At 51.7% G+C, this 230,686-nt stretch carries 214 protein-coding genes, 2 tRNA genes, 1 other RNA gene, 5 pseudogenes and 1 riboswitch (2 of these 223 running past the window's edge); of the genes and pseudogenes, 113 read left to right on the top strand and 109 right to left on the bottom strand.

All coding sequences use genetic code 11. The features are described 5' to 3' along the window. A protein-coding gene (locus tag SK34_RS11200) for a winged helix-turn-helix domain-containing protein (protein WP_016151203.1) crosses the window boundary here: on the bottom strand, positions 1-294 show its 5' end (the start). The gene continues 477 nt to the left of window position 1, outside the view; 294 of the gene's 771 nt are visible here — the first part of the coding sequence; the start codon lies at positions 292-294; its stop codon lies beyond the left edge, outside the window. 576 nt (positions 295-870) lie between these two features. Here SK34_RS11200 and SK34_RS11195 point away from each other — a divergent pair. Continuing rightward, the gene (locus SK34_RS11195; RefSeq protein WP_003023988.1) at positions 871-1,488 is read left to right on the top strand and encodes a helix-turn-helix transcriptional regulator; all 618 of its coding nucleotides are present in this window, start codon (positions 871-873) and stop codon (positions 1,486-1,488) included. 74 nt (positions 1,489-1,562) lie between these two features. Beyond that, positions 1,563-4,373, top strand: coding sequence for an intestinal colonization autotransporter adhesin MisL (gene misL / locus SK34_RS11190; protein ID WP_048233060.1), 2,811 nt, complete (start codon positions 1,563-1,565; stop codon positions 4,371-4,373). A 115-nt stretch (positions 4,374-4,488) separates the two neighbouring features. Here misL and SK34_RS11185 read toward each other — a convergent pair whose 3' ends face one another. The 3 genes from SK34_RS11185 to SK34_RS11175 all read right to left on the bottom strand — a co-directional run bounded on the left by SK34_RS11185 (position 4,489) and on the right by SK34_RS11175 (position 5,853). Beyond that, complete coding sequence (locus SK34_RS11185; protein ID WP_048233059.1) at positions 4,489-4,863, bottom strand: Rap1a/Tai family immunity protein; 375 nt, start codon at positions 4,861-4,863, stop codon at positions 4,489-4,491. Positions 4,864-5,268: 405 nt separating this feature from the next. After that, the gene (locus SK34_RS11180) at positions 5,269-5,445 is read right to left on the bottom strand and encodes a hypothetical protein (protein WP_003844487.1); all 177 of its coding nucleotides are present in this window, start codon (positions 5,443-5,445) and stop codon (positions 5,269-5,271) included. A gap of 117 nt (positions 5,446-5,562) precedes the next feature. Continuing rightward, positions 5,563-5,853, bottom strand: coding sequence for a SymE family type I addiction module toxin (locus SK34_RS11175; protein ID WP_044700468.1), 291 nt, complete (start codon positions 5,851-5,853; stop codon positions 5,563-5,565). A gap of 136 nt (positions 5,854-5,989) precedes the next feature. Between SK34_RS11175 and SK34_RS11170 the strand changes: the two genes are divergently transcribed. Continuing rightward, positions 5,990-6,175 (top strand): toxin-antitoxin system HicB family antitoxin, encoded by a 186-nt coding sequence (locus SK34_RS11170; RefSeq protein WP_048233058.1) that lies wholly within the window; start codon positions 5,990-5,992, stop codon positions 6,173-6,175. Positions 6,176-6,183: 8 nt separating this feature from the next. Here SK34_RS11170 and SK34_RS11165 read toward each other — a convergent pair whose 3' ends face one another. The 3 genes from SK34_RS11165 to SK34_RS11155 form a co-directional block, all read right to left on the bottom strand. Next, complete coding sequence (locus SK34_RS11165) at positions 6,184-7,527, bottom strand: hypothetical protein (protein WP_048233056.1); 1,344 nt, start codon at positions 7,525-7,527, stop codon at positions 6,184-6,186. A 34-nt stretch (positions 7,528-7,561) separates the two neighbouring features. Continuing rightward, on the bottom strand, positions 7,562-7,942 hold the full coding sequence (locus SK34_RS11160) for a hypothetical protein (RefSeq protein WP_048233055.1): 381 nt from the start codon (positions 7,940-7,942) through the stop codon (positions 7,562-7,564). Positions 7,943-8,022: 80 nt separating this feature from the next. Beyond that, positions 8,023-8,117 (bottom strand) — tRNA-Sec (locus SK34_RS11155). Positions 8,118-8,408: 291 nt separating this feature from the next. Here SK34_RS11155 and SK34_RS11150 point away from each other — a divergent pair. The 9 genes from SK34_RS11150 to SK34_RS11110 all read left to right on the top strand — a co-directional run bounded on the left by SK34_RS11150 (position 8,409) and on the right by SK34_RS11110 (position 18,482). Beyond that, positions 8,409-9,791 (top strand): glycoside-pentoside-hexuronide family transporter, encoded by a 1,383-nt coding sequence (locus tag SK34_RS11150; RefSeq protein ID WP_048233053.1) that lies wholly within the window; start codon positions 8,409-8,411, stop codon positions 9,789-9,791. Positions 9,792-9,801: 10 nt separating this feature from the next. Then, a complete protein-coding gene (gene yicI / locus SK34_RS11145; protein WP_048233052.1) occupies positions 9,802-12,120 on the top strand; it encodes an alpha-xylosidase in 2,319 nt (772 codons plus the stop codon). A gap of 322 nt (positions 12,121-12,442) precedes the next feature. Then, complete coding sequence (locus SK34_RS11140) at positions 12,443-13,996, top strand: BglG family transcription antiterminator (RefSeq protein WP_003844519.1); 1,554 nt, start codon at positions 12,443-12,445, stop codon at positions 13,994-13,996. Between the two features lie 26 nt (positions 13,997-14,022). Then, positions 14,023-14,493 (top strand): PTS sugar transporter subunit IIA, encoded by a 471-nt coding sequence (locus SK34_RS11135; protein WP_003842172.1) that lies wholly within the window; start codon positions 14,023-14,025, stop codon positions 14,491-14,493. Positions 14,494-14,512: 19 nt separating this feature from the next. Further along, a complete protein-coding gene (locus tag SK34_RS11130) occupies positions 14,513-14,833 on the top strand; it encodes a PTS fructose transporter subunit IIB (RefSeq protein WP_003844521.1) in 321 nt (106 codons plus the stop codon). Between the two features lie 26 nt (positions 14,834-14,859). Then, positions 14,860-15,951 carry a PTS fructose transporter subunit IIC gene (locus SK34_RS11125; RefSeq protein WP_003837581.1) on the top strand — a complete coding sequence of 364 codons (1,092 nt, stop codon included), beginning with the start codon at positions 14,860-14,862 and terminating at the stop codon, positions 15,949-15,951. Positions 15,952-15,962: 11 nt separating this feature from the next. Further along, positions 15,963-16,814 (top strand): class II fructose-bisphosphate aldolase, encoded by an 852-nt coding sequence (locus SK34_RS11120; protein WP_048233046.1) that lies wholly within the window; start codon positions 15,963-15,965, stop codon positions 16,812-16,814. Between the two features lie 80 nt (positions 16,815-16,894). Continuing rightward, positions 16,895-17,755: a ketose-bisphosphate aldolase gene (locus SK34_RS11115; RefSeq protein WP_003024018.1), complete on the top strand. Its 861-nt coding sequence runs from the start codon at positions 16,895-16,897 to the stop codon at positions 17,753-17,755. Between the two features lie 49 nt (positions 17,756-17,804). Next, complete coding sequence (locus SK34_RS11110; protein ID WP_003837587.1) at positions 17,805-18,482, top strand: D-lyxose/D-mannose family sugar isomerase; 678 nt, start codon at positions 17,805-17,807, stop codon at positions 18,480-18,482. Positions 18,483-18,524: 42 nt separating this feature from the next. Here SK34_RS11110 and SK34_RS11105 read toward each other — a convergent pair whose 3' ends face one another. Together SK34_RS11105 and xanP are read right to left on the bottom strand one after the other, a co-directional pair. Continuing rightward, the gene (locus tag SK34_RS11105; RefSeq protein ID WP_048233044.1) at positions 18,525-20,234 is read right to left on the bottom strand and encodes an AsmA family protein; all 1,710 of its coding nucleotides are present in this window, start codon (positions 20,232-20,234) and stop codon (positions 18,525-18,527) included. Between the two features lie 121 nt (positions 20,235-20,355). Then, entirely contained in the window at positions 20,356-21,747 is a 1,392-nt protein-coding gene (gene xanP, locus SK34_RS11100; RefSeq protein ID WP_003024026.1) for a xanthine/proton symporter XanP, read from the bottom strand. 225 nt (positions 21,748-21,972) lie between these two features. Between xanP and gltS the strand changes: the two genes are divergently transcribed. Beyond that, positions 21,973-23,178 carry a sodium/glutamate symporter gene (gene gltS, locus SK34_RS11095; protein WP_048233043.1) on the top strand — a complete coding sequence of 402 codons (1,206 nt, stop codon included), beginning with the start codon at positions 21,973-21,975 and terminating at the stop codon, positions 23,176-23,178. Between the two features lie 42 nt (positions 23,179-23,220). Here gltS and recG read toward each other — a convergent pair whose 3' ends face one another. Genes recG through gmk form a run of 5 tightly spaced genes read right to left on the bottom strand, consistent with a single transcriptional unit; the run spans position 23,221 to position 29,088 of the window. Further along, positions 23,221-25,302: an ATP-dependent DNA helicase RecG gene (gene recG, locus SK34_RS11090; protein WP_048233041.1), complete on the bottom strand. Its 2,082-nt coding sequence runs from the start codon at positions 25,300-25,302 to the stop codon at positions 23,221-23,223. Between the two features lie 5 nt (positions 25,303-25,307). Further along, positions 25,308-25,997 carry a tRNA (guanosine(18)-2'-O)-methyltransferase TrmH gene (gene trmH / locus SK34_RS11085; protein WP_016151178.1) on the bottom strand — a complete coding sequence of 230 codons (690 nt, stop codon included), beginning with the start codon at positions 25,995-25,997 and terminating at the stop codon, positions 25,308-25,310. Between the two features lie 4 nt (positions 25,998-26,001). Beyond that, positions 26,002-28,116 carry a bifunctional GTP diphosphokinase/guanosine-3',5'-bis pyrophosphate 3'-pyrophosphohydrolase gene (gene spoT / locus SK34_RS11080; RefSeq protein ID WP_003024038.1) on the bottom strand — a complete coding sequence of 705 codons (2,115 nt, stop codon included), beginning with the start codon at positions 28,114-28,116 and terminating at the stop codon, positions 26,002-26,004. 18 nt (positions 28,117-28,134) lie between these two features. Next, complete coding sequence (gene rpoZ, locus SK34_RS11075) at positions 28,135-28,410, bottom strand: DNA-directed RNA polymerase subunit omega (RefSeq protein ID WP_000135058.1); 276 nt, start codon at positions 28,408-28,410, stop codon at positions 28,135-28,137. A 54-nt stretch (positions 28,411-28,464) separates the two neighbouring features. Then, entirely contained in the window at positions 28,465-29,088 is a 624-nt protein-coding gene (gmk, locus tag SK34_RS11070; protein ID WP_003024042.1) for a guanylate kinase, read from the bottom strand. 261 nt (positions 29,089-29,349) lie between these two features. Between gmk and ligB the strand changes: the two genes are divergently transcribed. Further along, positions 29,350-31,029 (top strand): NAD-dependent DNA ligase LigB, encoded by a 1,680-nt coding sequence (gene ligB, locus SK34_RS11065; protein WP_048233805.1) that lies wholly within the window; start codon positions 29,350-29,352, stop codon positions 31,027-31,029. Here ligB and SK34_RS11060 read toward each other — a convergent pair. Next, complete coding sequence (locus tag SK34_RS11060) at positions 31,026-31,643, bottom strand: trimeric intracellular cation channel family protein (RefSeq protein WP_003024049.1); 618 nt, start codon at positions 31,641-31,643, stop codon at positions 31,026-31,028. The genes ligB and SK34_RS11060 overlap by 4 nt on opposite strands. Positions 31,644-31,902: 259 nt before the next feature. Continuing rightward, positions 31,903-32,766 (bottom strand): YicC/YloC family endoribonuclease, encoded by an 864-nt coding sequence (locus SK34_RS11055; protein ID WP_003024052.1) that lies wholly within the window; start codon positions 32,764-32,766, stop codon positions 31,903-31,905. Positions 32,767-32,891: 125 nt separating this feature from the next. Between SK34_RS11055 and rph the strand changes: the two genes are divergently transcribed. After that, positions 32,892-33,608 (top strand): ribonuclease PH, encoded by a 717-nt coding sequence (gene rph, locus SK34_RS11050; protein WP_003024054.1) that lies wholly within the window; start codon positions 32,892-32,894, stop codon positions 33,606-33,608. Positions 33,609-33,673: 65 nt separating this feature from the next. Next, the gene (gene pyrE / locus SK34_RS11045; protein ID WP_003844527.1) at positions 33,674-34,315 is read left to right on the top strand and encodes an orotate phosphoribosyltransferase; all 642 of its coding nucleotides are present in this window, start codon (positions 33,674-33,676) and stop codon (positions 34,313-34,315) included. A gap of 82 nt (positions 34,316-34,397) precedes the next feature. Here pyrE and slmA read toward each other — a convergent pair whose 3' ends face one another. From slmA to coaBC, 3 genes are all read right to left on the bottom strand, one after another. Then, positions 34,398-34,994, bottom strand: coding sequence for a nucleoid occlusion factor SlmA (slmA, locus tag SK34_RS11040; RefSeq protein ID WP_003024060.1), 597 nt, complete (start codon positions 34,992-34,994; stop codon positions 34,398-34,400). A 116-nt stretch (positions 34,995-35,110) separates the two neighbouring features. Then, positions 35,111-35,569 (bottom strand): dUTP diphosphatase, encoded by a 459-nt coding sequence (dut, locus tag SK34_RS11035; RefSeq protein ID WP_006687626.1) that lies wholly within the window; start codon positions 35,567-35,569, stop codon positions 35,111-35,113. Next, positions 35,547-36,767, bottom strand: coding sequence for a bifunctional phosphopantothenoylcysteine decarboxylase/phosphopantothenate--cysteine ligase CoaBC (gene coaBC, locus SK34_RS11030; RefSeq protein ID WP_086538736.1), 1,221 nt, complete (start codon positions 36,765-36,767; stop codon positions 35,547-35,549). Before coaBC ends, dut begins: the two co-directional genes overlap by 23 nt. Before the next feature lie 171 nt (positions 36,768-36,938). Between coaBC and radC the strand changes: the two genes are divergently transcribed. The 4 genes from radC to mutM all read left to right on the top strand — a co-directional run bounded on the left by radC (position 36,939) and on the right by mutM (position 39,155). Then, entirely contained in the window at positions 36,939-37,604 is a 666-nt protein-coding gene (gene radC / locus SK34_RS11025) for a RadC family protein (protein ID WP_003837605.1), read from the top strand. Between the two features lie 218 nt (positions 37,605-37,822). Next, the gene (gene rpmB, locus SK34_RS11020) at positions 37,823-38,059 is read left to right on the top strand and encodes a 50S ribosomal protein L28 (RefSeq protein WP_003024071.1); all 237 of its coding nucleotides are present in this window, start codon (positions 37,823-37,825) and stop codon (positions 38,057-38,059) included. Positions 38,060-38,079: 20 nt separating this feature from the next. Next, positions 38,080-38,247: a 50S ribosomal protein L33 gene (gene rpmG / locus SK34_RS11015; protein ID WP_003024094.1), complete on the top strand. Its 168-nt coding sequence runs from the start codon at positions 38,080-38,082 to the stop codon at positions 38,245-38,247. Positions 38,248-38,345: 98 nt separating this feature from the next. Then, positions 38,346-39,155 (top strand): bifunctional DNA-formamidopyrimidine glycosylase/DNA-(apurinic or apyrimidinic site) lyase, encoded by an 810-nt coding sequence (mutM, locus tag SK34_RS11010; RefSeq protein ID WP_003844529.1) that lies wholly within the window; start codon positions 38,346-38,348, stop codon positions 39,153-39,155. A 38-nt stretch (positions 39,156-39,193) separates the two neighbouring features. Here the strand turns inward: mutM and coaD are convergent, their stop codons facing one another. Together coaD and waaA are read right to left on the bottom strand one after the other, a co-directional pair. Next, positions 39,194-39,673 carry a pantetheine-phosphate adenylyltransferase gene (coaD, locus tag SK34_RS11005; RefSeq protein WP_003024099.1) on the bottom strand — a complete coding sequence of 160 codons (480 nt, stop codon included), beginning with the start codon at positions 39,671-39,673 and terminating at the stop codon, positions 39,194-39,196. An 8-nt stretch (positions 39,674-39,681) separates the two neighbouring features. Further along, the gene (gene waaA, locus SK34_RS11000; RefSeq protein WP_048233040.1) at positions 39,682-40,959 is read right to left on the bottom strand and encodes a lipid IV(A) 3-deoxy-D-manno-octulosonic acid transferase; all 1,278 of its coding nucleotides are present in this window, start codon (positions 40,957-40,959) and stop codon (positions 39,682-39,684) included. 424 nt (positions 40,960-41,383) lie between these two features. On the opposite strand from waaA, the gene SK34_RS10990 reads away from it, so the two are divergent. The 4 genes from SK34_RS10990 to SK34_RS10975 are packed head-to-tail and all read left to right on the top strand — an operon-like array spanning position 41,384 to position 45,409. Beyond that, positions 41,384-42,508, top strand: a complete 1,125-nt coding sequence (locus SK34_RS10990) for a glycosyltransferase family 4 protein (protein ID WP_048233036.1) — start codon at positions 41,384-41,386, stop codon at positions 42,506-42,508. Continuing rightward, a complete protein-coding gene (rfaP, locus tag SK34_RS10985) occupies positions 42,501-43,298 on the top strand; it encodes a lipopolysaccharide core heptose(I) kinase RfaP (RefSeq protein ID WP_032937168.1) in 798 nt (265 codons plus the stop codon). Before SK34_RS10990 ends, rfaP begins: the two co-directional genes overlap by 8 nt. 30 nt (positions 43,299-43,328) lie before the next feature. Continuing rightward, positions 43,329-44,348 (top strand): glycosyltransferase family 8 protein, encoded by a 1,020-nt coding sequence (locus SK34_RS10980; protein ID WP_044714178.1) that lies wholly within the window; start codon positions 43,329-43,331, stop codon positions 44,346-44,348. Positions 44,349-44,398: 50 nt separating this feature from the next. Further along, positions 44,399-45,409: a glycosyltransferase family 8 protein gene (locus SK34_RS10975; protein ID WP_044714175.1), complete on the top strand. Its 1,011-nt coding sequence runs from the start codon at positions 44,399-44,401 to the stop codon at positions 45,407-45,409. A 26-nt stretch (positions 45,410-45,435) separates the two neighbouring features. Here SK34_RS10975 and SK34_RS10970 read toward each other — a convergent pair whose 3' ends face one another. From SK34_RS10970 to rfaD, 7 genes are read right to left on the bottom strand one after another with little or no spacing between them, the layout of a single operon-like run. Further along, entirely contained in the window at positions 45,436-46,380 is a 945-nt protein-coding gene (locus SK34_RS10970; protein WP_032937171.1) for a glycosyltransferase family 8 protein, read from the bottom strand. Then, on the bottom strand, positions 46,381-47,436 hold the full coding sequence (gene rfaQ, locus SK34_RS10965) for a lipopolysaccharide core heptosyltransferase RfaQ (RefSeq protein WP_048233032.1): 1,056 nt from the start codon (positions 47,434-47,436) through the stop codon (positions 46,381-46,383). A gap of 1 nt (position 47,437) precedes the next feature. Beyond that, entirely contained in the window at positions 47,438-48,451 is a 1,014-nt protein-coding gene (locus SK34_RS10960; protein ID WP_048233031.1) for a glycosyltransferase family 2 protein, read from the bottom strand. Further along, positions 48,444-49,727: an O-antigen ligase family protein gene (locus tag SK34_RS10955; RefSeq protein WP_231588748.1), complete on the bottom strand. Its 1,284-nt coding sequence runs from the start codon at positions 49,725-49,727 to the stop codon at positions 48,444-48,446. Before SK34_RS10955 ends, SK34_RS10960 begins: the two co-directional genes overlap by 8 nt. A gap of 16 nt (positions 49,728-49,743) precedes the next feature. Then, positions 49,744-50,712 (bottom strand): lipopolysaccharide heptosyltransferase RfaC, encoded by a 969-nt coding sequence (gene rfaC, locus SK34_RS10950; protein WP_003837629.1) that lies wholly within the window; start codon positions 50,710-50,712, stop codon positions 49,744-49,746. A gap of 3 nt (positions 50,713-50,715) precedes the next feature. Beyond that, entirely contained in the window at positions 50,716-51,762 is a 1,047-nt protein-coding gene (gene rfaF / locus SK34_RS10945) for an ADP-heptose--LPS heptosyltransferase RfaF (RefSeq protein ID WP_048233028.1), read from the bottom strand. Between the two features lie 12 nt (positions 51,763-51,774). Then, positions 51,775-52,707 (bottom strand): ADP-glyceromanno-heptose 6-epimerase, encoded by a 933-nt coding sequence (gene rfaD / locus SK34_RS10940; protein ID WP_003827312.1) that lies wholly within the window; start codon positions 52,705-52,707, stop codon positions 51,775-51,777. Between the two features lie 215 nt (positions 52,708-52,922). Here rfaD and kbl point away from each other — a divergent pair, with 215 nt between their 5' ends. The 3 genes from kbl (at position 52,923) to SK34_RS10925 (ending at position 56,384) form a co-directional block, all read left to right on the top strand. After that, complete coding sequence (gene kbl, locus SK34_RS10935; RefSeq protein ID WP_003837635.1) at positions 52,923-54,119, top strand: glycine C-acetyltransferase; 1,197 nt, start codon at positions 52,923-52,925, stop codon at positions 54,117-54,119. 9 nt (positions 54,120-54,128) lie between these two features. Beyond that, a complete protein-coding gene (tdh, locus tag SK34_RS10930) occupies positions 54,129-55,154 on the top strand; it encodes an L-threonine 3-dehydrogenase (RefSeq protein WP_003024132.1) in 1,026 nt (341 codons plus the stop codon). A 192-nt stretch (positions 55,155-55,346) separates the two neighbouring features. Then, complete coding sequence (locus tag SK34_RS10925) at positions 55,347-56,384, top strand: glycosyltransferase (RefSeq protein ID WP_003844540.1); 1,038 nt, start codon at positions 55,347-55,349, stop codon at positions 56,382-56,384. Here the strand turns inward: SK34_RS10925 and SK34_RS10920 are convergent, their stop codons facing one another. From SK34_RS10920 to gpmM, 3 genes are read right to left on the bottom strand one after another with little or no spacing between them, the layout of a single operon-like run. Then, positions 56,385-57,320 carry a divergent polysaccharide deacetylase family protein gene (locus tag SK34_RS10920; protein ID WP_003024138.1) on the bottom strand — a complete coding sequence of 312 codons (936 nt, stop codon included), beginning with the start codon at positions 57,318-57,320 and terminating at the stop codon, positions 56,385-56,387. Between the two features lie 3 nt (positions 57,321-57,323). Next, positions 57,324-58,583, bottom strand: coding sequence for a murein hydrolase activator EnvC (gene envC, locus SK34_RS10915; RefSeq protein ID WP_231588753.1), 1,260 nt, complete (start codon positions 58,581-58,583; stop codon positions 57,324-57,326). A 33-nt stretch (positions 58,584-58,616) separates the two neighbouring features. Continuing rightward, positions 58,617-60,161, bottom strand: a complete 1,545-nt coding sequence (gpmM, locus tag SK34_RS10910; RefSeq protein WP_032937186.1) for a 2,3-bisphosphoglycerate-independent phosphoglycerate mutase — start codon at positions 60,159-60,161, stop codon at positions 58,617-58,619. Positions 60,162-60,410: 249 nt separating this feature from the next. Between gpmM and SK34_RS10905 the strand changes: the two genes are divergently transcribed. The 5 genes from SK34_RS10905 (at position 60,411) to cysE (ending at position 63,579) form a co-directional block, all read left to right on the top strand. Further along, positions 60,411-60,842: a rhodanese-like domain-containing protein gene (locus tag SK34_RS10905; protein ID WP_003024148.1), complete on the top strand. Its 432-nt coding sequence runs from the start codon at positions 60,411-60,413 to the stop codon at positions 60,840-60,842. Positions 60,843-60,894: 52 nt separating this feature from the next. Further along, the gene (gene grxC / locus SK34_RS10900; RefSeq protein WP_003844542.1) at positions 60,895-61,146 is read left to right on the top strand and encodes a glutaredoxin 3; all 252 of its coding nucleotides are present in this window, start codon (positions 60,895-60,897) and stop codon (positions 61,144-61,146) included. Between the two features lie 46 nt (positions 61,147-61,192). Next, positions 61,193-61,660: a protein-export chaperone SecB gene (secB, locus tag SK34_RS10895; protein ID WP_003024155.1), complete on the top strand. Its 468-nt coding sequence runs from the start codon at positions 61,193-61,195 to the stop codon at positions 61,658-61,660. Next, a complete protein-coding gene (gene gpsA / locus SK34_RS10890; protein ID WP_003844543.1) occupies positions 61,660-62,679 on the top strand; it encodes an NAD(P)H-dependent glycerol-3-phosphate dehydrogenase in 1,020 nt (339 codons plus the stop codon). Before secB ends, gpsA begins: the two co-directional genes overlap by 1 nt. A 78-nt stretch (positions 62,680-62,757) precedes the next feature. Next, entirely contained in the window at positions 62,758-63,579 is an 822-nt protein-coding gene (gene cysE / locus SK34_RS10885; RefSeq protein WP_003024160.1) for a serine O-acetyltransferase, read from the top strand. 86 nt (positions 63,580-63,665) lie between these two features. Here the strand turns inward: cysE and trmL are convergent, their stop codons facing one another. The 6 genes from trmL to SK34_RS10855 form a co-directional block, all read right to left on the bottom strand. Beyond that, on the bottom strand, positions 63,666-64,139 hold the full coding sequence (gene trmL / locus SK34_RS10880; protein ID WP_016151165.1) for a tRNA (uridine(34)/cytosine(34)/5-carboxymethylaminomethyluridine(34)-2'-O)-methyltransferase TrmL: 474 nt from the start codon (positions 64,137-64,139) through the stop codon (positions 63,666-63,668). 45 nt (positions 64,140-64,184) lie between these two features. Further along, entirely contained in the window at positions 64,185-65,525 is a 1,341-nt protein-coding gene (locus SK34_RS10875; RefSeq protein ID WP_046671017.1) for an MFS transporter, read from the bottom strand. A 195-nt stretch (positions 65,526-65,720) separates the two neighbouring features. Then, positions 65,721-66,911, bottom strand: coding sequence for an FMN-dependent L-lactate dehydrogenase LldD (lldD, locus tag SK34_RS10870; RefSeq protein WP_048233023.1), 1,191 nt, complete (start codon positions 66,909-66,911; stop codon positions 65,721-65,723). Continuing rightward, positions 66,908-67,684, bottom strand: coding sequence for a transcriptional regulator LldR (gene lldR / locus SK34_RS10865; RefSeq protein ID WP_003024170.1), 777 nt, complete (start codon positions 67,682-67,684; stop codon positions 66,908-66,910). The genes lldD and lldR overlap by 4 nt, the downstream gene beginning before the upstream one ends. Then, positions 67,681-69,336, bottom strand: a complete 1,656-nt coding sequence (lldP, locus tag SK34_RS10860) for an L-lactate permease (protein WP_003837651.1) — start codon at positions 69,334-69,336, stop codon at positions 67,681-67,683. Before lldP ends, lldR begins: the two co-directional genes overlap by 4 nt. A 263-nt stretch (positions 69,337-69,599) precedes the next feature. After that, the gene (locus tag SK34_RS10855) at positions 69,600-69,962 is read right to left on the bottom strand and encodes a YibL family ribosome-associated protein (protein ID WP_003024174.1); all 363 of its coding nucleotides are present in this window, start codon (positions 69,960-69,962) and stop codon (positions 69,600-69,602) included. A gap of 292 nt (positions 69,963-70,254) precedes the next feature. Here SK34_RS10855 and SK34_RS10850 point away from each other — a divergent pair, with 292 nt between their 5' ends. Continuing rightward, complete coding sequence (locus tag SK34_RS10850; RefSeq protein ID WP_003024176.1) at positions 70,255-70,461, top strand: hypothetical protein; 207 nt, start codon at positions 70,255-70,257, stop codon at positions 70,459-70,461. Between the two features lie 12 nt (positions 70,462-70,473). Here SK34_RS10850 and mtlR read toward each other — a convergent pair whose 3' ends face one another. The 3 genes from mtlR to mtlA form a co-directional block, all read right to left on the bottom strand. Beyond that, positions 70,474-71,061: a mannitol operon repressor MtlR gene (gene mtlR, locus SK34_RS10845; RefSeq protein ID WP_003024179.1), complete on the bottom strand. Its 588-nt coding sequence runs from the start codon at positions 71,059-71,061 to the stop codon at positions 70,474-70,476. Beyond that, a complete protein-coding gene (gene mtlD / locus SK34_RS10840) occupies positions 71,061-72,209 on the bottom strand; it encodes a mannitol-1-phosphate 5-dehydrogenase (protein ID WP_003024180.1) in 1,149 nt (382 codons plus the stop codon). The genes mtlR and mtlD overlap by 1 nt, the downstream gene beginning before the upstream one ends. A gap of 220 nt (positions 72,210-72,429) precedes the next feature. After that, a complete protein-coding gene (mtlA, locus tag SK34_RS10835) occupies positions 72,430-74,346 on the bottom strand; it encodes a PTS mannitol transporter subunit IICBA (protein WP_003024181.1) in 1,917 nt (638 codons plus the stop codon). Between the two features lie 531 nt (positions 74,347-74,877). On the opposite strand from mtlA, the gene SK34_RS10830 reads away from it, so the two are divergent. Next, positions 74,878-75,240 carry a DUF3302 domain-containing protein gene (locus SK34_RS10830; protein ID WP_003844553.1) on the top strand — a complete coding sequence of 121 codons (363 nt, stop codon included), beginning with the start codon at positions 74,878-74,880 and terminating at the stop codon, positions 75,238-75,240. Between the two features lie 2 nt (positions 75,241-75,242). Beyond that, the gene (locus SK34_RS10825; RefSeq protein ID WP_003024188.1) at positions 75,243-76,379 is read left to right on the top strand and encodes an HlyD family secretion protein; all 1,137 of its coding nucleotides are present in this window, start codon (positions 75,243-75,245) and stop codon (positions 76,377-76,379) included. A gap of 887 nt (positions 76,380-77,266) precedes the next feature. On the opposite strand, the pseudogene SK34_RS24950 reads toward SK34_RS10825, so the two are convergent. The 10 genes and pseudogenes from SK34_RS24950 to SK34_RS10775 form a co-directional block, all read right to left on the bottom strand. After that, positions 77,267-77,560: pseudogene (locus tag SK34_RS24950) on the bottom strand (RHS repeat protein); the annotation flags it as partial. An 86-nt stretch (positions 77,561-77,646) separates the two neighbouring features. After that, positions 77,647-78,261, bottom strand: a complete 615-nt coding sequence (locus tag SK34_RS10815; RefSeq protein ID WP_057103042.1) for a hypothetical protein — start codon at positions 78,259-78,261, stop codon at positions 77,647-77,649. Further along, positions 78,258-78,908, bottom strand: coding sequence for a T6SS effector amidase Tae4 family protein (locus tag SK34_RS10810; RefSeq protein ID WP_053064281.1), 651 nt, complete (start codon positions 78,906-78,908; stop codon positions 78,258-78,260). Before SK34_RS10810 ends, SK34_RS10815 begins: the two co-directional genes overlap by 4 nt. Continuing rightward, positions 78,909-80,189, bottom strand: a pseudogene (locus SK34_RS10805) (type VI secretion system Vgr family protein); the annotation flags it as partial. Between the two features lie 4 nt (positions 80,190-80,193). After that, positions 80,194-80,742 (bottom strand): hypothetical protein, encoded by a 549-nt coding sequence (locus SK34_RS10800; protein WP_053064280.1) that lies wholly within the window; start codon positions 80,740-80,742, stop codon positions 80,194-80,196. A gap of 42 nt (positions 80,743-80,784) precedes the next feature. Further along, positions 80,785-81,288, bottom strand: a complete 504-nt coding sequence (locus tag SK34_RS10795) for a hypothetical protein (protein WP_048233017.1) — start codon at positions 81,286-81,288, stop codon at positions 80,785-80,787. Continuing rightward, positions 81,288-81,884 carry a hypothetical protein gene (locus SK34_RS10790; RefSeq protein ID WP_053064279.1) on the bottom strand — a complete coding sequence of 199 codons (597 nt, stop codon included), beginning with the start codon at positions 81,882-81,884 and terminating at the stop codon, positions 81,288-81,290. Before SK34_RS10790 ends, SK34_RS10795 begins: the two co-directional genes overlap by 1 nt. An 85-nt stretch (positions 81,885-81,969) precedes the next feature. Further along, entirely contained in the window at positions 81,970-82,557 is a 588-nt protein-coding gene (locus tag SK34_RS10785; protein ID WP_048233015.1) for a hypothetical protein, read from the bottom strand. Further along, the gene (locus SK34_RS10780) at positions 82,544-83,536 is read right to left on the bottom strand and encodes a CHAP domain-containing protein (RefSeq protein ID WP_048233013.1); all 993 of its coding nucleotides are present in this window, start codon (positions 83,534-83,536) and stop codon (positions 82,544-82,546) included. Before SK34_RS10780 ends, SK34_RS10785 begins: the two co-directional genes overlap by 14 nt. 9 nt (positions 83,537-83,545) lie before the next feature. Then, positions 83,546-86,002 carry a type VI secretion system Vgr family protein gene (locus tag SK34_RS10775; protein WP_082139601.1) on the bottom strand — a complete coding sequence of 819 codons (2,457 nt, stop codon included), beginning with the start codon at positions 86,000-86,002 and terminating at the stop codon, positions 83,546-83,548. Between the two features lie 200 nt (positions 86,003-86,202). Here SK34_RS10775 and SK34_RS10770 point away from each other — a divergent pair, with 200 nt between their 5' ends. The 7 genes from SK34_RS10770 to SK34_RS10740 all read left to right on the top strand — a co-directional run bounded on the left by SK34_RS10770 (position 86,203) and on the right by SK34_RS10740 (position 94,765). Continuing rightward, positions 86,203-86,811 carry a glutathione S-transferase gene (locus SK34_RS10770; protein ID WP_003024191.1) on the top strand — a complete coding sequence of 203 codons (609 nt, stop codon included), beginning with the start codon at positions 86,203-86,205 and terminating at the stop codon, positions 86,809-86,811. 98 nt (positions 86,812-86,909) lie between these two features. Next, on the top strand, positions 86,910-88,301 hold the full coding sequence (selA, locus tag SK34_RS10765; protein WP_003837664.1) for an L-seryl-tRNA(Sec) selenium transferase: 1,392 nt from the start codon (positions 86,910-86,912) through the stop codon (positions 88,299-88,301). Then, the gene (selB, locus tag SK34_RS10760; protein ID WP_048233011.1) at positions 88,298-90,142 is read left to right on the top strand and encodes a selenocysteine-specific translation elongation factor; all 1,845 of its coding nucleotides are present in this window, start codon (positions 88,298-88,300) and stop codon (positions 90,140-90,142) included. Before selA ends, selB begins: the two co-directional genes overlap by 4 nt. Before the next feature lie 189 nt (positions 90,143-90,331). Continuing rightward, on the top strand, positions 90,332-91,483 hold the full coding sequence (gene yiaY, locus SK34_RS10755; protein ID WP_016151158.1) for an L-threonine dehydrogenase: 1,152 nt from the start codon (positions 90,332-90,334) through the stop codon (positions 91,481-91,483). A gap of 92 nt (positions 91,484-91,575) precedes the next feature. Next, positions 91,576-93,114, top strand: coding sequence for an aldehyde dehydrogenase AldB (gene aldB, locus SK34_RS10750; RefSeq protein WP_003837670.1), 1,539 nt, complete (start codon positions 91,576-91,578; stop codon positions 93,112-93,114). Between the two features lie 185 nt (positions 93,115-93,299). Further along, entirely contained in the window at positions 93,300-93,623 is a 324-nt protein-coding gene (locus SK34_RS10745; protein ID WP_003024200.1) for a DUF3302 domain-containing protein, read from the top strand. A 5-nt stretch (positions 93,624-93,628) separates the two neighbouring features. Continuing rightward, positions 93,629-94,765: an HlyD family secretion protein gene (locus tag SK34_RS10740; RefSeq protein WP_003024202.1), complete on the top strand. Its 1,137-nt coding sequence runs from the start codon at positions 93,629-93,631 to the stop codon at positions 94,763-94,765. 7 nt (positions 94,766-94,772) lie between these two features. On the opposite strand, the gene SK34_RS10735 is transcribed toward SK34_RS10740, so the two are convergent. Further along, on the bottom strand, positions 94,773-95,735 hold the full coding sequence (locus SK34_RS10735; protein WP_003024204.1) for a LysR family transcriptional regulator: 963 nt from the start codon (positions 95,733-95,735) through the stop codon (positions 94,773-94,775). 121 nt (positions 95,736-95,856) lie between these two features. On the opposite strand from SK34_RS10735, the gene SK34_RS10730 reads away from it, so the two are divergent. After that, positions 95,857-96,597, top strand: a complete 741-nt coding sequence (locus tag SK34_RS10730) for a MipA/OmpV family protein (protein WP_003024206.1) — start codon at positions 95,857-95,859, stop codon at positions 96,595-96,597. A 98-nt stretch (positions 96,598-96,695) separates the two neighbouring features. Here SK34_RS10730 and SK34_RS10725 read toward each other — a convergent pair whose 3' ends face one another. Next, entirely contained in the window at positions 96,696-98,651 is a 1,956-nt protein-coding gene (locus SK34_RS10725) for a glycoside hydrolase family 127 protein (RefSeq protein WP_048233009.1), read from the bottom strand. 10 nt (positions 98,652-98,661) lie between these two features. Further along, a complete protein-coding gene (locus SK34_RS10720; RefSeq protein ID WP_003837680.1) occupies positions 98,662-100,062 on the bottom strand; it encodes an MFS transporter in 1,401 nt (466 codons plus the stop codon). A gap of 252 nt (positions 100,063-100,314) precedes the next feature. On the opposite strand from SK34_RS10720, the gene SK34_RS10715 reads away from it, so the two are divergent. Continuing rightward, positions 100,315-101,130, top strand: coding sequence for a helix-turn-helix domain-containing protein (locus SK34_RS10715; protein ID WP_048233007.1), 816 nt, complete (start codon positions 100,315-100,317; stop codon positions 101,128-101,130). 4 nt (positions 101,131-101,134) lie between these two features. Here the strand turns inward: SK34_RS10715 and araD are convergent, their stop codons facing one another. The 8 genes from araD to yiaK form a co-directional block, all read right to left on the bottom strand. Continuing rightward, positions 101,135-101,830: an L-ribulose-5-phosphate 4-epimerase gene (gene araD, locus SK34_RS10710; protein ID WP_003024215.1), complete on the bottom strand. Its 696-nt coding sequence runs from the start codon at positions 101,828-101,830 to the stop codon at positions 101,135-101,137. Then, complete coding sequence (locus SK34_RS10705; RefSeq protein ID WP_048233006.1) at positions 101,824-102,684, bottom strand: L-ribulose-5-phosphate 3-epimerase; 861 nt, start codon at positions 102,682-102,684, stop codon at positions 101,824-101,826. Before SK34_RS10705 ends, araD begins: the two co-directional genes overlap by 7 nt. After that, positions 102,677-103,339 (bottom strand): 3-keto-L-gulonate-6-phosphate decarboxylase UlaD, encoded by a 663-nt coding sequence (gene ulaD / locus SK34_RS10700; protein WP_003837682.1) that lies wholly within the window; start codon positions 103,337-103,339, stop codon positions 102,677-102,679. Before ulaD ends, SK34_RS10705 begins: the two co-directional genes overlap by 8 nt. Continuing rightward, on the bottom strand, positions 103,339-104,841 hold the full coding sequence (locus SK34_RS10695; protein ID WP_048233004.1) for an FGGY-family carbohydrate kinase: 1,503 nt from the start codon (positions 104,839-104,841) through the stop codon (positions 103,339-103,341). Before SK34_RS10695 ends, ulaD begins: the two co-directional genes overlap by 1 nt. Positions 104,842-104,938: 97 nt before the next feature. Beyond that, on the bottom strand, positions 104,939-106,258 hold the full coding sequence (locus SK34_RS10690) for an MFS transporter (RefSeq protein ID WP_003837687.1): 1,320 nt from the start codon (positions 106,256-106,258) through the stop codon (positions 104,939-104,941). A 31-nt stretch (positions 106,259-106,289) separates the two neighbouring features. Next, positions 106,290-107,222 carry a DUF4862 family protein gene (locus tag SK34_RS10685; RefSeq protein WP_048233002.1) on the bottom strand — a complete coding sequence of 311 codons (933 nt, stop codon included), beginning with the start codon at positions 107,220-107,222 and terminating at the stop codon, positions 106,290-106,292. Between the two features lie 12 nt (positions 107,223-107,234). Beyond that, the gene (locus SK34_RS10680; protein WP_003024232.1) at positions 107,235-107,699 is read right to left on the bottom strand and encodes a YhcH/YjgK/YiaL family protein; all 465 of its coding nucleotides are present in this window, start codon (positions 107,697-107,699) and stop codon (positions 107,235-107,237) included. 11 nt (positions 107,700-107,710) lie between these two features. After that, on the bottom strand, positions 107,711-108,709 hold the full coding sequence (gene yiaK, locus SK34_RS10675; RefSeq protein ID WP_003024235.1) for a 3-dehydro-L-gulonate 2-dehydrogenase: 999 nt from the start codon (positions 108,707-108,709) through the stop codon (positions 107,711-107,713). Between the two features lie 217 nt (positions 108,710-108,926). Between yiaK and yiaJ the strand changes: the two genes are divergently transcribed. Further along, positions 108,927-109,742, top strand: coding sequence for an IclR family transcriptional regulator YiaJ (yiaJ, locus tag SK34_RS10670; protein ID WP_003024237.1), 816 nt, complete (start codon positions 108,927-108,929; stop codon positions 109,740-109,742). 117 nt (positions 109,743-109,859) lie between these two features. Then, on the top strand, positions 109,860-110,333 hold the full coding sequence (locus SK34_RS10665; RefSeq protein ID WP_003837696.1) for a 4Fe-4S dicluster domain-containing protein: 474 nt from the start codon (positions 109,860-109,862) through the stop codon (positions 110,331-110,333). A 34-nt stretch (positions 110,334-110,367) separates the two neighbouring features. On the opposite strand, the gene avtA is transcribed toward SK34_RS10665, so the two are convergent. Both avtA and malS read right to left on the bottom strand, forming a co-directional pair. After that, positions 110,368-111,618 (bottom strand): valine--pyruvate transaminase, encoded by a 1,251-nt coding sequence (gene avtA / locus SK34_RS10660; protein ID WP_003844572.1) that lies wholly within the window; start codon positions 111,616-111,618, stop codon positions 110,368-110,370. Positions 111,619-111,794: 176 nt separating this feature from the next. Further along, complete coding sequence (gene malS, locus SK34_RS10655; RefSeq protein WP_048233000.1) at positions 111,795-113,825, bottom strand: alpha-amylase; 2,031 nt, start codon at positions 113,823-113,825, stop codon at positions 111,795-111,797. A 316-nt stretch (positions 113,826-114,141) separates the two neighbouring features. Here malS and SK34_RS10650 point away from each other — a divergent pair, with 316 nt between their 5' ends. Next, positions 114,142-114,966 (top strand): protein bax, encoded by an 825-nt coding sequence (locus SK34_RS10650; RefSeq protein WP_048232998.1) that lies wholly within the window; start codon positions 114,142-114,144, stop codon positions 114,964-114,966. Positions 114,967-115,010: 44 nt separating this feature from the next. Here the strand turns inward: SK34_RS10650 and xylR are convergent, their stop codons facing one another. After that, positions 115,011-116,189 carry a D-xylose utilization transcriptional activator XylR gene (gene xylR, locus SK34_RS10645; protein ID WP_003024250.1) on the bottom strand — a complete coding sequence of 393 codons (1,179 nt, stop codon included), beginning with the start codon at positions 116,187-116,189 and terminating at the stop codon, positions 115,011-115,013. Between the two features lie 361 nt (positions 116,190-116,550). On the opposite strand from xylR, the gene xylA reads away from it, so the two are divergent. The 3 genes from xylA to yiaB all read left to right on the top strand — a co-directional run bounded on the left by xylA (position 116,551) and on the right by yiaB (position 119,920). Further along, positions 116,551-117,873 (top strand): xylose isomerase, encoded by a 1,323-nt coding sequence (gene xylA, locus SK34_RS10640; protein ID WP_003024252.1) that lies wholly within the window; start codon positions 116,551-116,553, stop codon positions 117,871-117,873. 71 nt (positions 117,874-117,944) lie between these two features. Continuing rightward, positions 117,945-119,399: a xylulokinase gene (gene xylB, locus SK34_RS10635; RefSeq protein ID WP_048232995.1), complete on the top strand. Its 1,455-nt coding sequence runs from the start codon at positions 117,945-117,947 to the stop codon at positions 119,397-119,399. 167 nt (positions 119,400-119,566) lie between these two features. Then, a complete protein-coding gene (gene yiaB, locus SK34_RS10630) occupies positions 119,567-119,920 on the top strand; it encodes an inner membrane protein YiaB (protein ID WP_003844581.1) in 354 nt (117 codons plus the stop codon). Here the strand turns inward: yiaB and SK34_RS10625 are convergent. Next, entirely contained in the window at positions 119,917-120,912 is a 996-nt protein-coding gene (locus SK34_RS10625) for an acyltransferase (protein WP_048233797.1), read from the bottom strand. The genes yiaB and SK34_RS10625 overlap by 4 nt on opposite strands. Before the next feature lie 172 nt (positions 120,913-121,084). On the opposite strand from SK34_RS10625, the gene SK34_RS10620 reads away from it, so the two are divergent. From SK34_RS10620 to glyS, 3 genes are all read left to right on the top strand, one after another. Next, positions 121,085-121,393 (top strand): YsaB family lipoprotein, encoded by a 309-nt coding sequence (locus SK34_RS10620; protein WP_048232989.1) that lies wholly within the window; start codon positions 121,085-121,087, stop codon positions 121,391-121,393. 95 nt (positions 121,394-121,488) lie between these two features. Further along, positions 121,489-122,400, top strand: a complete 912-nt coding sequence (gene glyQ / locus SK34_RS10615) for a glycine--tRNA ligase subunit alpha (protein ID WP_001168551.1) — start codon at positions 121,489-121,491, stop codon at positions 122,398-122,400. A 9-nt stretch (positions 122,401-122,409) separates the two neighbouring features. Continuing rightward, positions 122,410-124,479, top strand: coding sequence for a glycine--tRNA ligase subunit beta (gene glyS / locus SK34_RS10610; RefSeq protein ID WP_003837705.1), 2,070 nt, complete (start codon positions 122,410-122,412; stop codon positions 124,477-124,479). A 64-nt stretch (positions 124,480-124,543) separates the two neighbouring features. On the opposite strand, the gene cueP is transcribed toward glyS, so the two are convergent. From cueP to SK34_RS10595, 3 genes are all read right to left on the bottom strand, one after another. Then, on the bottom strand, positions 124,544-125,083 hold the full coding sequence (gene cueP, locus SK34_RS10605; protein WP_003024269.1) for a copper-binding periplasmic metallochaperone CueP: 540 nt from the start codon (positions 125,081-125,083) through the stop codon (positions 124,544-124,546). 187 nt (positions 125,084-125,270) lie between these two features. Then, the gene (cspE, locus tag SK34_RS10600) at positions 125,271-125,483 is read right to left on the bottom strand and encodes a transcription antiterminator/RNA stability regulator CspE (RefSeq protein WP_000014594.1); all 213 of its coding nucleotides are present in this window, start codon (positions 125,481-125,483) and stop codon (positions 125,271-125,273) included. Between the two features lie 279 nt (positions 125,484-125,762). Further along, entirely contained in the window at positions 125,763-126,053 is a 291-nt protein-coding gene (locus tag SK34_RS10595) for an HTH-type transcriptional regulator (protein WP_003024273.1), read from the bottom strand. 380 nt (positions 126,054-126,433) lie between these two features. Between SK34_RS10595 and SK34_RS10590 the strand changes: the two genes are divergently transcribed. Beyond that, a complete protein-coding gene (locus SK34_RS10590) occupies positions 126,434-127,144 on the top strand; it encodes a DUF3053 domain-containing protein (RefSeq protein ID WP_003837709.1) in 711 nt (236 codons plus the stop codon). A gap of 58 nt (positions 127,145-127,202) precedes the next feature. Here the strand turns inward: SK34_RS10590 and ghrB are convergent, their stop codons facing one another. The 6 genes from ghrB to SK34_RS10560 form a co-directional block, all read right to left on the bottom strand. Beyond that, on the bottom strand, positions 127,203-128,177 hold the full coding sequence (gene ghrB / locus SK34_RS10585; RefSeq protein WP_003837711.1) for a glyoxylate/hydroxypyruvate reductase GhrB: 975 nt from the start codon (positions 128,175-128,177) through the stop codon (positions 127,203-127,205). A 258-nt stretch (positions 128,178-128,435) separates the two neighbouring features. Further along, positions 128,436-129,746: an MFS transporter gene (locus SK34_RS10580; protein WP_044700397.1), complete on the bottom strand. Its 1,311-nt coding sequence runs from the start codon at positions 129,744-129,746 to the stop codon at positions 128,436-128,438. 70 nt (positions 129,747-129,816) lie between these two features. Next, positions 129,817-130,755 (bottom strand): sugar kinase, encoded by a 939-nt coding sequence (locus SK34_RS10575; RefSeq protein WP_003837715.1) that lies wholly within the window; start codon positions 130,753-130,755, stop codon positions 129,817-129,819. 3 nt (positions 130,756-130,758) lie between these two features. Continuing rightward, the gene (locus tag SK34_RS10570; protein WP_003024284.1) at positions 130,759-131,508 is read right to left on the bottom strand and encodes a sugar phosphate isomerase/epimerase family protein; all 750 of its coding nucleotides are present in this window, start codon (positions 131,506-131,508) and stop codon (positions 130,759-130,761) included. A 99-nt stretch (positions 131,509-131,607) separates the two neighbouring features. Then, on the bottom strand, positions 131,608-132,624 hold the full coding sequence (locus SK34_RS10565; protein WP_003837718.1) for a LacI family DNA-binding transcriptional regulator: 1,017 nt from the start codon (positions 132,622-132,624) through the stop codon (positions 131,608-131,610). A 141-nt stretch (positions 132,625-132,765) separates the two neighbouring features. Further along, positions 132,766-133,428, bottom strand: a complete 663-nt coding sequence (locus tag SK34_RS10560; protein WP_003837719.1) for an OmpA family lipoprotein — start codon at positions 133,426-133,428, stop codon at positions 132,766-132,768. A 159-nt stretch (positions 133,429-133,587) separates the two neighbouring features. Between SK34_RS10560 and SK34_RS10555 the strand changes: the two genes are divergently transcribed. Further along, positions 133,588-135,921 (top strand): molybdopterin guanine dinucleotide-containing S/N-oxide reductase, encoded by a 2,334-nt coding sequence (locus SK34_RS10555; RefSeq protein WP_048232986.1) that lies wholly within the window; start codon positions 133,588-133,590, stop codon positions 135,919-135,921. On the opposite strand, the gene SK34_RS10550 is transcribed toward SK34_RS10555, so the two are convergent. Both SK34_RS10550 and tag read right to left on the bottom strand, forming a co-directional pair. Then, positions 135,890-136,330, bottom strand: a complete 441-nt coding sequence (locus tag SK34_RS10550; protein ID WP_003846105.1) for an N-acetyltransferase — start codon at positions 136,328-136,330, stop codon at positions 135,890-135,892. The genes SK34_RS10555 and SK34_RS10550 overlap by 32 nt on opposite strands. Next, the gene (gene tag, locus SK34_RS10545) at positions 136,320-136,889 is read right to left on the bottom strand and encodes a DNA-3-methyladenine glycosylase I (protein WP_048232985.1); all 570 of its coding nucleotides are present in this window, start codon (positions 136,887-136,889) and stop codon (positions 136,320-136,322) included. The genes SK34_RS10550 and tag overlap by 11 nt, the downstream gene beginning before the upstream one ends. Before the next feature lie 157 nt (positions 136,890-137,046). Here tag and SK34_RS10540 point away from each other — a divergent pair, with 157 nt between their 5' ends. From SK34_RS10540 to SK34_RS10490, 13 genes are all read left to right on the top strand, one after another. Beyond that, complete coding sequence (locus SK34_RS10540) at positions 137,047-137,748, top strand: autotransporter outer membrane beta-barrel domain-containing protein (RefSeq protein WP_003846109.1); 702 nt, start codon at positions 137,047-137,049, stop codon at positions 137,746-137,748. A 251-nt stretch (positions 137,749-137,999) separates the two neighbouring features. Continuing rightward, complete coding sequence (locus SK34_RS10535) at positions 138,000-139,202, top strand: L-lactate MFS transporter (protein WP_003024301.1); 1,203 nt, start codon at positions 138,000-138,002, stop codon at positions 139,200-139,202. 213 nt (positions 139,203-139,415) lie between these two features. Further along, positions 139,416-141,110, top strand: coding sequence for a kdo(2)-lipid A phosphoethanolamine 7''-transferase (eptB, locus tag SK34_RS10530; protein ID WP_048232981.1), 1,695 nt, complete (start codon positions 139,416-139,418; stop codon positions 141,108-141,110). A gap of 91 nt (positions 141,111-141,201) precedes the next feature. Beyond that, positions 141,202-141,278 (top strand) — tRNA-Pro (locus SK34_RS10525). Positions 141,279-141,309: 31 nt separating this feature from the next. Then, a non-coding RNA gene (locus SK34_RS23755) (RtT sRNA) lies at positions 141,310-141,443 on the top strand. A 73-nt stretch (positions 141,444-141,516) separates the two neighbouring features. Continuing rightward, positions 141,517-141,816 carry a hypothetical protein gene (locus SK34_RS10520; protein WP_141110492.1) on the top strand — a complete coding sequence of 100 codons (300 nt, stop codon included), beginning with the start codon at positions 141,517-141,519 and terminating at the stop codon, positions 141,814-141,816. A 209-nt stretch (positions 141,817-142,025) separates the two neighbouring features. Beyond that, positions 142,026-142,262, top strand: a complete 237-nt coding sequence (locus tag SK34_RS24830) for a hypothetical protein (RefSeq protein WP_127674029.1) — start codon at positions 142,026-142,028, stop codon at positions 142,260-142,262. After that, a complete protein-coding gene (gene dppA / locus SK34_RS10515) occupies positions 142,177-143,784 on the top strand; it encodes a dipeptide ABC transporter periplasmic-binding protein DppA (protein ID WP_032937213.1) in 1,608 nt (535 codons plus the stop codon). Before SK34_RS24830 ends, dppA begins: the two co-directional genes overlap by 86 nt. 166 nt (positions 143,785-143,950) lie before the next feature. Continuing rightward, positions 143,951-144,970 carry a dipeptide ABC transporter permease DppB gene (dppB, locus tag SK34_RS10510; RefSeq protein ID WP_003837733.1) on the top strand — a complete coding sequence of 340 codons (1,020 nt, stop codon included), beginning with the start codon at positions 143,951-143,953 and terminating at the stop codon, positions 144,968-144,970. Positions 144,971-144,979: 9 nt separating this feature from the next. Beyond that, positions 144,980-145,882, top strand: a complete 903-nt coding sequence (dppC, locus tag SK34_RS10505; protein ID WP_003837734.1) for a dipeptide ABC transporter permease DppC — start codon at positions 144,980-144,982, stop codon at positions 145,880-145,882. 10 nt (positions 145,883-145,892) lie between these two features. Beyond that, entirely contained in the window at positions 145,893-146,876 is a 984-nt protein-coding gene (gene dppD, locus SK34_RS10500) for a dipeptide ABC transporter ATP-binding protein (protein ID WP_003024317.1), read from the top strand. Further along, the gene (dppF, locus tag SK34_RS10495; RefSeq protein ID WP_003024319.1) at positions 146,873-147,877 is read left to right on the top strand and encodes a dipeptide ABC transporter ATP-binding subunit DppF; all 1,005 of its coding nucleotides are present in this window, start codon (positions 146,873-146,875) and stop codon (positions 147,875-147,877) included. Before dppD ends, dppF begins: the two co-directional genes overlap by 4 nt. A gap of 176 nt (positions 147,878-148,053) precedes the next feature. Beyond that, positions 148,054-149,256 (top strand): sigma-54 interaction domain-containing protein, encoded by a 1,203-nt coding sequence (locus SK34_RS10490; protein ID WP_003024321.1) that lies wholly within the window; start codon positions 148,054-148,056, stop codon positions 149,254-149,256. Positions 149,257-149,291: 35 nt separating this feature from the next. On the opposite strand, the gene SK34_RS10485 is transcribed toward SK34_RS10490, so the two are convergent. Together SK34_RS10485 and megL are read right to left on the bottom strand one after the other, a co-directional pair. Continuing rightward, positions 149,292-150,590: an aromatic amino acid transport family protein gene (locus tag SK34_RS10485; protein WP_003837738.1), complete on the bottom strand. Its 1,299-nt coding sequence runs from the start codon at positions 150,588-150,590 to the stop codon at positions 149,292-149,294. A gap of 117 nt (positions 150,591-150,707) precedes the next feature. Continuing rightward, complete coding sequence (gene megL / locus SK34_RS10480; protein WP_003023295.1) at positions 150,708-151,904, bottom strand: methionine gamma-lyase; 1,197 nt, start codon at positions 151,902-151,904, stop codon at positions 150,708-150,710. A 428-nt stretch (positions 151,905-152,332) separates the two neighbouring features. Between megL and SK34_RS24655 the strand changes: the two genes are divergently transcribed. The 4 genes from SK34_RS24655 to SK34_RS10460 all read left to right on the top strand — a co-directional run bounded on the left by SK34_RS24655 (position 152,333) and on the right by SK34_RS10460 (position 157,832). Continuing rightward, complete coding sequence (locus tag SK34_RS24655) at positions 152,333-152,440, top strand: type I toxin-antitoxin system toxin Ldr family protein (RefSeq protein WP_003023297.1); 108 nt, start codon at positions 152,333-152,335, stop codon at positions 152,438-152,440. 226 nt (positions 152,441-152,666) lie between these two features. Beyond that, the gene (gene hmsP, locus SK34_RS10470) at positions 152,667-154,673 is read left to right on the top strand and encodes a biofilm formation regulator HmsP (RefSeq protein ID WP_071681698.1); all 2,007 of its coding nucleotides are present in this window, start codon (positions 152,667-152,669) and stop codon (positions 154,671-154,673) included. 157 nt (positions 154,674-154,830) lie between these two features. After that, positions 154,831-156,117: a C4-dicarboxylate transporter DctC gene (dctA, locus tag SK34_RS10465; protein WP_003837746.1), complete on the top strand. Its 1,287-nt coding sequence runs from the start codon at positions 154,831-154,833 to the stop codon at positions 156,115-156,117. A gap of 221 nt (positions 156,118-156,338) precedes the next feature. Continuing rightward, the gene (locus SK34_RS10460) at positions 156,339-157,832 is read left to right on the top strand and encodes a M16 family metallopeptidase (protein ID WP_016151139.1); all 1,494 of its coding nucleotides are present in this window, start codon (positions 156,339-156,341) and stop codon (positions 157,830-157,832) included. 99 nt (positions 157,833-157,931) lie between these two features. Here SK34_RS10460 and SK34_RS10455 read toward each other — a convergent pair whose 3' ends face one another. Further along, positions 157,932-158,861 carry a 2-dehydro-3-deoxygluconokinase gene (locus SK34_RS10455; RefSeq protein ID WP_032950474.1) on the bottom strand — a complete coding sequence of 310 codons (930 nt, stop codon included), beginning with the start codon at positions 158,859-158,861 and terminating at the stop codon, positions 157,932-157,934. A gap of 230 nt (positions 158,862-159,091) precedes the next feature. Between SK34_RS10455 and pdeH the strand changes: the two genes are divergently transcribed. Both pdeH and SK34_RS10445 read left to right on the top strand, forming a co-directional pair. Continuing rightward, positions 159,092-159,859: a cyclic-guanylate-specific phosphodiesterase gene (gene pdeH, locus SK34_RS10450; protein ID WP_003023308.1), complete on the top strand. Its 768-nt coding sequence runs from the start codon at positions 159,092-159,094 to the stop codon at positions 159,857-159,859. A 78-nt stretch (positions 159,860-159,937) separates the two neighbouring features. Beyond that, positions 159,938-161,998 carry an AsmA family protein gene (locus tag SK34_RS10445; RefSeq protein ID WP_048232978.1) on the top strand — a complete coding sequence of 687 codons (2,061 nt, stop codon included), beginning with the start codon at positions 159,938-159,940 and terminating at the stop codon, positions 161,996-161,998. 93 nt (positions 161,999-162,091) lie between these two features. Here SK34_RS10445 and SK34_RS10440 read toward each other — a convergent pair whose 3' ends face one another. From SK34_RS10440 to SK34_RS10430, 3 genes are all read right to left on the bottom strand, one after another. Next, entirely contained in the window at positions 162,092-163,414 is a 1,323-nt protein-coding gene (locus tag SK34_RS10440; RefSeq protein WP_003023312.1) for an MFS transporter, read from the bottom strand. A gap of 350 nt (positions 163,415-163,764) precedes the next feature. Next, positions 163,765-164,790, bottom strand: coding sequence for an inner membrane protein YhjD (yhjD, locus tag SK34_RS10435; protein WP_048232977.1), 1,026 nt, complete (start codon positions 164,788-164,790; stop codon positions 163,765-163,767). Between the two features lie 47 nt (positions 164,791-164,837). After that, the gene (locus tag SK34_RS10430) at positions 164,838-165,737 is read right to left on the bottom strand and encodes a LysR family transcriptional regulator (protein WP_048232975.1); all 900 of its coding nucleotides are present in this window, start codon (positions 165,735-165,737) and stop codon (positions 164,838-164,840) included. 119 nt (positions 165,738-165,856) lie between these two features. Here SK34_RS10430 and SK34_RS10425 point away from each other — a divergent pair, with 119 nt between their 5' ends. The 4 genes from SK34_RS10425 to SK34_RS10410 all read left to right on the top strand — a co-directional run bounded on the left by SK34_RS10425 (position 165,857) and on the right by SK34_RS10410 (position 169,589). Then, complete coding sequence (locus SK34_RS10425; RefSeq protein ID WP_003023319.1) at positions 165,857-166,615, top strand: SDR family NAD(P)-dependent oxidoreductase; 759 nt, start codon at positions 165,857-165,859, stop codon at positions 166,613-166,615. A gap of 521 nt (positions 166,616-167,136) precedes the next feature. Then, entirely contained in the window at positions 167,137-167,577 is a 441-nt protein-coding gene (locus SK34_RS10420) for a winged helix-turn-helix domain-containing protein (protein ID WP_032937221.1), read from the top strand. A 199-nt stretch (positions 167,578-167,776) separates the two neighbouring features. After that, complete coding sequence (locus SK34_RS10415; RefSeq protein WP_003846143.1) at positions 167,777-168,625, top strand: EAL domain-containing protein; 849 nt, start codon at positions 167,777-167,779, stop codon at positions 168,623-168,625. Positions 168,626-168,986: 361 nt separating this feature from the next. Beyond that, on the top strand, positions 168,987-169,589 hold the full coding sequence (locus SK34_RS10410) for a response regulator transcription factor (protein ID WP_003837766.1): 603 nt from the start codon (positions 168,987-168,989) through the stop codon (positions 169,587-169,589). A gap of 18 nt (positions 169,590-169,607) precedes the next feature. Here the strand turns inward: SK34_RS10410 and SK34_RS10405 are convergent, their stop codons facing one another. Beyond that, positions 169,608-169,958, bottom strand: coding sequence for a glycoside hydrolase family protein (locus SK34_RS10405; RefSeq protein WP_003837768.1), 351 nt, complete (start codon positions 169,956-169,958; stop codon positions 169,608-169,610). Between the two features lie 86 nt (positions 169,959-170,044). Continuing rightward, positions 170,045-170,584 carry a GNAT family N-acetyltransferase gene (locus tag SK34_RS10400; protein WP_048232973.1) on the bottom strand — a complete coding sequence of 180 codons (540 nt, stop codon included), beginning with the start codon at positions 170,582-170,584 and terminating at the stop codon, positions 170,045-170,047. A gap of 167 nt (positions 170,585-170,751) precedes the next feature. On the opposite strand from SK34_RS10400, the gene SK34_RS10395 reads away from it, so the two are divergent. Further along, positions 170,752-172,341, top strand: coding sequence for an STY4199 family HEPN domain-containing protein (locus tag SK34_RS10395; RefSeq protein ID WP_048232972.1), 1,590 nt, complete (start codon positions 170,752-170,754; stop codon positions 172,339-172,341). 27 nt (positions 172,342-172,368) lie between these two features. Here SK34_RS10395 and SK34_RS10390 read toward each other — a convergent pair whose 3' ends face one another. Further along, complete coding sequence (locus tag SK34_RS10390) at positions 172,369-174,018, bottom strand: alpha,alpha-trehalase (RefSeq protein WP_003846147.1); 1,650 nt, start codon at positions 174,016-174,018, stop codon at positions 172,369-172,371. Positions 174,019-174,445: 427 nt separating this feature from the next. Here SK34_RS10390 and SK34_RS10385 point away from each other — a divergent pair, with 427 nt between their 5' ends. Further along, complete coding sequence (locus SK34_RS10385; RefSeq protein WP_003837773.1) at positions 174,446-175,840, top strand: cytochrome-c peroxidase; 1,395 nt, start codon at positions 174,446-174,448, stop codon at positions 175,838-175,840. A 41-nt stretch (positions 175,841-175,881) separates the two neighbouring features. Here SK34_RS10385 and gorA read toward each other — a convergent pair whose 3' ends face one another. Then, positions 175,882-177,234 (bottom strand): glutathione-disulfide reductase, encoded by a 1,353-nt coding sequence (gorA, locus tag SK34_RS10380; protein ID WP_003837777.1) that lies wholly within the window; start codon positions 177,232-177,234, stop codon positions 175,882-175,884. A 104-nt stretch (positions 177,235-177,338) separates the two neighbouring features. Next, complete coding sequence (locus SK34_RS10375) at positions 177,339-178,181, bottom strand: 23S rRNA (adenine(2030)-N(6))-methyltransferase RlmJ (protein ID WP_003023347.1); 843 nt, start codon at positions 178,179-178,181, stop codon at positions 177,339-177,341. Positions 178,182-178,389: 208 nt separating this feature from the next. Between SK34_RS10375 and prlC the strand changes: the two genes are divergently transcribed. Both prlC and rsmJ read left to right on the top strand, forming a co-directional pair. Further along, positions 178,390-180,432 (top strand): oligopeptidase A, encoded by a 2,043-nt coding sequence (gene prlC, locus SK34_RS10370; protein WP_046670978.1) that lies wholly within the window; start codon positions 178,390-178,392, stop codon positions 180,430-180,432. Between the two features lie 134 nt (positions 180,433-180,566). Then, positions 180,567-181,316, top strand: coding sequence for a 16S rRNA (guanine(1516)-N(2))-methyltransferase RsmJ (gene rsmJ / locus SK34_RS10365; RefSeq protein WP_003837787.1), 750 nt, complete (start codon positions 180,567-180,569; stop codon positions 181,314-181,316). A gap of 105 nt (positions 181,317-181,421) precedes the next feature. On the opposite strand, the gene SK34_RS10360 is transcribed toward rsmJ, so the two are convergent. Next, the gene (locus SK34_RS10360; RefSeq protein ID WP_048232968.1) at positions 181,422-182,621 is read right to left on the bottom strand and encodes an NAD(P)/FAD-dependent oxidoreductase; all 1,200 of its coding nucleotides are present in this window, start codon (positions 182,619-182,621) and stop codon (positions 181,422-181,424) included. A 232-nt stretch (positions 182,622-182,853) separates the two neighbouring features. On the opposite strand from SK34_RS10360, the gene SK34_RS10355 reads away from it, so the two are divergent. Then, the gene (locus SK34_RS10355) at positions 182,854-183,357 is read left to right on the top strand and encodes an RrF2 family transcriptional regulator (protein ID WP_003023361.1); all 504 of its coding nucleotides are present in this window, start codon (positions 182,854-182,856) and stop codon (positions 183,355-183,357) included. A 48-nt stretch (positions 183,358-183,405) separates the two neighbouring features. Here the strand turns inward: SK34_RS10355 and dtpB are convergent, their stop codons facing one another. Both dtpB and uspA read right to left on the bottom strand, forming a co-directional pair. After that, positions 183,406-184,878 carry a dipeptide/tripeptide permease DtpB gene (gene dtpB / locus SK34_RS10350; protein WP_003023364.1) on the bottom strand — a complete coding sequence of 491 codons (1,473 nt, stop codon included), beginning with the start codon at positions 184,876-184,878 and terminating at the stop codon, positions 183,406-183,408. 281 nt (positions 184,879-185,159) lie between these two features. Continuing rightward, positions 185,160-185,597, bottom strand: coding sequence for a universal stress protein UspA (gene uspA, locus SK34_RS10345; protein WP_003023368.1), 438 nt, complete (start codon positions 185,595-185,597; stop codon positions 185,160-185,162). Positions 185,598-185,989: 392 nt separating this feature from the next. Between uspA and uspB the strand changes: the two genes are divergently transcribed. Further along, on the top strand, positions 185,990-186,325 hold the full coding sequence (gene uspB / locus SK34_RS10340; RefSeq protein WP_003023371.1) for a universal stress protein UspB: 336 nt from the start codon (positions 185,990-185,992) through the stop codon (positions 186,323-186,325). Between the two features lie 64 nt (positions 186,326-186,389). On the opposite strand, the gene pitA is transcribed toward uspB, so the two are convergent. Beyond that, positions 186,390-187,889: an inorganic phosphate transporter PitA gene (pitA, locus tag SK34_RS10335; RefSeq protein ID WP_003023373.1), complete on the bottom strand. Its 1,500-nt coding sequence runs from the start codon at positions 187,887-187,889 to the stop codon at positions 186,390-186,392. A gap of 229 nt (positions 187,890-188,118) precedes the next feature. Between pitA and SK34_RS10330 the strand changes: the two genes are divergently transcribed. Then, entirely contained in the window at positions 188,119-189,312 is a 1,194-nt protein-coding gene (locus tag SK34_RS10330; protein WP_003837793.1) for a BaiN/RdsA family NAD(P)/FAD-dependent oxidoreductase, read from the top strand. A gap of 38 nt (positions 189,313-189,350) precedes the next feature. On the opposite strand, the gene SK34_RS10325 is transcribed toward SK34_RS10330, so the two are convergent. Continuing rightward, entirely contained in the window at positions 189,351-190,364 is a 1,014-nt protein-coding gene (locus SK34_RS10325; protein WP_003837796.1) for a magnesium transporter, read from the bottom strand. Between the two features lie 55 nt (positions 190,365-190,419). Next, positions 190,420-190,603, bottom strand: a riboswitch (M-box (ykoK) riboswitch). A gap of 401 nt (positions 190,604-191,004) precedes the next feature. Here SK34_RS10325 and SK34_RS10320 point away from each other — a divergent pair. The 5 genes from SK34_RS10320 (at position 191,005) to SK34_RS10300 (ending at position 196,649) form a co-directional block, all read left to right on the top strand. Then, positions 191,005-192,072 (top strand): HlyD family secretion protein, encoded by a 1,068-nt coding sequence (locus tag SK34_RS10320; RefSeq protein WP_048218801.1) that lies wholly within the window; start codon positions 191,005-191,007, stop codon positions 192,070-192,072. Then, entirely contained in the window at positions 192,069-194,816 is a 2,748-nt protein-coding gene (gene rbbA / locus SK34_RS10315) for a ribosome-associated ATPase/putative transporter RbbA (protein ID WP_048232966.1), read from the top strand. The genes SK34_RS10320 and rbbA overlap by 4 nt, the downstream gene beginning before the upstream one ends. Continuing rightward, on the top strand, positions 194,816-195,940 hold the full coding sequence (locus SK34_RS10310; RefSeq protein ID WP_048232965.1) for an ABC transporter permease: 1,125 nt from the start codon (positions 194,816-194,818) through the stop codon (positions 195,938-195,940). Before rbbA ends, SK34_RS10310 begins: the two co-directional genes overlap by 1 nt. Positions 195,941-196,017: 77 nt before the next feature. Beyond that, entirely contained in the window at positions 196,018-196,293 is a 276-nt protein-coding gene (locus SK34_RS10305) for a type II toxin-antitoxin system HicA family toxin (RefSeq protein ID WP_003837806.1), read from the top strand. Continuing rightward, entirely contained in the window at positions 196,290-196,649 is a 360-nt protein-coding gene (locus SK34_RS10300; RefSeq protein WP_003837808.1) for a type II toxin-antitoxin system HicB family antitoxin, read from the top strand. The genes SK34_RS10305 and SK34_RS10300 overlap by 4 nt, the downstream gene beginning before the upstream one ends. A 112-nt stretch (positions 196,650-196,761) precedes the next feature. Here the strand turns inward: SK34_RS10300 and nikR are convergent, their stop codons facing one another. The 3 genes from nikR to SK34_RS10285 form a co-directional block, all read right to left on the bottom strand. Continuing rightward, a complete protein-coding gene (gene nikR, locus SK34_RS10295) occupies positions 196,762-197,163 on the bottom strand; it encodes a nickel-responsive transcriptional regulator NikR (protein ID WP_003023387.1) in 402 nt (133 codons plus the stop codon). Between the two features lie 49 nt (positions 197,164-197,212). Then, the gene (gene acpT / locus SK34_RS10290; protein ID WP_003023390.1) at positions 197,213-197,791 is read right to left on the bottom strand and encodes a 4'-phosphopantetheinyl transferase AcpT; all 579 of its coding nucleotides are present in this window, start codon (positions 197,789-197,791) and stop codon (positions 197,213-197,215) included. 62 nt (positions 197,792-197,853) lie between these two features. Continuing rightward, positions 197,854-198,903 (bottom strand): AI-2E family transporter, encoded by a 1,050-nt coding sequence (locus SK34_RS10285; protein WP_003023393.1) that lies wholly within the window; start codon positions 198,901-198,903, stop codon positions 197,854-197,856. A 133-nt stretch (positions 198,904-199,036) separates the two neighbouring features. On the opposite strand from SK34_RS10285, the gene SK34_RS10280 reads away from it, so the two are divergent. Continuing rightward, entirely contained in the window at positions 199,037-200,254 is a 1,218-nt protein-coding gene (locus SK34_RS10280; RefSeq protein ID WP_016151126.1) for an MFS transporter, read from the top strand. 3 nt (positions 200,255-200,257) lie between these two features. Here SK34_RS10280 and SK34_RS10275 read toward each other — a convergent pair whose 3' ends face one another. Both SK34_RS10275 and SK34_RS10270 read right to left on the bottom strand, forming a co-directional pair. Beyond that, positions 200,258-200,815, bottom strand: coding sequence for a DcrB family lipoprotein (locus tag SK34_RS10275; RefSeq protein ID WP_003837816.1), 558 nt, complete (start codon positions 200,813-200,815; stop codon positions 200,258-200,260). Positions 200,816-200,887: 72 nt separating this feature from the next. Continuing rightward, positions 200,888-201,553: a 7-cyano-7-deazaguanine/7-aminomethyl-7-deazaguanine transporter gene (locus SK34_RS10270; protein WP_003023401.1), complete on the bottom strand. Its 666-nt coding sequence runs from the start codon at positions 201,551-201,553 to the stop codon at positions 200,888-200,890. 168 nt (positions 201,554-201,721) lie between these two features. On the opposite strand from SK34_RS10270, the gene tusA reads away from it, so the two are divergent. Then, positions 201,722-201,967: a sulfurtransferase TusA gene (gene tusA, locus SK34_RS10265; protein ID WP_003023404.1), complete on the top strand. Its 246-nt coding sequence runs from the start codon at positions 201,722-201,724 to the stop codon at positions 201,965-201,967. Positions 201,968-202,060: 93 nt separating this feature from the next. Here tusA and zntA read toward each other — a convergent pair whose 3' ends face one another. Together zntA and SK34_RS10255 are read right to left on the bottom strand one after the other, a co-directional pair. Next, the gene (gene zntA / locus SK34_RS10260) at positions 202,061-204,259 is read right to left on the bottom strand and encodes a Zn(II)/Cd(II)/Pb(II) translocating P-type ATPase ZntA (RefSeq protein ID WP_048232962.1); all 2,199 of its coding nucleotides are present in this window, start codon (positions 204,257-204,259) and stop codon (positions 202,061-202,063) included. 74 nt (positions 204,260-204,333) lie between these two features. After that, on the bottom strand, positions 204,334-204,960 hold the full coding sequence (locus SK34_RS10255; protein WP_003846172.1) for a lysoplasmalogenase: 627 nt from the start codon (positions 204,958-204,960) through the stop codon (positions 204,334-204,336). Positions 204,961-205,101: 141 nt separating this feature from the next. Here SK34_RS10255 and SK34_RS10250 point away from each other — a divergent pair, with 141 nt between their 5' ends. Next, positions 205,102-205,461: a DUF2500 domain-containing protein gene (locus tag SK34_RS10250; protein ID WP_003023413.1), complete on the top strand. Its 360-nt coding sequence runs from the start codon at positions 205,102-205,104 to the stop codon at positions 205,459-205,461. 100 nt (positions 205,462-205,561) lie between these two features. Here SK34_RS10250 and SK34_RS10245 read toward each other — a convergent pair whose 3' ends face one another. After that, a complete protein-coding gene (locus SK34_RS10245; RefSeq protein ID WP_003023415.1) occupies positions 205,562-205,837 on the bottom strand; it encodes a DUF1145 family protein in 276 nt (91 codons plus the stop codon). Continuing rightward, complete coding sequence (gene rsmD / locus SK34_RS10240) at positions 205,827-206,423, bottom strand: 16S rRNA (guanine(966)-N(2))-methyltransferase (RefSeq protein WP_016151121.1); 597 nt, start codon at positions 206,421-206,423, stop codon at positions 205,827-205,829. Before rsmD ends, SK34_RS10245 begins: the two co-directional genes overlap by 11 nt. Positions 206,424-206,699: 276 nt before the next feature. Between rsmD and ftsY the strand changes: the two genes are divergently transcribed. The 5 genes from ftsY (at position 206,700) to livJ (ending at position 212,432) form a co-directional block, all read left to right on the top strand. Further along, on the top strand, positions 206,700-208,226 hold the full coding sequence (gene ftsY / locus SK34_RS10235; RefSeq protein ID WP_048232959.1) for a signal recognition particle-docking protein FtsY: 1,527 nt from the start codon (positions 206,700-206,702) through the stop codon (positions 208,224-208,226). Positions 208,227-208,228: 2 nt separating this feature from the next. After that, positions 208,229-208,897, top strand: a complete 669-nt coding sequence (ftsE, locus tag SK34_RS10230; protein WP_003023420.1) for a cell division ATP-binding protein FtsE — start codon at positions 208,229-208,231, stop codon at positions 208,895-208,897. After that, positions 208,890-209,948, top strand: a complete 1,059-nt coding sequence (ftsX, locus tag SK34_RS10225) for a permease-like cell division protein FtsX (protein ID WP_003837835.1) — start codon at positions 208,890-208,892, stop codon at positions 209,946-209,948. The genes ftsE and ftsX overlap by 8 nt, the downstream gene beginning before the upstream one ends. A gap of 255 nt (positions 209,949-210,203) precedes the next feature. Further along, the gene (rpoH, locus tag SK34_RS10220) at positions 210,204-211,058 is read left to right on the top strand and encodes an RNA polymerase sigma factor RpoH (RefSeq protein ID WP_003023425.1); all 855 of its coding nucleotides are present in this window, start codon (positions 210,204-210,206) and stop codon (positions 211,056-211,058) included. A 270-nt stretch (positions 211,059-211,328) separates the two neighbouring features. Next, on the top strand, positions 211,329-212,432 hold the full coding sequence (gene livJ, locus SK34_RS10215; protein WP_003023428.1) for a branched chain amino acid ABC transporter substrate-binding protein LivJ: 1,104 nt from the start codon (positions 211,329-211,331) through the stop codon (positions 212,430-212,432). Between the two features lie 83 nt (positions 212,433-212,515). On the opposite strand, the pseudogene SK34_RS25185 reads toward livJ, so the two are convergent. Both SK34_RS25185 and panM read right to left on the bottom strand, forming a co-directional pair. Beyond that, positions 212,516-212,643 (bottom strand): annotated as a pseudogene (locus SK34_RS25185) (hypothetical protein). After that, a complete protein-coding gene (panM, locus tag SK34_RS10210; protein WP_003846184.1) occupies positions 212,628-213,011 on the bottom strand; it encodes an aspartate 1-decarboxylase autocleavage activator PanM in 384 nt (127 codons plus the stop codon). The pseudogene SK34_RS25185 and the gene panM overlap by 16 nt, the downstream one beginning before the upstream one ends. Before the next feature lie 423 nt (positions 213,012-213,434). On the opposite strand from panM, the gene livK reads away from it, so the two are divergent. The 14 genes and pseudogenes from livK to ugpQ all read left to right on the top strand — a co-directional run bounded on the left by livK (position 213,435) and on the right by ugpQ (position 225,251). Continuing rightward, positions 213,435-214,544 carry a high-affinity branched-chain amino acid ABC transporter substrate-binding protein LivK gene (livK, locus tag SK34_RS10205; protein ID WP_003023433.1) on the top strand — a complete coding sequence of 370 codons (1,110 nt, stop codon included), beginning with the start codon at positions 213,435-213,437 and terminating at the stop codon, positions 214,542-214,544. A gap of 61 nt (positions 214,545-214,605) precedes the next feature. Beyond that, on the top strand, positions 214,606-215,532 hold the full coding sequence (gene livH, locus SK34_RS10200; protein WP_003023435.1) for a high-affinity branched-chain amino acid ABC transporter permease LivH: 927 nt from the start codon (positions 214,606-214,608) through the stop codon (positions 215,530-215,532). Beyond that, positions 215,529-216,806 carry a branched chain amino acid ABC transporter permease LivM gene (livM, locus tag SK34_RS10195; RefSeq protein ID WP_003023436.1) on the top strand — a complete coding sequence of 426 codons (1,278 nt, stop codon included), beginning with the start codon at positions 215,529-215,531 and terminating at the stop codon, positions 216,804-216,806. Before livH ends, livM begins: the two co-directional genes overlap by 4 nt. Further along, positions 216,803-217,570 carry a high-affinity branched-chain amino acid ABC transporter ATP-binding protein LivG gene (livG, locus tag SK34_RS10190; RefSeq protein ID WP_003023438.1) on the top strand — a complete coding sequence of 256 codons (768 nt, stop codon included), beginning with the start codon at positions 216,803-216,805 and terminating at the stop codon, positions 217,568-217,570. The genes livM and livG overlap by 4 nt, the downstream gene beginning before the upstream one ends. A 17-nt stretch (positions 217,571-217,587) precedes the next feature. Then, on the top strand, positions 217,588-218,301 hold the full coding sequence (livF, locus tag SK34_RS10185; RefSeq protein WP_003827581.1) for a high-affinity branched-chain amino acid ABC transporter ATP-binding protein LivF: 714 nt from the start codon (positions 217,588-217,590) through the stop codon (positions 218,299-218,301). Between the two features lie 130 nt (positions 218,302-218,431). Continuing rightward, entirely contained in the window at positions 218,432-219,178 is a 747-nt protein-coding gene (locus tag SK34_RS10180) for a membrane protein (protein ID WP_048232957.1), read from the top strand. A gap of 103 nt (positions 219,179-219,281) precedes the next feature. Then, positions 219,282-219,563 carry a hypothetical protein gene (locus SK34_RS10175; protein ID WP_048232952.1) on the top strand — a complete coding sequence of 94 codons (282 nt, stop codon included), beginning with the start codon at positions 219,282-219,284 and terminating at the stop codon, positions 219,561-219,563. Between the two features lie 121 nt (positions 219,564-219,684). Then, positions 219,685-219,795, top strand: a pseudogene (locus SK34_RS10170) (type II toxin-antitoxin system Phd/YefM family antitoxin); the annotation flags it as partial. Beyond that, positions 219,788-220,048, top strand: a pseudogene (locus tag SK34_RS10165) (type II toxin-antitoxin system death-on-curing family toxin); the annotation flags it as partial. The pseudogenes SK34_RS10170 and SK34_RS10165, both read left to right, overlap by 8 nt. A 243-nt stretch (positions 220,049-220,291) precedes the next feature. After that, a complete protein-coding gene (gene ugpB / locus SK34_RS10160; protein ID WP_003837839.1) occupies positions 220,292-221,608 on the top strand; it encodes a sn-glycerol-3-phosphate ABC transporter substrate-binding protein UgpB in 1,317 nt (438 codons plus the stop codon). 100 nt (positions 221,609-221,708) lie between these two features. Beyond that, the gene (gene ugpA / locus SK34_RS10155; RefSeq protein WP_048232950.1) at positions 221,709-222,596 is read left to right on the top strand and encodes a sn-glycerol-3-phosphate ABC transporter permease UgpA; all 888 of its coding nucleotides are present in this window, start codon (positions 221,709-221,711) and stop codon (positions 222,594-222,596) included. Beyond that, the gene (ugpE, locus tag SK34_RS10150; protein WP_003837843.1) at positions 222,593-223,438 is read left to right on the top strand and encodes a sn-glycerol-3-phosphate ABC transporter permease UgpE; all 846 of its coding nucleotides are present in this window, start codon (positions 222,593-222,595) and stop codon (positions 223,436-223,438) included. Before ugpA ends, ugpE begins: the two co-directional genes overlap by 4 nt. Before the next feature lie 2 nt (positions 223,439-223,440). After that, positions 223,441-224,511, top strand: a complete 1,071-nt coding sequence (locus SK34_RS10145) for a sn-glycerol-3-phosphate import ATP-binding protein UgpC (protein WP_048232948.1) — start codon at positions 223,441-223,443, stop codon at positions 224,509-224,511. Continuing rightward, on the top strand, positions 224,508-225,251 hold the full coding sequence (gene ugpQ, locus SK34_RS10140; RefSeq protein WP_048232946.1) for a glycerophosphodiester phosphodiesterase: 744 nt from the start codon (positions 224,508-224,510) through the stop codon (positions 225,249-225,251). Before SK34_RS10145 ends, ugpQ begins: the two co-directional genes overlap by 4 nt. Here the strand turns inward: ugpQ and SK34_RS10135 are convergent. After that, entirely contained in the window at positions 225,248-225,688 is a 441-nt protein-coding gene (locus SK34_RS10135; RefSeq protein ID WP_032937241.1) for a DUF2756 family protein, read from the bottom strand. The genes ugpQ and SK34_RS10135 overlap by 4 nt on opposite strands. A gap of 118 nt (positions 225,689-225,806) precedes the next feature. Between SK34_RS10135 and ggt the strand changes: the two genes are divergently transcribed. Next, positions 225,807-227,552, top strand: coding sequence for a gamma-glutamyltransferase (gene ggt, locus SK34_RS10130; protein WP_044713907.1), 1,746 nt, complete (start codon positions 225,807-225,809; stop codon positions 227,550-227,552). 61 nt (positions 227,553-227,613) lie between these two features. Here ggt and SK34_RS10125 read toward each other — a convergent pair whose 3' ends face one another. The 5 genes from SK34_RS10125 to SK34_RS10105 all read right to left on the bottom strand — a co-directional run. Further along, the gene (locus tag SK34_RS10125) at positions 227,614-227,850 is read right to left on the bottom strand and encodes a hypothetical protein (RefSeq protein ID WP_048232944.1); all 237 of its coding nucleotides are present in this window, start codon (positions 227,848-227,850) and stop codon (positions 227,614-227,616) included. Between the two features lie 22 nt (positions 227,851-227,872). Further along, positions 227,873-228,151, bottom strand: a complete 279-nt coding sequence (locus SK34_RS10120) for a YrhB domain-containing protein (protein WP_048232943.1) — start codon at positions 228,149-228,151, stop codon at positions 227,873-227,875. Between the two features lie 40 nt (positions 228,152-228,191). Continuing rightward, complete coding sequence (locus SK34_RS10115) at positions 228,192-228,449, bottom strand: hypothetical protein (protein ID WP_048232941.1); 258 nt, start codon at positions 228,447-228,449, stop codon at positions 228,192-228,194. Position 228,450: 1 nt separating this feature from the next. Beyond that, positions 228,451-229,704, bottom strand: coding sequence for a type VI secretion system tube protein TssD (tssD, locus tag SK34_RS10110; RefSeq protein WP_048232939.1), 1,254 nt, complete (start codon positions 229,702-229,704; stop codon positions 228,451-228,453). A 271-nt stretch (positions 229,705-229,975) separates the two neighbouring features. Then, positions 229,976-230,686, bottom strand: the 3' portion of a protein-coding gene (locus tag SK34_RS10105) for a hypothetical protein (protein ID WP_032937247.1). The gene runs 174 nt beyond the window's last position; only the last 711 of its 885 coding nucleotides appear in the window; its start codon lies off the right edge, out of view; the stop codon is at positions 229,976-229,978.

The following is a 230,686-nucleotide window of genomic DNA, read 5'->3' as shown; positions in this document are numbered from 1 at the left end:
AAGCCCGCGCCGGGAAATTGTTTTTACCGTATCTCTCGGCAGACCCACATCCGCCAGAGCATTACGTAGAGTCAGAATAGCCTGGTAAAATGTGTTGGTGGTGGTCACATTATTTCTCTCACCCCAGCCCACTTTAATCAACGTGTTCTGAGAAACAATGTCACTTGCGTGAGTAATTAAATAGAGAAAACAGAGCGAGGCTGGTATCTGTAGTTGAATTGCTCGCCCTGTCTGTCGATTGACCAGGCTTTTGTTATCAGGATTAAATTCGACCAACTGATTGATAAGGTACAATTGCCCAGCCCTCAGTAACCTAAACGTATCACCGCATGTGCCAACACTTACCTTAAATTTTACATCCAAATTGATAATATGCCTCACTCTTTGTACGTGATCGCAGATAAGAATTTCACTTAAGATTTAAATGTTCTTTACATACAACGTGTTAGCTGATCAAGTTCTTAGGTAAAATTAACTAATGTTAAATAATGAGAATTCATTACAGGTTTATCTGAATTATCATTATATTTATCCACAGCACTTCAAGGGTGATTGAGTTATCAGTATTGTGTAATTAATGAGCATTGTTTACATCGGTTGTTTTTTAGCAAATAGTGCTTTTTTAAGATTTATCCTAGGATTTTAATTTATGCATAAAATTCCTAATGCCCAGACTGTTATTCTGAGATAAGGCACAAAAAAGCTTAGCGCAATCGTATTAATCACAGTCCATGCTTATTAGCACATCAGGAGTTTATTACATTTTATTAGCGCCACTGTTATTAGCTGACAAGGAATGTCGTACGTGTCGGATTGACACATTTATTTACCAATGAAATATTTATGGAAAAATAACAGGAGTCATTTTTGATGAAGAGATCACCATCACAGAGTGTTCGTTGCATAAGCTGTGAATTATCCTGTCAATTATTTCCGGATGCTGCGGTTCGCGCCAGTTACTGTCACCGTGCCGCTTTTGCTATCTGGCCTGAGGGAAATGGCTTTCTGCAAAAAGGAATTATTGAAAAACTTCTGCTTAATAATCAAAACCATTTGTCGCGCGGGTTTATTTTTGTGGACTTCTCTTTCCCGAACCTGCGCCTGTTTGCCGACCCGCAATGGGTTGATCGTCTGGCTTATAGCGGCATGCATATTGTTTTGATAGCGGACCGGAACCTGGCGCCGTTAGCCAACTACTGGCTGTCGAAAAGCAATAAAATACAAGGGATTATATATTCTGATGATGATGATGACGTACAGCATCAGAAAATGAGACGATTATTTACCGGTCATCTCGCTAACAGTAAACGTGGGCGCACACTCAACTATACAGAAATGATATTACTGAAGCGATTTGTCTCAGGAAAAAGTATTCAACAAATTACCCAAATAGATAATATTGATATTAAGAAAATATATGTCTATAAGCTCCGGCTTGAAGATAAGTTGGGCCATAGTATTCATAAAATACTATCGAATATTTTATAACGCATTTCTGATTTTTAATATTTCACATCCTTGCGATGTGGTGGACGCTCTACGCCTAATAGCAGGAGGCTAATATGCCAAATCCCAAATCTTACTCTCGTATTGCCATCGCGGTTTCAGCCGCATTAACTTCTATGGTATTTTCGGCCCATGCAGCCTGGATTGATGTTGATAGTCTTCCTTCCAGCGGTCTGGTTAGCAGTCTGTCCCCGGAGTTGCAGGCTTTATTTCCTGCACAGGCGAATGCAAGTATCGCTAAAACCAGCGCTACGCCGAATTATGTTTATCAATGGAGTGCTGGCACCATTCCTGTTTTTGGCAATGGGTTAACGCTCAATGGGCCAGGAGCAGAAGCCTTCGAGCACTCCATTACCGTTATTCAGAATAGCGCGACGGGTAGCCCAGGCGTTATTTTCGGTGATGACCTGACGATCCGCACACAGTCGAAGAATGCTGCCAACAATGGTAAAGATGTTGACGGTATTCGCACGCACGGGGCTAATACGCCGGATAACCCGGTCTTTATCATCACCGGAGATCGCACCAGCATTTATGTGGACGGTCAGGATGGTGACGGTATTAACGCCGGTTACAACTCCTATAGCCAGGGTTGGAAAGGTTCAGCCAACATATACGTCGGCGACGATCTGTATATTCAAACCACCGGTTATCAGGGGCGTGGTATCACTGCAAACGCAATGAAAGACGCTACGCAGGCCAAAAATACGATTGTCGTCGGCGATCGGGCACACATTGTGACGATCGGTGACAGTTCAGAAGGTCTTCGCACCGGGCAGAGCGGCTCCTCGATCCGCCTTGGTGATGACGCCACTATCGAGACGTCGGGCGCGTCCTCGACAGGGATCTATGCCGCCTCATCTTCCAAAACGGAACTGGGCAACAATGCCACGATTACGGTCAACGGCGTCAGCGCCCATGCGGTTTATTCCACCAATGCAACCGTGAATCTCGGCGAAAACGCGACGATCAACGTAAACAATTCGGCGAAAGCGGCGTCTTACAGCAAAGCGCCACGCGGTCTGTATGCGACTTCACGCGGGGCAATAAACCTGGCTGGCGGCGCCGCCATTACTATGGCGGGCAATCACAGCAATGAAAGTTATGCCATCGGCACCGAAACGGGCGGCTCCGTAGACGGCTCCGCTGGCGGGCGCTTCCTTATCGACGGTGATCTTCACGCCGCTGGCGCGACTGCCGCGACCAGCAGCCTGCCGCAGCAAAACAGTACCATTACGCTCAACATGACCGACAACTCGTTGTGGAGTGGGGCGTCATACATCACCAGCGTCACGGCCGGAACGGGGGTTATCTCGCTGCAAATGAGCGATGCGACCTGGAACATGACCAACAGCTCAACGCTCACCGACCTGACGCTGAACGGCGGGTCAGTGGTGAACTTTGGGCATACTGACGGCGAACCGTGGCAGACGCTTACCATTAATGAAGATTTCACCGGCAACGGCGGCAAACTGGTTTTCAATACCGTCCTGAATGACGACACCTCCGAAACCGACAAGCTGAAAGTGCTCGGCAACACCGCGGGTAATGCGTTTGTGGCGGTGAACAACATTGGCGGAACCGGGGCGCAGACCGTTGAAGGTATTGAGATCATCGAAGTAGCCGGTAATTCTGACGGTACTTTTGAGAAAGCAGGCCGTATTGTTGCTGGTGCGTACGACTATAACGTGGTGCAAAAGGGCAGCAACTGGTATCTAACCAGCTTTATTCCTGCTCCGCCGGACCCGGTCGATCCGGACCCGGTAGATCCCATCGACCCAGACCCCGTTGACCCGGATCCGGTTGACCCTATTGACCCAGGTCCTGTCGATCCAGACCCGGTCGATCCGATAATCCCTGAGCCGGAAATACCTGTCGCACCTCCGGTCACCGAGCAGCAATACCGCCCGGAAGCAGGCAGTTATCTGGCGAACAACTACGCCGCTAACACGCTGTTTATGACCCGACTGCACGATCGTCTGGGCGAAACGCAGTACATCGACATGCTGACGGGCGAGAAAAAAGTCACCAGTATGTGGATGCGTAACGTCGGGGCGCATACCCGCTTTAAAGACGGTAGCGGGCAGTTGAAAACCCAAAGCAACAGCTATGTGTTGCAGCTGGGCGGTGATCTGGCGCAGTGGAGTAGCGACGGTCTCGACCGTTGGCACATCGGCGCAATGGCAGGTTACGCCAACAGCCAGAACCGCACGCAGTCCAGCCTGACCGGCTACCATTCACGTGGTCAGGTTACCGGTTACAGCGTAGGGCTGTACGGCACATGGTATGCCAATGACGCAGACAAAACCGGCACTTACGTAGACACCTGGATGCTGTACAACTGGTTTGATAACAAGGTGATGGGCCAGGAGCAGGCGACAGAGAAATACAAATCCAGCGGGATAACCGCTTCGGTAGAAGCCGGTTATAGCTTCAAACTGGGTGAAAACGAGCGCAACAGCTACTGGCTGCAACCGAAAGCGCAGGTGGTGTGGATGGACGTGCAGGCCGACAGCCACCGCGAAGCGAACGGTACCCGCGTGAAAGACAACACCGATGGCAACCTGATGACCCGTCTGGGTGTGAAAGCCTTTATCAACGGTCACAACGCCATCGACGACGGTAAATCACGCGAGTTCCAGCCGTTTGTCGAAGCCAACTGGATCCACAACACGCAGACGACCAGCGTGAAGATGGATGATGTGAGCAACGACATGCGCGGCACCAAAAACATCGGCGAACTGAAAGTCGGCGTAGAAGGGCAAATCACTCCGCGCCTCAATGTGTGGAGCAACGTGGCCCAACAGGTCGGCGACAAAGGCTACAGCGATACCCGCGGTATGCTGGGCGTGAAATATAATTTCTGACGGGATTGTAAGTAACAGAAAAGCCGCTGATTAATAGGTCAGCGGCTTTATTTTTTGGGGAGGCGGTAGGTCGGATAAGCGTTAGCGCCATCCGGTAAATAAGCTGCGTACAGCGCTAGCTATTACTATTTTTGTTACAAGCAAGTTCTTTGCCCAAAGCAATCATGGCCAATTCAGAAGGACTGTATTTTGTCCGTTCTTTAGGATGGGTCTGGAGGTAATTACCAACAATATCAGCTTCCTGTCCAATGGTTATGCTTTCATTACAGATGATATTTTCTTTTGATAGTGTCCCCGCTACACCGGCAACAAAAGACATATACATCACTGCTGTCTGTTCATCCCGAACATTCAAATAATCAAAACCTTTCTCATACAACTGATAGCCGTGATAAAGCGAGTTGCCGTCGATATTCAATGTCGATTTTGCCAGTACAGGCGTTGACAAAAAGAGCAATAACAAGACAGGAATGGCAATTTTACTGATCATACGAGCACCAGCCGCCCTTATGGTGTGAGCCAGTACCGCCGTGCGGGTGTTCTCCTTTCGGGCATGCGAAAACAGTAGATGATGCGGTGATAGTGACGAGAGCGATAACCATTGCCATGAATACGTTTTTCATATGTAACCCAATAATCTAATTTATTAGAAACGAGGCTGTCCCTTCCTGATTAAAGAAAAAGGATGCCTGTGTATTTTTAGCGGGATTATAATATGGTGTTTATTGTGCTGTCATGTTTATCGTTTGGCATAGGCCATCAGGATAGTATTTTTATTATGATTTTTAGTGTAGTGGTTGAATGATTTCTAATGCGTTTCTGATTCATGGATAATGAGTTGCTGCTTCAAATATCATAATTATTGATTATTGCCCGTAAGTTTATAATGCTTTTTTCATTTATTAGGCTCCATTAATTCATCAAAGAAATTATCGCCGTTAACAATATTATCAGAATGAATATCACATTGTGCACATTGAATCTTGGCTTTCAGTAACTGAATTTTTATTTCTTCGACTTTTTCATCGTCGTCAATCGAAAAGATGGTGTCTGGTTTTTCGTGGTGATTCATTTGTTTGGGTTCCCGTTACACTTTGGCTTCATTTTCCAGGAGAGTAGGCCGGATAAGCACAAGCGCCATCCGGCACCAAGTGAACCTGTAAGTACTGCTTGCAGGTTCAGCTGTACTTCACTGGAGAGTCGCCAACGTGCTCTCAATTCTTTTTAACTTCTGATTTGCTTCTTGCAGCTCATCCTGCAACCGTTGTTCCTGCTCGCCGTAGACCATCAGGACGATACAGCCGTTCATCACTTTTACGCTAATCTGTTGCCCGGTATCAAACCCCGCTTCGCGTAGCCACTTGCCGGAAAGAATAATTTTGGGTGTGGATTTGTCGAAAACATTCGGGCGATATCCCACAATTACCGAACGCTCGGTTCCAGATTGGTCGGTGTCTGGGGTAGAATGCGAATCAGCCATAATCAACTCCTTGATAGTTGGTGAGGTTAGCTCTCGTCGGGTACTGCGAATACCGGGCGAGGGCGTTTATAAATCAGGTCGTTAGGTGTAAAGGTACGTACCTGATTGGTGATATCTTGCGCTTGTAGGTACGTACATGTCAACGGCTAAACGCGACCCAAATCAGTCCAAATCCGGAAAGGCTCCAACTTTTCAGATTCGTATCACACCTGAGTTAAAGGCGCAGTTCGAGGCTGCTGCAAAGGCAGAGGGAATGAGTTTGGGGAATTGGCTCAAAACCTTGGGGAGAAGAGAACTAGAGAGACTAGGTTTTGAGCCATGAAGATAAAGTTAGGAGAAAATCAGGTCAATATTATTGTTGTTAAAGATTAGGTTTTTATCCTCAATTTTTCTCAAGAATGAACCATATTTGAGTTCCATCACTTTAAAGCCTTGTGAAATACTAATTATTTTCTTGTCAGATATATTTAATTCAATTAATGTTCCAATGATTACATCAAGATAGTCATGAAGATTTTCTATTAATGTACTTGTATAACTTGGAAGATTTCCAGTGTGAACAATTAAATTTCTAGCTCGATATATCCGTCGTATTTGTTGTGCTAGTCTATCTGTATGAGTATTAAGTCCAGATATTATATTCTTAGGGGATTTAAATAAGTTTTCAAAAAAAATTATTCTATCTTTCAATAAATGAAAATCTCTTGTATTTTCTTTTAGCCGATTAAGTGCCTCTCTATTTTCTTCTAACGATAATAGCTTTATAAATTTAATATGTAAGCTATTGCCATTAATGTTATTTAGAGCTACGCTTCCTTCCTTTCGGCACCAATAAAATATATCAGCAATAAGTTTGTTTATAAGTCTCTTATAATAAATCATATTTAAAAATGGAATTGTTGAAGATACAACATTTTCAATGTTACTTACGCTGCCATTAGTGGGGATTATTGATTCTAACGCAATCCAGAGGTTAATCAATTGGTTTTGTTCTGAACCGCTGTTTAAGGCTAGAGAGTGAAGTTGTGCAGCATTTGTGAATTTTTCAAATGAATCTTTTTCAAGGCTAAACTTAGATATAAACTCATTCAATATTCTTGCGGATTTTTGGGTCTTCATGTCAACACATTTATGCATTGTATTGATCGTCTTACCTCTTTTTTTTAGCTCGTTTTTATTTTTGTTTATTATAATACACTCATCTTTGAAGCTTAAGACTTCTTTATGGTGAAATATTGAAAAAAGAGTTCCGAAGATATTTAATAAATTATCTGAATACACCTTGGCTGAATAAGCATCTCTCGCTTTAATATCGTCCAGCATTAAGTATATTCCATCGTGCCTAGATAGAATGTTTTTCGTATTGTTATCGGAAAATGGACCATCTTCAATAGGGAAATTGCGACTGATTTTTATTTGGAAATTAGTGCACGCATCTTTTAATTTTTCAAATAGATTCGATGCTTTATATATTATAGAGAATTCATGAGATTCTGAAGGGAAGAGTGATATAAATTCAATTATATTGGAGTTGGATGATATTCTTCCTTCATCATGATAAAAATAATTTAAAGTTTTCTCGTATATATAGCTATCACTGTAGCCATAGTTTATAAGTATTGTTGCATAGTTTCTTGCTATCTTTCTAATTTTACCGAAATCAGTGCCATTCATTATCACATCTGAAAGCAAAGCCTCTGCTTTTTCTTTATATTTTTTTTTGGTTTAAATATCTTGAGAGTACTTCTATTGTTGTTTTTTTTGAAGATAAAGATTCTTTATCATTCTTCAATATCGAGTATATTTCTTTTAGCTCGATATCGAGAAGGTCTTTGGCTACATCATCACTTTCTAAATTACTACAGAGTTCCAGAAGTACATGTTTTATATTTGGCTCTTTGATGTCTCCAGATTCTACTGCAGAAATTACAACTAATGCCTCATCACAAAGAAGACTAGTATTCATTGCTGATGGTTTATAGGTATCTAGACTAAAAGGGAAAAAACACTCTTCAAATATTTGGGCAAAATAGAGTAAGTTTTCTGTTTGTCGCGGGTTATCCCATTTTCGGATATTTCGATAACGCATAGTAATAGCCTTTTATCAATGAGTTATTAATTTATTATCTTTGCTTAACGCTATAATCATGAGACCGAGAGTAAAAGAATTGGCGGAAGATCACAGGAGTCGAACCTGCCCGGGAACGCTGGCGTCCCCAACTGGATTTGAAGTCCAGCCACCTCACCGGAGATGACGATCTTCCGCGCCTCGATTGCTACATGGAGGCGGGGCGCATTATAGCTACTTCCAAACGTTTCCACACCCCCTCACTCACTTTTTTAACTTCCGTTTATCTATACCATGACCAGTTTCATATAAATCCTCAATAAATCCGTTAGTTACATTTCATCACATTTTTTCGACGCTACCCCGATCACAGAAAACAAGAATCGTAATTTGATAACGAGATATCGGAATACCCGCGCTCACAGGGATGGTTTACAAGAACTGTAACCGGTATCAGTGCGTGTGAAAGTGCTAACAAGGATGCGTAATGAAAAGTGAGATTCTGTCTGTTAAAGAGAAGATTGGCTACGGTATGGGCGATGCCGCCAGCCACATCATCTTCGATAACGTTATGTTATATATGATGTTCTTCTATACCGATATTTTTGGTATACCTGCCGGATTTGTCGGCACCATGTTCTTACTGGCGCGTGCGCTGGATGCCATCTCAGACCCTTGCATGGGGCTGCTGGCCGACCGTACCCGCTCACGCTGGGGGAAATTTCGTCCGTGGGTGCTGTTTGGCGCGCTGCCGTTTGGTCTGGTGTGTGTGCTCGCCTACAGCACGCCGGATCTCAGCCTGCATGGCAAAATGATTTATGCCGCAATCACCTACACGCTGCTGACCCTGCTTTATACCGTGGTGAATATTCCCTACTGTGCGCTGGGCGGCGTGATCACCAATGACCCCACGCAGCGTATCTCCCTGCAATCATGGCGCTTTGTGCTGGCGACGGCGGGCGGCATGCTCTCCACCGTGCTGATGATGCCGCTGGTGGATCTGATTGGCGGCGAGGATAAAGCGTTCGGCTTTCAGGGCGGGATTGCCGTGCTCTCGGTTGTGGCCTTCCTGATGCTGGCGTTTTGCTTTTTCACCACCAAAGAACGCGTGGAAGCGCCGCCGAGTACCACCTCGATGCGTGAAGACCTGCGCGACATCTGGCAGAACGATCAATGGCGCATCGTCGGCATGCTGACCATCCTCAACATCCTGGCCGTCTGCGTTCGCGGCGGGGCGATGATGTATTACGTCACCTGGATTTTGGGTACCCCGGAAGTGTTTGTCGCCTTCCTCACCACCTATTGCGTCGGCAATCTGATCGGCTCTGCGCTGGCGAAGCCGCTGACCGACTGGAAATGCAAAGTCAGCGTCTTCTGCTGGACCAACGCCGCGCTGGCGGTCGTCAGTCTGGCGATGTTCTTCGTACCGATGCACGCCAACATCACTATGTTCGTCTTCATCTTCGTGATTGGCGTACTGCATCAGCTCGTGACGCCAATTCAGTGGGTAATGATGTCCGACACCGTGGATTACGGCGAGTGGTGCAACGGAAAACGTCTGACGGGGATCAGCTTTGCCGGCACGTTGTTCGTGCTCAAGCTGGGCCTGGCGCTCGGCGGGGCGCTGATCGGCTGGATGCTGGCAGGTGGGGGCTACGACGCTGCAGCGAAAACCCAGAACGGCGCCACCATTAGCATCATCATCGCGCTGTTCACCATAGTCCCGGCTATTTGCTACCTGCTGAGTGCCGTGATCGCCAAACGCTTCTACACCCTAAAAACCCCGTATCTGACTGAAATCATGAGCCAACTGGCGCAGGGCGCGCGCCGCAATCAGCAAGATTTCACGACGAAAGAATTACAGAACTAAGGAACCGATGATGAAAATTAGCGATGGAAACTGGCTGATTCAGCCCGGTCTGAACGTGATTAACCCGATTCAGGTGTTCGAGGTTGAACAGCAGGGCAATGAGATGATTGTCTACGTTGCGCCGCGCGATGTGCGTGAACGTACCTGGCAACTGGATACCCCATTGTTTACCCTGCGCTTCTTCTCGCCGCAGGAAGGCGTGGTCGGTGTGCGTATGGAGCACTTCCAGGGGGCGCTGGATACCGGTCCGCATTACCCGCTCAATGTGCTGCAGGAAGTGAAGGTCGAGATGCGCAACACCGCTGAGATTGCCGAACTGAAGAGCGGTAACCTGAGCGTGCGCGTAACCAAAGGGGAATTCTGGTCGCTGGATTTCCTGCGTAACGGCGAACGTATTACCGGCAGCCAGCTGAAAAACAACGGCTACGTGCAGGATACCAACAGCGGGAAAAACTTTATGTTTGAGCGCCTGGATCTCGGCGTCGGGGAAACGGTATACGGCCTGGGCGAGCGCTTTACCGCGCTGGTGCGTAACGGGCAAACGGTAGAAACCTGGAACCGTGACGGCGGCACCAGCACCGAGCAATCTTACAAGAACATCCCATTCTATATCACCAACCGTGGCTACGGTGTGCTGGTGAATCATCCGCAGTGCGTGTCGTTTGAAATCGGCTCTGAGAAAGTGTCGAAAGTGCAGTTCAGCGTGGAAAGCGAGTATCTGGAATATTTCGTCATCGACGGCCCAACGCCGAAGGACGTGTTGAACCGTTATACCCAGTTCACTGGCCGTCCCGCGCTGCCGCCCGCCTGGTCGTTCGGCCTGTGGCTGACCACGTCGTTCACCACCAATTATGACGAAGCGACGGTCAACAGCTTTATCGACGGCATGGCCGAGCGCAATCTGCCGCTACACGTTTTTCACTTTGACTGCTTCTGGATGAAAGCCTTCCAGTGGTGCGACTTTGAGTGGGATCCGATGACCTTCCCGGATCCGGAAGGCATGATCCGCCGCCTGAAAGAAAAAGGGCTGAAGGTCTGCGTGTGGATTAACCCGTATATTGGCCAGAAATCGCCAATATTCAAAGAGCTGAAAGAGAAAGGCTATCTGCTCAAGCGGCCGGACGGTTCCCTGTGGCAATGGGATAAATGGCAGCCGGGCCTGGCGATTTACGACTTCACTAATCCGCAAGCCTGTGAGTGGTATGCCAATAAGCTGAAAGGTCTGGTGGATATCGGCGTTGACTGCTTCAAAACTGACTTTGGTGAACGCATTCCTACTGACGTTCAGTGGTTTGACGGTGCCGATCCGCAGAAAATGCACAACCATTATGCGTACATCTACAACGAACTGGTATGGAACGTGCTGAAAAAGACTGTCGGTGAAGAAGAGGCGGTCCTGTTTGCGCGTTCAGCCTCGGTCGGCGCGCAGCAGTTTCCGGTGCATTGGGGCGGCGATTGCTATGCCAACTATGAATCGATGGCCGAAAGCCTGCGCGGCGGGTTGTCCATTGGTCTGTCCGGCTTTGGCTTCTGGAGTCACGATATTGGCGGCTTTGAGAATACCGCCCCGGCGCACGTCTACAAGCGCTGGTGTGCGTTCGGGCTGCTCTCCAGCCACAGCCGTCTGCACGGTAGCAAATCCTACCGTGTACCGTGGGCGTACGATGACGAATCCTGCGATGTGGTGCGCTACTTCACCGAGCAGAAATGCCGCATGATGCCGTATCTGTATCGCGAAGCGGCGCGCGCCAATGAGCTAGGAACGCCGATGATGCGCGCAATGATGCTGGAGTTCCCGGACGATCCGGCATGTGATTATCTCGACCGCCAGTACATGTTGGGCGATAGCGTGATGGTTGCGCCGGTGTTTAGCGAGGCGGGCGATGTGCAGTTTTACCTGCCGGAAGGACGCTGGACGCATCTGTGGCGTAACGACGAGGTGTCTGGCAGTCGCTGGCATAAACAGCAGCATGGCTTCCTGAGTCTGCCAGTCTACGTGCGCGAGAACACTCTGCTGGCGCTGGGCAGCAATAACCAGAAGCCGGACTACGCCTGGCATGAAGGAACCGCGTTCCAGCTGTTCCATCTGCAGGAGGGCCGGGAAGCGGTGTGTGAAGTGCCTGCGATGGACGGCTCGGTTATCTTCACGCTGAAGGCGACGCGTGTAGGTAATACCATCACTGTGAAAGGGAACGGTGAGGCACGTAACTGGACGCTGTGCCTGCGAAATATTCAGGAAATTGGCGGCATTAAATGCGGGTCGCATATGGGCAGCGAGCTGGGTGTAGTTATTACTCCACAGGGCAGTGAGCTGACGATTACCTTGTAAGTATGTGTCGACGTGGTGCCGGATGCGTTTTATCCGGCCCACGCTGCGAGCAGCATTCCAGATCTGAAAATCCAAAACATCCTGAATTAAATTTTTATCTCTGCATATTTGCGAGCGGTATCACTCTGATTCCCGCGAAAAATGTGATCTGCGCCGTAAATATCTCACTATTTCCTCTTTTTGTCTTATTTCTGTCCGGATTACTGGACACGATTTAGTATTGTTGACGCATCGTAGTCCTCTTATATTTATCATCACGGATTACACGTGGAGCATAAGCGCTTCTTTAGCTATTTAATCTGGTGTGTGATAAGGGTAAATAATGCAAATGATTACCTCGCGACAAAACAGATTATTAAAGTTTCTTCTGTCTAAGAAGGAATATGTCACGCTGCTGAAAATTGCCGAGTATTTATCTGTTTCAGAAAAAACTGTGCAGCGCGATCTGCGTTTACTGGAACCATGGTTATCAGAATGGAAAATAACCATCGATAAACGTGCTGGTGCTGGGGTGATATTAAGTTCCGATAATATTACCGACCTTTTATATATGGATCAGTTATTAGGATCGGAAGGTGATGATACTGACGGCATGATGAATAATTCACGGCGAGTCAAGATAGCCTCACAGTTATTAAGCGAAACGCCGCATGAAACGTCGATCAGTAAATTATCCGAACGTTATTTTATTAGTAGCGCATCGATTGTTAACGATCTGAAAGTAATTGAATCCTGGATTACCCCACTGGGCCTGTCGTTGATTCGCAGTCAGAGCGGCACGCATATCGAAGGCAGCGAGAGCGGTGTACGCCAGGCGATGGCGTCGCTGATTAACGGCGTGATTAACCATAATGAACCTGGTAACGTGGTTTATTCACGCCTTGACCCGGGCAGTTATAAAGCCTTAGTGCATTACTTTGGCGAAGAAGATGTTTTATTTGTCCAGACGTTATTGCAGGAAATGGAGAACGACCTGTGCTGGTCTCTGGGCGAGCCTTATTACGTCAATATCTTTACCCATATTTTGATCATGATGTACCGCATCACGCGGGGCAATGCGCTGCCGAGAAAAGATGAAAATATCACCTCATGTGACGAGAATATTTTTTCCATTGCCAGCCGGATGATTCAGCATATTGAAAAACGCATTGCCCACCCGCTGCCGGAAGACGAAGTCTGGTTTATTTATCAATACATTATCTCTTCCGGCGTGGTAATTGAAGAGCATAACGACGTGAGCGTGATTGGCCATATGCACTCCAGCGACGAAGCGCGTTTGATTACCCATCGGTTGATTGCCTCCTTTGCCGAGATGGTCGACAGCGATCTGAGCCAGGACACGGCGCTTTATGACGGATTGCTGATCCACATTAAGCCGCTGATTAACCGCCTGAACTACCAGATCCGCATTCGCAATCCATTGCTGGAGGATATTAAAGGCGAGTTGCAGGACGTGTGGCGTCTGACCCAGTGCGCGGTGAATCGGGTGTTTAGCAGCTGGGGCGAGCGGGCCGTGTCGGAAGATGAGGTGGGATATTTAACCGTGCATTTTCAAGCCGCAATGGAGCGGCAGATAGCGCGTAAGCGCGTGCTGCTGGTCTGCTCAACCGGTATTGGTACCTCTCACTTACTCAAAAGCCGTATCCTGCGCGCCTTTCCGGACTGGACTATCGTCGGTGTGGTATCGGCAGGCAGCCTGCCCTCCGTACTGACGGACGATATTGAACTGGTGGTATCGACGATAAATTTACCTGCCGTTGCTATGCCGGTCGTGTATGTCACCGCCTTTTTCAATGATGCAGATATTAAGCGGGTAACAGAAACGGTTATTACGGAAAAATTACATCGGGCGACGTCGCTGGTCGTCGAAAATTAATGTCTGAACTCCATGAGGTATGATTGATGGACATCACGAAAATACTCAATACAAATCGCGTTATTTTGGATATGAAGGCCACAAACAAAACGGAGGTTATTGAGGAACTGACGGATATTCTGCAAAAAGATGGGGCAATTAGCTGTCGGGAAACGTTTATTCAGGATGTCTGGCAGCGTGAATCAGAAGGCTCGACCGGCTTCGAAAATCATATTGCGATCCCGCACGGGAAATCCTCGGCGGTGGTCAATACCACGCTGGCAATTGGGCGTACCCGCCAGGATATTCCCTGGGAAACCCTGGATGGCAGCAACGTGCGCTGCATCATTCTGTTTGCCGTACGCCTTGAAGATCAAAACACTACACATATTCGTCTGCTTTCGCAGGTTGCCGGCGCGTTGGCGGATGACGACATTATTGAACAACTGTTAGTCGAAAGCAGTCCACAGAAAATTATTGAGCTTTTTAGCCAATATGCTGAATCCAATGTCTGCTAAATAAAAAGTGGAGCATGTTATGAATATTGTTTGTGTTGCCGCCTGTACGGCGGGTATTGCGCACACCTATATTGCCCGTGAGAAGCTAATTAAAGGTGCTAAAGCGCTTGGTCATAATATAAGAGTTGAAACCCAGGGAACTATCGGCACGGAGAACGAACTGCTGACAGAGGATATTTCTGCAGCTGATGTCGTAATTCTTGCTGTCGATGTCAAAATAAAAGGGGAGGAACGATTTTCAAATAAACGCATCGTGCGAGTGAAAACCGAAATCGTCATAAAATCGCCCATTCAGTTTCTTGAAAAGGTCGAAAAATCATTAGTTAATAATAACCAGTAGCGATCCTCATTCTGGAGGGATTTCACATGAGTGAAAATAAAATTCCGCTATCTCAGGAAATAAAAAGACATTTATTAACGGGGATTTCGTGGATGATCCCGTTAATTGTCGCCGCCGGGATCTGTATTGCTCTCGGGCAAATACTTGGCGGCACTAACGTAGGTGAAAAAACAGGAACCATACCCTGGATGCTCAACCAGATTGGCGGCTGGGGGATGGGGCTAATCGTACCGCTGATCAGTGCGGCGATTGCGTACTCCATTGCCGATCGTCCCGGATTTGCGCCGGGCCTGATTGTCGGCTTTGTTTGCGGCGAAATTCATACCGGTTTTATCGGCGGGATGCTGGGCGGGTTCCTGGTCGGTTATACCGTACTGCTACTTAAGCGCTATATCCGTTTGCCACAGTCGATGCAGGGGCTGATGCCCATCATGGTGTTGCCGGTACTGAGTACCGTCATTGGCGGCCTGTTGATGATGACGCTGATTGGCAAGCCGATAGCCTGGCTGCAGGACGCGTTGATTCATCTGCTGGAGTCCATGCAGGGCGGATCCCGCTTTCTGATGGGCGCTATCCTCGGTGCGATGGCGACATTCGACTTCGGCGGACCGGTGAATAAAACCATGTCGCTGTTTGCTGACGGCATGCTGGTCAGCGGTGTGTACGGTCCGGAAGCGGTGAAGTTTGTTGGTTCGATGATCCCTCCGTTCGGCATTACGCTCTCTTTCCTGCTGACGCGTCACAAGTACACCCGTGCGGAACGTGAGGCGCTGAAGGCCGCATTCCCGATGGGGATCTGCATGATTACCGAAGGGGTCATTCCGATTGCGGCGCGCGATCTGTTGCGTGTGGTGGGCTCCTGCGTGGTGGCCTCGGCGATTGCGGGCGGCCTGATTATGGTGTGGGGTGTCGAAAGCCCGGTACCGCACGGCGGCATGTTTGTGGTCCCGCTCTTTACGCATCCGCTGCTGTTTTGCCTGGCGCTGGGGATCGGCACAGTGATTTGCGGTGTCATGTTGTCGCTGTGGAAGAAACCGGTGACCGAGCGTGACGAAGAGTTTGATGAACTCAGCGATCAAAAACTGAAAGACGAAGAGATCACCTTCACCCTGGAATAACCGGAGGCCGTATGTTTGCCGATATGAAAAGCATGGTGACGAAAGCCTGGCGCGAGCAGTACGCGCTGCTGGCCATCAACTGTATGAACCTGGAAAGCGCCCGCGCGGCGGTTCGGGTGGCAGAGAAACACCGTGCGCCCATCATTCTGAATCTGTATCAGGGACATCTGGAGCATTTTCCGGCCCCGATAGCCGCTGCGGTCGTCAAAACGCTGGCAGAGGAAGCCTCGGTACCGGTCGCGCTGGCGCTGGATCATGGAAAGGATCCTGTACGCATTCGTCAGGCTTTTCGCGCCGGATTCAGCGGGTTAATGATCGATGCCTCCGCCTTTGCGCTGGAGGAGAACATTCGCCAGACCCGGGCAGTGGTCGAGCTCGCAGCCAGCGTTTCCCTGTGCGTGGAAGGTGAGCTGGGCCATCTGGCCGATGCTCCGCGCTATGACCATGCCGCTAACGCTGATTTGATGACTCAGGCCGCCGACGTGGAACCCTTTATCCAACAGACCGGGATCGATTTGCTGGCGGTGTCGGTGGGTACGGCACACGGCATGTACACGCCGGGTATCACACCTGCTATTGATTTCCTGCGGCTGGAGGAAATAGCCCGTTTATCAACGGTACCTCTGGCGCTGCATGGCGGCAGCGGGACGCCGTTTGATCAGCTACAGCGTTGCCCGACGTTTGGCGTCGCCAAGATAAACGTTGGTGCGGCGGTTTTCGAAGCCGGAAAGGCTGCGCTACTGCATACCCTGTGTCGTGACACATCCGGTGAGCTCATTGATGCCCTGGCCCTGATGGAGCAGGCCTGCGAGGAAGCCATTATTCCGTACCTGCAGGCCAGCGGCGCTATCGGCAAAGCCTGATTCATTTTCTGTAACGCCTTCTATGCCTCTGCGATGACGCACTGGCAGGGCTTTCTACACCCTGAAACTGGAGAATTAACATGTTAGTTTCGATGAAAGAATTACTGCAACCTACTCGTCAGCACGGTTTTGCTATCGGCGCATTCAACGTGGCGGACAGCTGCTTTGTACGTGCAGTAGTGGAGGAAGCGGAAGCGACCAATACCCCGGCGATTATCTCTATTCACCCCAGTGAACATGATTTTGTCGGCGATGCGTTTTTTAGCTATGTCCGCGATATCACTCTGCGCAGCCCGGTTCCCTTTACTCTGCATCTGGACCACGGCGCTTCGGTTGAGCATGTACTGCGAGCGATTCAGTGTGGGTTTACCTCGGTGATGATTGATGGCTCGCTGCTGCCGTATGAAGAAAACGTGGCGCTGACCCGCGAAGTGGTCAAGCTGGCGCATGCGGTAGGTGTTTCTGTGGAAGGGGAGTTGGGTACGATTGGTCAGACCGGGACGTCAGTGGAAGGCGGCGTGTCGAAGGTTACTTATACCGATCCTGCTCAGGCAGAGGATTTTATCGCCCGAACCGGTGCAGACACGCTGGCGGTGGCGATTGGAACCGCGCACGGGATCTACCCGAAAGGGATGCAGCCAGAGCTGCAAATGAACATCCTGCGCGACATCGCCGGGCGTGTGGATATTCCGCTGGTGCTGCACGGTGGTTCCGCGAACCCGGATGCGGAAATTGCCGAATCCGTCACGCTGGGTGTTGGCAAAATCAACATTTCCAGCGATATGAAATATGCCTATTTCCAGAAAGTCCGCGAAATCCTGGCAAAAGAAACCTGGTGGGACCCGAACGTAATCTACCCAGAAGCCATTAGCGCCGCGCGGGACGTGATCCGCCACAAAATGAAATTGTTCGGTTCAACCGGCAAAGCATCACTTTACTAACGGCATGCAGGCGGGGCGACCCGCCTCTTTCGCAACAAGGAAAAGTGGAATGAAGCGTTCACATATTAATTATGCCGTCGATAAAGCGCATGCCATCGCCGAGACTTTTCGGGTCTGTCTGCCTGATTTTGCGTATTTTACGATCGATGCCTGGCGGCAACAGGATCAATCTCTGTGGCGTGAAGTGCGCGATCTCCAGCTGGGCTGGGATATTACCGACTTTGGGCGTGGAGATTTTGCGCAAACGGGACTGACGTTACTGACGTTGCGCAATGGTCAGCCAGGGTCAGCTAATTACCCCAAACCGTATGCTGAAAAGATGCTGCAAATTCAGCAGGATCAGCAAACGCCATGGCATTTTCATCGCCATAAAATGGAAGATATCGTGAATCGCGGCGGCGGTGACTTATGTATGCAGCTGGCATGGGCCACGCCTGATGATGGGTATGACGCACGGCGTATTGTTGAAGTTAGCGTCGATGGTCAGCGGCGTACCGTTGACGCTGGCGAGACGCTGGTATTGAAACCGGGACAGGGGGTGTGCCTGCCGCCGCGCTTGTATCATCGCTTTTGGGCGGAGAAGGCGTTCGTGCTGGGCTGGGAAATCTCGATGGTCAATGACGACCAGCATGACAACCACTTTCTGGAACCTGGCGGTCGCTTCCCGGCGATTGAAGAGGATGAGCCGGTGAAGTGGCTGTTGTGCAGTGAATATATTCGTTTATGAGCGTGAGTAGGCCCGGTAAGCGAAGCGCCACCGGGCAATAAATTATTGCGCAGGTGGTGGTGCTGTGACTTCACTCCCTGAAACCACACCCGCCTGCATGGTCTGCGTGACCTGCTGTTTCTCCACGTTCACCGCATGCAGTTGGCCGCTGACCGTTGGCTTGAGCGGCGCATCGGCCTGAATATTGCCGCTGGCGGTAAGCTGAATATTACCATCGCTGGAAAGCGGCAGTGCGGGCCAGCCCCACTGCTGCAGGATCGTCATTGGCACGCCGCGTCCGTTCAGGCTGATCTGAGCCTGGCGCTGAGGCAACTGAGAAATGCTGGCGGTGGCCTCCAGCAGCCCTTTTTCCGTATAGGCGCTCAGTTCGCTGATATTGATGGTGCTGTTGTTCGCCGTCAGCGCCAGCGAAGGACGACGTACATCCGTGCGGTTAAAGGTAGCAGCAGCGGCGTTGAGGGTGGCGCTCCCGCTCCAGATCCCCCACTGATTGTTCTGTACCAGCCCGAGGTTAGCGCCGTAACCGTCAAGCGCGGTGAGCTGCCACGGGAAACTCGGGTCGATATCAATTACCAGATTGCGGCTGGCGCTGAATTTCTTCAGCGTCAGGCTGTTTAGCCATGTTGGCAGAGGTTTCATCCACTGCTGCTTCCAGTTTTCTGGCAGAGTGTATTCCAGACCGGCAATCGCGGCATCATCGAGGACCAGCGCTTTGTTGCTGCGTAGCCAGTTTCCGGATGTTCTGACCATACCGCCTTCCCAGCGGGTGGTGAACTGGCGCAGCGCAATGCCCTGTGGTGAGAACTCGGCGTTCAGAATCGGATCGAAGAAGTGCAGAGAGCCGTAGATAAACTCGCTGGCGTTCATCGACAATTTTCCTTCCTGAGTTTGCCAGTCGTCCTTGCTGAAGGTCATGTTGCGCAAGCTCAGATCGAGATCCGTCACCGCCCAGTCAGGGCCTTGCAGACGGGCATCCGTTATTTCCAGACGACCAATTTGCAGGGAAGGAATGGTGCTTAACGGGGCAAAAAAGTCGGCCAGCGATTTGTCGCTTTGTAGCCGGATATCATTCAGGCGCAGATTCTCCACTACCCAGCTCCCGTCGGCATTGCGTTGCGCTACGCCGGTTAATGCTCCACGTGCCACGTCTGCGCCAATATTGCTAAGTGTCACCCTGTCATGGTCAATGCTGCCTTCAATCAAGACGTTGGTGGTCGGGACATCGTTGAGCGTCAACGAACTGGCGCTGAGCTGAATTTGCGCTTTGCTGCCGAGAATTTTACCTGCCTCAGGGCTCCAGGGAATGACGCCGCCGTTAACGCGCTGGGCGCTGAGATTCCACTCGCTACCGGGGCTGTTAAGCGCCATATCCTGCAATTGCAGACGATCGGCCTGAAACGGTAACGGCGCGGTTTGCTGGGAAAGATTCAACGTACCGTTTTGCAACAAAATGGTGTCTACATGCAGCGGGTCGGTGATTTGGCGGCTACTGAGTCCAATATCGACCGTTTTGGCGACCAGCGTGGCGGGCTGACCATCCCGGCCAAAGGTGACGTTTTCCAGCAGAATATGGGAAGGGGAAGAAAACCGGTGATCGATGGCATCAAAGGACAGATGGTAGCTGCTGTTCTGTGAAACCCAGGCACTGACGTGCTCTGCGCCCCAGCGGGTTTGCAGTAGAAAATAAAGGCCGAGGATCGCCACTGCAAGGGCGATCAGCACGTAAAGAAGCAGCTTTCCAATAAATTTCATGGTCTTCCATCCCGCGAAGTGCACATAGTCAAGTTATGCACGATTTAGACGCAATGCTCAAGGCGGGAATGGTGAAAGAGCGTTACAGCGGCGTTGATTCAGAATCAACGCCGCAGTTTGCTTATTGCTTTTCTGGTGGGAACACCAGGTTCAGAACGATAGCGGTAATACCGCCTGCGGCAATGCCGGAAGAGAGCAGGTTTTTCACCCAGTCCGGGGCGAACTGCAGGATCAACGGCTGCTGGGAGACGCCCAGGCCGACGGCCAGCGACAACGCGATAATCAGAATCGCGCGGCGGTTCAGTGGCTCGCGGGACACAATACGCACGCCGGATGCGGCGATAGTACCGAACATTACCAGCGTTGCCCCGCCCAGTACTGGCTCAGGAATATGCTGTACAAAACCGCTGACCGCCGGGAACAGGCCCAGCGCGATCAACATCAACGCCACCACAAAACCGACGTAGCGGCTGGCAACGCCAGTTAACTGAATAACCCCGTTGTTCTGTCCAAAACAGGAGTTCGGGAAGGTGTTGAACACAGCGGAAACAAACGAGTTCAGACCGTTCGCCAGCACGCCGCCTTTCAGGCGTTTCATATACAGCGGACCAGAAACCGGTTGCTCGGAGACATCAGAGGTGGCCGTAATATCGCCGATGGTTTCCAGCGAGGTGATCATAAAGACCAGCATCAGCGGCAGCAGTAAACTCCAGTCGATACCCAGGCCATAATACAGCGGCGTTGGCACCATTAGCAGGTCCTGACTTACCGGTGCGGTATTTTGCGGCAGCATGTCCATAAACCAGGCCAGCAGATAGCCTGCCGCCATCGCAATCACCAATGACGCAACACGCAGGTAAGGGTTGCGTTGACGGTTAAGCAGGATGATTAGTGCCAGTACCACGCCTGCCAACAGTAAATTCTTCGGTGCACCAAAGGTGTTGTCGCTCATTGCGGCATAGCCACCACCAATTGATGTCAGACCCACCTGAATCAGCGACAGGCCGATAATCATCACCACCACGCCTGAGACCAATGGGGTAATGATCCGCCGCGCCAAATGCAGTACGCGTGAGATAACCATCTCGGTGCAGCTTGCCAGCATCAACGTACCGAACAGCGCCGCCATCATGGTTGGGACATCTGCGCCACCGGTTTTTAGCGCCGTACCGCCCATAATCAGTGGCGCAACAAAGTTAAAGCTGGTGCCCTGAATGGATAGCAGCCCTGAGCCTACCGGCCCCCAGGCTTTGATCTGAATGATAGAAGCTACGCCGGAGGCGAACAGCGACATACTGATAATGTGTTGAGTATCCTGAGCCGGTAAACCAAGCGCCTGGCAAATTAACAGAGCGGGAGTAATTACCGCGACGAACATGGCCAGCAGATGCTGACAGGCGGCAAACAAGGTCTGGGCTAACGGGGGGCGATCTTCAAGACGGTAAATCAGTTCACTGTTGTGAGTCTGCGCAACCGGTTGCGCATTTGTTGACTCTACGGCGTTAACGGACATCAGAGGCAATCCCATGGTGGAAAAGCGGTGATTTTATCTGACCAGGGCAGAAAAGCAAACGTTTGCTAGCTGGTATTCTTAATATTTAAAACGGATAAACAAACATTTTTATATAACTTTTCATCATTTTCTGCTTAAAATCCACCCCGAAAACTCAATAAGAGCTAAAAATCGGTCTGGAATGCATCGTGCGTGATTGTGCTAAACGCACTAATGGAGCTGTAAATGTTTTATCTCGATACGTTATCAACGCTGGTTGCGGCAACCCTTGTGTTGCTGCTGGGACGTAAGCTCGTCCAGTCTGTTTCCTTCCTGAAAAAATACACCATTCCCGAACCCGTAGCGGGCGGCCTGCTGGTGGCGATTGCGCTGCTGGTGCTGAAAAAAAGCATGGGTTGGGAAGTTAACTTCGATATGACCCTGCGCGATCCGTTGATGCTGGCCTTCTTCGCCACTATCGGTCTGAACGCCAATATCGCAAGTTTGCGTGCTGGCGGCCGCGTGGTGGGTATTTTTCTGATTGTGGTTGTTGGCCTGTTGCTGATGCAAAACGCCATCGGTATTGGTATGGCGACCCTGCTGGGTCTGGACCCGCTGATGGGCCTGATTGCTGGCTCGATCACCCTCTCTGGTGGACACGGAACCGGGGCCGCATGGAGCAAGCTGTTTATTGAACGTTACGGCTTCACCAATGCGACTGAAGTGGCGATGGCTTGCGCAACGTTTGGTCTGGTATTGGGTGGGCTGATTGGCGGCCCGGTGGCACGCTATCTGGTCAAACACTCCACCACGCCAGACGGTATGCCGGACGATCAGGCTGTGCCGACCGCATTTGAAAAGCCGGACGTCGGACGCATGATCACCTCACTGGTGCTGATTGAAACCATCGCGCTGATCGCTATCTGTCTGACGGTGGGGAAAATCGTTGCGCAAATGCTGGTTGGAACGGTACTGGAACTGCCGACCTTCGTTTGCGTGCTGTTTGTTGGGGTGATCCTCAGCAATGGTCTGGCGCTACTGGGCTTCTACCGGGTGTTCGAACGTGCGGTTTCTGTGCTGGGTAACGTTAGTCTGTCACTGTTCCTGGCGATGGCGCTGATGAGCCTGAAGCTATGGGAACTGGCTTCTCTGGCCTTGCCGATGCTGGCAATCCTGGTTGTGCAGACCATTTTCATGGCGCTGTATGCGATATTCGTTACCTGGCGCATGATGGGTAAGAACTACGATGCCGCTGTGCTGGCTGCTGGACACTGCGGTTTTGGCCTCGGCGCGACGCCGACGGCGATTGCCAACATGCAGGCGATTACCGAACGCTTTGGGCCATCCCATATGGCGTTTCTGGTGGTGCCGATGGTGGGGGCATTCTTTATCGATATCGTCAACGCGCTGGTGATTAAGCTGTATCTGCTGTTACCGATTTTTGCGCCATAACGGCTGTGCGGCGGGGTAACATCCGCCGCCGCTATGAATCGACTATGCGTTGGAGTAGCGTTCGGTTTCCGGCATCCAGCGCTCTATTAGCGCCACGGCCTGTTGCGGATAGCGTTCGTGAATATGGCGAGCAATGCGCTGAACTTCCGGGATAATCGCCTGATCACGCAGTAAATCTGCGACCTTGAATTCTGCCGTTCCGGTCTGGCGAGTACCTAACAGCTCGCCGGGGCCGCGAATCTCTAAATCTTTTTGCGCAATCACGAACCCGTCGTTACTGTCTCGCAGAACCTGCAAGCGTTTCTGCGCGGTTTTAGACAGCGGTGATTTGTACAGCAGGACGCAGTGGGAGGCCACCGCACCACGACCTACGCGGCCACGTAGCTGATGCAGCTGGGCCAGGCCCAGGCGCTCCGGGTTTTCAATAATCATCAGGCTGGCGTTTGGCACGTCCACGCCCACTTCAATCACCGTGGTGGCAACCAACAGATGCAGTTCACCCTGCTTAAAGGCCGCCATTACTGACTGCTTCTCGGCGGGCTTCATACGGCCGTGTACCAGGCCAATATTGAGTTCTGGCAGCGCAATCTTAAGCTCTTCCCACGTTGCTTCTGCTGCCTGAGCTTCTAACAGATCAGACTCTTCAATCAGCGTACAGACCCAGTATGCCTGGCGCGCTTCGTGGGTACAGGCGTTGCGCACGCGATCAATAATATCGCTGCGGCGGGTATCCGGAATCGCCACCGTGGTGACCGGCGTACGTCCCGGTGGGAGTTCATCAATTACTGAGGTGTCGAGATCGGCATAGGCGGTCATCGCCAGCGTGCGCGGGATTGGCGTGGCAGTCATGATGAGCTGGTGCGGGTGGAAACCCTGCTGCTGACCTTTTTCCCACAGCGCCAGACGCTGATGCACCCCGAAGCGGTGCTGTTCGTCGATGATAACCAGTGCCAGACCGTTGAACTGAACCTGTTCCTGGAAAATTGCATGAGTACCGACAATCATCTGCACCTGACCGCTGGCGATGGCTTCCTGTTGCGCCAGACGCGCTTTGCCTTTCTGCTTGCCCGCCAGCCAGCCCACTTCAACGCCCAGCGGCGCGAACCAGCTGCGGAAGTTATTCGCATGTTGTTCAGCCAATAATTCGGTGGGGGCCATCAGCGCAACCTGCTTACCATGTGCGATAGCGCGCAGGGCGGCTAACGCCGCAACCAGCGTTTTACCTGAGCCGACATCACCCTGTACCAGGCGCATCATTGGGACATCCAGTGCCATATCACGTTCGATCTCCGCGGTAACGCGAGCCTGTGCGCCAGTCGGTTTAAATGGTAGCGCCGCCAACAGCTTATCTTTCAGCGCATCGTTTGCGCTCAGCGGCTGGGCATGAAAACGCTGCGCCCCGGCGCGTAATGCCAGCATGCTGAGATTATGCGCCAGCAGTTCTTCGAGAATCAGACGTCGCTGCGCCGGATGTTGTCCTGTTTCCAGATCGCTGAGTTGCAGCGACGGTGGGGGGCGGTGCAACGTGCGCAGTGCTTCGGGCAGGCTCATCATGCCCTGTAACAGCTCTGGCGGTAGCAGTTCGGCAATGGCGCAAGTATCGAGCAGATCCAGTGCCTGATCGGTCAGCTTGCGCAGCGTGGCCTGCTTCACGCCTTCGGTAGTCGGATAAACAGGGGTCAGCGTTTCCTGTAATTCCGGCGTGCTGAGATCGCCCTGCACACGGTATTCCGGGTGGATCATCTCTGCGCCGTATTTCCCGCGTTTGGCTTCACCGTAGGCCAGCACCCGGCGACCGGTGGCTAGGCTGTTTTTCATTGCTGCGCTGAAGTTGAAAAAGCGCATGGTGAGAATGCCGGAGCCATCGCTGATCTGACAGGTCATCATCCGGCGACCGCCGAAGGTGATATTGCAGTTCAGCACTTCGCCTTCAACGGTGGCATAGACGCCCGGCAGCAGTTCGCCAATTGGGTACAGATGGGTACGGTCTTCGTAACGCAGGGGGAGGTGTAGCAGGAGGTCCTGTACGGTGTGCAGGCCAATTTTCGCCAGTTTACTGCTTTGCGCTGCGCCAACGCCGGTCAGAGAGTTGAGTGGGATGGCATCCAGTAAACGGCCTTTCATCGCGTTTATCTCGCAGATTGCATAGTGGCCCACCACGTTGCATCGGCTTCAATTTCGCCCTGCGTGTTTACGTGAGGGTAGGGAAGACCTTTGCGCTTAGCGACATTCGCCAGCACCGGATAACCGCCTTCAAACAGTAAGCGCTGCTGCTCGTCTTGTGGCAGCATGCTGTTTTCTCGTCGGTACATCCCAGCGTTTTGCCGCTGGCGTTGTGCTTCGTACAGAATCAGCGCGGAGGCGACCGAAACGTTCAGCGACTGCACCATGCCAGTCATGGGAATGATGATGTCCTGATCTGCCAGATCCAACGCTTCCTGAGTGATGCCGGTTTTCTCCTGGCCCATCAGGATGCAGGTGGGGCGCGTGTAATCAATCTCGCGAAAATCCACGGCTTTATCTGACAGATGAGTTGCCAGAACCTGCATGCCGCGGTTTTTTAAATGTGTGACCGCATCGCCAATAGTTAGGTGAGTTTTCACCTGCACCCAACTGTTGCTGCCTGCGGCAGAAGAGGCCATGGTGCGCATACGACTACCCGGCCAGACGGCGTGGACTTCATGCACGCCGACCGCATCTGCAGTACGAATAATCGCAGAAACGTTATGAGGTTTGTGAACCTGCTCCATGCAGACGGTCAGATCGGGCTGACGACGTGCGAGCATCTCGCGGATACGTGCATAGCGCTGTTCATTCATAAGACTAGTTTCGGTTACGGGTGACTTTTATCACGTCCGGCATGACGCGAATTTTGCGCATGATATTCGCCAGGTGCACGCGATCGCGAGCGGTCAAGCGAATAAAGGCGCTATAGACGCGACCATCTTTCTCTTCCGTATTCAGGCTTTGAATATTGGAGGTGGTCGTGTTGATTGCCGCCGTCAGGTTCGCCAAAGCACCCTGGTGGTTAAACATATCCACCTTAATCTCAGTGATGAATTCCTGCTCTGTTTCTTTATCCCATTCCACCGCCATAAATTTCTCTGGCTCTTTCTGGTAGCCACGAATATTACGGCAGGACTCATGGTGAATCACCAGACCTTTACCCGGACTGACGTGGGCAATGATGGGATCGCCTGGAATTGGACGGCAGCATTTCGCGAAGGTGATCAGCACGCCGTCTGCACCTTTGATCGGCAGATGACCATGGCCAGATTGTGCCGGTACGTTCGCTGTTGCTTCGCCCTGCTGGAGGTTTTTCGCTACCACCACGCTCATGGCATTACCCAGACCGATTTCTGCGAGCAGATCGTCAAGAGTGGCGAGCTTCATGCGCTCAAGCTCACGCTGGATGCTCTCTGGCGGGATCTCAGCCAGTTTACGGCTTCCGCCCAGGGCATGGTTGAGCAGTCGACGGCCCAGACTGACGGAATCATCGCGCTTGAGGTTTTTCAGCAGTTGGCGAATCTTGGCGCGGGCTTTCGAACTGACGACGAAGTTGAGCCACGCGGCATTCGGACGCGCACCCGGGGCGGTAATAATCTCAACTGTCTGACCGCTAAAGAGCGGTTGTGAAAGCGGGTAAGGCTGTCTGTCGACGCGCGCGCCGACGCAGGCGTGACCGATATCTGTATGCACGGCGTAGGCGAAGTCGACAGGCGTTGCACCGGCGGGCAGTTCGACAATGCGCCCTTCCGGTGTGAAAACATAAATCTCATCCGGGAAGAGATCAGATTTAACGCTTTCAATAAATTCAAACGAGCTACCGGCGCTCTGCTGCAGTTCCAGCAGGCTCTGCATCCAGCGCTGAGCGCGGATTTGCGCAGTGGTGCTGCTTTCGCCGCCGTGCTCTTTGTAAGCCCAGTGCGCTGCGACACCCATCTCTGCCATCTGGTCCATGTCTTCAGTACGAATCTGTACTTCAACCGGGACGCCATGAGGGCCGATCATTGAGGTGTGCAAAGACTGATATCCGTTCGCTTTTGGGATGGCAATATAGTCTTTCACGCGGCCAGGACGTGGTTTGTACAGGCTGTGCATCTGGCCGAGTACGCGATAGCAGGTATCGGAATCATGAACGATGACGCGAAATGCGTAGATATCCATGATAGAGTGAAAACGCTGCTCTTTGAGCACCATTTTGCAGTAAATAGAGTACAGGTGCTTCTCACGCCCGCTTACGCGACACGGAATACCTGCCTCCTGCAAACGCCCTTCGATTTCCGAGAGGATTTTTTGGATCATCTCTTTGCGGTTGCCGCGAGCGGCTTTAACCACTTCTTTAATCACGCGATAGCGGTTCGGGTACAGCGCTTCAAAACCCAGCTCTTCCAGCTCGGTTTTAATGTGATGAATACCTAAACGGTGTGCCAGCGGACTATAGATTTCGAGGGTTTCACGGGCGATGCGGCGACGCTTGTCCGGGCGTAATGAGCCCAGCGTGCGCATATTGTGGGTACGGTCGGCAAGTTTGATGAGAATGACGCGGATATCCTGCACCATCGCCATAATCATCTTGCGAAAGTTTTCGGCTTGCGCCTCTTTCTTATCGCGAAACTTAAGCTTATCAAGCTTCGATACCCCTTCTACCAGCTCTGCAACGCTTTTACCAAAAAGCTGTTCCATGTCCTGATAGGTGGCTGGGGTATCTTCAATCACGTCATGCAGCAGTGCAGCCATCAGCGTTTCGTAGTCGAGTTTCATCTCGGCCAGAATGCAGGCTACCGCTACCGGGTGCGTGATATAGGGTTCACCGCTTGAACGTGTCTGGCCCTCGTGAGCGTCACGTGCAACGAGATACGCCTGCCGAAGACGCTTAATCTGGTCTTCCGGCAGGTAGTTTTGAATCAGTTGATTCAGGCTTTCAAACAGATACAAGGGCGACCCGCTTTGTGATTAACGACGACCTTCAGCAATAGCGGTAACGGCTTGTAATTCAGCGGCTTCCTGCTCTTGCTGTTCCTGGCGCTCACGCACGTCGAGGATCTGGTTGTTGATCAGACCTTCTTCGATTTCGCGCAGCGCGATAACGGTAGTTTTATCGTTTTCTTCCGGTACGAGCGGATCCTTTCCGCCTACCTGCATCTGACGAGCGCGACGCGCGGCGACCAGTACCAGGTCAAAACGGTTACCAATTTTCTCTACAGCGTCCTGAACAGTTACGCGTGCCATACTTAAAATGCTCCACAGGTGAAGAAATGACTGGGCATGATACTGAATGTGGGTTCAGTCTGCCAACAGTTTGCTGATTAAAGCGTCATGACGCTGCTTTTGGCGGCTCATGCGCAGACGTTCGGCGCGAATGATGGTTTTCAAATCGCCCAGGGCGGTATCGAAATCATCGTTCACAATAAGATAATCATATTCGGCGTAATGGCTCATTTCTGCAACAGCTTGCGCCATACGTTTTGCGATCACGTCTTCGCTATCCTGACCGCGGCCACGCAGACGGCGGTCCAGCTCAATCTTAGATGGCGGCAAAATAAAAATACTGCGCGCATGCGGCATTTTTTCGCGAATTTGCTGCGCACCTTGCCAGTCGATATCTAAAAAGACGTCTACGCCGGATGCTAATACTTGCTCAATGGTTTCACGTGAGGTGCCGTAGTAATTACCGAAAACCTCCGCGTGTTCCAGGAACGCGTCTCTGCCAATCATGGTTCTGAATTCATCATGGTTCACAAAAAAATAGTGTTCACCGTGCACTTCCCCCGGGCGCGGTGCGCGCGTGGTGTGCGAAACAGAAACCTGGGTGTCATACAACGGTTGGGTCTTTAATAAAGCCTGAATCAGGCTGGATTTACCCGCGCCACTGGGGGCAGAAACAATATAAAGCGTGCCTTGAGCCATGAGTATCTTAATGTATGTGATTGTCGAAAGAGAGCCTACATACGGGCTTATTATACACGTAGCCGCTATGTGACGTAGCCCTTGTCACACTTTTTGCGCATGTTTATTGCGTTTTGCGTATCAGTTTCCTGTTTTATCGATGATTTGCAGCAATACGTGCAAATGTCAGGAACGTTGCTCGCAGGATGCTTTTTTGCCGCTCTGTTTCCCTATTATTTCGCGCTATACCTGCCAGGAAATGCAGTGCTCAGCGGAGGTAACATGGGATTATGGAAAGGCATAGGGCTGGTTTTGCTAATGGGGTATCTACCCGCATGGGCGGTATGCCCCGTTTGGTCACCTGCCAGGGCAAACGAGGAAATTTCACGACTACAGCAGCAGATAACACAGTGGAATGACAGTTACTGGAAACAGGGTGAAAGTGCCGTAGATGACGGCGTTTATGACCAGCTCAATGCGCAACTAATTCAATGGCAGCGCTGTTTTGGTGATGAAGTTCCACCAGATCTGTCTGCGCCACCAATGGGTGGCACAGTATCGCACCCCGTTCCCCACACGGGTGTTCGAAAACTTGCCGATAAGCAAGCGCTACAGCAATGGATGCACGCGCGCAGCGATCTCTGGGTGCAACCGAAGGTGGATGGCGTGGCAGTGACGTTAGTCTATCGCAATGGCAATCTGGTACGGGCGATTAGCCGTGGTAATGGCCTGAAAGGCGAAGACTGGACGCAAAAGGTTCTTCAGATCCCTTCCGTACCACATTCCACCAAGGGGAATCTCGCTAACAGTACGTTGCAGGGTGAGATTTTTTTGCAGCAAGAGGGGCATATTCAGAAGCAGAGAGGGGGAATGAACGCCCGCTCGAAGGTTGCTGGATTGATGATGCGCCAGAGCAATCAGGAATTATTAGGCTCGCTGGCTATTTTTATCTGGGCCTGGCCCGATGGTCCTGCGGTCATGTCTGAAAGACTGGAGCAGCTCACTGCTGCCGGGTTCAGTTTCACGCAACATTTTACCAAGGCCGTGAAGAGTGCGGATGACGTAGAGCAAGTGCGAGCAAAGTGGTGGACTTCAGGATTACCTTTTGTCACTGATGGCGTGGTCGTGCGAACAGGAAAAGAGCCGCAGGCGCGATACTGGCTACCCGGACAGGGAGACTGGCTGGCTGCGTGGAAATATCCTCCCGTGGCCAGGGTATCTGAGGTGACCGGTATTCAGTTCTCCGTTGGTAAAAGCGGGAAAATTGCGGTGGTAGCATTGCTGACTCTCGTCATGCTGGATGATAAACGCGTACAGCGCGTCAATATTGGCTCCGTTCGACGCTGGAATGAATGGGATATCGCGCCTGGCGATCAGATTCTGGTGAGCCTGGCCGGACAAGGGATCCCCCGTATAGATGAGGTGGTCTGGCGCAGTACCCAGCGTAGTAAGCCAGTGCCACCTGAGGGGCGCTTCAATTCATTAACCTGTTTTTATGCCACAGCGGAGTGCCAGGAACAGTTTGTTGCCAGACTGGTCTGGCTGGGGGCCAAAGAGGTGCTGGGGCTGGAGGGCATCGGCGAGGCGGGATGGCGGGAGCTCCACCAGGTGTATCGTTTTGAGCATATCTTTTCCTGGCTCGGGCTAACTCAGGAACAACTACAGTCCACATTTGGTGTAAGCAAAGGGGAGAAGTTATGGCATCAATTCAACCTGTCACGCGATCTTCCGTTCACGCGCTGGGTGATTGCCATGGGAATACCGTTAACACAGGCAACGCTGAATGCCAGCCGGGATGGTTCGTGGCAGCAATTGCAAGAACGCGATGAACAAAGCTGGCGGCAGCTTCCTTTCATGGGGGAGCAGCGGGCACGGCAGGTTATTCAGTGGCTGGAGGATCGAGAGGTCACAGCGCTGAGCAACTGGTTAGCTGCTCAGCGGATCGCGGGCTTTATGCCTTAATGGCCTTCATGGCGATAGTAAAATACTGGCAGACCTAACTTCAGGCGCAGCGCCAGTAGTCGGGCGGTAAAGCCGAAGAGCAGGGTAGAGATAACCACCACATCATGACTGGAGACATAATGCTGCAGCACGATGTACAGCACGGCAGCGGCAAATGATACGCCGGCATACAGTTCTTTCTGGAACACCAGCGGGATGCGTTTGCAGAACATATCGCGTAATACGCCGCCGAAAACCCCGGTAGTGACCGCAGCGACCACGGCGATAATCGGTCCATGGCCCATATCCAGTGCCACCTGAGCCCCGATAATAGAAAAGACCACCAGGCCCAGCGCATCCAGTACGAGGAATATTTTGCGCAGATAGGGCATCACGGGAGCAATAATTGTGGTCAGTACCGCGGCAGTGGCTACGATAATGACGTATTCAGGGTGCTTTACCCAGCCGAGCGGATAATGGCCGAGAAGAATATCGCGTACTGAACCACCGCCAATGGCTGTCGCGGTGGCAATGATAATGACGCCAAATGTATCCATACGACGACGCCCAGCCGCAAGCGCACCGGTCATGGCTTCGGCAGTAATACCAATTAAGTATAAAACGTGTAACAGCATGTATTCCCCCCTGATTTGCTGGGGGCTAAGGTTAACGATTTGTTCGCACTGTCACGATTGAGATTTTCTAAGGCGAAGTGATTCTAATAACTACAGCTAATGCGAAATTGTTGTAAACACGTTATGGCATGCGCTTTGTGATATGAGTGGTGACAATAAATGATGAGAAAATATAAGTCTGATCGCATAGATGAGAACTGATAGCGTCGGGAAAAGCACGTAGCGCCGCCGTTTATTGACGGGCTACGTGAGATGTGACTTACTCGATATTCTGAATTTGCTCGCGCATTTGCTCGATCAATACCTTCAGTTCAATTGCGGAGTTAGTCACTTCGGCATTGATAGACTTCGATGCCAGAGTATTCGACTCACGGTTGAATTCCTGCATCATGAAGTCCAGACGACGGCCAACCGCCTCTTTTTTCTTCAGAATGTTGTAGGTTTCTTTGACGTGAGCTTCCAGGCGATCCAGTTCTTCAGCCACGTCGATACGCTGTGCCATCAGCACCAGTTCTTGCTCAAGGCGGTTATTTTCCAGCTGCACCTGAGCATCTTCCAGTTTGGCTACCAGACGCTCGCGCTGCCATTGCAGGATTTCCGGCATATGTGCGCGCACTTTTGTGACTTCAGCGCTGACGCCTTCCAGACGCTGCTCGATCAACGCCTTCAGTGCCTGACCTTCGGTTTCACGCGCAACGATAAAGTCATCCAGCGTACCGTCAAGCGCGGCGAGGATTTCGGCGGCAATGGCGTCCAGATCTTGCTCCTGGGCTGCCATTACGCCTGGCCAACGCAGGATATCAACCGGGTTAATTTCACCTTCATCACTCTGCATTTTGACCCAGTTAGCAGCGCTAACGAGCTGTTTAGCGAGTTTTTCATTCAGAATCAGCTCGCCTTGTGCACTGGCATCAGGCTCAAAACGCAGCGTACATTCGACTTTACCGCGCGTCAGACGCGTGCGGATACGTTCGCGAACTACGGGTTCGAGACTACGGAACTGCTCCGGCAGGCGAAAATAAGTTTCCAGATAACGCTGGTTTACCGAGCGCATTTCCCAGGTAGCGCTACCCCATTCACCCTTGATTTCACGCCGGGCGTAAGCGGTCATGCTGCGGATCATAGACGTTCCTGTTTTTAAAGATGAGATGGGAGGATTATAGCCATCCACGTCTTGTCAGGATAGGAATAACAGTCGGAAGTCCGTATAATGCGCAGCCACATTCGTTTCAAGCCGGAGATTTTATCATGCGTCCAGCAGGTCGTAGTGCCAATCAGGTGCGTCCCGTCACCCTGACCCGTAATTATACAAAACACGCTGAAGGCTCCGTGCTGGTCGAATTTGGTGATACCAAAGTGCTATGTACCGCTTCTATTGATGAAGGCGTACCGCGTTTTCTGAAAGGTCAGGGCCAGGGTTGGATCACCGCAGAATATGGCATGCTGCCACGCGCCACACACACCCGTAACGCCCGTGAAGCGGCGAAAGGTAAGCAGGGCGGTCGTACCATGGAAATCCAGCGTCTGATCGCTCGTGCGCTGCGCGCTGCCGTTGACCTGAAGACGCTCGGTGAGTTCACCATTACGCTGGACTGCGATGTTATCCAGGCAGATGGCGGTACGCGCACCGCATCAATTACCGGTGCATGCGTTGCGTTGGCGGATGCGCTTAACAAGCTGGTCGCGAGCGGTAAACTGAAAACTAACCCGATGAAAGGGATGGTCGCCGCGGTTTCCGTGGGCATTGTTAACGGTGAAGCGCTCTGTGACCTCGAGTACGTTGAAGACTCTGCTGCAGAAACCGACATGAACGTAGTGATGACTGAAGACGGTCGCATTATAGAGGTTCAGGGCACGGCGGAAGGTGAGCCATTCAGCCATGAAGAACTTCTCACCCTACTGGCGTTAGCCCGAGGGGGAATCGAATCCATTGTAGCGACGCAGAAGGCGGCGTTAGAAAATTGATTTTAAAGGCGACTGATGAGTCGCCTTTTTTTTGTCTGTAATAAAGTGAGATGAGGAGCGAATCCATGAAACCGTATCAGCGCCAGTTTATTGAGTTTGCGCTTAGCAAGCAGGTACTAAAGTTTGGCGAGTTTACGCTGAAATCCGGGCGTAAAAGCCCCTATTTCTTCAACGCCGGACTGTTTAATACCGGGCGCGACCTGGCTCTGTTAGGCCGTTTTTACGCCGAAGCGCTGGTGGATTCCGGTATTGAGTTCGATTTGCTGTTTGGCCCAGCGTACAAAGGTATTCCGATTGCGACTACAACGGCCGTTGCGCTGGCTGAACACCACGATAAAGATTTGCCGTACTGCTTTAACCGTAAAGAGGCGAAGACCCACGGTGAAGGTGGCAATCTGGTCGGTAGTGCACTTGAGGGGCGCGTGATGCTGGTGGATGATGTTATCACCGCAGGTACGGCGATTCGTGAGTCGATGGAAATTATCCAGGCGAATGGCGCCACTCTGGCGGGGGTACTGATTTCTCTCGATCGTCAGGAACGCGGTCGCGGCGAGATTTCCGCTATTCAGGAAGTGGAACGTGATTACGGTTGCAAAGTGATCTCTATTATCACCCTGAAAGACCTGATTGCGTATCTGGAAGAGAAACCGGATATGGCGGAGCACCTGGCGGCAGTACGAGCCTATCGCGAAGCATACGGTGTATAAGGACTGCCGGATAGCGCTGCGCTGATCCGGCCTACGCACTTACCGGGCCTACGTTTTACGTAGGCCGGACAAGACGAAACCGCTACTGCAATTGAGCGGCAACCAACGGCCAGCGGGTGTCAAAATCATCCGTTGGGCGGTATTTAAATTCGCTACGTACAAACCGGGATAGCATACCTTCGCAGAAAGCCAGTAACTGGCTGGCCAGAAGCGTTTCATCCACGGTGTAGCCTTCACCTTCACGCATTCTTTTTTCTCGCAGAACCTGGCGCAACTGCGCTTCAATGCGCTCAAAAAGTTGGTTAATGCGACCTTGCAGACGGTCTTGCTCGAACATCAACGCGTGTCCGGTCAGAATTCGCGTCAGGCCCGGATTACGCTCACCAAACCCTAAAATCAGCAGAACGATCAGACGCAGACGCGCGCTGGTGTCCTTTTCATCTTTCAAAATCAGATTGATACGCGTAATCAGACTATCTTCGATAAACTCAATCAGGCTATCGAACATACGGGTCTTGCTGGGGAAATGGCGATACAATGCCGCTTCGGATACGCCAACTGAGGCTGCCAGCTTTGCTGTGGTGATGCGTTGGCTACCATCGCTGGACTCAAGCATCAGTGCCAGAGACTGAAGTATTTCTTCGCGACGATTCCTTTTCGCAGTTTGCTTTTCTACCATGTTACAAAATACCCCTGAAAATAAGCTCTTGCCAGGCAGGCATCCACACAGCGACCGCAAACTGTTGTTTGCGGTGTGTTATTGCGTTATTACGCTATGGGATACTTTTCTGCGGGTTACTTGCGCCCGGAATGGCCGAAGCCACCTTCGCCACGATCGGTGGCTTCAAACTCTTCCACCAGATTAAATTCAGCCTGCACGACCGGTACAAATACCATCTGCGCGATACGTTCGCCCGGCTCAATAGTGAAGCTGTCCTGACCACGGTTCCAGATGGACACCATCAGTTGGCCCTGGTAGTCGGAATCAATCAAACCAACCAGATTGCCCAGCACGATACCGTGCTTATGGCCCAATCCGGAGCGCGGGAGCATCACCGCTGCCAGAGAAGGATCGGCAATGTGGATAGCTAACCCGGTTGGCACCAGCGTTGTTGCGCCCGGTGCCAGTTCTACGGCGTCATCAAGACAAGCACGCAGGTCAAGTCCGGCAGAACCAGAAGTGGCGTACGTCGGGAGCGGAAATTGTTGCCCAACGCGCGGGTCCAGAATCTTAACGTCGATTTTTTTCATCATAACGGGTCACGATCTCGTCGAGTAATAATTGGCCCAGGAGTTCTTTACGCTCAAGCGGTAAGACTTTGTCTCCATCCTGCCAAAAAAGGTGTAATGCGTTGCTATCGCTGTTAAACCCTTGAGTTGACAGCGAAACGTCGTTCGCACAGATCACATCAAGGTTTTTGCGGATGCGTTTTTGCCGGGCATATTCTTCCACATTATTTGTTTCGGCGGCAAACCCAACGACAAAAGGACGGTTAGCATCCAGTGCGGCAACACCGGCGATAATGTCCGGGTTTTTGACCATTTTTACTGTTAATTCATCACCCTGCGTCGCTTGTTTTTTTATTTTTTCGTGGGCGACAGTTTCAGCGCGATAATCAGCGACTGCAGCGCAGCCGATAAAAATATGCTGTTGTTGCACTGCAGACTGCACAGCGGCTTCCATTTCCAACGCGGTCATCACATCAACCCGCTGAACAAATGGTGGTGTGGATAACGAAACCGGACCCGATACCAGTGTGACGTTTGCCCCGCGCTTTGCTGCAGCGGCCGCGATAGCAAATCCCATCTTCCCGGAGCTATGGTTGGAAATATAACGCACGGGATCAAGCGGTTCACGCGTCGGACCCGCCGTAATCATGATGTTGAGATGTTGCAGATCGTTGACAGGCGAAAAATGTTCTGCCGCCATATCCACAATCGTTAACGGATCCAGCATACGTCCAGGACCGACATCGCCACATGCCTGGCTACCGCTGTCCGGGCCCCAAATGAGCAAACCGCGTGAGGCAAGAATACTCAGATTGTGCTGGGTCGCGGCAGCGCGATACATCTGCTGGTTCATGGCTGGCAGTACAGCAACAGAAGCAGGCGTTGCCAGACAAATCGTTGACACCAGGTCGTTGGCCATACCTGCGGCGACACGAGCAATCAGGTCTGCTGTAGCGGGCGCCAGGATGACCAAATCGGCCCATTTTCCCAGCTCAATGTGGCCCATCGCAGCTTCGGCTGCGGGATCAAGCAGGCTGTCGGAAACGGGATAACCTGAAACTGCCTGTAAACTCAGGGGAGTAATAAATGCTTTTGCCGCTTCGGTCATCGCCACGCGGACGTCAGCGCCGCGTTCCCGTAAACGACGCACCAGCTCAGGGGTCTTGTACGCAGCAATACCGCCACTGACGCCAAGTACGATTTTTTTACCGGCCAGGCTCATCATGATCTTTCCTGTTGGGTTTCACCAGAAGGCGGATATTTTATCACAATCCGCAATTTGTCGTGCTTTTGACCGCCTTCTACTTTGCGAGGCACTACGAAGAAGTGAAAACAGCGCGTCGATTCACCGTCGGTGTTATGCCACTATGCGGACGCGAAAGGAGGGAAAAGTATGGACAATACAGGAAGTATGATGCCCAGGGAAAAGCTGTTGGCACAGGGGGCCAGTTCGCTGACCGATGTTGAGTTACTGGCGCTTTTTTTACGTACCGGCATTCAGGGTAAAGATGTGCTTACGCTAGCGAAAGAGATGCTTCAGCATTTTGAGTCGTTGTATGGCTTGTTGTCTGCTGATTACATGGATTTTAGCTATGTTCCGGGAATCGGTATCGCGAAGTATGCACAGTTGAAGGGTATTGCGGAGCTGGCAAGACGCTACTACAACGTGCGAGTGATAGAGGAGCGTGCTCTACTTAGCCCGGAAATGGCGCGTGAATTTCTGCAAAGCCAGCTCTCGCAAGAGGAACGCGAGATCTTTCTGGTGATCTTTATGGATTCTCAACATCAAGTGATTAAACACAGCAAACTTTTTTCCGGGACACTAAGCCACGTCGAGGTACATCCGCGAGAAATTGTCCGCGAAGCGATAAAAATGAATGCTTCCGCCGTGATCCTTGCGCATAATCACCCTTCGGGGTGTGCAGAGCCGAGTAAAGCAGATAAACTCATCACCGAGCGTGTTGTGAAATGCTGTCAGTTCATGGATATCCGGGTGCTTGATCATCTGGTCATTGGGCGCGGAGAGTACGTTTCTTTTGCGGAACGCGGTTGGATTTAACGCACTTTACGCGATCCATCGGGATCTTTGTCTGTTCGGGACTTGAGCATAACGCCGGGTCAGCGTATACTACGCCACCTTTGAGAATCTCGGGTTTGGCATTTGGGCCTGGCAATCGAGAGTTCACTTAGAACTATGCGATGACCGGGCTGTAAAGCCTGACGAGGCGCCGATACCCCATACGAAGCTCGAGCTAATTTGATTTTTGGAGAATAGACATGTCCCGAGTCTGCCAAGTTACTGGCAAGCGTCCGGTGACCGGTAACAACCGTTCCCACGCACTGAACGCGACTAAACGCCGTTTCCTGCCGAACCTGCACTCTCACCGTTTTTGGGTTGAGAGCGAGAAGCGTTTTGTCACCCTGCGTGTATCTGCTAAAGGTATGCGTGTAATTGATAAGAAAGGCATCGAAACAGTTCTGTCTGAACTGCGTGCCCGTGGCGAAAAGTACTAAGTACTAAGAGGAAATAAATCATGGCTAAAGGTATTCGTGAGAAAATCAAGCTGGTTTCTTCTGCTGGTACTGGTCATTTCTATACCACTACGAAGAACAAACGTACTAAGCCGGAAAAACTGGAACTGAAAAAATTCGATCCAGTTGTACGCCAGCACGTACTGTACAAAGAAGCTAAAATCAAATAATTTTAGTTTCGATGTAGCAAAAAACCTCGCCTCGGCGGGGTTTTTTGTTTTCTGGCCGTCCCCATATTAATGAGACCTGATACACCGCCGGAGATACTATGCCTGAATTACCTGAAGTCGAAACCAGTCGCCGTGGGATTGAGCCGCATCTGGTGGGGGCAACGATTATGCACGCGACTGTGCGTAACGGTCGTTTGCGTTGGCCGGTATCAGAGGAAATCTATCGCCTGAGCGATAAACCTGTCCTGAGCGTACAGCGGCGCGCAAAATACCTGCTTCTGGAGCTGCCGGATGGCTGGGTAATCATTCATCTGGGGATGTCGGGTAGTTTGCGTATCCTTCCTGAAGAGCTTCCGGCAGATAAGCACGACCACGTTGACTTAGTGATGAGTAATGGCAAAGTTCTGCGTTATACCGACCCCCGTCGCTTTGGTGCCTGGCTGTGGACTAAAGAGCTGGATGGACATAATGTCCTCGCCCATCTTGGCCCTGAGCCGCTGAGTGACGATTTCAACGCCGGTTATCTACAGCAGAAATGTGCAAAGAAGAAAACGGCGATTAAACCCTGGCTGATGGATAACAAGCTGGTGGTGGGGGTGGGAAACATCTATGCCAGCGAGTCGCTGTTTGCGGCTGGTATCCATCCTGACCGTCTGGCGTCATCGCTGTCGAAAGATGAGTGTGAACTGCTGGTACGCGTTATCAAGGCGGTTTTGCTGCGTTCTATCGAGCAGGGCGGGACGACGCTGAAGGACTTTCTGCAAAGTGACGGTAAGCCGGGCTATTTTGCCCAGGAGCTGCAGGTCTATGGGAGAGAAGGTGAACCTTGCCGCGCATGTGGCGCACCGATTGTTGCGACAAAACACGCCCAGCGTACAACGTTCTATTGCCGTCGCTGTCAGAAATAGTTTCATTGCTGGCCGGATGCAGCATCCGGCCAGGCACATTACTTCAACTTACTCATTAACGCCTGATGGACGTTTTCCGGCAGAAAGTGCGTCACATCACCCTGATGGCGGGCGACTTCTTTCACCAGTGACGATGAGATAAATGACCACTCTTTAGACGGCATCAGAAAGACGCTTTCCAGTTGCGGCATTAGGTGGCGGTTCATGTGCGCCAGCTGCATTTCATACTCAAAATCTGCTACCGCGCGTAGGCCTCGGATCAGAATGTTAGCCTGATTATCACGGGCAAAATTTGCCATTAAGTCGCTGAATCCCAGAACTTCCACATTGCCGAGATGCGCCGTTGCCTGTTGCGCCAGCTCGACGCGCTCTTCAAGGGTAAACATCGGTTTTTTACTGGGACTTGCGGCAATCGCCAGGATCACGTGATCGAACATGCTGGTCGCACGCGTCACGATATCAAGATGGCCGTTAGTTATGGGATCAAAGGTTCCTGGATAAATCGCCCGTTTTTGCATGGCTTGCCTCAATGCGTTTTGGGTGGCAGATAAGGTTCCAGCAGCTGCAGCAGACGCTGTAACGCGCCCTGATTTTGATACAGAACTTCAACTGCGTGACGGCCATAAAAATTACGATAATCTGCATCGGTCAGTAAAGAAGATACTTCTTTTACCAGCGTAGGTGCGTCGGTGACGGTGATCAATCCGCTTGCCTGTTCGAGGCGGGCGCAAATATCTTTAAAATTAAACGTATGTGGTCCCATCAGCACTGGAATAGCATGTGCTGCGGCTTCCAGTGGGTTGTGCCCACCACGTTCAACCAGTGAACCGCCGACAAAAGCAAGGTCGGCAATGCCATACAGCAACATCAGCTCACCCATGGTATCGCCGATCACAACCTGAGTGTCTGAGGACGGAACTTCACCCGAAGAACGAGTGGTATAGCTTAGCCCAGCCTGGCGTACGAGGTTAATTGCATCCGGGAACCGTTCAGGATGTCTGGGAACCAGAATTAGTAAAAGATTCGGGAACTGATTTAATAACGCCTGATGGGCGGCAATGATGATGCTTTCTTCGCCGTCGTGGGTGCTGGTTGCAATCCATACCGGGCGGTGAGGAGCCCATTGACGACGTAATGTCACCGCTTTTGCAGCCAGTTGTGGCGTGACGGATATATCAAACTTCAGGCTGCCAGTAACGGTGACCTGATTGCTTCTGGCGCCAAGCGTAATAAAACGTGCGCCATCTTCTTCGTTTTGTGCGGCAATTAACGTAATTCGACGCAGTAGTCTGCCAATAAATTTACCTAATTTCGCATAGCCAGCGGCTGAACGAGCAGAAAGACGTGCGTTGGCAATGACCAGAGGAATGTGACGCTTATGGAGTGCCGCGATCAGATTTGGCCACAGCTCGGTTTCCATAATTAACACCAGTTTGGGGTCAACTTTATTCAGAAAACGGTTCAGGGCATCCGGTAAATCGTAAGGCAGATAAATATGCTGAACGTCAGTGCCAAAAGCAGATTGTACGCGCTCGGAACCGGTTGGCGTCATGGTGGTGACCGTGATCGGCAAGTCGGGATAACGGTGACGCAGAGCGCGAACTAATGGGATTGCAGCCAGCGTTTCGCCCACAGAAACCGAATGAAGCATGATCCCGCCGGGTTTTAGCGGGCGGCGATAAAAGCCGTAGCGTTCGCCCCAGCGTTTACGGTAGGCCGGAGCCTTACGTCCGCGCACCCAAAGCCGTATCCAGATCAAAGGCTGAATAAGGTAGAAAAGGGCGGTGTAAAGCAATTCGAGCATAATGGTAACTGACTTATGAATGTGCTGGGGATTCTATGTATTTAACTATGGCTTTACCATCATTTTTATCCAGGTTGTATCAAAACGATGGAATTGGTGGGGAACTGATTTCGCTGATGGCTATTTCAAAAATGCACATGGCCGCATTTATATGTCTTAACCTCTTGTGCGGTGTGCGTTTCCTGATGAACTGGTGTCTTATTTATCTGTATGTTTTTAATGGTTTATTTCGTTTTTTGTTTAAAAAATATTCATTTCGGAATGCTTGATAATAAATGATATACTACTGCGCAATTTCAGGTAGCTAGCGGGCAGAAACGTTTCGAAAGCACAGAAAGTCATCTTTGGATGCTTTAGGCAAGGATTACACGATTCTGATGCTTCAAACCTGATATGCCTGGCGACGCGATGCGGATATTAATGCATGAATATTGCTTTTTGTTTGTACAAGTATTTTCCCTATGGTGGGTTACAGCGTGATTTCTTGCGGGTAGCGCTGACGGTTGCTTCTCGTGGGCATCATGTTCAGGTATTTACCCAGTCATGGCAGGGCGAGCGTCCGGAAGGGCTGGAGATTATACTCGTCCCCGTTACATCCAGAACGAATCATGGGAAAAACGAGCAATATTATCAGTGGGTTCAGAATTATTTAACTCAACATCCCGTCGATCGTGTCGTTGGTTTTAATAAAATGCCTGGCCTGGATGTGTATTACGCTGCGGACGTTTGCTATGCGGAAAAGGTTGCCCGCGAGAAAGGCTTTTTCTACAAATTGACGCGCAGGTACCGACACTACTCTGCATTTGAAAAAGCCGTATTTCAGCAGGGTGTCGGCACTACGCTTTTGATGTTAACCGATAAACAAATTGGTGACTTCAAATATCATTACCAAACTGAGAGCCAGCGCTTTCGTATTCTGCCTCCAGGAATCTACCCTGACAGAAAGTACAGCCAGCAACCTGAAAACAGCCGGCTGATTGTTAGAGAAAAAAATGGTATTGGTCTCGATCAGTTCTTGCTCTTACAGGTAGGTTCCGATTTCAAACGCAAAGGCGTGCCAAGAACATTACAGGCGTTGGCTTCTTTGCCTGATGTCATTCGCCACCGCACACGATTGATGGTTGTTGGTCAGGATAAGGCCGATCGCTATCGCGCTCAGGCTCGTCAATTGGGGGTTGAAGAACAAGTGCAGTTCTTCTCGGGGCGGGACGATGTAGCAGAATTGATGTCTGCTGCTGATTTATTACTTCACCCAGCTGTACAGGAAGCCGCCGGTATTGTCTTGCTAGAAGCTGTAGTTGCCGGGCTGCCGGTATTAACTACCGAAGTTTGCGGCTATGCGGGTTATATCAACGCCGCCCAATGTGGGGTGGTGATTCCTGAACCTTTTGAGCAGGAAAATCTGAATACAGCACTTTTCGATGCGCTGCAAAATAATGAGCAGAGAAGTCGTTGGGCCGGGAACGCACGGCATTTTGCTGATACAAAAGATCTCTACAGCCTGGCAGATAAAGCTGCAGATATCATTTTAGGTCCTAAGAATGATTGAATTAAAAGAACCATTTGCCACGCAGTGGCAAGGAAAAGACCCGTTTACTGAAGTCGCTAAGCTGGACGGTGAGGTTTTTCGCGCCCTGGAAACACGACGTACCCTACGTTTTGAGATGATGGGTAAGGGTTATTTTCTTAAATATCATCATGGAACCACGCTTAAAGAAGTGGTGAAGAATCTTATATCTTTACGTATGCCTGTACTTGGCGCAGACCGTGAGTGGCTGGCGATACATCGCTTGCAAGAACTGAATGTTGACACCATGACCGGCGTGGCATTTGGGCAGAAAGGACTGAATCCGTTAGAGCGCACCTCATTTATCATCACTGAAGATCTCTCTCCTGCTATCAGCCTTGAAGATTTTTGTGCAAGGTGGAAAGTTGAGCCCCCTGATTTTGTATTAAAACGGACCATTATTACCCGCGTGGCAGAAATGGTGGGTAAAATGCATCGGGGGGGAGTAAATCATCGGGATTGCTATATTTGCCATTTTTTACTCCAACAACCGATGCCAGAAAATATTGCGGATATCAAACTCTCCGTAATCGATTTGCATCGTGCACAAATTCGTCAGCATGTGCCACGCCGCTGGCGGGATAAGGATCTGATTGGACTCTATTTCTCTTCACTTGAGATCGGGTTGACGTCCAGAGATATCTACCGTTTTTTACGTGTCTATTTTTCGAAGCCACTACGTGAAATCTTTCGTCAGGAAGTCAGGTTGTTTGAACAGGCTGTCACAAAAGCGCAAAAAATAAGACAAAGAACAATTAGAAAAGCGCTATAAATAACACATGAAGTTTGAGGCCATTTTATTATGAACATTGATTTCCAGAAGCTAATCATTCAAAAACATGTTATCGACAGCTCCTCGCATGACAAGAGTAAAAAATTAAGTGTTGCGTATGGTGTCGATCGTAATTTTTTGTTTGGTTCTGGCATTTCTATGACCTCAGTATTAGTGAATAATCCTGATATTGATATCCACTTTTATATAGCAACAGACTATATAGATGATGATTATCTGGAATGCGTAAAACGCCTGACGCAGATGTACAGTACGACAGTCACTGTCCTTGTGTTCGATAACGCTGCATTTCGTGAACTGCCGAGTACAAAAGCATGGACTTATGCAATGTACTATCGTTATTTCGCATTTGAATATTTAAGCACAGAGTTAAGCTCCGTACTGTATCTTGATGCAGATGTTATTTGCAAAGGCTCTCTTCGCGAGCTTACCGAGATTAACTTCTGTGGGGAATATGCTGCTGTTATCAATGATATTGATGAAGTGCGTATTAAATCCGGTAACAGACTCGGTATTCCTGAATTGAGTAACGGTTACTTTAATTCCGGTGTGGTATTTGCGAATCTTCAAGTTTGGCGTGAGCAGCAGTTATTGACAAAGGCATTTTCTATCTTAGATAAACGCCAAAAGGAACTTCTGTATTTTGACCAGGATGTTCTGAATATATTGTTTGTCGGTAATGTCATTTTCCTGAGACGAGATTTTAACTGCATTTATGGTGTTGATCAGGAACTGAAAAATAAAAATGATAAAATTTACAAGGATTATATTACAGATGATACTGTATTAATACATTATGTCGGTGTTACTAAGCCATGGCATACATGGGCTAAATATCCGGTGGCTAAATTCTTCATTGATGCCTATAAAAAATCCGCATGGGCGGAAAAATCCTTGTTAAATGCAAACACAGCAAAACTGTATAAACGTAAATCACGGCATGAAAGAGTGCAGCGTAAATATATTCGCTCGATACTTAGTCATGTGATGTATATAAAAAACAAACTACATAGTGCACGGTCTCATTAGTATTTAGATGTGCAGATAATTTTCAGATAGCATATAAAAAGGTGTAGTACATGAATTTTGATTGTCATCAGTCTATTAAAGACACCATTGAGGTTTTTGGGGCTCCAGAAACTCAAACCCCACAGCTCAATATTGCTTGGGGGGTTGATCAAAACTTTATGTTTGGGGCGGCAGTTTCGATGTCGTCCGTTTTACTACATAACAAAGATATCAGCATACATTTTCATCTTTTTACTGATTATCTTGACTCAGATTACCGCAAAAGATTAGAAAAACTAGCTAAGCAGTTTTCTACCAATATAACTGTATATGTGATGGATGCCGAAGGATTAAAGATCCTTCCGTGTGGGAATGCATGGTCACACGCGACCTACTTCAGATTTATCGCGTTTGAGTATCTTAGCGAAAAGATCGATAATCTTCTCTATATAGACGCTGATGTTGTATGTAAAGGATCACTTATTGAGTTAACACAAATCAATCTGGAACATCATGTTGCAGCGGTTATTCAGGATGTTGAAGATAGTCGGGTGTATGCCGCGCAGCGACTTAATACTCCGGAATTTAACGAACAATATTTCAATGCCGGTGTTATATTTGCAAATTTAAAGGAATGGAAAAAACAAAAATTCTTTACGGAAGCATTTTCGATCCTCTTGGATAAGACAAGAAAATTCGCTTTTCTGGATCAGGATGTCTTAAATATAATGTTTTTTGGTAAGACAATTTTTTTACCAAGAATTTATGATGCAATTTACGGCATTAAACAAGAACTCAAAAGTAAGGATACCTCAAGTTATAAAGAATATATAACAGATGATACCATCCTTATCCATTATATAGGCGTGACTAAACCCTGGAATTCATGGGCAAATTATCCTTCAGCACAGTTTTTTGTTGACGCCTGGAAGGCTTCGCCTTGGGCAGATGTTCCATTGTTACCCGCCAGAACGCCAAAACAATATAAAAAGAAATCACGCCATGAAAGATTACAAGGGAAGTATTTCGCCTCGGTAATAAGCTATATTGGTTATTTGCGGGAAAAATTAAAAAGTAAGTAAAAAAACTCCCGTAAGGGAGTTTTTTATTAACGTAATTTAGTCTTAAGGTATTTCAAATACCATTTGATCGAGGCGCAATACTTCCCTTTTTTAGCTTCCTGGCGTGAATAGACCCGATAATCAGTAGGTCTCATACGTGGAGCATAAGAACGCATTTCTGTGTTTCGCCATGGTGTGAAATGATGGTAGAAAAGATAAAGTTGCTGTGAAAGCCCGGTATGCTCTTTATACCAGGGCTTCCTTCCACCAGTGAAGTGGATAATTCTTGGCAGAATATCTTTTTGGTAGAAGAATATCTCTTTTTGTTGATCGGTAAACCAGTTGAACAAAAAATTCCACCGGTTATCAATAAACTTAACGTTACCATCCATTGCGATATTCAGTGCATCCTGGTCAAAGTAAGGCAAGGCTTTACCTTGTTCAAATAACACGGTGTTTGCTTTATTTTCAATATCAAACTTGATCCAGTTTTCAATGTTAATATACAAAAAACCAGCATTGAAATAATGACCAGTACTCAGGCCCAAGCGTTTGGCATTTTTTGTATCATGAATATCGAGAGAATCGTGGCTGACTGCACAAATGACGTTGCTGATATCAATGCTGTTAATGTCATTGAGCTTATCAAAACACAGAGTATCTGCATCCAGGTAGATAAAATGCTCAACTTTATCTTTAAGTAAGCGCGGTACGGCCAGACGCATATATGTCGAACGGTTCAGATGTTTGATTGCAAAGTCACTGTTATACTTTTCAATCTCTTCTTTATCGATATTGATAACCTGAATTTTATCACTGGTTGAACGCAGTTTATTGATTTCTTCGTCAGTAACGTCATAGACAAAGACAAAAAATGACAGGTCCTGTTCCGGGTTGTTCATTATGACAGACATAATGGACACTGCTACATATTCCAGATAATTAGCATCTGTACAGTAAGCAATATTAATAATGTTATTTTTGTTGTCCATTTATGCTTTCTCATTACCTTGAACATTGTCATTATCATGAAGTACCATATCAATAGCGTCAACCACGGCCTGTTCCGGTATCCATGTCAGATATTTTTTTGACCGGTCGAGCTCATCCCGCGAAGGCATCGGATGGTATTCGCCAGCCCAAATCAAAACGGCTTTATCCGACCATGGTTTCCACTGTTGATAATTGGTGGCGCCAAACAAGCAAACTTGCGGTGTCTTAAGCGCTGCTGCCATATGCATCGGTGCAGAATCGACACCAATGTACAAAACAGCATGATCGATCAATGCAGCCAACTGCAAAAAGGTGGTTTTACCTGCCAGCGTCAGGTCAGGGGAAGATTGGCACAGATCAGCAATGCGTTGAACCTGCTGCTGCTCACTTGTTGCTGGCCCACAGGTAAGATAGACGTGCAGACCTCGTTGGTGCAGGTGGTCTATAACATGCGCGAATTTATCATCATCCCAGCATTTAAACTCTTGCCTGGCAGTGGGCTGAATAACGACATATTTCTGCGCTGGCAACGTGGGTAACAGGGATACCAGATGTTGATAATCGTCCTGACGATAACTCAGCGACATCTCTTTCTTCAGTTCTGTTTCGCTAAACCCGATACCTTTTAGAATAGATAAATTTTGTTCAACAATATGCGTACCAATGAATGGCGTTACGCGCGTAAAAAGTCGATTCCACAGATCTTTTTCGCGCTCAAAAGCAATTGAAGGACGGCGTAAAGAGGCGATAAGCGCACCGATCGGCCATTGTTCAGTGAGGTTAACAATCAGGTCATAGTGGTTTTTCTTCAGTTGTTTACGCACTGAAAGGTAATTTTTCACTGTTGACAGCAGGCCCTGTTTTTTCTCAATCAGATAAAAATTATTAATATCTTTATGGGCGGCTAAGATTGCTTTGGTATCTTTATAGAGGAGCAGATCGATCTTAGCATGTGGATAACGAGCCCGAATGCTGGCAATGACTGGTGTTGTTAGCAGAACATCCCCATAAAACTTGAGCTTGCAAATAAGAACTCGGTCAATTTTTTCAAACATGTTAAAATCCCTTTCGAAAAAATAAGTTCTTAAAAGCAGATATTGTTTTATATCTTATTTCAGAAATAGAACGATCAATATGGGGATATTTCATCTTAAGAATTATTTTTTTCTTGACGATTTTCGTATCGCAGCATGCTAGTGCATTCTGAATGTCATTCAGCATACTTTCGCTGTAGCGATAATAACCTTTTTTCTTGCGTAATAGTTTACGTCCTTCCAGAAAACAGTTGATGATCATAAGTGTGGCAACAGTACGTTTTGCGCTATTTTTATTTATATAGTTATACATTTTTCGCATAGCAAAAAAGATACTTTCCGCATCACTATCAATAATGTTCTCGGTAATGCTCTTTTCATTTTTCCGGTAAAAATACAATTTGTTTTCAATCTTTAATATTTTATGGCATTTAAAGTATTGGAAAGGGCAGAAAATCATGTCTTCATACCGACGATGTTCTTCGAATCGATCGTTGCCAATAACGTTACGACGGAAGATTTTTGTCATGAGATGCCATTGCCCTGCCCGAAATATTGGCAGAAGAGGAGTATAATTATCATCTGATAATATAATTTCGTGCTGACTAATGTCGTTTTCTATACCAGATGAATTCTGATACAGATTTTTTATATCTCGGGTTAAATTAAATTCGAGAATGTCATATTTTTCATCTCTCAACTTAGGGAGAAGAATAGTGAAATAATCTGCGCAGACAATATCGTCACTGTCAACAAAGCCAATATATTTCCCTGTCGCATGGGCAAGCCCAACGTTACGGGTGATTGCAACGCCCTGATTTTTTTGGCTTATATATTTAACATTATGGCAATCTTTTTCGCGGTAAAACGCATTTATACGCTCTTCGGTTAAATCCGTAGAGCCATCATTAACAATTATTACCTCTACATCATCAGTGATGCTCTGATGTATAGACGCCAACGTCGCTGTGATGAGTTCAGCGTTGTTGTATGTAGGTATAATAATGCTCAGTAAATAACCGGAAGCGTTAACCATGGCATCGTTCTCTTGTTGGATTCGAGCTCAGTACTGCTGCTACACATAACGCCAGTACGCTGCTCAGGGCTTCACCTTTGGCATACAATAATAAATCACTCAAGCCATAGATAGCGATTGCGCCTGAGATAACGAACAACAAGGGACTACGTTGCCAGTAAGCTGTTAAAAACATGGCGATATAGAGCAAGAGTAGCACAACAACCCCAGGGATGCCCTTTAGCGAAAAGGTATCAATGACTTCGTTATGCAGGTGGACGTTAATGAACTCAAGTGCCCCTTGTAAGGAAGTATCTTGCACGGCAAGTCGCTGAATTTCTGCTCCGCGTTGTTCAAGTGACTGCCCCCAGTCATGACCGTTCCCAGATTCAATCCCTGCCCGTTGCATCGCCAGTCGCGCGCCGATAGAAGTATTACTATTGTTTTGATTATAAGAGTGCAGATCGACCAGGAAGTTCTGGTAGCGGCTTTCAATGATTGGTTTTAAGGGAATCGCAGCAACTCCCACCAGTATTACAAAACCCAGCAGTGCCCTTAATAGCATGGTGCGGTTGTGACGATAGTACATCAGGAATAGGCCGACACTCAGGATCGGGTATACCAAAATAGCAGCCCGAGTTTGCGTTGTGATGATGACTGCCAGCGATATCAAAAAATGTAACAGATAGAGTGCAACGGTGTGTTTTAGACGAAGATTAATAATGGCCTGAGACGCTAATAATGCAATTAGCGTCAGAGCGTAGGCTGTGCCGGTTTGGTGTTCAAAACCGAGAGCAACACGGTAGGTCATAATATCTGGTGCTCCGGCAGCCTCGTAGCCTGCGAAAAGATACAAGCCTATTGCGGTAAGAATCGTCCAGAGACTGGTAATGCGAGTTTTGTTGGCACACGGCTCTCGCGTGGTCAGAGCTGTCATAACCAGTGCGGCAAAAATCATCACTTTGCCACCGTTCTGGTATGAACGATAGGCACCGGTAAAGGCTGAGCCAGATTGTTTAAATACTTCTACCCAAATAATCTGGAGTAAACCAAAGAGCAGCAACATAACAGGCAAAACCAGATTTTGTTTGTTACTGCACACATGCTTTATATTTTTTCCTATAAGCGGCAGAGACAGAGCCGTGGAGAAAATAAATACCTTCAGCGCTTCATCTGGATTGACCAGGACCATCGCAAGAGTTGCCAGGATCCCAGCATAAAATAAGACGTATATAAAATCGAATGGATTATTTTTTATACTACAAACAAAACGAGAAAACATGTGTTGGCGAAGCATGGTTCGTCTCTTAAAGTTAAAGCAAATTATTATCAATTAGCGATACGTTGACTAAGCTTGCGTCCAGATCCTGCAATTTTCCGGAATGGCTCTGCTGTGTGTATTGATTCTTCCCATATCCACCAATCAATCCCGGGTCTGTCGGGCCATACAACGTAATATTGGGGCGATCCAAGGCGGCGGTTAAATGGCTGAGACCTGTATCAACCGACACCACAAACTTTGCCCCCGCCAGAATGCGAGCAACCTCTTCCAGACTCATTCGCGGCAGGACATCAACGTAGGGAAAACCTTCCGCCAGCCTTTTGGCGCGCTCTTCTTCATGAGGGGCGCCCCAGGGGAGTTTAATACGGATGCCCGTATTATTTAACAGCTCAATCAGCTCCCGCCAGTTGGCTTCTGGCCAGTGCTTATCATCACGTGTTGTGGCATGCAGGAATACGGCATATTGGCCTGTATCAGCATTACATTCATTCACAAAATGCTGAGCGATAGCGTAATCACCCTGCGACTGCGGTTTGGCATATCCCAGACTTTTGGCGAACAATTCACGCGTACGTTCTACCGCGTGCTGCTGTTTGGCAATGTGATGTTTGCGATTATAAAACAGGCTAGCCAGCGGCTCGCGGGCCGTACTCCAGTCCATACCATGCTTGACGCCACGTGCCAGACGCGTCACCAACGCCGCACTTTTAACCAGACCCTGCGCATCAATTATCGCGTCATACTGCTGCAAACGTACCGCATCGCGAAACGCTTTACGCTCGGCTTTAATCGGCGCTGAAAACCAGGCTTTACGCCAGCGGCGAATCGCCACTGGGATGACCCGGTCAACGGCTGCATGCCAGGAAGGGATCTGCGCGAATCCTTCTTCCACCACCCAATCAAATTGAATACCCGGAATAGCCTGCTGCGCATCGGTTAATGCGGGCAACGTATGCAGTACATCGCCCATAGACGACGTTTTAACGATCAGAACCCGCATCCGTCAGGCTTCCTCTTGTAACAACAGGTCGTTGAGTTCTTCCAGTACACGCTTGGGTGTGATGTCAATCAGGCTTTGGTGATAGCCTTCAGCCGCATCGCCCTTGCGCACTTTGTGATAGCCCGTAATCAGACGAATGACCCGCGCTTTGTGCGACAACGGCGGGGTAAAGTCCGGACTACTTGGGCCATACAATGCTACCAGAGGTCGATTCAACGCTGCGGCAACGTGCATTAATCCAGAGTCGTTGGTGACGACCGCTTTGCAGGCGGCGAGCAGAATAACGGCCTGCTCCAGCTGCGTTTCGCCCGCCAGATTACGACACCAGGCCTGCTGCTCAACGCTTAACGTTGCCAGGATTTCATTTCCGGCTTCATGATCTTTTGCCGAGCCAAACAGCACAATCTGATGACCTTCGTCGATCAGCTGTTTTGCCAGTTCAGCATAATGGTAGTGTGGCCAGCGTTTCGCCGGACCAAATTCCGCACCCGGGCAAAAACCGATGATGGGGCGTTCGGCAGAAAGGGAGAACTGGCTACAGGTCAGAGACTTTTCACCTTCGCTGACCTGCAACTGTGGCCACAGCAGAGGTTGCGGCAAATCTTTAGCCGACAGCATCACGCCTTTATCGTAGGCCAGGGCCACATAGCGTTCGACCATCAGCGGCCATGCGTCTTTATCCAGCACGCGCGCATCGTTGAGCAGGCCGTAGCGCATTTCACCACGCCAACCGGTACGATGCGGAATACCTGCAAAAAAGGGCACCAACGCGGATTTAAACGAGTTAGGCAGCACATAAGCGCGGTCATAGCGCTTCTCACGCAGGCTATGACCGAGCTTACGCCGTTCACCAATTTCCAGAGCGCCATGCCCAAGCGGCATCGCGATCGCTTCATTGACTTCCGGCATCCGCGATAACAGCGGACGGCACCATGCAGGTGCCATCACGTCGATTATCGCCTGGGGATAGCGCGCCTTGAGCGTGCGATAGAGACTTTGCGACATCATCATGTCGCCCACCCAAGACGGGCCAACCACCAGAATCCTCATAGATTGCCTGCCTTATGCGTCGCGGTTCAGCCAGGCCATATATTCCGTTACGCCTTCAGCAACGGTCTTAAACGGCTTGTCATAGCCCGCGGCGCGCAGGTTGGTCAGGTCTGCCTGAGTAAACGCCTGGTAGCGGCCTTTCAGTTTTTCCGGGAATGGAATGTACTCAATGCTGCCTTTTTTGTGGTACGCCAGCGTTGCGTCAGCAACGGCCTGGAAAGATTCCGCACGACCGGTACCGAGGTTAAAGATGCCGGATACCCCGTTTTCCAGGAACCACAGGTTTACCGCAGCCACATCGCCAACATAAACGAAATCACGTTTGAAGTTTTCGCTGCCTTCGAACAGTTTTGGTGTTTCGCCATTGTTAAGCTGGGTATTGAGGTGGAAAGCGACGCTCGCCATGCTCCCTTTATGGCCTTCACGCGGTCCGTAGACGTTGAAATAGCGGAAGCCAACAATCTGAGAGTTGGCTTCTGGCAGGATCTGACGAACGTACTCGTCGAACAGGAATTTTGAGTAGCCATAGACGTTCAGCGGTTTCTCATATTCACGGGATTCGATGAAATCAGAAGTGCGACCGCCATAGGTGGCGGCAGAGGACGCGTACAGGAACGGGATTTCACGCTCCAGGCAGTAGTGCAGTAGCTCTTTGGAGTATTGATAGTTGTTATCCATCATATACTTGCCGTCCCACTCGGTGGTGGAAGAGCATGCGCCTTCGTGGAAAATAGCTTCGATATCGCCGAAATCTTCCCCGGCCATAATCTGGATCAGGAAGTCTTCCTTGTCCATGTAGTCAGCAATATTCAGATCCACCAGGTTAACAAACTTGGTGCCGTCTTTCAGGTTGTCCACCACCAGGATGTCGGTGATGCCTTTATCATTCAGGGACTTAACGATGTTGCTGCCGATAAAGCCCGCGCCGCCGGTAACGATGATCATAAATGTAACCTTCGAATTATGGAGTCAGAGACAATCTCAGACACGAATACTTTCTATCATATCACTACATGGCTCAGGCTTCAGCCATTCACCGATAAGCCGTGCGGGTACACGTGATTTATGCTTCATTTTGAAGAAGTGATGATGTGTCATCTCGTATCAACGTATAGCTTTGGGTAATATGTGCTGAAATTTGCCCAGTCTGGAGAATTGAAATGCGTGGGGATTTTTACAAACAGTTAACCAACGATCTCGACACCGCACGTGCGGAAGGATTGTTTAAAGAAGAGCGCATTATTACATCTGCCCAGCAGGCGGATATCACCGTGGCGGACGGAAGCCACGTTATTAACTTTTGTGCGAACAACTATCTGGGACTGGCTAACCACCCGGAGCTGATTGCAGCGGCAAAAGCGGGTATGGATTCTCACGGATTTGGTATGGCTTCGGTTCGCTTTATTTGCGGTACCCAGGATAGCCATAAGCAACTGGAGCAAAAACTGGCGGCATTCCTCGGTATGGAAGATGCCATCCTTTACTCTTCCTGCTTCGACGCCAATGGCGGCCTGTTTGAAACGCTGCTGGGCGCAGAAGACGCAATTATTTCCGATGCCCTGAACCACGCTTCTATCATTGATGGCGTTCGTCTGTGTAAAGCAAAACGTTTCCGCTACGCCAACAACGATATGGTGGAACTGGAAGCTCGCCTGAAAGAAGCACGTGAAGCGGGCGCTCGTCATATCCTGATCGCCACTGATGGCGTGTTCTCTATGGATGGTGTGATCGCTAACCTGAAAGGCGTTTGCGATCTGGCGGATAAATACGACGCGCTGGTCATGGTTGATGATTCCCATGCCGTCGGTTTTGTCGGCGAAAATGGTCGTGGCTCCCATGAATACTGTGACGTGATGGGTCGCGTGGACATCATCACCGGTACTCTGGGTAAAGCACTCGGCGGCGCATCCGGTGGTTACACCGCAGCGCGCAAAGAAGTTGTTGAGTGGCTTCGTCAGCGTTCCCGTCCTTATCTGTTCTCCAACTCACTGGCGCCAGCGATTGTTGCGGCCTCCATTAAAGTGCTGGAAATGGTTGAAGCTGGCAGTGACCTGCGCGACCGCCTGTGGGCGAACGCACGTCAGTTCCGTGAGCAAATGTCTGCCGCTGGCTTTACTCTGGCCGGTGCCGATCACGCGATTATCCCGGTGATGTTGGGTGATGCAGTGATCGCGCAGGACTTTGCTCGTGAACTGCAAAAAGAGGGGATTTACGTTACCGGATTCTTCTATCCGGTGGTTCCAAAAGGCCAGGCGCGTATCCGTACCCAGATGTCTGCGGCGCATACCCCTGAGCAGATTACGCGTGCTGTTGAGGCGTTCACACGCATTGGTAAACAACTGGGCGTTATTGCCTGAGGATGTGAAATGAAAGCGTTATCCAAACTGAAAGCGGAAGAGGGCATTTGGATGACTGACGTTCCTGAACCGGAAGTCGGTCATAACGATTTGCTGATTAAAATCCGTAAAACAGCCATCTGCGGGACTGACGTTCACATTTATAACTGGGATGAATGGTCGCAAAAAACCATCCCAGTACCGATGGTCGTTGGGCATGAGTATGTCGGCGAAGTTGTTGGCATCGGTCAGGAAGTTAAAGGCTTTAAAATCGGCGATCGCGTTTCAGGCGAAGGTCATATCACCTGCGGACATTGCCGTAACTGCCGCGGTGGACGTACTCACCTGTGCCGCAATACGACCGGTGTCGGTGTAAACCGTCCGGGCTGCTTTGCGGAGTACCTGGTGATCCCGGCATTTAACGCATTTAAAATCCCGGACAATATCTCCGACGACCTGGCGTCTATCTTCGATCCGTTCGGTAATGCAGTGCACACGGCACTGTCGTTCGATCTGGTTGGGGAAGATGTACTGGTGTCCGGTGCGGGTCCAATCGGTATTATGGCGGCGGCAGTCGCGAAGCACGTTGGCGCACGCCACGTGGTGATCACCGACGTTAATGAGTATCGCCTTGAGCTGGCGCGCAAAATGGGTATCACCCGCGCGGTCAACGTGTCGAAAGAGAATCTGACCGACGTGATGGCTGAACTGGGTATGACCGAAGGGTTTGATGTGGGCCTGGAGATGTCCGGGGCGCCGCCAGCGTTTCGCGCTATGCTGGACACCATGAATCACGGTGGCCGTATTGCTATGCTGGGTATTCCGCCATCTGATATGTCCATCGACTGGACGAAAGTTATCTTTAAAGGACTGTTTATTAAAGGTATCTACGGTCGTGAGATGTTTGAGACATGGTACAAAATGGCTGCACTGATCCAGTCTGGTCTGGATTTGTCGCCGATCATCACCCATCGATTCTCCATCGATGAATTCCAGCAGGGCTTTGACGCGATGCGTTCAGGCCAGTCAGGGAAAGTGATCCTGAGCTGGGATTAACCGTATCCACCCTGTGGATTCTGTGTGTTGTCCCCGGATGTTGATTATCATTAATCATCCGGGGCGTTTTTTGCCTGCACAATCTCCCCCGCCCGGCGCATTTTCCGCTAAAGAATTAATAATTTTTTCTGAAAATCTACCGCTTAATATGCTAAAAAGTGCCGATTACTCTATTGTCTGGCTGGATTTGATATGACCTATATCCCTGGTCTCCTGAGCGTCATTATGCCGCTTTACAACACGGGTGAACCGTTCATTGCGTGTATGGATTCGCTGATTGCGCAAACCTGGAAGAACCTGGAGATCATCATTGTTAATGATGGCTCTACGGATAACTCTGCGGAGCTTGCTCAGTCTTATGCGGATCGTTATCCACACGTTCATCTGCTGCACCAGCGCAATGGGGGCGTTTCGGCGGCGCGCAATACCGGTATGAAAGTCGCCAGGGGGGAGTACATCGCGTACGTAGACGGCGATGATATTGCCTATCCGGAAATGTATGAAACGCTGATGACTATGGCGCTGAAAGACAACCTGGATGTTGCGCAGTGCAACGCTGATTGGTGTATTGCGGAAACCGGCCACACCTGGGCATCCATTCCTACCGATCGTATTCGTTCTACCGGCGTGATGACCGGGCCAGACTGGTTACGCAAAGCGTTAGCCAGCCGCCGTTGGCGACACGTTGTCTGGATGGGCGTTTATCGTCATCAGACTATCCGCGACGCGGGGCTGACCTTCCTGTCTGGCCTGCATCACCAGGATATTATCTGGACGACGGAGTTTATGTTTAATGCGAAGCGCGCGCGTTACACGGAAATCCCTCTGTATAAATACTTCCTGCACGGCGCATCTGTTAGCCGTCTGCCGCGCACCGGGCTGAAAAACCTCGCTTACCAGCGCCACTACATCAAAATTACCCGTCTGCTGGATAAGATGAATCACGACTACGCTGGGCGTATTCCCATTTACCCGGAATTCAAACAGCAGGTGATTTACGAAGCGCTACGCGTTTGTCATTGCATCCGTAAAGAACCGGACGAGAAAATCCGCCAGCGCATGATTGCTGAAGTATTCGTGTCGGGTATGTTCAAGCGTATGGTAAGCAATATTTGCAGCGTTAAGCTGGGTTATCAGGTGCTGTTGTGGGCCATCCGCTTTAGCCAGTGGCGCGATAAAGCACTGACGCCGCGCCGCCTGGCTCATTTAACGCTGGATAGCAAAGACTGATTATTGCCAGCCCTGCCACTGCAGGCGCATATACTGCACCAGCGTGCTTTGGGTAATGCTTTCGCCGAGCACGCTGAAGAAGCGGCTGGCGTACACTGGCTCTAACGGCTGCTTCGGTTTGCATAATTTCACCCCGCGGAAAGGATTACGCGGCGCATCAGGTGTACCGTTCTTCGGTGGCGTGAGGTTTGGTCTGGAGGTATCCACCTGCGGTTCATTGAGCAGGCTGCTTGGGCGAACCAACGTGATGTCGGCTGGCAGGCTATACAGCATCTGCTGCAGGACACGAACCGTAGACGGGTGAGGATGGCCAATGGCGATTGCGGAACCGTTGCGGCGCGCCAGCTCGACGGCACGATTAAACTGACGGCGAATATCGGCTTCGTTTTGCGTGTCATCCAGGAAGACTTTGCGTTTGATGACTTTCACACCGGTCCCTGACGCTGCGCGCATTGCCTGGCTGTTACCAATGGTCATGCTGTCCAGGAAGTAGAGATCGTATCGCTCCAGCGCCTGCATCACCTTCTGCATGCCAAACAGGCTGGAGGTCATCGCGCTGCCCATATGGTTGTTCAGACCGACCGCATTCGGTACTTTGCTTACCGCGTCGCGAATAATTCGCTCAATCTCTTCGCTGCTCATTTCAGGGCGTAATGTATCTTTCTCTAACGGCTGCTTGCTCAGCGGCGCCATTGGCAGATGGATTAAGACTTCATGCCCGCTGTTATGCGCTTTGATTGCCATTTCTCGCGCATGTGGGGCGTTAGGCAGAACGGCAACGGAGATGGTAGAAGGCATCGCCAGTACCTGGTTTTCAGTGTGTGGGCGATAGCCGAAATCATCAATGACGATGGCGAGTTTGCCAGCAAAAACAGGTGTTGCGAAGGCCAGCAGGCTGGCGAGAGAGAGTAGTAGACGACGAAATTGTTGTGGCAAAACTTATCTTCCCAACCACGGCTGTGGATTGACCGCCTGACCCTGGCGACGAATTTCGAAATAGAGTGCCGGCCTGCCCTGACCGCCGCTGCTACCCACTAGTGCTATAGGCTGCCCGGCGCGAACCTGCGTACCGACGCTGACCAGTGCGCTCTGGTTATAACCGTACAGGCTCATATCGCCTTTACCGTGCTCAACGACGACCACCAGGCCATAGCCCTGCAACCAGTCCGCCAGAATGACGCGACCATCGGCAATGGCTTTAACTTCGGTGCCTTCGGATGCGCCAATAACCATCCCCTTCCAACGTAGCTCACCCTGCAGCTGTTCGCCATAACGATGTAGGGTTGGACCCCGAACGGGCCAGAATGCCTGGCCGCGTGGCGAACCCAAACCGCCGGTACGGGACATCAGTGATTTTTCGCTTTCGGTCGGCTTGTAGGTCGAGCCTTTTCGTGACGCATCCTTCTGCTTATCACGTACGGCCTGCGCCTCGCGCGCTTCACGTTCCGCGCGCGCTTTGGCCGCAGCTTCGGCGCGAGCAATGCTGTTGCGCAGACGGGATTCGTTAGCGCGCATTTCGCCCAGTTGCTGCTGGCCCTGTTGAATCGAGGACTCAAGACCCGCCAGTGTTTTCTGGCGTTCGTTACGCGCCTGCTCCAGCTTAGCCTGCTGAGCGCGCTGTTCGTACAGTAGCGTCTGCTGTTCGCTTTGCTTATCTTCCAGCTCGGCTTTTTGCGAGTCGACCTCTTCGCGCGTTTGTTTCAGCTGCGCGATAGTTTCTTGCCTCGCCTGGTTCAGGTAGCCGAAATAGGCTTGCAGGCGCTGTCCGCGCTGGCTTTCTTCGCCGCTAAGGATGAGCTGAATACCGGTGTGTTCACCCTGGCGAAACGCGGCGTCTAACTGGGCTGCCAGACTGCGCTCTTGCGCTGCTCGTTGCTTTTCCAGCTTCGCGAGTGCTGCGTTCATCTCTGCGATTTGCGCGTTCAGCTGTACCAGTGAGTTCTGCGTTTCGCGTAACTGCCTTGCGGCAACGGCGATGGCTTGTTCCTGAGCTTTAAGCTGAGCGAGGAGAGTGGAACGTTGTTGTTGCTGTTGGCGTACCGCGCGTTCTTTTGCCGCGATATCGGCCTGAATAGATTTGAGCTGGTCGCGTTCGTCCGCGTGGGCGGAAAAGGCGCACAGCAATACGCCAGCGCTAAGCGCGCTGGCGTAGAACAAGGGCCTGACTGAAAACTTACGCGGTTTCACGGCCCGAGTGATGGTATTAATCGCCTTTCCCCTCATGGGGAGGGATTATTCCACGATGAACAGCGGCTTACCAGTCATCTCTTGCGGGATTTCCATACCCATCAGCGTCAGCATCGTCGGGGCGATATCAGAAAGTTTGCCGCCTTCGACTGCTTTGACGTTCTTACCACCGACATAAATCAGCGGAACGGGCAGGTTGGTATGTGCAGTATGTGCCTGACCGGTGGACGGATCGCGCATCTGCTCTGCGTTACCGTGGTCTGCGGTGATCAGCAACTGGCCGCCAACGGACTCAACCGCTTTAGTCACCTGCTCAACGCAGTGATCCAGCGCTTCAACCGCTTTAACCGCTGCTTCCATCACCCCGGTGTGACCAACCATGTCGCCGTTCGGGTAGTTACAAATGATGGTGTCGTATTTACCGCTCTCAATCGCTGCAACCAGCTTCTCGGTCAGTTCAGCAGAGCTCATTTCCGGCTGCAGATCGTAGGTCGCAACTTTCGGAGAGTTGATCAGGATGCGGTCTTCGCCTTTGAACGGCTCTTCTACGCCGCCGTTGAAGAAGAAGGTCACGTGCGCATATTTTTCAGTTTCGGAAATACGCAGCTGCGTTTTTTCGTTCTTCGCCATCCACTCACCAAAGGTGTTGGCCAGAGATGCTGGTGGGTAAGCAACCGCAGTTTTGATGTCTGCCGCGTATTCGGTCAGCATCACAAAGTTGAGGTTAACGACTTTCTTACGGGCGAAGCCGTCGAAATCAGCGTTAACAAACGCACGGGTGATTTCACGCGCACGGTCAGCACGGAAGTTCATGAAAATCAGCGTATCGCCATCTTCCATAGCAGCATCTGCCTGACCTTCGGCACGGATAACGGTCGCTTTGACGAATTCGTCGTTTTCGTCGCGGGCATAAGCAGCCTGCAGACCTTCAACCGCCGTAGCGAACTGGAACTCGCCCTTCGCCAGCGTCATCAGATCGTAAGCCTGTTCTACGCGATCCCAACGGTTGTCGCGGTCCATAGCGTAGTAACGACCGATGATGGACGCTACTCGGCCTTTGCCCAGCGCGGCAAATTTCTCTTCGAATTTCTGCAGTGAATGTTCAGCGCTGCGCGGCGGGGTATCACGACCATCAAGGAAAGCGTGCAGATAGATTTTTTCAGCGCCGCGTTCAGCGGCCATTTCTACCATCGCCATGATGTGATCTTCGTGGCTGTGAACGCCGCCAGCAGAGAGCAGACCCATGATGTGTACCGCTTTCCCGGCATTTTTTGCCTGGTCGACCGCGCTGGTCAGCACCGGGTTAGCGAAGAAAGTACGTTCTTTGATTTCAACGTCCAGACGGGTAAGGTCCTGATACACGATACGGCCCGCGCCCAGGTTTACGTGACCCACTTCGGAGTTGCCCATCTGGCGATCGGGCAGGCCGACTTCCAGACCGGACGCATCAATCAGGGTATGCGGACGTTTTGCCCACAGCGCATCCATTACCGGGGTTTTAGCACTAAAAATGGCGTTATCCTGGCTGTCTTCGCGATAGCCGTAGCCATCCAGAATCACCAGTACCATAGGTTTTTTAGAAACCGACATTGCGACAACCTCACACTCAAGAGATAAAAAATAATTGCGTAATTTTACTACAGCTGAATCGATAAAGTAGCCCCCGAAGATCAAATAATGGGGGATCGCGTGCTAAGGGGAACACCGATTTACATTTTTTTTTCCGTAGCGCCCCGCAAAAATGCAATCCAATGCACGCTCTGGCTGTATTTGCGCCAACGCGCAGGTATACTCCTTTCCTGGTTTTTTTAATCACTGAGTCGGGAGTTGTTACCCCCCATGCAAGAAATTATGCAATTTGTTAGTCGCCACCCTGTCTTGAGTATCGCCTGGATTGCGTTACTGGCGGCTGTATTATTTACCACGTTTAAGAGCCTGACCTCAAAAGTGAAGGTGATTACTCGCGGCGAAGCTACACGTCTTATCAACAAAGAAGACGCCGTTGTTGTGGATTTACGCCAGCGCGACGACTTCCGCAAAGGCCATATCGCAGGCTCCACTAACCTGCTGCCGAGCGAAATCAAAGCCAACAATTTTGGCGAACTTGAAAAACACAAAAACAAACCTGTGATTGTGGTTGATGGTTCAGGCATGCAGTGCCAGGATTCAGCAACTGCGCTGATTAAAGCCGGTTTTGAGCAAGTATCCGTACTGAAAGACGGCGTAGCGGGCTGGAGTGGTGAGAATCTGCCACTGGTTCGCGGCAAGTAATTTACCCATCTTCTTTCATGCCGCAGGGTAAAAAGAACACTGGAGATAAGTCATGGCCAATATTGAGATCTACACCAAAGCAACCTGCCCGTTTTGCCATCGCGCAAAAGCGCTGTTGAACAGCAAGGGTGTGAGTTTCCAGGAGCTTCCGATTGACGGCGATGCCGTAAAGCGTGAAGAGATGATCAAGCGCAGTGGCCGTACGACGGTTCCGCAGATTTTTATTGATGCACAGCACATTGGCGGTTGTGACGACTTGTATGCGTTGGATGCGCGTGGTGGACTGGATCCCCTGCTGCAATAAGGCGTACTGAAAGTATTTAAAGGACAACACTAAGGGTTTTCTAAACATGTCAGAACAAAATAACACTGAAATGGCTTTCCAGATCCAACGTATCTATACCAAGGATGTGTCTTTCGAAGCGCCAAATGCACCGCATGTTTTCCAGAAAGATTGGCAGCCAGAGGTTAAACTTGATCTTGATACCGCATCTACCCAACTGGCAGATGACGTGTATGAAGTAGTGCTGCGTGTCACTGTAACGGCTTCTCTTGGTGAAGAAACTGCGTTCCTGTGCGAAGTTCAGCAGGGCGGTATTTTCTCCATCAGTGGTATCGAAGGGACTCAGATGGCGCATTGCCTGGGCGCATACTGCCCGAACATTCTGTTCCCGTATGCCCGTGAATGCATCACCAGCCTGGTATCACGCGGTACGTTCCCGCAACTGAACCTTGCGCCGGTCAACTTTGATGCGCTGTTCATGAACTATTTACAGCAGCAGGCTGGCGAAGGTACTGAAGAACATCAGGATGCCTGATGAACCAAAGTAATGCTTCAATGACTGTGATTGGTGCCGGCTCGTACGGCACCGCTCTTGCCATCACCCTGGCAAGAAATGGCCATCAGGTTGTCCTGTGGGGCCATGATCCGAAACATATCGCGACCCTTGAGCACGATCGCTGCAACGTCGCGTTCCTTCCTGATGTGCCTTTTCCTGACACACTGCGCCTGGAAAGTGATTTAGCCACTGCGCTGGCCGCCAGTCGTAATATTCTGGTGGTGGTGCCGAGCCACGTCTTTGGCGAAGTGCTGCGAAACATCAAACCATTGATGCGTCCTGACGCACGACTGGTCTGGGCGACAAAAGGTCTGGAGGCGGAAACGGGGCGTCTGCTGCAGGACGTCGCGCGTGAAGCGCTGGGGGACTCAATTCCACTGGCGGTTATTTCCGGCCCGACGTTCGCCAAAGAGCTGGCTGCGGGCATGCCGACGGCGATTTCTCTGGCCTCGACGGACGACGCCTTTGCTGACGATCTCCAGCAGTTGCTGCACTGCGGCAAAAGCTTTCGCGTTTACAGCAACCCGGATTTCATTGGCGTGCAGCTTGGCGGCGCGGTGAAAAACGTCATTGCGATTGGTGCGGGGATGTCTGACGGCATCGGTTTTGGCGCGAATGCGCGTACCGCATTGATCACCCGTGGACTGACCGAAATGTCTCGCCTTGGCGCGGCGCTGGGTGCCGATCCTGCCACCTTTATGGGGATGGCGGGTTTAGGCGATCTGGTGCTGACCTGTACCGACAACCAGTCGCGTAACCGTCGTTTTGGCATGATGCTCGGCCAGGGTATGGACGTGCAGGGCGCGCAGGACAAGATTGGTCAGGTGGTTGAAGGCTATCGCAATACGAAAGAAGTTCGTGAATTGGCGCACCGTTTTGGTGTCGAGATGCCAATAACCGAGGAAATTTATCAAGTATTGTATTGCGGAAAAAACGCGCGCGAGGCAGCATTGACGTTATTAGGTCGTGCGCGCAAGGACGAGCGAAGCAGCCACTAGCCGTAAGGAACCGTTTCAATCTAACGACCCGACCCGCGAAGAACGGGTCGGTCGTTTTGCTACCTTCTGGAGTACGCAATGCCGTGTGAAGAACTGGATATCGTCTGGAAAAACATTAAAGCGGAAGCCCGGGCACTGGCGGAATGTGAGCCAATGTTGGCCAGTTTTTACCACGCAACGCTGCTCAAACATGAAAATCTCGGCAGTGCGCTAAGCTATATGCTGGCGAATAAACTCGCTTCTCCAATCATGCCCGCCATTGCGATTCGCGAAGTCGTGGAAGAGGCCTATGCCGCCGATCCTGAAATGATTGCCTCAGCGGCCTGTGATATTCAGGCGGTACGTACGCGTGACCCGGCTGTCGATAAATATTCCACCCCACTTCTGTACCTGAAGGGTTTTCATGCGCTTCAGGCCTACCGTATCGGTCACTGGCTGTGGCATCAGGGGCGTCAGGCGCTGGCGATCTTCCTGCAAAATCAGGTGTCCGTTACCTTCCAGGTAGACATTCATCCGGCGGCAAAAATTGGCCGTGGGATTATGCTCGATCACGCAACCGGCATTGTGGTCGGTGAAACGGCAGTGATTGAAAATGATGTCTCTATTCTGCAATCCGTCACGCTCGGCGGGACCGGTAAAGCCGGCGGCGATCGTCATCCGAAAATTCGTGAAGGTGTAATGATTGGCGCGGGAGCAAAAATTCTCGGCAACATTGAAGTCGGGCGCGGCGCGAAGATTGGCGCAGGTTCCGTGGTTTTACAACCGGTACCCCCGCATACCACTGCGGCAGGCGTACCTGCACGCATCGTCGGTAAGCCTGACAGCGATAAACCGTCTATGGATATGGATCAGCATTTCAACGGGATTCATCATACTTTCGAATACGGCGATGGCATCTGATTTCGAGCTATGCCCGGCGGCGCAGTGCTTACCGGGCCTACAAATCTCGTAGGTCGGATAAGGCGTCAGCCGCCATCCGACAAAAATCAACTACGCAATACCGCGCCAGGATAACCTAACTGGCGCCAGGCCTCATACACCACCACCGACACCGCATTTGACAGGTTCATGCTGCGACTGTCCGGCATCATCGGAATTCGAATTTTTTGTTCGGCTGGCAGCGCGTCGAGGATGCTGGATGGCAGACCGCGAGTTTCCGGGCCAAACATCAGATAATCCCCGTCCTGATAGCTTACCGCGCTATGCGCTGGCGTACCTTTGGTGGTCAGGGCAAACAGACGTTGCGGGTTTTCTGCGGCGACGAAGCTGGCGTAATCAGGGTGGCGCAGCACGGCGGTAAACTCATGGTAATCCAGCCCCGCGCGACGCAGGCGCTTGTCGTCCCAGGTAAAGCCCATTGGTTCAATAATATGCAGACGAAAGCCGGTGTTGGCGCAAAGACGGATAATATTGCCGGTATTTGGCGGGATTTCTGGTTCGAATAAAACGATGTTAAGCATACTGCCCCCTTGATAACGGGGGCAGAATAGCAGAAAGAGCGGGTACTATGCGACGGTCAGCGCGTGCGGTTTATAGCGTTGCAGTTTGTAAATCGTTGCGGCAGCCGCAACCAGCGCCGGAAGGCTGAGGAACATTAATATACTGTCTGCCTGCCATTGCAGGGAAAGCAACTGGGCGCTCATCATCGTTCCGGCTACGCCACCGAAGCGGCCCACGCCCTGCATCCAGGCAATGCCCGTTGCGCGGCAGTGGGTTGGATAAAACGTGGCGGCCAGCGTCTGCAGCCCGGACTGCGCGCCGTTCATGGTAATCCCCATCAGGAAGATCAGTGCGCCGAACAGGATGATATGGTTATGTTCAAACCCGAGAGCGAGGGCAAACAGCATCGTCAGAATAAAGCCAAGTGACACCACTTTATGTGCTTCCCAGCGATCCATTAACCAACCGGCCAGCAGGATCCCTGCGGTACCGCCGAAGGTAAACAGTGACGTCAGCCAGGCGGATTCAGCCAGCGGATATCCCATTCCCAGCATCAGCGTTGGCATCCAGCTCAACAGCACGTAATAGATAACCAATCCCATAAAGTAGGTCATCCAGAGCATCAGCGTGCCCGGCAGCCAGGGCATACTGAATAGCTGTGCCACGCTGCCTTTTTTGACCGTGACGCGGTCTTCATCCAGATAAAACTGGGTAACCTGTTCCAGACTTCCCGACATAAAGCGTTGAGCAATGCGTTTAACCTGTGCAACCCCTTTACCGCGGTGAACCAGATACTTCACCGACTCCGGCAGGAACAGCACCAACAATACGGTGAGGGCCAGCGGGGCGATCGCACCGGCAAGCAGGACGCTGTGCCAGCCGTAGTTAGGGATAAGCCAGGAGGAGATCACCCCGCCGCCTGCAGCCCCTAACGGAAAGCCGCAGTACATGGTGTTAATCGCCATTGAACGACAGCGTTTTGGTGCAAATTCTGACACCAGGGTGATGGCATTGGGCATTGCCGCGCCAAGACCCAGCCCGGTGAGAAAGCGCCAAAATGTGAGCATATTCAGCGTCTGGGCATAGGCAGTTCCCAGACTGGCGAGGCCAAAAAACAGACAGGAAAAGACCAGCACGCGTTTACGGCCCATACGATCGGAAATCGGCCCGGCCAGCAGTGCACCAAATGACAGGCCCAATAGCGCGGCGCTTAACACCGGTCCGAGATCCTGTTTCTTGATGCCCCAGTCGGCTGAGAGCGTGGGCGCAATATAGCCCATCGCCGCCGTGTCGAAGCCATCAATGGCCAGGACCAGAAATCCCAGGACGATTATTACCCAATGAAAGCGTGAAAAAGGACTGTCATCTATCGCCTGCTGGATATTCACTTTGCCGGAATAAACCATGTCACCCTCGCCCGTTATGATGGTTGTTATCTGTATATTTCGCCCTTGTATTAGCTTGTATATACATCTGACAGGTGGATAAAAAGTTGTCAAATATATTGGTTATAAATGTTAACTGGTCGTTATTTTTGGATAAAAAATGGCCGGGCTGAGAACAGACCGACCATGCAGAAAGTGGGTTTTATGGGGATATTGTTACGCCGCGCTACCCTGAACCAGAGGTGCCAGCGCAGCAGGCAGGTTTTTTCCCAGTTCTTGTACCAGCGAATCATGACTGATTTCGCTAATCGATTTTGCACCGGTCAGGGTCATTGCCACCTTCATCTCTTTCTCGATCAGATTCAGCAGATTCGCTACCCCGGCCTGACCGTGGGTTGCCAGCGCGTACAGATAAGCACGTCCCAGCAGAACACTATCCGCACCCAGCGCAATCATGCGTACGACGTCCAGACCGTTGCGGATCCCGCTGTCTGCCAGAATGGTGATATCGCCTTTTACCGCATCGGCAATAGCGGGTAACGCGCGAGCTGAAGACAGCACGCCGTCTAACTGGCGACCACCGTGGTTAGAGACAACGATGCCATCAGCGCCGAAGCGTACGGCGTCGCGAGCATCTTCAGGATCGAGGATCCCTTTGATCACCATCGGACCATCCCAAAATTCGCGGATCCACTCGAGGTCTTTCCAGGAAATCGACGGATCGAAATTATTCGCCAGCCAGCCGATGTAGTCTTCAAGGCCGGTGGGTTTGCCAAGATAGGTCGAGATATTGCCTAAATCATGCGGGCGACCGTTCAGGCCAACGTCCCATGCCCATTGTGGATGGGTGACTGCCTGCCAGTAGCGGCGCAGTGCCGCATTTGGGCCGCTCATCCCGGAATGGGCGTCACGGTAGCGTGCGCCAGGTGTTGGCATATCGACGGTAAAGACCAGCGTGGAGCAACCTGCCGCTTTGGCTCGTTCCAGGGCGTTACGCATAAAGCCGCGATCGCGCAGAACATACAGCTGAAACCACATCGGACGCTTGATAGTCGGGGCGACTTCTTCAATCGGGCATACGGATACTGTGGAAAGCGTAAACGGAATGCCTTTGGCATCAGCGGCGGCGGCGGCCTGAACTTCGCCCCGACGCGCATACATGCCGCACAGACCGACAGGTGCAAGGGCCACCGGCATGGAGAGCGTTTCGTTGAACAGTTTTGTCTCCAGGCTCAGGTCGGACATATTCTTCAGCACGCGCTGGCGAAGGGCCACCTCCGACAGGTCTGCCACGTTACGGCGCAAAGTGTGCTCTGCATACGCCCCACCGTCAATATAGTGGAACAAGAAGGGGGGTAGGATGCGCTGGGCTGCGGCGCGATAGTCGCTGGCTGCTGAAATAATCATGTGTTGTTCTCCCTGCTATTCTCACCAGGGTCACCGGGCAGGCGGGTGATTCGCGCCTGGCGGGCCTGATCTTCATCAAATCGTTTAATCGTGGTGTGGACAAAACTGAGGTGCGCCATCATCGCTTTACGCGCGCCGTCGGCATCTCCGGCAACAATCGCATCCAGTACGGCCTGATGCTGTGCCGTCAGCTGTGAAAATACGGGCGGCACGAGGTACATTCGCTGGCGGCTCTGTTTCACCGAAGACTGCAATACGTCGAAGAAACCGCGCATGGTCTGTAACAGCACCACGTTGTGTGAGGCCTCCGCAATGGCGAGATGAAAGCGAACGTCTGCCTGCGAGGCGAGATCTGGATCTTCGCTTTGTGTGGCCTCGAAACAGAGCCTGATCTTCTCTTTATCGGCTGCAGTGGCACGCATAGCTGCGTGCCAGGCGGTGCTGGCTTCGATGGCGTGGCGGGCTTCCAGAATATCGAAACTGTAATCAGGATCGTCCGCCAGCAGGGTTTTCAGCGGCTGCACGATGTTTTGTTCAGACCATGCCTCATGCTGCCAGCGAATAAACGTTCCACCGCCACGACGGCTAATCAGTACGCCTTCACTCACCAGCTTTGCTAACGCCTCGCGCAGCGAGTTGCGCGATACGCCGAGCTGTACGGCCAGCTGGCGCTCAGCGGGCAACTTCATGCCCGCTTCCAGCTGTTGTTCTTCAATCAGCGCCCGCACACGAGATGCGACTTCGTCTGACAGGCGTCTGGGCATCACTATCATGGAATCATCCAGGTTAAGACATAGGCCTGCAGTGTGGTAATCACACCCACCATGCAGGTGAAAATCAGACTGTGCTTCACGGTAAAGCGAAACAGGTCAGACTCTTTTCCCACTAATCCCACTGCCGCACAGGCGATAGCGATAGATTGCGGAGAGATCATTTTTCCGGTCACGCCGCCGGTGGTATTTGCAGCCACCATTAATACATCCGAAACACCGATTTGCTGAGCGGCCGTGGCCTGTAGGGCGGCAAACAGTGCGTTTGATGAGGTGTCGGATCCAGTCAGGAATACCCCCAGCCAGCCAAGGAACGGCGAGAAGAAGGTAAATGCGCTGCCGGTGTGAGCCAGGGCCAATGCCAGGGTGGATGAAAGCCCGGAGTAGTTAGAGATAAACGCGAATGCCAGCACCATCCCGATGGAGTAGATAGGTAGCGCCAGATCTTTCAGCGTGCTACCAAAGGTCTGAAGCGCAGCAGACGGCTTCATCTTCAGCCAGACGATGGACAGCAGGGCGGCAAACAGTATTGCGGTACCGGTCGCGGAGAACCAGTCAAATTTGTACACCGCCGCGTAGGCTGTGGCTTCGTGTACGACCGGCGGCATACGGGCAACCAGCTTGTCGAGGAACGGAACCGGAATATTGACCACCCAGTGGTACATCGCGCCGCCTGGTGCAAACAGCGCTTTAAACGGCGGTATGCTCCACAGCGTGACGGTAGCTGTCAGGAACAGGAACGGCGACCAGGCGCGGATGATTTGCCCGGCGGTGTAGCGGGTGCGCGACAGATCCATATCGACCTGCGAAGCGCCCATATCACCAAAGCGGAAGATGCGTACCGGCTGCCAGCGCTTCAGGAACAGCGTCAGACAGACCAGGGAAACCAGAGAAGAGATGATGTCCGGCAGTTCCGGTCCGATAAAGTTAGAGCTGAGATACTGCGCGATAGCAAACGAGCCGCCAGCGACCATCACCGCAGGCCAGGTTTCTTTCACGCCACGCCAGCCATCCATAATCGCCATAATCCAGAACAGCACGATAATGGTCAGGAACGGCAGTTGACGGCCCACCATCTGGCCAATCTCGAAGCTGTCCAGCCCGGTAACCTGACCGGCAACCAGAATCGGAATGCCCATTGCCCCAAAAGCGACTGGAGCGGTGTTTACGATCAAGCACAAACCTGCCGCATACAGCGGGTTAAAGCCAAGGCCAACCAGCAGTGCGGCGGTAATCGCTACCGGAGCACCGAAGCCTGCCGCCCCTTCGAGGAATGCCCCAAAGGAGAAACCGACAATCAGCATTTGCAGACGCTGGTCTGGGGTAATCGAGAGTATCGAGGAGCGGATAATGTCGAACTGCCCGGTTTTTACCGAGATTTTATAGACGAATACCGCGGCGATAATGATCCAGGCAATTGGCCACAGACCGTAGAAGAAACCGTACACTACGGATGCCAGAGCGTGATCGACCGGCATTTTGTAAAACAGCAGGGCGACCGACAAAGCGATCACCACCGTCCATGACGCCGCAACGTAGCCTTTCAGCTTGAGCTTAATCAGGGCGAAGAAAAAGAACAGGATGGGGAGCGATGCGATCAGACTGGAAAGCCAGATGTTACCGGCCGGGTCGTAGTTCTGTTGCCAGAGATTCATTGCAGGTCTCCTGGGGGCCGCCGACATAATGGAATGAGTCTTTGCTCAAATCTTCGTCACATTATGTGTAAAAGTGGCCCTGCCAATATTGTTGTGTAGGGGTAATGACAATGAATGGTTAATCAAATGTTATTTATTGGCAACGGTATTGTACGCACATTTTAATGAAATGTGAGGTGCTGGTATGATCTGGCTAAAATTGGTAGGGCCAATTGCGAGGGGGAAGTGAAGGACCGGGCAAGCGGATGTTGCCCGGTGGGAGATCAGAACTCGCTCTTCGCGAAGCCCGTCATCTCTTTCAGGCCCATTTCACGGCCAAGCTCGGTCATCGGGTGAACGACAATCAGGCCGCGCACGCTCTTCTTCAGCTTGCCCATGTCGGCCTGTTCTTTTTTGGTGATGGTACGACGGAAAGGGAGTTTCGTCAGCTTTTGCGCTTCTTTGCTCAGCTTCTGACCATGGACTTCACGCAGACGTGCAATCTCGTTTTCCAGAGTTTCTTTCTCTTGCTCTAGCTCGGCATATTTGTCGGCGGCTTCAACCAGAGACAGGTCAGCCTGCTGGTGGCGGATAGCGTCCAGACGATCGCTCAGGCGTTTAATTTCGTTTTTTTCGACTTCTTTCATAGGATAGCTTCTGATAAAAATAGGATGAATATCCTATAGTATGCGCGCAGAGCGGGATTATTCACAACTAATCGAAGATAAATAATCAAATGTTGCAAGTATTATTCAGCTAATGAAAATATTACTATTTTGATTAATAAGGAATTTTAAGCGATAAGATCGACCATGGCGCATTTTGTTGGCGGGTTCATAGTGAAGCACGTTTTCCTTAATGTAATTGCCAAACCGATCCTAAACTTAAATGATCAACCGCGCAGGCTGAGCGCGGTTAATACATGGAGGAGGGAAGATTATGGCGAAAATAGGTGAGAACGTTTCGGCTCTAATTGATAAGACGGTCGATTTTATGGCTTCAAGCCAGGCTTTTCGCGAGTATCTGAATAAAACACCGCCACGCAACGTTGTCCCTTCTGAAATACCGCAGGAGAATGCGCAGTTGTATCTGCAACGTCTGGCGTACTATCGGCAGCTTTATCGACCGCAGCAGGAAGAGAAATAAGCAAGCATCGTCTTATTTTTGAAAGGCTTTTTTTAAGCTGATTTTAGAAATCAGCTCGGTCAGGGAAAGTACCATCGTGGAGCGCACCATCTGCTGGTAGCGCTGGATCTGCATCGCGTGCAGACCTGAGTCTGAGGTATCAAACTGCGGTGGCGGCGGGAGTGCCGTCACGCAGTGGAGTTCGCCAAACGGACCAAGAATTTCATCGTCGGTGAACGCATATTCATTGCCGTCATGGTTTAACTCTTCCCGCAGCGCCATCAGAAGCTCGGCGTCTTCATACTCCGGTCGGCTGAGCACGCCCAGACCGTAGATGAGCTTCAGGCGAACGGAAAGATCGCCCAGCGGACCGTCGCCGTCAAGCAGTGGTTCTACAGCATATTTCACCGCATAGTCGTCTTTGCGAAATACCTGAAGCACAAGAATATTCACCGCCTCGGTGAGCAGTTCTACGGCGGTGATGAGGAAGCTGCGTACGGTTTTGCCAGCATTCAGACGCTCAAGCACACGATTTTCAAAGGCCTGCGTTTGTTCCATTATTGCCTGCATATCTGACAATCTATTATTCAGGCGCAGGATATCCTGCGCCAGGTCCTGCATCATTTCTTTGCGTTATACGCGTTAACAGCCTCAAGCACGACATCGCTGTTGGCATCCAGCCCGGAAACTTGCGCCAGCGCGGCCTGTGGACCTTTTTCGTCAATCAGCGCGGCCAGTTCCTGTGCCTGCGGATCTTCTTCGCTGCGATAGTGCATCGCTGCCGCAATACCGATAACCAGATTCGCATGCGGCAAACCATACTCCAGCGTACCCAGCAGCGGTTTAATCAGACGATCTCCCGCGCTCAGCTTACGCAGCGGCTGACGACCCACGCGCTCAACGTCATCTTTCAGATACGGGTTTTCAAAGCGACCGAGGATTTTCTGAATGTATGCCGCATGTTTTGCTGCATCAAAACCATAGCGTTTGATCAGTACCGCGCCGCTCTCTTCCATCGCACCTTTTACCACTGCGCGGATTTTCTCGTCGAGAATCGCGTCACGGATGGTCTGATGACCGGTCAATTTTCCGAGGTACGCGGTTATAGCATGCCCGGTGTTCAGCGTGAAGAGTTTACGTTCGACAAATGCCATTAGGTTATCAGTTAATTCCATTCCTGGGATATTTGGTAGTTCACCTTTGAACTGTGTTTTGTCGACAATCCACTCACTGAAGGTTTCTACGGTAACTTCCAGCGGGTCATTGGTTGCTGAAGCCGAAGGCGGAACAATGCGGTCCACGGCGGAATCGACGAAGCCAACATGTTCTTCAACCCAGGCTTTGTCTTCATCTGCCAGCGCGTTCATTACATGGCCTTTCAACTGGGTCGTTCCGCGCACCATGTTTTCACAGGCGATGATATTCAGCGGAGTAGCTATGCCCTGTGCCTTGCGTTTAACCAGCCCTTTGGCGATGGCCGGAGCGATACGCTCAAGCACGACCGGACCGACGGCGGTAGTGACTAAATCTACATGGGCAATCAGGTCGACGACATCATCGCCGATGCTGCTCACGGCGTTGACGCCGGAGACGGTATCAACCTGTTCGTTTTCACCTACGACATGAACCTGATAGCTATGACGGGCATTCAGGGCATCGAGCACGACCTGATTTACATCCGCGAACGTCAGCTGTATCCCCGCGTCCGCCAGCAGTTTGCCGATAAAGCCACGACCGATATTACCTGCGCCAAAATGTAATGCTTTCATAGTATTAACCTTCATCAATGTTTTTACCCAAGAGGGCTGGGGTGAGGCTTTTCCCTCAACCTAACCCTCTCCACAAGGGAGAGGATATCGCCTTCATATTTCGAACTGCAGATGCGTTGGCTCTCCTCGCTCACCCCAGTCACGTACTTATGTACGCTCCTGGGGATTCACTGCGTTGCCGCCTTCCTGCAGCTCGAACTATTTTGGAGATACTTAACCGTTAAGCTTTTTTACCCGCCAGCAGCTCCAGAACTTCATCCACGCTGGTGGTATGGGCCAGACGTTCGATCACGGATTCGTCATCCAGCGCGTTGGTCAGGCTGGTAATCACCTGGATGTGCTCGTTGTTACGTGCTGCGATACCAATCACCAGGCGGGCAATATCGTCTTCTTCTTCACCGAAGCGAACGCCTTCCGGGTACTGGCAGAACACCACACCGGTTTTCAGCACACGGTCTTTGGCTTCAACCGTTCCGTGCGGTACTGCAATGGACTCGCCGAGGTAAGTCGGAGTCAGTTTTTCGCGGTCCAGCATCGCCTCGACGTATTCTGGCTCAACGTAACCGCCTTTCACCAGTTGCTCACCAGCAAAGCGAATTGCTTCCTCTTTGTTAGTGGCTTTACGACCGAGGAAGATATTCTCCGCACCCAGTTTGAACAGGTGAGTATCACCCTCTTCAAAGCTGTCTTTCAGGTGATCGCGGACTTTCTCTTCGTTCACGTTGTGGCGCTGTGCAGCGACCAGACGTTCGGTCAGGTTGGAGTACAGGCCACTGTCGAGGAAGTTGGTCAGCGAAATGTGCTGTGCCTGAGGCACCTGGCGCATCGCGCGTTCGGTCAGGTCACGGTGGGTAATGACCAGATCCACATCCGGCGGCAGATTGTTAATCGCGCTGTTAGTGACGGAAATCTGAGACAGACCTGCATCCTGCACTTTCTTACGCAGTACGCCCGCACCCATGGCGCTGGAACCCATACCGGCATCGCAGGCAACAATGATTTTACGCACATGGCTCAGGTCGTTGGTCACGTCGCCAGCCGCCAGCGGAGATGCGCCTTTGGATTCCGCTTTCATGTCGTGCATACGACGGGTTGCGGCATCAATGTCATCATCTTCTTTCACTTTGCTGGTTTTCAGCAGAATGGCTGAAACCACAAAGGAGACTGCCATAGCAGCACAGATAGCAGCGATGTTAGCGAAGTAAGCGCCCTTCGGCGTCATGGCCAGCACGGCCAGGATAGAACCCGGAGAGGCCGGAGAAACCAGACCGCCGTTCAGGATAGTCAGGGTAAATACGCCAGTCATACCGCCGAGGATAACGGCCAGGATCAGACGTGGGTTCATCAGCACGTACGGGAAGTAAATTTCGTGGATACCACCCAGGAAGTGGATGATTGCCGCGCCGCCCGCAGACTGCTTAGCGCTGCCGCGACCGAAGAACATGTATGCCAGCAGAACGCCCATACCCGGACCCGGGTTAGCTTCAATCAGGAAGAAGATGGATTTGCCCATCTCATGGGACTGCTGAATACCCAGCGGTGAGAAAATACCGTGGTTGATGGCGTTGTTGAGGAACAGGATTTTCGCCGGTTCAACGAAGATAGACGCCAGCGGCAGCATGTCATGGACAACCATGAAGTTAACGCCTGCCGCCAGGATTTTGGACAGTGCTTCAACCAATGGGCCAATGCCAAGGAATGCCAGAATGGCGAGGATCATCCCGATGATGCCTGCGGAGAAGTTATTCACCAGCATCTCAAAACCGGACTTGATCTTACCGTCTACCCAGTTGTCGAAATGTTTGATAGCCCAGCCGCCCAGCGGACCTGCGATCATCGCGCCGAGGAACATTGGCATATCTGCACCGACGATAACGCCCATGGTGGTGATTGCACCAACCACGCCGCCACGTTCGCCGCCAACCAGCTTACCACCGGTATAACCGATCAGGAGCGGCAGCAGATAGGTGATCATAGGACCGACAAGCTTCGCCAGCGTTTCGTTCGGCAACCACCCTGTCGGAATGAATAATGCGGTGATAATACCCCACGCGATAAACGCGCCGATATTTGGCATCACCATGTTGCTGAGGAATCGACCAAAGCTTTGCACCTTGATCTTAATATCGGATGACATAAAAACACCCCTTCTTATGTTTGCTATCGCGCAGGCTGAAAGCCCGAGGTTTGTTAATGTAGCGGCAGGAGGTAGCCGGACCCTGTAGATACTGCGAAATCTGGCACTGAATCGTTCAACTGTCCAGTCGACGACCTTTTATGTGATATTCGTCACGTAAATATAGGGTGTATGGCGTTAGTTAATGTGATCTTAATCACAAAATATCGGTACAAAAAAACATCACTGGATCAGAATTCACCAAAAATGGGGGGTAAATGTGAACTGATTCACATTTTATCCTTTGCTGTTTGTTGAATCTTTGTGATGCAGATCGCAAAGTATTTTCATCTGCATTTGCTCGGATGTGATCTACAGCAGGTTCTACCCCCCGATATTTTTATTGCAAAAGAAAGCAACTTCTCACCAGAAAAAATATTTATTTTGTGGTATGGCGAAAACCCCAAACTGCAGTTATGTTCAAAACATCAGCCTGGGTGCATGCGGCTGCCGGCATAAAAAAACTCTAATTAGCGTGAATTCGAGGCAGGTATGTTTCTAAATTATTTCGCACTGGGCGTGCTGATCTTCGTCTTTCTGGTTCTGTTTTACGGAATCATCGCCATTCACGATATTCCCTATAACATGGCTAAAAAACGCAACCATCCTCATGCTGATGCCATTCATACGGCGGGTTGGATTAGCCTGTTTACACTCCATGCAATATGGCCGTTCCTGTGGATTTGGGCGACGCTCTACCAGCCTGAACGTGGGTGGGGCATGCAATCACACATCATGTCGAACGGAAAGGACCCAGACCCCGAGATTGCCGCACTGGCAGAGCGCATCACCCAGTTGGAAAAAAGACTGGATGGGGAGAAGAAAACAGATAACTCCACCTTTCCGGAGATTTAATCATGGATTTGTTGATAGTCCTGACCTATGTGGCCTTTGCTTGGGCCATCTTTAAAATATTCCGTATTCCGGTAAACCAATGGACGCTCGCTACTGCTGCATTAGGTGGGGTATTCATTGTTGCGGGACTGATCTTATTAATGAACTATAACCACCCGTATACCTTTACGGCGCAAAAAGCGGTTATTTCAATTCCGATCACTCCGCAAGTCACAGGAATTGTTAGTGAGGTAACGGATAAAAATAATCAGTTGATTAAAAAAGGCGAAGTGTTATTTAAACTCGATCCAGGCCGCTATCAGGCACGTGTTGACAGACTGCAGGCTGATCTTGTTACCGCCACACACAACATCGACAATCTGAAAGCCCAACTTTCTGAAGCCGTCGCCAATACTACCCGCGTTTCCGCTGAACGCGATCGTCTGTATAAAGATTATCAACGCTATTTGAAGGGCAGCCAGGCGAAGGTTAATCCCTTCTCTGAAAGCGATATCGACAACGCCCGGCAGAACTATCTGGCACAGGACGCGCTGGTAAAAGGTTCCGTTGCCGAACAGACGCAGATTCAGAGTCAGTTAGACAGTATGGTCAACGGGGAGCAATCTCAGGTTGCGTCTTTGCGTGCTCAGCTCGCTGAAGCCAAATACAATCTTGAGCAGACTATCGTCCGTGCCCCCAGCAACGGCTATGTTACGCAGGTGCTTATTCGGCCCGGGACCTACGCCGCCGCACTACCTCTGCGCCCGGTGATGGTATTTATTCCGGAACAGAAACGGCAAATTGTGGCGCAATTCCGCCAGAACTCGTTGCTGCGTCTTAAACCGGGTGATGAAGCGGAAGTGGTCTTCAACGCGCTGCCTGGTCAGGTTTTCTCCGGTAAGTTGACCTCCATTCTTCCGGTTGTGCCGGGCGGTTCTTATCAGGCGCAGGGGGCATTACAGTCCTTAACTGTGGTGCCGGGTACCGATGGCGTGCTGGCTACGATTGAGTTGGATCCTAATGCCGATGTGGATGCGCTGCCGGACGGTATCTATGCTCAGGTGGCGGTCTATTCCGACCATTTCGCTCACGTTTCAGTGATGCGTAAAGTGCTGCTGCGCATGACCAGCTGGATGCATTATCTTTATTTGGATCATTGAGTTGATATTGGATTACACGGATAGAAATTTAACCAAGGTAAAGTGAATTGTTTATATGTTGTAAATAGCAATTCATTTACCTTGGATGTTGAAAATGTTTACTTGAGGTTATTCTTTTTTCCCCTCCACCATTCAATCTGACTCATATCCTCGGATATTTATTGATTTACAATAGTCACACTGATCATTTTCGTAAGACATAGAGGAAGTATCGATTGCTTAATAAATTATCTATCAGAGTCTGTTTAAACAGCATGTTGTTTTTTCTTAAACCTTTCTAGCCAGTCAGGGGGAGTACAGCCCAGTTTTTTTATCCCGCTGCTGTTCTGGCAACCGGATAAGCTGTTGCAGATTCAGCGGGTTATCTTCATAAAGCAGATTACCCCATTCGTCATTTTCCGCCCGTCATATCACACGGTTATCGGCATCAATCAGCGCCAGCGGCAGTCTACAATGATGTAGATCTTCCGTTTTGGCTCCATGCCTCTTCCGGCCACACTGCTATTATGCATTTCCTCAGCCAGGATTTACTTTCTCTCACTACGAAGTACTCCATATTGAATCTCGGTGACACATTCGTAAGATTCATTTTTTTAGGAAGATACGCGGTCATACGAGCGTAAGTCGAATTCTCTGCTTTGAAGTATTTTACCATGGATGAATTATCAAGAATTGCCAACAACTGCGCAGGGTCGCTACTCTTTTCCTGAGCAAAAGCACCCCTGATATGGCTTCTCACATTAATATGTGTAATTTCATTATCGTAAAACGCTTTTTTTTCAGCTGCATCCAGCAAGTCCTGCAAGGAGCCTTCGGCAGGATGTATTTCACAAGATGCTAATGCATTAAAATTAATGATGATTGTAAAAAAATTAATAAAAATCGTTTCATTTTCTTGCTCCTCTCATAATTCTCTGAGCACCTTTAACTCCTAATTCAGCCAAATCATCTATCCCTGCCGTTGCAGGTCCTCCGGGGTCATCAAGGTCTGGGAATAAATAAGTCTCTGCGCAAGTATATCCCGCAGGTAATTTATCTATTTGCCAATCTTTTTGTGGGAGGTAATCTCTTGCTGTCTTTGTGTCCACCCCAGGATAGCTGGGATCATCCCACGGTGTGCAGGTCAGGTTTGGTTTCACCCATTTCCGACAATACGGTGTGTAGTCGTAAGGGCTGTGGGCATAGATAGTTCCTTTCTATTTATCTGTACAAAAAACACTCTTTAGTGTGATCTTTCCCTAAGCCCGATGTTGATTTTTAAATTTATTTAATCAAATTTAAAATATGGGACATCTAATTTAATGGGACCGCCATCATCCCTTGACTCAAGAATCCATTCGCCACCATTAAATCCATCATTACTTTTCCACTCAGGAAAAATATCTCCTTTTTTAAATCTACGACTTTCATAAATGCCATACCTTGAGATCATTCTCCAGTATCCTCCAAATGGAATTTTCTGCCCACAGGACCGAATTACAGATCCCACGCCAGCATTATTTTGGTAAAAATATCGGTCTTGTTTTTTTATAAATTCTATATACCTAACAGAATCCACCAACTCAACACAAGCGATGAGATTTAACCGTTTTCCATTAACTAAATTCCCAAAATCACTGATATTCTTATCTATGTAATAAAACACATTACCTTTAGAAATATCACTATAAATTAAAGAGCTCACTCTATCACTATAATCAAATAGATGTAATGAATCATTAACATCATTGTTATCAACCCCTTGCAAAACATACTTTTTAATACAATAAACCTCCCCCCACTGAGATAATATTGCTCTGCCTCGCAGGATATAATCTGGCTCTGAAGCAAACACTTCACCACAACTCAATAATAAAAGTATAAAGAACATACTTAACTTCATTTGAGATCCCAAAATTTAATAGCAGTAAGTGTCTGTTTTGGATGTAACGACGGATCATAATATGTACTGCCATCAAGGCATTTAACTCCATCCCAGATAGTAGCATGACCAGTTGCATCACTAAATCCGTCAATGTAAAATATAACAATCCCTTTCTTATTCATTTTCTTAAGTTCATCTAATTGTGAAACTCTCTTTGGAACATATTTAAACATGTCTGCTTTTCCCCAAGCGTACTCAAGGAAAGTTATGAGATTTTCTACGGAATATATGTAATAATATTTACCCCCATCAATCATATATTCATTTCCGCCCTGGAGTATTCTATTCCCACCAATTTTTGTTGTAGGCAACACCGAAACCTTTGATGGAATAAGCATCCCAGACATATTCAAAGCGTAACTGATTCGTAACGCGCATGCGTTACCATATGCGGATGGATTTCTTTTATACTCTCTAAAAGCATGCCCACCGACCCACAGATACGCAAAATATACAGAAGCGGCACTATCCAACGGAGCACCCGTATCTACATTGTTAGGGAATAGGTCAAAATATTTTTCCTTGATGAGGTCATACGGTGGTCTTTTTACAACGACCTTGCCTATGTCCTTACCCTTTTCTTTAACTGTCACTATCCCAGCCATTTAATCACCATAGTAAAGATATATTTTAGAGGAAATATCAGAAAAAATATTCATCGCAATAGCTTCATTATTTTTATTTACATCAGCACTAACAGAAAGGCTATCCTCCGTCCCATCAGGATTGAAATAAAAAACATCACAACTTACGTTTTCACCTATATCATAATTTAGAGTATGCATATGAAGATTCAAATCAACATAGTGTCTAGATATATCACTAAGCTCTGTTTGTTCTTCACCATAAGACCAGCTAATTGAGGTGATTTTTTTCTCTTTATTATCCTGTTCATCATCCCCGCTGCTGGAGTAACCCTGGTCATCGCCCACCCCACTCCCGGCACCGTTATCACCATCGCTACTTCCGTTATCCTTCCCGTCTCCCGCATTATCCGCCAGCGCCTCCAGCGCGCCCGGCTGCATCACCCCCACCGGGGTTCCCGCACTCCCCCCGCCGTTCAGGTTTATCTTCGGCCCCATAATGTCCACGCCACCCGGATGGATGACCACAAATGAACCGCCCACCTTCAGGCTTATCCGGCTGCTGCTTTCCAGCACAATATCGCTCTGAACCTTTATTCCCAGCGCGCCGCTTATCTTCTGCGCCAGGTCTCCCTTCACCTCCAGGCTCTTCATCCCTTTCACCAGGCTGACATGGTCGCCGGTGGTGGTCTGCTCCTGTTTTCCCTTCACCGACATCTTCCGGTCATTGCCCACAACCAGCGTCTCGTCATTCCCCACCTGCTCACGCCGGTCGTGCATCACTTCTGTCTTCCGGTCGTTTTTTACGGTCACCGTGTCATCATGACCCACCGCCACCTGACGGTCATTCTCTGTCGTGTTGCGCTGGTCATGCGCGACCGTGACTGTCCGGTCGTGTCCGACGGTGTTCTCCTTACCCACCGTGATGGTCTGCCCGAGTCCCACAGTGATGCTCTGGTTATTGCCGATGGTCTCCGTATGGTCCACCTTCACATCAGTGGTTCGGTTGTTCAGCACCTCCGTATCCATGTTCTTCTGCGCATGGATATAGACCTGCTCATTGCCCGTCGCATCATCGAATTTAAGTTCGTTAAATCCGCCACCTTTGTAGGTCTTCGAGCGGATGGTCATCTGCGTTTTCGTGCCCGGCAGGCTGCCCGGCGAGCGGTTATCCTGGTGGTAGGTGCGGCCCATAATAATGGGCTGGTCAGGGTCGCCGTTCAGGAAATCCACTATCACTTCCTGACCCACGCGCGGAATGGCGAGGTTGCCAAATCCGGCACCGGCCCACGCCTGTGACACTTACTCATTTTTCTATCTCTTGAATTTTATTCATAATCGATTCTAATCCGTAAGTCTTTACTTTTTGGGAGTTGACTAGTTTTGGGCAAAAATATGTACCCACATTAATATTGTTATCTATATAATCCATTGGCCACTTTCTGTGAGCTTTCATATACCCTCCATTTTGGTGGGCTTTTGAAATGGCTGATTCCTCTCCCACTTGTGCTATTAGCAATTCTTTTGCACCACCTTCAGTAATTTTATTGTTAATAAAACGTTTTGCATCGCTTAGGCCAAGATGATGGGTTAAGTATATAAGCTTAGCTTTTTCAGCATCATTAAGTTCGTCAATCTTATATCCTGCCTTTTTCAGCGATGCTAAATTTTCAACCCCATAATCGACTGCTGCCATAATGGCATACTCAGGTTTAAAACGCAGATTTAACCATTGCTGTACATCTGCCGTTGCGTGACCAGGGTACGGCGTTACTCCCGTGATATATCTGCCATTTTTTAATTCCTCAAGATTTTTCCACTTATCTGTAGAAACCTGAATATGTGCACTATCCATTGAATCCGTCACCTCAATTTAATAACCATAATAATCTCGCCTTTATTTAACAACGCGCTCAACACGCCCATTCATATATTTGAACTTAGATTCATCTTCAAACACAATGATTGCATTTGCTTTTCCCCATGAGACCCAGTCAATAACTGAATTTCCTGAATCCGGAATAAATCCATTGGAAATAACGGGTTTGTCGCCTGAAAAATCAAGAACTACACTGATACTGCAAAAACCCTGATATTCTATTCTATCAAGGCAACGCTCGTTTAAAGTATATGTAATAATTGTTTTAGTGGTAAAGTATTTGTTATTCTTAAAAAAACCCATATCATCATCCATGAATGATATGTAATAGGTTTTTGCCTTGTATATATTCGCTCCATTAAGGGTAAGGTAAGAGTAACCATCACCAGAGGTGGATCTCGTTATCTGGTCGAGAATCCCAAACTTAGTATGATAACAATATGACAAATTAGAATTGCAATCAGCTATGCTTGTAGATGAGAATATTAGTAAGGACAAGATGGGAGCAAAATACTTGGTCATTATATTTCCTTATTGATCTTTTTAATTATATCTATTAGATCGATATCTTCAGGGTTGTTTATGGTTGTTTTCTCATGGCAAAAATAATTACTTAATTTAATGTTTCCATCTATATAATCCATCAGCCACTTTCTGTGTGCTTTCATATACCCTGCTGTTTTGGACCTTGCCTTGGCTGACTCATCTCCCACTTGTGCAGTTAGTAAAATTTTTGCACTACCTTCAGTAATTTCATCCTTAATAAAACGTTTTGCATCACTTAGACCAAGATGATGAGTTAAGTATATGATTTTAGCTTTTTCAGCATCATTAAGTCCGTCAATTTTATATCCCGCTTTTTTCAGCGATGCTAAATTTTCGACGCCGTAATCGACTGCTGCCATAATGGCATATTCAGGTTTAAAACGCAGATTTAACCATTGCTGCACATCTGCCGTTGCGCGACGAGGACACAGCATTATTCCATTGATATATATGACATTTTTTAACTCATCAAGAGTTTTCCACTTACCTGTAAAAACCTGAAATTTTTTTTCATACACCACTTCACCTTTTTTGACTTTTACTGCCTCGCCTTTTTTATTGAGTAAGGGCATGTCTGCTACCAACCCTTATTCAATCGCTTTTTTATACCATTGACAAGTTTTGAATATATTTATTGACTTACGATCTTTATGCTGCTTATTTTCGTAACGCATAGAAGAAGTATCGGCCGCTTAATACATCATCTATCAGTTTTTGTTTAAATAGACTATTGGCATTTTTCTTAAACCTTTCTCGCCAATCTGGGAGCCACCAATAATAAATTGATGTACTGTAAAGATTAATGTCGGGTAAAATGGCAAACCGAGCTACTTCTTTGTCAATAAGACCTTTTTCAAATTGTTCATTCACTGCATCCATGAAACACATATACTCTTTAATGGGTAGGTTTTGCATTAATATAATAGTGTAAACTTTCTGGCTTTGATCATAGTCTTTACTTAATATTATTCTAATAGCGCTAGAAAGATAGTCTTTTGGGGTTTCACTAATCATATATAATTGATCGTTGAAAAAAATATCGTATACATTCTCCATTTCTTTCCATCTACCAATCTTTGATTCACTTCCCTCTGTAATTATTTTAGAAAAAATGTTTTCTTTAGGTGCTGTATTTCTATAGGCTTGGCAAGATGTTTTGTTGGCACTTAAAAAATTAAAGTATGCTAATGAAGTAAAGATAATCATTATGAGTATAATTATTAATGTTATTCTATTTTTTTTCATCTTGTAACCTATATCTTCTGAAAGAATTGAAATCATTTTCAGAATGAAATTTTGTAGTTATAGCAGTGCCATTTTTATTTCTAAATCCTGCATCATTGACTATAATTACTTCACTGTTTGCTGATATCGTAACTCCTGATGAAATAATTATTCCTGCATGTCCTGTCGCACCTTTCTCTTTTTTTATATAGGCGCCTACATCTCCTGGTTGGGGTGTAGTGGAGTATTTCCATTGTTCTGCTAACTTTGTTGGATCAGCCCATTCTTCTGCCAGGGGAGGTCTAAGTTCCTGATAAAGCCATTGTGGTGTATAATGTGCATAACCAGTTTCAATCCACGGTACAGTCAGTCCAGCCTCAAGCAATACATCATTTACAAAGGCACTACATTTATTCGTATTCGACCCAAAATGATATGTTTTTTTCAGTATGGGATGGTAAGAATTTTTTTCCTTTGTTCCGGCCCATTTTGTGGATCCCCGATATTTCAAGGCGGTTAATATTATCTTTCTTGGAATATCTCTTATTACTATCTTTGTACTTTTTATTACAGTACTTTTCTCACCGAAAGATATTTTTGATGATATTCTCTCTTCATATTCAACATCGAAAAAATCGCCAGGAAAATTATCACCTGACTCATTAACATTGATTGGTACCTTGGTCCAGGGCGATACGACTACCATTGTCACTTTTTTTCCATCTGGTAGGATCGTACTCCCTATTTCTTTTTCGGATTCTTTATCTAGAATAAATATTTTAATTTCATACTCACTTGCAGTCGGAATTGTTTTTTGCAAGCTGGATGATGAAATAGTAATTATATCGCCTTTTGTTGTAAAATGATATATTAACGAATTATTGTGCTCAGATACATTGTTATTATCTATCTCAATATCATTTACGGTAATTTTGTATTGCAAACCTGATGGGCTTCCCATCAATGAATCTTTAAAAACAACTAACAGTTCTGACGACATATGTTCACCTTATAAGTCATCTACAGAAACATAAACCTGCCACTCATCACTTTCTTTACCAATGAGTAAGTAACATGCGTCTGAAAATAATGCCTCTGGATATAATTCACTTTCCCCAGTGCTCTGGGATGTAATGGACCTAATTAATGTATCATCATTCTCATTCCTGATTTTAAAGTCCAGCCCGACCACCTGTGATTCCGATATACTCAATTTATTTGTGATAATTTGAATTTTTCTATTTTCTTCATCAGATTCTGGTTCATTCTGTTCTTTTGAACTGTCATTGTTCTCGGGGTTATTGCTGTCTTCACTATTATTCTGCTCAGGCATTACATCTCCCTCACTCGCCAGTGCTTTCAGCACCGCTGGTTGCAGAGTCCCCACTGGCGTACCCGGACTCCCGCCGCTGTTGAGATTGATTTTCGGCCCCATAATATCCACGCCGCCCGGGTGGATGACCACAAACGAACCGCCCACCTTCAGGCTTATCCGGCTGCTGCTTTCCAGCACAATATCGCTCTGAACCTTTATTCCCAGCGCGCCGCTTATCTTCTGCGCCAGGTCTCCCTTCACCTCCAGGCTCTTCATTCCTTTCACCAGGCTGATATGGTCACCGGTGGTGGTCTGCTCCTGTTTTCCCTTCACCGACATCTTCCGGTCATTGCCCACAACCAGCGTCTCGTCATTCCCCACCTGCTCACGCCGGTCGTGCATCACTTCTGTCTTCCGGTCGTTTTTTACGGTCACCGTGTCATCATGACCCACCGTCACCTGACGGTCATTCCCCGTCGTGTTGCGCTGGTCATGCGCGACCGTGACTGTCCGGTCGTGTCCGGATGCGTTTTCTTTCCCTACGGTCACCGTCTGGCCCAGTCCCACAGTGATGCTCTGGTTATTGCCGATGGTCTCCGTATGGTCCACCTTCACATCAGTGGTTCGGTTGTTCAGTACCTCCGTATCCATGTTCTTCTGCGCGTGGATATAGACCTGCTCATTGCCCGTGGCGTCATCGAATTTCAGTTCGTTAAATCCGCCGCCTTTGTAGGTCTTCGAGCGGATGGTCATCTGCGTTTTCGTGCCCGGCAGGCTGCCCGGCGAGCGGTTGTCCTGGTGGTAGGTGCGGCCCATAATAATGGGCTGGTCCGGGTCGCCGTTGAGGAAGTCCACTATCACTTCCTGACCCACGCGCGGAATGGCGAGGTTGCCAAATCCGGCACCGGCCCACGCCTGGGACACCCGCACCCAGCAGGAGCTGTCTTCGTTTCCCGGGCAGTAGCGGTCCCAGTGGAAACGCACCCGCACCCGGCCATGTTCGTCGCAGAAAATTTCCTCGCCTGCCGGCCCGGTGACAATGGCGCTCTGCGGGCCGTCCACGGCGGGTTTGGGCAGCGGGGAGGCACGCCATGTCCGGTCAGCCGGGATGACGTCCAGGTGGTTACTGAGTGTGGTGCCTTCACCGGAGCTACCGTGCTGCGCCTGTGGCTGCTTTCCTTCCAGTACAGAGCCGGTGACCTGCCATTCGCGGTTCAGCGTCTCTGACGGGTGACCGGTCAGGGTAAAACGTTTGCCGGGCCACAGTTTCGGGGAGTTGCTCACGCAGGCTGCCGTTTCAGCATCCTGCCGGTGGCCCTCCGCCTGGTAGCGGGCAAAGTCCTGGCCATGCTGTACGTCTTTGAAGCGTCCCGGATAATCAAAGATTTCATACTGTGTGCGCTGGCCGTTGAGGTTTTTGGCGTGGTGGCTGAAGTAACCGGGCCATCCGGGGACTTTAAAGGTGTAATCCTGGTTTTCAACTGAGGAAGGGCGAATCTGCGCCCGGTAGCGGAACGCACTGATGCATGCGGTGGTGGCTTCCCGGGTGTTCGGGTTAAAGGGCATTTCGCCGAGTGTGGAGACCCCGGCGATGTCATCGCAGAGCACCAGTTTCTGGTCGGGACCGGTCGGGTGGAACCAGTCAAAGAAGAAAATACCCTCTTCGGCCCACAGGCGCGTCAGAAAGGTGAGGTCAGTTTCGCCGTACTGCACGCAGAATTCGCGGGCGGGATGGGGCTCATAAAAGGAAGGCACCCAGTCAGTAATGCCGTTTTCAGTAAGCAGGGTGGTGGCAATGGCCTGGATATCCTGCTGCTGAAAGATGCGGAAGTTCTGGCGCAGTCCGGCGCGCCAGAGCGGGGGCGAAATCGTCAGCTGGTAATTCATCTGCCAGTGGTTGTTCTCCCTGAGCTCCACGCCGGTGATGATGCCGTGAAGATAACGCAGCGCAACAGCCCCCTGCCAGACAGTGAGGGTGGTGCTTTTCTCGAGAAAATCTGTGGCGGTGAGGTCAGGCAGGCCGCTGGCGATATCAACGCAGAGCAAAAAGGGGGTGGAGAGATTCTGGCTGAGGGTGAAGCTGACGACGGCGGTGCTCATCGCCAGTAACCCGTCCACGTCGAGCGTAAAGCGCAGTCCCTGCTGTGACATGAGTTACTCCGTGACGTATTCATACTTTTGCAGAGAACCATACGTCCCGAACAATGCAGGGAAAAGTACGTTGTATAAAAAGCAGCTTAAATTCAGAAAACGTTTAGGTCATAAGTAAAACAGTAAGAATGTAAGTCATCACCTGCCATTTACGGTGACCTGAGCCATACTGATATTTTTGTTGGCAAAAAGGACCCGGCATGAAACTCATTGGCAGCTATACCAGCCCTTTTGTGCGTAAAATTTCTATTCTGTTACTGGAAAAGGGCATCACCTTCGAATTTGTGAATGAACTTCCCTATAGCGCGGATAGCGGCGTGGCGCGTTATAACCCGCTAGGAAAAGTACCCGCGTTGGTCACCGATGAGGGTGAGTACTGGTTTGACTCTCCGATCATCGCAGAATACATCGAGCTGCTGGATATTGCGCCAGCCATGCTACCGGGTGAACCGTTAGCGGCACTCAAAGTTCGTCAACTGGAAGCGTTGGCCGATGGTATTATGGATGCGGGATTAGTCTCGGTGCGCGAGCAGGCTCGCCCCGCCGCGCAGCAGTCAGAAACTGAACTGTTACGCCAGCGGGAGAAGATCACCCGCAGTCTGGATATGCTGGAAGGCTATCTGGCGGACGGTACGCTGAAAACGGATACGGTTAACCTGGCTACCATCGCGATTGCCTGTGCCGTCGGTTATCTCAATTTCCGTCGGGTCGCGCCCGGCTGGTGTGTGGACCGCCCACGTCTGGTCAAACTGGTGGAAACGCTTTTTCAACGCGAAAGTTTTGCCCGCACAGAACCGCCAAAGGCTTGATGCAGATAATACCTGCCTGAGCAAAGTCACGGTACAATCCTTCCTATATCGATAGCCCTCTCCGCGGTGGAGAGGGCCACCAACAGCCAGGCCCTTTCATGACAACCGACATGCGTTCACTCTACAGCCAGCTTCCCGCTATCGATCGTTTATTGCGCGATAGCGCCTTCCCAGCCTTACGTGAATCTCACGGTCATACCCGGGTGGTTGACCTGCTGCGTCATATGCTTGACGAAGCCAGAGATGCGATTCGCGACACGCACGCGCTCCCGGCATGGTGTGAGGACTGGGCGCAAGAAGCCAGCGCCCGGCTGGAACGAGAATCGCAAAGCGCGCTGCGTCCGGTGATTAACCTGACCGGAACGGTGCTGCATACCAACCTTGGGCGAGCGTCGCAGGCCGAAGAAGCGATCGAGGCGGTGGTGCAAGCAATGCGCACGCCAGTGACGCTGGAATACAGCCTGGATGATGCCGGACGTGGACATCGGGATCGGGCGCTGGCGGATTTACTCTGCCGTCTGACGGGAGCGGAGGACGCCTGTATCGTCAATAACAATGCGGCAGCGGTTTTACTGATGCTGGCCGCCACGGCCAACGGCAAAGAGGTGGTCGTTTCGCGCGGTGAGCTGGTGGAAATTGGCGGCGCGTTTCGTATTCCGGACGTGATGTGCCAGGCCGGATGTGTTCTGCGCGAAGTCGGTACCACCAACCGGACCCATGCGAAAGATTACCGTCAGGCGGTGAATGAAAATACCGCTCTGCTGATGAAAGTCCATACCAGTAATTACAGTATTGAAGGCTTTACGAAGTCGGTGGATGAGGCTGAGCTGGCCGCTATTGGCAAGGAAGTGGATGTGCCAGTGGTGGCGGATCTCGGCAGCGGCTCACTGGTCGATCTCAGCCAGTATGGATTACCGCAGGAGCCGATGCCGCAACAGCTGATTGCCGCTGGCGTCAGTCTGGTGAGCTTCTCTGGCGATAAATTACTGGGTGGGCCGCAGGCCGGGATTATCGTCGGTAAAAAAGAGATGATCGCTCGCTTACAGAGCCATCCGCTGAAACGCGCATTACGGGCTGATAAAATGACACTGGCTGCGCTGGAAGCGACGCTGCGGCTCTACCTGCACCCGGAAGCGCTGGCGCAGAAGTTGCCGACGTTACGCCAGCTCACTCGCTCGCAGGAGGCTGTCCACGCGCAGGCCCAACACTTACAGGCACGGCTTGCCGAGCATTACGGTGACGAATTCGCCCTGAACGTCATGCCTTGCCTGTCGCAAATTGGCAGCGGCTCGCTACCGGTTGATAGGCTGCCCAGCGCGGCATTAACCTTTACCCCCCATGACGGGCGCGGTAGCCGCCTCGAGGCACTGGCCGCCCGTTGGCGTGCACTGCCCGTGCCGATCATTGGCCGGATTTATGATGGCCGCATGTGGCTGGATCTGCGCTGCCTTGAAGACGAGACCCGGTTTATGGAGATGATGCTGAAATGATTATTGCAACCGCCGGACACGTTGACCACGGAAAAACAACGTTATTACAGGCGATTACCGGCGTGAATGCCGACCGTCTGCCGGAAGAAAAAAAGCGCGGCATGACCATCGATCTCGGCTATGCCTACTGGCCGCAGCCTGACGGGCGGATACTGGGATTTATCGATGTACCCGGACACGAAAAGTTTCTGTCTAACATGCTGGCGGGTGTTGGCGGGATTGATCACGCGCTGCTGGTGGTGGCATGTGATGACGGCGTGATGGCGCAAACGCGTGAGCATTTGCAAATTCTGCAACTGACGGGTAATCCGCAGATCACCGTGGCACTTACGAAAGCCGACCGCGTGGACGAAGCAAGAATTGAAGAGGTGCGTGCGGAGATTCAGGCCGCGCTGGGGAATTATGGTTTCGCGGAGTCGGTGCTTTTCGTCACTGCCGCCAGTGAAGGCCGTGGCATCGAGGAACTGCGCGAACATTTGCTGCAATTAACGTCGCGTGAGCATGCCCGCGATCACAGCTTCCGCCTGGCGATTGACCGTGCCTTTACGGTCAAAGGCGCGGGACTGGTGGTGACCGGGACGGCGCTCAGCGGTGAAGTGAATGTCGGTGACACACTGTGGCTCACGGGCGTCAACAAACCGATGCGCGTACGTAGCCTGCATGCACAAAATCAGGCCACCGATCGCGCGCAGGCGGGACAACGTATTGCGCTAAATATTGCCGGTGATGCGCAAAAAGAAGAACTTAACCGCGGCGACTGGCTGCTTGCTGATGCGCCGCCAGAGGCGTTTACCCGCGTGATTGTTTCTTTAGAACATGCCGCGCCGCTGATGCAGTGGCAACCGTTGCATATTCACCACGCGGCCAGCCACGTCACCGGGCGTATTTCCCTGCTCAAAGGGACGCTGGCGGAACTGGTGTTTGATACACCACTCTGGCTCGCCGATAACGACCGTCTGGTGCTGCGTGATATTTCGGCTCGCACGACGCTGGCCGGTGCGCGCGTGGTCACGCTCAATCCGCCGCGTCGCGGGAAGCGTAAGCCGGAATATTTGCAGTGGCTGTCGGCGTTGGAAAACGCACAGAGTGATGGTGACGCTCTGGCGCTGCACCTGACGCGTGGAGCGGTAAATATTCCCGACTTCGCCTGGGCGCGTCAGCTCAACGGTAACGGCATGCGTCCGTTGATCGAGCAGCATGGTTTTATTCAGGCGGGATACAGTCTGTTGGATGCCACTGTTGCAGCGCGCTGGCAGCGCAAAATCCTCGATACGCTGGCGACTTACCACGACCAGCACCGCGATGAGCCTGGACCTGGGCGCGAACGCCTGCGCCGGATGGCTTTGCCGATGGAAGATGAAGCGCTGGTCCTGCTGCTGATTGAAAAGATGCGCGAGAGCGGCGTCATCCATAGTCATCATGGCTGGCTGCATTTGCCCGATCACAAGGCCGGTTTCAGCGATGAGCAGCAGGCTATCTGGCAAAAAGCAGAACCGCTTTTTGGCGATGAGCCGTGGTGGGTGCGCGACCTGGCAAAACAGACGGGCACGGATGAGCAAATGATGCGTGTGGTGTTACGACAAGCGGCGCAGCAAGGCATCATCACCGCGATCGTGAAAGATCGTTATTACCGTAACGATCGGATAGTGGCCTTTGCCAATATGATCCGCGAACTGGATCAGGAAAGGGGATCGACATGTGCCGCTGATTTTCGCGACAGGCTTAACATCGGGCGCAAATTGGCTATTCAGATTCTGGAATATTTTGACCGCATTGGTTTTACTCGCCGTCGGGGAAATGATCATTTATTACGCGATGCATTGCTGTTCCCCGAAAAGTAATGAAACAATTAATTCAGGAATTAAATGAATTAATACAAAATAGATATTGATTGAAATAAGCACATTAGATTATGAACCTAATGTGCTTTTTAATGTTGGTTGTTATTAAAATAACAATCATGATCATATTCTGTTGGATATTTCACTCGTATGCTTCCTGACTCTTTTAGAGTAATTAAGGATCGTACAATGGCTGCTTCAACATTTTTTATTCCCTCCGTGAATGTAATCGGCGCTGATTCATTAAAAGACGCAATGAATACAATGGCGGAATATGGTTTTCGCCGTACGCTGATTGTCACGGATGCCATGCTAACGAAATTAGGTATGGCTGGCGAGATTCAAAAAGCATTACAGGAACGTGATATTTTCAGCGTAATTTACGACGGTACGCATCCTAATCCCACGACCAGCAACGTTGCCGCTGGCCTGCAAATGTTGACTGAAAACGACTGTGATAGCGTTATTTCTCTCGGTGGCGGTTCTCCACACGATTGTGCAAAAGGTATTGCGCTGGTGGCGGCTAACGGTGGCGATATTCGCGATTACGAAGGTGTAGACCGTTCTGCAAAACCGCAGCTGCCGATGATCGCCATCAACACCACGGCGGGTACGGCATCTGAAATGACCCGCTTCTGCATCATCACCGATGAAGTACGCCACATTAAAATGGCGATTGTGGATAAGCACGTTACGCCGCTGCTGTCGGTTAACGACTCCTCGCTGATGGTCGGCATGCCGAAGTCTCTGACGGCGGCTACCGGTATGGATGCGTTAACCCACGCTATCGAAGCTTACGTGTCGATTGCTGCCACGCCGATTACCGATGCATGTGCGCTGAAAGCGGTCACCATGATTGCGCAAAACCTGCCGGTCGCCGTTGAAGAGGGCAGTAATGCTCAGGCGCGCGAAGCCATGGCCTATGCGCAGTTCCTCGCAGGTATGGCCTTTAACAATGCCTCTCTTGGCTACGTGCATGCAATGGCGCACCAGCTGGGTGGCTTCTACGATCTGCCACACGGAGTATGTAATGCCGTACTGCTGCCGCATGTACAGGTATTTAATAGTAAAGTTGCTGCCGCCCGCCTGCGCGATTGCGCCTCGGCAATGGGTGTGAACGTTGCTGATCTCAACGAAGAGCAAGGGGCAGAAGCCTGCATCGCAGCGATCCGCGAACTGGCGCAGAAAGTGAATATACCGGCCGGTCTGAGTGAGCTGAACGTGAAGGAAGAAGATTTTGCCGTTCTGGCGACTAATGCCCTGAAAGATGCCTGTGGTTTCACTAACCCTATTCAGGCGACACATGAAGAAATCATGGCGATTTATCGTGCTGCCATGTAATTCGTGATACCTGTCGTAAAGCAGTAAAAGGCTGGCGAATAATTCGCCAGTCCCGTCTACCCTTGTAGTACCCCTACAGCAAGGAGACGGTCATGACCAATAACCCCCCTTCAACGCGTATTTACCCCGGCGAGTATGGTTACCCCCTGAAGTTAAAAGCCCGATACGATAACTTTATCGGTGGTGACTGGGTCGCCCCGGTGGACGGCGAGTATTACCAAAACCTGACGCCGGTAACCGGGCAATTACTGTGCGAAGTGGCCTCTTCCGGCAAAAAGGACATCGATTTGGCACTGGATGCCGCGCATAAAGTAAAAGATAAATGGGCGCAGACTTCCGTGCAGGACAGGGCGGCGATTTTGTTCAAAATTGCCGATCGTATGGAGCAAAATCTGGAGCTGCTGGCAACGGCTGAAACCTGGGATAACGGTAAACCCATCCGCGAAACCAGCGCGGCCGATGTGCCGCTGGCAATTGACCATTTCCGCTATTTTGCCTCCTGTATTCGTGCGCAGGAAGGGGGAATCAGCGAGGTTGATAGCGAAACCGTGGCTTATCACTTCCATGAACCTCTTGGCGTGGTAGGGCAAATTATCCCGTGGAACTTCCCGCTGCTGATGGCCAGCTGGAAGATGGCACCCGCGCTGGCGGCGGGTAACTGCGTGGTGCTGAAACCCGCGCGCCTGACGCCGCTGTCCGTGCTGTTGCTGATGGAAGTCATCGGCGATCTGCTCCCGCCTGGCGTGGTGAACGTGGTAAACGGCGCGGGTGGGGAGATCGGTGAGTATCTGGCGACGTCAAAACGTATTGCGAAAGTGGCGTTTACCGGCTCAACGGAAGTTGGGCAGCAGATCATGCAGTACGCCACGCAGAACATTATTCCTGTCACGCTGGAACTGGGCGGGAAATCACCCAATATCTTCTTCGCGGACGTGATGGATGAAGAAGATGCGTTCTTTGACAAAGCGCTGGAAGGTTTTGCATTGTTTGCCTTCAACCAGGGCGAAGTGTGTACCTGTCCGAGTCGTGCGCTGGTTCAGGAATCCATTTATGAACGTTTTATGGAAAGAGCCATTCGTCGGGTGGAAAGTATCCGTAGCGGTAACCCGTTAGACAGCGTGACGCAAATGGGCGCGCAGGTGTCGCATGGTCAACTGGAAACTATTCTGAATTACATCGACATTGGTAAGAAAGAAGGAGCAGATGTTCTCACCGGCGGGCGGCGCAAGCAGCTGGATGGCGAGTTAAAAGAGGGGTACTACCTCGAACCAACCATTCTGTTTGGTAAGAACAACATGCGGGTTTTCCAGGAGGAGATCTTCGGGCCGGTGCTGGCTGTCACAACGTTTAAAACCATGGAAGAGGCGCTGGAAATCGCTAATGACACCCAATATGGGCTTGGCGCTGGCGTCTGGAGTCGTAATGGAAATCTGGCGTACAAAATGGGACGTGGGATTCAGGCGGGGCGAGTTTGGACCAACTGTTACCATGCGTATCCGGCACATGCGGCGTTTGGTGGCTATAAGCAGTCGGGCATCGGGCGCGAAACGCATAAGATGATGCTTGAACATTATCAGCAAACCAAGTGCCTGTTGGTGAGCTACTCTGATAAACCACTGGGGCTGTTTTAATTTCACGTCACTGATTGCCCGGTTTTGCACCGGGCATATCTTTATTCTGCAGTTATATAGAAACCCATATATCGTTATATAAATAAGAAAATTGCATCCAGTCTGGTCATTCCAATACTATTATCAACTCTATTGTTTAAATCAAATTGCATCTGAATTTCTTAATTTAAATCCCTGAGGCAAATATGTTCCTTAATTATTTTGCATTAGGAGTGCTTATTTTTGTATTCCTGGTCATTTTTTACGGGATTATTATTCTGCATGATATTCCCTATCTCATTGCAAAGAAACGTAACCATCCTCATGCCGACGCAATACATGTTGCGGGTTGGGTTAGTTTGTTTACCTTACATGTTATTTGGCCCTTTTTATGGATCTGGGCAACGCTTTATCGTCCGGAGCGCGGATGGGGTATGCAGAGCGCGGATTCTTCCCTGATCCAGCTTCAGGCAAGGGTTGCGGATCTGGAAAAGAAACTGGGTGAGGCCAAGACCTCTCCGGCGGAGTAATATCGATGGATTTACTAATTGTTCTGACCTATGTGGCGTGTGCATGGTCAATATTTAAAATTTTTAAAATTCCTGTAAATAAATGGACAGTTCCTACCGCAGCATTAGGCGGTATATTCATTGTTTGCGGGCTTATATTACTGATGAATTATAACCATCCGTATACCTTTAAAGCACAAAAGGCGGTCATTTCTATTCCCGTGGTGCCGCAGGTAACGGGTGTAGTGACAGAAGTGACGGATAAGAAGAATACGCTAATCAAAAAAGGCGAGGTTCTGTTTAAGCTTAATCCAGGGCGTTATCAGGCACGGGTCGATCGCCTGAAAGCTGATATTGTCACCGCACAGCATAAAGAGCAGGCTCTGGTTGCGCAGTTAGACGAAATGATAGCCAACACGCAGCGGGCAAAGGCCACGCGTGACAAACTGGCAAAAGATTACCAGCGTTATGCACAGGGTAGTCAGGCGAAGGTGAATCCTTTTTCTGAACGCGATATCGATGCGGCGCGGCAAAACTATCTGGCGCAGGAAGCGTCGGTGAAATCTTCCGTCGCGGAGCAGCAGCAAATCCAGAGTCAGTTAGACAGCCTGATACTGGGCGAGAATTCGCAAATTGCCAGCCTGAAAGCGCAGTTAGCCGAAGCGGAGTTCAACCTGGACCAGACGGTGGTTCGCGCGCCCAGCGATGGCTATGTGACGCAGGTGCTGATGCGCCCGGGAACCTATGCCGCCGCGCTGCCGATGCGTCCGGTGATGGTATTCATCCCGGATCAAAAAAGGCAAATTATCGCCCAGTTCCGTCAGAACTCGCTGCTGCGTCTGGAACCTGGCGATGAAGCGGAAGTGGTATTTAACGCGCTGCCGGGTAAGGTATTCAGCGGTAAACTGGCTGCAATTAGTCCGGCAGTGCCGGGCGGGACATACCAGTCGAATGGGGCGCTGCAATCCTTAAATTCTACGCCCGGTTCGGAAGGGGTAATCGCCACGATTGAGCTGAATGATAATGCGGAGGTTAGCGCGTTACCTGACGGGATCTACGCGCAGGTCGCGGTTTATTCTGACCACTTCGAACATGTGTCCGTCATGCGCAAAGTCTTGTTGCGCATGACCAGTTGGGTACATTACCTGTATCTCGATCATTAAACTCAGGCTATTTTGCTTGCTCAGTCTGCTGATCCAGCGACTGAGCAAGCTGCCGGCGAATCTCCGCCAACATCTCATCAAGAATAAACTGTACCCGCCATGGCTGATATTCACGTTTGCGGAAAATCGCCACCAGATCCAGCCACCATTCATGCTGTCCGGAGAAACACGGAACCAGCCCGTTAGGCTGACTTTCTTTTTGTACGCTCGCCTTCGGTGCAAAAACAATGCCCAGATGGTTTCGCGCCAACGACAGCGCAGATTGCGTATTGTCGCAAACATAGTTACCCGTTACGCGGTAATCATTCATCTCTTTACCACCGGGGGAGGAGAATCGCCAAATGTTAGCATCATCAATCATCATGGAATCAATCAGAATACAGGAGTGATGCTCAAGTTCTTCAGGAGTACTGATGGGATGTTGAGCCAGGTATTCCTTGCTGGCAAAAGCGGTAACCACATATTTGGTAATAAAACTGGCGACCAAAGATTCATCTTTTGGATGTGCATAAGTAATTAAAACATCACAGTCATCAGGAAATTCGACTCCTTCATAAAAGGCTTTACGTTCTAGGTTATAGGTTTTTAGCACCAGACTGATATCGCCAATATCCATAATTTTTGCAATAACATGTTGCGATAAGTAAGCGATAATTCCGGTTGGTGCATATACCGTTACTTTTCCACGTTTCTCGTGCTTATAATCAGCAATGAAATTATTTAACTGCTCGTTTCTGTCTAACATGTCATTGATGTAAGGAAGTAACGCTATACCAAACGGCGTGAGGGTCAGTTGCCGGGTGGTGCGGTCAAACACCTTTAATCCAACTTTTGACTCAAAATCAGCAAGATATTTACTGACGTTGGCCTGTGCGATGCCGAGAACAGTCGCGGCATGACTGATATTTTCACTGGCAGCGATTACCGAAATAATCTTCAACTCCCGGTGTTTAAGTTGTAATTTATTCATCGCCAAGCCCAATATATATAATTTTTTATATATTACTATATAAATATGAACCTTGCACCGATGAAATTGTAAGCATTATTATGCACCAGTTTTGTAGCTTATTTTAAAATGGAATGTTGGCATGTTAATTAAACACAATATTGTGGCGCTGCTCGCCTTTTCTTTTATGGCGAGTGCAACTGCCGCAGAGTTTTCTATTGGCGCTGGTGCTGTATATAATGAATCACCTTATCGCGGGTATAATGATAATGTTCACGCAGTACCGCTAGTCAGTTACGAAAGTGAATCATTTTATTTTAGGCAAACAACGCTAGGTTATATTTTGTCTAAGAGTGAAAGTAATGAATTTAGTATTACTGCCTCTTATATGCCGCTTGAGTTTGATCCCGGCGATAATGACGATCATGCGATGAAAAAGCTGGATAAGCGTGACGCAACTGCAATGGCGGGTGCCGCGTGGTATCACCATGAAAGATGGGGTAGCGTGAAAGTCTCCGCCGCTGCGGATGTGCTGGACAACAGTAATGGCTGGGTAGGGGAAGTTTCACTGTTCCGTCCAATGCCGATGGGCAAGCTGACGCTGACGCCATCGATTGGCGTGCTCTACTATGACGAAAACTTCAATGAATACTACTACGGCATATCGGGTAATGAGTCCCGTCGTAGTGGCTTATCAAGCTATTCCCCAGGCGATAGCTGGACACCGTATGTTGGCCTGTCCGCTAAATACGCATTGACCACTAACCTGACGCTGCTGGCAAGCGCCAATTATAGCGCACTGCCGGATGACATTAAAAATAGCCCGATGGTTGATCGCGATGACAGCTTTACCTTTATGTCCGGTCTGACCTGGCGTTTCTGATTTAAATACGTGCCTGATGGCGCTTCGCTTATCAGGCCTACGTGGATAGGTGTTGTAGCCGGATAAGACGTGAAGCGTCGCCATCCGGCACGGTTTAATTACTGCTCGTTTATCCAGATACGCATTTCGCCTTCACCACGGTTTGCCCAGCTAAACCACGGAATAAACGTCAATGTATGCGCCTGACGCGAAGTTGGGGAAACATCGTAGTGCCACAACGATTGTTGTGCTGCATCGGCTGCACTTTGCTTCACACCTTCAGCCTGAATTAACATTTTATGGCTGAACAATCCCTTACCTTCGAATACTCTGAACTCACTCTCTTTTGGCAACCACAGATTATGCAATTCCTCGCCGTTGTCGGCCTGCTCCAGGCAATATACCAGTGGCCCACGCTGAATGGCGACCTTACCGGCAACATGACGCACTAATGGATTTCCGTATACCCGACGCACCGGCATTGGCAGGGTCAAACTGAGCGTATCGCCTTCCTGCCAGGTTCGACTGATGTGCAAATAGCCTTTGCGAATATCCTGCTCAACCGGCTGACCATTCAACAAAACCTGCGGCGCGGAGCACCAGTCTGGCAGGCGCAGAGCCAGAGTGTGATAAACCGACCGCGGTGATTCGATGGTGATTTTTACCTGCTCATGCCATGGGTAATCTCCGCTAATACGCAGTTTAAGCGAGCCGTTTACAACAGGGACCTCCATGCTATTGCCCACGTACATATTGATATACAGCGCGTCCTGACGCGGTGTATAGATGTAGTGGCCAATTGAGGTTAACACGCGGGCGATATTCGGCGGGCAACAGGCGCAGCCAAACCAGCGCTGACGAACGGGTTTCACGTGGTCATAAATATGATTGAATTTTAATGATTTAGGATGTACTTCCAGCGGGTTCACATAGAAGAAGTGCTTGCCATCGAGCGCCATCCCGCCCAATACGGTATTATACAGGGCGCGCTCCATCACGTCGGCATACTGGCTGTCGGCTTCCATTTCCAGCATTCTGCGGGCGAACATCATCAGGCCGATAGAGGCGCAGCTTTCCGCATAAACGGAGTCGTTGGGCAGATCGTAATCGCAGCTAAACGCCTCGCCGCTGCTTTGTGAACCGATCCCGCCGGTAATGTACAACTGGCGCTGGGCCATGTTTTTCCACAGACGCAGGCAATCCTGACGCTTGCCTTCGTCCTGGCTTAAGCGTGCCAGATGAGCGACGCCGGTCATCAGGTAGACAAAGCGCACCGCATGCCCGATCGCCGTTTGCTGTTCTGAAATGGGCTGATGAGCCTGGCTATAGGGTTTATCCTTCACCATCCATGCCGGACCGTAAGTATGCCAGTAAGAGGTTTGGCCGCGCTTTTCGTACTCTTCGTCATAGAAATGGGGCTGTGCGCCGCGCTGTTCCACAAAGTAATTTACCAGCGCCATATAGCGTGGTTGCTGGGTCACTTCGTATAAGCGCATTAACGCCAGTTCGATTTCCGGGTGTCCTGGGTAGCCGCGCAGTTGATTCTCCCTGAGTCCAAACACGCTGTCGATGTGATCCGCCAGGCGACACACCACCTCTAACAGACGGCGTTTACCCGTTGCCTGAAAGAACGCGACGCCTGCTTCGATCAAATGACCTGCACAGTACAACTCATGACACTCGGCGAGGTTGGTCCAGCGTTCATCCGGTGCTTTCACTGTGAAGTACGTATTGAGATAGCCGTCTTCACACTGGGCGGCCGCCACCAGTTCAATGACTTCATCGGCCGTTTGTTCAAGTTCCGCATCGGGTTTCTGGCACAGGGACCAGGCAACGGCCTCCAGCCACTTTGCTACGTCGCTATCCTGAAAAACCATGCCGTAAAATTCGCCATCCTGCAGGCCCGCGGCGATACGGAAATTCTCTATCGCATGACTTGGTTCCGCCTCTGCAATGCGGTCATTGAGCGCATCCCATTGATAGGGGATCACCACGTCACGCACCAACTGCTGATATTGTCCGAGGAACGGATCGCTGACGGTGAGCTTATGCAGGTCGACTTCCAGTACGTTCATTTCGTGCTCCTTAAGGCTGTACATGACGCTGACGCAGATCGGTGGCAATGCGCGACATCATCGGATTATTGAGTTTGCAGATGCGGATAGACAGCGCCAACAGCAGGTGGAACAGTGCGGGAAGCAGCGTCTCCATCGCGGTAATTCCTTGCAGCGAGCTGGCGGTTTGGTTACCAGCGCCTGGCTGATAGGCGACAAAAATAAACAGCAGGCTGATGATCCCCGCACTTGAGGCCCAGGCCAGCTTGATGAAAAACAGATTGAAGGCGAAATTCATGCCGGAGGAACGTACGCCGGTTTTCCACTCGCCGTAATCGTCGGCGAAGGCCATCAGTGAGAAGTGCAACGGCAGCGTGAAGCCTAAAATAATGCCGTTACCGAGGATGACTGCCAGCCACAGCGTCTGATAAGCCGGGCCGGTTGGCAGGAACCACATCAGTATCGCCAGGGCCGTCAGCACCAGATTGGTGTAGTAATAGAGTTTGACGGTATCGATGCGACGGGTCAGGGGGCTGACGATCACTGAACCGATGATGGACGCGAAAGTGACCATGGTGAAAAACAGCGACGTATAGGCGGTGCTGCCTTCCAGCACGTAGGTAATAAAATACATGTACCCGCCGCCGCGAATATTAAAGACGTTGATCAGCAGGAAAGACATTACCAGCATCAACAAGAGCTGATCGTTTTTGCGCAGCCCTCCAATGTGTTCACGCAAGGTAAATTTCCCCATCATCGCCAGCGGTACACGCTCGCGAACCCAGAAGAAACAGCACAGGAACATCACCACCGCGATGGCACACAGGATGCCCACGCCAAACTGATAACCCTGTGCGGCATTGCCCTGACCCAGAATATCCACCATCCACGGCAGACCAACGGAAACCAGGAATCCCGCCACGCCGCACAGCACAAAGCGCCAGGACTGACAGGCGATCACCTCGTTATGGCGGGTCGTCATGGTGTTGATCAGCGCACAATACGGTACGTTGATGGCGGTATAGCCGACAGAGAGCAGGAGATAGGTGCCGAATGCCCAGGCGATCTTGACCCCCATGCTGGCGTCCGGGACGGTAAAAGTGAGCACGCCAATAATACCGATCGGAATCGCAACCCACAGTTGCCACGGGCGAAAGCGCCCCCAGCGGCTTTGCGTACGGTCGGCTAGCACACCCATGATGGGGTCGGAAATGGCGTCAAATACACGCAGGGCAATAAATAATGTGCCGACCAGCGCAGGCGTTAACCCGAAGACATCGGTGTAGAAAAATGTCAGGAAGTTCATGATCAGGCAGGTAATTACTGTCCCGCCAGCATCGCCTAGTCCATAACCAATTTTTTCACGCAGGGATAATTTGTCGTCCTGGGCACGCTGTGCCAAATCAGATGTTGTAATCGGAGCCGAAGTCATAAATAACTCCCGGAGAGGATGTTCAGAAAGTATCCCGCTACGTTGCGGGTTATTTGTTTGTAATTTGCAAAATACGTTATTTATTCTGCACGAAATGTTTGGGTCAACAAGGGAAGAGAAAAGTATAAAAAGATGACAATTCCGACTTCATTATAAAAATGTGATTTCGATCCGGCGGAAAGCAGGTTTATCGTGAATAATCAATGATAAAGATCGGTTTAAATAATGTAGAAAGCGGGAATTTGAATATATATGCTCGAATTATCCATGTCTCTTCCGATTAAAGTGCAAAATGGTGGGCTATTTATTTCCCGGGGCGTGGGCAGTCATCCTGCGCGACGATTGCAATCCTGGGAAATTATCTTTGTTGAAAAAGGGACATTAACGATTCGCGAAGGCCAGACAGTTTTTTGCGTGAATTCCGGAGAAAGTTTGCTGCTGTGGCCGCAGCGCTTGCATATTGGCGTTGGGCAATTTCCGGCTGATTTGAAATTTTACTGGCTGCATTTTGAGGTGACGGCAGAAAACGACGCATCAATAACGGAACCGTTACTTGCTATCCCTCAACATACCCGGGTGGACGAGCCCCAATATATTATTTCGCTGTTTCGCCAGTTCTTACGCGAGCAGGAAAATATTCATCGCAGCATGGCGCTGGAACTGATCCTGCTGCTGATTTTGCAGCAAATATCCGCAGCCGCCAGCGAGCAACCTGTCGACAGCCCCGGGAATGCGTTGGCCTGGAAAGCGCAGCAAATCATTCACACCCGGTTCCACCTGCCGATTTCCGCCTCAACGTTGGCGAAAGAGCTGCATTGCAATGCGGATTATCTGGGGCGCGTTTTCCGTGGCGCTTTCCGGCTGACGCTAACCGAAGCGTTGCACCGTCAGCGGGTAAGGGCGGCAGAAAAACTGTTAATCAGCGATTCGCTGTCGCTAACCGAGGTGGCGATGAAATGTGGATTTAATGATGTGGGTTATTTTCGCAAAATATTCCACAAGCACACCAGCCTGACGCCCGCGGCGTGGAAACGGCGCTATTGCAAAGAACATATCAATAGCGCCTGACCCGTTATTGTCCGTAATACGCATTCGCCCCGTGTTTGCGCAGATAATGTTTATCCAGCAACTCAGACTGCATATCCGGCAACTGCGGGGCTAACTGGCGAGAGAACAACCCCATGTAGGCGCACTCTTCGAGCACCACAGCGTTATGCACCGCGTCTGCGGCGTCTTTACCCCAGGCGAACGGTCCGTGGGAGTGCACCAATACCGCCGGAACCTGCAGCGGATTGAGATCGCGCTGCTCGAAGGTCTGAATGATCACCTCTCCGGTTTGATATTCATATTCGCCGTTGATCTCTTCAGCGGTCATTAGACGCGTACACGGAATAGAACCATAGAAATAATCGGCATGCGTGGTGCCCCATGCAGGGAGATCCAGACCCGCCTGCGACCAGATCGTCGCGTGGCGAGAATGGGTATGGACGATCCCGCCGATCTGTGGATAACGACGATACAGCGCCAGATGGGTTGGCGTGTCGGACGACGGTTTTTTGTTGCCTTCCACCACGTTGCCGCTGGCAATATCCACTACCACCATGTCGTCGGCGGTCATCACCTCATATTCCACGCCGGATGGCTTAATCACCATCAGTTTACGTGTTTCATCCACTGCGCTGACGTTGCCCCAGGTAAAGGTGACTAAGCCATGAGCCGGGAGCGCCAGGTTTGCCGCCAGCACCTCGGCTTTCAGTTGTTCTAACATGGAAATCCTCCTTCCTGCATGCGTGCTTCTATCCAGCGCCGTGCCTGGATAATTTCCAGTACCGGCTCCTTCGCTTTTTCAGTCCACATTTCAATCAGAAACGACCCGCGATAGTTCAGCTGATGCAGCGTTTTGAAGATGCCAACAAAGTCCACGCACCCTTCGCCAAACGGCACATCGCGAAACTGGCCCGGATGAGTTTCGGTTACCGGCAGCGTGTCTTTCAGATGGATAGCAGCGATGCGGTCAATGCCCAGCGTCAATTCGGCAGTGACGTCATTCCCCCAGGCGCTGAGGTTGCCCACGTCCGGATAAACGGTGAACCACGGCGATGACAGCATTTCATCCCACTTTTTCCACTTGCTGATCGAGTTCATAAACGCGGTATCCATGATTTCTACCGCCAGCATCACCTGCGCGGCAGTTGCTTGCTCGACTGCCCATGCCAGCCCTTCGGCAAAGCGCTGCTGCGTTCCTGCGTCATGTTCTTCGTAATAGACGTCGTAACCAGCCAGTTGAATAGTGCGGATACCCAGATCGCGCGCCAGACGAATGGCTTTGCTCATTATTTCTCGCGCCCGCTCACGCACGGCTTCATCGCGGCTGCCAAAGGGAAAACGACGGTGGGCGGACAAGCACATTGATGGGATCGCCACGCCGGTTTCCAGCATCGCGCTCACCAGCGATGCGCGCTGAGCCGGACTCCAGTCGAGACGCGACAGACGTTCATCGGTTTCATCCACCGACATCTCGACGAAATCAAAACCGCAGCTTTTTGCCAGCACCAGCCGTTCCGGCCAGGAGAGGTCTTTCGCCAGCGCTTTTTCATAGATACCTAATGGATGATTACGCATGCTGTGTTCCCCAGATGGCGTCGATTTGCGCATGGAATTCGCCAGCAACCTGCGCTGGGTTTTGCGCTCCCGCCAGCGCGCGCCCGGCAATAAAAGCTTTGACGTTAATATCGCGAAACAACGACAGATCGGCGGGCGTGATCCCACCGGTAATCGACAGTTCCAGACCAATATCAGAAAGCGCCTTCATGCGCGCCAGGTCTGCTTCTCCCCACTGTTGTCCGCTGGCCTGAGCATCGCGGCCACGATGGTAAATCGCCTGGCGAACACCAACGCGATACCAGTCGCGGGCATCATCCAGCGTCCAGTTGCCGAACAGCTCCATCTGAATTTCGCCGCCGCAGGACTGCGCGATGCCATGACCTTTCTCTACCGTCGCCAGCGGCGCAGCACAGATGATGGTCATCCAGTTGGCACCTGCTCCAAAGGCTTGCTGCGCGAGGGTTTCGCCCGCATCGGCCACTTTCCAGTCGGCGACGATGATTTTATTCGGGCACTGGGCACGCAGTGCTTTCACGGCGCTCAGCCCTTCGGTTAAGCAGAGAATCGTCCCCGCTTCAACGATATCGACGTTCTCTTGTAGCAGCGCGACGTCGCGTTGTGCGGCTTCAAGGCTGGTGTGGTCGAGCGCCAGTTGCAGTAATGGTCGACTCATCATTCGTGCTCCTTAATGCGGGCGTGGTAGCCCTGTAGTGCGGTAATTAAATCCAGGTATTGGCGGTATTTACGCTGGTAGCTCGCCTGCGCGGCGGCGTCCGGCAATAGCGTGCGTACCGGGTGCTGTAGGCTGCGCTGGGCGTCGCTGAAGTTGGAGTAAACGCCGGTGCCGACGCGGGCGGCGAGCGCAGCGCCAAAGCAACCGGTCTCTTCAATCTGCGGCAATTCGATACGTAAACCGCTGACGTCTGCCAGCATTTGCATCCAGATGTCGGAGTGCGCCGGACCGCCGGTGACGCGCAGGGTATGCGCCTTCGTAAAACGTTCGCGCATGCGGTTGAGGTGGGTCATGTGGCTAAAAACCACGCCTTCGTAGATGGCCTGTAATAAGTGGGCGCGAGTGTGTATTGCCTGCATGCCATAAAAGCCGCTGGTCATCTCCAGCCCGGCGTTGCTGCCGTACAAAAAGGGCAGGAAGAAAAGCTCGCTACCGGCTTTCGGTAAGCTGGCGACGGCCTGATTGATCTCAGCAAAAGAGAGTTCGCCCCACTGGGCGGTAAACCATTCCAGATTGCCGGAAGAGGTTGGGCTGGCTTCGTGAACGATGTACTGCCCGTCGCTGACATAGCGCCCATAAACATAGGGATGGGCCTCGTGGTCGCGCAGACCGTGAGCGATCCCGCTGGTGACGGCCCAGGTACCCATCACCGCGTTGAGGGTGTATTCATCTTCGATACCGGCGCAGAGTGCGGTGGAAACCACATCAAACAGTCCGCCGACGACGGGCGTGCCCGCCGCCAGACCGGTTATGGCGGCTGTCTGAGCGGTGATTTCCCCGCATATTTCTGCTGAACCGACAATCGGCGGTAGCGCATTGTCGATCTCACTGATGCCCAGCCACTGGGTCAGGCGCGAGTCGTACTGACCCGAAGTCATGTTGTAGAGGTTCGACTCGGAGATATTGCTCTCTTCACAGCCTTTGACGCCGGTTAAGCACCAGCGCAGATAGTCATGGCCCATCATGACGCAGCCAATTTGTGCGTAACGATGAGGTTGATTCTCTTTCACCCAGCGCAGCAATGATGCCGGATGCCCGGTCCACAATGTCTGGCGGGTGACCGGGTAGAGCTGCTCAGGGATCCCATCCTGCTGCCAGCGCTGAACGATGCCCATCGCCCGGCGGTCGGAAGAAAGGATGGCATTGCCCAGCGGTTTATCCTGCTTATCGAGAAGGAACAGGCCTTTGCCCTGAGCGGAAATACCGACGCCTTTGATTTGATCGCCGCAGACGCCGGTGCGCGCTAACAGCCCGGCGATCGTGGCTACACACTGTTGCCACAACTGGTGCATATCGCGTTCGGCGTAACCGGGCAATGGCGATGCGGTCTGCAACGATTGCCGGTTAATGCCATGTTCATGACCTTTGGCGTCATACAACCCGGCTTTCAGATACGTACCGCCACAATCAATACCCAGCCAGAAGGTCTCTTTCTCACTCATCTTGTTATCTCATTTTTGCCGGATGGCGCTGCGCTTATCCGGCCTGGGACGGTTGCTACCTGTAGGCCCGGTAAGCGAAGCGCCACCGGGCATTGTTTTACGCTGTACGTTTATGTGGATTCAGTGTCTTTAGCGGAGCGGCACCGGCGTCGCATTTGGCTGGCAGCAGCAGCGCCATCAGCGCGGCCAGAGCCAGTGAGATAGCCAGGCAGTAAACCCCCGCATCTTTGCTATACAGGGTGATGAGTACGCCGACCGCATAAGGACCGCAGAAGCCGCCGAGGTTGCCCAGCGCGTTGATGACTCCACGCGCGCCACCGGCCATTTCCGCACTGAACAAACGCGCCGGAATGGTCCAGAACACGCCCGCTGCCGATTGCAGGAAGAAGCCGCAGCCGACCAGCGCGGCATAAGCCAGCCAGACGTTATTTTTCAGCGCCACGGAAAGGAACATGCACAGGGCAAAGCCAATCAACGGCAGGCAGACGAACAGCTTGCGTTTACCGGTGCGGTCAGAGAGAGAAGAGAACAGGAACATCCCGGCAATGGCCCCGACGTACGGCAGAATGGCGAGCATACCGACCTGTCCCATGCTGCTGTGCGTCAACTCTTTGAGGATGGTCGGCAGCCACAGGGTGTAACCGTAAATCCCGGTCTGATAGAAGAAGTTCAGCGCGATGAGCTGCCACATGGTTTTATCGGAAAGCACCGCGCCCAGAGAGGCATTTTTGACTTCCGTTCCGGCAATGGCTTTTTGCTCGGCGGCCAGCGTTTCGACCAGGTAATTTTTCTCGGCCTCAGAGATCCAGCGCGCCTCCTGCGGACGGTCGTAAACGGTATAGGCCCACAACACCAGTACAACGACGGAAAGCAAACCTTCAATGATGAACAGCCAGCGCCAGTCGAGAACGGTGATAATCCAGCCCGAGAGCGGAGCGGTAATGATCCCGGCAATCGGCACAAACATAATCACAATCGCATTGGCGCGACCACGCTCGGCGTCGGGGAACCAGTTACTGATCATCGTCAGCACCACCGGCAGCATGCCGCCTTCGGCAACGCCGAGTAAAAAGCGCAGAACCAGCAGTTGGTACTGATTAGTGATTAACCCCGTGAGGACGGAAATAACCGCCCAGGCAACCAGCGACCAGCCGATAAATTTCTTGCCGCTACCGTGAACGGCAATTTTTCCGCCGGGAACCTGTAAAAACAGATAACCGATAAAGAAAATACCGCCAGCCAGTCCTGCCATGGTGGCGGAAATACCTAATTCCTCATCCATTCCGCCCGGCATCGCGAAAGCGATATTGACGCGGTCCATATAAGAAATAATACAGGCGATGAGAATAGGTGGAATAATCCGCAGCCAGCGCTGACGGGGTATATCTTTGAGTGTAGGGCGAGAGGTCATGTTCATATTAATATTCTCGTAGAGTAGTATTTTATTTTTATAGTTTTGCTTTATTTAATGCGGCGATACCGTCGCGCAATATTGCTACGCGATGGTTCACATCTGCATTGGCGTTTATTTCCAGCAATTTAATACCGGCAAATTGCAATGGTTCGGCTTCTGCGCAGGCGAATAATTCGCGGGCATGGTCGGTGGTCATCAGGCTTTGTGGGCAGAATGGGGCAAACGGCGCGTGTAAGTCCTGCCACTCGCCGTATTCCCCCGCAAGCGTGGTACCGGAGAACATCAGCGCGCCCAGTTTTCCAGCCCGTTTGGCCTGCTGCGTGTGGGCCAGCGCCAGGGCGGGATTCTGCCCTTCAATGGTCGATCGCGCCCAGTTAATGCACACGCTGATGTCATACCCGGCAATGACCTCCAGCACATTGTCTAACGGCAGAAAGCCTTTGCGCGGCGCAATGCCGGTCATGGCGTCGCAATGTTCCAGCACCAGATCGCAGGACCAGTCCCAGGAGGTAATCTCTTTCAGCGAACGGGCAAACGCGTCGGTGGCCTGTGCAACATTTGGGTTGCTGGCATTGGGGGCGGCATGCAGTTCCAGCGCAATCACTTTTCCGGCGTGTGCCGTATTGATATGGTTGATTTTCTGCTGCAGATGACGGTAATACGCCACGCAGGCTTTACGCTGTTCTTCGTCGCTGGAGGCCAGCCCAAAAGCGCTGTTTGCGCCGCGACGGCGCATGGTTTCCATAATGGCGGTGACCACGATTTGCCAGTCGCCCGGCGTATGACGTAATAACCATTCGTCGCCTAACGGGTGAAGATGTTCAAGGCAGGGCTGCTCCAGACCGCGAATATCCGGAGTATCGGCGAGCTGTCGCCAGAATTCCTTCTCTTCCTCTTCACTCTTTTGGTGAAATGAGGGTGCACAGGGGTACGCACCGATAATATAACCGGCATTATTAACGCTCATGTTGTGCTCCTTTTATAAAACTGAAATAGCAACCTTCACAACTATTTTGCGGATCGGCGTGGCGACAGTTTTATGACATGCAGGACGGTGAACATCCTGCGGGAAAAATATGGCGTAGCTTCCCGGAATCATTTCAATGAAAGATTCATGTTCGCTGGCGTGATAAAAAATAATATCGCGCTGTTCTAATAACGATTCGCTGATTTGGTTATTCCCGGTATCAATCGCGATCCCGATTTTCTCTTCGCCCCAGGCCAGAAATTGAATATCCAGGTAGCGGCGATGCACCTCCGGGCGATTTTCGGCAACGTCACGCGTGGTTAAATCGATAACCTGCGCGAAGATATTTTTACCGTCGATTTCTACCACGCCCGGTTCCAGATTGCGGAAGTCTGTGCTGCGCAGAAAGTCGAGTGCCCTTTCAATCGCCGCGGGTAAACGACATGGGTTAGGCTGAGCAATATGTCCGAAGATCATGGTGTTGCTCCTTACAGGGCCTGAATTTTGGCCCAGACGCTGTCATCAACGGTGATACCGTTGCGGCGGTTTTCTTCCAGCAGCTTTGTAAACTCGTGGCCCGGCAGGCGGACAGGTGTGTTTTCATCGGCGCGTTCGGCGGAGGTGATGAAATCCATAATGCGCTGCAGTTTGGCGTCGCGGGTGGCGCCGTCGATAAGCTTATCCACTTCAATGGCGATAAAAATCTGTGAAACGCCATATTCATCGCTGTTGTCCTGGGTGACCTCGGCCACGGAAGAACCGTCTGAAAGCAGGGTGGCGATCATATCCAGCACAATCGACAGACCTGAACCTTTCCAGTAACCCATTGGTAAAATGCGGCGGTTTTTTTCGATAACGCCCGGCTCTTTAGTGAGATTGCCTTCATCATCAAAGCCACCATCTACCGGCAGTTCGCGACCGGCCAGGCGATTCACTTCCAGCATGCCGTAGGAGAACATCGACATCGACATATCAACCATGGTGATTGGCGATGAGGGGATCGCGACGATCAACGGGTTAGTACCAATGCGGCACTCTTTCGAACCCCACGGCGGCATGACGGCAATCGAGTTAGTCCAGCAGATACCGATGTAACCTTTCTCCGCCGCCTGCCAGCCATAGCTGCCGCCGCGCATCCAGTGGTTGGCGTTACGCAGTGCGACCAGGCCAATACCGTGATCGGAGGCCAGCTCAATGGCTCTGTCCATCATCTTTTTCGCCGTCAGATTTCCGATCGAACGCTGGGCATCCCATTGTTCAATCGCTCCCAGGCTAGTAATGCGTTGCGGTTTGGCCTCAGGAATGATGTCGCCGTTATCTAATTGCTGAATAAAACGAGGAAAACGATTCACGCCGTGTGAATACACGCCGGACTCGGTGGTGCGCGCAAACATTTCGGCACAGGCATCGGCGGTTTCAACGGCGATACCGCGTGCCAGCAGTACCCGATTGAACGCATCTTTCAACTGCTCAAAAGTGACTTTCATTCCTGTTTCCTTGTTTAAATTTGATCGCTTTTTTATCTCTAAATTTCACTATGCGAAATCTGATTTCAAATATAGCGATCAAATTTTGACAGATCAACGGGGTGGTCTATTTTTTAAAATCATCAAAATCAAATAGTTGTGTTTTTTCGGTTCAGATCGTGAACTGAAACACACTTTGCGCTACCATCAGAGCGCGACGAAAAGGGGAGCGGAAGCGATGGGCACAAAAGAGAGTGAAATGACGCAAGACAAAGAGAGGCCAGCCGGAAGTCAGAGCCTGTTCCGTGGTTTGATGTTGATTGAGATTCTGAGTAACTATCCGAATGGGTGCCCGTTGGCGCATTTGTCTGAACTGGCAGGGCTGAACAAAAGTACTGTGCATCGACTGCTGCAAGGGCTGCAATCCTGTGGGTATGTCACCCCCGCGCCAGCGGCAGGGAGTTATCGCCTGACCACCAAATTTATTGCCGTGGGTCAGAAGGCGTTGTCGTCACTGAACATCATCCATGTTGCTGCGCCGCACCTCGAAGCGCTGAATATCGCCACCGGTGAAACCATCAACTTCTCAAGCCGTGAAGATGACCACGCGATTCTGATTTATAAGCTGGAACCGACGACGGGCATGCTGCGTACCCGCGCTTATATCGGCCAACATATGCCGCTGTATTGCTCGGCGATGGGTAAAATTTACATGGCGTTTGGGCATGCGGATTATGTGGAAGCCTACTGGGAGAGCCATCAGGATCTTATTCAGCCCCTGACCCGCAATACCATTACCGGTTTACCGGCGATGTACGACGAATTGGCGCAGATCCGCGAAAGCAGTATGGCGATGGATCGGGAAGAGAACGAACTGGGCGTTTCCTGTATTGCCGTGCCGGTGTTTGATATTCATGGTCGGGTGCCGTACGCGGTGTCAATTTCACTCTCTACCTCGCGACTTAAGCAGATAGGGGAAAAAAATCTACTCAAGCCACTACGGGAAACCGCGCAGGCGATTTCAAATGAGCTGGGTTTTACCGTTCGCGATTAGGCAGAGATCCATAGTTATTCAGGCACCTGACAATATTTAACCGTTTCCCCTGTCCGATCAAAGCGACAAGGGCGACCTCTCTGGCACTCTGTGGTTTTCACGCAGAGGGAGGGGACAATGAACGCGTTTATTATGGCGGATGCGGCAAAATGTATTGGGTGTCGTACCTGCGAAGTTGCCTGCGTCGTCGCGCACCAGCAAAACCAGGACTGTGCGTCGGTCTCTTCTTCTGCGTTTATACCGCGGATTCGGGTAATCAAAGATGACGCCTTTACAACGGCGGTCGCCTGCCATCAATGCGAAGACGCTCCCTGTGCGAATGTTTGTCCAACTTACGCCATTCGTCGTGAACATGGGCATATCTTCGTTGAACAGACACGTTGTATTGGTTGTAAAAGCTGTATGCTGGCCTGCCCGTTTGGGGCAATGAATGTCGTTGCCCGTTCGTCGCGGGTGCAGGCGATAAAATGCGATTTGTGCTGGCATCGTGAGACGGGGCCTGCGTGTGTAGAAGCCTGCCCGACCAGCGCGTTGCAGTGTATTGATGCCGTCAGTATTCAGCGACAGCGTCTGCGTTCACAACCGCTGTGAAGTGAGCCCGACCCGCACTTGGGTCGGGTTTGCGTTAGCCTTCCAGCCAGGCGCGTTCGATCTCTTCAGCCAGAATCTTCACGCCAGCTTCGATTTTCTCTGGTTCTGGCACGTAGTTCATCCGCATGCACTGATGGGTATGTGGCCAGGGTTTATCCAGCCCCGGGAAGAAGTAGTCACCGGGAACCATCAGTACGCCGCGCGCTTTCAGGCGCTGATACAGCAGTTCAGTAGTAATGGGCAAATCTTTGAACCACAGCCAAAGAAAAATCGCGCCCTCTGGTTTATGGATAAGGCAGCGATCTTCTGACAAGTAGCGGCGAATAATCGCAATCGTCTCCTGAACGCGCTGATAGTAAAACGGTTTAATTACCGTTTCGGACAGGCGCAGTAGATCGTTACGTTTAATCATCTCGCACATCATCGCCGGTCCCATCCCGCCAGGAGCAAGGCTGATGATGCCGTTCATATTGGTAATCGCAGTGATGATTTTTTCATTGGCGATAATGATGCCGCAGCGGGAACCTGGCAGGCCCAGCTTGGAAAGGCTCATGCACAGCACAATGTTGGGGTTCCACAGCGGACGCGCTTCGCTAAAGATGATGCCAGGGAATGGTACGCCATAGGCGTTATCAATCACCAGCGGGATCCCATGCAGGTTGGCCAGCCGGTCCAGCTTCATCAGCTCGTCGTCTGTGATCACGTTGCCTGTCGGGTTAGTCGGGCGTGACACGCAGATCATCCCCGTCTCTTCACCGATGTGCAGGTGTTCAAAATCAACGTGATACTTAAACTGGCCTTCCGGTAACAGTTCGATGTTCGGACGCGCGGAGACGAAAAGATCTTCTTCTAGCCCGGAATCGGCATAGCCAATGTATTCCGGGGCTAATGGGAATAACACTTTTTGCGTTGTTCCGTCAGCGCGGCGTCCGGCGAACAGATTGAATAAGTAGAAAAACGCGCTCTGACTGCCATTTGTCAGTGCAATATTTTGTGGCTCGATATCCCAACCCTGCTTCTCACGTAGCAGTTTCGCCAACTCAGACAGGAGCTCGGTTTTCCCTTGCGGACCGTCATAATTGCAAAGCGCATCAGTGGCTTTGCCGTTTGCCAGCATATCTGTCAGCAGAGACTGGAAGTAATTTTGCATCTCTGGAATTTGCGCCGGATTACCACCGCCGAGCATGATGGCGCCTGGGGTGCGTAAACCGTCGTTGAGGTCCTCCATCAGGCGGGTGATGCCTGAATGGCGGGTAAATTTGTCGCCAAAAAGTGAGAATGTCATAGCAGGGGGTCTGTCGAACTGAGTAGTAAAGTGGCTAACCATAGCGCTACCCATGGCTGGGTGCAAATCAGGGGAAACGGACCGGATTGATGTTTTGTGCTGCAGATGTTTGCCTGGCTGGTTTTTTATTTTGTGTTGGGATTCCCGCCGTATGCACAGCGGGAAGCCTGTTGGGATCAGGGCTGGCCGGCCCACACCACCATCACCTTATCGCCGTCATGCTCGCGGATAAATCCGTATCCCTGCTTCAGGGTAAGCGTAGTCTGTTTACCGGCGCCGATGGCGGGATGTCTGGCTCGGAACTGACTGATGCGCTGCCAGTGTGCGACGCTGGTGGCAGATTTCCCGCTCACATCCTGCCAGTTCATTTCTGAGCGCGTGCCCTGCAATGGGTCTGAGCCTGTTGGTCCAAAGGGTCGGGCCGACTCGTCGCCGTAAAAGAGTTGTACCGCGCCAGGCGCCAGCAGCAATAGCTCGGCGGCTTTGTCTCCACCTTCGCGAAACAGACGCGTATCGTGCGAGGAGAGATAGCTCAGGACGTTGAAATCCTGCAGTTTTTCAGCCATTTGTTGCCAGGTGACATCCATATTTGCCAGACAATCGACGGCCTTTGCCGCCTGCTCCTGATAGTCGAAATTGATCATCGCATCAAAGCCGTGTCGGTAATAGTCGCTTTGCATCACGCCGTGACCCCAGGCCTCGCCGGTCATCCAGAAAGATTTATCATCCAGCGCTTTATCCGGGTTGGCTTTCTTCCATTCAGCCAGCGCTGCGCTGGCCTGTGTTTTTAATTGCTGCCAGGCGGGAAGCTCGACGTGTTTGGCGGTATCAACCCGAAAGCCGTCAATCCCGTAATCACGCACCCACTGGCTGAGCCAGTGCGTCAGATAATCGCGGGGCGTGTAACCGGCGATAGCTTTAGCGTGCGTATCTGGTTTGTGCTGATAAAAGTTTGGCAGCCCGGAAGGCGTGGTGGATTCGGTTTTCAGATCGGGCAGGAAGGCCAGTGACATGGTCAGGTCGTCAAAGCCAGGATTGTCGTAATCGCCAATATCGGTACGGATCCAGTTTTTCCCCCACCATTTTTCCCAACCTGTTTTATCGCTGAAGTTGATGTAATCATTAAAGCTGTGCCAGCTTTGCCCGGCGGCTGGCTTCCAGTCCGTCCAGCGTTCACCGAGCGTGTTTTTCAGTTCATCGCCCGACAAGTACAGCGCCCCAAACTGATACTCCTGCATATCCGCCAGCGTGGCGTAGCCGGTATGATTCATGACGACATCGAACAGGGTACGAATGCCGCGCTGGTGCGCACCGTCAACCAGGGCACGCAGGTCAGCTTCATTACCCATATTCGCATCGAGCGTAGTCCAGTCCTGAGTGTAATAGCCGTGATAAGCGTAGTGGGGGAAATCGCCTTTGGTGCCACCGCCGACCCAACCGTGAATTTGCTCAAACGGTGCGCTGATCCACAAGGCGTTGACGCCCAACTGTTGCAGGTAGTCGAGTTTACTGGTGAGTCCGCGCAAATCGCCACCGTGGAAAGTGCCAATTTCCTGCATGCCGTCGTTGCGACGTCCGTAGCTGTGGTCGTTGCCTGGGTCACCATTTACAAAGCGATCCGTCAGAACGAAATACACCGTAGCGTTATGCCAGTTGAAAGCAGCCGGGGCATCGGTTTCCGCCCGTTCCAGCAGCAACAGCCCGTTACTGGCTGCGGCAGGCTGTAGGGTAATCGACCCATTCTTTACCGTTGCCGTTTGTTTGCTGTAGTAGTCGCGCACCACGGCACCTTCCGGAAAGGTCTGGCTCACATCCAGTGTTAACGGCGAACCATCCCATTTCGGGCACTGGCGAATCTGGGTCGTGACAGGGTCTGCGGCGCTTTTTACCGAGAGCATCAACGTTGGCGTTCCGGAGCGGGTATCGACTTCCAGCGTGTAATCGCCGTCTTTGAATAAACGCCACTGCGGCGGCGCGCCTTCACACGGTTTTAGCGATAGCATCTGGTTGAGTTTTATCGCATCAGCAGGCTGCCAGCACTGTTGGTCAAAATTTAGGATTAAAGGACGAGTACCCTTCGTCAACGCTGCATGGCTGACGAATTTACCCGTACCTTCCGCTTCGAAGGTGGGGAGTCCCTGAGAAGTCCATGATGAGGCGATGGCAATGCCGGGCATGAGCGCCAGCGCAACGGCGGCAAGTTTCATAATGCTGTCCTTGGTGCTGCTGTTTTCACCAGTTTGCCAGTGAAATCAGGCTGGAAACTCATCCTTTGAGTCGATTCCGCCAGGAGGAGAAGTGAGGGTGAGCGATCGCGTTCAAAAAATGAACTTGTTTTGCGATACCCTCTACATTTTCTTCGAATTAATGGCACCCTGAACCGTTAATGCGTGACATAGTTTCAGAATTGGACTATTCCTTTGGGTGCTCTTGACGGCTATTTTTGATATGATTTGAGATTCATCTCTCATTTTTGTGAAAAATATAAGGTGTTGGAATGTATAAATCCGACCAGGAGACCTAATGATATTGACTCCCATTCGACGATATGGGGCAATGATTCTTATGTTACTCACCATTGCATTTTCGGGTGAGGTGCTGGCAAAGACACACACGGCGACAACGAGTCACAAGCCTCAGATAACCAAGGCAAGTAATAAACAGGTTAGCAGTAAACAAGAGTATTCTCGCAATAGTGCAAAGAGTAGTTCACTTCCTGATTTGCGAAAATACCCTTCCGGAACACCAAGGAAAAAAGCGTTTCTCCGGACGGTTATGCCTTATATTACCAGTCAAAATGCTGCCATTACTGCGGACCGTAACTGGCTGATTTCAAAACAGTACCAGAACCGCTGGTCACCGACTGAGCGTACGCGTATGAAAGACATCGCGAAGCGCTACAAGGTGAGCTGGTCTGGCAACACGCGTAAAATTCCGTGGAATACGCTGCTTGAGCGCGTAGACATTATCCCGACGAGCATGGTGGCAACCATGGCTGCGGCCGAAAGCGGCTGGGGTACGTCGAAGCTGGCGCGTAGCAACAACAACCTGTTTGGCATGAAATGTGGCAAAGGTCGTTGTAACAATGCCCCTGGTAAGGTGAAAGGCTACTCACAGTTTGAATCGGTGAAAGAGTCGGTGAATGCTTACGTCATCAACCTGAACACGCACCCGGCTTACTCTTCTTTCCGTAAATCACGTGCGCAGCTGCGTAAAGCCGATCAGGAAGTCACCGCTACCGCGATGATCCATAAGCTGAAGGGTTATTCCACTAAAGGACAGAGCTACAACAACTATCTGTTCGCAATGTATCAGGATAACCAGCGTTTAATCGCCGCGCATATGTAATTCTGTGTGCCGGATGGCGGCTTCGCCGTATCCGGCAATAATCCTCACAGCAACACTTCGCTGTTCACATCGCGATACTCTTTTGGCGTCGTGTCGTACTCTTTCTTGAAGACCGAATAGAAATACTGCAGAGACGGATAGCCACACATCTGTGAAATTTCGTTGATTGAAAGCGTGGTAGAAATCAACAGACTGCGCGCTTTTTCCAGCTTTTCGGCATGAATCACGGCGTGAATAGTCTCTCCGACCTCTTCTTTAAAACGCTTCTCCAGATTTGAACGTGAAATCCCTACTGAATCAAGAACTTGCTCAACCTTAATCCCTTTGCAGGCATGATTGCGGATAAAGTGCATCGCCTGAATGACGGCAGGATCGGTCAAGGAGCGGTAATCGGTTGAGCGCCGCTCAACCACGCGCACCGGAGGAACCAGAATGCGTTGCAGCGGCAGCGCCTCATTCGCCAGCAAGCGGTGCAGAAGTTTTGCGGCCTGGTAGCCCATCTGCCGGGCTCCCTGAGCCACGGATGACAGCGCTACCCGTGATAAGTAACGGGTCAGTTCTTCGTTATCTATTCCTATCACGCATAGCTTTTCCGGTACCGGGATATGTAGGTGCTCGCAGACCTGCAGGACGTGTCGTGCCCGCGCGTCGGTGACCGCGATAATGCCGGTTTGCGGCGGCAACGTTTGTAGCCAGTCTGCCAGACGATTTTGCGCGTGCTGCCAGTTTTCCGGCGCAGTTTCCAGCCCCTGGTAGACGACGCCTCGGTACTTTTCTTTAGCCACCAACTGGCAAAAGGCATATTCACGTTCTGCGGCCCAGCGTTTACCGCTTGAGGAAGGCAGGCCGTAAAACGCAAAACGGTTAACCCCTTTCTCTTTCAGATGCAGAAAAGCGCTTTCTACCAGCGCGTGGTTGTCGGTAGCAATGTAATGTACCGGGGGATAATCTTGCTCCCGATGGTAGGAACCCCCAACGCCGATGATCGGAACATCGACATCGGCAAGTAATTGCGCAATGTCATCATCGTCATAATCGGCAATAACGCCATCGCCTAGCCAGTCTTTAATATTATCGATACGGGCGCGGAAATCTTCCTCAATGAATATATCCCACTCGGATTGCGATGCCTGTAAATATTCACCCACTCCTTCTACCACCTGACGGTCATAGGCTTTATTGGCATTGAATAACAGAGTGATGCGGTGACGTTTATCAAACATAAGAACCTGTCCTGGAAAGGTTAACGTGGGCCTGTCGATACTAGCAAAACCGCCGGTACGACTGCTTGATGAAGCGTGACAAATTTCCTGATTGCCTGAGGCCAGGCAAAATTTACATACTGTCAGCGGGATGACAATTGTCATTTTTCATCTGCGCATTACGGTTTTTTGTTTAATGGCTAACCTTCGATCGCGATCGCTTTTTTATTTCGTTTTTCAGCGTGTTTTTTTGGGAGCCAGCGCACGTTTGGGTATTCTCTTAATAGCGGTGTGAAATAACGTAATTGAGCAATAAATCAGGAAATTCCAGTATAGCCATATCGCAGTTTACTTACCGTATTACCTGATTATGGAGCTTATTATGCCGGCTTATTTTGACCAACTCGATCGTGTTCGTTTTGAAGGTACTCAATCCACCAACCCGCTCGCATTTCGCCATTACAATCCTGACGAAATCGTGTTGGGCAAACGTATGGAAGATCATCTGCGTTTTGCTGCCTGCTACTGGCATACCTTCTGCTGGAACGGTGCGGATATGTTCGGTATGGGCGCTTTCGATCGTCCGTGGCAGCAGCCTGGTGAAGCACTGGCGCTGGCGAAACGCAAAGCGGACGTGGCATTTGAGTTCTTCCACAAGCTGAACGTGCCTTACTACTGCTTCCATGATGTGGATGTCTCGCCTGAAGGGGCTTCACTGAAAGAGTACAAAAACAACTTTGCGCAGATGGTTGATGTGCTGGCGGCAAAACAGGAACAGAGCGGCGTGAAGCTGCTGTGGGGAACAGCAAACTGCTTTACCAACCCACGCTACGGCGCGGGTGCGGCAACAAACCCGGATCCAGAAGTGTTCAGCTGGGCCGCCACGCAGGTGGTTACGGCCATGGATGCCACGCACAAGTTAGGTGGTGAAAACTACGTTCTGTGGGGTGGTCGTGAAGGCTATGAGACGCTGCTGAATACCGATCTGCGTCAGGAACGTGAGCAAATTGGTCGCTTCATGCAACTGGTGGTGGAACACAAACACAAAACCGGTTTCCAGGGCACTTTGCTTATCGAGCCGAAACCGCAGGAACCGACCAAGCACCAGTACGACTACGATGCGGCGACCGTCTACGGCTTCCTCAAGCAGTTCGGTCTGGAAAAAGAGATCAAACTGAATATCGAAGCTAACCATGCCACGCTGGCGGGCCACTCGTTCCATCACGAAATCGCCACCGCTATCGCGCTGGGTCTGTTTGGCTCTGTTGATGCCAACCGTGGTGACGCGCAGCTGGGCTGGGACACGGATCAGTTCCCGAACAGCGTAGAAGAGAACGCGCTGGTGATGTACGAAATCCTGAAGGCGGGCGGCTTCACCACCGGTGGCCTGAACTTCGATGCCAAGGTGCGTCGTCAGAGTACCGATAAATATGATCTGTTCTATGGTCATATTGGCGCGATGGATACCATGGCACTGTCGTTGAAAATTGCGGCCCGTATGATTGAAGACGGTGGTCTGGATCAGCGCGTGGCAAAACGTTATGCCGGTTGGAATGGTGAGCTGGGCCAGCAAATTCTGAAAGGGCAGATGACGCTGACGGAAATTGCGCAGTACGCTGAACAACATAACCTGGCGCCGGTGCACCAGAGTGGTCATCAGGAATTGCTGGAAAATCTGGTGAACCATTATTTGTTCGACAAATAACGGGTTTCTGAGAACGTCCGTAAGCCCGGTCAGCTCGCGCTACCGGGCCTTTCTTTAAGGAACGATGCCTTATGTATATCGGGATAGATCTTGGCACATCAGGCGTAAAGGCCATCCTGCTCAACGAGCAGGGGGATGTGGTCGCTTCGCACACGGAGAAACTCACCGTCTCGCGCCCGCATCCGTTATGGTCTGAACAAGACCCTGAGCAGTGGTGGTCGGCAACGGATCGGGCTGTGAAAGCATTGGGCCAGCAGCATTCGCTTCGCGAGGTGAAAGCGCTGGGGATTGCCGGACAGATGCACGGCGCGACGCTACTGGATGAGCAACAGAAGGTATTGCGTCCGGCTATTCTGTGGAACGATGGTCGCTGTGGTGAAGAGTGCGTGATGCTGGAGAATCAGGTTCCGCAGTCTCGTGCGATCACCGGCAACCTGATGATGCCTGGCTTTACCGCGCCAAAACTGCTGTGGGTGCAACGCCACGAGCCGGAGATTTTCAAACAGATTGATAAAGTTCTGCTGCCGAAAGATTACCTGCGTTTGCGCATGACCGGTGATTTTGCCAGCGATATGTCTGATGCGGCAGGGACAATGTGGCTGGATGTCGCGAAGCGTGACTGGAGCGATGTCATGCTGGCTGCCTGTAAACTGACTCGCGCACATATGCCTGCGCTCTATGAAGGCAGCGAGATTACCGGAACCTTGTTGCCAGACGTCGCTAAAGCCTGGGGAATGCAGGAGATTGCGGTTGTTGCCGGAGGTGGTGATAACGCGGCGGGAGCGGTTGGCGTAGGCATGATGAATGCCGGTCAGGCGATGCTTTCGCTGGGGACATCCGGTGTCTATTTTGCGGTGAGTGATGGTTTCCTTAGCAAACCGGAAAGTGCGGTTCACAGTTTTTGCCATGCTTTGCCTGAGCGATGGCATCTGATGTCTGTGATGTTAAGTGCGGCATCGTGTCTGGACTGGGCGGCAAAATTAACCGGACTGGCGAGCGTTCCTGCATTGATTGACGCTGCGCAACAGGCTGATGAACTCGCGGAGCCGGTCTGGTTTTTACCTTATCTTTCCGGTGAACGTACGCCGCATAACAATCCGCAGGCCAAGGGCGTATTTTTCGGTCTGACGCATCAGCATGGTCCGGCAGAACTGGCGCAGGCGGTGCTGGAAGGTGTGGGGTTTGCACTGGCTGACGGTATGGACGTGGTACATGCCTGCGGCGTGCAGCCCGCCAGCATTACGTTGATTGGCGGCGGGGCGCGCAGTGAATACTGGCGTCAGATGCTATCTGACATCAGCGGATTGCAGCTGGATTATCGTACCGGCGGTGATGTCGGCCCTGCACTTGGTGCAGCGCGACTGGCGCAAATTGCCATGAATCCGCAGCGGCCTTTATCAGACCTTCTGCCTCAGCTTACGCTGGAACAAGCGCATTATCCTGACGCCGGGCGCCACGCGCTTTACCAACAACGTCGGGAAACCTTCCGCCGAATCTACCAGCAGTTGCAACCGCTGATGTCCTGATCCTCGTTCCCCTCTGGTAAACAGAGGGGATTTATCAAATGTATATTTCAATCCAATAAATAGTTAGTACGCATGGATTTATTCTGAAAGTCCGGCGTAGTGCCATTTTTCTGTGTTGTCTTTAGCGGGTTATTCATATTGTATCCATGATGGATAAGGAGATCCCAATGAAGACGACAAGGCTGTTGCCATGGATATTATTCCTGTCTGGCGCACTGATTTACGTTATTGGCTTATGGCAGGCATGCCCGTTATTGAGCGGCAAAGGCTATTTTCTGGGCGTGCTAATGACGGGAATGTTTGTGACATATGTTTATCAGCGTGCAGTGAATCTCAATCAGAGCGACGAACGCTTCGCCTCTGTATGTCAAATGGTCACACTCATCACGATAGGGTTGCTGCTGGTGGGCGTCTGGAACGCCCCGTTATCGCCCCTCGAAAAAGGGCTGTATCCGGTGGCATTCATCATATGTTTACTGGGGCAAGTTTTGTTGCTACGTCTGCAAAATATGGGGGGTTAACTCACCAGCCTGCGCGTATCGATGCGCTGCAACAGTATGGACAACAGTAAACTGCCTGCCAGCGTGGCGCTGAAAATCCACAGCATATCCAGCGGTGGCCAGTTTTTGAGTTCAATTCCGTTGGTTCGTAGTGCGTGAATGATCAGCGCATGAAAACCATAAATGCCCAATGAATGGCGAGAAATAAGGCCCAGTAGCGGCAGAGTACGTGTGCTGAGCGTATTTTTGACCAGCGTCAGGAGTGAGACGGCGCAAATAAATACCGCAGGGCCGCAGTAGAGGTACCAGGTGTCGGCAAAATTGCCTCGCCAGCGCAGTTCATGCAATGTGCCACGAGAAATAATAAATACTGCGGTAATGAATAACGCCGCACAGAGCCAGCTGAGCGCGCGCTTTTGCGTATCCATCATGCCAATCGCCCGGCCCAGCATGCCGTACAGGATGTAATAGAAGGTGTCGCCGCTGATGTACAGGTTAATGGGTAGCCATTCAAAACCGCCAATTTTTTGCGAGACGGTATTGGGATTGGCAATCACGCCTATCACCACCATCAACGCCAGCAGCATCTTGCCGCTGATATTTTTCACCTGTATCAGCGGAGAAACCAGGTAGATGACGGCGATCGCGAAGAAAAACCACAGATGATAGAACACCGGCTTTTGCAGCAGGTTCTTCAGCGACAGCTCAGCGTTGATCGAGGTAAACAGCAGGATATAGGCCAGCGCCACGCTGCTGTAAAACAGAATGCAGAGCGTGATGCGCAGGAAATGGCGCGGTTTGGCGCTACGCTCGCCAAAAAACAGATAACCCGAAATCATAAAGAACAGCGGGACGCTGACGCGAGAGGCTGAATTGAGCACGTTAGCCAGATCCCAATTCATCGGGCTGACGCTTTGCGCATTGGTGATGTACCAGGTCGTGGTGTGGATCATCACGACCATTAAACAGGCTATCCCGCGCAGGTTATCAATCCAGAAAATTTTGGGCTGCATCAGTTCCTCTGTGTCCATTAAAAAAAGTCTGACCGATATTTTGCGAACGTAGCTCACTGGAATAATCCGAGTTCTTACGCTAAAGCTTGAGATGGTCTGATGAGATTCTCAAAATAGGATCTGTTTCCAGACACTAATAATAAGACTGACCAGCAAACCAGGCGGTAATAAAATGATGATGAAGTATTTCTTTCCCGCAATCGCTACCCTTTTGCTGGTAGCGTGCGCTGACACACAACCGTCTGCACCCGCGCAGAAAGCGCAAAAGGTTAAGGTCAGTGCCACACGTTCGCTGGATATGGAGTCATTGTGCAAAAAAGAGGCGGCGCAACGCTACAACACTGGCGCGCAGAAAATTGATATCTCCGGCCTGGAGCAATTCCAGGGCAGCTATGAGATGCGTGGTTCTACCTTCCGTAAAGAGAGTTTTGTCTGTTCTTTTGATACAGACGGGCAGTTTTTGCACCTTTCCATGCGCTAAGTTCCCCCTTTTTCCCGTTTCGTACTGTATATCTTGCAGCCAGCGGGTATACTGATCGCTTCCTTTAAATCCACACGTATCCAGCACGAAATAATATGCAAAAGTTTGATACCAGGACCTTCCAGGGCTTGATCCTGACCTTACAGGATTACTGGGCTCGCCAGGGCTGCACCATTGTTCAACCATTGGACATGGAAGTCGGCGCGGGAACATCTCACCCAATGACCTGCCTGCGTGCGCTGGGGCCGGAACCGATGGCGACTGCTTATGTGCAGCCTTCCCGTCGTCCGACCGATGGCCGCTATGGCGAAAACCCGAACCGCTTACAGCACTACTATCAGTTCCAGGTAGTGATTAAGCCGTCACCGGACAACATTCAGGAGCTGTACCTGGGTTCTCTGAAAGAGCTGGGTATGGACCCGACCATTCACGATATCCGTTTCGTGGAAGATAACTGGGAAAACCCGACGCTGGGTGCCTGGGGTCTGGGTTGGGAAGTGTGGCTGAACGGCATGGAAGTGACTCAGTTCACCTACTTCCAGCAGGTTGGTGGTCTGGAATGTAAACCAGTAACCGGGGAAATTACCTACGGTCTGGAACGTCTGGCCATGTACATTCAGGGCGTAGACAGCGTTTACGACCTGGTCTGGAGCGACGGCCCGCTGGGTAAAACCACTTACGGTGACGTGTTCCATCAGAACGAAGTGGAGCAATCCACCTACAACTTCGAATACGCCGATGTGGACTTCCTGTTCACTTGCTTCGAGCAGTACGAGAAAGAAGCGCAGCAGCTGCTGGCGCTGGAAAATCCGCTGCCGCTGCCTGCGTATGAACGTATTCTGAAAGCCGCCCATAGCTTCAACCTGCTGGATGCGCGTAAAGCCATTTCCGTCACCGAGCGTCAGCGCTATATCCTGCGCATTCGCACCCTGACCAAAGCAGTGGCAGAAGCTTACTACGCTTCCCGTGAAGCCCTTGGCTTCCCGATGTGCAACAAAGACAAATAAGAGGCGGCCATGTCTGAGAAAACTTTTCTGGTGGAAATCGGCACTGAAGAGCTGCCACCAAAAGCACTGCGCAGCCTGGCTGAGTCCTTTGCTGCAAACTTTACCGCGGAGCTGGATAACGCTGGCATTGCGCACGGCAACGTTGAGTGGTTCGCTGCGCCGCGTCGTCTGGCGCTGAAAGTCGCGAATCTGGCGGAATCTCAACCCGATCGTGAAGTTGAAAAACGCGGTCCGGCCATTGCCCAGGCGTTTGACGCTGAAGGCAAACCGAGCAAAGCGGCAGAAGGTTGGGCACGTGGCTGCGGCATCACGGTTGATCAGGCTGAGCGTCTGACTACCGACAAAGGCGAATGGCTGCTGTATCGCGCGCATGTGAAAGGCGAAAGCGCTGAAACGCTGCTGCCAAACATGATTGCCACTTCGCTGGCGAAGCTGCCGATCCCGAAACTGATGCGCTGGGGCGCGTCTGACGTTCACTTCGTGCGTCCGGTTCACACCGTGACTCTGCTGCTGGGCGACAAAGTTATTCCGGCAACGATTCTGGGCATTCAGTCCGATCGTGTGATCCGTGGACACCGCTTTATGGGCGAGCCGGAATTCACTATCGATTCTGCCGATCAGTATCCGGAAATCCTGCGTGAGCGCGGCAAAGTCATTGCGGATTACGCTGAGCGTAAAGCGAAAATCAAAGCCGATGCTGAAGAAGCGGCGCGTAAGATTGGCGGTAACGCTGACCTGAGCGAAAGCCTGCTGGAAGAAGTCACCTCGCTGGTAGAATGGCCGGTAGTGCTTACCGCGAAATTCGAAGAGAAATTCCTCGCTGTTCCGTCTGAAGCGCTGGTACACACCATGAAAGGTGACCAGAAGTACTTCCCGGTTTATGCGAACGACGGCAAATTGCTGCCGAACTTTATCTTCGTTGCCAACATCGAATCGAAAGATCCGACCCAGATTATCTCCGGTAACGAGAAGGTTGTTCGTCCGCGTCTGGCGGATGCCGAGTTCTTCTTCAATACCGACCGTAAAAAACGCCTTGAAGACCATCTGCCGCGTCTGCAAACCGTGCTGTTCCAACAGCAACTGGGTACGCTGCGCGACAAGACTGACCGTATCCAGGCGCTGGCGGGCTGGATTGCTGGTCAAATTGGCGCTGACGTTAACCACGCAACGCGTGCTGGCCTGCTGTCCAAGTGCGACCTGATGACCAACATGGTCTTCGAGTTCACCGACACCCAGGGCGTGATGGGAATGCACTACGCGCGTCACGATGGCGAAGCGGAAGATGTTGCTGTGGCGCTGAACGAGCAGTATCAGCCGCGTTTTGCCGGTGATGACCTGCCGTCTAACCCGGTGGCTTGTGCCGTGGCGATTGCTGACAAGATGGACACCCTGGCGGGTATCTTCGGTATTGGTCAGCATCCGAAAGGCGACAAAGACCCGTTTGCGCTGCGTCGTGCTGCGCTGGGCGTGCTGCGTATCATCGTTGAGAAGAACCTGAATCTGGATCTGCAAACGCTGACGGAAGAGGCTGTTCGTCTGTATGGCGACAAGCTGACCAACGCCAACGTGGTGGATGACGTTATCGACTTTATGCTTGGTCGCTTCCGCGCCTGGTATCAGGACGAAGGTTATACCGTCGATACCATTCAGGCCGTGCTGGCGCGTCGTCCGACTCGTCCGGCTGATTTCGACGCACGTATGAAGGCGGTTTCGCACTTCCGTACACTGGAGGCCGCGTCCGCGCTGGCTGCCGCGAACAAACGTGTATCGAACATCCTGGCGAAGTCTGAAGAAACGCTGAATGACCGTGTGAATGCGGCAACGCTGAAAGAGCCGGAAGAAATTGCGCTGGCGATGCAGGTTGTGGTGCTGCGCGATAAGCTGGAGCCAGTTTTCGCCGCTGGCCATTACCAGGAAGCGCTGGTTGAGTTAGCGGAACTGCGTGAGCCGGTTGATGCGTTCTTCGAGAAAGTGATGGTCAACGTAGAAGATAAAGATCTGCGTATCAACCGTCTCTCCATGCTCGAAAAACTGCGCGAACTGTTCCTGCGCGTGGCGGATATTTCGCTGCTGCAGTAACGGTCCTGAGCTGACTTAGAAAATGCCGGATAAGCATTGCGCCATCCGGCATTTTTTTATGTTGTTAGCGCAGCTGTAATTTAGTCAGACAGGTCTGGCTGTCTTCCATGGTCTTAATGGGATACTCCGCTTTTTTGCCGTTGTAGCTTACTGCGATGGTGCCTGCCATATTGCGCGGTAGCCAAACCCCGACGAAGCCATTTCGACCGCTTTTCATCTCTTTTTGTAGCACTACATCACCCTTGTTATCCGTCACTTTGACATTGAATGTCTTCTCCGGCATTTCGCCCTGGCAACCGGAAAGGCTGTGGTTGAAGCAAGGATGTGTTTGCCATTCATAAGGGGCAAATGACAGATAGAACTTGTCACCGAGCGGCAGGGTATAGATCTGATCGCCTGAAGAGAGCTTCAGTTCAGTGCTGGTGACGGATGCCGAGTAGGGCAGTGGGCGGCTCTGTGGAGACTGGTCAATGGCCTCGACGATTTGCTCGACGGATTTTCCGCTGAGCCCGTGTTCCGCCAAAAAAGTGGCTTCAGGGGTTGCGGCGAACGCGCTACCGGTGGTGAGTAAACCTAAAACCAGCAGTAATGAGGATTTCGACATAGCTTCAATTCCTTGTGAACGTTGTGGAATACAGACTGGCTCACTATAAAGCTTGCCCTTAGGGAAAGGTCAAAGGGGCTGCGGGTAAAGTAATGCAAAGACGCGTGTGGGCGAGGCGTTTTAAGAAGTACAGATAAAAAAAATCCCCGCCGTTTGGCAGGGATTCAGAATCTTGAGCTTTTTAAGCTTACAGGCTGGTTACGTTGCCAGCTGCCGGGCCTTTAGCGCCGCTTTCGATGGTGAAGGAAACTTTCTGACCTTCGTCCAGAGATTTGTAGCCATCGTTCTGGATAGCAGAGAAGTGTACGAACACGTCTTTAGAGCCATCGTCAGGAGTGATGAAGCCGAAACCTTTGTCAGCGTTGAACCATTTTACGATACCAGTCATTTTACCGGACATAGTGTATTACCTTTTAAAAAATAAGTGTGCCTTTCGGCGATATGGCGTGCTTTACAGATTTTTTAACAGTAAAGGAAATGCTCACTACGAAGGGTATCAACGATAACTCTTGAAGGGACTTGCCTTACTAACTGCTGTAATGGTCTGTACGTCAAACCGTTGAGGGCATTAACTCATTTTACGCATGTGGATGCAACTACTATTTTCTTTTTTGTGGATAACCTTCGTAAGGGAACGGCCCCGTTACAGGACCGTTCTTAAGCAAAATTGAAAAATAGTTCAATCCATCAGTTGCTTACTTAATCTTGGATCTGCCTGGATCAGGCGCATTAACTTCAATTCGGTAGTGGAAGGCTTTACGCGTTTAGACTCCCATTCATGAACCATCGCGACTGTCACGCCCATTACTCGGGCAAAATCATCTGTTTTTAAACCCGTCCCTCGTCGTAACTGTTCAAATTCGGTGAAAGGGTTGGTTTTTTGCGTCAGAGTGACCGTCTGCGATACATCTTTAAAAACAATCTGCTCCAGACTGCTCAGCAGTTCAAACATAGGATCTTTGTATTCCATTGAGAACTCCTACAAATCACACAGCGGGATCGTGAATTTCTTCGAAGCTCATTAAGAGTAGTCGGAAAAAATGAAGTCGGATTCGGGGTTTGAGAGATGGATTCGTTTCAGCAAACGGTGGGCAACAATCTTTCGCAGGCTAACAAACTGATAAAGGTCGGGATCTCCGAACGATCGATTCCGATTGTAAAGATGACTAAAATATGACGCCGAGTAGTAAATGCAGCATTGTTTAGCAAAACGAACGGTGGTGGGAACGGTTATTTTCCCCCACAAGATTATGCGGAAAGGGTATCTTGCGGGGCTGACCTGGACTATCCTTGTTAACGTCAGGCACGCGGGTGTCGTTGTGCGCATTTTTGGGTGAAAGGAGTATTAAAATGGCGACAGGTAAGTCCTGCTCTCGCTGGTTTGCGCCTGTTTTGGCGCTCTTAATGGTAGTTGGCCTGAGTGGGTGTTTTGATAAAGAAGGCGATCAACGCAAAGCGTTTATCGATTTTCTGCAGAATACTGCAATGCGTAGCGGAGAGCGTTTACCAACGCTGACCGCCGATCAGAAAAAACAGTTTGGCCCGTTTGTGTCCGATTACGCGATTCTGTATGGCTATTCGCAGCAGGTTAATCAGGCGATGGACTCCGGTCTGCGTCCGGTGGTTGATAGCGTAAATGCGATTCGTGTTCCTCAGGATTATGTGACTCAGCGTGAGCCGCTGCGTCAGGCAAATGGTGCGCTAGGTGTATTAGGGCAACAGTTGCAGAATGCGAAACTACAGGCAGATGCTGCGCATGGCGCGCTGAAGCAGGGCGAAGATCTGAAGCCGGTCTTTGACCAGGTTTACAATAAAGTCGTCACTGTACCTGCAGAGGCGTTACAGCCGCTGATCCCTGCAGCGCAAATCTTCACGCAGCAGTTAGTGCAGGTTGGTGATTTTGTGGCGCAGCAGGATACGCAGGTGAGCTTTGTCGCCAACGGTATCCAGTTCCCAACGTCACAGCAGGCAAGTCAGTACAACACGCTGATTGGCCCGTTGGCTTCTCAACATCAGGCATTTAACCAGGCCTGGACTGCTGCGGTGAATGCCGCTCAGTAATTAAGCCGCTGTAAGATATGGAGGGCCGGGTGAGCGTAAGCGCTACCCGGCCTTTTGTTTATCGCGCGACCTGCGGGTTTACGCAGTTCTTCTCAACGCGTCCTTGCAGCGAATCGATTAAGTTATCCACCGCACAGGCCGCCATGTTATAGCGCGTTTCGTGCGTGGCTGAACCAATGTGCGGCACAGCAACCACGTTTGGCAGCGACAGCAGCGGTGAGTCTGCCGGTAATGGCTCCTGCTCAAACACATCCAGACCAGCGGCATGAATTTCGCCGTTTTGCAGGGCGGCAATCAGTGCTTTTTCATCGACCACCGGCCCACGTCCGGCGTTAATGAAAATGGCGGAAGACTTCATTTTGGCAAACTGTTCGGTGCTGAACAGATGATGCGTTTCGTCGGTTAACGGCAGGATCAGGCAGACAAAATCGGATTCTTGTAACAGCGTATCAAGATCGCAGTAGCGCGCATTGAAGCGTTCTTCTGCTTCCTGATGATGACGGCGCGCATTATAGAGAATCGGCATGCTAAAGCCGAAATGCGCACGTTGTGCCAGCGCCAAGCCAATACGGCCCATGCCGACAATCCCCAGCGTTTTGTGGTGCACATCCGTACCGAACCAGTCCGGCCCGATACTTTTGGTCCATTCACCGACCTTCACCCGTTCAGCCACTTCTACCACGCGGCGAGCGGTGCTTAACACCAGCGCCATCACCGTATCGGCGACGGTTTCTGTCAGTACGGTTGGCGTGTGCATCAACAGTACCTTACGCGCGTTAAGGGCATCGACGTCGAAGTTGTCATAGCCGACGGAAATCGTGGAGGTCGCACGCAGTTTCGGCATTTTCTCCAGTAGAGCGGTATTGACGGCTTCACTGGAGCCCAGTAGACCTTCCGCATTGGCAAACGCTTCGGCGTGCTGTGCGACCGTTTCCGGGCGCAGGTTAGGCACACGAGTCACAGTAAAATGCTCTTCCAGGCGATGCAGTAAATCGTCAGGTAACGCTTTATAGAGAATAATGGACGGCTTCATGCGAATCTCCGTAAGTTAAAATTTAAGCGTGGCGTGCGCCAATAGGTAGCTGTTGATTATTAGCAGGCTCAGGCCGAGTCCTGCCGTTGCACACGCACGTCGCTGGCGGTTATTTTTGCCCAGTGCAAGGCACGAGCAGAGAAGTTTGGTGAACCAAACGAGCTGGGAGTAACGCCGCAATGGGCAAAAATAGCCCCAGCCCTTCGGGACACGCGTCAGAACCACGAACTCTTCGTTGTCTGGCTTGGGCATAGTTCACTATGCCCAGCGCCCTCCGCCTTGATTACGCGGTTCTGCCACAGTGTCGACGGTGTGTTCAATGGCAGGACTCGGCCTCACAATGAGAGTTAGCCATACTGAGACAAAAAGCGCTACCCCCATAAAAATGTACGAGGCTGACGGGCTGCCGGTAGCGCCATTGAGGTAGCCGACAAACCATGAACCAAAGAATGAGCCTAGTGCGCCCATACTGTTAATCAGCGCCATTGCACCCCCGGCAACGTTACGCGGCAGCATTTCCGGAATGATGGCAAAGAAAGGACCATAAGGGGCATACATTGCCGCACCCGCAATAACCAACAGCGTGTAAGAAATCCAGAAGTGGTCTGCGCCCACGGCCCAGGAGCCGATAAAAGCGAAAGCAGCTATCAGTAACAGTGGCCAGACAAACAGCTTACGATTTTGCAGTTTATCGGAGGCCCAGGAAACGAGGATCATCGCCGCAGTCGCCGCCAGATAAGGTACGGATGACAGCCAGCCAACCTCAACCATCCCCAGATTTGCACCGCCGTTGCGGATAATCGACGGCAGCCACAGGACAAAACCATAGACGCCAATACTCCAGGTGAAATACTGCATACACAGCAGGATGACGTTACGTGAGCGGAAAGCCTCGCTATAGTTCCGTACGGCTTTGATGCCTTGCTGCTCTTTTTCCAGTTGTGCCTGAAGGGCGGCTTTTTCAGATTCTGACAGCCAACCGACCTGAGACGGTTTGTCTTTTACCAGCACCCACCAGCAGAACGCCCAGATGATGGCCGGGAAGCCCTCGATGATGAACATTTCCCGCCAGCCCAGTGCCTGGATCAGATACCCGGAAACCACGGACATCCACAGGACGGTAACCGGGTTACCGAGGATCAGGAAAGTGTTTGCGCGCGAACGTTCGGATTTGGTAAACCAGTTGCTGATATAAATCAGCATTGCGGGCATCACGGCAGCTTCAACGACACCGAGAATAAAGCGAATGGCGGCGAGCATGGGAATGTTACTGACCATGCCGGTCAGTGATGCGCATCCACCCCAGAGGATCAGACAGACAAAAATCAGTTTTCTTACGCTGCGACGCTCGGCGTAAATCGCGCCTGGGATCTGGAAGAAGAAATAACCGAGGAAAAACAGCGCGCCCAGCAGGGAAGAGATCCCTTTAGTAATGCCGAGATCCTCGTTGATACCGGCGGCGGAGGCGAAGCTGAAGTTCGCGCGGTCGAGATACGCCAGGCTGTACGTGATAAACACGATTGGCATGATGTACCACCAGCGTTTTGCTGCATTTGTTGAGCTATTCATAGACTGCCCTCTGATTATGCTGTTACGCCGCCTCTGAATGTAGGGTACAGAGACAGAGTTGACCGGGAATTTATTCCCCTAATTGTTCACGTGTGGGTAATCCTTCGCTGTCGCCCTGAACCTGAATGGCCAGAGCGCCAATTTTATTGCCGCGGGTCACCGCCTGATGCAGCGAGCGACCTTCCAGCAGGGCGCTGATAACGCCGACCGCAAAGCCATCGCCTGCGCCGACGGTGTCGACCACGTTGTCGACTTTTACCGGTGCGACGCAGCCCTGCTCGCCGTTGGCGGCTTTATACCAGGCGCCATCAGCCCCGGTTTTGATGATCACGGCCTTCACCCCGTGGCGCAGATAAAAGTCGGCGATGGCTTCAGGCGTCTGCTGACCGGTTAAAATCATGCCCTCTTTTAATCCAGGCAAAACCCAGTCGGCCTGGAATGCCAAACGGTTCAGTTTTTCCACCATCTCGGCTTCGCTTTTCCACAGCACAGGGCGTAAATTCGGGTCGAACGAGATGGTCTTCCCTTGTGCTTTCAGCGTGCGGGCGGTATGGGCTAACAGTTCATAAGAGCTGGCAGAAAGTGCCGCCGCTACGCCGCTCAGGTGCAGGTGGCGCGCGCTGGCGAAGTAGGCTTCGTGATAATCCTCAATGCTGAGGTGGCTGGCAGCGGAACCTTTGCGGAAGTATTCCACAATGGGATCGGTTCCATTTTCGACCTTAGATTTAAGCTGAAAGCCGGTAGCGTAACGCTCGTCCTGGGTGACTCCCTGCGCATCAATCCCTTCTTTTTCCAGCGACTTAACGATAAAACGGCCAAAACTGTCGTTGCCTACACGGCTTACCCAACCGACCTTCAGGCCCAGCCGGGCAAGACCGGTCGCCACATTGAGTTCAGCGCCAGCAACGCGCTTGATAAACTGCTCCACATCCGCCAGTTCGCCGGTTTGCGTGGCGACAAACATCGCCATCGCTTCACCAATCGTTACCACATCCAGTGACTTTTTCATGCGTTACTCCTCGCGTAACAACTCGACGTAACGGCGGGTAACCGCCGCCAAATCCTGCCCTTCCAGGGGAAACTCAATGCCGCGTGGAACATCGCCCGGCAGCGTTTTCAACAGCGTCAGCCAGCGCGGATCGGCTGCATCAGGCGGTACGGCACGGTAGCTGTCGCGATGTGCAACGGCGGCTTTGACATGGATATACCCAACGGTTGACGCCAGTTTCTGCGCCGCCTGTTCCGGGGAGTCGCCCACCCACAGCCAGTTGCCCATATCGAAGGTCAGAGATATCGGCAGATTTTGCGTCTGGCAGGCTTCGTTAAAGCGCTGCATCGGCTTCAGGCGTCCGCAGGCGGTCTGATCGTTTTCGACAACCAGTTCCATTCCGCTGTTGTCCAGCCATTCACGTAACACGTTGAACTGTTCTGTATGGGAGAAATGGCCGAGGGAGACTTTTAGCCATAGCGCCTGCAGGGCCTGTGCTTCTTCAAGTAGCGCAGGAAGTCGGGGATTGAGGCTACCGTCCTCAAGGAACAACGGCTCAGGCGCTGAGTAACAGGCCAGCAGGCCGAAGATTTCGATAGCAGATGCCACCGTGGACAGCGTGTGCAGCTCGGCGTCGGTCAGCAATTCGCGGCGGATTTCGACGCCGTCAGCACCGGCTTCAGCGATAATGGGCAGCATTGCCGTTTGCCCGCCAGCGGCCCGTACCTGGTCGTGGCCGTAAGCGGCGGTGACCACCATAATTTTTCTTTTCATGGAAACTCCAGACTAGCGTTCTTGCTATAACGCTAGATGGAACCGGTTCCAAAGAAAAGCTTATGATGTTGAATTTATGATCACCATCACGAAGGAAATTTAACGGGCGGTAGAGCCGCGAACGATCAGTTCGCCGGAGAAGACCTGTTCCTGAATGGCAGCAGAGCCGCCATCGATCCGGCGTACAACCTGCTCAACGGCGGTGTAGCCAATCTGCCAGGTAGGTTGTTTCAACGTGGTAATACCAACGCCCGCCAGTTCGGCCCATTCCAGTTCGTCAAAACCGAGCAGGCCGATATCGCTGCCCCAGTTAAGGCCAATGCGTTTCAGGGCGCGGGCAACCTGTAGTGTGAGAGCGCCATTGGCTGAGATAACGGCTTTGCGCATTCCCCGGTGCTGCTGGTGGAACTGGCGCAGGGTTTCGTCCAACTGCGTATTGTCCGTGAGCGGGACTTCGGCATTTTGTGCGATAACGCCGGGGTACTGTGCGAGGGTGGCGCGAAAAGCGCTCAGGCGTTCGCGGCGGGTATTCACCATGCCGAGCGGTTCGCTGAGGAACAGGATGGCTTCAAAACCTTGTTCGACCAGATGTTCCGTGGCAACCGTTGCCGCCTGGGTGTTATCCAGCCCGACCATATCACAGGCGAAATCGGGAATTTTACGGTCAATCAGCACCATCGGCAGCGCAGACTGCTGCAGGCGGTTCAGCCCCTCTTCGCGCATCCCGACGGCGTTGACCACAATCCCTTCGACCTGGTAGCTGCGCAGCAGGTCAAGATAATGCAGTTCCTGATCCACTTCGTTGTTGGTGTTACACACCAGCGGGGTAAAGCCTTTATCGCGGCAGGCGGCTTCAATGCCGCTTAACACGTTGACGGAGTAGGGATTGGTAATATCGGCGATGATCAGGCCAATCAGGCGGGTACGACCGTGTTTCAGTCCTCTTGCCATCAGGCTGGGACGGTAGTCGAGATCGGCAATGGCTTGTTCAATGCGGGCCAGTAGCGCGTCGGAAAGCAGGTGCTTTTCACCGTTGAGATAGCGTGAAATGCTGGTCTTGCCGGTTTTTGCGGCTTTCGCCACATCGCTGATGGTTGCCCGTGTTGATTTGCTCATCGCTGATTTCCCTGAATTTCGTGTGAATACCTTAGCGGGAAAATCTGACGAAGCAAGTAATTTGCCCGGTGGCGCTGCGCTTACCGGGCCTACTTGTCGAACGTAGGCCGGGTAAGGCGAAGCCGCCACCCGGCTCAACGATTACTGCATAGGACTCAACGTAATCTCTACGCGACGGTTCTGCGCTTTACCTTCCGCCGTGCTGTTGCTGGCGATCGGATTTGACGGACCCATGCCCTGAGTGCGGATACGATTAGCGGCAACCCCTTGCGTGATTAAGGCGCTGGCCACGGAGTCCGCGCGTTGCTGAGACAGACGCATATTCAGATCCTGGCTGCCGGTGCTGTCGGTGAAGCCCAGCACGTTGACGGCGGTTTTATTGTACTCTTTCAGTACCATTGCCACGCCGGTCAGGGTGTTGGCACCAGCAGGTTTCAGGTTGGCGCTACTGCTGTCGAAGGTGACGTTATTCGGCATATTCAGAATGATGTTATCGCCACTACGCGTCACGCTGACGCCCGTTCCCTGCATTTTGTCGCGCAGTTTGGCTTCCTGCACGTCCATGTAATAACCGACACCGCCGCCAACGGCCGCACCCGCCGCTGCGCCAATCAGTGCACCTTTACCGCGATCTTTCTTCGAAGAAGAGAGTGCGCCAATGCCCGCGCCGACCAGAGAGCCAATACCCGCGCCAATGCCGGATTTACCCGCTTCGCGTTCGCCGGTGTAAGGGTTTGTTGTGCAGCCAGAAACCGCCAGGGCGCCGCTCACGATGGCAGCAATAACAAAAACACGTTTCTTCATCTTAATTCCTTAATGACTTTTTCTTCTTTGCCACAGCGACCGTGGCGGTTGATTATGACGTGTGAACATGAAGAAAATTCCAGGGAAGACTCTGAAATTTGTAAGTAACATTGAACGGCATAATAAATAAGCCGTCACATCGCATTCAGGAGCGCCATCTTGGCTAATTCAACCGCACATTACTCGGTGTTAACCGCCGCCCACTGGGGACCAATTCTCGTCGACACCGATGGTGAGACGGTTTTCTCCTCGCGTGGCGCGCTGCCCACTTCCCATCCCAACTCTTTGCAAACCGTGGTGCGCGACCAGGTTCACAGTAAAACGCGGGTACGTTTTCCAATGGTGCGTAAAGGCTTTCTCGCCTCGCCGGAGAATCCCCAGGGCGTGCGTGGGCAGGATGAATTTGTTCGCGTAAGTTGGGACGACGCGCTGAATCTTATCCATACGCAGCATAAACGCATCCGTGACAGCTACGGCCCGGCCTCGATTTTTGCCGGTTCCTACGGCTGGCGCTCTAACGGCGTGTTACACAAAGCGGCAACCCTGCTACAACGCTATATGGCGCTGGCAGGCGGTTATACCGGGCATCTGGGGGATTATTCGACGGGGGCTGCGCAGGCGATCATGCCGTACGTGGTGGGCGGTAACGAAGTTTACCAGCAGCAAACCAGCTGGCCTGTGGTGCTTGAGAACAGCGAGGTGGTGGTGTTATGGAGCGCTAATCCGCTGAATACACTGAAGATTGCCTGGAACGCGTCCGATGAGCAGGGGCTTGCTTACTTTGAGGCTTTGCGCGACAGCGGTAAACGGTTGATCTGTATCGATCCGATGCGATCGGAAAGCGTCGAATTCTTTGGCGAAAAGATGGAATGGATTGCCCCGCATATGGGGACCGACGTGGCGCTGATGCTGGGCATCGCGCATACGCTGGTGGAAAACGGCTGGCATGACGAGGATTTTCTCGCCCGGTGTACCACCGGCTATGACCGTTTTGCAAACTATCTGTTGGGTAAATCTGATGATGTTGTGAAAACGGCAGAGTGGGCTGCGGAGATTTGCGGTATACCCGCAACAAAAATACGCGAACTTGCGGCGATATTTCACCAAAATACCACCATGCTGATGGCCGGATGGGGGATGCAGCGCCAACAGTATGGTGAGCAGAAACACTGGATGATCGTCACCCTGGCCGCCATGCTCGGGCAAATCGGGACGCCAGGCGGCGGTTTTGGGCTGTCGTACCATTTTGCCAACGGTGGCAACCCAACGCGCCGGGCTGCGGTGCTGGCTTCAATGCAGGGCAGCGTTAAAGGTGGTACCGACGCGGTAGATAAAATCCCGGTGGCGCGAATTGTTGAAGCGCTGGAAAATCCCGGTGGTTTTTACCAGCACAACGGCATGGACCGCCATTTCCCGGACATCCGCATGTTGTGGTGGGCTGGTGGCGCTAACTTCACCCATCATCAGGACACTAACCGTTTAATTCGCGCCTGGCAAAAACCGGAGCTGGTGGTTATCTCGGAGTGTTTCTGGACCGCCGCAGCGAAGCATGCCGATATCGTACTGCCAGCGACCACCTCCTTTGAGCGCAATGATTTGACCATGACCGGCGACTACAGCAACCAGCACCTGGTGCCGATGAAACAGGTTGTGCCGCCGCAGGACGAAGCGCGAAATGATTATGATGTTTTTGCCGAGCTGAGTGAACGCTGGGAAGAGGGCGGTTACGAGCGATTCACCGAAGGCAAAAGCGAGCTGGAATGGCTGGAGACGTTTTACAATATTGCCGGGCAACGAGGGGCCAGTCAGCAGGTGACATTGCCGCCTTTCGCCGAGTTTTGGCAGCGCAACGCCCTGATCGAAATGCCGGAAAATGCCGCCAGCGCGCAGTTTATCCGTTTTGCGGATTTTCGCCGCGACCCGCAGGCTCATCCGCTGAAAACGGACAGCGGAAAAATTGAAATCTACTCCGCGAGGATTGCTGGTTACGGCTACGCGGACTGTGCGGGGCACCCGATGTGGCTGGAGCCGGATGAGTGGTTCGGTAACGCCGAACCGGACCAGCTACAGCTGCTTTCCGCCCATCCGGCGCACCGTTTGCATAGTCAGCTTAACTACAGTGCGCTACGTGAGCAGTACGCGGTAGCGGATCGTGAGCCGGTAACGATTCATCCGCAGGATGCCCACGCACGCGGCATTGCGGATGGCGATACGGTCAGGGTGTGGAACCAGCGTGGTCAAGTTCTGGCGGGCGCGGTGGTGACGGCGGGTATTAAACCCGGCGTTATCTGTATTCATGAAGGCGCCTGGCCTGATTTGGATCTCGCAGCGAACGGTATTTGTAAAAATGGCGCCGTCAACGTGCTGACCAAAGATCTCCCCAGCTCGAAGCTGGGGAATGGCTGCGCGGGCAACACCGCGCTGGCGTGGCTTGAAAAATACAACGGACCCACGTTGACGCTTACGGCGTTTGATCCGCCTGCCAGCCCATAATCCACGTGGGATGGTGAGTCTCTTCCTGCCATGCGCCGTCTTCAATGCGAAAACCCAGCGCATGGTAGAAGTTCACCGCTGATTGATTCTTCTGGTAGACCTCCAGGCTGAGTAACGAAAAGCGCTGCTGCACATGCTGCACCAGCGCTTTGCCGATCCCGCTTCTGATGGCGGCAGGCGCGACAAACAGCGCGCCGAGGAAGCGGTCATCAATGACGCTGACAAAACCTTTGAGCTCGCCTTCTTCTTCCCACACCCAGGTTTGCGCGGCTGGCAGATAAACATCCCGCACCACTGATTCACTTTCGCGCCAGTAGCGCTCTTCGATAAACGGATGGGCATGGATTGTGCTTTCCATCCACAGCGTCAGAATCGCTGGTATATCTTCAGCCTTTGATTCACGAATCATGTTGTTCTCCCGGATAACAGATGCAGCTGGTGACATGATCGTTGACCAGGCCGCATGCCTGCATAAAGGAGTAACAAATGGTGGTGCCGACAAACTTAAAACCGCGTTTTTTTAACGCTTTAGACAGCGCGTCTGACGCAGGCGTGGAGGTGGGAATATCGCTCAGGTTGGCGGCGCAGGTCACTTGTGGTTGGTTATCAACAAATGACCAGACGAACTCGCTAAACGACTCTCCGTTTTGTGCCATCGTCAGAAAGGCACGAGCGTTGCCGATAATGGCCTGAATTTTTCCGCGATGACGAATTATGCCGGCATCCAGTACCAGCCTTTCCACATCCTCTTCGGTCATGGCCGCCACTTTTTCCGGGTCAAAATGGTGGAAAGCGTGGCGATAATTTTCCCGTTTCTTGAGTACGGTAATCCACGATAACCCGGCCTGCTGGCCTTCGAGGCAGATCATTTCGAACAGCTTTTTGCCATCGGTTTCGGGGACGCCCCATTCCTTGTCGTGGTAGGCAATGTAAAGTGGATCCTGACTGACCCATCCGCAACGCTGCATATTCTTCCTCGCTGTTTTTACTGGCGTAAAAATTTCATTCGGCCCGCCTTGACGCGCCAGCTAAAAAGACAATATTTAATACAAGGCCTGCTGGCCCAAATACTTCACACAATGACAATAATATCGCCGAATTCGGCTCTTTTCTGGAGTCGCGTTGATGCTTATAAGAAACAGTAGTGGTCGCCAAAGGTTAACTCTGGCGAGCGTCATAGTTTGTGCGCTGTCCATCAATACAGCATATGGCTGGCAACAAGAATATATCGTTGATGCGCTGTCAGGGCATACGGCTGAACGTTATACATGGGACAGCGATCACCAACCACGTTATAACGACATTCTGGAAGAACGTATTCGTTCCACTCAGAACGTGGCGGGGCCCGTGGTGAATCTGGCGGATGAGACACCAATGGATGCCACCAGCGGCATGAGTATGGGCTGGAACTTCCCGCTTTCAAGACAGGTGACAACCGGTCCGGTTGCCGCGCTGCATTATGACGGTTCCACCACATCTACTTACAACGAATTTGGCGATAGCGCGACGTCGGTAACGCAGAACGATCCGCTGTGGCATGCCAGCGTGAGCTCGTTGGGCTGGCGAGTCAATTCGCAGTTCGGTGATGTGCGACCGTGGGCGCAAATCAGCTATAACCAGCAGTTTGGCGAAAATATCTGGAAGGCGCAGTCGGGTCTCAGTCGCATGACGGCGGCGGGTCAGGACGGTAACTGGGTAGATGTTACCGTCGGTGCGGATATGCTGTTGAACCCGCACATGGCGGCTTACGCGGCGCTGTCGCAGGCGGAAAATAGCACCAACAACAGCGACTATATGTACACCATGGGAGTGAGCGCCAAATTTTAACGTAAACAATCATCACATAAACATCTTGATTACATGTTGAGATCAACAATCACACGCACTCCAGCGATAGCGTGTACTAACTCATGCGATAAAATTCAGTAACCCGACTTTTTGTCTCGTCATTCATTCCGCATTCCAGGCATTTCATTCCGTCCTGGCGGCATTTCATGCCGTTTTCCCCTGCTCATAAAAACGCTTCGGTATGGTTGTTGGCAGAGAATTTCCCCTTTTGTTTATGCAGGAAGACTGCCATGAAAACTTCTGATTATCAGCGTACCCGCTGGCTGACACTGATCGGCACCATCATTACCCAATTTGCTTTAGGTTCTGTTTATACCTGGAGCCTGTTTAACGGTGCGCTTTCTTCTAAGCTTGATGCGCCGGTGAGTCAGGTTGCCTTTTCCTTTGGCCTGCTGAGCCTCGGGCTGGCAATTTCTTCTTCCGTCGCCGGGAAACTGCAGGAACGTTTTGGCGTGAAACGCGTCACCATGGCCTCCGGTATTTTACTCGGTGTGGGCTTCTTCTTAACCGCCCACTCTGACAGCCTGATTATGCTGTGGCTGAGCGCTGGTGTGTTGGTTGGTCTGGCGGATGGCGCAGGCTACCTGTTAACACTTTCCAACTGTGTAAAATGGTTCCCGGAGCGTAAAGGGCTGATTTCCGCCTTCGCTATCGGTTCTTACGGTCTTGGCAGCCTCGGTTTTAAATTCATCGATAGCCAACTGTTGAGCACCGTGGGTCTGGAAAAAACCTTCATGATCTGGGGCGCGATTGTGCTGGTAATGATCGTCTTTGGCTCCACGCTGATGAAAGACGCGCCGAATCAGGAAGTGAAAACGAAAAATGGCGTGGTTGAGAATGACTACACCCTGGCGCAGTCCATGCGTAAACCGCAGTACTGGATGCTGGCGGTCATGTTCCTGACGGCATGTATGAGCGGGCTGTACGTAATTGGCGTGGCGAAAGATATCGCACAAAGTCTGGCACATATGGATGTGGCAACGGCGGCAAACGCGGTGACCGTGATTTCTATCGCTAACCTGTCCGGTCGTCTGGTTCTGGGGATTCTGTCCGACAAAATCTCTCGTATTCGCGTTATCACCATTGGTCAGGTCGTTTCGCTGGTGGGTATGGCCGCACTGCTGTTCGCGCCGTTGAATGATGTGACCTTCTTTACGGCGATTGCCTGTGTGGCATTTAACTTTGGCGGCACCATCACCGTGTTCCCGTCACTGGTGAGTGAGTTCTTCGGTTTGAACAACCTGGCTAAAAACTACGGTGTCATTTACTTAGGTTTCGGTATCGGCAGCATTTGTGGTTCCATTATCGCCTCGCTGTTCGGCGGATTCTATGTGACCTTCTGCGTTATCTTTGCGCTGTTAATTATCTCGCTGGCGCTTTCTACCACTATTCGTCAGCCGCAGCGTAGCGTCTATACCGAGGCACACGCCTGAATCTATTAGTGGTCTGATTAATGCCCGGCGCATATATTTACAAAAATATATGCGCCGTTTGCATTCTCTATAAGCACTTTTCTTCCCTCCTGTGGTCTACTTACCTGCGCTGTAGAATTTTCTTATTATCTGCACTTGTCGCACTTTTCCCCTGTATGGCCTGACAGGCTTTTGCGCAGGGTGTTTTTATCCCTTCCTCCAGGGTTTGTTTGCATGAGATATATCAAATCGATGACGCAGCAGAAGCTGAGTTTCTTGCTGGCGATCTATATCGGTCTTTTTATGAATTGCGCTGTGTTTTTCCGTCGCTTTAGCGGATATACGCACGAGTTTACCGTCTGGAAAGGACTCTCTGCGGTTGTTGAATTAGCTGGCACTGTGCTGGTGACCTTCTTTTTACTCCGTGTTCTCTCTTTATTTGGCCGACGCGCCTGGCGTGTACTGGCAACGTTTGTGGTGCTCTGTTCTGCCGGCGCCAGCTATTACATGACCTTCCTGAACGTGGTCATTGGCTACGGTATTATTGCCTCGGTCATGACCACCGATATTGATTTATCAAAAGAAGTCGTCGGCTGGCATTTTATCGTTTGGCTGGTTTCAGTCAGTATTATCCCATTGGTGTTGATTTGGAGTAACCGCTGTCGTTATACCCTGATGAAACAGATTCGTACGCCTGGCATGAGATGGCGTAGCGTAGCGGCGGTTTTATTGGCTGGCCTGATGGTGTGGGCGCCCATTCGTCTGCTCAGCATGCAACAAAAAAGCGTTGAGCGTGAAACAGGGATCGATTTACCCAGCTACGGCGGAGTCGTTGCGAACTCCTATTTGCCGTCAAACTGGCTCTCTGCGCTGGGTTTATACGCCTGGGCGCAGGTGGATGAATCTTCAGACAACAAATCGCTGATGAACCCGGCGAAGAAGTTCACCTACGTTGCCCCCAACAATCTCGACGACACCTATGTCGTGTTTATTATCGGTGAAACCACGCGCTGGGATCATATGGGGATTTTTGGCTATGAGCGAAACACCACGCCAAGGCTGGCTCAGGAGAAAAACCTGGCGGCTTTCCGTGGATATTCCTGTGATACCGCGACCAAGCTTTCGCTACGCTGCATGTTCGTTCGTGAAGGTGGGGCAGAGGAAAACCCACAGCGTACGCTGAAAGAACAAAACGTCTTTTCTGTGCTCGGCCAGTTAGGATTTAAAACCGATCTGTACGCGATGCAAAGCGAGATGTGGTTCTACAGCAATACCATGGCGGAAAACATTGCCTATCGTGAACAGATTGGCGCAGAGCCGCGTAACCGTGGCAAAAACGTTGACGATATGCTGCTGATTAATGAGATGCAGCAATCTTTACAGAAGACTGATGATGGCGAAAAGCGTCTGATTATTCTGCACACCAAGGGCTCGCATTTTAACTACACCCAGCGCTACACCCGCGAATATGCACAGTGGAAGCCGGAGTGTGTCAATGTTGATAGTGGCTGCTCGAAAGCTGAGATGATTAATTCATTTGATAATTCGGTAACCTACGTTGATCACTTTATTACCCAGGTGTTTGATCAGCTGCGCGATAAGAAAGCGATCGTGTTTTACGCCGCCGATCACGGTGAGTCAATTAACGAACGTGAGCACCTGCACGGTACGCCGCGTAAAATGGCGCCGCCTGAGCAGTTCCGCGTTCCTATGATGGTGTGGATGTCAGACAAATATCTGGAAGACCCTGACCATGCGAAGGCATTTGCGCACCTGAAGCAAGAAGCTGAGATGAAGGTGCCGCGTCGTCATGTGGAACTGTACGATACCGTTCTGGGTTGCCTTGGTTATACCTCGCCAAATGGGGGGATTAACGAGAATAACAACTGGTGTCGTATCCCGGACGCGAAGAAGGTTACAGCCCAGTAACAGAGCTGCTGACTTTCTCGCCGATCAAATGGCATTTTGATACTAAGGGATTGACGGGCGCGCGGCTGAGCAGTAAGATGCGCCCCGCATTCGGTGATTGGCGCAGCCTGGTAGCGCACTTCGTTCGGGACGAAGGGGTCGGAGGTTCGAATCCTCTATCACCGACCAAATTTAAAACCCTGCTCAACGAGCAGGGTTTTTTGCTTTATAGCCCAGGAGGATGAGAACCTCCGGGGGTAAGAGGTTCGACTCGAGCGTAGCGAGAGAACGTTGCGTCAGCAACGGCCCGCAGGGCGAGCCACGCAGTGGCGAGTAATCCTCTATCACCGACCAAATTTAAAACCCTGCTCAACGAGCAGGGTTTTTTGTTTTGTAGGCCTGATAAGCGAAGCGCCATCAGGCAATATTGGAGACATTGCCGGATGGCGGCGCAAGCGCCTTATGCGGCCTACAGACTCAGTTTCATCCCGGCGTGTATGGCGTTATTCCAACCCCACCTTTGACCTTCCTTTTATCTGCAAAAATTGTGCATCACTTCCCACTGACAGTTAACGATTCTGTGACATATTCCATTGCCTTTTTTTATGTTTGCTTGAAACTTTTTTTGCGCTACTTATGGCTGGCGCTGGCATTTTCCGCTGTGCGTTTTAACGTTCATGGCATTAATCGCTCAGATATGCAGCATTCATTGGGAAAATTTGAATAAATTGCATAAATGTTAATCTCCAAATGTTGCGAAGTATGAAGATGTTTATTCTGGCATAGTGCGCGTAGCACAAATTTCCCTGCTGAAAATACCCGCTTGCACTTTTTTTAATCTTTGTTTGCCAATTCTCACCGTTGGTGTAAATCGCGGTTACCTGTATTGACGTTTTCACATTCTGTTGACAGATTGTAGGGTATGAGGGGCATTTCATGGAGAATCCGCACTGCAACTCAGTCGCTTATGTGAACGGAATCCCCATCCTCTTAACGCTGACCCGGCCGGGTAAAAAACAAAAAAGGCCAGGCGGTGCAAACCCATTGCAAAGGGTAAAACAACAAACATCACATTTGGAGCAGAAGAATGAGTATTTCCTTGAAGAAGTCAGGGATGCTGAAGCTTGGTCTGAGCCTGGTGGCTATGACCGTCGCAGCAAGCGTACAGGCTAAAACTCTGGTTTATTGTTCAGAAGGATCTCCTGAAGGCTTTAACCCGCAGCTTTTCACCTCTGGTACCACCTATGATGCCAGCTCCGTGCCGATCTATAACCGCCTGGTCGAGTTCAAAACCGGCACAACTGAAGTGATCCCGGGACTTGCTGAGAAGTGGGAAATCAGCGAAGACGGTAAAACCTATACCTTCCACCTTCGCCCTGGCGTGAAGTGGCAGGACAACAAAGATTTCAAACCGACGCGCGATTTAAACGCCGATGACGTGGTGTTCTCTTTCGATCGTCAGAAAAATGCCCAGAACCCGTACCATAAAGTTTCTGGCGGCAGCTATGAATACTTCGAAGGAATGGGTCTGCCAGACCTGATCTCCGAAGTGAAAAAAGTGGATGATAAAACCGTTCAGTTCGTGCTGACTCGCCCGGAAGCACCGTTCCTGGCTGACCTGGCGATGGACTTCGCTTCTATTCTTTCCAAAGAATATGCGGACAACATGCTGAAAGCCGGTTCCCCGGAGAAAGTGGATCTGAACCCAATCGGTACCGGTCCGTTCCAGCTGCAGCAGTACCAGAAAGACTCTCGTATTCTGTATAAAGCATTCGAAGGTTACTGGGGCACTAAGCCGCAGATCGACCGTCTGGTCTTCTCCATTACGCCTGACGCTTCTGTGCGTTACGCCAAACTGCAGAAGAACGAGTGCCAGGTGATGCCGTACCCGAACCCGGCTGACATCGCACGCATGAAGCAGGATAAAAATATCAACCTGATGGAGCAGGCCGGTCTGAACGTTGGCTACCTCTCTTTCAACACCGAGAAGAAACCGTTTGATGATGTGAAAGTCCGTCAGGCGCTGACCTACGCGGTAAACAAAGAAGCGATCATCAAAGCGGTTTATCAGGGTGCTGGCGTTGCCGCGAAAAACCTGATCCCACCGACCATGTGGGGCTATAACGACGACGTTAAAGACTACACCTACGATCCTGAGAAGGCCAAAGCGCTGTTGAAGGAAGCCGGTCAGGACAAAGGCTTTACCGTTGAACTGTGGGCCATGCCGGTACAGCGTCCTTACAACCCGAACGCTCGTCGTATGGCGGAAATGGTTCAGGCTGACTGGGCGAAAATTGGCGTTCAGGCCAAGATTGTGACCTACGAGTGGGGCGAGTATCTGAAACGCGCCAAAGCGGGTGAACATCAGGCGGTGATGATGGGTTGGACCGGTGACAACGGGGATCCGGACAACTTCTTCGCCACCCTGTTTAGCTGTGCGGCAGCGAAAGACGGTTCCAACTACTCTCGCTGGTGCTACAAGCCGTTTGAAGACCTGATCCAACCGGCGCGTGCGACCGACGATCACAACAAACGTATTGAACTGTACAAGCAAGCTCAGGTTGTTATGCACGATCAGGCCCCGGCTCTGATTGTTGCTCACTCCACCGTGTATGAACCAGTGCGTAAAGAAGTAAAAGGCTATGTGGTTGATCCATTAGGCAAACACCACTTCGAAAACGTCTCTGTCGAATAATTAAAAGCAATCAAGGAAGCGCTGCGCCCCGGTATTGTGTAGGCCGGATAAGCGCAGCGCCATCCGGCGTAATGCTTTACCCACGATGCAGTTTGCGTGGGATAAGATTTGTGAGCAATGCAGACTCACGGTTCCAGGCCGTGCGTCATTAGAGAGAATCCGGGTTATGTTGCAGTTCATTCTCCGACGTTTGGGACTCGTCATCCCCACGTTTATCGGTATCACTCTTCTCACCTTTGCCTTCGTCCATATGATCCCCGGCGATCCGGTTATGATCATGGCAGGTGAACGTGGGATCTCCCCTGAGCGTCATGCTCAACTGCTGGCTGAACTCGGTCTGGATAAGCCTATGTGGCAGCAGTACCTCCACTATATCTGGGGGGTTATGCATGGCGATTTAGGTATCTCACTGAAAAGCCGCTTACCGGTGTGGGAAGAGTTCGTACCTCGCTTCAAAGCCACGCTGGAACTCGGCGTCTGCGCGATGATTTTCGCCGTCGCAGTGGGTATCCCGGTGGGTGTACTTGCTGCAGTTAAGCGCGGCTCCATTTTCGATCACACCGCCGTTGGCCTGGCGCTGACCGGTTACTCCATGCCGATTTTCTGGTGGGGCATGATGCTGATCATGCTGGTTTCCGTGCAGTGGAACCTGACGCCAGTTTCTGGGCGGGTGAGCGACATGGTGTTCCTTGATGATTCCAATCCGCTGACCGGTTTTATGTTGATAGACACCGCCATCTGGGGTGAAGAGGGTAACTTTATCGATGCGTTGGCGCATATGGTCTTGCCTGCGATGGTGCTGGGTACCATTCCTCTGGCGGTCATTGTGCGTATGACACGTTCGTCGATGCTGGAAGTACTGGGCGAGGATTACATTCGTACCGCGCGCGCTAAAGGTTTGACCCGTATGCGCGTCATCATCATTCACGCTCTGCGTAACGCGATGCTGCCCGTTGTAACCGTTATCGGCCTGCAGGTTGGTACGTTGCTGGCTGGGGCAATCCTGACCGAGACTATCTTCTCGTGGCCGGGGCTGGGACGCTGGCTGATCGATGCGCTGCAACGCCGTGATTATCCGGTAGTGCAGGGCGGGGTACTGCTGGTCGCGACGATGATTATCCTCGTCAACTTGCTGGTAGACCTGCTGTATGGCGTGGTGAACCCGCGTATTCGGCATAAGAAGTAAGGGGCCATCATGTCACAGGTTACTGAAAACAAAGTTATTGCTGCACCGGTGCCGATGACGCCGCTGCAGGAGTTCTGGCACTATTTTAAACGCAACAAAGGCGCGGTTGTTGGGCTGGTGTATGTGGTGGTAATGATCCTGATTGCGGTCTTTGCCAACGTCCTTGCACCCTACAACCCGGCAGACCAGTTCCGCGATACGCTACTAGCTCCTCCTGCGTGGCAGGAAGGCGGTTCCATGGCGCATCTGTTTGGTACTGATGATGTGGGCCGCGACGTGCTGTCCCGCCTGATGTACGGTGCGCGTCTGTCGCTGTTGGTTGGCTGTCTGGTGGTTGTACTCTCCCTGCTGATGGGCGTGGTTCTTGGGCTGATCGCCGGCTACTTTGGTGGAATTGTCGATAACGTCATCATGCGTGTGGTTGATATCATGCTGGCATTGCCGAGCCTGTTACTGGCGCTGGTGCTGGTGGCGGTATTTGGCCCCTCGATAGGCAACGCTGCGCTGGCGCTGACGTTTGTGGCATTGCCGCACTATGTGCGTCTGACGCGCGCCGCTGTGTTGGTGGAAGTTAACCGCGACTACGTCACCGCATCCCGCGTGGCGGGAGCCGGCGCGATGCGCCAGATGTTCGTCAATATTCTGCCTAACTGTCTTGCGCCGCTGATTGTTCAGGCGTCGCTTGGCTTCTCTAACGCCATTCTCGATATGGCTGCCCTCGGCTTCCTGGGGATGGGCGCACAGCCGCCTACGCCGGAATGGGGCACCATGCTCTCTGACGTTCTGCAGTTTGCCCAAAGCGCCTGGTGGGTTGTGACCTTCCCGGGGCTGGCGATCCTGTTGACGGTGCTGGCATTTAACCTGATGGGTGACGGTCTGCGTGACGCGCTCGATCCCAAACTGAAGCAGTAAGAGGTTCGAGATGGCGTTATTAAATGTAGATAAATTATCGGTGCATTTCGGCGACGTAGGTTCCGAATTCCGCGCCGTAGACCGCATTAGCTACAGTGTGAATCAGGGTGAGGTGGTTGGCATTGTTGGGGAGTCTGGTTCTGGTAAGTCCGTCAGCTCGCTGGCGATTATGGGACTGATTGACTACCCTGGCCGCGTTATGGCCGAAAATCTGGAGTTTAATGGTCGCGACCTGAAGCGCATCTCTGAGAAAGAGCGTCGCCAACTGGTGGGTGCGGAAGTGGCAATGATCTTTCAGGACCCGATGACCAGCCTTAACCCCTGCTACACCGTCGGCTACCAGATTATGGAAGCCATCAAGGTGCACCAGGGCGGCAACAAAAAAACGCGTATTCAGCGGGCAATTGATCTGCTGACGCTGGTGGGGATCCCCGATCCGGCCTCGCGTCTGGATGTCTATCCGCACCAGTTGTCCGGTGGGATGAGTCAGCGCGTGATGATCGCGATGGCGATTGCCTGTCGTCCGAAGCTGCTGATTGCCGATGAACCGACAACGGCGCTGGATGTGACCATTCAGGCGCAGATCATCGAGCTACTGCTGGAATTGCAGCAAAAAGAGAACATGGCGCTGGTCTTAATCACGCACGATCTGGCGCTGGTGGCTGAAGCGGCGCACAAAATCATCGTGATGTACGCTGGGCAGGTAGTGGAAACCGGGGCCGCGCAGGATATCTTCCGCGCGCCGCGTCATCCTTACACCCAGGCGCTGCTGCGCGCGCTGCCGGAGTTTGCTCAGGACAAAGCGCGTCTGGCCTCACTGCCGGGCGTGGTTCCCGGTAAATATGACCGCCCGAGCGGCTGTTTGCTGAATCCACGCTGCCCCTATGCGACCGACAAATGCCGCGCTGAAGAACCTGAACTGAACCTGCTGGAAGGCGGTCGTCAGTCGAAATGCCACTACCCACTTGATGATGCCGGGAGGCCTGGGCTATGAGTACGCAAAAGGCCGCCGCGCAACAGCCGCTGTTGCAGGCAATTGACCTGAAAAAACACTACCCGGTGAAGAAGGGCATGTTCGCCCCGGAACGCCTGGTGAAAGCGCTGGATGGCGTTTCCTTTACTCTGGAGCGCGGTAAAACGCTGGCGGTGGTAGGTGAGTCGGGCTGTGGGAAATCCACCCTTGGCCGTCTGCTGACGATGATTGAAATCCCGACTGGCGGTGAGCTGTATTACCAGGGACAGGATTTACTCAAGCATGACCCGCAGGCGCAGAAGCTGCGTCGGCAGAAAATCCAGATAGTGTTCCAGAACCCCTATGGTTCCCTGAACCCGCGTAAAAAAGTAGGGCAGATTCTGGAAGAGCCGTTGCTGATCAACTCCACGCTCAGCAAAGAGGAGCGTCGTGAAAAAGCGCTGGCGATGATGGCGAAAGTGGGGCTGAAAACCGAGCACTACGACCGCTATCCGCATATGTTCTCCGGCGGCCAGCGTCAGCGTATCGCCATTGCCCGCGGTCTGATGCTTGACCCGGATGTGGTGATTGCTGACGAACCGGTCTCGGCGCTGGACGTTTCCGTACGTGCGCAGGTGCTGAACCTGATGATGGACTTGCAACAGGAACTGGGGCTGTCATACGTCTTTATCTCGCACGACCTGTCGGTGGTAGAGCACATTGCCGATGAAGTGATGGTGATGTATTTAGGCCGCTGTGTGGAAAAAGGAACCAAGGATCAGATCTTCAATAATCCACGGCATCCGTACACTCAGGCGCTGCTCTCCGCAACGCCGCGCCTGAACCCGGACGATCGCCGCGAGCGTATCAAGCTGACCGGTGAGCTGCCAAGCCCGCTGAATCCGCCACCAGGCTGCGCATTCAACGCCCGTTGCCGTCGTCGATTTGGTCCGTGTACTCAGCTTCAGCCACAGTTAAAAGACTATGGCGGTCAGCTGGTGGCCTGTTTCGCCGTTGACCAGGACGAAAACCCACAGCAATAAACGTGGGTTATGACCCGATAACCGGAGCCTTGTGCTCCGGTTTTTTTATATTTTGTTTTTCCGTCCACAATGTGAGTCCTCTGGCAGAACATTATTCCACAGCGTCTAAAATGTAGTCAGGTTTCCTCTCGCCACAGAAATATCTATTTCGCAGTTGCTAACTATCAGGAGCAAATGTGGTCACGATACGCTGGGATATTAAAACAATTGATCGTCTGTCGATGGTTGAGGATGTCCTGAAGGAATTTTCCTGCTGCGATATCAATATCATCTCCATGAAAGTCACACCTGGACGGATCCTGATTAAATCCTGGTGCCGCCAGCTACAGGATATTTCCTGTGTGCAATCCTGTTTAAGCCAGCGCGCCGATATTATTAATGTCGCCTACCTCTGTGAGGAGATAAGCGAGCTGTCAACGCCGGAGCCGGAACGCCCGCGTTATTTCTCTGACATTATTTGCAGCAGCCAGAGCATGCACGCGCTTATCGAAAAGGCGATAAAAATTGCTGACAGCAAATATACCGTTCTGATCCGTGGCGATACGGGTACCGGCAAAGAGCTGCTGGCCCGGGCTATCCATAATTCCGGGCAGCGACGTTTTTATCCGTTTATTCCGGTCAACTGCTCTGCACTACCTGAGTCGCTTATGGAGAGTGAATTCTTTGGCTATGAGAAAGGGGCTTTTAGCGGCGCGGATTGTAAAGGCAAAAAAGGGCTGTTTGAAATGGCCGATAAAGGCACCCTTTTTCTCGATGAATTTGGTGAAATGTCGCTGGGCTTACAGGCTAAATTATTGCGCGTCCTGCAGGATGGCGGGATCCGTCGCGTTGGTGGGGCGCAAATTATTCCGGTTAATGTACGCATTATTGTGGCAACCAACGCCAATCTGGAAGATATGGTGGAACAACGTCTGTTGCGCGCCGATCTCTATTACCGCATCAATGTACTTTCCCTGACTATTCCGCCTTTGCGGGAGCGTCCGCAGGATATCAGTCTGTTGATTCGCCACTTTGTGCAGAAATACGCAAAGGAATTCCAGCGGCGGATCATTCTGGATAAAGCTTGTTTTGATGCCTTGCACCATCACAGCTGGCCGGGAAACGTGCGCGAACTGGAAAATACCATTATTCGTCTGATGCTAATGGCGGAATCCGATGTCATTACGCCCGAAGAATTAGGGATGGTGAATTTGCCCGCCGCTGAGCAAGGCCCGACAGAACGTCCTTTTAAAGAGCAGGTTTTGTATGCGGAACGCCAGCTTATTGAACAAATGATGGAAGAGAATGTGTCGTCGCGGCATATCGCCAAAGCGCTGGGGGTATCACATACCACGGTACTGAATAAAATTCGCAGCTATCAACTGGAGAGTGTGAGCTAAGCGCCGCCAGGAGCTGACGGCGCAGTTTACGCGGGTTATTCAATCAGCTTCAGTAATGGCGACAGGCACAGCAGGATCCCGTACAGCAGGATTAGCCAGGTTTTCAGCCCGCGTAGTTTTTCCAGTTGTGTGACTTTATAGATCAGGAAAAACGGAATAATACACGACACAATCCCGTACAGCGGGCTGCCTAACTGGAAGAACACCAGTACTGATACGCGAAACGATACCCAAATCACCAGGGTGATAACAATAAAGGTACAAATACCCAGCGTAAGCACCAGAGGATTAATTTTCTCCACGTCAATAACGCGGCTCAGTACGTTAAGAATAATTCCTTTGATCGCCTCGTGGAATCCCAAATAAATACCAAAGAACGCGGTTAATACGGCGAAGATATTTAATACTGTTGAGGTGATATGAATAATCTGTCCCGGAATCACCTGTGCCGCCAGCGCCAGTGCGGAAATATTTTGTTCGAAGGCTGAAACGGCTTCTTCATGGCTAATGGAAAAGGTAAAAGAAAAAGAGAAAAACAGGATGACCGCAATCAGCGTAATGTAACTGATCCGATGCGTACGTATAGCCATACGAGTGGCCAGTACCCGGTCTGCCACCCGTTTGCGGTAGGCGATGTTCATAGGGTTCAACACCTGAATAAACACCGCGGAGAAGAAGCAGAACGGGATGGTTAGCAGCACATCGCGAAAGAACACCGAGGCTTCAGGGAAGGCGCTGATATTAGCGAAGTTCCAGTGCGGAACCATCGCAAAACCAAATACGATGATGATACCCACTTTGACCACTACCATCGGGCCGGAGATTTTGAACAGCAGTTTTTCTCCCCCGGAAGCAATGGCGACCAGCACGGCAAAAATGGCCACTTTGTAGATTATCGACTGTGAAAGATCGGTCTCGGTCAAGCCGAAGGTTTTGATATATGAAGCGCTGTCAAAAACCACGGATAAGGAATAAATAAATATGCCGTGAATAATCATCAGAAAATAGATGACGCCAAGAAATACGCCCCAGTTTTTTCCCAGATAATGACTTATAATGTCCGTGTAGTCATTACAGGTTTCACTTTCTGATAATGTTTTTAAATAAATATCCTGCACAATATAAGTTGCCGGATAAGCAATAATAAAGGCGACAATAAATACCCAAATGCCTGTTAAGCCAATTTGTACCGGCATCAGTACCGTTCCGGCACCAATGGCCATGCCTATGCACAGTAATACCCAGCCAAAATCGTATTTCGTAAACGGTATTTTTTTTGAGAATGGTACGGCGGTTGCTGTATTGTTGCTTAATTGTAATGTGTTGTCCTGCATAGAACCCCCTGCCCAAAATACACGTTCTCCCCGAAAGAGGATTGCGCGTATTGCCAGACTGTTGTGCCTTGATTCTCAACAACCTGAACCGAACGGCGTCGGTTCAGGCCATATTGGTCAGAATGTTGCCTTTCTGATGGCGTGTTCAAGGTCGTTAATAATATCTTCTGGATCTTCAAGACCCACAGAAAGACGGATAAGCCCGTCGGTAATACCTGCTTTAAGCCGTTCCTCTGGCGCAACGGGCGAATGTGTCATAGACGCTGGGTGCTGAATGAGGGTTTCGGTATCACCGAGACTGACCGCGAGGAGGCATAATTCTACAGAATTGATCATCCGTCTGCCAGCCTCGAGGCCGCCGGCGATTTCGAAGCTGATAATTCCACCAGGCAGGCTCATTTGTCGCTGGCCCAGCTCATACTGCGGATGCGATGACAGGCCTGGATAATACACCCGAGTAATGGACGGATGCCCTTCGAGGAAGCGGGCGATTTTCAGCGCATTTTCACAGTGACGCTCCATACGAATGCCCAGCGTTTTAACGCCGCGCAGCGTCAACCACGCATTGAAAGGACTCATGCAGCCGCCGGTGATATCTTTCAGGCCAACAAACCGCGCCTGGTCGATAAACTCCTGCTTACCAACAATGATGCCGCCAATCACATCCCCGTGACCGTTGATATATTTGGTGACGCTGTGCACCACAATATCCGCGCCCAGTTGCAAAGGCTGCTGACAGTACGGCGACATAAAGGTGTTATCCACTACCAGCAATGCGCCTTGCTGATGGGCGATACCGGCTACCGTTTCAATGTCGACCAGCGACAGCGTCGGGTTAGCGGGCGTTTCGATATATACAACTTTGGTTTCCGGGCGCATGGCGGCGCGGATTTCTTCAGGCTTTGCCGCGTCGACAAAGCTGACGTTAATCCCAAACTTTGGCATGCTGTGCGACAAAAACGCGTGGGTACAACCGTAAATCGCGCTGGCGGAAACGATATGGTCACCCTGCTGACAAAGCGTCAACAGCGTTGTGGTGATAGCTGAAATACCGGACGCGGTTGCCAGTCCGGCTTCACCTCGTTCCAGTACCGCCAGCTTTTTCTCCAGCGCATCGGTGGTGGGGTTACCCAAACGGGTGTAAATGTACCCGGACTCTTCGAGCGCAAAGCGGGCGGCACCTTGTTCGGCGCTGTCAAAAACAAACGTTGAAGTCTGGAAAATAGGCGTACTGAGCGCGCCAGTTGAAGGGTCGGGTTGTTGCCCCGCGTGAACGATCTGGGTGTTGAATCCGTAAGTACGACAGTCAGACATGATATCTCCTTTGATTCGGAACAGAACAGCTCACAGTCATATAGCAATCGCTGTGCCAGAAAATAAACCAATAGATATCAATGCGTTAGTGGTTTTATCGTGCGGGTAGCCGTCAGGAAAGTTGCCAGTTGGCAAGAAACTTTCCAGCGCTTGGCGGATTTATTAAGCCGTAATTGCGAGGCTTTACGCAGACTGGATCACTCCGGGGTGATGAGACGGAAGTGTTACCGTAGAATCAGCAGCAAGCCGGGTTTACCCGGTGAGGCGCGATGTTGCGGGGGCTTGATCCCCGGCGGCATAGGTTGCTGGAAAGAGAAAACCCCCGCACGTTGTTCGGTATAAACCTGGCAACAAAACGGGGGCTAACCTTGATCCTCAACAGTTCAAGAATAGCCGCGAACAGTTGCCATTGCAACACAGGCGGCTATATGACGCTCGCACAGTTAGGCGTGGCTTTCTGGCACGATTTAGCGGCTCCAATTATCGCTGGCATTATTGCCAGCTTGATTGTGAACTGGCTGCGTAACAGGAAGTAATGCACTTTGCGGGCGTCTGCCTGCCGTAATGGCAACATGCGCCCGAACCAGGCCGCAGGGGGTAACCTTGCGGCCTTTTTCGGCTTAAATGCAGATAAATCTCGTCGCCAGGTATCTATCCTGTCGCGATAATGCACGCTGGGAAGTTTTCAGATACCGCCTCTCTTAATACCGCTACGATCGGGTATACTCTGACGGCAGTTTCGTCTATCCGTGGAGAGTCAGTTTGCGTGTCAGTCGCTCGTTAACAATTAAGCAGATGGCAATGGTTGCGGCCGTTGTTATGGTGTTCGTTTTTATTTTTTGCACCGTTTTGTTGTTCCATCTGGTCCAGCAAAACCGCTATAACACGGCTACGCAACTGGAAAGTATCGCTCGCTCCGTTCGTGAACCTCTGTCGAACACTATCCTGAAAGGGGATATTCCCGAAGCGGAAGCTATTTTAAGAAGTATTCGGCCAGCAGGCGTGGTAAGTCGCGCCGATGTGGTGCTGCCTAATCAGTTTCAGGCGCTGCGGATGAGCTTTATACCTGAACGTCCGGTTCCGGTTACGGTGACTCGCCTGTTTGAGCTTCCGGTACAAATTTCGCTGCCTATCTATTCTCTTGAACGTTCCGCTAACCCACAACCGCTGGCGTATCTGGTGCTGCAGGCGGATTCGTACCGCATGTACAAATTCGTGATGAGTACGCTCTCGACGTTAGTGACCATTTACTTACTTTTGTCGCTAATACTGACCGTCGCTATCTCCTGGTGCATTAACCGCTTGATTGTGCACCCCTTACGTAAAATTGCCCGTGAGCTGAACGACATTCAACAGCAGGACCTGATTGGTTATCAACTGGCATTGCCGCGTCTACATCAGGATGATGAGATTGGTATGCTGGTGCGTAGCTACAATCTTAATCAGCAGTTGATTCAGCGACATAGCGAAGATCAAAGCGACTTAGCAATGCGTTTCCCGGTTTCCGAACTGCCCAATAAGTCGTTTTTAATGGGGCTGCTGGAGCAGGTTGTTACCCGCCAACAGACGACGGCGCTGATGATTGTCACCTGCGAAACCCTACGTGACACCGCGGGTGTGTTAACCGAAACCCAGCGAGAAATCCTGTTACTTACGCTGGTCGAAAAACTGAAGTCTGTATTGTCTCCCAGGATGGTGCTTACCCAGGTGAGTGGCTATGACTTTGCCATTATCGCCCATGGTGTAAAAGAACCCTGGCACGCTATTACGCTAGGTCAGCAAGTACTCACTATCGTTAATGAGCGGTTACCGATTCAGGGTATTCAACTACGTCCTACCTGCAACATTGGGGTGGCGATGTTTTATGGTGATTTAACCGCAGAGCAGCTCTACCGCCGCGCCCTGTCAGCCGTGTTAACGTCGCGTCATAAAGGTAAAAACCAAATTCAGTTCTTTGATCCGTTGCAGATGGAAGAGGCGCAGCAGCGTTTAACCCAAGAGAACGATATTTTAACCGCCATGGATAACCGGCAATTTGCGCTCTGGATGCAGCCCCAGGTTGAGATGTCCAGCGGCAAGGTATTGAGCGCAGAAGCATTGTTGCGGATGCAGCAGCCGGACGGTAGCTGGGAGCTGCCGGAAGGGTTAATCGACAGAATTGAGTCTTGTGGTCTGATGGTGACCGTCGGTTATTGGGTGCTGGAAGAAACATGCCGCCAGCTGTCAGCCTGGCAAGAACGCGGTCTCATGCTGCCGCTCTCGGTGAATTTATCCGCTCTCCAGTTGATGCACCCAAGTATGGTGTCTGATCTGCTGGAGTTGTTAACGCGCTATCGCATTAAGCCTGGCACATTGATTCTGGAAGTGACTGAAAGCCGGCATATTGACGATCCCCACGCCGCAGTGGCCATTTTGCGACCGCTGCGCAACGCGGGCGTGCGCATCGCCCTGGATGACTTTGGCATGGGGTATGCGGGTCTGCGACAGCTACAGCATATGAAGTCGCTGCCGGTGGATGTACTCAAAATCGATAAGATGTTTGTCGATGGCGTGCCCGAAGATTGCAGCATGATCTCCGCCATCATTCAGCTGGCACATAGCCTCAACTTGCAGATGATCGCCGAAGGCGTTGAAACCGAAGCGCAACGCGAATGGTTATCAAAAGCCGGGGTGGAAGTGGCGCAAGGATTCCTGTTTGCTCGACCCGTTCCGGCAAATATCTTTGAAGAACGTTATCTGGCACCGGAAAGCGCTGATTACAAAAGTTAAAAAAGGTCTCGCTTGTGCGAGCCAGCTCAAAATTTTTAACATTTTTGTATCAATTATGATCCAGGTGCATTTCTGTCATGTTGAGTGGGTGTTACTTTAAGGCCGCAGGTTAAACAAAACCTTACAAGACCTGTGGTTTTTACTTTAAGGACACCCTATGAAGACCTCTATATTCAAAAGCCTTTACTTTCAGGTCCTGACAGCAATTGCCATTGGTATTCTCCTTGGCCATTACTACCCTGAATTAGGCGCCCAAATGAAGCCGCTTGGTGATGCTTTCGTTAAGCTCATCAAGATGGTCATCGCACCTGTCATCTTCTGTACTGTCGTGACCGGCATTGCAGGCATGGAAAGTATGAAAGCAGTAGGCCGCACCGGTGCGGTTGCACTGCTCTATTTTGAAATTGTCAGTACGATTGCGCTGATCATCGGCCTTATCATCGTCAACGTGGTGCAACCCGGTGCCGGAATGAACGTCGATCCGGCGACGCTGGACGCTAAAGCGGTTGCCATTTACGCTGAACAGGCAAAAGACCAGGGGATCGTAGGCTTCCTGATGGATATTATCCCGGGTAGCGTGATTGGCGCGTTCGCCAGTGGTAACATCCTGCAGGTATTACTGTTTGCGGTAATGTTTGGTTTTGCGCTGCACCGTCTGGGCAGCAAAGGCCAGATGATTTTCAACGTGATTGAAAGCTTCTCGCAGGTTATTTTCGGTATCATCAATATGATCATGCGTCTGGCGCCGATCGGTGCTTTCGGTGCCATGGCCTTTACCATCGGTAAATATGGCGTCGGAACGCTGGTGCAACTGGGTCAGCTGATAATCTGCTTCTACATCACCTGTATTCTGTTTGTGGTTGTGGTTCTGGGCTCCATTGCTCGCGCAACCGGCTTCAGCATTTTCAAATTCATCCGCTATATCCGTGAAGAACTGCTGATCGTACTGGGTACGTCTTCTTCTGAATCCGCGCTGCCGCGTATGCTAGATAAGATGGAAAAACTGGGCTGCCGGAAGTCGGTTGTCGGGTTGGTTATACCCACGGGCTACTCGTTTAACCTTGATGGGACATCAATCTATCTGACGATGGCGGCGGTGTTTATCGCTCAGGCAACCAACAGCCATATGGATATCTTCCATCAGATAACCCTGTTGGTGGTGCTCCTGCTCTCCTCAAAAGGTGCAGCGGGTGTGACCGGCAGTGGCTTCATTGTTCTGGCCGCGACGATCTCTGCTGTGGGCCATTTGCCGGTTGCGGGTCTGGCACTGATTCTTGGTATTGACCGCTTTATGTCTGAAGCACGTGCGCTGACTAACCTGGTTGGCAACGGTGTGGCAACTGTCGTCGTCGCTAAATGGGTCAAAGAACTGGACCATAAAAAGTTGGACGATGTGCTGAATAATCGTGCGCCGGATGGCAAAACGCACGATTTATCCTCTTAATCTCGTCACTTATGCCCGTAGTCCCTTCCAGGACTGCGGGCGTTTGCGCATAATTACCCCCTGTGCCTGAAACCGTCGATTCGGCGGCTCGGGATTTTTTCACTTCTTCCGTGACATTTTTATGTTCTCGCGGTCTAACACGAAGTGTTTTTAACGTCATATTCAGAGAGTCCTTTCGAGGGCTGTCTTTTTATTTCCAGGATAGTTGATCAGGGGTTCACATGCAGGGCACAAAAATTCGACTTTTAGCGGGCGGCTTGCTGATGATGGCCACTGCCAGCTATGTGCAGGCAGATGCGCTCCAGCCTGACCCGGCGTGGCAACAGGGCACGCTGGCAAATGGTCTACAGTGGCAAGTGTTAGCCACTCCCCAGCGCCCCAGCGACCGTATTGAGGTCCGCCTGCTGGTTAATACCGGTTCACTCACCGAAAGTACGCAACAGAGTGGTTTCAGCCATGCGATCCCACGTATCGCGCTGACGCAAAGCGGTGGCCTCGATGCCACGCAAGCCCGTTCATTGTGGCAGCAGGGGTTCGATCCCAAACGTCCCATGCCGCCGGTTATCGTTTCCTATGATTCCACGTTGTATAACCTTAGTCTGCCAAACAGCCGTAACGATCTACTGAAAGAGTCACTTTCTTACCTGGCGAATATCTCCGGCAATCTGAGCATCACCTCTGAAACGGTCAATCATGCGCTGAGCAGCGAAGATATGGTTGCAACCTGGCCGTCAGATACCAAAGAAGGGTGGTGGCGTTACCGTCTGAAGGGATCGACTCTGCTGGGACACGATCCCGCCGATCCGCTGAAAACGCCTGTAGATGCGGCGAAAATTCAGTCTTTCTACCAGAAATGGTATACCCCAGACGCGATGACGCTGATCATCGTCGGTAACGTTGATGCACGCAGCGTAGCTGAGCAAATCAATAAAACCTTTGGCGAGTTAAAAGGAAAACGCGAAACGCCTGCACCGGTACCTACGCTCTCTCCGCTGCGAGCAGAAGCCGTAAGCATTATGACCGATGCGGTACGCCAGGATCGCCTGTCTATTATGTGGGATACGCCGTGGCAACCGATCCGTGAATCTGCCGCGTTGTTACGATACTGGCGCGCTGATTTAGCTCGTGAGGCGCTGTTCTGGCACATTCAGCAAGAGCTAACCAAAAACAATGCCAAAGACATTGGCCTCGGATTTGACTGCCGGGTGCTGTTCCTGCGCGCGCAGTGTGCGATTAACGTTGAGTCGCCAAACGATAAGCTGAACGCCAATCTGGGTACGGTTGCGCGTGAGCTGGCGAAAGTGCGTGATAAGGGACTTCCGGAAGAAGAGTTCAATGCGCTGGTCGCGCAAAAGAATCTGGAACTGCAGAAGCTGTTTGCCACCTATGGTCGTACTGATACCGATATTTTGATCAGCCAGCGTTTGCGCTCGCTGCAAAATCAGGTGGTGGATATTGCGCCTGAACAGTATCAGCGTTTACGCCAGAGCTTCCTCAACAGCCTGAGCGTTGAGATGCTGAATCAGGACCTGCGACAGCAGCTGTCGCAAGATATGGCGTTAATTCTGCTGCAGCCGAAGGGTGAACCTGAATTCAATATGAAGGATCTGCAGGCGACGTGGGATAGCATTATGGCGCCCGTTACCGCAGCGGCAACATCTGTTGAAACGGATGAATCACACCCTGAAGTGACGGATATCCCGCCGGTACAATAACCTGTAGGCCGGATAAGACGGTTACTCCGCCATCCGGCATTGGAGATGCCGGGGCGCTTCGCTTGCCCGGCCTACGGTATGCAGACCGGATAATCGACGTTATTGCGGCATAGCGTCGCGTGGGATAATCGCCCCGCGATGCTGAATCACGGTGCTTGCTGTCAGGTGGCCGCGTTTTGCGGCCTCAGCAGCATCGCCACCGGTCAGACGTACCGCCAGATATCCGGCGCTGAAGGAGTCTCCGGCCGCAGTGGTATCGATCACCTTCTCTTTCGGCAATTTAACGGCCGGAACGTCGATGAGCGCTTCGCCCGCGATGGAAACCAGGCAAGAGTCTGCGCCACGCTTCACAACCACTTCCTGTACACCAGCTGCGTGAGTACGGGCAATCACCTCAGCAACGGGTTTTTCACCCCACAGCGCGTCTTCATCGTCCAGCGTCAGGAATGCGATATTGGTGCATTCCAGCATCTGCTGATAAACCTGCTGGGTTTCTTCTTTGCTGCTCCACAGACGTGGGCGGTAGTTATTATCAAAAATGACCTTTCCACCGTTGGCACGGCATTCACGCAGCAACGACAGCAGCTTGTCACGACTTGCCGGGCTTAAAATCGCCAGGCTGATTCCGCTCAGATACAAGTAATCAAATGTCGCCAGCTCTTCGCAAATCGCGGCAGACTGCTCGCTCTCCAGCCAGAATTTAGCGGCGGCTTCATTACGCCAGTAATAGAAGGTGCGCTCGCCAGTGCTGTCGGTCTCAATGTAGTAGAGACCCGGCAGGCGGTTTTCCATACGCTGGGTTAATGAGGTATCCACGTTTTCACCCTGCCAGGACTCCAGCATTTGTTGGCTAAAACTGTCGGTACCCAGTGCAGTCACATAGTGTACGGAAAGTGCCGCAGCATCGACCTGACGGGCGATATAAACGGATGTATTCAACGTGTCGCCACCGAATCCGCGCTGAACATCAGCGCCTTTCTGTGACAGCTCAATCATGCATTCGCCAATCACGGCAATCTTTCTGGACATAGTCGTAACCTGCTCTGAAAAAAATTAGCGTTAGTGTGCGCTGTGGGTGTTAAGTGGTCAACTATATTAAAACATCGTTCCATTATTTTTTTGAGCCAGCACGTGTTCTGCGTTGTTTTTGCCGCTTAGTTTTTATTTTTGCGCACAGCTGAACGTAAAGTTCTGCGTCTGAGCGCCGATAACCTTTGACGAGTCCGGTCAGTCACACTCTTATTTACAGGACATCTCAGATGATAAAGCAGGTTACCCAGCAGCTCATTACGCTCGATGCGAGTATTGAAAACTTGCAGGAGAGACGCTATTGGCTGCAGTGCGAGCGTGCTTACACCTACCAGCCAATTTACCAGACCAACGGACGACTGATGGCCGTTGAACTGCTGACTGTCGTGAGCCATCCTGATAATCCATCCCAACGTATTGCGCCAGACCGCTATTTTGCCGAAGTAACCGTCCGACATCGTGTTGATGTGGTGATAGAGCAACTTCTTCAACTTGAGCTGAAAGGGGACTTTTTCAGAGCCAACAACCTGCTGGCTTCCGTGAACGTCGACGGACCAACGCTCATAGCGATGCGCCAGGATCCCGAAATCCTGAAAATCATTGAAGGCCTGCCGTGGCTGCGTTTTGAGCTAGTGGAACATATCCGCTTACCGAAGGGGTCGTCCTTCGCCTCAATGTGCGAGTTTGGCCCGCTCTGGCTGGATGATTTTGGTACCGGAATGGCGAACTTCTCGGCGCTTAGTGAAGTGAATTATGACTATATCAAAGTGGCGCGAGACCTGTTCGTCATGCTGCGCAAGACGCCGGAGGGACGTAATCTCTTCACACTACTATTACAGCTGATGAACCGCTATTGCCGCGGCGTGATTGTCGAAGGCGTTGAAACGCTGGAAGAGTGGCGCGATGTGCAAAACTCACCGGCTTTTGCCGCACAAGGCTATTTTCTCTCTCGTCCAGTGCCTCTGGACACGCTTGAAGAGGTGATCCTGTCGCTTTGATGAGGACGTAGCACACCTCCTTTTCATCCTGCTGGACTATCTTTAGGACAGGCAAGGAAGGAAGTAGAGAGGTTAGACATGACGAAAACAGGTAAAATAACCACTTCAGTAATAGGGGTTTTCTTGTTGTTGATCGTCGTACTCATCATTGTGATTGCGACATTTGACTGGAACCGGCTCAAACCGACCATCAACCAGAAAGTCTCTACAGAACTCAACCGGCCCTTTGCTATACGGGGTGACCTGGGCGTGGTTTGGGAACGCCAGAAGCAGGAAACCGGCTGGCGTAGCTGGGTTCCGTGGCCGCATGTTCATGCTGAAGATATCATCCTCGGCAACCCGCCAGGCATTCCTGACGTTACCATGGTGCATCTACCGCGTGTTGAAGCTACGCTCGCCCCACTGGCACTGCTGACAAAAACCGTCTGGCTCCCGTGGGTCAAGCTGGTCAAACCCGATGCGCGGCTGATCCGCCTGTCGGAGAAAAACAGTAACTGGACCTTTAACTTAGCTGGGGACGAAAACCGCGATTCTAATGCGCCGCCATCCGCGTGGTCGTTCCGGCTGGATAACATTCTGTTTGACCAGGGACGCATCGCCATTAACGATAAGGTGACGAAGTCGGAGATTGAGATCCTGGTCGATCCGCTTGGCAAACCGTTGCCCTTTAGCGAAGTGACCGGCGCAAAAGGTAAAGAGAGCAACGCCCGCGTCGAGGACTACGTGTTTGGTCTGAAAGTGCAAGGGCGATATAACGGCGAACCGCTAAGCGGTAGCGGAAAAATTGGCGGAATGCTGGCGCTGCGTGGTGAAGATACGCCTTTCCCGATTCAGGCTGATTTCCGTTCGGGCAATACGCGCGTAGCGTTTATCGGCACGATAAACGATCCGATGAACATGGGCGGGGCGGATCTGCGACTTAAATTCTCGGGAGATTCGCTAGGGGATTTATACGATTTGACCGGCGTGCTGCTCCCGGATACGCCGCCGTTTGAAACCGACGGACGTCTGGTGGCGAAAATTGACCCGGAAAAATCCTCTGTTTTTGATTATCGCGATTTCAATGGCCGCATTGGCGACAGCGATATTCACGGAACGCTGGCCTACACCACCGGCAAGCCGCGACCCATGCTGAAGGGCGATGTGGAATCACGCCAGCTGAGGCTGGCCGATTTGGGGCCGCTGATCGGGGTGGATTCAGGCAAAGGGGCGGAACGGGCAAAACAATCTGAACAGCGCAAAGGTGAGAAGAGCGTTCAGCCTGCGGACAAGGTGTTGCCGTATGACCGTTTTGAAACTGACAAATGGAACGTAATGGACGCTGACGTGCGTTTCAAAGGACGGCGTATTGAGCATGGCAGTAGTCTGCCGATCAGCGATCTCTCCACTCATATCATCCTGAAAAATGCCGATCTGCGTCTGCAACCGCTGAAATTTGGTCTTGCGGGAGGCAGCATTGTTTCCAGCATCCATCTGGAAGGGGATAAAAAGCCGATGCGGGGGCAGGCGGATATCCAGGCTCGCCGCCTGAAGCTTAAAGCGCTGATGCCGGATGTGGAACTGATGCAAAAAACCCTTGGTGAAATGAACGGTGACGCCAGGTTTAGTGGGAGCGGAAACTCGGTGGCGGCGCTGTTGGGTAACAGCAATGGCAACCTGAAACTGCTGATGAATGACGGTTTGATCAGCCGGAATCTGATGGAAATTGTGGGCTTGAATCTGGGGAACTATCTTGTCGGGCAGATATTTGGCGATGACGAAGTGCGGGTGAACTGCGCGGCGGCGAATCTGGATATTGTTAACGGCGTGGCGCGTCCGCAGATTTTTGCTTTTGATACAGAAAACGCAGTCATTAATGTCACCGGTACGGCAAGTTTTGCGTCGGAGCAACTGGATTTAACCATCGATCCGGAGAGTAAAGGGATTCGTATTATTACTCTGCGTTCGCCGTTGTATGTTCGCGGCACCTTTAAGAATCCGCAGGCAGGCGTGAAGGCCGGACCGCTGATTGCGCGCGGTGCGGTTGCTGCTGCGCTGGCAACGCTGGTGACGCCAGCGGCGGCCCTGCTGGCGCTGATTTCACCTTCTGAAGGGGATGCTAATCAGTGCCGGACAATCCTGTCGCAGATGAAGAAGTGATGAGAGCGCCGGATGAGGTGTAAACACCTTATCCGGCCTACGGGGGATTGCAGTTTGTAGGCCTGATAAGCATAGCGCCATCAGGCAATCAAATTACAGCGATTGATGCCGTGTCTCATGGGTTAACAGCAGCGCAATCAGCGTTAACGCCGCCATCGATGCCAGATACGTACCGACCGCCGCCAGGCCGTAATTCGCCTGCAGCCATGCGGCAATGTAAGGGGCAACGGACGCACCAAGAATCGACGAAACGTTGTACGAGAACGACGCTCCCGTATAGCGCACTTCAGTCGGGAACAGCTCCGGCAGCAGCGCACCCATCGGACCAAATGTCAGCCCCATCAGGCTTAAGCCCAGCAACAGGAAGGCGAAAACCAGCACCGGATTGCCAGAGCCGAGCAGTGGTTTAAAGGCAAACAGCGCAAACAGAATGATAAGCGTGGTGATGATGAGCATGCTCTTGCGACGACCAAATGCGTCGGCCAGCAGGCCCGCCACCGGCACCATGACGCCAAAGCCAATCACCGCCATCATCAGCATCCACAACACTTCATTACGCGGCAGGCCAAGTCCTACAGGCGCGGCTGCGGTACTGAACGTCATCGAATAGACGGTCATGATATAGAACAGCGTATAGGTCGCCAGCATGATGAACGTGCCGAGGATCGTCACGCGAACATGTTTGGTCAGCAGGGTACCCAGCGGGATTTTCACCTGCTTTTTCGCCGCGGCTACTTTGGCGAAGACCGGGGATTCATGCAGCGAAACGCGAACGTACAGACCGATAATCACCAGTACCGCAGAGAAGATGAACGGTACGCGCCAACCCCAGCTCATGAACTGCTCGTCGGTCAGCAGCCAGGAGAGCAGCAGAAAGGTACCATTGGCGAAGAAGAAGCCGATAGGCGCGCCCAACTGCGGAAATGATCCGTACAGAGCGCGTTTGCGCGGTGGTGCGTTTTCCGTTGCCAGCAGCGCAGCACCGCCCCATTCACCGCCCAGACCTAACCCCTGGCCAAAACGCGCCAGCGCCAGCAGCAGTGGGGCGAAAATGCCGATCGTTTCATAGCCCGGCAGCAGACCAATGACGACCGTCGAAATCCCCATGGTGAGCAGTGAGGCAACCAGCGTGACTTTACGGCCGACGCGATCGCCGAAATGCCCGAATACCGCAGAACCGATCGGGCGTGCCACAAAGGCGATAGCAAAAGTCGCCAGGGACTGTAGCGTCGCGGCAGTCGGATCCCCCTGCGGGAAGAAGATATGCGGGAACACGATCACCGCGGCGGTGGCGTAAATATAGAAGTCGAAGAACTCAATGGCGGTGCCAATGAGCGAGGCGACGACGACTTTATTGCGCGAGTTGACCGGGGTGTGTTCCTGTTCGTTGTCGAGTGTTGTGGCTGTTGCTTGCATAATATTTTCTTATTTTTGGCCGAACGAGAGGCCATATTACGCACAGCAAAAGAGACATTTCAATCTGTAACAAACTTTGAGAGCGGTCAAAAATAGAGCAAAAAGGGGATAATTTTTAGGCTCGAGATTTCACTTCCATGAAATGCTTCACATAATTTAAAACTTAGATGATAAAACTGGTTTTTGGTTAAATAAAAGTTACGGGTTGGATTTATTCACTAAATCGGTGAGATTGGGCGGCATTATAATTGCCGGATGGCGCTGCGCTTATCCGGCCTACAAAACTCACCCGTAGGCCGGATAAGACGCGTGCGTCGCCATCCGGCAATTAACAACTAATCCGGCGGCGGCTACTGCGTTTTCCCCGGCATACGCGGGTCGTCTTTGTATTCTGCCGTGGCAATCCAGGCAGCGCAAAACAGAGTCAGACGAGCGAAGAAGTAGAAGAACGCCATCAATCCAAGTACGGAACCAAACGCCGCGCCTGACGGCGATTGCACCAGTGACGGCAGGGTATATGTCATGATCATTTTGATGACTTCAAACCCCAGAGCCGCGATAAATGTGCCGCGTATGAGCGCTTTCTTACGCGGTCGGTGACGCGGTAGCCGCCAGAAAATCCAGAAGAACAGCAAGTAGTTGGCGAAAATAGAGATGGTCAGGCCGATCAGCCGCCAGGCGGGCTTCAGCCATTCGATACCGTCGAGATACAACGCAGAGATAATCATCTGCTGGGCGGAACCGGCGATAGAGGTAATGGACAGGGTAACAATCAGCGCAACCAGTAAGCCAATCAATGAGATAAAATCACGCAGATATTTGACCCAAATTTTTTCCTGATCCTGTGGGGTACGCTCCCAGACATCCCGCGACTGAGCACGAATCGCTTCGCGCAGGTTTCCCATCCAGTTAATGCCGGAATAGAGCGCGATGCCAAGCCCTACCAGACCTACAGTGGTACGTTGCTGTACGGCGGTATTAATGGTGTTTTTCAGCGTAGAGGCGAGCGTCGGATCGCTGACGTTCAACAAAATCTTGCTGAAGATATCCTGCAACAGTGTAGGGTGCGAAGCGAGAATAAAACCCGCAGCGGCAAACGACACCATCAGGATCGGGATCATCGACAGAAACGAGAAGTAGGTAATGGCGGCGCCAAACTGATTCCCCATACGATCGTTAAACCGCTCTGCGGCACGAATAAGATGGGCGATGATGGGCTGACGTTGAATTTTATCGGCGAAGGTCAGAGCCGTTTTCAGCGCCTGGTTGGTCTTACCATTGGTTTCTGTATTTTCCTGCTCCAGGGGCTCAATTTTTAGGATGGGGGCGTGCTCAAGTTCCTGAATGGGGCGTTTAATCTCTTTTTCCTGCGTCATCAGGGCAATAATCCTTGTTCTGTTCATTCTCAGGACAGTATAGCTTGTCAGTCCACATAGTCTTTCATCACGCCAGTCAGCCATTCCATAAACAGATGTACCCGACGAGAGAGGTTGCGTCGATGCGGATAAAGCAAAGAGACCGGCATTGGCTCGGCGCGATATTGCGGCAACACTTCGACCAGCGTACCGGCGCGCAGGGCATCACGCACGCCAACGCGCGGTACCTGAATAATGCCCAGACCGGCAAGGCATGCCGCGTGATAGGTTTCGGTACTGTTTACCGTTAGCATGCCGCCGGTTTTAACCCATTGCGTGCCGTTTTCTGTCGCCACTTCGAAGCCTTGCGCACGCGTTCCCAAATTGACCGAGTAGTGCACCACTGCATGTGAAGCTAAATCCTCCAGGCTTTCCGGATAACCAAAGCGGGCGAGGTACCGCGGGCTGGCGCAGTTAATCTGCGTGAGTTTCCCCAGTGGGCGCGCAATCAGCCCTGAATCTTTCAGCGTGCCTACGCGTACCACACAGTCGAAACCTTCGCGGACCAGATCCACCAGGCGGTCGCTGCTGCTGAGTTCGAGCTCAAGGCCGGGATACTGATGCAAGAAAGTGGGTAAGCGGGGCATCACCAGATTTCTCGCCACGCCAACCGGCATATCGACGCGCAGCTTGCCGCTGATGCTGGACGGATCGTGATGAAATAGTCCATCCAGCTCATCCAGATTGCTCAACAAATCTTTTGCGCGTTCGTAATAGATCATACCGTCTTGTGTGAGCTGAACGCGGCGGGTAGTGCGGTGCAACAACTGCGTGCCCAGATGATTTTCCAGGGCCTGGATTTGGCGAGATACGCTACCTTTAGGAAGACCAAGGGTGTCTGCCGCACGCGAAAAGCTCTCCAGTTCTGCGACGCGGATGAACAACTGCATTGCGTGAATTTTATCCATTCTTATGCCCTATTGTTGTTCCAAATGAAACAGTAATGCGCAACAGACGACATTTATTGTTTTTCTATCACCTAATAAGCTTTATCTCAATCATCACAACGTCGGAAATGAGGTTTCTTATGACGCAACGTATCGCATTAGTGACTGGTGGTAGTCGTGGGCTCGGTAAAAACGCCGCACTTAAGCTGGCTGACAGAGGAACGGACATTATCTTTACCTACAACAGCCAGCAGCAGGCGGCGCTGGATGTGGTTGCTGAAATTGAGCAAAAAGGCAGAAAAGCTGCGGCAATACAACTGAATGTCAGCGATGTGGCTGGCTTTGAGTCCTTTACCCATGAGGTACAAGCGCAGCTGAAGAGCATGTGGAATCGTGAGGCGTTTGATTATTTAGTGAACAATGCCGGAATTGGTCTGTATGGCGCTTTTGCCGATACCTCCGAAGCGATGTTTGATCAATTAGTGAACATTCACTTTAAGGGCCCCTTCTTCCTGACCCAACGTCTGTTGCCGTTGATCCAGAATGGCGGCAGGATCCTGAATGTTTCATCGGGACTGGCGCGTTTTGCACTGCCAGGGTATGCCGCCTATGCCTCAATGAAAGGGGCGATGGAAGTACTGACGCGTTATCAGGCGAAAGAACTGGGAGAGCGGGGTATTTCAGTAAATATCATCGCGCCTGGGGCGATTGAAACCGATTTTGGCGGCGGTCGACTGCGGGATAATAAAGAGCTGAATGCATATGTGGCATCGCAAACGGCGCTGGGACGCGCGGGCTTGCCGGATGATATTGGCGACGCGATTGCCGCGTTGCTCAGCGATGAGCTGGCCTGGATGACAGCGCAGCGTATCGAAGTATCGGGCGGAATGTTCCTGTAAATCGCTCGTATCTTATTCAGCTTTTGAGCAATAGAAAACCGGTGCGCCACTCCAGGTAAAAATATAGCTAGTGGCGTTTACCGGTATTATCTGCAATCTAATTCAGCGATCGCGGTGCCGAAAGAAATCCGGGATAAACTTTCTGATAACTCATTTTTCTTCGACAGCGAATTTGTCTCAGAAGAAACCATGATCACTTCCGCATCCCCCACGGATTCAGAATTTAATTCTTTAAAATGTTAAAAATTCGACATTAAAAATTGAGCGTTCGATCGCGTATGTGAAAACATGGCCTATGTGCTAAAAATTTCGCATAGGAAGAATAATAAATCGTGAATTTCATTTATAACCTCAAATCTACCATAAACGAATACTAAACGACCGCTTCCTCATAGTAGATTGGGATGAAGATTGGAAAGCATTTATAGCAGTCATATAATCCACCATACAAACGGTATGGATTATCTCAACGCTTATATGTAGAGGTGCATGTTCGTCTTCATTTAACGTGGGTATAAGATATGGGCTATCGTCTATATGGATTTATGATTGGTGCTGAAATTCATTTTGACATTTCTAATCGCCGACTGTATCGGCTTACTGGTAGCCATACCGAGAAAAACATCGTTTTTGCGTCAATTTACTTTAATGAAACAATGCTCAGGCTTTTCCTGTATTTATTAATAAATGCCAGGAGCCAGCCGGTACCGAAAGAAGAATTATTTGAGAAAATCTGGGAAGCGCATAATCTGAGCCCCTCTGCGCAAAGATTATGGCAAGTCCTGCACAATCTTAATAATAAACTTGGCCTGCTGGGGTTACCCAGGGATTTTATCCTCAATATAAGAGGTCAGGGTTATGTCATCAATTATCCTGATGTCATTCCCGTTTATTACAAAGTGAGCGAACTCCCAACTCATGCTGTCAAAAAAAGGGAGAAAATAGATAACCTGAGTGAGTGATGTCAACCCAGGTATTTGCCCTGAGCATGCAGTGCGAGGGGCTTTTTTTATCGTTATATTTACTTTTTATTTTCAATGTATTTTCGCTAAATAGCGTTATTGTTCGATAGATACCAATAACGGCCAGGGCGATTGGGTCAGGTTCTGATGATTGCTGTGCGGTTGCCCTCAATAGGCCGCCGCACGCTTGAGGCTCGTGATGATTACCACAACCAGGCAACTCCCGATATTATTCTCTGACGCCAGCGAATTACTGGCCCGTTTCCTCACCTGTGCACCGGTAAAAACGTTGAATGCAGCCATTCTTCAACGGCAGTTCCAACCGGTGTATCAACCCATTTTTAACAGCCAGACGGGTGAAATTGCAGGTATTGAGGTACTCGCCAGGTGGACGCATCCCCAGTATGGCGCTATTCCCCCTGATATATTTATTCCCCTTGCGGAAGAGCATGGTCTTATCGCCTCGCTGACGCATCAACTTATTCAGCAAGTCATTGCCGACCTGCAGTCGCGGCTCCCCCTTTTCCCAAATGGACTTTACCTTAACCTAAATCTGAGCCCCGAAAACTGCCTCGATCCGCGCTTTGAGTCGGACGTCGTGGCGCTCATGCAAAAGCTTGCCCCGGTTCAGGTTCAACTGGTTATCGAAATTACCGAAAGACGCCCTCTGCACTTTACCCCTCAGCTAAGCGAGTGGTTTGCCGCGTTGAGAAAATCCAATATCGCCGTAGCGTTAGATGATTTCGGGACGGGATACTCGAATCTGTGTTACCTCCACGCGCTGGAACCGGAGTTTATTAAGATAGATAAACTGTTTGTCAGCCAGATTGGTGAGGGGGGTGATACCCGCATTGTCGATACGCTTATTGAGCTGGCGCAGAAGATGGGTCTGCGAATGATTGCCGAGGGCGTTGAGACTCAGGCTCAGGCCGATTATCTGCGCATGAAACGCTGTGATTTTTTACAAGGGTATTATTTATGCAGACCCGTTCCACTTGAAGATCTGATCGGAGTGATGCAATCGCCTGCAACCTTTAGTGTCGATTGATACAGCAATACTGCCTGGGGAAACCACAGGTGATGATCAATTGATGCGACATTTTATTTTGTAACATATTTGTCTGTTAGTGTGAGTTCCTTATTTTTATTAGAAAATATAGACTCCAAAAAATTAATATTAATAAGCTAGTTTTGAGTATTGGATATTAAGGATTTCCTTAATGTTTAGCGCCACTTTTGTCCCTTTGTGTGATTATTTGGTTTGAGCTGTAACTATTTTCGATTTCTACTTTTTTCTTCTCCGTCTATCGGTAAAATGGCCCCCGCCAAATGGTGACTTCTTATTTTACCCCTCGGGTAATACCCTTCCGCGTGTTAAGGCTAGTATCTTATTCAGACGGAGATAAGTAATGCAGGTAATAATGTTTGACAGGCAGTCGATATTTATTCATGGAATGAATGTAAGTTTACAAGAGCGTATTCCAGGAGTGGATGTTCAGGGTGTCAGTCAGGCAGATGACCTTTGGCAGAAACTGGAAGACACCCCTGATGCACTGATAATGCTGGATGGCGACCAGGACGCCGAGTTCTGCCGTAACTTGCTACAGCAGATAGCGCAACGCTTTTCGACAGTAAAAGTGCTGGTAACAGCAACGGACTGCCGTAAAAAATGGCTGCAGGAGGTTACGCAATTGAATGTGCTGGCCATTGTTCCACGCGACTCTGACGCGGAAACCTTCACGCTGGCTCTCAATAGCATTGCGATGGGAATGGTATTTATCCCCAGAGATTGTATGACAACCCCCGAGAGCAGCGGGCAAAATATCAGATCGCTTAGTGCGCGTCAGCGAGAGATTCTGACTATGCTTGCCGCCGGAGAATCAAATAAACAAATTGGTCGATTGTTAAATATCAGCACCGGAACGGTCAAAGCCCATCTTGAATCGCTGTATCAGCGCCTCGAGGTAAAAAACCGTACGCAGGCGGCAATGATGTTAAACGACGCAATTTAACGGGCGAATATTTCACAGTCAGAACGATTCTGGCTGTGAAATAACCCCCGAGCAGAATTCTGCAGCACAAAACCGGCTTATCCCCACGCTGAGCATCCACGCAATTAACGCTTCCTGTTGAAACCTTTCTTTTATTTGCGGCATTTTCTGGTGTATGAATTCCTCGCAGATTTCCAGGTCCGCGAGCAGTAGTGTTTCTGCCTGCGTTACCGAAACAGGCGCAGGAAAGCTTTCATCGGATGTGATTTCGTGCCCGTAGCCAATCACCCAGACACCATTTTTGTCCTGATACTTTTCCAGTGACAGGCCTTGCCATTGTTTAATAAATGCAACACAAGCGGGCGTGAAATACGTTGAATGGAGTGGCATATTCATCTCTGTACAAAGAGACCTATTTTAAGAAACCGCCTCCGTTACGCCAGTTGTCATACAGCCAGTTTTTTCAGCAAAACGTCTTATTCTGCGGGTGGCTGATAGTCGTGTTTTAACAGGCCGAAAATCCAGTCATCATTCCAGGTTTGATGCAGCCAGTAGCTTTCCCGCAGCGTGCCTTCGTGAATGAACCCGACCTTTTCCAACAGACGCCGTGAGGCTTCGTTTCCTGCGGTGACGCAAGCCGTAAGCCGGCGTAGCCCTCCGGTGGTAAATGCAAAATCGCAAACTGCATGCAGAGATTCAGTACCATAACCTTTCCCCTGCGCTTCAGGGGCGAGCAGAAAACCGACCTCGGCACATTCATTGCTCTCATGAATAAATCCAGTCACTCCAAGCGGTGCTCCCGATGCCTTATCGCACAGGACCAGACATAGCCAGTGCGGGCTGCCGGGAGACCATTCAGGCAGGCGGGAGTTGAAGGCTATCCGAATCTCCTCTTCAGTACGCGTGTCAGCGACAAAGCGCATCACATCTGGATTCTGCTGTAGCGTTAAGAAGAACGTCCAGTCATTTTCTGTCAGTGGGCGGCAGAGAAGACGTGATGTTTGCAATACAGGCACAGGCTTATCTCCAGAATAATTTTCAATGATTGTGCGGAAGTCACTGTAAAACTTATTTATTTGCTATATGAATATGTTCTAGTCTACATCGGCACAACGTTGCGTTTAAAAAAGATAATTACATACCATGATGAGGCCGCACGTTTTGGGTCCTTTTAGGGAAGATGATGACCAATAGCGCGTTACAAGCGACATGTACACCCTTTGAACATTGTCTGGGGATTATCCGTCAGGCGTCGATAGAAATATTATTGCTGTTAGGCGTACATGTCACAGAAGGCAAAGACCCTCGGTGGTTTCTCGAACAACTGGATCAGGCTCGACTGAATCTGGGCGGCTGGGGGGCTGTCGCCAGACGGTTGCAGATGAATGATGCGCAATTGAGCCAGTTCACTCTGCGGCTACGCCATCTTCAACAGAGTGTACCCCAATATGAAAATGGCCAGGACGTCAGTGAAAACCAGCTGATTTCAGCGCTGCGCTTTGTGGCCTCTCTGGAACAATTACGCCAGCAACAGCCCATCCTGAAGTATCAAACCGAAATTACACCTGTAGAGCCGGATGCTCAGATGCGGGCGCAGCGTCAACTTCGCGCAATAGAATTAACCCTCAAATCCCTGATTGCGCGGGTATGGCCGGATCAACATCCTCTCAACAGCTTTCTGAAACAGCACTTTGGCGGTGAACGTCTGCGTCGCTGGCTAAAGTTGGGCGAAGGACGAGATGCGCTGGACGGTATGATGTTTAGCGAGCTGGCACTGATGGTCGTCGATAAGAAATTATTTGTTCGCCACTTTACACAGATTTTTAACGATACCTCGGTGCTGATGTCGTTTGTTGAGCCGCGCATCACGCTACGCATGTTTTTGGATGATTGCCGCCTGGCTCGTAACTGTGTTATCGCGCAACAACCGCTAACCTCAGTACAATTGCTGCTGCTGGACTACCAGTACCGGCAGATAACTCATCCTGTGCAACGGGCGTTTGAAGAACGGCGTACGCGCATTAATCCTGCGTCGTATCTGGAATCTGATGAGTCCATGGTCCGCCAGTTTTGGGAAACGGCAAAGCAAAAAGACGAGCAAGCGGGAGGCGATAAGCATGAAATCGCAGACAGTATTGATCCGCCGGAGAAGCGAGCCAAACGTTCGGCGGAAGAACGTGAACAGCTGATTTCCGGCATGTTGTGGGTAGCAGTCGGCGTGATGGTGCTGGCGATTTCGCTGGGTGCGTTCTGGTTATTCACTTCGCCAGCGCCACAGGCGTCATCCGGACAATCCGTTGAAATTGTGCAGGAGGAACCGCGACGTGACGCCCCCAGCGCACGGGAGGCGGTGACCCGAATGGGTATCACCTGGGATGCCTTTAACATGCGGGCGGCTATCGATCGCAATGACACCCGCGTGACGTCACTGTTCCTGCAGGGTGGGATGGACTGGAAGCTGGCGTGGACGGAGCAGGCGTTCTCAGCGGGCAATACCGAGGTGTTGAGACTACTGCTGCGTTACCCTTCGCAGATGGATGAAAGCAAACCATGCCGACAGTTTATGACTACGCTCAGCCATGCGATGTCGAATGGGGCGTCACTCACATCGCTGCATAAAAGTTATCTGCAAAGTTTTTGTTCGGTGCCTGCGGTCGTTGCGCGTCAGCAATATAATCTTGAGCAGGCCGAGCTGCGTGTTCGCGCCCAGCCAAGCCCTGAGAACAAGAAATGGCAGAAAATTCACGCCGAGTTGTACGATGCGATTAACTGACATCCTGATGAATCAGACCGTCAACCGCTAGGGTTCGCCATACAAACCGATGAGTCGGCGCACCACGCCATTGGTCCAGCCAAAGCCGTCCTGCAACGGATATTCCCCGCCGCCGCCTTCGCGCGGCGCTGCGTCGGCTATGTGGTATTTTTCGATAAGCTTGTGGTGTTCCTGATAAAAGAGATTCACCGTTTTCAACCAGTTACGGGCGATTTCATCCCCGAGATGGTCGTCACCGTACAGTTTGAAGCCCTGAATCGCCATCCACTGCAGCGGCGCCCAGCCGTTGGGTTTATCCCACTGTTCCCCAGTTTCATGCTCCGTGGCTAAAATACCACCGGGCGTGAGCAGGCGACTGCGAACCGCGTTAGCAAGCCGGTCGGCTTGTTCATGTGTTGCCATACCGACATACAGCGGCACAATACTGGCGGCGGAGAACAGGGCCATTTGTTCGCGCCGCCAGTCGTAATCGCGATAGCAGCCGTTTTCATCGTCCCACAGATAGCGGTTTACCGCATCGCGACGGTCACTGGCTTTCTGGCGAAACTGCGCTTCCGTTTCTTTGTCGCCTTTCAGCGCGGAAATATTGGCGATAGTGCTTTCCAGCTTGTAGAGGAAAGCGTTCAGATCAATCGGGATGAACTGCGTGGTGCGTATGCTGGCAAGGCGGCCTGCATCGCGTAGCCAGCGCGAGGAATAATCCCAGCCGGAGGCCGCGCCCGCGCGCAAATCCCGATACACCTCATTGGGTGGTCGACCCGAATGCTTGGCGGTTTCGACGTCTTCAAGCCAAGATTCATCACGCGGGGTATCACGATCGTCCCAATAGCGGTTGAGCAGAGAGCCGTCCGACATTCTGATCACGTGACGGTAGGCCTGGTTGAGCACCAGGGAATCGGCGCCATCCATCCAGAATGCGTATTCCATTTTCAGATGTTCAAGGTAACGACGTGCGCCGCGTACGCCATCCTCTTCAAACAGTTCCACCATCAGCGCAAAGACCGGCGGCTGCGAACGGCTTAGATAGTAAGTACGGTTACCGTTGGGGATGTGGCCATAGTTTTCAATCATCCAGGCAAAGTTATCCGCCATACATTTCAGCAGGTCTTCGCGACCGCTCTCTGCCAGACCCAGCATGGTAAAGTAGGAATCCCAGTAGTAGGTTTCGCTAAAACGTCCGCCGGGCACAATATATGATTGCGGTAACGCCAGCAGCGAGGACCAGGGAATGTGATCCTGCGGCTCGCGCGTCAGCACAGGCCACAGTTGATCGATATGCTCTTTTAGCGAGCTTGCCGGATCGGACACATACTCACTGGAGGGCGTTTCCGGTAGCCAGAAATGGTTCTCGACGAAACGTCGCAGATCAAAGTCGCGGTGGCGTTTAACTTTGCGATAGCGGATCAAAATGTCCAGTGGGTCCATTTTGGGCGCACAGTCGGGGAAGGTTTTGCTATCGGCAAACAGTTTCGACGACTGGACGTGTTCGAACAGCTCAAGGTAACGATCGGCCGGGGTTAACGCATCTGAGGCGGGCAGCCCTTCAATCATCTCCGGCTCAGGCTCTGCCTCAATCATTTCATCCAGCTTTAACTCGCACGGATCCATTTCATAAAGCAGATCGATATCGATCGTCATTTCTTCTGAAGGGGCGTGGGGTAGTTTCTGGTTGAGCATAATGAGAAAGACCTCCGATGGACGTTGAAAGATTAAGGCTATTGCCCGGTCGTCAGTTAAGCGTAGACATTCGCTTCGGTGTCTGGTGAGTAAAGCGTGCGGTTGATCACGTTTTAGTGCTGCATATTATTTAGAAAATAAGACTATCCCAATGAATATAATGAAGAATTCATAATTCTGCGTGACCTGAAGATATTTCATTTTCAGAACATTCGATTGCAACGAGGTGTGAACGGAAAACCATAACGGCTTATCTCCGTAATAGGCACAGGCTATTCTATCGATAGTTATCCCCCATGTAATTGCTTGATACTTATCAAAATAATAAATCCCTTACTTTCTATGATGGTTAAGTCTGATAAAGACTATGCACTCATTATTCTAATTTTTCTGGGTCACAATAACTCACAACGGTGAGGGTAAAATAATGAAAATCATTACCCGTCTTACCGCGATAGCCATAGCTGGCGTCGTGATTTGTTATTTTGGATTATCCGGTTATGTGTGGTATCACGATAATCAACGTAGTAAACAGGCAGATGTTCAGGCCTCTACGCTGGAAGAAAATAATAAAGTATTAGGTTTTTTACGCGAAAAAGGATGCGATTATTGTCACACGCCTTCAGCTGAATTACCTTTCTATTCTTCTTTTCCTGTCGCTAAGCAGTTGATGAATTACGATATTCAACTGGGATACAAATCATTCAATCTTGAGGCCGTTCGTGCGGCGCTGGTCGCAGATAAACCCGTTTCGCAAAGCGACCTGAATAAAATTGAATGGGTGATGCAGTACGACACCATGCCGCCGACGCGTTATACCGCACTGCACTGGGCTGGCAAGGTAAGCGATACGGAGCGAGCAGAGATCCTGGGCTGGATTGCGAAACAGCGCGAGCAGTATTACGCCAGTAACGATACCGCCGCGCAGCATCGTAACGAGCCTGTGCAGCCGATACCGGAAAGCATTCCGACCGATGCCCGCAAAGTGGCGCTAGGCTTTACGCTTTACCACGACCCGCGTATTTCCGGTGACAGCACGATTTCTTGCGCGCACTGCCATGCCCTGAATGCGGGCGGCGTAGATGGTCGCAAAACGTCAATCGGCGTAGGCGGCGCGGTTGGTCCTATCAACGCGCCGACGGTATTTAACTCTGTCTTCAACGTGGAACAATTCTGGGATGGTCGAGCACCAACATTGCAGGCGCAGGCAGGCGGCCCGCCGTTGAACCCTATCGAGATGGCGTCTAAATCCTGGGATGAAATTATTCAGAAACTGGATAAAGATCCGCAACTCAAACAAGAGTTTATCGCGGTTTATCCGCAGGGATTCAGCGGAGATAATATTACCGATGCGATTGCTGAGTTTGAGAAAACGCTAATTACGCCAAATTCGCCGTTTGATAAATGGCTACGCGGTGATGAAGCGGCGTTAACCGCCCAGCAGAAACATGGCTATCAGTTGTTTAAAGATAATAAGTGCGCGACCTGTCATGGCGGTATTATTTTAGGCGGGCGTTCATTTGAGCCATTGGGTTTGAAAAAGGACTTTAATTTCGGCGAGGTCACTGCCGCAGATATTGGCCGCATGAACGTCACTAATGAATTACGTGACAAGCTGCGTCAAAAAGTCCCTGGCTTGCGTAACGTTGCGCTGACCGCACCTTATTTCCATCGAGGTGATGTGCCTACGCTCGACGGTGCGGTAAAACTGATGCTGCGTTATCAGGTGGGTAAAGAACTGCCGCAGGAAGATATCGACGATATCGTGGCGTTTCTTGAGAGTCTGAACGGGGTGTATACGCCGTATATGCAGGGTAAATAAGAGAAAACCGGATGGCAAAGCGCCATCCGGTATTTTATTGATTAACGCATGGTAACGAACTCTTCTGCTGCCGTTGGGTGAATCGCAACGGTGTTATCAAAGTCTTTCTTGGTGGCGCCCATTTTCAGTGCGACCGCGAAGCCTTGCAGCATTTCATCCATTCCAAAACCAATACCGTGAATACCGACAATCTTCTCTTCCGGACCGACGCAAACCAGCTTCATGCGGCAAGGCTGACGATGTGAAGTGACAGCGGTATACATCGCGGTAAACGATGATTTATACACTTTTACCTGGTCATCGCCGTGCTGTTCGCGAGCCTGCTGCTCGGTCAGGCCGACGGTGCCAATTGGCGGATGGCTGAAGACCACGGTCGGGATATTGCTGTAGTCCAGATGTTCGTCCGGTTTGTTGTTAAACAGACGCTCAGACAGGCGACGGCCCGCGGCAACAGCAACCGGCGTCAGCTCAACGGCACCGGTGTTATCGCCGACGGCATAAATTCCCGGCACGCTGGTGTTCTGATATTTATCAACGACGATGTAGCCTTTTTCGTTGGTTTTCACGCCAGTAACTGCCAGGTTGAAGTTATCGGTGGCTGGTTCACGACCAATTGCCCAAATCAGGCAATCTACCGTTTCGCTACGACCATCTTCCAGTTGCAGGGTCAGGCTGCCGTCAGCGTTTTTAACGACCGCTTTCGGAATCGCGTGAGTATGCAGAGTCGGGCCTTCGGCGTTCATCACCTCAACCAGCGTGTCGACGATCATCGGGTCGAAGCTGCGTAGCGGCGCGTGTTTACGCACGAACAGATGCGTTTGGGCACCCAGGCCGTTAATCACGCCTGCCAGCTCAACGGCGATGTAACCTGCGCCGACGACCGCAACACGCTTCGGCAGCGCGGGCAGCTCAAAGAAGCCATCGGAGTCGATCCCGTATTCCACACCCGGAATGTTCGGATGGCTCGGACGACCGCCGGTAGCAATCAAAATATGATCAGCAGTAATAGTTTCACCGTTCACTTCAATGGTTTTGGCATCCACAAAGCGGGCAAAACCTTTAATCACATCGACATTATTTTTGCCCAGCACATTGTCGTACGAGGTATGAATACGATCGATATAAGCGGTACGCGTGGCGATCAGTTTATCCCAGTCGAACTTATTGATGGTGGTGTCGAAACCGTAATCCGGGCCGTACATGTGGATCGCTTCGCGAACCTGGGCGGCATGCCACATCACTTTCTTTGGTACGCAGCCCACGTTAACGCAGGTGCCGCCTAACTCTTTGGCTTCAATCAGTGCGCATTTCTGGCCGTACATTGCTGCACGGTTAATGGAGGCAATACCGCCGCTGCCGCCGCCAATAGCGATGTAATCATAGTGCTTGGTCATGACCGCTCCTTCATGTTCATTGTAGGGCGGAGACGCGTTACGCCATCCGCCAAAATATTCGCGATTGTATACCTGATATTAAAAGGTTCCACCGATGGCTGCGATTACTCCGGCACGATCCAGCTTACCGAGGTATGACCGGTTCCTGCCGGAACCAGTTTGCTGTGCAACCACGGCAAAACGTTGTTCATCTGCTGCTCCAGCTTCCACGGTGGGTTAATCACAATCATGCCAGATGCTGTCATACCGCGCTGATCGCTGTCCGGGCGCACCGCCAGTTCAATTTGCAGAATTTTGCGGATGCCGGTGTCTTCGAGATCGTGGATCATGCGCTTGATTTGCTGGCGCAGAACCACCGGATACCACAGCGCATAGGTGCCGGTCGCGAAACGCTTGTAGCCTTCGTTAATACCGGTGACCACCGCCTGGTAGTCGCTTTTGATTTCGTAGGGTGGATCGATAAGGATCAGCCCACGACGTGAAACCGGCGGCAATTTTGCTTTCAGCTGCTGATAACCATCGGCTTTGGCCACGCGTGCGCGCTCATCTTTCTGGAATTCGCCGCGCAGCAGGGGAAAGTCGCTCGGGTGCAGTTCAGTTAATTGCAGGCTATCCTGTTCGCGCAGCAGCTGGCGAGCAATTAACGGAGAGCCCGGGTAGTAGCGCAACTGACCGCTACGGTTGAAATGTTGCACTACGCCAATGTAGGGTTCCAGTTCGGCAGGCAAATCGTCCTGCTGCCAGATACGGGCGATCCCTTCCAGATATTCACCGGTACGTTCGGCATGCTCACTGCTCAGCTGATAACGGCCAGCGCCAGCATGGGTGTCCAGATAGAGAAACGGTTTTTCTTTCTCTTTGAGCGATTCAATGATCAGGCTCTGGACGGTGTGTTTCAGGACGTCGGCGTGGTTGCCTGCGTGATAACTGTGGCGATAACTGAGCATGGGTAATGAAATTCCGCTGAAATGACGATTTGCCACAGTTTACAGCAGATCGGCACAGATTACCCGTAGGCCCGGTAAGCGCAGCACCACCGGGCGTCTTTCCGTCACGGTTAGCATTGAAATCCTCTACACTTAACCCCATTGTACAAATTAATATGCACAGCGCCGGATACGCGCTTCATTCACTCTTTTCAACAGGACCGCGCTAATGACCAATCCATTGCTGACTCCCTTCGAACTGCCGCCGTTTTCTAAAATTCAGCCTGAGCATGTCGTGCCTGCCGTCACTAAGGCGCTGAACGATTGCCGCGAAAATGTTGAACGTGTGGTTGCGCAGGGCGCGCCGTACACCTGGGAAAATCTCTGCCAGCCGTTGGCGGAAGTTGACGATGTGCTGGGGCGTATTTTCTCTCCTGTTAGCCACCTGAACTCGGTGAAAAACAGCCCGGAACTGCGTGAAGCCTACGAACAAACGCTGCCGCTGCTGTCTGAATACAGCACCTGGGTTGGACAACATGAAGGCCTGTACAAAGCGTACCGCGACCTGCGTGATGGCGATCATTACGCCACCCTGAACACCGCGCAGAAAAAAGCGGTCGATAACGCGCTGCGCGATTTTGAGCTTTCTGGTATTGGTCTGCCGAAGGAAAAACAGCAGCGCTATGGTGAAATCGCCACCCGTCTGTCTGAGCTCGGCAACTTGTACAGCAATAACGTCCTTGATGCCACGATGGGCTGGACGAAGTTAGTCACCGATGAAGCTGAGCTGGCTGGTATGCCGGAAAGCGCGCTGGCTGCGGCGAAGGCTCAGGCGGAAGCCAAAGAGCAGGAAGGCTATCTGTTAACGCTGGATATCCCAAGCTACCTGCCGGTGATGACCTACTGTGACAACCAGGGACTGCGTGAAGAGATGTATCGCGCTTACTCCACCCGCGCGTCTGACCAGGGGCCGAACGCTGGCAAATGGGACAACAGCCCGATAATGGAAGAGATCCTCGCGCTGCGCCACGAACTGGCACAGCTGCTGGGCTTTGAAAGCTACGCCTTTAAATCTCTGGCTACCAAAATGGCGGAAAACCCGCAGCAGGTCCTCGACTTCCTGACCGATCTGGCGAAACGCGCCCGTCCACAGGGTGAGAAAGAGCTGGCTCAACTGCGCGCCTTTGCGAAAGCGGAATTTGGCGTTGATGAGCTTCAGCCGTGGGATATCGCCTACTACAGCGAGAAACAAAAACAGCACCTCTACAGCATCAGCGACGAGCAGCTTCGTCCTTATTTCCCGGAGAACAAAGCCGTTAACGGTCTGTTTGAAGTGGTTAAACGTATTTATGGCATCACTGCCAAAGAGCGCACCGATGTTGACGTCTGGCACCCGGAAGTTCGTTTCTTCGAGCTGTACGACGAAAACAACGAGCTGCGCGGCAGCTTCTACCTCGACCTGTATGCCCGTGAACATAAACGCGGCGGGGCGTGGATGGATGACTGCGTCGGCCAGATGCGTAAAAGTGACGGCACGTTGCAAAAACCGGTTGCCTACCTGACCTGTAACTTTAACCGTCCGGTGAACGGTAAACCTGCGCTGTTTACCCACGATGAAGTGATTACCCTGTTCCACGAGTTCGGCCACGGTCTGCACCATATGCTGACCCGTATCGAAACCGCGGGCGTTTCCGGTATCAACGGTGTGCCATGGGATGCGGTCGAACTGCCGAGCCAGTTTATGGAAAACTGGTGCTGGGAGCCACAAGCGTTGGCGTTTATCTCCGGCCATTATGAAACCGGCGAACCGCTGCCGAAGGAACTGCTGGATAAAATGCTGGCGGCGAAAAACTACCAGGCGGCGCTGTTTATTCTGCGTCAACTGGAGTTCGGTCTGTTTGATTTCCGTCTGCACGCGGAATTTAACCCGCAGCAAGGGGCGAAAATCCTCGACACGCTGGCGGAAATCAAGAAACAGGTCGCCGTGGTGCCGGGCCCAACCTGGGGCCGCTTCCCGCATGCCTTCAGCCATATTTTTGCAGGGGGCTACGCGGCGGGTTACTACAGCTATCTGTGGGCCGACGTGCTGGCGGCGGATGCCTTCTCTCGCTTCGAAGATGAAGGGATTTTCAACCGTCAAACCGGACAATCGTTCCTCGATAACATCCTCACCCGTGGCGGTTCTGAAGAGCCGATGGAACTGTTCAAACGCTTCCGTGGCCGCGAGCCACAGCTGGATGCGATGCTGGAGCATTACGGGATTAAAGGCTGATTTACCCGTCATACTTCAAGCTGCCTCTTCGGCAACTGCGCTCACTCACCCTGGTCACGTACTATTTGTACGTTCCCAGGGATTCCTTCACTTGTTGTCTTGATGCAACTCGAATTATTTAGGGTAAAGCGGAATTGAAAATCTGCTTAATTGATGAAACAGGCGCCGGAGACGGCGCCTTATCTGTTCTGGCCGCCCGCTGGGGACTGGAACACGATGAAGATAACCTGATGGCGCTGGTGATGACGACAGCACATCTGGAACTGCGCAAACGTGACGAACCTAAACTCGGCGGTATCTTCGTCGATTTCGTGGGCGGTGCGATGGCCCATCGGCGCAAATTTGGCGGTGGCCGCGGTGAAGCGGTGGCGAAGGCGGTCGGCATTAAAGGCGATTACCTGCCGGATGTGGTCGATGCAACCGCAGGGCTGGGGCGCGATGCGTTTGTACTGGCCTCGGTAGGCTGTCGCGTACGAATGCTGGAACGAAACCCGGTGGTTGCTGCGCTGCTTGACGATGGCCTGGCGCGCGGGTATGCCGACCCGGAAATCGGTCCGTGGCTGCAGGAGCGTTTGCAGTTGATTCACGCGTCGAGCCTGACGGCGTTAACCGATATCACGCCGCGCCCGCAGGTGGTGTACCTCGACCCGATGTTCCCACATAAGCAGAAAAGCGCGCTGGTGAAAAAAGAGATGCGCGTGTTTCAGTCGCTGGTGGGGCCGGATCTGGATGCGGATGGGTTGCTGGAGCCTGCTCGTCAGTTAGCCACCAAACGAGTGGTGGTGAAGCGTCCGGACTACGCGCCGCCGCTGGCCGACGTGGCAACGCCGAACGCGGTAGTTACAAAAGGGCATCGGTTCGATATTTATGCGGGAACGGCATAGGCCAGATGGTCAGCTATAGTGCCCGATGGCGCTACGCTTATCGGGCCTACAGCTCGGTGCCGTTAGTAGGCCGGATAAGGCGGTAGCCGCATCCGGCATCACGGGTTAAACAAACGGTGCCAGCGGATCGGCAATCTCAAACGCTACCGCGCGGTCCGCCTTCGGCGGGTAAATCAGCTCGCTGACAATCGACACCTTCAGCTTTTTCGCTTCTGCGCGCGTCAGTTTCACCTGCTGATCCCATCCTTCGCTATACACCGCACCCCAGGCACCAAGATCCAGGCAGGTGACGTAGTTTTCCTGACGATATGGCAGTGGTGTTATGTTTAACAGGTCTGCCGCGGCATTATTACCGGCGAATTTACCCAGCAAGATGGCGTGCTGGCAGGTCATCAGCGCATGATTGCCTTTGTCGTCGGTGGCGGCGTAGGCTACATCGCCAGTGGCGTAGATATCATCGTGACCCACAACCTGTAGATTGGCATTGACATGCAGACGGCCCTGGCGATCGCGCGGGGCGTTAATCTGTGCTGTCAGATTATTAGCCTGAACGCCGACGGTCCAGATAACCGTCTGGGAAGAAATCACCTGTCCATCTTTCAGCGTGACGCCAGAGGCATCCACGCACTCTACTTCCGCATTGACCAGCCACTCGACGCCCAGTTCAGCAGAGGCTTCGATAATCACGTCACGTAATTCCTGGCTCCAGCGTCCACCCGGCTGAGCGCCGCGTTCAACTACGACAACTCTGGTCTTAGCATCAGCGCCCAATATTTCGCGCAAACGACCTGGTAATTCCAGCGCCATTTCAATGCCGGTAAAGCCGCCGCCGCAGACCACTACCGTATTGCGAGCCTCACTTTCCGGTTGTAATGCCAGATCGTTAATGTGCTGCTCCAGTACGGCGGCGCTCTCAAGTTGGTCGAGGTCAAACGCGTGCTCGGCGGCACCGGTGACGGTGTCGCGGTTTACGTGACTTCCGCTGGCAAGCACCAGGCGGTCGTAGCGGCGCAGATGAATGTCACCGTTGGCATCTTTCCAGCTCACCTCTTTAGAGTCCGGGAGGATTTGCTCGACGTGACCTTGCAGGAAGTTGACGCCGGTAACGTCAAACAGCGGTTGCAGTGGTGCGACCAGCGTATGAACGGCGCTTTCATAAAAACGTGGGCGGACACGCAGCTCTGGCTGTGGCGCAATTACTGTAATATCAATGGCCTGCTGATGTTTATCCGCCAGTCGTGCGGCGCTTAATGCTGCCCACATACCGGCAAAGCCGGCGCCCACGATCAGAATTTGTTTACGCATTGGAGTTTTCTCACTGGTGACTACGAGTTATTTACTCGGATTTTATTTGTCGTAGTTATGAATTGCAATGCGATTGAGCTCCTTTTTGCCTCAAAGGGTGAGGATTTTTTATTATCTATTTGATAAATATGTATTTAAAGTTTTATTGTGAAGAGGGGTTACTTTACTGTCTGGAATGAGTGAAACGAAAAAGCTACAATAAACTCAGATTAATTTTGACTGAGATAAGAGAATGGCATTCTACAGTTCTGGGGTTGAGTACGGCATTCATAGCCTGATGTGTATGGTCGACAGTAAGGGCGACGCGCGGGATATGAGCGTGCGGGAAATTGCCGAACTGCAAAGTGTGCCATATGACTATCTGGCAAAAATTTTCACCCGTCTGTCCAAAGCGGGTCTGGTGCGCAGCATTGAAGGCAAGGGCGGTGGTTTCCAGTTAGCTAAACCTGCTGAACACATCACTGTGCTGGATGTGGTGAATGCTATTGATGGTGATAAGCGCATCTTTGAATGTCGTGAAATTCGCCAGCGGTTGGCGGTATTTGAGGAGCATCCACCAGAGTGGGCCTGTGAAGGCATTTGTGGTGTGCGTTCGGTAATGGACATGGCTCAGCAGCGGATGGAAGAAGCGCTCGGCCAGCATACGATTCTGGACTTGGCGCGCAAAATGTACCGCAAAGCGCCGGACACCTTTGTGGTGGAAGTGCAGGAGTGGATAGACGCGCGTAAAGGGTAGTGAGTGAAAATGCCGGATAGGGCAATAGCCGCCATCCGGCACTGAAGGTTATTGCTCGGTGCTCGGCGTATTAATCATGCGGTTCAGCCATGGCACCATAATCGCCATCACCACCGTTACGGCCAGGGTCACCAGACCAATCTTACTGAAGACGTTGGTATAGATAGGCAGCGTTTGCAGCGGGTCGGTGATGTTCTCTGGTACGGCGGTGAATGTCGCGACATAACCCCCCATCAGGAAGGCTGCTGCCTGGGTCAGGAACCACATCCCGAGAATAAAGCCCATCAGGTGTTGTGGCACGAGAGCGGCGACCATAGCCAGCCCCAGGGCGCTAATCAGCAGTTCACCCAGGCTCTGGAACAGATACACCAGCACGATAAACCACGGCGACGTCAGCCCCTGCGCATCGGCAAACCACATTCCGGCTGCAGCGGCGGTCAGGAAACCCAGCGAGCACAGGAACATACCGAGCGTAAACTTCATCGGCATGGTCAGGTCTTTACCTTTGTTGCCCAGACGGGTATAGATTGCGGCCAGTACCGGACTCGCCAGTACCACCCAGAACGGGTTCAGCGCCTGGAAGCTTACCGGGTTGATGGCGAAACCAAGAATTTCATGGTGCACGTTATTGATAGCAAAGAAGTTCAGTGAAGTTGGCATCTGCGCGTACAGGACGTAGAACACCACCGCTTCCAGCATCAGGATAAAGGCCACGAACATTTTGTTGCGCCCGGTTTTATCCAGTTTGAAGGCCTGACGGAAGAAGATGATCGTCACGGCAATTGACAGGACGATCAGCACCAGGTTGGCAATCTGCACGTTGTGCATCAGCCAGGCGCAGATAAATACCATCACTACCGTTCCAGCCAGCACGCAGAATAGATTACGGAAATTCAGCGGCTTATGGTCCGGCTCTGAACCGATATTCTTCACCATTCCACGGCAGGCAAAGTAGACCAAAAGCGCGACAATAAGCCCGGCCCCGCACAGATTATAGGTCACCGCGTAGCCAAACTTATCGGCAATCACCGGTGCCAGCGACAACGACAGCAGTGAACCGATGTTAATCGACATATAAAACAGGGTGAAAGCACCGTCCAGACGGGCGTCTTTCGGTGGATAGCATTTTGACAGCAGGCTTGCCGGGTTGGCTTTAAACAGCCCATTACCGACGGCAATGGTACCCAAAGCAATAAAAATCAGGTCGGGCTTAAGCAGTGACATCCCGGTCATGAAGTAGCCGATCGCCAGCACAATGGCGCCGAGTACCAGCGTGCGCTTGGTACCTAACAGATGGTCGCCGACGTAGCCGCCGATCGAGATCAGGCCGTAGACCAGCGCGGCAAATGCACCAAAGGTGACAAATGCCTGTTCCTGCGAAAAGCCGAGCTGCTTAACAAAAAATACCGCCAGGATGCCCTGAACGCCGTAATAGCCAAATCGTTCCCATAATTCCACAAAGAAGATCATGAAGAACGGACGAGGTTGCTGCAGCAAGCCCGTAGGTGCAGTTTTATTCATATTCCATCGCCTTTCAAAGCCATCCCGAAAAGTATGAACGCGTATGCTTAAACGCGCCGAAAAAGTCTTATTTTGTTATAGACTGCGGTTATTGGCCGCAGGCGTAGAGTATTATAGAGATAGTTTTCGATCCAATTAGTTGATCACACTAATTATGATTTATTTGTTGGATTGATGTACTAATTGCGTCTGAATGATAAAAACAAAAACGCCCGCAAAGGCGGGCGTTTACAGACTTAACGACTTGTAGCGCGTCGGGTTATCTCCCGACGGCCAGCGTTTTATGCTTCTTCGTCGTCACGCAGCGGAACAATCAGCATGTCGACGTGGACAGTGTTGATCAGTTGGCGCGCGGAGGACATTAGCTTGCTCCAGAAATCCTGGTGATGACCACAAACGACCAGATCCATGTCGTATTTTTTGATGGCATCAACCAGAACCTGACCCAGGTCGCCGCTACCGCTCAGGGTTTCGGTGATAGGGTAGCCTGCGTTGGTGGAAAGCTCGGTTAGCGCGTGGTGGGTTTCTTCAGAAATGCGTTTCTGCATGTCGCCCAGATTCACGTCGATAAGCCCGGTGTACAGGTCGGAATAGTTTACGTCAACGTGGATAAGGGAGACTTTAGCATTGTAAGGCCGCGCCATAGAGACCGCTTTTTCAACCAGAACTTTGCTTTCCGGAGAAAGATCAACCGCGATAAGAATGTGTTTATAAGCCATAGTGTTACTCCTTCCATAAGTTGTCGATGACTAGCCTGCTGGCGTTTACCTGCCGCCGCGTCATCCGCATCCTGCGAACCTTGCGCGCGGGGCTAGCCCAGTCGTAAAAACGTACCATATAAGGACTATCCTTACATTATAGCGACCAGGATAATCCGTCAATCCGCCTTGCTTGCCAAGCAGTTAAACAAATTTTTTAGTTAATTGCATTGATAGCGATTAACCTTCTGGCAAAAAAATTAACTAATCTCCTACACTATCTAGAGAGGCGTTCGGATGCGTGATACTAATACGAACGGTTCGGCTGTACTCTTCACTGAATGGTTTGGCAGGGTATCGGGGAGCGGTAGTCCCGGAAAGGAGTTCCGTGGGCGGGTCGCCGGGGAGGAGGTATGATAAGCACCATTGCATTGTTCTGGGCTTTATGTGTCGTTTGCATTGTTAATATGGCGCGCTATTTTTCTTCGCTACGCGCACTGTTAGTGGTACTTCGTGGTTGCGATCCATTGCTTTACCAGTATGTAGATGGTGGGGGCTTTTTTACCTCGCATGGGCAACCGAACAAGCAGATGCGTCTGGTGTGGTATATCTACGCTCAGCGTTACCGCGATCATCATGATGATGAGTTTATTCGCCGCTGTGAGCGGGTTCGCGGTCAGTTCATCCTCACCAGCGCGCTATGTGGCCTGGTGCTAATCAGCATGGTTGCGCTGATTATCTGGCACTGATGCCAACGACAGATACAAAAAAAGCGGGTCAGAAAACTGACCCGCTTTTTTACCGTGCATTCGCTTAGATAAGCTTCAGAGAGAGCCAGTAAAGCCCGCCGGAAAGAAGAATTGCGGCTGGCAGGGTGAAGACCCAGGCCATCAGAATGCTGGTCACCGTTTTACGCTGTAAACCGCCGCCATCAACAACCATCGTCCCCGCAACGGAAGAAGAGAGAACGTGGGTGGTGGAAACAGGCATACCGGTGTAGCTGGCGAGACCGATAGAGACTGCGGCGGTCATCTGTGCCGACATACCCTGGGCATAGGTCATGCCTTTCTTACCGATTTTCTCACCAATGGTGGTGGCTACGCGACGCCAGCCGATCATGGTACCAATGCCCAGCGCCAGTGCGACGGCCATAATGATCCAGATAGGCGCGTACTCAATGGTGCTCAGCATGTCAGCTTTCAGTTTTTTCAGCAGACGCTGATCGTCAGTGCTTACGCCAGGCAGCTTAACCACTTTATCCGTGGTATCAGAGATGCACAGCATAATACGGCGCAGCTGACCACGCTGTTCGACGCTTAACTTGTCGTAGGTTTCCAGGTTCGCCAGCATACCTTTCGCACGTTCCAGCGCGTTGATGGTATTCGCCGGGTGGCAATGGAACTCTGTCGTCGTCGCTGGTGCCGCGTCCGTCGGGGACGGAATCAACTGGTCTACGCCTGTGGCCTGTTTAAGCAGGTCAGGACGCTGCTGGAAGAAGACTTCGACGTTATTGATGGCATCACGGGTACGGGTAATCTCGTAACCGGAAGCATTCATATTCACCACGAAGCCCGCAGGCGCTACGCCAATCAGCACCAGCATCACCAGACCAATGCCTTTCTGCCCGTCGTTAGCGCCATGAGAGAACGCCACGCCGATAGCGGAGAGGATTAGGGCAATACGCGTCCAGAACGGCGGCTTTTTCTTGCCATCTTTCTTTTCACGTTCTGCTGGCGTCAGGTGGATACGGGCACGTTTTTTTGTACCGCTCCAGTAGCGACGCAGAATGAAAATAAGACCGCCTGCAACCACCAGACCAACAATTGGCGAGATGATAAGCGAGGCAAAAATACCGATAACTTTCGGAATGTTAAGTGCATCTACCACAGAAGTGCCGGTCATCAGCGCATTGGTTAAACCAATACCGATAATGGCGCCAATTAGCGTGTGGGAGCTGGATGCAGGCAAACCAAAGTACCAGGTACCCAGGTTCCAGATAATTGCCGCCAGCAGCATGGAGAACACCATGGCGAGGCCATGTGACGATCCCATATTGAGCAGCAGATCCGTTGGCAGCATATGCACGATGGCATATGCCACGCTGAGACCGCCCAGCAAAACACCAAAGAAGTTGAACACCGCAGCCATGACCACCGCCAATTGCGAACGCATTGCACGGGTATAGATCACGGTTGCGACAGCATTGGCTGTATCATGGAAGCCGTTAATCGCTTCGTAGAACAGCACAAAAGCCAGAGCAAGCAATAGTAAAAGCCCGGTATGTAAATCCAGGCCAGCAAACAAATGTAGCATAGGACGTTACGCCATTTTGAGGACATGAACGCGGCGCATTATCAGTGACTTTGGCGGCGCGGGCAAAGTGAAATATAGAGTTTTTTTGATTTGTCTCCTGCTTTGTTTTACACCACTAAAGAATTATCCTATATATTTCAGTTAAATACCCTTTATCGGTAGTTTGGTGCTGGTGCGACCACTGAGGAATCTTTACAATTCACACCCGCTTTTTAGAGAGGATCGCAACGTGGAAAGGTTTGATACCGTTATTATAGGCGCTGGCGCAGCGGGTATGTTTTGTGCCGCGCAGGCAGGACAAGCAGGTAGTCGCGTACTGCTGATTGATAATGGTAAAAAGCCGGGGCGTAAGATTCTCATGTCTGGCGGGGGACGCTGCAACTTTACCAATCTTTATGTCGAGCCTGCCGCCTATTTGAGCCAAAACCCCCATTTTTGCAAATCGGCGCTGGCGCGTTACACGCAGTGGGATTTTATCGACCTGGTGGGCAAACACGGTATTGCCTGGCACGAAAAAACGCTAGGCCAGCTGTTCTGCGATGATTCCGCACAGCAAATTGTCGATATGCTGGTAGACGAGTGTGAAAAAGGTAACGTAACTATGCGGTTACGTAGCGAAGTCCTGAGCGTCGAGCGAGAGGGTGATGATTTCATTCTCGAATTGAACGGGATGACCGTGGGCACGAAAAAGCTGGTTATTGCCTCCGGTGGTCTCTCTATGCCGGGGCTGGGCGCGACGCCGTTTGGTTATAAAATTGCCGAACAGTTCGGTCTGAACGTATTGCCAACGCGCGCAGGACTGGTGCCCTTTACGTTGCATAAGCCACTGCTGGAGCAGCTCCAGGTGCTCTCTGGCGTGTCGGTCTCCTCTGTTATCACCGCCGAGGACGGCACCGTCTTTCGTGAAAATCTGCTCTTTACACACCGCGGGCTTTCTGGTCCGGCCGTACTGCAGATTTCCAGTTTTTGGCAGCCAGGCGAATTTGTCAGCATTAATTTGTTGCCGGATGTTGACCTTGCGAGCTTCCTCGATGACCAACGCAGCGCCCACCCTAATCAGAGCTTAAAGAATACGCTTGCTATGCAGTTGCCAAAACGTCTGGTGGAATGTTTACAGCAGTTAGGGCAAATCCCGGACGTCTCGCTGAAACAGCTTAACGTGCGCGATCAACAAACGCTGGTTGAGACGCTGACCGATTGGCGGGTGCAGCCGAACGGTACAGAAGGGTATCGTACCGCTGAAGTCACGCTGGGCGGCGTTGATACCAATGAGCTTTCATCGCGCACGATGGAAGCACGTAAAGTGCCGGGACTCTATTTTATCGGCGAAGTTATGGACGTTACCGGCTGGTTGGGAGGCTATAACTTCCAGTGGGCATGGTCGAGCGCCTGGGCGTGTGCGCAAGATTTAGCGCCAGCCTGACTGTGACGCCCGACAACCTGAGCTGCCGGGCGTTATCATTAGTTCAGACCAAGAAAGTGCTGGGCGATTTTAAAGTAGATAATTAACCCGGTACCGTCGATAAGCGTGGCGATAAACGGGGCTGAAACCACGGCGGGATCAATGCCGATACGCTTGAGCACCATGGGGATCACTGATGACACCACGGCGCTCCACAGCGTAATGCAAACCAGCGTCAGGCTGACGATCAGCGTGATTTCCATACCGATGCCCATCATCCACGCGCGCAAGCACCCTGCCAGGCCCAGCGTCAGAGCGATCAGCAGCGAAGTTGAAACTTCTTTGCGGATCACCCGGCCCATATCGCGCAGCCGCACTTCTCCAAGCGCCATTGAACGTACCAGCGTCGAAGTGATCTGCGTACCGCTGTTGCCGCCAGTACCAATTAATAGCGGAATAAAAAAGGCCAGGGCAATTGCAGATTCCAGCGCCTCTTCAAAATGCTGAAGCACGCTGCTGGTATAGGCTTCTGCGACAAACAGCAGCAGGAGCCAGACCGAACGTTTTTTCCACAATGTCCACGGACTAATTTCCAGATAGGGTTTTTCCAGCGGTAGCGTGGCGCCCTGAAGCTGAACGTCTTCGGTAACATCATCTTCCTGTAGATGAGCGATCTCTTTTTCCATCAGACAACCGACCAGCTCACCTCTCTCAACGACAGCAACCAGATCGACTTCGCGTTCGGCTAACTCGGCAACGACCTGCGCCCGTTCATCATCAGGCTTTACATGAAATAAACAGCTGTCCGTAAGATGATTGATGTTCAGCGACGTATCTTTTTCCTGCAATAAGCGCTTGATGGATAACACCCCGCGCAGCGCTTTTCCAGCCACAACAAAGACCTGGCCTGGGATGTCATCCGTTGTGAGTTGGGAGACAAAGTACTCGCGAGCGCCGTTCACGCTGAGATGGTCTGGCAGAGTAATAAAATCGGTGCGCATATATTGGGCGATAGCGTCGCCATTGAAATCCGGCATAGGATGATGAGCGGCGCAGAGTGGCATAGATGACATGGTGTAATTCCCTATAAAAATCTCTCATAGGGGCGAACAAGACAGGGTTAGCACAGGCAGATCCCTACGTCCTGGTTTTAGCACTGAACAACGTATCTGTCCGATGGTGAAATCGTCAGAAGTTACCTTGGCAACACCTTGATTCGATGGATGCCTGTATTTCCCTGAGTGGTCTCTCTCGATACCAGCAGGGCGGTAACTTGTATTTGTACAGGAGCCTCGCCATAACGAGATCGGTAAATGAGCCGCTATTATAGGGATGCCTAATCATTGATTATGTTTATAGTTGCGATTGTTTATCAATCGTTGATATACGAAATATTTCTTGTGCCAGGGCTGAACGGGAAACGACAACCGAATAGACATATTGAATCCAGGTGTTAGTATTCAATAGACAGCAGTTATGAGTATGCGTGTTTCATTTCCGGCCAGGAACGCTGATGATGACAACATTACTACCCGATTTCACAGCATTTTCGTCACTCACTTCCTTCGCGGTGTGCGTTGCTATAACGCCTGTCCGCACTCTGGCCATTATTTCTCATTCCTTCTCATCCCGGATGGAATCTCCCGCTGAATAGCTGTTCAGTGGGCTTTGTGACACGCATCGTTTGATAACAGGGATTACGGCGGGTCGGATATGGAAAAGATTAAGCGTCATCTGGTGTGGTGGGGCGCGGGTATTGTGGTGGTGGTTGCTGCAATAGCATGGTGGATGTTGCGTCCTGCGGGGATTCCGGAAGGTTTCGCGGCCAGCAACGGCAGAATAGAAGCTACCGAAGTGGATATTGCCACCAAAATTGCCGGGCGTATCGATACGATCCTCGTATCGGAAGGACAGTTCGTTCGTCAGGGCGAGGTGCTGGCGAAAATGGATACCCGCGTGCTGCAGGAGCAGCGACTGGAAGCTGTCGCACAAATCAAAGAAGCCGAAAGCGCGGTGGCGGCGGCACGAGCGCTGCTGGAACAGCGGCAAAGTGAAATGCGCGCCGCGCAGTCGGTGGTAAAACAGCGCGAGGCGGAACTGCAGTCGGTCTCTAAACGTCACGTTCGCTCCCGTTCGCTATCCCAGCGTGGGGCTGTATCCGAGCAACAACTGGATGACGACAGGGCGGCGGCTGAAAGCGCTCGCGCGGCACTGGAATCCGCAAAGGCGCAGGTCTCTGCGGCAAAAGCCGCAATTGAAGCCGCTCGTACCAGCATCATTCAGGCGCAAACCCGCGTAGAAGCCGCGCAGGCTACCGAACGTCGCATTGCCGCTGATATTGATGACAGCGAGCTGAAAGCCCCGCGCGATGGTCGCGTACAGTACCGTGTCGCCGAACCGGGCGAGGTGCTTTCCGCGGGCGGTCGCGTACTGAATATGGTCGATCTCAGCGATGTCTACATGACGTTCTTCTTACCTACCGAACAGGCTGGTTTATTGAAGATTGGTGGTGAAGCTCGCCTGGTGCTGGATGCCGCGCCGGATCTGCGTATTCCGGCGACCATTAGCTTTGTGGCTAGTGTTGCGCAGTTCACACCGAAAACGGTCGAAACCAGTGATGAACGGCTGAAGCTGATGTTCCGCGTTAAAGCGCGTATCCCGCCAGAGCTGTTGCAGCAGCATCTGGAGTACGTGAAAACCGGTCTGCCGGGCATGGCGTGGGTGCGTGTTGATGAAAATCGCCCCTGGCCTGACGACCTGGTGGTGAGGTTGCCGCAATGACGCATCTGGCGCTGGTTCCCGTTCCTCCCGTGGCGCACCTTGACGGCGTGAGTCAGCATTACGGGAAAACGGTCGCGCTGAACAACATCACGCTGGATATCCCTGCCCGCTGTATGGTGGGGCTTATTGGCCCGGATGGCGTCGGAAAATCGAGCCTGCTGTCGCTCATCTCCGGCGCGCGGGTCATTGAACACGGCAACGTGATGGTGTTGGGCGGCGATATGCGCGACCCAAAACATCGACGGGATGTCTGCCCGCGCATTGCCTGGATGCCGCAGGGGTTAGGGAAAAACCTGTACCATACGCTGTCGGTGTATGAGAACGTCGATTTCTTTGCCCGGCTGTTTGGTCATGATAAAGCGGAACGCGAAGCGCGGATTACCGAGCTGCTGAACAGCACCGGCCTGGCACCGTTTCGCGACCGTCCCGCCGGGAAACTCTCGGGCGGGATGAAGCAAAAGCTGGGGCTGTGCTGCGCGTTAATCCACGACCCGGAACTGTTAATTCTCGATGAACCCACCACCGGGGTCGATCCGCTGTCCCGTGCCCAGTTCTGGGATCTAATTAACAGCATTCGCCAGCGGCAGACCAACATGAGCGTGCTGGTTGCGACCGCTTACATGGAAGAAGCCGAGCGCTTTGACTGGCTGGTAGCGATGAACGCCGGGGAGGTGTTAGCCACCGGGAGCGCCCAGCAGTTACGCGAACAAACCAACAGCAACACGCTGGAGCAGGCGTTTATCGCGCTGCTACCTGAAGCCCAGCGCCAGGCGCATAAGCCGGTGGTGATCCCGCCGTATCACGCTGAGCAGGAAGAGATTGCCATCGAGGCGAAAGACCTGACTATGCGCTTCGGTAAGTTTGTCGCCGTTGACCACGTTAACTTTCGTATTCCGCGCGGGGAAATCTTCGGTTTTCTCGGCTCCAACGGCTGCGGTAAATCCACCACCATGAAGATGCTCACCGGTCTGCTACCCGCAAGCGAAGGTGAGGCCTGGTTGTTTGGGCAAGCGGTTGACCCGAAGAATATCGATACCCGCCGCCGGGTGGGCTATATGTCGCAGGCGTTTTCGCTCTACAGCGAGCTGACCGTCCGGCAAAACCTCGAACTACACGCGCGGCTGTTCCATATCCCCGAAGCGGAAATCCCCGGGCGTGTACAAGAGATGAGCGAGCGTTTTTCGCTGACCGATGTCGAAGACGCGTTGCCCGGCGCGCTGCCGTTGGGGATCCGTCAACGCCTGTCGCTGGCGGTGGCGGTGATTCATCGCCCGGAAATGCTCATTCTTGATGAGCCGACCTCCGGGGTCGATCCGGTGGCGAGGGACATGTTCTGGCAACTGATGGTCGATCTGTCGCGGCAGGACAAAGTGACCATTTTTATCTCCACCCACTTTATGAACGAAGCGGAGCGCTGCGACCGGATGTCGCTGATGCACGCCGGAAAAGTACTGGCCAGCGGCACGCCGCAGGAACTGGTGAAACAGCGTGGCGCCGCCAGTCTGGAAGAGGCGTTTATCTCCTGGTTACAGGAAGCGGCAGGCCCGGCTCCGGAAGCTCAGTTACCGCCAGCCAATGTTCCGATAGCGCATGAAAATAGTCAGCCGCCGCGGCAGGGCTTTAGCCTGCGGCGGTTGTTCAGCTACAGCCGCCGTGAAGCGCTGGAACTACGACGCGATCCGGTACGTTCAACGCTGGCGCAGATGGGCACAGTGATCCTGATGCTGATCATGGGCTACGGCATCAGCATGGATGTGGAGAACCTGCGTTTTTCGGTGCTCGATCGTGACCAGACCGTCAGCAGCCAGGCGTGGACGCTGAATCTGGCGGGATCGCGCTATTTTATCGAACAGCCGCCGCTCACCAGTTATGACGAGCTGGACAAACGGATGCGTTCGGGCGAAGTGGCGGTAGCAATAGAGATCCCGCCAAACTTTGGCCGCGATATCGCGCGTGGCACGCCGGTGAAGATTGGCGTCTGGGTCGATGGCGCAATGCCGAGTCGCGCTGAAACGGTCAGAGGCTACGTACAGGCGATGCACCAGACCTGGCTGCAGGATGTGATGGCGCGTCAACCCAATTCCAGTGGGCAAAACGGGCTGATGACCATTGAAACTCGCTATCGTTACAACCCGGATGTAAAGAGTCTGCCGGCGATTGTTCCGGCGGTGATCCCGCTGCTGCTGATGATGATCCCCTCGATGCTCAGCGCCCTCAGCGTAGTGCGTGAGAAAGAGCTGGGGTCGATTATCAACCTGTACGTTACGCCCACGACCCGCAGCGAGTTTTTACTCGGCAAACAGTTGCCGTACATCGTGCTGGGGATGCTGAACTTCCTGCTGCTGTGCGCGCTGTCGGTGTTTGTGTTCGGCGTGCCGCATAAGGGGAGTTTTTTAACCCTGACGCTGGCCGCGCTGTTGTACGTCACCATTGCCACCGGGCTGGGTCTGTTAATTTCCACGTTTATGAAAAGCCAGATCGCGGCCATTTTTGGTACGGCGATTATTACGCTGATCCCGGCGACGCAGTTTTCCGGGATGATCGATCCGGTCGCCTCGCTCGAAGGGCCTGGACGCTGGATTGGTGAAATTTACCCGACCAGCCATTTTCTGACCATCGCGCGTGGGACGTTCTCTAAAGCGTTGGATCTGACCGATCTCTGGCAGCTGTTTATTCCGCTGGTGGTAGCCATTCCGGTGGTGATTGGTCTGAGCGTATTACTGCTGAAAAAACAGGAGGGGTGATGCGCCGATTACGCAATATTTATAACCTCGGCATCAAAGAGTTGCGCAGCCTGCTGGGTGACAAAGCGATGCTGACGCTGATCGTCTTCGCCTTCACGGTATCGGTTTACTCTTCTGCGACGGTGCTGCCCGGGTCGCTGCATCTGGCGCCGATTGCTATTGCCGATATGGACCAGTCGCAGTTGTCGAACCGGATTGTGAACAGCTTTTATCGCCCGTGGTTTTTACCGCCGGAGATGATCACCGCTGATGAGATGGATGCCGGACTGGACGCCGGGCGCTACACCTTCGCCGTGAACATTCCACCTGATTTTCAGCGTGATGTGTTGGCCGGTCGACAGCCGGATATACAGGTTAACGTCGATGCCACGCGGATGAGCCAGGCCTTTACCGGCAACAGCTATATCCAGAATATCATCAGCGGCGAGGTGAACAGCTTTGTGGCGCGTTACCGTGACAATAGTGAGCCGCCGGTGGCGTTGGAAATGCGTATGCGCTTTAACCCTAATCTGGAACCTGCCCGCTTTGGCGCGGTGATGGCGATTATCAACAACATCACCATGCTGGCGATCGTGCTTACCGGGTCGGCGCTGATCCGCGAGCGCGAGCACGGGACAATAGAACATCTGCTGGTTATGCCGGTGACGCCGTTGGAGATCATGATGGCAAAAATCTGGTCGATGGGTCTTGTGGTGCTGGTGGTTTCCGGTTTATCGCTGATGCTGATGGTAAAAGGCGTGCTCGGCGTACCGATTGAAGGTTCGATACCACTGTTTATGCTGGGCGTGGCGCTGAGCCTGTTCGCCACCACCTCGATCGGCATTTTTATGGGCACGCTGGCGCGCTCTATGCCGCAACTGGGGTTACTGATGATTCTGGTACTGCTGCCGCTACAGATGCTCTCTGGTGGTTCTACACCGCGTGAAAGCATGCCGCAGGCGGTGCAGGACATAATGCTGACTATGCCAACTACCCATTTTGTCAGCCTCGCGCAGGCGATACTTTACCGCGGCGCTGGGTTTGGCATCGTCTGGCCGCAGTTCCTGACGCTGTTGGCGATTGGCAGCGCGTTCTTCCTGATAGCGCTGCTGCGCTTTAGAAAGACGATTGGCACGATGGCGTAATTGGTTGGCTTCATATCTTGACTGCATTGTATGCTGTTATAATATGACTTCAAAGGATGAAGTCATAAGGACATGCGATGAAGGAAAAAGTGTTGTCTTTACGCAAAAAGCAAAAGAACACGCTGGATCAGCTTTTTAAAGCACCGACGCCGCAGGGAATCAAGTGGTCGGAAATTGAGTCACTGATCAAGGCGTTAGGTGGCGAAATCAAAGAAGGACGAGGCTCGCGATGTAAATTTCTTTTAAATAAGAGCATTGCGAGTTTTCATAGACCACATCCTTCTCCGGATACAGATAAAGGCGCGGTCGAAAACGTACGTGACTGGTTAACAAGTATAGGGGTAAAACCATGATCAAACCCAAAACGCCAAACTCAATGGAAATCGCCGGTCAACCTGCGGTGATTAATTATGTCCCTGAGCTTAATGCGTTTCGCGGTAAGTTCCTGGGATTGTCAGGCTATTGTGATTTTGTCTCTGACAGCATTCAGGGGCTGCAAAAAGAGGGGGAGATCTCCTTACGAGAGTATCTTGATGATTGCTCTGCCGCAGGGATAGAACCTTACGCAAACCCGGAAAAGCTGAAGACGTTTACTCTGCGCTATCCAGAGTCTTTCGGAGAACGTTTAAGTTTTGCGGCAGCGGAAGAACAGGTATCAGTCAATACATGGATCATCGAAACGCTCAGCAAAAGTCTCAAACAGGCATAGTTGCTAGTTGGTTTGCTCATTATTGCCAGGGGGGCTTCGCTTGCCTGGCCTACAAACGGTAACGGAGTAGGCCGGATAAGGCGTAGCCGCCATCCGGCAACGAAACAGGCAATTACTCTTCTTTCGGCAGGCACTGCAAATGACCGTGGCGCACGCCGCGTTGGGAGATCACGTCATCGGCAAAATGCTGTACATCGCCCATGTCGCCTTTTAGTACGGCGATTTCCAGGCAGTCGTCATGGTTGATGTGCACGTGCAGCGTGGCGACCGATAAATCGTGGTGGTGGTGTTGGGTAGAAACAATGCGGCTCGCCAGGTCACGCTTCTCATGCTCATAAACATACGAGAGTACCGCGAAGCCCTGAGTGCCGTGCTCCTGAGTGGTTTCCTGCGCCAGTGCGCCGCGCAGAATATCGCGGATCGCTTCGGAACGGTTGTTGTAGCCACGGCGCTGACTCAGGCCGTCGAGCGTTTCTAATAAATCGTCATCAAGTGTGATGGTGATACGTTGCATCAGATTTCAACCTTACGATATTGCGCGGCGGCGCACGGGAATGAAAACATTACAGCCTGTGTACGGCGTCGGCGGTCAGGGTAAATGGCGTGGGGGTGCAAACCGCCAGGCTCAGGGTATCGATCTGGCACTGGCTGACGGAGAGTGAGGAGGTCAGCGCGGTACTGTCGACGCTGACGATTTGCCAGGCACTGCCGCCGCGCTGTTTCACGATAGCTTCTTTACGCGTCCAGATGCGCCAGAACGCCGCCAGCTGTTGCTCCGGGTGTTCGGCTTCAACTTCAGCGTGTTCCCCAAGACTGAATACCGTATTTGCCAGCGTTTGCCAGTTATCGCGCGGGCGAATAACTTCAATATCGCAGCCGACTTCCCCTTCGTCGCTGAGCAGCAGGACGATGTCATCGCCGCTGTGGCTGAGATTGAACCACAGCGGCGTATCGGCGGAAAAGGCCGGTTTTCCTTGCTCGCCATAGATGATGTTCGGTAATGGCGAAAGTGCATGGGAAAGCAGCACGCGACCTGCCAGCCAGCGCGCACGGCGAACACCTTGCGGCGCTTGCTCTTTCATCGCGGCAGGCAGTTCGCCAGCGCTTAAAACAGAAACTTTCCCAAGAACGATCCGGTACATATCAGGACTAACCTTTAGTAATAATGGGGTTGTGTACCACTCTTCACATGCTGTTTGCAAGTTTATCCCGGTAATCGACTTTTGGGCCTGCCGGGTCCGAGTAAAATTGCCAGTTTGCTACCGCCTGTGGTCGTTTCCATCCAGATTTTACACACGCTGGTTAACGGCACAGAGAGCAGCATGCCTACCGGGCCGAGCAGCCATCCCCATACCAGCAAAGAGAGGAAGACGATAAGCGTCGATAATCCCAGCCGATGCCCCATCATGCGGGGTTCGAGGATATTGCCAATAACCATATGCACCACTAGGAACAGCGCACCAACCAGTACGCATTCGTAAATGCCGTTGAACAGCAGCGCCTGGATCATGGGCGGGACGGCGGAAATGACCGAGCCAATGTTGGGCACGTAGTTTAGCAGGAAGGCCAGCACGCCCCACATCAGAGCAAACTGAATCCCCATCAGCGCCAGACCCAGCCAGATGATGGCACCGGTCCATAAGCTGAGCAACGTTTTCAGTGCCAGATAGTGAGATACGCCCTTGAGCGCCCGATGCAGCCCCGCAATATGGATTTGTGGGTTGTTCAGCGAAAAGCGCAGCTTATAAGGAACATGACGTACCTCAAACAGCATAAAGACGACCGTCATCACCAGCAGAACGACGCTGGCCATGGCGCCGGAAAGACTTGTCATCAGCGTGGTGGTGAAGGTCATTATTTTGTCGGAGTCCATGCGTTGTAGCATGCGCTCCGGGGACATATGCAGATTTAAAAAGGGAACCATCTCTTGCAGATGCAGGACCTTACGTGTCAGCTCCTTGTTGTATTTGGGTAGCATGGCCATGAATTCCGTGATCGAAGACGCGAGGACGCCGATCAGTGCCGTGAGGACGAACAGCATGACTACCACTACGAGCGTAATGGCAACCGGGCGACGTACTCCCCGGCGAATAAACCAGGCGACCAGCGGATTCAATACAATGGCAAAAAAGAGGGCCAGCAGCAGTTGCACAATGATATCCGCCGCGGCATGAATACCGGCGAGGATCACCACCAAAGCAGCCAGTTTGAGTAAAATGTGCAAACCCGTTTTATCGGGCTGAGCGGTTGTCATATTTTCTTCCTGTTTGCGTTTTTGCATTAAGTGTAGCGGCTGGCTTGTGACTGATATTCCTAAACTGACTGCTGATTTCTGCGCGGCAACATGGTAGAAATGAAACACTGTTGTGAAAACGTGGTGACCCTCCATGCCCGAACCCGTCGCTGAACCGACGCTGAGCGGTTTACGCCTTAACCTGCGCATTGTCTCTGTGGTGATGTTCAACTTCGCCAGCTATCTGACCATCGGCCTGCCGCTCGCGGTCTTGCCAGGCTATGTTCATGATGTGATGGGGTTCAGCGCCTTCTGGGCTGGGCTGGTTATCAGCCTGCAATATTTCGCTACGCTGCTGAGCCGTCCGCATGCCGGTCGCTATGCCGATCTGCTGGGGCCAAAGAAGATTGTGGTATTCGGGCTGTGTGGCTGCTTTTTAAGTGGTCTGGGCTATTTGCTGGCGGGATCAACGAACGGCTGGCCGTTGGCTAGTCTGCTGCTGCTGTGCCTGGGGCGGGTGATTCTCGGGATCGGGCAAAGCTTTGCCGGAACTGGCTCTACGCTGTGGGGCGTGGGGGTGGTTGGCTCAATGCACATCGGACGGGTGATTTCCTGGAATGGCATCGTGACCTATGGCGCGATGGCGATAGGCGCGCCGCTGGGCGTTCTGTTTTATGCCTGGGGGGGCTTACAGGGGCTGGCGCTGACCGTGATGGGCGTGGCGCTGGTGGCGATACTGCTGGCGCTCCCTCGTCCTGCGGTGAAGGCCAGCAAAGGCAAGCCGTTGCCGTTTCGCGCGGTGCTCGGGCGCGTCTGGTTGTACGGTATGGCGCTGGCCCTGGCCTCCGCTGGATTTGGGGTGATCGCCACGTTTATTACCCTGTTTTATGATGCCAAAGGCTGGGACGGCGCAGCTTTCGCGCTGACGCTTTTTAGCTGCACATTTGTCGGCACTCGACTGTTGTTCCCAAATGGTATCAACCGTTTAGGCGGGCTGAATGTGGCGATGATTTGCTTTAGCGTCGAGATTGTCGGGCTGCTGCTGGTCGGGATGGCTTCCATGCCGTGGATGGCGAAAATCGGCGTTCTGCTGGCTGGGGCTGGGTTCTCACTGGTTTTCCCGGCGCTGGGCGTGGTCGCGGTAAAAGCCGTCCCGCAGCAAAATCAGGGCGCTGCGCTGGCGACCTACACGGTGTTTATGGATTTATCGCTGGGGGTTACCGGGCCGCTGGCCGGGTTGATAATGACGTGGGCGGGAGTGCCGGTTATCTATCTGGCGGCAGCTGGGCTGGTGGCGGTGGCGTTATTGCTGACATGGCGGCTAAAAAAACGGCCTCAGGTGGTGTCACCGGAGGCCGCGTCATCGTCTTAACCGTTACTGGATAACCAGCGTGTTAATGATGTTTTCTGCGGTAGTCTGCGCTTTTTGCTGATCGTCAGCAGGCAGCGTGATTTGCAGGGTCAGCAGTTGATTGTCCACTTTACCCAGCACTACGGAAGAGTAAGCGGTCTGGCCTTTGGCTGAGATGATGCTGTCTAACTGCTGCAACGTGTGGCCTTTCAGCTCAATAGATTTATTGGTGACGACCTGCAGCTGTGGGTCGCGGCTACGCTGCTGATCTTCCAGACGTTTTGCCAGTACAGCCAGGTCTTCGTTGGTGTTGTCGCCAACAATCACAATCACCGCTTTCTGGCCGGTTGCGTCAGAATAGACGTGCATATTGTTCGCCTGGGTGCCCAGCTTGCCGCTCTGATCGGTCATATCCGCTGGCAGGGAAAAACTGAGTTTGCCGTCCAGCAGGCTGACCGGTTGTCCGCTGGCGCTACTTTCTGCGGCAGCACCCTCGGCTGGCGCTTTTGTATCGCTATTATCACAGGCTGCAAGCCCCATAACCAGCAGGCCAATACCGACATATTTAACCAGATTGCGCATTGACTTCTTCCTTTCGATAAACGGCCATAACGGCTCATTCGTCCATCTTATCACAACTCGGAAAATGAACCTTTAACTCGTCTGCAATGCAGCGATTTCGGATTTATCTGCCAGCCTTTTCAGCAACATATTCAGCAGCACGCCGTACATCGGCAGGAAGAAAATAATGCTGATCAGCACCTTGAAACAGTAATCGACCAGCGCGATTTCCATCCAGTGCTCGGCCATAAAGGCATCCGGGCTACGCCAGAAAGCGATAAAGAAGAAGGCCAACGTATCGCTGATATTGCCAAATAGCGTGGACGCTGTCGGTGCCAGCCACCAACGACGGTTCTGGCGCAGGCGGTTAAAGACATGCACATCCAGAATTTGTCCCAGCGCGTAAGCCATAAAGCTGGCGGCGGCGATACGGGCAACAAACAGGTTAAAGTGCAGCAGTGCGCCAAATCCCTGCCACGATCCCATATAAAACAGGGACGAAACGACATAGGAGATCAGCAACGCGGGGATCATCACCGCAAAGATGATACGTCGAGCCAGCGGCGCGCCAAAAATACGCACGGTCAGGTCGGTCGCGAGGAAAATAAACGGAAAGCTAAACGCGCCCCATGTGGTATGGAAACCAAAAATGGAGATTGGAAGCTGCACCAGATAGTTGCTGGAGGTGATCACCAGCAGATGAAATAGCGATAGCCAGAACAACGCTTTTAGGCGCTGAGTTTGTGTAAACGGAGTCATATTGTGACCTTTTTGTTGGATGGGGTGAGGGAACCCAATAAAAAACCGTCGCATGATACTGCTTTAAGAGCACATTGCAATGGTTGTTTTTCACGCAATCGTTAACCTGATTGGCTTACGCCACAACAGAGCGTAAAATAACGCCGTTTTTGTATGAATGAGACGACGATGAGCGACCTGTTTACTTCCCCCGACCATACTCTTGATGCCCAGGGACTGCGCTGCCCGGAACCGGTGATGATGGTGCGTAAAACCGTACGTGGCATGCAGGCCGGTGAAACACTGCTGATTGTCGCCGACGATCCGGCAACAACCCGCGATATTCCTGGCTTCTGTACCTTTATGGAGCATGAGCTGGTGGCCAAAGAGACCGACTCGCTGCCGTACCGCTATCTGCTGCGTAAAGGTCACTAGTTTTGTTTGCCGGATGGCGCTAACGCTTATCCGGCCTACAAAGAACGTGTAACCCGTAGGCCGGATAAGGCCACGCCGTCATCCGGCAAAAAACTATCCTTTACGTAACAACCGCAGCGCGTTAGCGGTCACCAGTACCGTTGCCCCCGTATCGGCCAGCACTGCCAGCCACAATCCGGTTATCCCGAGCAGCGTGGTGACGAGGAAAATCCCCTTCAGGCCCAGCGCAATCGCAATGTTCTGGCGAATATTGGCGTGGGTGGCCCGCGCCAGTTGAATCATTTGCACCAGACCGCGCAGGCGGTTGTGGGTCAGGGCGGCATCGGCGGTTTCCAGCGCGACGTCGGTCCCGCTTCCCATCGCAATGCCGATGGTAGCCGCTTTCATTGCCGGAGCGTCGTTGATACCGTCGCCAACCATCGCCAGCGGCGATTGTCGGTTGAGATGGGTAACGGCCTGCACCTTATCTTCCGGCAAGAGTCCTGCTTTAAATTCGAGACCCAGTTCACTGGCAATGGCGGCCGCCGCACGCGGGTTATCACCGGTCAGGATCACGCCTTTCACGCCAATCTGATCAAGCTCGGCGATAGCGCTGCGAGCGTCGTCGCGCAGCGTGTCCTGTAGGGCCAGCACGCCGAGTACAGTATCGTTACGCAGCACCAGCACCACCGTTTGGCCCGCGCTTTCCAGCTCGCTTATCTGCCCGGCAAAGGCATCAGCAGGCTGCTTACCGGCGGCGCAAATCAGCACGCGTTCGCCGTTGACCAGCGCTTCAATTCCAGAGCCAACCAGAGCCCGTTGCTCTCTTGCGATAGGAATAGTCAGTTCGCGTGTTTGTGCTTCCCGGACAATCGCTTGTGCCAGCGGGTGTGTCGCACCTTGCTCTACCGCTGCCGCCAGCGCCAGCAGTTCAGCTTCGCCAATACCGCTCGCCGGGTGAATCGCAGTGACGCGCGGTTTACCCACGGTCAGAGTGCCAGTTTTATCAAACGCCACCTGCGTGACTCTACCCAACTGTTCCAGCGCGGCCCCGCCTTTGATTAACGCCCCACGACGCGCCGCGGCGGCAAGACCAGAGGTAATGGCTGCGGGGGTTGAAATCACCAGTGCGCAAGGACAGCCAATCAACAGCAGCGTCAGTCCTTTATAAATCCACTCCTGCCAGGATGCGGCAAACAGCAGCGGCGGTACGAGGGTGACCAGCAGCGCAACCGCCATAATGGCTGGAGTGTAAATTCGACTGAAACGGTCAATAAAGCGCTCAATGGGGGCGCGACGTTCTTCCGCTTCTTCAATCAGCTTCAGAATACGATCAATGGCGCTGGCGCCCGGTTCGGAGAGCACTTCCAGTGTAACCAGACGGTCCACGCTGGTGGCACCTGCCGGGACTTTCTCGCCGGTGGCGCGTTCAACCGGGATCGATTCGCCGGTCAGGGCGCTTTCATCAAAACTGGCAAACCCGGAGACCAGTTTGCCGTCGGCAGGTAAACGCCCACCCGCGGCAACTTCAATAACATCGCCAGGGCGGAGGCTATTAATAGCCACCTCTTCGCGCTCGCCGTTACGCAGGCGCGTGGCGGTTTCCGGTTTGAGCGCCATCAGTGCGCTGACCCCTTTACGGGCCCGGCTGGCGGCCCATCCTTCCAGGCGTTCGCCAATTAAAAACAGCAGCAGCACCATGGCGGCTTCCGCCGTCGCGCCGATAAACAGTGCGCCGATGGCGGCCACGCTCATCAATGTTTCAATGGCAAAGTAGCTGCCGGTTTTCATCAGACGCAGGGCCTGACGGGCAATGGGATACAGACCGACCAGCGTGGTGGCGATAAACGCTATCTGACCGAAGGGATGATTGAACTGCTCCAGCCCCCAGCTAATCGCCATCATGATAATCAGCGAAATCAGCGGTAGGTTTTCTTTAAAACGTGACTCGCAGGCGGCGTCCGTCGCGTGCTCATCGCGCAGGGTATAACCTGCTTTTTGCACCGCGTTTTCAACTTGCTGGCGGATATCGGAACCGGCATCGACCACCAGTTTTTCAGTGGCGAACAGAACCTGGACCTGGTTGACGCCGCTGACCTGTCGGACCGCATTCTCTACTTTGCGGGCGCAGGCTGCACAGTCCATGCCCGCCACTTTCCAGGAATAGCGGGTACCTAGTACGGTATCGGATACGGGCGGTGTAGTGGAGCAGCTTCCTTCGCAGCAGCAGTCATCCGCCTTTTGTGGCGCAGGCGCTGGCTTGAAAGAAGAAAATTGTGGGGCCTTTTTGCCACTGGTATCAGGTGTCGACATGGCATCCTCCGGTTGATAATCATTTCGTATTAACCGGAGGATACACTCTGGAGTCGACTCCAGAGTCAAGCATTTTAAAGATACAACGAACGAACAATCAGGAAATGTCCGGCGAAGTAGCAGGCGGCGGCAATGGCGTTATCGGCGCGAAAGCGACGACGGTAATGGCTACCCAGCCAAACAATATTGCCAATGAACAGGAGCGATGCGCCCATAAATGCCGACAGCGCCGGAGCGGTCGGGCGGAAGAACCACAGTTCGCCAGCCATCCAGACCATCATCAGCGTGATGCCAATAAAGGTACAAATAGCAATGCGCAACTCTTCCAGACGCGTCCAGATCACGGCGATCAGCAACGCCCCCAGTACCGCCAGCACCAACGGCAAAGGCCAGAAGAATGACAGCGTCATTTGGCTGGCGAAGTAAATGGTATACAGCAGATGCGACAGGAAGAATGCCCCCACTGCGTACAGCAGGCGTTGGCGCGGCAATAACGTCAGCGCATCGCCCAGCAGCGAGGCCAGCAGACCAGCCAGCACCAGATAGCTGATAGCGTTAAACATTGGCGCCTGCCAGGCCAGCAGCGCCAGCAGGAGTAACGTCAGGGGTTTAAAGACCCAGCGTTGCCAGGCGGGCCCACGATAGGAAGCATCCACGAACAACCATGCGGAAAGGCAGACAGCGATAAACGACCAAAGCATCTTAGTTCCTTGAATTCGTTATTTTTTCGTAAGCGGGGTGCTTACGGCTCTACTGTCCAGTGTAGAGGTCGACACTGCCAGATGACAACACCATAACGGGCAATGTATGCTTATTTCCGCATTTTCTGATGGGTTAATACTATGAGCAAACCACCACTTTTTTTCATTGTTATCATTATCTTAATTGTTGTCGCCGCGTCGTTTCGCTTTGTTCAGCAGCGGCGTGAAAAAGCCGATAATGATGCGGCGCCGCTGGTGCAAAAGCAGGTGGTGGTGAGTAACAAACGGGAAAAACCGCTTAACGATCGACGATCCCGTCAACAGGAAGTGAGCCCGGCGGGAACCAGCATGCGCTATGAAGCCAGCTTTAAGCCACAAAACGGCGGCCTGGAGCAGACGTTTCGTCTGGATGCTCAGCAGTACCATGCGCTAACGGTCGGGGATAAAGGCACGCTAAGTTACAAAGGTTCGCGTTTTGTTGATTTTACGCTTGAACGCTAAGGTGTCATCTGACTGATGCCGGATGGCGGCTTACGCCTTATCCGGCCTACAGATTTTTTCGCCCCGGCTCGCAACGTGCCGCCGGGCGAAAAGATCGCAGTTACTTCTTCAGTTGATCTTTAATCTTCTTCTGCCACACCAGTAGCTCAAAGACGCCGAACAGAAAAATACGGATTTTCTCTCCGTTGGTCATCTGCGGGCCATCTTTAGGCATGGTGCTTTTTAGTAGCGCCAGCTGCATGCCATGCATCAGCACCATAAATATCAGTGCGACGTTAACGAAGATGTTAAGCGGGCGTGGAAAGGGTTGGAAAATATTCAGTAGTAAAAATGCCCAGACGCACAGCATCAGCAGGCGTCCCAGGTTAATCAACATCGTGTTCTCCTCGTGCTTCACGTTGGTACAGGCGATAGGCGACCTGTCCGGCAACTTTCTCACGGTATAGCGACCAGTTCACCGGAACCGGCGGCAAACCGTTTTCTACTTCGCTTTCAACGTAAATATACGCTTCATTTGCCAGCCAGCCATGAGTTTCCAGAAGCGTTAATGTTTCTTCCAGTAACCCTTTGCGAAACGGCGGATCCACAAATACCACGTTATGCGGCGTACCCGTCTGAGCCAAAAATGCCAGCGTATTGGTATTGACGACGCGGGCATGGGAGGCTTTCAACGTGGCGAGATTCTTTTGTAGCTGCTGAGATACCGCGCGATCCATCTCCAGAAGCGTCGCATTTGCCGCATAGCGAGAGAGGGCTTCCAGCCCCAGCGCGCCGCTGCCGGCGAAGCAGTCCAGACAGTGAGCATCGACCATTACCGGGGCCAGCCAGTTAAACAACGTTTCGCGCACACGGTCGGTGGTCGGACGCAGGCCGGGGCTGTCCGGAACCGGGAGTTTACGGCCACGCCATTGCCCGCCAATAATGCGGATCTGGCCGCTACCAGAGTGATTCGGTTTTTTCATTTCTATTATTGCTCAATCCGCCTATAGCATGTCATTCCAGGCGGTGATGTGAGTTAAGTTAACCCGTAGCCTTTCAAGTTACCTCTTCGTTGGCTGCACTTACTCACCCGAATCACTTACTAAAAGTAAGCTCATCGGGATTCGTGCGCTTGCCGCCTTGACGTAACTCGAAATTCATTGGGTATAAGTGATAGACTATTTCATCATTTTTTTAGCTGCTATGTACATAGCGTTGACGCTGTGCCATGAAGCAACAGCGGGGGAGTGTAGTCGCAAATGGCGAAAGAGAAAAAACGTGGCTTTTTTTCCTGGCTGGGCTTTGGTCAAAAAGAGCAGGCACCGGAAAACGAGACAGAAGTAAAAAACGAAGAACAACAACCGGTTGCTGAAGAAACTACCGTCGTTGAAGAACAGCCGCGCGCCGAGGAAACCCGTAGCGAGGCGGAAACGCAAGCCTTTGCTGCTGAAGTCGTTGAAGTAACTGAACAGGTTGCGGAAATTGAGAAACCGCAGCCGGAAGAAGAACCTGTCGCCGAACAAGCGCAGCCGGAAATTGAGCCGGTTGCTGAACCCGTTGCTGAAACTGTAGTGGAAACGCCAGCGGCGGTGGTTATCGAACGCGAAGAATTGCCGCTGCCGGAAGAGGTGAAAACCGAAGAAGTTTCTGCCGAAGAGTGGCAGGCCGAAGCGGAAACCGTGGAAATCGTTGAGGCGGCTGAAGAAGAAGCTGGAAACGAGCCGCAACTGACCGACGAAGAGCTGGAAGCACAGGCGCTGGCCGCTGAGGCTGCTGAAGAAGCGGTTATGGTGGTGCCGGTAGAAGAACCTGCTGTAGAAGAACCGGTAGAAGAAGAGGTAGTCCAGGAGCAGGAAAAACCAACCAAAGAAGGTTTCTTTGCGCGTCTGAAACGCAGCCTGCTGAAAACAAAAGAAAACCTCGGTTCCGGATTTATCAGTCTGTTCCGTGGTAAAAAGATCGACGATGATCTGTTTGAAGAGCTGGAAGAGCAGCTGCTGATCGCCGATGTGGGCGTAGAAACGACCCGTAAGATCATTGCGAATCTGACAGAAGGTGCCAGCCGCAAGCAGCTTAAAGATGCGGAAGCGCTGTACGGCCTGCTGAAAGAAGAGATGGGCGAGATTCTGGCGAAGGTTGACGAACCGCTGAATGTTGAGGGCAAAACACCATTTGTTATCTTAATGGTTGGCGTCAACGGTGTGGGCAAAACCACCACTATTGGTAAGCTGGCGCGTCAGTTTGAGCAGCAGGGTAAATCAGTAATGCTGGCGGCGGGCGATACTTTCCGTGCGGCGGCGGTAGAACAGCTGCAGGTCTGGGGTCAGCGTAATAATATCCCGGTGATTGCTCAGCATACCGGTGCGGATTCCGCGTCCGTTATCTTTGATGCCATCCAGGCGGCGAAGGCGCGTAACGTAGATGTGCTGATCGCTGATACCGCAGGGCGTTTGCAGAATAAATCGCACCTGATGGAAGAATTGAAAAAAATCGTTCGCGTCATGAAGAAGCTGGACGAAGATGCGCCGCATGAAGTTATGCTGACTATCGACGCCAGCACCGGGCAGAATGCGATAAGCCAGGCCAAACTGTTCCATGAAGCGGTGGGCTTAACCGGTATCACTCTGACCAAGCTGGATGGTACGGCGAAGGGTGGGGTTATCTTCTCGGTTGCCGATCAGTTTGGCATCCCTATCCGCTATATCGGTGTGGGCGAACGTATCGAGGATTTACGTCCGTTTAAAGCGGACGATTTTATAGAGGCACTTTTTGCCCGAGAGGATTAACAATGATTCGCTTTGAACATGTCAGCAAGGCCTATCTCGGTGGGAGACAAGCGCTGCAGGGAGTGACCTTCCATATGCAGCCTGGCGAGATGGCGTTTCTGACCGGCCACTCCGGCGCGGGGAAAAGTACCCTGCTGAAGCTGATTTGTGGAATTGAACGGCCCAGCGCCGGGAAAATCTACTTTAGCGGGCATGACATCAGCCGTTTGAAAAACCGCGAAGTGCCGTTTCTGCGTCGTCAGATTGGCATGATTTTTCAGGATCACCACCTGCTAATGGATAGAACCGTGTTTGATAACGTGGCAATCCCGCTGATCATCGCGGGCGCCAGCGGGGACGATATTCGTCGTCGCGTGTCAGCGGCGCTGGATAAGGTCGGGCTGTTGGACAAAGCGAAAAACTTCCCGATTCAGCTCTCCGGCGGTGAACAACAGCGCGTCGGCATTGCCCGTGCGGTGGTGAATAAACCAGCGGTGCTGCTGGCGGATGAACCAACGGGGAACCTGGATGACGCGCTGTCGGAAGGGATCCTGCGCCTGTTCGAAGAGTTTAACCGCGTCGGGGTCACGGTATTAATGGCCACGCACGATATTGGCCTGATCTCCCGTCGCTCCTATCGCCAAATGGTTCTGAGCGATGGACATCTGCATGGAGGCCTGGCGCATGAATAGACGTGACGCTATTAACCAAATCAAACAGTTCGGTGGCCGACTGGATCGCTTTCGTAAATCGGGCGGTGCGCCGGGTGACGGCGGTCGCAACGCGCCTAAGCGTGCGAAGGCCGCGCCAAAGCCGAACTCGCGTAAAACCAATGTCTTTAATGAGCAGGTACGTTATGCGTTCCAGGGCGCGTTACAGGACCTGAAAAGCAAGCCGCTGGCGACATTCTTGACGGTGATGGTTATTGCCATCTCCCTGACGCTGCCAAGCGTGTGCTACATGGTTTATAAGAACGTAAACCATGCAGCAAGCCAGTATTATCCGTCCCCGCAGATCACCGTTTACCTGCAAAAAACGCTGGATGATGATGCGGCGGCGCGGGTGGTTGGTCAGTTGCAGGCCGAGCAGGGCGTGGAGAAAGTGAATTATCTTTCCCGTGACGACGCGCTGGGCGAATTCCGTAACTGGTCTGGATTTGGCGGTGCGCTGGATATGCTGGAAGAGAACCCGCTGCCGGCCGTGGCGGTGGTGATCCCGAAACTGGACTTCCAGGGTACGGAGTCGCTAAACACGTTGCGTGACCGCATCGCACAAATCAACGGTATTGATGAAGTGCGGATGGATGACAGCTGGTTCGCTCGCCTGGCGGCGCTGACGGGCCTTGTCGGACGCGTTTCCGCGATGATTGGCGTGCTGATGGTGGCGGCGGTCTTCCTCGTCATCGGTAACAGCGTGCGTCTGAGTATTTTTGCGCGTCGCGATACCATTAACGTGCAAAAACTGATTGGCGCGACGGATGGATTTATCCTGCGTCCGTTCCTCTACGGCGGGGCACTGCTCGGTTTTTCCGGTGCATTTCTTTCACTGATTTTGTCAGAAATTTTGGTGATGCGTCTGTCGTCAGCGGTGACTGAAGTGGCACAGGTATTTGGAACCAAGTTTGATATCAATGGCTTATCATTCGATGAATGCCTGTTATTGCTGCTGGTGTGCTCGATGATTGGCTGGGTGGCAGCCTGGCTTGCCACGGTTCAACATTTACGCCACTTTACCCCCGATTAAAAAATCTCTGGTATAATCTTTCCCTGCACTGAGTAGTTCGCTCTGCAGGGAAAGAGTCCCTGTGATCTCTTCCCGGCGTATTCATTGTGATGTCACATTTTGTGCGTAATCTATACACATTACGACATGGAACTTGTGGATAAAATCACTGTCTGATAAAAGATTGAATGATATTCTCGTTGCTCATAAGCTCTGGCATGGTTGTTGCTATTGGTTTTAGCCAATGCGCCAGATGAAAAGATTGAGAGGATTTGAATGACCAAAGAAATGCAAAATTTAGCTTTAGCCCCTGTTGGTAACCTGGAATCTTACATCCGGGCTGCGAACGCGTGGCCGATGTTGTCGGCTGACGAGGAGCGGGCACTGGCTGAAAAGCTGCATTACCAGGGCGATCTGGAAGCAGCTAAAACGCTGATCCTGTCTCACCTGCGCTTTGTTGTTCATGTTGCTCGTAATTATGCGGGCTATGGCCTGCCGCAGGCGGATTTGATTCAGGAAGGTAATATCGGCCTGATGAAAGCCGTGCGCCGTTTCAACCCGGAAGTGGGTGTGCGCCTGGTTTCCTTCGCTGTGCATTGGATCAAAGCTGAGATCCACGAATACGTTCTGCGTAACTGGCGTATCGTTAAAGTCGCGACCACTAAAGCGCAGCGTAAGCTGTTCTTTAACCTGCGTAAAACCAAGCAGCGTCTGGGCTGGTTTAACCAGGACGAAGTTGAAATGGTTGCTCGCGAGCTGGGTGTTTCCAGCAAAGACGTGCGCGAAATGGAATCCCGTATGGCGGCGCAGGACATGACGTTTGACATGTCTTCAGACGATGAGTCTGACAGCCAGCCGATGGCCCCGGTGCTGTATCTGCAGGATAAATCTTCTAACTTTGCCGACGGCATTGAAGAAGATAACTGGGAAGATCAGGCCGCGAACAAACTGACCCACGCAATGGAAGGTCTGGACGAGCGTAGCCAGGACATCATTCGTGCTCGTTGGCTGGACGAAGACAACAAGTCGACGTTGCAGGAACTGGCCGATCGCTACGGCGTTTCCGCTGAACGTGTTCGTCAGCTTGAAAAGAACGCCATGAAAAAATTGCGCGCGGCGATCGAAGCATAATCTTCCAGCCGACCTGGAAATGCTGATAAACCCTGGATGACAATCCGGGGTTTTTTGTTTTTATCTCTCCCCCTCTCTCCTGACGTTTATGCTTTTTGTCATCAAGTTGTTATCTGCATGTCAAATTTAGCTATTCCAAAATAATAAAAATCGGGTATGTTTTAGCAGAGTATGCTGCTAAAGCACGGGTGGCTATCCAATAATCGAAATAAAGTGCTGAACAACAACATCACAACACACGTAATAACCACAATAATGGGGATTGTCAGGATGAATATGAAGGGTAAAGCGTTATTGGCAGGATGTATCGCCCTGTCTTTGAGCAATATGGCGTTTGCTAAGGATATTAAAGTTGCTGTCGTCGGCGCGATGTCCGGTCCGGTAGCGCAGTATGGCGATCAGGAATTTACTGGCGCAGAGCAGGCTATTGCAGATATCAATGCCAAAGGCGGTGTGAAAGGCGACAAACTGGTCATGGTGAAATATGACGATGCCTGTGACCCGAAACAAGCGGTAGCGGTAGCTAACAAAGTGGTCAACGACGGGATTAAATATGTTATCGGCCACCTGTGCTCATCTTCCACTCAGCCTGCGTCAGATATCTATGAAGACGAAGGCATTCTGATGATTACCCCAGCGGCAACGGCGCCGGAGCTGACCGCGCGCGGTTATAACCTGGTGTTACGTACCACCGGTCTGGATTCCGATCAGGGCCCGACTGCTGCCAAATATATCGTTGAAAAAGTGAAGCCGAAGCGCATTGCGATCGTTCACGACAAACAACAGTATGGTGAAGGCCTGGCGCGTTCCGTGCAGGACAACCTCAAGAAAGCCAACGCTGACGTGGTGTTCTTCGATGGGATCACCGCTGGCGAGAAAGATTTCTCTACTCTGGTGGCGCGTCTGAAGAAAGAGAATATCGATTTCGTTTACTACGGTGGTTACCACCCGGAAATGGGGCAGATTCTGCGCCAGGCACGCGCTGCGGGTCTGAAAACCCAGTTTATGGGACCAGAAGGGGTAGCGAACGTGTCGTTGTCTAACATCGCGGGTGAGTCTGCAGAAGGCTTACTGGTAACGAAACCGAAGAACTACGATCAGGTTCCGGCGAACAAACCGATTGTGGACGCGATCAAAGCCAAGAAACAGGATCCGAGCGGTGCATTCGTATGGACCACCTACGCCGCGCTGCAATCCTTGCAGGCCGGTCTGAACCAGTCTGACGACCCGGCTGAAATTGCCAAATACCTGAAAGCAAACTCAGTGGAAACCGTAATGGGGCCGCTGTCATGGGATGCGAAGGGCGATCTGAAGGGCTTCGAATTCGGCGTGTTTGACTGGCATGCAAACGGGACGGCGACCGACGCCAAATAATTTTCCTGGCGCCTTTCGCGCTGCAGACGCGTTGGCTGCGTTATTCAACCCCGGTCACTTACTTATGTAAGCTTCCGGGGACTTCATAACTTGCCGCCTTCCTGCAACGTGAAATTCTTGGAAAATTGCGAGGTGGTTTTTTATTTTTTGCTCCCAGCATGTAGGCCGGATAAGCGTCAGCGCCATCCGGCTTTTTTATCTTTTTTCCCAGCCATTTTCCTGGGCCGTAAACCCTAACGCCTGCATAAACGCGGCCATCACGCTGCGGTCTTCAACGCCGACGTCGGCCATCCACCATGAACTCACGTCAGGGTTTTCCCGGATCACTTCTTCGATCAAATACTGCCCGACGCCGCGGCGGCGGGTGATATCGCGTACGCGCAAGGAATCCAATGCGCCTTGCGTGCCGCTCAGGGTTACGCGAACTGCGCCTAACAGACGCTCGTTAAAGCGCGCGGCGTAGATCCGGTGCGTTTCATCTACGCTTAATGATGAGGCGGAATATTCCGGCCAGATTTTGCCCAGATCAATCTGGTCCTGGTCGCTAAAGTTCTCTAAACGAACGATGGTCAGCTTCATTAACAGCATGTCCAAATCACAAAAGATGGAATGAGTGTACCGAAATAATTCACCCGGATGCTTTCTCTTTTTTATGTGAATAACCAGATTAATAATTTTGTAACAACAGTAATGACAGTTTGAAACCGTAGAGATTGAAAAACAGGCAGAATAATACCCTGGAATGCAGCATTTTATTCGGCTCTTTGTACCGTTATTTTATGCTGACAAACGTGCTTTTTTTTGTTTATCTATAGTGAAAAGCAGAATATTATCTTTTCTTAATCGACTGAAAAATAGAGATTTTAGCCTGATTTTGCTTAAATGACTGCGCTAAACCATTAATGAGACTGGTAAAAATAGTGCAGTTCAAAAAAAGCACAGACTGCTTTTTAACCACATAAATACAAAATATTAATTACGTCACGAATGGGGATTCAGGTAATGAAACGGAATGCGAAAACAATCATCGCAGGGGTGATAGCACTGGCAATGTCACACGCGGTCATGGCGGAAGATATCAAGGTCGCTGTTGTCGGCGCGATGTCAGGTCCGGTCGCGCAGTGGGGTGATATGGAATTTAATGGCGCACGTCAGGCCATTAAAGATATCAATGCCAAAGGCGGGGTCAAAGGCGACAAACTGGTCGCTGTGGAATATGACGACGCCTGCGATCCGAAACAGGCCGTTGCGGTAGCGAACAAAATCGTCAATGACGGCATTCAGTACGTTATTGGACATCTGTGCTCATCTTCCACGCAGCCCGCATCAGATATCTATGAAGATGAAGGCATTCTGATGATTTCTCCGGGCGCCACAAACCCGGAACTGACCCAGCGCGGTTACGCTCACATTATGCGTACAGCGGGCCTGGACTCCTCTCAAGGGCCGACCGCCGCGAAATACATTCTGGAGAAGGTGAAGCCGCAGCGCATTGCCATCATTCACGATAAACAGCAATACGGTGAAGGCCTGGCGCGTTCAGTGCAGGACAGCCTGAAAGCGGGCAAAGCCAACATCGTTTTCTTTGACGGTATCACCGCCGGGGAAAAAGATTTTTCTGCGCTGATCGCTCGCCTGAAAAAAGAAAATATCGACTTTGTTTATTACGGCGGCTACTACCCGGAAATGGGGCAAATGCTGCGCCAGGCACGTTCCGTCGGGCTGAAAACCCAGTTTATGGGACCAGAGGGCGTCGGCAATGCGTCGCTGTCTAACATTGCTGGTGATGCCGCTGAAGGCATGCTGGTGACCATGCCAAAACGCTATGACCAGGATCCGGCGAATAAAGCGATTGTCGATGCGCTCAAAGCTGACAAGAAAGATCCAACCGGACCGTACGTGTGGATCACATATGCAGCCGTCCAGTCATTGGCGACAGCAATGGATCGTAGCGGTAGCAAAGAGCCGCTGGACCTGGTGAAAGATCTGAAAGCACACGGGGCTGATACCGTGATTGGGCCGCTGAAATGGGACGAAAAAGGCGATTTGAAGGGATTTGAGTTTGGTGTCTTCCAGTGGCATGCGGACGGTTCATCGACCGTCGCGAAGTAATACCTGAAGACGAGTTATCCCACCGCCCGTGTAAAATGGGCGGGTATAAAAAGGTTACCTTATGTCCGAGCAGTTCCTCTATTTCTTGCAGCAGATGTTTAACGGCGTCACGCTGGGAAGCACCTACGCGCTGATCGCCATCGGTTACACGATGGTGTACGGCATTATCGGCATGATCAACTTCGCCCATGGCGAGGTGTATATGATCGGCAGCTATGTCTCCTTTATGATCATCGCCGCGCTAATGATGATGGGCATTGATTCCAGTTGGCTACTGGTCGCGGCGGGCTTCGTCGGCGCGATTGTGATTGCCAGCGCCTACGGCTGGAGCATTGAACGCGTGGCGTATCGACCCGTGCGCAGCTCCAAGCGCCTGATCGCGCTGATTTCCGCCATCGGGATGTCCATCTTCCTGCAAAACTACGTCAGTCTGACGGAAGGTTCGCGCGATGTGGCACTGCCCAGCCTGTTTAATGGCCAGTGGACCGTTGGCAGTAGCGAAAACTTCTCTGCTTCCATCACCACCATGCAGCTGGTTATCTGGATTGTAACCTTCCTGGCGATGCTGGCGCTGACGCTGTTTATCCGTTACTCCCGTATGGGTCGCGCCTGCCGTGCCTGCGCGGAAGACCTGAAAATGGCCAGCCTGCTCGGCATCAACACCGATCGCGTGATTGCGCTGACCTTTGTGATTGGCGCGGCAATGGCGGCGGTCGCGGGCGTGCTGCTCGGTCAATTCTATGGCGTAATTAACCCGTACATCGGCTTTATGGCCGGGATGAAGGCCTTTACCGCAGCGGTGCTTGGCGGCATCGGCAGCATTCCTGGGGCGATGATCGGCGGCCTGATTCTGGGCGTCGCGGAAGCGCTCTCCTCTGCTTATCTGAGTACTGAATACAAAGACGTCGTTTCATTCGCGCTGCTGATTCTGGTGCTGCTGGTGATGCCGACCGGTATTCTGGGTCGCCCGGAGGTAGAGAAAGTATGAAACCGATGCATTTTGCAATGGCGCTGCTCTCTGCCGCCATGTTCTTTGTCCTGGCGGGCGTCTTTATGGGCGTTCAGTTAGAGCTTGACGGCACCAAACTGGTGGTGGATTCCGCGGCGGATATTCGCTGGCAGTGGGTGTTTATTGGTACTGGCGTGGTCTTCCTCTTTCAGTTGCTGCGTCCAGCTTTCCAGAAGGGCCTGAAGAGCGTCTCCGGACCGAAGTTTATTCTGCCGGCGATTGACGGCTCCACCGTTAAACAGAAGCTGTTCCTGGTGGCGTTGCTGGTGATTGCTGTGGCGTGGCCGTTTATGGTCTCGCGCGGTACGGTGGATATCGCCACGCTGACGATGATTTATATCATCCTCGGCCTCGGCTTAAACGTGGTGGTGGGGCTTTCCGGCCTGCTGGTGCTGGGCTACGGCGGCTTTTATGCCATCGGCGCTTACACCTTCGCGCTGCTGAACCACTATTACGGACTCGGCTTCTGGACCTGTCTGCCGCTGGCGGGGTTGGTTTCTGCTGCTGCGGGCTTCCTGCTCGGCTTCCCGGTACTGCGCCTGCGCGGTGATTATCTGGCGATTGTGACCTTAGGCTTCGGTGAAATCGTCCGTATCCTACTGCTCAACAACACCGAAGTGACCGGTGGCCCGAACGGTATCAGCCAGATCCCGAAACCGACCTTTTTCGGTCTGGAGTTTAGCCGTACCGCTCGTGAAGGCGGCTGGGATACCTTCAGCAACTTCTTTAACGTCAAGTACGATCCCTCTGACCGCGTCATTTTCCTCTATCTGGTGGCGCTGCTGCTGGTGGTCTTCTCGCTGTTTGTGATTAACCGTCTGCTGCGTATGCCGTTGGGCCGTGCGTGGGAAGCGCTGCGTGAAGATGAAATAGCCTGTCGCTCGCTGGGCTTAAACCCTACGCGCATCAAACTGACAGCTTTTACCATCAGCGCCGCGTTTGCCGGTTTTGCCGGTACGCTGTTTGCCGCGCGCCAGGGCTTCGTCAGCCCGGAATCCTTCACCTTTGCCGAGTCGGCCTTTGTGCTGGCAATTGTGGTATTGGGCGGAATGGGCTCACAGTTTGCGGTGATCCTCGCGGCCATCCTGCTGGTAGTTTCACGCGAGCTGATGCGTGATTTCAACGAATACAGCATGTTAATGCTGGGTGGTTTAATGGTACTGATGATGATCTGGCGTCCGCAGGGCTTGTTGCCGATGACCCGTCCACAGTTGAAGCTGAAAAACGGGGAAGCAAAAGGAGAGCAGGCATGAGTCAGCCATTATTATCCGTTAACGGCCTGATGATGCGCTTCGGCGGTCTGCTGGCGGTAAACAACGTTGAACTGGAACTGCGGCCGCAGGAAATAGTTTCGTTAATCGGGCCAAACGGCGCGGGAAAAACCACGGTCTTTAACTGTCTGACCGGTTTTTATAAGCCGACCGGCGGGACGATTAAGCTGCGCGACCAGCACCTGGAAGGACTACCGGGTCAGCAAATCGCGCGTATGGGCGTGGTGCGTACTTTCCAGCACGTACGTCTGTTTCGCGAAATGACGGTGATTGAAAACCTGCTGGTGGCGCAACATCAGCAACTGAAAACCGGCGTCTTCTCCGGCCTGTTGAAAACTCCGTCGTTCCGTCGCGCGCAGAGTGAAGCGTTGGATCGTGCCGCCACCTGGCTGGAGCGTATTGGTTTGCTGGAGCACGCCAACCGTCAGGCGAGTAACCTGGCCTATGGCGATCAACGTCGTCTGGAGATTGCCCGTTGCATGGTGACCCAGCCGGAAATTCTGATGCTCGACGAACCCGCTGCGGGACTCAACCCGAAAGAGACCAAAGAGCTGGACGAGCTGATTGCTGAACTGCGTAACCATCACAACACCACCATTTTGTTGATTGAGCACGACATGAAGCTGGTGATGGGTATTTCCGATCGTATTTACGTGGTGAACCAGGGCACGCCGCTGGCGAATGGGACGCCGGAACAGATTCGTAATAACCCGGATGTTATCCGCGCCTATTTAGGTGAAGCATAATGGGGGCGAGGATTAATATGGATAAGGCGATGTTATCGTTCGACAAAGTCAACGCCCACTACGGCAAGATACAGGCGCTGCATGACGTCAGCTTGTATATCAACCAGGGTGAAATCGTTACTCTGATTGGTGCCAACGGCGCGGGAAAAACCACGCTGCTCGGCACATTGTGTGGCGACCCGCGAGCGACCAGCGGGCGAATCGTCTTTGATGGTAAAGACATTACCGACTGGCAGACGGCGAAAATCATGCGCGAAGCGGTAGCGATTGTGCCGGAAGGGCGTCGCGTGTTTTCCCGTATGACGGTGGAAGAGAACCTGGCGATGGGAGGTTTCTTTGCCGAGAAAGACCAGTTTCAGGAACGCATCAAGTGGGTGTATGACCTGTTTCCTCGCCTGCATGAGCGTCGTATTCAACGTGCGGGAACGATGTCCGGCGGTGAACAGCAGATGCTAGCGATAGGCCGTGCGCTGATGAGCCAGCCGAGGCTGCTACTGCTTGATGAACCATCGCTGGGTCTGGCGCCGATTATCATCCAGCAGATCTTTAACACCATTGAGCAACTGCGCGAGCAGGGGATGACCATTTTCCTTGTCGAACAGAACGCTAACCAGGCGCTGAAGCTCGCCGATCGCGGCTACGTGCTGGAAAACGGTCATGTGGTGCTGGAAGACACTGGCGATGCGCTACTGGCTAACGAAGCGGTGCGCAGTGCGTATCTTGGCGGTTAATTCTTTAATGGCCCGGTAACAACAAGTTACCGGGTCTTCGATAAAGTGAGTCTGGATACAGACTTGCTTCACCCTAAAAGGAGGTTTAAATACCCGTCAGGGAATTTTATTACAGGGAAAGGTAACACCGATGCATTTTGCCATTGCAGCCATGCTTCAACTGCTTTGTTGTGTTCATGCCTATCGTTCCGGGCAAGAACGATACTGGATTTTCATCATCCTCTGCTTCCCGGTTCTGGGATGTGTCGTTTATTTTTTGATGGTCATGTTGCCTGAAACGGGAACCAACCGTCATAGCCGATTGCTGCTGGTGCGGTTACTGGACAAATTTAATCCTGACCGCTATTTGCGAAAACTCACCGAAGAGTTAGCCATTGCCGAAACGAACCAAAACCATTACGCGCTGGCCAATGAACTGGCGCTATTAGGTCGTTATCATGAAGCTATCCCGCATTACCGTGAAGCGCTGAGTGGCATCTTTACTCATGAAGCGCCGATGATGCTGAGCCTTGCTAAGGCTGAATTTGCAACGCAGGAGTTTGCCGTCTGCCAACAAACGCTGGAAGACCTGATTCACTTTAATCCTGATTTTCAATCTGCTGACGGGCATCTGCTTTTTGCCCGTGCCCTTGCCGCGCAGGAAAAATATGATGCTGCGGAGAAAGAGTTTGAAGTCCTGGTCGAGTATTTCCCCGGCCCGGAAGCGCGTATTCACTATGCCGATATGTTGGCTAACGCAAATCGTATACGTGAAGCGAACGATCAGTATGTGACAGTGATTAACGTCGCCAAACGCTCGCGACCGCAATATCGTAAATTTCACCGGCAGTGGATCCAAACGGCAAACGAAAAGCTCAAGCAGAGTACTGTTCGCTGATCTTTATGACAGGTACAGTCATATAAAACTCTGCCTTCTGTTTGTTTGTGCATGTTATTATTGATAATAGTTATCAATAATAACGGCAAAGCAAGGAGAACGGATGATGCGCACTGTCGCCTGCATGGTGATTGGGAGTGCTTTACTGGCGCTCTCTTTCCACTCTGATGCCTCAACAGCGCAAAATTTTGACCCGCGCGACCCCTCTGTCTGGGAAGAGAAAACCGCCACCCCATCAGCACAATCCAGTTCACCCTGCGAAGTGTTCACCACCTCTGTCTGTCCGGGTTGGGAAGATGAGAAATCGGATATCCAGCGTGAACGTGAGCGGCGGGAGCAGCAGCGTTTACAGAATGAGTACGAACGACGCTGGCGCAGAGATTAAGTCTATCCAGAGATAATGAGATCGTACGTCAGGCAACGTATCCACGATTATACGCTCTGACTGATGCTTCTTTTTTATACGCTTCATTTGTACAATTAAGATGTACAAATGAGGAGGTTTTATGCGCACTATGAACTATAGCGAAGCTCGACAAAACCTGGCGGAAGTGCTGGAGAGCGCTGTCACCGGTGTGCCTGTTACCATTACGCGCCGTGGTCATAAACCTGATGTATCGGGTATTGAATCAAATCGAATGTGAAGGTGTGACTGACGTGTGGCGACTGGTGGCAATGCATTTGTTGGCCATTTCCCGTGGGCATATCTTTAATGATGGTAACAAACGTACTGCGTTATTTATTCCGTTGCTGTTTTTAAAACGTAATGGGATCGCATTATCTGCAAACCCTGATTTTGTCGCCATGACGGTTGAAGCGGCAGCAGGACAACTCAAGTTAGAACAAATTGCGCATCGTCTGCGCCATTAATGCATCATCTCGATATCTGAACCGCTATTAGACCGGGTAAGGCATACCGCTACCCGGCTTTGTTGTGCACCACCCCGCATTTTCCTGTCACTACGCTTTCACCGCCTTGCCATCTGTTTGTCGCCTTACTATCTTTTTTTTGTAATAAAAAAGTTATTTTTCTGTCATTCGAGCATGTCATGTTACCCCCGCGAGCATAAAACGCGTGATATCGCGCATCCGGCACAACAAGAGAGATAACCGATGATATCGTTACGACATACAGCTTTAGGACTGGCACTTAGCCTGGCGTTTGCAGGTCAGGCACTGGCGGTCACCACCATCCCATTCTGGCACTCAATGGAAGGCGAACTGGGTAAAGAAGTTGATTCTCTGGCGCAACGTTTTAATGCCGCCAATCCCGACTACAAAATTGTTCCGCAGTACAAAGGCAACTACGAGCAGAGCCTGAGTGCAGGAATTGCTGCTTTCCGTACCGGAAACGCGCCTGCGCTGCTACAGGTTTATGAAGTGGGTACGGCAACGATGATGGCTTCGAAAGCCATTAAACCGGTCTATGAAGTATTCAAAGAGGCTGGTATTAACTTCGATGAGTCTCAGTTCGTACCGACGGTTTCCGGTTATTACACCGACTCTAAAAGCGGACATTTGCTTTCTCAACCGTTTAACAGCTCCACTCCGGTGCTGTACTACAACAAAGATGCCTTTAAAAAAGCTGGTTTAGACCCTGAGCAGCCGCCGAAAACCTGGCAGGACCTGGCGGAGTACACCGCGAAGCTGAAAGCGGCAGGCATGAAGTGCGGTTACGCCAGCGGCTGGCAGGGATGGATTCAGATTGAAAACTTCAGCGCCTGGAACGGTCTGCCGGTCGCTACCAAAAACAACGGTTTTGACGGTACTGACGCAGTGCTGGAGTTCAATAAACCGGAACAGGTAAAACATATCGCTCTGCTGGAAGAGCTGAACAAAAAAGGCGATTTCAGCTACTTCGGGCGTAAGGACGAATCCACTGAGAAGTTCTATAACGGGGATTGTGCCATTACCACCGCCTCTTCCGGTTCGCTGGCTGATATCCGCCATTACGCGAAATTCAACTATGGTGTCGGAATGATGCCGTACGATGCCGATGTGAAGGGCGCGCCGCAGAACGCAATTATCGGTGGGGCCAGTCTTTGGGTGATGCAGGGCAAAGACAAAGCCACCTACGAAGGCGTGGCGAAGTTCCTCAACTTCCTGGCGAAGCCTGAAATTGCTGCTGAATGGCACCAGAAGACCGGCTATCTGCCGATCACCACAGCTGCCTACGACCTGACCCGTGAGCAGGGCTTCTATGATAAGAACCCTGGGGCTGATATCGCCACCCGCCAGATGCTGAACAAGCCGCCGTTGCCGTTCACCAAAGGGCTGCGTCTGGGCAACATGCCGCAGATCCGTACCATTGTGGATGAAGAGCTGGAAAGCGTCTGGACCGGGAAGAAAACCCCGCAGCAGGCGCTGGATGCCGCCGTTGAGCGTGGCAATCAGTTATTGCGCCGCTTTGAGCAATCGACCAAATCGTAATGTGAAATGCCGGGTGGCGGCTGCGCCTTACCCGGCCTACAAATGCGCGTAGGCCGGATAAGCGTAGCGCCATCCGGCGCTGTTCAGGAATCAAACTTCCATGTCTTCATCTCGTCCGGTGTTCCGTTCGCGCTGGCTTCCCTATTTACTGGTGGCTCCGCAGCTGGTTATCACCGTTATTTTCTTTATCTGGCCTGCCGGTGAAGCGCTGTGGTACTCGCTACAATCCGTTGATCCGTTTGGTCTTTCCAGCCAGTTTGTCGGACTGGAAAACTTTGTCGCGCTGTTTCATGACCCGTACTACCTCGACTCATTCTGGACCACCATTAAGTTCAGTACGTTAGTCACGGTAAGCGGTCTGCTGGTGTCGTTATTTTTTGCGGCGTTGGTGAATTACGTGGTGCGCGGCAGCCGTTTTTACCAAACGCTGATGCTGTTGCCTTACGCGGTTGCGCCCGCCGTTGCCGCCGTATTGTGGATCTTCCTGTTTAACCCAGGGCGCGGGCTGATTACCTATTTTCTCGGTGAGTTTGGCTATGACTGGAACCATGCGCAAAACAGTGGTCAGGCAATGTTCCTGGTGGTGTTCGCGTCGGTCTGGAAGCAGATTAGTTACAACTTCCTGTTCTTCTTTGCCGCACTGCAGTCTATTCCTCGCTCGCTGATCGAAGCCGCCGCGATTGACGGTGCGGGGCCGGTTCGCCGCTTCTTTAAACTGGCGCTGCCGCTTATTGCCCCGGTGAGCTTCTTCCTGCTGGTGGTGAATCTGGTGTATGCCTTCTTTGACACCTTCCCGGTGATTGATGCTGCCACTGCAGGCGGGCCGGTACAGGCGACCACGACGCTGATTTATAAGATCTATCGCGAAGGTTTTGTCGGGCTGGATCTGGCTTCTTCCGCTGCACAATCGGTGGTGCTGATGTTCCTGGTCATTATTTTGACGGTGGTGCAGTTCCGCTATGTGGAAAGTAAGGTGCGTTACCAATGATTGAGAACCGTCGTGGGCTGACAATATTCAGCCATGCCATGTTGATTATGGGGATCATGGTGATCCTGTTTCCGTTGTACGTCGCGTTTGTCGCGGCGACGCTGGACAACAAAGCGGTGTTTGAGACGCCGATGACACTGGTTCCCGGCTCGCAGCTGCTGGAAAACATGAAATACATCTGGGTCAACGGCGTGGGCGTCAACAGCGCGCCGTTCTGGCTGATGATGCTCAACAGTTTCATCATGGCGTTCAGCATTACGGTAGGGAAAATTACCGTCTCTATGCTCTCCGCATTCGCCATCGTCTGGTTTCGCTTTCCGCTGCGCAACCTGTTCTTCTGGATGATTTTTATCACCCTGATGCTACCGGTTGAGGTGCGTATTTTCCCGACGGTAGAAGTGATCGCCAATCTGAAGATGCTCGACAGCTATGCGGGTCTGACACTGCCGTTGATGGCATCTGCGACAGCGACTTTCCTGTTCCGTCAGTTCTTTATGACCCTGCCGGATGAACTGGTTGAGGCGGCGCGTATTGACGGCGCGTCACCAATGCGTTTTTTCCGCGATATCGTACTACCGTTGTCAAAAACCAATCTGGCGGCGCTGTTCGTTATTACCTTTATCTACGGCTGGAACCAGTATCTGTGGCCGTTGTTAATTATTACCGACGTCAATTTGGGCACTGCGGTGGCGGGTATCAAAGGCATGATTGCCACCGGTGAAGGCACAACGCAGTGGAACCAGGTAATGGCCGCCATGCTGCTGACGCTCATCCCTCCGGTAATCATCGTGTTAGCCATGCAGCGTGCCTTCGTACGTGGCCTGGTCGATAGTGAGAAATAAAAATGGCTGGTTTAAAACTACAGGCAGTAACCAAAAGCTGGGACGGCAAAACCCAGGTGATTAAACCGTTGACGCTGGACGTCGCGGACGGGGAATTTATTGTGATGGTTGGGCCATCCGGCTGCGGTAAGTCTACGCTGCTGCGGATGGTGGCCGGGCTTGAACGGGTAAGCGGCGGCGATATCTGGATTGATAATAAACGCGTCACCGAGATGGAGCCGAAGGATCGCGGCATTGCGATGGTCTTTCAAAACTATGCTCTCTACCCGCATATGAGCGTGGAAGAAAACATGGCCTGGGGGCTGAAAATCCGCGGGATGGGCAAGGAGCATATTGCTGAGCGGGTAAAAGAGGCGGCACGTATTCTCGAGCTGGGTGAGCTGCTCAAACGTCGTCCGCGCGAACTTTCCGGCGGCCAGCGCCAGCGCGTAGCGATGGGACGAGCGATTGTGCGTGACCCGGCGGTATTCTTGTTCGATGAGCCGCTTTCTAACCTTGATGCCAAGCTGCGCGTACAGATGCGTCTGGAGTTACAACATCTGCATCGCCGACTGAAAACCACCTCGCTGTACGTGACCCACGATCAGGTTGAAGCGATGACCCTCGCCCAACGGGTAATGGTAATGAACAAAGGTATTGCCGAGCAAATCGGTACCCCAGTTGAGGTGTATGAAAAACCCGCCAGCCGCTTTGTGGCGAGCTTTATCGGCAGCCCGGCGATGAATCTGCTCGATGGGCGCATCAGCGCTACGGGTACCCATTTTGAGCTGGAGGGCGGCATGATGTTACCCATTGGCAGAAGCGCTAGGGAGTGTATTGGGCGTAACATGACGCTGGGTATCCGCCCGGAGCATATTGCGCTAAGCTCGCAGGCCGAAGGCGGTGTGCCGCTGGTCGTCGACACGCTGGAAATGCTGGGTGCGGATAATCTGGCACATGGACGTTGGGGTGAGCAAAAGCTGGTGGTGCGACTGGCGCATCAGCATCGCCCGACGGCAGGCAGTACGCTGTGGCTGCATCTGCCAGAACATCATCTGCATCTTTTTGATGGCGAAACAGGACAACGCGTATGAATAACTGGCCTTACCCCCATATTGTCGCCCATCGCGGCGGCGGTAAGTTAGCCCCGGAAAACACCCTGGCGGCAATCGACATGGGGGCGCAATATGGGCATACCATGATCGAGTTTGACGCTAAATTGTCGAAAGACGGTGAGATCTTCTTACTGCATGACGACAACCTGGAACGCACCAGTAACGGCTGGGGCGTGGCTGGCGAATTGAACTGGCAGGATCTATTGCGCGTGGACGCCGGCGGCTGGTTTAGCGGTGAGTTTAAAGGCGAACCGTTGCCGCTGCTCTCGCAAGTTGCTGAGCGCTGTCGCCAGCACGGCATGATGGCAAATATTGAGATCAAACCCACCACCGGGACGGAGGCGCTCACCGGGAAGGTCGTGGCGCTGGCCGCACGTGAATTGTGGGCGGGAATGACGTCACCGCTGTTGTCATCCTTTGAAATTGATGCGCTAGAAGCGGCGCAGCAGGCGGTGCCTGAACTGCCGAGAGGTTTGCTGCTGGATGAATGGCGCGAGGACTGGCGTGAGCTGACCACGCGGCTTGGCTGCGTCTCTATTCATCTTAATCATAAGCTGCTGGATGAGGCGCGCGTGGATGCGCTGCGCGATGCTGGGCTACGTATTCTGGTTTATACCGTCAACCGACCCCAGCGCGCGGCAGAACTGCTGCGCTGGGGCGTAGACAGCATCTGTACCGATGCCATTGATACCATTGGTCCGGATTTCCAGCCCAGTTAAGGCCCAATCGTTTTTAACGGAACGTTAGGTTGCGGCGTGCTGGAGGGCTTCAGCATGTCGCCGTTCTTTTTCTCCGACAGCATATGTTGCTTATTCAGCGAGCTGTCCGGATTACGGGTTCCACTCAACATCCCTCCGTTGCTGTTAGGCAGCATTTGCTGCTGTCCAGAATTCAACTCGCCCGGCTGAGACTGCAGCACGCGCTGGGTGTTCGTGTTGATTTGGTTTTCCATATGCTGTTGCTGCATGCGCGTCTGCGTTTGCAACTGCTGGTTGAGCATCCCTTTCTGCTGAATCTGCTGTGATTGCATTTGGGTTTGCATACGCTGCTGACTCGGGATCTGATAACCGGGTTGATTCGGGTTATTCATGGTGTTGATGGGCTGTGCAAAGCCTGCAAACGGCAAGAGCATGGCTAAAAGTAAGAGTCGTTTCATCGCTTTTCTCCTCTCGGGGATCATTTAAGTTTACTCCTTTCTCGCCGTTACGATGATTATTTCAGAGTTATGCACCAGGCTTAGTGGGGGCCGACCCCCGTACATCTGGAGAATAACGATGATAAAACCGACGTTTTTACGCCGGGTAGCCATTGCTGCTCTGCTCTCAGGAAGTTGTTTTAGCGTGGCTGCCGCGCCGGCTGCGCCACCACCAGTATCCTACGGTGTCGAGGAAGATGTGTTCCATCCCGTTCGTGCGCAACAGGGGATGGTGGCTTCCGTAGATGCTTTAGCCACCCAGGTTGGGGTGGATATTCTGAAACAGGGCGGGAATGCCGTTGATGCCGCTGTAGCCGTTGGCTACGCGCTGGCGGTGACGCATCCGCAGGCAGGCAATCTGGGCGGCGGCGGGTTTATGCTGCTGCGTACCAAAGACGGTAACACCACGGCGATCGATTTTCGTGAAATGGCTCCCGCTGGCGCGACCCGCGACATGTTCCTCGATGAACAGGGCAACGCCGATGCGAAAAAGTCGCTAACCTCACATCTGGCATCCGGTACGCCGGGTACCGTGGCGGGTTTCTCGCTGGCGCTGGAGAAATACGGCACGATGCCGCTGAACAAAGTCGTGCGCCCGGCAATGAAGCTAGCGGAAGAAGGCTTTGTGGTTAACGACGCGCTGGCTGACGATCTGAAAACCTATGGCAGCGAAGTGCTCCCTAATCACGAGAACAGCAAAGCCATTTTCTGGAAAGACGGCGAGCCGCTGAAAAAGGGCGACAAGCTGGTGCAAACGAACCTGGCGAAAAGCCTGGAGATGATTGCCGAGAACGGTCCGGATGCGTTTTATAAAGGGGCAATTGCCGATCAGATTGCGGAGGAAATGCAGAAAAACGGCGGGTTGATGACCAAAGAGGATTTAGCCAGCTATAAAGCCGTGGAGCGTACGCCGATTAGCGGCGACTATCGCGGATATCAGGTCTTCTCCATGCCACCGCCGTCCTCTGGCGGTATTCACATCGTACAGATCCTCAATATTCTCGAAAACTTCGATATGAAGAAGTACGGGTTTGGCAGCGCTGATGCCATGCAGGTAATGGCTGAAGCGGAGAAATATGCCTACGCCGACCGCTCGGAGTATCTGGGCGACCCGGATTTTGTGAAAGTACCGTGGCAGGCGCTGACCAATAAAGCCTATGCCAAATCGCTTGCCGATCAAATTGATATCAACAAGGCTAAGCCTTCCAGCCAGATCAAACCTGGCAAGCTCGCGCCGTATGAAAGTAACCAAACCACCCACTTCTCGGTGGTGGATAAAGACGGCAATGCCGTGGCGGTGACGTATACACTGAACACCACCTTCGGCACCGGGATTGTGGCGGGTAACACCGGCATTCTGCTTAATAACGAAATGGACGATTTCTCCGCCAAACCGGGCGTGCCGAACGTTTACGGGCTGGTGGGCGGCGATGCTAACGCGGTTGGGCCGAAGAAGCGTCCGCTGTCGTCCATGTCGCCGACCATCGTGGTAAAAGACGGGAAAACCTGGCTGGTGACCGGTAGCCCTGGTGGCAGCCGAATTATCACCACCGTGCTGCAAATGGTAGTGAACAGCGTTGATTTTGGAATGAACGTTGCCGAAGCGACCAACGCGCCGCGCTTCCATCATCAGTGGTTGCCCGATGAACTGCGCGTCGAGAAAGGTTTTAGCCCGGACACCATTAAGCTGCTGGAGCAGAAAGGGCAGAAAGTCGCGCTGAAGGAAGCGATGGGCAGTACGCAGAGCATTATGGTTGGACCGGATGGCGCACTGTATGGCGCATCTGACCCGCGTTCCGTGGATGATTTAACGGCGGGATACTGATTTGAGAGGCCCTCTTCGGTGGAAGAGGGCTTGCTGTTTCTGCGCTGAGCCTCGATCAGAGTTATTTTTTCAGTAGCTTGTATCCTTGCTCTGAAACGCGGTAGTAAGGCATGGATTTATGTCCGCTATCTTCAATATTTACCAATCCCTCACTGGCCAATTTATTGACAATATTAACAACATTGCTGAAACCAGGTATTCCTTTAAAGGACAGTGCGCGATCCAGATTCATCCAGTTCCAGTTAATATCTTTTTCAGCCATAACTTTCAGTACGTTAAGTTCTGTTTCAGTTATCATGGTTTATCGCGTCCGAGTAAGCTTAGCTTCGTGTTGTTTTGCTCGTTTCGTAGTCTTTTAAATATTTCTCCAGCGGCCAGGCAGTACCTAAATCAACGATTTCACCGCTATCTTTATCGATGATGAAAGGCACATTTCCTGCCAGGCGGGAAGCGTTGTCTCCGGTTTCGAGGTATTCCCTCGATTCGAAGCAAAAAAACCAACCTTCTGCAAACCGTCCGTGGAGTGTGATGACGACGGAAGCATCCGCCTCGCTAAGGTACGTATTAGCTTTGTTTATGGCTTCTTCATAAGTAAACATAGAAATCTTCCTGGCGGTACGAAGCTTTATCGTTGACCTATTACTCTTTTCGCTCAAGCCCAATATATTCAACAAAACCCTCTCCAGAGTAAACATTCATTCTTACTCTGAGAATATCTATTGCATCTTTTGCAAGTTCTTTAGGTATGAATAAAACAAAAACTCTGTCATCGCCATCAATAATTGTTCCTAATGCCAATTGCGAAAATATATCGTCTGGCAATATATAATCACCTAATGTGTCTCTGCTTATTTTTTTTGCTTTTTGCTCTAAAACGTCTAACGGTATTTTTTTCATTCTATGGTCTCCATTCAGGGCTAATTAAATCGCCATCAGGTGAAAAGTTAAATCTGCGTCCATAAGGGTCAGATATAGAACTCTTACTATTCAAATTGTGATCCCTAAATATCTTTAAAATCGCTCTATCACCAAGAGACGATCTTAATGTCCCATCTGGATGAACATGGCTGGACCATCGCCAGCCTTTAGCTGCAAGCTCTTCAGCTTCGACAGCACCTATCGGTACTCCGGTTGCATTTCCGCGAATAATCAATCTTCTACCACCTGTTGTGAACATTGCAAACTCGTCGCCTGTAGCAGCACTAAGTGCCGCTAAATCATTCTGCCCAAAGTCTTTGGTTACAATAATTCTTGAGCCCACTTTGGGCAATTGTGTCAGAGTTTTTATTTGTGCAACACTCAAGTCCTCCACACCGGCGGCAATCGCGCGATAATTCTGCCTTGTTGTCGCAATGGTAGTAGCATCAATGCTATCTGGAACTGATAGTGGCTTCCTGACTTTTACCTGTCCGAGCTTTTCCACTTCCGAAGCTAATCCTAACCGACCCATTCCAAAAACAGATGCGATTGATGCTAAGGCTATTATGGTTCCTTTTGTTTGATCGTTCATAACCTGCTCGTAACCCGCAGGCGCATCGCCTCCCAGCTTCTCCGCCGTTTCCCTAAAGCCGTCGATATTCCCGTTGTAGATCCCTCCGGCGGCAAGCAGTCTGCCAATCCCTTTGCTGTTTAACGTTTTGAGGCCGTTGTTTGCGGGAGTTTTTGGAGGGGGGATAAACAGGCGGTTGTAATTCTCGGGAAACACCAGGTAACTGAACTCAGTGTTGGCAATAAGATGTTTGCAGAGGATATATTCATAGCTGATGGTTATTGTTTCTGTATCTAAACTATTTTCACTGAACTGCTGCTGAATACCGGATAAGAATGCTCCTCGTAGTTGAATATAATAATATTTCTCCCATCTACCGAATCTATTGATGCGGTAGAAATAAAACTCCATATACAATTGCTCGTTGTTGTTAATCGCATTAACAAACAACGGCGTGCTTTTATCGATCAGCTTACAAAAGCGTAGCCCGTGCAACTGAGAGCCTTTGCCAGTACTGGTTATACTATTAGCGAGCGAAAAGGCAAAGATTTCGTCCTCGTGTCCGATTTGCCAGCGATTACCCACAGATGCAAGGGTTCCACATCCGGCAGAAATAACGCCTTGTTGCTGCCCTGAAACCATCAGATAGACGATATCACTCATGACATCCTTATCCTTTATTACGTGTTATTGTAAAACGGAGGTTTTTATTCTTCCATTTTTAATTACGCTTTTTGATGGTGTTCGTATATAGCAGAAACAAAACGTTTCATTTTAAGTGGGTTTTGTTGAGGATAATCTGAATATAAATAATGTGTGGGGCAAGTGTTTGTATATTTAATAACTGTGAATTATTAATTGAATATGTGTTGATATTTTTTATTCCATATTGATGGCCTACAGCCTTCTGAACGTTGCAGGTCTTATTAGTTCCTTAAGGAACATACTGTTGCAGTGATTCAGACCAGTGAAATATTTGGCTGCTTTTATCCTGCAGGTTCACGACCTCTAAATCATAAAATCCCTGCGTCTTTGCCGACCGCAATTTCAGGATGTACTTACTCTCGCTGATGTCGTGCTGCCTTGTGCCGTCTTTATTCCAGTCTCCGGCGATATCCGAATAGTAATAAACAAGGTCAGAAAACACGTTGATTATCTTGCTGTCTTTGATGGTGTAGAGTTCCAGCACTTCATAAAACGCCCCGCCGCCGGAGTAGGCATCGGAGTAGCCACCGCGCACCCCGAACGCCAGAGTATCGGGAGCGATCCGGTACGGTGCCAGATCCAATTTTGTATAATAAGCCAGCGGTCTGACGGACTCATCATCGCTCTCTTTCTCGGCAGCTTTATTCCACGCTGAGATCTGGTTTAATGGTTTTTCCGAGCGGGCAATCGGCTGCAGCTGTTGGTTCTGCCAGGAGAAAACGCCGAGATATAATTTATTGGCGCGTCCGTTGTTGTAGTTTTCCGGACAGGTGTTATCCGCATACTTTTTTGCCTGCCCGGCATCGGCCTGATTGTCAGCAAAACAGGCAATGCCAATATATTTACCCTCTTTTCCCCAGGCTTTGGCGCCGGTGAGGATCAGATTATTAGGATTTTCGTTCGGCGCAACCCAGCCAATCCACTGGTTCTCTGATAATCC

The sequence above is a fragment of the Citrobacter sp. MGH104 genome, from assembly GCF_001034485.1.
GTDB classification, from domain to species: Bacteria; Pseudomonadota; Gammaproteobacteria; order Enterobacterales; family Enterobacteriaceae; genus Citrobacter; species Citrobacter freundii.
The sequence above is the reverse complement of the archived record's forward strand: the minus strand, read 5'-3'. Positions and strand labels throughout refer to the sequence as shown.

Bases quoted from the DNA above. Each gene is read 5' to 3' on its own strand.
- tusA (WP_003023404.1), top strand. From the start codon at position 201,722: ATGAGCGACCTGTTTACTTCCCCCGACCATACTCTTGATGCCCAGGGA.
- ftsE (WP_003023420.1), top strand. From the start codon at position 208,229: ATGATTCGCTTTGAACATGTCAGCAAGGCCTATCTCGGTGGGAGACAA.
- SK34_RS10925 (WP_003844540.1), top strand. From the start codon at position 55,347: ATGACCTATATCCCTGGTCTCCTGAGCGTCATTATGCCGCTTTACAAC.
- ligB (WP_048233805.1), top strand. From the start codon at position 29,350: ATGGGATTATGGAAAGGCATAGGGCTGGTTTTGCTAATGGGGTATCTA.
- ugpA (WP_048232950.1), top strand. From the start codon at position 221,709: ATGTCTTCATCTCGTCCGGTGTTCCGTTCGCGCTGGCTTCCCTATTTA.
- SK34_RS10685 (WP_048233002.1), bottom strand. From the start codon at position 107,222: ATGAGCGTTAATAATGCCGGTTATATTATCGGTGCGTACCCCTGTGCA.
- panM (WP_003846184.1), bottom strand. From the start codon at position 213,011: ATGAAGCTGACCATCGTTCGTTTAGAGAACTTTAGCGACCAGGACCAG.
- SK34_RS10285 (WP_003023393.1), bottom strand. From the start codon at position 198,903: ATGACAACCGCTCAGCCCGATAAAACGGGTTTGCACATTTTACTCAAA.
- dtpB (WP_003023364.1), bottom strand. From the start codon at position 184,878: ATGAATAAAACTGCACCTACGGGCTTGCTGCAGCAACCTCGTCCGTTC.
- coaBC (WP_086538736.1), bottom strand. From the start codon at position 36,767: ATGAGCCTGGCCGGTAAAAAAATCGTACTTGGCGTCAGTGGCGGTATT.
- SK34_RS11170 (WP_048233058.1), top strand. From the start codon at position 5,990: ATGTCAACGGCTAAACGCGACCCAAATCAGTCCAAATCCGGAAAGGCT.
- SK34_RS10720 (WP_003837680.1), bottom strand. From the start codon at position 100,062: ATGACTTCGGCTCCGATTACAACATCTGATTTGGCACAGCGTGCCCAG.
- SK34_RS10325 (WP_003837796.1), bottom strand. From the start codon at position 190,364: ATGTCATCTATGCCACTCTGCGCCGCTCATCATCCTATGCCGGATTTC.
- rpoZ (WP_000135058.1), bottom strand. From the start codon at position 28,410: ATGGCACGCGTAACTGTTCAGGACGCTGTAGAGAAAATTGGTAACCGT.
- SK34_RS10715 (WP_048233007.1), top strand. From the start codon at position 100,315: ATGCTCGAATTATCCATGTCTCTTCCGATTAAAGTGCAAAATGGTGGG.
- SK34_RS10705 (WP_048233006.1), bottom strand. From the start codon at position 102,684: ATGCGTAATCATCCATTAGGTATCTATGAAAAAGCGCTGGCGAAAGAC.
- dppD (WP_003024317.1), top strand. From the start codon at position 145,893: ATGGCGTTATTAAATGTAGATAAATTATCGGTGCATTTCGGCGACGTA.
- SK34_RS10395 (WP_048232972.1), top strand. From the start codon at position 170,752: ATGACCAATAGCGCGTTACAAGCGACATGTACACCCTTTGAACATTGT.
- SK34_RS10305 (WP_003837806.1), top strand. From the start codon at position 196,018: ATGAAGGAAAAAGTGTTGTCTTTACGCAAAAAGCAAAAGAACACGCTG.
- SK34_RS11160 (WP_048233055.1), bottom strand. From the start codon at position 7,942: ATGCGTTATCGAAATATCCGAAAATGGGATAACCCGCGACAAACAGAA.
- SK34_RS10175 (WP_048232952.1), top strand. From the start codon at position 219,282: ATGATGCGCACTGTCGCCTGCATGGTGATTGGGAGTGCTTTACTGGCG.
- misL (WP_048233060.1), top strand. From the start codon at position 1,563: ATGCCAAATCCCAAATCTTACTCTCGTATTGCCATCGCGGTTTCAGCC.
- SK34_RS10905 (WP_003024148.1), top strand. From the start codon at position 60,411: ATGCAAGAAATTATGCAATTTGTTAGTCGCCACCCTGTCTTGAGTATC.
- SK34_RS10560 (WP_003837719.1), bottom strand. From the start codon at position 133,428: ATGAAGAAACGTGTTTTTGTTATTGCTGCCATCGTGAGCGGCGCCCTG.
- gmk (WP_003024042.1), bottom strand. From the start codon at position 29,088: ATGGCTCAAGGCACGCTTTATATTGTTTCTGCCCCCAGTGGCGCGGGT.
- SK34_RS10665 (WP_003837696.1), top strand. From the start codon at position 109,860: ATGAACGCGTTTATTATGGCGGATGCGGCAAAATGTATTGGGTGTCGT.
- waaA (WP_048233040.1), bottom strand. From the start codon at position 40,959: ATGCTCGAATTGCTTTACACCGCCCTTTTCTACCTTATTCAGCCTTTG.
- SK34_RS10460 (WP_016151139.1), top strand. From the start codon at position 156,339: ATGCAGGGCACAAAAATTCGACTTTTAGCGGGCGGCTTGCTGATGATG.
- SK34_RS10850 (WP_003024176.1), top strand. From the start codon at position 70,255: ATGGCGAAAATAGGTGAGAACGTTTCGGCTCTAATTGATAAGACGGTC.
- mtlR (WP_003024179.1), bottom strand. From the start codon at position 71,061: ATGCAGGACCTGGCGCAGGATATCCTGCGCCTGAATAATAGATTGTCA.
- SK34_RS11175 (WP_044700468.1), bottom strand. From the start codon at position 5,853: ATGGCTGATTCGCATTCTACCCCAGACACCGACCAATCTGGAACCGAG.
- SK34_RS10550 (WP_003846105.1), bottom strand. From the start codon at position 136,330: ATGATTCGTGAATCAAAGGCTGAAGATATACCAGCGATTCTGACGCTG.
- livG (WP_003023438.1), top strand. From the start codon at position 216,803: ATGAGTCAGCCATTATTATCCGTTAACGGCCTGATGATGCGCTTCGGC.
- gltS (WP_048233043.1), top strand. From the start codon at position 21,973: ATGTTTTATCTCGATACGTTATCAACGCTGGTTGCGGCAACCCTTGTG.
- eptB (WP_048232981.1), top strand. From the start codon at position 139,416: ATGAGATATATCAAATCGATGACGCAGCAGAAGCTGAGTTTCTTGCTG.
- yiaK (WP_003024235.1), bottom strand. From the start codon at position 108,709: ATGAAAGTCACTTTTGAGCAGTTGAAAGATGCGTTCAATCGGGTACTG.
- nikR (WP_003023387.1), bottom strand. From the start codon at position 197,163: ATGCAACGTATCACCATCACACTTGATGACGATTTATTAGAAACGCTC.
- SK34_RS10735 (WP_003024204.1), bottom strand. From the start codon at position 95,735: ATGAATAAATTACAACTTAAACACCGGGAGTTGAAGATTATTTCGGTA.
- rfaP (WP_032937168.1), top strand. From the start codon at position 42,501: ATGATTGAATTAAAAGAACCATTTGCCACGCAGTGGCAAGGAAAAGAC.
- SK34_RS10115 (WP_048232941.1), bottom strand. From the start codon at position 228,449: ATGAAAAAAATACCGTTAGACGTTTTAGAGCAAAAAGCAAAAAAAATA.
- kbl (WP_003837635.1), top strand. From the start codon at position 52,923: ATGCGTGGGGATTTTTACAAACAGTTAACCAACGATCTCGACACCGCA.
- SK34_RS10125 (WP_048232944.1), bottom strand. From the start codon at position 227,850: ATGATAACTGAAACAGAACTTAACGTACTGAAAGTTATGGCTGAAAAA.
- rpmG (WP_003024094.1), top strand. From the start codon at position 38,080: ATGGCTAAAGGTATTCGTGAGAAAATCAAGCTGGTTTCTTCTGCTGGT.
- SK34_RS10270 (WP_003023401.1), bottom strand. From the start codon at position 201,553: ATGACTCCGTTTACACAAACTCAGCGCCTAAAAGCGTTGTTCTGGCTA.
- SK34_RS10385 (WP_003837773.1), top strand. From the start codon at position 174,446: ATGAAAATCATTACCCGTCTTACCGCGATAGCCATAGCTGGCGTCGTG.
- SK34_RS10300 (WP_003837808.1), top strand. From the start codon at position 196,290: ATGATCAAACCCAAAACGCCAAACTCAATGGAAATCGCCGGTCAACCT.
- SK34_RS11125 (WP_003837581.1), top strand. From the start codon at position 14,860: ATGAGTGAAAATAAAATTCCGCTATCTCAGGAAATAAAAAGACATTTA.
- SK34_RS11060 (WP_003024049.1), bottom strand. From the start codon at position 31,643: ATGCTGTTACACGTTTTATACTTAATTGGTATTACTGCCGAAGCCATG.
- rsmD (WP_016151121.1), bottom strand. From the start codon at position 206,423: ATGAAAAAACCGAATCACTCTGGTAGCGGCCAGATCCGCATTATTGGC.
- dut (WP_006687626.1), bottom strand. From the start codon at position 35,569: ATGATGAAAAAAATCGACGTTAAGATTCTGGACCCGCGCGTTGGGCAA.
- SK34_RS10540 (WP_003846109.1), top strand. From the start codon at position 137,047: ATGCTTATAAGAAACAGTAGTGGTCGCCAAAGGTTAACTCTGGCGAGC.
- SK34_RS11140 (WP_003844519.1), top strand. From the start codon at position 12,443: ATGCAAATGATTACCTCGCGACAAAACAGATTATTAAAGTTTCTTCTG.
- SK34_RS10440 (WP_003023312.1), bottom strand. From the start codon at position 163,414: ATGCAAGCAACAGCCACAACACTCGACAACGAACAGGAACACACCCCG.
- SK34_RS10355 (WP_003023361.1), top strand. From the start codon at position 182,854: ATGGCATTCTACAGTTCTGGGGTTGAGTACGGCATTCATAGCCTGATG.
- ggt (WP_044713907.1), top strand. From the start codon at position 225,807: ATGATAAAACCGACGTTTTTACGCCGGGTAGCCATTGCTGCTCTGCTC.
- tag (WP_048232985.1), bottom strand. From the start codon at position 136,889: ATGCAGCGTTGCGGATGGGTCAGTCAGGATCCACTTTACATTGCCTAC.
- SK34_RS10980 (WP_044714178.1), top strand. From the start codon at position 43,329: ATGAACATTGATTTCCAGAAGCTAATCATTCAAAAACATGTTATCGAC.
- SK34_RS11055 (WP_003024052.1), bottom strand. From the start codon at position 32,766: ATGATCCGCAGCATGACCGCTTACGCCCGGCGTGAAATCAAGGGTGAA.
- cspE (WP_000014594.1), bottom strand. From the start codon at position 125,483: ATGTCCGGTAAAATGACTGGTATCGTAAAATGGTTCAACGCTGACAAA.
- dctA (WP_003837746.1), top strand. From the start codon at position 154,831: ATGAAGACCTCTATATTCAAAAGCCTTTACTTTCAGGTCCTGACAGCA.
- rfaQ (WP_048233032.1), bottom strand. From the start codon at position 47,436: ATGTTTGAAAAAATTGACCGAGTTCTTATTTGCAAGCTCAAGTTTTAT.
- SK34_RS10795 (WP_048233017.1), bottom strand. From the start codon at position 81,288: ATGACCAAGTATTTTGCTCCCATCTTGTCCTTACTAATATTCTCATCT.
- SK34_RS11150 (WP_048233053.1), top strand. From the start codon at position 8,409: ATGAAAAGTGAGATTCTGTCTGTTAAAGAGAAGATTGGCTACGGTATG.
- SK34_RS10570 (WP_003024284.1), bottom strand. From the start codon at position 131,508: ATGAAAAGAAAAATTATGGTGGTCACCGCCGCTTACGGCCACGACCAG.
- SK34_RS10830 (WP_003844553.1), top strand. From the start codon at position 74,878: ATGTTTCTAAATTATTTCGCACTGGGCGTGCTGATCTTCGTCTTTCTG.
- rfaF (WP_048233028.1), bottom strand. From the start codon at position 51,762: ATGAGGATTCTGGTGGTTGGCCCGTCTTGGGTGGGCGACATGATGATG.
- SK34_RS10785 (WP_048233015.1), bottom strand. From the start codon at position 82,557: ATGAAAAAAAATAGAATAACATTAATAATTATACTCATAATGATTATC.
- rbbA (WP_048232966.1), top strand. From the start codon at position 192,069: ATGACGCATCTGGCGCTGGTTCCCGTTCCTCCCGTGGCGCACCTTGAC.
- pitA (WP_003023373.1), bottom strand. From the start codon at position 187,889: ATGCTACATTTGTTTGCTGGCCTGGATTTACATACCGGGCTTTTACTA.
- yiaB (WP_003844581.1), top strand. From the start codon at position 119,567: ATGAAGACGACAAGGCTGTTGCCATGGATATTATTCCTGTCTGGCGCA.
- SK34_RS10690 (WP_003837687.1), bottom strand. From the start codon at position 106,258: ATGAACATGACCTCTCGCCCTACACTCAAAGATATACCCCGTCAGCGC.
- selB (WP_048233011.1), top strand. From the start codon at position 88,298: ATGATTATTGCAACCGCCGGACACGTTGACCACGGAAAAACAACGTTA.
- ghrB (WP_003837711.1), bottom strand. From the start codon at position 128,177: ATGAAGCCGTCCATTATTCTCTATAAAGCGTTACCTGACGATTTACTG.
- SK34_RS11120 (WP_048233046.1), top strand. From the start codon at position 15,963: ATGTTTGCCGATATGAAAAGCATGGTGACGAAAGCCTGGCGCGAGCAG.
- rpmB (WP_003024071.1), top strand. From the start codon at position 37,823: ATGTCCCGAGTCTGCCAAGTTACTGGCAAGCGTCCGGTGACCGGTAAC.
- SK34_RS10565 (WP_003837718.1), bottom strand. From the start codon at position 132,624: ATGAGCAAATCAACACGGGCAACCATCAGCGATGTGGCGAAAGCCGCA.
- trmH (WP_016151178.1), bottom strand. From the start codon at position 25,997: ATGAATGAACAGCGCTATGCACGTATCCGCGAGATGCTCGCACGTCGT.
- SK34_RS10250 (WP_003023413.1), top strand. From the start codon at position 205,102: ATGAGCAAACCACCACTTTTTTTCATTGTTATCATTATCTTAATTGTT.
- SK34_RS11130 (WP_003844521.1), top strand. From the start codon at position 14,513: ATGAATATTGTTTGTGTTGCCGCCTGTACGGCGGGTATTGCGCACACC.
- slmA (WP_003024060.1), bottom strand. From the start codon at position 34,994: ATGGTAGAAAAGCAAACTGCGAAAAGGAATCGTCGCGAAGAAATACTT.
- SK34_RS10595 (WP_003024273.1), bottom strand. From the start codon at position 126,053: ATGGAATACAAAGATCCTATGTTTGAACTGCTGAGCAGTCTGGAGCAG.
- SK34_RS10255 (WP_003846172.1), bottom strand. From the start codon at position 204,960: ATGCTTTGGTCGTTTATCGCTGTCTGCCTTTCCGCATGGTTGTTCGTG.
- megL (WP_003023295.1), bottom strand. From the start codon at position 151,904: ATGTCTGACTGTCGTACTTACGGATTCAACACCCAGATCGTTCACGCG.
- selA (WP_003837664.1), top strand. From the start codon at position 86,910: ATGACAACCGACATGCGTTCACTCTACAGCCAGCTTCCCGCTATCGAT.
- SK34_RS10275 (WP_003837816.1), bottom strand. From the start codon at position 200,815: ATGCGCAATCTGGTTAAATATGTCGGTATTGGCCTGCTGGTTATGGGG.
- prlC (WP_046670978.1), top strand. From the start codon at position 178,390: ATGACCAATCCATTGCTGACTCCCTTCGAACTGCCGCCGTTTTCTAAA.
- SK34_RS24655 (WP_003023297.1), top strand. From the start codon at position 152,333: ATGACGCTCGCACAGTTAGGCGTGGCTTTCTGGCACGATTTAGCGGCT.
- SK34_RS10695 (WP_048233004.1), bottom strand. From the start codon at position 104,841: ATGAGTGAGAAAGAGACCTTCTGGCTGGGTATTGATTGTGGCGGTACG.
- SK34_RS10780 (WP_048233013.1), bottom strand. From the start codon at position 83,536: ATGTCGTCAGAACTGTTAGTTGTTTTTAAAGATTCATTGATGGGAAGC.
- gpmM (WP_032937186.1), bottom strand. From the start codon at position 60,161: ATGTCGGTTTCTAAAAAACCTATGGTACTGGTGATTCTGGATGGCTAC.
- ulaD (WP_003837682.1), bottom strand. From the start codon at position 103,339: ATGAGTCGACCATTACTGCAACTGGCGCTCGACCACACCAGCCTTGAA.
- SK34_RS11115 (WP_003024018.1), top strand. From the start codon at position 16,895: ATGTTAGTTTCGATGAAAGAATTACTGCAACCTACTCGTCAGCACGGT.
- SK34_RS10815 (WP_057103042.1), bottom strand. From the start codon at position 78,261: ATGAAGTTAAGTATGTTCTTTATACTTTTATTATTGAGTTGTGGTGAA.
- glyQ (WP_001168551.1), top strand. From the start codon at position 121,489: ATGCAAAAGTTTGATACCAGGACCTTCCAGGGCTTGATCCTGACCTTA.
- tssD (WP_048232939.1), bottom strand. From the start codon at position 229,704: ATGAGTGATATCGTCTATCTGATGGTTTCAGGGCAGCAACAAGGCGTT.
- ugpB (WP_003837839.1), top strand. From the start codon at position 220,292: ATGATATCGTTACGACATACAGCTTTAGGACTGGCACTTAGCCTGGCG.
- SK34_RS10730 (WP_003024206.1), top strand. From the start codon at position 95,857: ATGTTAATTAAACACAATATTGTGGCGCTGCTCGCCTTTTCTTTTATG.
- uspB (WP_003023371.1), top strand. From the start codon at position 185,990: ATGATAAGCACCATTGCATTGTTCTGGGCTTTATGTGTCGTTTGCATT.
- cueP (WP_003024269.1), bottom strand. From the start codon at position 125,083: ATGTCGAAATCCTCATTACTGCTGGTTTTAGGTTTACTCACCACCGGT.
- SK34_RS10775 (WP_082139601.1), bottom strand. From the start codon at position 86,002: ATGTCACAGCAGGGACTGCGCTTTACGCTCGACGTGGACGGGTTACTG.
- SK34_RS10800 (WP_053064280.1), bottom strand. From the start codon at position 80,742: ATGGATAGTGCACATATTCAGGTTTCTACAGATAAGTGGAAAAATCTT.
- SK34_RS10875 (WP_046671017.1), bottom strand. From the start codon at position 65,525: ATGGTTTATTCCGGCAAAGTGAATATCCAGCAGGCGATAGATGACAGT.
- SK34_RS10575 (WP_003837715.1), bottom strand. From the start codon at position 130,755: ATGAAAAAGTCACTGGATGTGGTAACGATTGGTGAAGCGATGGCGATG.
- araD (WP_003024215.1), bottom strand. From the start codon at position 101,830: ATGTTAGAACAACTGAAAGCCGAGGTGCTGGCGGCAAACCTGGCGCTC.
- SK34_RS10745 (WP_003024200.1), top strand. From the start codon at position 93,300: ATGTTCCTTAATTATTTTGCATTAGGAGTGCTTATTTTTGTATTCCTG.
- SK34_RS10180 (WP_048232957.1), top strand. From the start codon at position 218,432: ATGCATTTTGCCATTGCAGCCATGCTTCAACTGCTTTGTTGTGTTCAT.
- SK34_RS10535 (WP_003024301.1), top strand. From the start codon at position 138,000: ATGAAAACTTCTGATTATCAGCGTACCCGCTGGCTGACACTGATCGGC.
- SK34_RS10320 (WP_048218801.1), top strand. From the start codon at position 191,005: ATGGAAAAGATTAAGCGTCATCTGGTGTGGTGGGGCGCGGGTATTGTG.
- SK34_RS11165 (WP_048233056.1), bottom strand. From the start codon at position 7,527: ATGAATGGCACTGATTTCGGTAAAATTAGAAAGATAGCAAGAAACTAT.
- SK34_RS10390 (WP_003846147.1), bottom strand. From the start codon at position 174,018: ATGCTCAACCAGAAACTACCCCACGCCCCTTCAGAAGAAATGACGATC.
- rpoH (WP_003023425.1), top strand. From the start codon at position 210,204: ATGACCAAAGAAATGCAAAATTTAGCTTTAGCCCCTGTTGGTAACCTG.
- ugpQ (WP_048232946.1), top strand. From the start codon at position 224,508: ATGAATAACTGGCCTTACCCCCATATTGTCGCCCATCGCGGCGGCGGT.
- tdh (WP_003024132.1), top strand. From the start codon at position 54,129: ATGAAAGCGTTATCCAAACTGAAAGCGGAAGAGGGCATTTGGATGACT.
- SK34_RS10375 (WP_003023347.1), bottom strand. From the start codon at position 178,181: ATGCTCAGTTATCGCCACAGTTATCACGCAGGCAACCACGCCGACGTC.
- dppB (WP_003837733.1), top strand. From the start codon at position 143,951: ATGTTGCAGTTCATTCTCCGACGTTTGGGACTCGTCATCCCCACGTTT.
- SK34_RS10975 (WP_044714175.1), top strand. From the start codon at position 44,399: ATGAATTTTGATTGTCATCAGTCTATTAAAGACACCATTGAGGTTTTT.
- SK34_RS10740 (WP_003024202.1), top strand. From the start codon at position 93,629: ATGGATTTACTAATTGTTCTGACCTATGTGGCGTGTGCATGGTCAATA.
- glyS (WP_003837705.1), top strand. From the start codon at position 122,410: ATGTCTGAGAAAACTTTTCTGGTGGAAATCGGCACTGAAGAGCTGCCA.
- SK34_RS10770 (WP_003024191.1), top strand. From the start codon at position 86,203: ATGAAACTCATTGGCAGCTATACCAGCCCTTTTGTGCGTAAAATTTCT.
- yicI (WP_048233052.1), top strand. From the start codon at position 9,802: ATGAAAATTAGCGATGGAAACTGGCTGATTCAGCCCGGTCTGAACGTG.
- SK34_RS10420 (WP_032937221.1), top strand. From the start codon at position 167,137: ATGGGCTATCGTCTATATGGATTTATGATTGGTGCTGAAATTCATTTT.
- yiaJ (WP_003024237.1), top strand. From the start codon at position 108,927: ATGGGCACAAAAGAGAGTGAAATGACGCAAGACAAAGAGAGGCCAGCC.
- SK34_RS11185 (WP_048233059.1), bottom strand. From the start codon at position 4,863: ATGATCAGTAAAATTGCCATTCCTGTCTTGTTATTGCTCTTTTTGTCA.
- aldB (WP_003837670.1), top strand. From the start codon at position 91,576: ATGACCAATAACCCCCCTTCAACGCGTATTTACCCCGGCGAGTATGGT.
- SK34_RS10425 (WP_003023319.1), top strand. From the start codon at position 165,857: ATGACGCAACGTATCGCATTAGTGACTGGTGGTAGTCGTGGGCTCGGT.
- SK34_RS10310 (WP_048232965.1), top strand. From the start codon at position 194,816: ATGCGCCGATTACGCAATATTTATAACCTCGGCATCAAAGAGTTGCGC.
- SK34_RS10120 (WP_048232943.1), bottom strand. From the start codon at position 228,151: ATGTTTACTTATGAAGAAGCCATAAACAAAGCTAATACGTACCTTAGC.
- yhjD (WP_048232977.1), bottom strand. From the start codon at position 164,790: ATGACGCAGGAAAAAGAGATTAAACGCCCCATTCAGGAACTTGAGCAC.
- SK34_RS10810 (WP_053064281.1), bottom strand. From the start codon at position 78,908: ATGGCTGGGATAGTGACAGTTAAAGAAAAGGGTAAGGACATAGGCAAG.
- malS (WP_048233000.1), bottom strand. From the start codon at position 113,825: ATGAAACTTGCCGCCGTTGCGCTGGCGCTCATGCCCGGCATTGCCATC.
- rfaD (WP_003827312.1), bottom strand. From the start codon at position 52,707: ATGATCATCGTTACCGGCGGCGCGGGCTTTATCGGCAGCAACATCGTT.
- mutM (WP_003844529.1), top strand. From the start codon at position 38,346: ATGCCTGAATTACCTGAAGTCGAAACCAGTCGCCGTGGGATTGAGCCG.
- SK34_RS10970 (WP_032937171.1), bottom strand. From the start codon at position 46,380: ATGGACAACAAAAATAACATTATTAATATTGCTTACTGTACAGATGCT.
- livJ (WP_003023428.1), top strand. From the start codon at position 211,329: ATGAATATGAAGGGTAAAGCGTTATTGGCAGGATGTATCGCCCTGTCT.
- livH (WP_003023435.1), top strand. From the start codon at position 214,606: ATGTCCGAGCAGTTCCTCTATTTCTTGCAGCAGATGTTTAACGGCGTC.
- rph (WP_003024054.1), top strand. From the start codon at position 32,892: ATGCGTCCAGCAGGTCGTAGTGCCAATCAGGTGCGTCCCGTCACCCTG.
- xanP (WP_003024026.1), bottom strand. From the start codon at position 21,747: ATGTCCGTTAACGCCGTAGAGTCAACAAATGCGCAACCGGTTGCGCAG.
- lldP (WP_003837651.1), bottom strand. From the start codon at position 69,336: ATGAATCTCTGGCAACAGAACTACGACCCGGCCGGTAACATCTGGCTT.
- grxC (WP_003844542.1), top strand. From the start codon at position 60,895: ATGGCCAATATTGAGATCTACACCAAAGCAACCTGCCCGTTTTGCCAT.
- lldD (WP_048233023.1), bottom strand. From the start codon at position 66,911: ATGATTATTTCAGCAGCCAGCGACTATCGCGCCGCAGCCCAGCGCATC.
- uspA (WP_003023368.1), bottom strand. From the start codon at position 185,597: ATGGCTTATAAACACATTCTTATCGCGGTTGATCTTTCTCCGGAAAGC.
- SK34_RS11135 (WP_003842172.1), top strand. From the start codon at position 14,023: ATGGACATCACGAAAATACTCAATACAAATCGCGTTATTTTGGATATG.
- yiaY (WP_016151158.1), top strand. From the start codon at position 90,332: ATGGCTGCTTCAACATTTTTTATTCCCTCCGTGAATGTAATCGGCGCT.
- trmL (WP_016151165.1), bottom strand. From the start codon at position 64,139: ATGCTTAACATCGTTTTATTCGAACCAGAAATCCCGCCAAATACCGGC.
- SK34_RS11110 (WP_003837587.1), top strand. From the start codon at position 17,805: ATGAAGCGTTCACATATTAATTATGCCGTCGATAAAGCGCATGCCATC.
- livM (WP_003023436.1), top strand. From the start codon at position 215,529: ATGAAACCGATGCATTTTGCAATGGCGCTGCTCTCTGCCGCCATGTTC.
- livF (WP_003827581.1), top strand. From the start codon at position 217,588: ATGGATAAGGCGATGTTATCGTTCGACAAAGTCAACGCCCACTACGGC.
- xylB (WP_048232995.1), top strand. From the start codon at position 117,945: ATGTATATCGGGATAGATCTTGGCACATCAGGCGTAAAGGCCATCCTG.
- secB (WP_003024155.1), top strand. From the start codon at position 61,193: ATGTCAGAACAAAATAACACTGAAATGGCTTTCCAGATCCAACGTATC.
- SK34_RS10790 (WP_053064279.1), bottom strand. From the start codon at position 81,884: ATGCCCTTACTCAATAAAAAAGGCGAGGCAGTAAAAGTCAAAAAAGGT.
- acpT (WP_003023390.1), bottom strand. From the start codon at position 197,791: ATGTACCGGATCGTTCTTGGGAAAGTTTCTGTTTTAAGCGCTGGCGAA.
- zntA (WP_048232962.1), bottom strand. From the start codon at position 204,259: ATGTCGACACCTGATACCAGTGGCAAAAAGGCCCCACAATTTTCTTCT.
- SK34_RS10580 (WP_044700397.1), bottom strand. From the start codon at position 129,746: ATGAATAGCTCAACAAATGCAGCAAAACGCTGGTGGTACATCATGCCA.
- livK (WP_003023433.1), top strand. From the start codon at position 213,435: ATGAAACGGAATGCGAAAACAATCATCGCAGGGGTGATAGCACTGGCA.
- xylA (WP_003024252.1), top strand. From the start codon at position 116,551: ATGCCGGCTTATTTTGACCAACTCGATCGTGTTCGTTTTGAAGGTACT.
- dppA (WP_032937213.1), top strand. From the start codon at position 142,177: ATGAGTATTTCCTTGAAGAAGTCAGGGATGCTGAAGCTTGGTCTGAGC.
- lldR (WP_003024170.1), bottom strand. From the start codon at position 67,684: ATGATAGTGATGCCCAGACGCCTGTCAGACGAAGTCGCATCTCGTGTG.
- ftsY (WP_048232959.1), top strand. From the start codon at position 206,700: ATGGCGAAAGAGAAAAAACGTGGCTTTTTTTCCTGGCTGGGCTTTGGT.
- SK34_RS10410 (WP_003837766.1), top strand. From the start codon at position 168,987: ATGCAGGTAATAATGTTTGACAGGCAGTCGATATTTATTCATGGAATG.
- SK34_RS10855 (WP_003024174.1), bottom strand. From the start codon at position 69,962: ATGAAAGAAGTCGAAAAAAACGAAATTAAACGCCTGAGCGATCGTCTG.
- xylR (WP_003024250.1), bottom strand. From the start codon at position 116,189: ATGTTTGATAAACGTCACCGCATCACTCTGTTATTCAATGCCAATAAA.
- SK34_RS10280 (WP_016151126.1), top strand. From the start codon at position 199,037: ATGCCCGAACCCGTCGCTGAACCGACGCTGAGCGGTTTACGCCTTAAC.
- SK34_RS10725 (WP_048233009.1), bottom strand. From the start codon at position 98,651: ATGAACGTACTGGAAGTCGACCTGCATAAGCTCACCGTCAGCGATCCG.
- SK34_RS10135 (WP_032937241.1), bottom strand. From the start codon at position 225,688: ATGAAACGACTCTTACTTTTAGCCATGCTCTTGCCGTTTGCAGGCTTT.
- SK34_RS10445 (WP_048232978.1), top strand. From the start codon at position 159,938: ATGACGAAAACAGGTAAAATAACCACTTCAGTAATAGGGGTTTTCTTG.
- recG (WP_048233041.1), bottom strand. From the start codon at position 25,302: ATGAAAGGCCGTTTACTGGATGCCATCCCACTCAACTCTCTGACCGGC.
- pdeH (WP_003023308.1), top strand. From the start codon at position 159,092: ATGATAAAGCAGGTTACCCAGCAGCTCATTACGCTCGATGCGAGTATT.
- gorA (WP_003837777.1), bottom strand. From the start codon at position 177,234: ATGACCAAGCACTATGATTACATCGCTATTGGCGGCGGCAGCGGCGGT.
- SK34_RS10405 (WP_003837768.1), bottom strand. From the start codon at position 169,958: ATGCCACTCCATTCAACGTATTTCACGCCCGCTTGTGTTGCATTTATT.
- SK34_RS10590 (WP_003837709.1), top strand. From the start codon at position 126,434: ATGGCGACAGGTAAGTCCTGCTCTCGCTGGTTTGCGCCTGTTTTGGCG.
- avtA (WP_003844572.1), bottom strand. From the start codon at position 111,618: ATGACATTCTCACTTTTTGGCGACAAATTTACCCGCCATTCAGGCATC.
- SK34_RS10245 (WP_003023415.1), bottom strand. From the start codon at position 205,837: ATGTTGATTAACCTGGGACGCCTGCTGATGCTGTGCGTCTGGGCATTT.
- SK34_RS10360 (WP_048232968.1), bottom strand. From the start codon at position 182,621: ATGCGTAAACAAATTCTGATCGTGGGCGCCGGCTTTGCCGGTATGTGG.
- ftsX (WP_003837835.1), top strand. From the start codon at position 208,890: ATGAATAGACGTGACGCTATTAACCAAATCAAACAGTTCGGTGGCCGA.
- SK34_RS10960 (WP_048233031.1), bottom strand. From the start codon at position 48,451: ATGGTTAACGCTTCCGGTTATTTACTGAGCATTATTATACCTACATAC.
- SK34_RS10990 (WP_048233036.1), top strand. From the start codon at position 41,384: ATGAATATTGCTTTTTGTTTGTACAAGTATTTTCCCTATGGTGGGTTA.
- SK34_RS10625 (WP_048233797.1), bottom strand. From the start codon at position 120,912: ATGCAGCCCAAAATTTTCTGGATTGATAACCTGCGCGGGATAGCCTGT.
- rfaC (WP_003837629.1), bottom strand. From the start codon at position 50,712: ATGCGGGTTCTGATCGTTAAAACGTCGTCTATGGGCGATGTACTGCAT.
- pyrE (WP_003844527.1), top strand. From the start codon at position 33,674: ATGAAACCGTATCAGCGCCAGTTTATTGAGTTTGCGCTTAGCAAGCAG.
- SK34_RS11195 (WP_003023988.1), top strand. From the start codon at position 871: ATGAAGAGATCACCATCACAGAGTGTTCGTTGCATAAGCTGTGAATTA.
- SK34_RS10455 (WP_032950474.1), bottom strand. From the start codon at position 158,861: ATGTCCAGAAAGATTGCCGTGATTGGCGAATGCATGATTGAGCTGTCA.
- mtlD (WP_003024180.1), bottom strand. From the start codon at position 72,209: ATGAAAGCATTACATTTTGGCGCAGGTAATATCGGTCGTGGCTTTATC.
- SK34_RS10430 (WP_048232975.1), bottom strand. From the start codon at position 165,737: ATGGATAAAATTCACGCAATGCAGTTGTTCATCCGCGTCGCAGAACTG.
- radC (WP_003837605.1), top strand. From the start codon at position 36,939: ATGGACAATACAGGAAGTATGATGCCCAGGGAAAAGCTGTTGGCACAG.
- SK34_RS10650 (WP_048232998.1), top strand. From the start codon at position 114,142: ATGATATTGACTCCCATTCGACGATATGGGGCAATGATTCTTATGTTA.
- coaD (WP_003024099.1), bottom strand. From the start codon at position 39,673: ATGCAAAAACGGGCGATTTATCCAGGAACCTTTGATCCCATAACTAAC.
- SK34_RS11105 (WP_048233044.1), bottom strand. From the start codon at position 20,234: ATGAAATTTATTGGAAAGCTGCTTCTTTACGTGCTGATCGCCCTTGCA.
- SK34_RS10145 (WP_048232948.1), top strand. From the start codon at position 223,441: ATGGCTGGTTTAAAACTACAGGCAGTAACCAAAAGCTGGGACGGCAAA.
- SK34_RS24830 (WP_127674029.1), top strand. From the start codon at position 142,026: ATGGAGAATCCGCACTGCAACTCAGTCGCTTATGTGAACGGAATCCCC.
- cysE (WP_003024160.1), top strand. From the start codon at position 62,758: ATGCCGTGTGAAGAACTGGATATCGTCTGGAAAAACATTAAAGCGGAA.
- SK34_RS10620 (WP_048232989.1), top strand. From the start codon at position 121,085: ATGATGATGAAGTATTTCTTTCCCGCAATCGCTACCCTTTTGCTGGTA.
- SK34_RS10485 (WP_003837738.1), bottom strand. From the start codon at position 150,590: ATGCAGGACAACACATTACAATTAAGCAACAATACAGCAACCGCCGTA.
- dppF (WP_003024319.1), top strand. From the start codon at position 146,873: ATGAGTACGCAAAAGGCCGCCGCGCAACAGCCGCTGTTGCAGGCAATT.
- SK34_RS10680 (WP_003024232.1), bottom strand. From the start codon at position 107,699: ATGATCTTCGGACATATTGCTCAGCCTAACCCATGTCGTTTACCCGCG.
- dppC (WP_003837734.1), top strand. From the start codon at position 144,980: ATGTCACAGGTTACTGAAAACAAAGTTATTGCTGCACCGGTGCCGATG.
- mtlA (WP_003024181.1), bottom strand. From the start codon at position 74,346: ATGTCATCCGATATTAAGATCAAGGTGCAAAGCTTTGGTCGATTCCTC.
- ugpE (WP_003837843.1), top strand. From the start codon at position 222,593: ATGATTGAGAACCGTCGTGGGCTGACAATATTCAGCCATGCCATGTTG.
- SK34_RS10825 (WP_003024188.1), top strand. From the start codon at position 75,243: ATGGATTTGTTGATAGTCCTGACCTATGTGGCCTTTGCTTGGGCCATC.
- SK34_RS11180 (WP_003844487.1), bottom strand. From the start codon at position 5,445: ATGAATCACCACGAAAAACCAGACACCATCTTTTCGATTGACGACGAT.
- gpsA (WP_003844543.1), top strand. From the start codon at position 61,660: ATGAACCAAAGTAATGCTTCAATGACTGTGATTGGTGCCGGCTCGTAC.
- SK34_RS10955 (WP_231588748.1), bottom strand. From the start codon at position 49,727: ATGCTTCGCCAACACATGTTTTCTCGTTTTGTTTGTAGTATAAAAAAT.
- SK34_RS10415 (WP_003846143.1), top strand. From the start codon at position 167,777: ATGATTACCACAACCAGGCAACTCCCGATATTATTCTCTGACGCCAGC.